Below are 163,043 nucleotides of genomic sequence, written 5' to 3'. Positions count from 1 at the left end.
CGCCGCTCGTTCCACAGGTGTCACCCCCGAAGGGGATCTACCTGCTTCCCGCGCTCGACTTGCATGTATTAGGCACGCCGCCAGCGTTCGTCCTGAGCCAAGATCAAACTCTCCAAAAAAGTTTGGGTAAGATTGACACCAATCAATCCTACCGAATGTCTTAGCTTTCGCAGAAGCAATGCTTCTGCTAGTTTATAAGAAAAAACGAGTTGTTTCTTCTTGACATACTGGTTGTTTTGTTCAGTTTTCAAAGAGCAAATTGTTTTTGTCGCTTTTTTTCAGCGACCTCTTTATCGTAACATATCCATTCCGTAGTGTCAACAACTTTTTTCAAGAAGTTTTCGGAGTGAATATTTTGTTTTGCCGCCTCTCAATCAGCGACTTTAATAATATATCATATCGCTCAACCCAAGTCAACAACTTTTTTCATGTTTTAATCGGAACAACTCAGAAGCTGTTGCCTGTTGTCGATATGTTTTTTGCGACGAAATTAAATTTATCATGTGGTGGTTGAAAAGTCAACAGTCTTTTTACATTTCTTTTACAAAAATACGCCTCACTCCGATTCAGCAGCTGACACTGTAACGGAAGAGGCGTATTCTATTCATGCCTGCGACTGACGGATGGCTCACCAATTGCTCACATAATATTTGCGATGATAGACACCGATCCCCTTTGTTGGTTCCCTCACTGTCAGAATGATATCTTTTTCTACTAAATAGGAAACAATGGCGGCAAGATCCAAAGTGTATGGCACTGTCATCGGGTGAAGCTTCAACTCTGCAAATGACCATGGTTCCTTTTTCGACCGCATGACATCCAGTAAATGCCTTGCCGCCACTTTCGCCCGCTTGTTGATGATGAACTCCATGGCAATGGTCATCAGCTGGATCCTCTTTTCGAGCGGCTCACTGCTCTCAATAAACTCCTCATAGAGCTTATAGGTTTCCAAATCGATCTGCTTCACCTGGCTCCATACCGTTACCTCCGGATAGAAACCCTGCTCAATGACAGTCAGCCTCGCTAGGTAATGAAGAGAATATAGGACCTTGCTGTTAGCTTCCTTATACTCCCCCACCTCCAGCAGTTCCTTCGCTTCCTTATATCTTTTCACCAGCTTGCCGAATTCGATGACCTTGCGCAGCTCCCTGTTCTCGGGAGGGAAACTCCTCAGTTCCTCCTTCAAGTCACTGATGAATCCGTTCCGGTCGAATATCTTTCTTCCATAGATGATCCATTCAATGGCCCGGCGGTAGCCGCTGGTATCTATCCATTCACGGAGCAGGTCCGTGGTAACGATATGTAGTGCTGCCGTCTTGTCATCAAACTCATAGTGCTTCACCTTCCACGGCTGTTCCGCTTCATTCACCAATATAAGTAGAATCACGTCAAAGTCGTCGGTTATCGGGCTGTTCGGTTTCACTTTTTCCAGGATAATGATGCCCAATGTCGCAGGATTGCTCGCATGCTCCTGGTAAATGGGCCGTAATAATGTTTCCATCTTGCTTCCCTCCAATTTCGTCATTACTGTATTCGTTACGATTGCGTGAAATCCTTTTTCTGTAACGAATTTTTAACAAAAATATGCTATACTACCAATGGAAGATGTAAGGAGGACAATGATGGCTGAACAACGTTTGGTTTATTCAAGCAAAATTAATAAAATACGTTCATTTGCATTGATATTGATCTTTGCAGGTTTCATTCTGATGTATGGAGGTCTCCTGACAAGGAATATTGAGTGGCTGATGGCTATTTTCTTTATCCTTGGGCTCTTATCCATCCTCTTCAGTGTAGTTGTATATGCATGGATCGGCACCTTATCGACCAAAGCCGTTCAGATTATTTGTCCGAGCTGTGAAAAACCCACCAAAATGCTTGGGCGCGTCGATGCTTGCATGCATTGCAAACAGCCGCTCACACTGGATAAAGATCTGGAAGGCAAAGAGTTTGATGAAAAATACAATTCCCGCCGATATAAAAAAGAAGCAGAGGACCAAAACTAAAACCGCCGACCGGCGGTTTTTTTGTATTCTATAGGAAGCTTACCTACCAGGTATCGCATTACAGACCTGAGCTGGACGCGCAAAGCAATAAAAAAAGCCAAATGCAAAAGCTGCATTCGACTTAAATTATCAAGTAAGAATCGGTATTAATGCTTCTGGTTCTCCATCCCTTGGCACTCTTCACACGTTCCGTAAATTTCCATTCGGTGATGGCTGACATCAAAACCGGTCACTTGCTCAGCCAGTGATTCCACTTCGTCGAGAGACGGATAATGGAAATCGACAATCTTCCCGCAATTATCACAGATGATGTGATAATGCTCCTCCGTGTTACAGTCAAATCTGCTCGAGGAGTCGCCATACGTCAGTTCACGCACGAGCCCGATCTCCCTCAATACCCGCAGGTTGTTATACACGGTCGCTACACTCATGTTGGGGAATTTCCCCTCCAGAGCCTTATAAATTTCGTCAGCCGTCGGATGCACCAAGGAATTAAGCAGGTATTCCAGAACAGCATGCCGTTGTGGTGTGATCCGCACGCCTGATTCCTTTAGTGTATCGATTGCTTCTTTCAAGCGCTTCTCAGACACGGACAACCACCTCTCTTTCACTATATTGTGCGTTTACTAATAGTATTATTATATTATAATCCTTATAAATAGTTTACTCTCTACAATGGCAAGCTGTCAATATCAGTATATTTCCACACACTTCTTTTATTCCTCTGATTGGATTTCCATCTTTATCAGCTGCTTCTTAAATATCCGCCTTCAGGTTTCGTTCTTCCCCGCCAAGCTTGCGGTTCACATATCTTGCTGCCACGAACAGGAAGTCCGACAGGCGGTTGATATAGGATTGCACCATCGGATTGGCATCATCCACCCCGACGGCCGCCCGCTCTGCACGCCTTGCTACGGTCCTTGCCGTATGGAGGGCGGCAGAAGCACGATGGCCCGAGGGAAGAATGAAGTTTTTCAGCGGCGGGAGCTCCTCCTCCCACTGATCAATCTGCTTTTCCAATTCCTCGATATGCTCGTGTTTAAGTTTCCAGGCAACCTCTTTATCACTCGGCGTTGCAAGCTCTGCCCCTACGTGGAAAAGAATCGTCTGTACTTTATGAAGCGTGCTGATGAATTCGTCTTTTCCATCAAAATTTTCCCCGTCCAGAAAACTCAGTGCCAGCCCGATCATCGAATTCGCTTCATCACAGGTTCCGTAGGCTTCCACGCGGGCATCATTTTTAGCCACCCGCTTGCCATATATCAGGGAAGTCTGCCCCTTGTCACCGGAACGTGTATAGATTCTCGCCATATTAGTACCCCCTGTCCAGATCAACCAGATTTATAAAGTCATCAATGCCGTCCAGATATACTTGCAGATTCTTTTCGAAAATCTCCAATGCCCTTGTCGTGTAATGCGGAGACAATCCCGCCAAATGTGGGGTGATGGTCACTCTTTCTTCTTCCCAGAATGGATGATCCTCTGGAAGCGGCTCCTCCTCGAATACATCCAATACCGCGTGGGCAATCTCCTCATTGCGGACAGCCTTCAGCAAGTCCTCTTCCTTCACGGCATCCCCCCTGCCCATATTCAGGAAAACGGCATGGTCTGGAAGCAGCCGGAAATGTTTCTCTGTATAGAAATACTGGGTTTCCTTCGTGCTTGGAAGGACGGATACAACAGCATCCACGTCTGGCAGCAGTTCCTCCAGCCTGCTGTTCTCATAGGTTTCATCAAAATGCTCCCTGGCACGGCCGCTCCGCGATACACCAATGGTTTTCATCTGAAATGCCTTCGCAAGCCTTGCTACTTCCTGGCCAATCGCCCCTGTCCCGGCAATCAGCAAAGTCCTGGCGGTCATTTCCTGCATTTTCACCGAGCGGTCCCAATGGTGTTCCTGCTCGCTTTTGGTCAGCTGTTTGGCCCCGCGGTACGTTTGAAGCAGCATGGAAATAGCGTACTCGGACATTTGGATCTTATGGATGCCGCGTGCATTTGTTACAGGGATACCCTTCTTTTTGACGGCTTCGTACGGCATTTTATCCACACCTGCAGAAAGCAGCATCATCCATTTCAGCTTCTCTGCCCGTTCAACCATCTCTTCCTCGAGTTCACTCCCGTATGTAACGAGCACATCGGCTTCCTCTATATATTTATAGGTATCCTCTGCGCCTTCTGCAAAGATGATTTCCAAATCGGGGTAATCCTTCTTGAGCCGTTCTTGATGCCTCTGTGATATTTTTGCTGAAAAAAGAATCATCTATCCTACCTCCCACTCCGTTTTCTAACTCTAATTGTAACCGTTCAAACATAAATGGAACAGTTTGAATATTTCGTTTAATCTTCCTAAAAAAAACAGCCCTCCATGAGGAAGGCTGTCTGCCTCTCTTAGGCACTTTTTAGGACAGGTTTTCCCGGATGTATTCCAATGCTTCTTCCACATGGCCTTTCACTTGGACCTTGCGGAATTCTTTACGGATGATTCCTTCTTTATCAATGATGAAGGTGGAACGTTCAATCCCGTAATACTCTTTTCCAAAGTTCTTCTTCAACTTCCACACGCCAAATTCTTCGGCCACTTGATGATCTTCATCTGCCAGCAGTTCGAATGGCAGATCATGCTTATCAATGAATTTCTGATGCTTGTCTACCGGATCCGGACTAACGCCGAGGATCACTGCATCCAGCTCTCCGAAGCTTTCGTGGTTGTCACGGAAATCACATGCTTCTGTTGTGCATCCCGGTGTCATGTCTTTTGGATAAAAGTACAATACGACATTCTTGCCTTTGTAATCGGCCAAGCTCACCTGTTCACCACTCTGGTTGGATAATGTGAAGTTTGGTGCTTGTTGTCCTGTTTCGACTGTCATTGGAACCCCTCCATATGTAAGTTTTCTTAAGTCAACTATAGCATAGATTCCACCGTCCTTCATTCCATTGTGTTTCGCTGGTGGGATTGTACCAATTTCAGTACGAAAGCAGCAGGGATGATATAACCGATTAATGCCTGAATGAGTGCAATCAGCCTGCCGATGCCGATCGGGGTAATATCGCCATAGCCGATCGTCAGCAGGGTAACCCCGCTGAAGTACATGGAGTGGCTCAGTGAACCGATGACACTTGGCTGGCGCAGCTCGCCGTTCTCCACTAGGATGATTCCTTGGAAGGACAGGGTGAAATAGATCAGCCCGAATCCAATCATCACCGATATATAAATGATCAGGAAGGTATAGAAAACCTCGGCAGAAAATCTCCCCTCGCGCAATTCGAACGCCGGGCGCCATTTTCCTCCGCGTATGAATTGGATAATGCTGACCACCATCACGATACAGATAGAGATCAGTGCAAGCCATGGAATCATAATTGCTGTCCCCTTCTTCATCAAAGCCTATTCCATCTTATGCATGCCTGCCTATATGCTTGTCATCTAATTTGCATATAAGATACGATAAAGACGGAGTGCATTTATTCAGGAAGGAAATGATAATCATGGATTTTTCAACCTCAGAACGGCTTTATGAAGAAGCCCAGGAACATATTGTCGGCGGAGTCAACTCTCCATCACGTGCATATAAAGGGGTCGGTGGCGGCACCCCGGTATATATGGAACGTGGTGAAGGGGCATACTTCTATGATGTCGACGGCAATAAATACATCGATTACTTAGCAGCATACGGACCGATCATCACCGGGCATGCCCACCCCCATATTGCCGAGGCAATAAAAAGAGCGGCAGATACGGGAGTGCTTTACGGGACACCGACAAGCCTTGAAAACCGGTTCGCCAAAATGCTTAAAGAGGCCATCCCATCCCTGGAAAAAGTCCGTTTCGTGAATTCAGGGACAGAGGCAGTGATGACAACAGTCAGAGTGGCAAGGGCATATACCAACCGCACCAAAATCATCAAGTTCTCCGGCTGTTACCACGGCCACTTCGACTCTGTTCTGGTGGAAGCAGGTTCAGGCCCGGCAACCTTGGGAACCCCCGATTCAGCGGGAATCCCGCCATCTGTCGCACAGGACGTAATCACCGTTCCATTCAATGACCTGGACATGTTCCAGAAAGCATTGGATAAATGGGGAGACGATATCGCGGCTGTCCTCGTCGAGCCGATTGTCGGCAACTTCGGCATCGTGGAACCTCATGAAGGCTTCCTGCAGGCCGTAAATGACAAGACTCATGAAGCAGGCGCTCTCGTGATCTATGACGAAGTGATCACCGGCTTCCGTTTTACTTACGGAAGCGCCCAGCAGGTATACGGCATTGAACCTGATTTGACCGCAATGGGCAAAATCATTGGCGGCGGACTGCCGATCGGAGCTTACGGGGGCAAGAAGGAAATCATGGAACAGGTAGCACCGCTCGGGCCAGCCTACCAGGCAGGAACGATGGCCGGCAACCCTGCATCAATGGCATCAGGCATCGCTTGTCTGGAAGTGCTGCAAGAAGAAGGCACCTATGAAAAGCTCGGACGGCTAGGTGAGAAGCTGGAGAAAGGCATCCGAGAAAAAGCGGAAAAGCATCAGATCCAGGTCACTGTCAACCGACTGGTTGGTGCGTTGACTGTCTACTTCGGCGTCGACCAGGTAACCAACTATGAAGATGCGGACCGAAGTGATGGTGGGGCATTCGGGAAGTTCTTCAAACTGATGCTTAAACAGGGCATCAATCTGGCCCCGTCCAAATTCGAAGCATGGTTCCTCACCATCGCGCATACAGAAGAAGATATCAATCAGACGATCAAAGCGGTTGATTATGCATTCAGCCAAATGAAGTAAATTGATTGCTCATATAGCACTGCAGTCTGCGGTACAGACTAAAAAACTCCTTCACTCTTATTGAGTGAAGGAGTTTTTTGGTTTTTAGGTAAGTTCAGGTTCATTGTCCAGATTCTGGACTTGATAGAGGTCATAGTAGCTTCCTTTGCGTTTCATCAGTTCCTCATGGGAACCGCTCTCGGCAATTTCCCCATTCTCAACGACAACGATCCGGTCAGCATGGGTAATCGTCGCCAGCCTATGCGCGACGATGAAAGTGGTCCGGTCGGATGCTAGGCGTTCGAGTGCTTCCTGGATAATATGCTCACTCTCCAAGTCCAAAGCAGAGGTCGCTTCGTCAAAAATCAGGATTGGCGGATTCTTCAGGAATACCCGGGCAATGGCCACTCGCTGCTTCTGCCCGCCGGAAAGCTTCACACCCCGTTCGCCGACCAAGGTACCATAGCCCTGCGGCATTTCTTCGATGAAGTCATGGGCATTGGCCGCCTTTGCCGCTGCCACCACTTCTTCATGGGTTGCGTCGGGGTTGCCCATCTTGATGTTCATTTCGATGGATTCGCTGAACAGGATATTATCCTGCAGCACCATCCCGATATTATTCCTTAGCGATCGGGCTTTTATATCCCGAATGTCCTTGCCGTCCACCTTAATGGCACCCGACGTAACATCATAGAAACGAGGAATCAGGCTGATCAGGGTAGACTTCCCTCCCCCGCTCATTCCGACAAAAGCAATGGTTTCTCCGCTTTTGACCTTCAGATTGAGGTCCTTCAGGACCAGCTTCTCCTCGTCGTCATAGCGGAAGGAGATCTGGTCAAATTCCACATCGCCTTTTACCTGCTGCAACTCTTTCGCATCTTCTTTGTCTGTCACATCATATTTCTCGTTAAACAGCTCAAAGACACGGTCAATGGATGCAATCGACTGGACAAGCACCGTGGATGAATTGATCAGTCTCCGCAGCGGGCTGTACACCCGCTCCATATAACCGAAGAATGCCACCATCGTACCAATCGTCAAGTTGCCATTGATGACGAAATAACCGGCATAGGCAATCACAAGCAGAGGTGCCAAATCGGTTATCGTATTGGTTACCGCGAATGTTTTGGCATTCCAATCCGTATGGTTCAACGCCTTTTGCAAAAAGTTGTCATTTCGCTGGGCGAATTGATCCTGTTCATAATCTTCCAAGGCAAAGCTTCTTGTGACAGGCATCCCCTGCACCCGTTCATGGAGATGGCCCTGCACTTCCGCCAAAGCCTGGGACCTTTCCCTCGTCAAACGGCGGAGTCTTCCATAGAAGAACTTGACCGCGAACCCGAAGAATGGGAAGAGAATGATCGATACAATCGTCAGCCCGACATCCATTGTCAGCATGATGACAATGGCGATAGCGATCGTTATCATATCGAGCCAAATATTCATCAACCCGGTGATGACAAAATTCTTCGTTTGTTCGACATCATGTATTACCCGGGAAATAATTTCTCCGGTTTTTGTCTTAGAATAGAACTTCAAGCTCAGTTTTTGTATATGATCAAAGAGTCTATCCCTCAAGTCAAACAGGATCTTATTTCCCACCCACTGCGCCAGATACTGGCGGATATATTCCACCGGCGGCCTTAGGACAAGGAAAATTACGAATGCAATCCCCATTACCCACAGCAGTTCGGAGGTCTTCTCCGCCGCGGTGAGTTCCTCCGCACCAATAATGTCATCAATCACATACTTCATGATCAGTGGCATGAGTAGCGGGATGCCGAATTTGACGATCCCGATTAAAATCGTCCATAAAATTTTCCACTTATATGGTTTTACATACTCCATATATTGTCTGACACTGCTCATAATAAATCTTCCTTACACTGTGTTTTTATCAAAGGTAAACCCTCCTCCAGCCCCTGGGGAGAGTTCCGTGACATTATGTATTCATTCCTTATCCATTGAAAAGAAAACCTTGTCACTTGCATCACGAGTAACAAGGTTTCAGGGACTGACCCGGAGTGCTCGCTCCGGATGGTCACCTATACGTCAGGTATCGTTCATACCATTGATCCACGAATTCCGGGGAAAACGGGCCCTTCCGCTGCCTGATCCATAGCAGCAGCAGATCCATATTGTTATGGAGGATGCGATCCAGGACCTCCGGATAATTCATCTGCCTTCGGTGTTCTTCATATTCATCTTCATCCAAAAGATTATATGTCATATCCGGATATACTTTGACATCCAGATCATAGTCAATATACTTCAAAGCTTCATCATCATACACGAAAGGGGAACTGATGTTGCAATAATAATATATACCGTCATCTCTTAGCATCCCAATAATATTAAACCAATGCCTTGCATGAAAATAGCAGATAGCAGGCTCCCTGGTAATCCACGTCCTGCCGTCACTTTCCGTTACCAGTGTTCGATCATTGGCTCCAATGACAATCGTGTCTGTCCCTTTCAACACCAGACTGTTCTCCCAAACCCGGTGTAGCAGGCCATTATGCTTGTAGCTTTGTATCTTCATTTTTGTACCAGGCCTTGGAGCAACCATCCTATCTCCCTTTCTCCTCATTTACTCTATTATTACATTATAATAGTAAGCCTGTATAAGATAAAGTATTATGCCAGGGGGTATGGTATAGGTAATGGGAGCGATATCCCCGCTCTGATGCTGATTGGTTCCTGCTCCAGCCGATATCCTCACTCTGATGCCGATTCATTCCCGCTCCCGCCGATATCCCCGCTCTGTTGCCGATTCCCAGCTCTGCCCCCCTCTCACCCATAAAAAAAGAGCCCCCTAGGAGTGAGGGAGCTCTTTAGTATGGCAGTTGAGGTAGGTGGTTATTTTTTGTTTTGCTGGGATTGCTGGTTCTGCTTTCTTACTTCTTGTGCATTTGTCTCGGATGCGAACTCAGTACCGAATTGGCCTTGGCCTTTTGCAGCTTGTTGGTTCTGTTTTCTAACTTCTTGTGCGTTAGTTTCAGATGCAAATTCAGTACCGAATTGTCCTTGACCTTGAGCAGCTTGTTGGTTTTGTCGCTTTACATGCTGAATGTCTGTACCTGAAGAAGTTTTGCCAGGTTGTTTAGCCATCAATATCACCTCCGCACTAATTAATCTGTCCAGGATGAGAAGTGTTATCCACGGTAAATCATCTTGGAAAGATATACCTTGGAGGTGTGATGAAAATGCCGTAGAATGGTAATACGACCACATTACCGGCATCCATTTCTCGTTATTTATTGTTCCCTGGATCGTCCGTAATGTATGTGCGTATTTTTTGATGGGATACTGGAAAAGGATAGGATTGGAGCTTGTCCGGATCGGTAAATTCAAGCCTTCCATTGTCTGAATCATCTGTCAGTACTTCTGCATCAAAGATTTCCATATCCCATATCAAATGGGAAAAGACGTGATTCAATTCCCCTTTTTTTCCGCTGATCCTGAGGGCGATGCCATATTCATCATAGAACCAGTTCCCGGTATGGTCCTCGCCGACTTCTTCTATAGGAATCATTGGAAATTGCCAGAGATTTCCAAGCAGGCCTTCTTCCGGGCGTTTTTCAATTGCATACTGGCCGCTAGAATTTTTGGCCAATAAAACCACATAGCGGATCTTTTTCTGTTTCTTGGCCTTTTTCTTTACTGGCAGCTGTTCTTCCACACCTGCGGCAAATGCCTGGCAATGCTCTTGTACGGGGCAGAATAGACATGCAGGGGATGTTGGTGTACAGATGCTTGCACCCAAATCCATAATTGCCTGGTTGAAGGAGGAGGGATCCTCGTGGGGGATGATTTCCCGCAGATGATCCTCGAAAAGCTTCTTTGTCTTCTGGCGGGCAATATCCTCTTCAATCCTGAGCACCCTGGAAAACACTCGCATGACATTCCCGTCCACGGCCGGCTCGGGCTGGTCGTAGGCGATGGAAAGGATAGCACCTTTTGTGTAGGGCCCAACCCCTTTTAATGACCCCAGTTCCTTTGGATCGTCCGGAACTTTGCCGCCGTAATTGGAAACAACTTCCCGAACGGCGTTTTGCAGGTTTCGTGCCCGGGAATAGTATCCCAGACCTTCCCATGCTTTGAGTACTTCCTGCTGATCGGCTTCAGCCAATTCATAAACTGTGGGGAATTTTTCGATGAAACGTTGAAAATAAGGAATGACTGTGTCGACTTTCGTCTGTTGGAGCATGATCTCTGAGACCCAGACTTTATATGGATCCTGATCTTCTCTCCAAGGCAAATCGCGTTTATTTTCATCATACCAGCGAAGCAGATCCTGCTGGAATGCAGGTATGTTCAAAGAATTGATCGATGTTTCGGTCATAATAGCACTTCCTTTATGATACAATAAGCAAAAATACAACAGAAAAAGGGAACAAGGAGGCATTCCCTATGGATACAGGAACCCATATCGTCATGGGAATTGCACTGGGAGGACTTGCGACCGTGGACCCTGTCGTCCAGAACGACCCTGTCCTTTCAAGCGCTGTTCTAGTCGGAACTATCGTAGGTTCCCATGCACCTGATTTCGATACGGTATTCAAACTGAAAAACAATGCGACCTATATCAGACACCATCGCGGAGCTTCCCATTCCGTTCCGGCCGTTATCCTATGGGGACTTCTAGTTTCCGGGGCCATCTACATGTTCGTCCCGGAAGTAAGCTACCTCCATTTATGGATGTGGACAGCCCTTGCTGTGGTCATCCATGTGTTCGTTGATATATTCAATGCGTACGGCACCCAGGCATACCGCCCGTTCAGCCGGAAATGGGTGGCACATGGCTTCATCAATACCTTCGATCCATATATTTTCATCCTGCATATTGCAGGGATCGGCGCCTGGGCGCTCGGGGCCCATCCAGGCTATACCTGGATCGTGATGTATGCCGTCATGCTACTATATTACATTAAGCGGTATATGGACAAAAGGGAAATTGTCCGGAAAATCAAGGAATATTATCCGGAGACGGAGAAAGTGGCGACATCGCCGACCATCAAGCAGAATTACTGGCGGGTGGCCATTACTACCAGGACGAAGTATTATGTAGGAACCGTGGAACACCGCCACATTGAAATTGTGGATGAATTTGACCGGGAGCCGCTTCCAGATGACCCTGTCATGGAAGTGGCACTGGAGGATAAAAACATTCAGGCATTCCTTAACTTTTCACCCGTGTATAACTGGGAAGTAAGGGATTTCGATGACTTTACAGAAGTCCGCCTGACAGACCTGCGCTATCGTTCAAAAGGCTACTACCCTTTCAATGCGGTCGTACAGATTGATGACAATATGCGGATCATGAGCTCGTATACCGGATGGATCTTCTCCGAACAGAAGCTGCAAAGCAAGCTGTTCGTCCATGAAGATCCAATATAAAACAGCAGGTTCTGAAACCTGCTGTTTTCTTCTACTATTCCTTCGCCTTATCCCCAAGCAGGGAAATAGGTATGGCCTCTTCCTTTTCATTTCTTTCACCAAGAAGATTGATTCGGTGCCCCCAGGCAAATACTCCGTTCACATAATTCACCTTGAAGGAATACCCGGGTTCTGTCTTGAATTGATATATCTGTTCCGCCGAGAAATCCTCTGGGTTCATGGTATATGCAAGCGCCACCTGCATTTTTCGCTCGTTCACGGCCACTTCCGAAACATTTCCAAGCTGCTCTGCTTTCTGTGCCTTCTCCTTCAGTCTGCCTATTTCGGCATGCAGCTGTTCTATGGAATAATCGCTATATCTGTAGTTCATGTCAGTTCCCCCCTGTCGTTCATTTTACCAATTGTCTTGCGGAAATGGAATACAGCTACTCCCTGCTCTCCAAAAATTTCTGGATCTCGTCCATTGGAAAGCCTTTCCGGAACAATCCCTCTTTCACCTTGTTCATCAAAGCATATCCCTCATGCTTTCTCTCATGTTTTCTAAGCAGCTTCTCTCCCTGATAGACCAGTGCTTCCCACTCCGAATCATCATCCTTCTCTTCCTGGATGCCGGATAGGGCATCCTTGATCACATCTTGGCTGAACCCCTTCTGCATCAAGGATGCCTGCATGTTCTGCACCTGCTTGCGGAAAGAGTCCTTCTTCTTCTGGGAGAGTTTCTTTTCGATCAACTTGCGCACCTTATCATATTGCTCTTCATATGGGTACTGCTCGACCGCTTCTTGAGCAATCGATGCAGCCACTCCTTTTTCCATCAGTTCCTTCTTGATGAGCGACGGCCCTTTCGAAGAGGTGCTTATCCTCGTCAGGACAAACATCTCGGCAAATTGCCGGTCATCCACCAACTTTTCCTTTTCCAGCCTGTCCATGATCTGCTCGACTTGCTCCGGTTCCACTTCTTTTTTATCGAGATAATCACGAATTTCTTTTTTTGTACGCATTCTGTAGCTTAAAAAATGGATGGCTTGGGTATATGACTTATGTACCGTATCTTTTTGGATTAAGGTGTCCACCATGGAATCCTCGAGCTCGAGGCCCTTGCGAAGCCTGTATTCAACCAGTAGAGCCTCGTCGACACTGAATCCATATGATTCTCCATGGCCATCATCTAAAAAGATATTGAACCGATTCTTATTTTTCTTTTGGGTAGTGATCCGGGTAATTTTTTTCAATGCATCTCACCCCTTTCCTTTATAATAGCAGAACGTCTGCACCTGTGCCTATTACTTGAAGGTACATCTTAGCGGCGAAATCTATTGCCCGGTCACTGCCGTAAGAATCGCTTTTCCCGCATATAATAAGGACAGCTCGATGAAAGGTGGGAAACCCAATGAATATCTTGATCACCGGCGGAACAGGCTTTCTCGGCAGCAGCCTTGCAACCTCATTGACGGACAAAGGACATCATGTATACATACTGACACGCCGCCCGGAAAATCATGAAGATACAAATCAAACAACCTATATCGGCTATGGACACCCGGCAGACACACTCCCTGACATCCAGGCAGTTGTAAATCTCGCTGGTGAATCCCTTTTTGGTTATTGGACCAATAAGAAGAAAGAACACATCAGGAACAGCCGGCTGGAAATCACGCAGCACTTGATTGATATGTTTAGAAGCATGAAGCATAAACCCTCCGTATTCGTGAGCGGATCTGCTGTCGGTTACTATGGCACCGACGACGAGCAGATTTTCACCGAGGCGACAACAGAACCAGGAAGCGGATTTCTCGCAGAGGTCTGCGAAGAATGGGAAGCAACAGCACAACAAGCAGAAGATCTCGGCATCAGGACCGTCTACACCCGTTTCGGAGTCATACTGGGGAAAGAAGGTGGTGCCCTTCCGCTGATGAGCCTTCCCGTCAAGCTGTTTGCCGGGGGAAAAATCGGCAGCGGGGAGCAATGGATGTCCTGGATCCATAAAGAAGATGCCGTCCGCCTTTTGGAGTTCTGCCTGTTTACCCGTTCGCTGGAAGGGCCGGTAAATTTCACGGCTCCTCGGCCGAAGCGGAATAAGGATTTCACCAAGACATTAGCCAGTGTCTTGAAGCGTCCTTACTGGCTGCCTGTTCCCTCCCTACTGGTCCTAACAGCCCTCGGGGAAATGAGCCAGCTGATCCGGCAAGGCCAGTACGTCTATCCAGAGAAGGCTTTGGAACACGGGTTCACCTTCCAATTCCCAAGGGCAAGGGAGGCGTTGGAGGACATAAATCCATAAAAAGTTTTTCGAGCCCCAGGGGGAGGATAGGTGCAGACACACCGCTGCGGCAGAATACTTCGCTTTCCGTGGGCACGGCCTCAGCCTCCTCAGAAGCAAAGAGCGCTTCTTGCGGGGTCTTCGTACACGTGCTATTCCCACTAGAGTCTACGTATTCTGACTCCGCTGGTTGAGGATTACTGATTTACAGTAGCAATACACCATAGAATCAATGTGCCATGGGTTTGTCCGATTATTAGGATGTCATACACGTTGTGAAACAGTAATAACGAATAATCTGTTATTGTTTCATCATCACGACCAGCATCGTTAGCTAAAATTGTTACTGACCTACCAGCGGAGGAAATGCATGGAGTCTCCGGCGGGAACAGCGGCCAATGAAAGATCACGCAAAACGCAGGATCGAGGGGCTCATGGGGCACCCGCGGAAAGCGAAGTGGAGCTTCGTCGAGCGATATTAGGAGCAGGCAAATCCATAAGAAAATTTTTCTGGAATCGAGCCAAAAAAAGATTCCCTTTTTGGCCGAAACTGTGTATGATTAAATCACTGAAACTGGTCATTCAGCATATGTTTAAACAGGATACAACTATATAGGGAAGGCAAATGGTGCGCCACCAGTTGAGGCTGGTTCTAGTGGGTTCGATTCCCACCCCGGATTTTTGTTGAACGCTAACTAAAAATTCGCGGGTGGAGATGGGCACACTGGATTTCCCTGTGGAAATACAGCATACCCGCCTGCAGCCAAGGGGGTATTTTTTATGCTCAAAATGCGTGATTTGCATGATGTACCGGTACTGTTTGAGCTGATGTCCCATCCGGAGGTTTTTCCATACGTGAGGGAAAAGGCGCAGACCATGGATGAATTTTACTTTCTCACCAGAAAGACGATGGAGGCGGAAGAAAATGGGGAAGTGATCTCGCGGACGATCATGGACGACCATTTGCATCCCATTGGCACTATTGGTTTATTTGATATTGAAGAGGATCATGGCTTCCTGGCTACCTGGATCGGCAGGCCTTTTTTCGGGAAGGGGTTCAACCAGCGTGCCAAAGAGCAGTTCCTCGATGAATTATTCTATACCCAAGGGATCGGCGGTGTATTCATGAAGGTCCGCAAATCCAATACCCGTTCCCTTCGAGCGGTTCTCAAGCTTCCATATGCCGGAATTGCCAATGAGCTGTATCCACAAGTCTACCGGAAAATCAATCCGCATGAGGAAATATATGATCTCTTTGTGATCACCAAGGAGCATTATCTTTCCTATCAGCAGTTTGCCGGCACTGTTGCTGCGGAGGATGAGGATGTTTCCTAGCAACGGGTATAATATGCGGCCGATAGGCTCATCCTATCCATAAAGTGAGGGATTAGTATGAAGCCAAAACCAAAGCAAGTGCACCAGCTTAATTCTCTATCCAAAACGCAGGAAGTCAATTATCAAAGAGAATTCAAGCGGGCAGACCGTGCATATCAGGCAACATCAATGAAAGGGAACCGAAGCTGAAAGGCTTCGGTTTCTTTTTTATCCACAACAATCCACAAAATGTTAGTAACTCCACAAATGCGCACCACATTAACCCCCTTTATAAACAAGCGGGTGTGTACAACATCCACAACCCAATGTGGATAATGTTGATAACTCCGCCAAATACCGTGGATCATCAATTTCCCCTGTTAATAACTCTGTGAATAGTAAAGTTTTCATAATATCGGGGCTTCCCGATTTATTTTTGCTTTTTAGGAAACCTTCTTTTACAGTCGCACGTAAGAGGGAAGGGAGAGAAATGAGGTGAATATCGAATGGATATGTCGGAAGAGATCAATTTAGCTGTACTCGCACCGCTCATCATCATCCAAGGGATCCTGTTGATCGTAGCATTGATCGACTGGGCAAAAGCGGAAAAAACGAACGGGCCGAAATGGATGTGGTTCTTCCTGATTGTATTTGTCAATATCATTGGCCCCGTACTATATTTCCTCATTGGAAGGAGCAAGGATTAAATGGCATTGCTGACCGTTTCAAATTTATCAAAGACTTATGATGAGAGCCCTGCCGTCAGCGAGGTCAGTTTCTCCTTTCTACCAGGGACATGCACGGCACTCCTTGGCCCCAATGGCGCCGGCAAGACGACGATCCTGCGAACATTGGCAGGGCTGCTGCAGCCGACATCAGGAGAAATTTCTTTTTCCGGCGTGGATAAGAACAGTGATATCAGGGAGCATATCGGCTATCTTCCACAGTACCCTTCCTTTCATAGCTGGATGACAGGCAGAGAGTTTCTGGTCCATTCAGGCAGATTGGCAGGCCTAACGAAAAAAGAAGCAGAAAAGCGGGCGGATGACCTGTTGGAAACAGTAGGCATTGCCGAAGCAAAAAACAAATACATCAGCAAATATTCCGGGGGAATGAAACAGCGCCTCGGCATCGCGCAGGCGATTATCCACAGGCCGAAACTGCTGTTGCTCGATGAGCCTGTTTCTTCATTGGACCCGTTAGGACGCAGGGAGGTACTGACCCTGTTGGAGGAACTGAAGACGGAAATGGCCATCCTCTTTTCCACGCACATTCTCAGCGACGCGGAGGAGGTAAGTGACAGACTGCTGCTTCTGCATGAGGGCAAATTGGTGGAGGATGGCGCAATGGACGACTTGCGCAGGAAATACCAGACCTCCAAATTATCTTTGGAAATCGAGGGGGAATTGTCCGGCTATACGAGTGAATTGCTGGCGATTCCGGAAATAACAGACTGTCAGGTGGAAAAATGCCGTTTGGCGATCATCTCGGATGATTTGGAAGCCGCCCGGCGGAAAGTATTGCTGAAAGCAGCACAAGAGAACTGGCCGGTCACCGGCTTTTCCATCCACAAAGTGTCATTGGAAGAAATGTTCATGAAGGCGGTGAGAAAATGAGCCAATGGGTGACCTTGTTTCAGAAGGAAATGCTGGAAAACTGGCGGAACAAAAAATGGATTTGGGTGCCTTTGGTATTTATTTTAATTGCCGCCATGGACCCTGTCACCAATTATTATATGCCGCAAATCATTGACACTGTCGGCGGGCTGCCAGAAGGCGCCTCCATCCAGCTGCCTGAATATACACCGGCAGAAGTCGTCATGATGAGCCTTGGCCAACTCAGCAGCCTGGGTGTACTTGTCATCGTGCTCATGTCCATGGGCGCCATTTCGGGTGAGAGAAAGAGCGGCATAGCAGAGATGATTCTCGTCAAACCGGTCTCCCATCTGAATTATATTACAGCAAAATGGGCGGCACTTCTGGTATTGGTCTGGACTTCCTTGTTTTTGGGGATGCTTGCAAGCTGGTATTATATCAATATCCTATTTGGCAGTTTAGCATTCATGGACCTTTTGCTGATTGTCTTCTTTTACGGCCTTTGGCTCACCCTGGTCATCAGCCTGTCCATCTTTTACAACAGCCTGGTGAGGGCACCAGGACTGGTTGCAGCATGTACCATATTGACCATTATGCTGATGAGCCTCATCACCCGAATTTTTGAAAAGTATTTGGCATGGAGTCCGAACCGGATGTCCAGCCATATCCATGACATGCTCATATCCGATAAAATCTCGGCAGATCTCCTACTTACAGGATTAATCACCATTGTGATTTGTATTCTATTACTGGCTGCTTCGACCGCCGTCTTCCGCACAAGGGAATTGGCGGAATAAAAACGCCAGAGGCAGCCATTTAGCTGATAGGAGGCTGGGACAAAACCCAAATTGTTTACTCAAAAGATGAACAGTGAACTGTATCAGCGAAGCATATTTCCGCAACGGCTATTCCCCATTTCACAAGATTTCTAGCTAGTCGGCTTTTTCTTTTGATTAAACAATTTTGCCCCAGTCTCATTCTTATTTTGCCTGGACAGCGGTAACCCTGCGTGGAAGCGGAAGAGCAGTGGGATAAAATAAAGAACCGCTTCCAATCCGGCAAATATTTCAGTTTCAACACCATCGATCAACCAGCCAACAGCCACTCTAGTCAGAAACGAGGAACAGGACACCTACATCATGCCCTCCCCTTGCCAGGCCATACTTTAGCTCTTCTTCCCCACTAATAATACGGAACAATACGTGGAAGCAAATCAGCTGGCATCCATCTCCAGGTTATGGAATGGATTCCGTTCAGGCAGGAGAAAATAGTCCTCGCCATTAGTGGTAATGACCACATCTCCGAACATCGCCGTCGAATAGATGTCGGCGTTCACTTTATGCAGATTGCTGATGACCCGGTCTACCGGATGCCCGAAATCATTCTCGGCATGATACGTAAGAATCGCTGCCTCCGGGTTCACTTCTTTTAGGAACTCCAAGGAACTGCTAGTCTTGGATCCGTGATGTGCCACCTTCATGATCTCTGCTTCCACATTTTCCTTGACTAGGTTTTTCTCCTGGGATTTTTCTACATCACTGGTTAAAAGAAAGTCAATTTTTCCATACGTGATCTTCAGGACAATGGATGACTGATTATTGCTTTTAAAGCCTGCATGGCTGTTCAGCACCCTGATATCAAGATTGGGGTCAATTTTAACTTCATCCCCCTGCTTGGCGATGGTCACAGGAATATCGTGCTTCCTGACTGTACGGATGTATTTGGCATACGTTTTTGTAGTATGAAGTTTCCCTGAATCCAATATCTTCTCCACTTTGATCGAATTGATGACGTTGGGAAGCCCCCCAATATGATCGATATCAGGGTGGGTTGCTACTAGAAGATCAATTTTCCCGACCTGCTGATCCCTCAAATAAGACGTAACCTTTTCCCCTGCATCAGGCGGTCCTGCATCAATCAATATGTTTTTACCAGCAGGAGTCTGAACCAGGATACTATCCCCCTGGCCCACATCAATAAAATGGACCAACATCTCAGGCATCCGCTCCCCCAGGACATGGGATGGCGCCATCAGGAATAATAAACAAAGAATAATTGCCGGCAGCTGTTTCTTCCGCATATGCATGGTTAAAACATCCTTTACGTAAGATGCCTTTATTTTTTACAGAAGAGCGGAGAAATATTTATCAGTACCGTGCATACTGCTGATAAATTTGGCTGATGCGGATTCCCCTGCCGATCTGCTGATAAAACACCGCTCACGCGGATATCCAGCGGGTGCTGCTGATATGATTTCTCTCTTAGCGATATCCCACGGCTCCTGACGATAAAATCTGCCTGTTGCCGATTACCACACTGATCTGCTGATAAAACGCCGCTCACGCGGATATCCAGCGGGTGCTGCTGATATGTCTTCTCTCTTAGCGATATCCCACGACTCCTGACGATAAAATCTACCTGTTGCCGATTACCACGCTGATCTGCTGATAAAACGCCGCTCACGCGGATATCCCGCGCACCCCGCTGATTTACTTTCTCTCCTAGCGATATCCCCCTGCTCCTGACGATAAAATCTGCCTGGTGCCGATTACCACGCTGATCTGCTGATAAAACGCCGCTCCCGCGGATATCCAGCGCCTCCTGCTGATACATACAAACCGGCTCCCCCCGCCCCACTTCCACTGCAGCAAACCACTAAAAAACCCCCGCCGGTCACTCCGGTGGGGGGTTCATATACTTATACTTATGCGTTTACTACTTTGATTTCTTCGTCGATGACATCGACTTTTACGTTTTCTAATTCAGTTTCTTCCAGGATCAGATCGGTCAGCTGATCTTCAATTTTATCCTGGATGACTCGGCGTAATGGACGGGCACCGAAGCGCTTGTCGTAGCCCAGTTTGACCAATTCCCGTTTTGCTTCGTCGGTGATGGTGATGTGAATATCATTTTCTTCGATGTTTTCCTGAAGCTCATTCAGCATCAAGTCGACGATTTCCATCAAGTCGTCCTCAGAGAGTTCATTGAAGTTGATGATGGAGTCGAAACGGTTCAGGAATTCCGGCTTGAAATAGTCGCTCAGGTTTTCAAGTTGAGATACAGATTCATGTGCATCCTTGTTAAAGCCTACGTTTACTGATTTCACACCGGTTCCCGCATTGCTGGTCATGATGATGACGGTGTCCTTGAAACTTACATTCCGTCCATGGGAGTCGGTCAGATGGCCGTCTTCCATAATTTGCAGGAACATGTTCTGTACATCTGGATGGGCTTTTTCAATTTCATCCAGCAGAATGATGGAGTATGGGTTGCGGCGGACTTTCTCTGTCAGTTGTCCCGCTTCCTCATGTCCTACATAGCCTGGTGGTGAACCGATAATTTTGGACACGGTGTGTTTCTCCATATACTCGCTCATGTCGAGGCGGATCATGGAATCACGGGAACCGAACAATTCCTCCGCAAGTGCTTTTGTCAATTCGGTTTTACCCACCCCGGTCGGTCCGACGAATAGGAAGGACCCGATTGGACGGTGTTTGGACTTCAGTCCGGCGCGGCTGCGTCGAACGGCTTTTGCCACTTTATTGACTGCCTCTTGCTGGCCGATTACTTTTGAACTCAGTTGCTCGGCAAGATTTTTCATCTTTTCCTGCTCGTCTGTTTGCAGCTTAGTCACAGGAATTCCTGTTTTCTCTTCCACGATCAGCTGGATATCGGATATATCCACGTCAATTACCTGTTCTTCGTCCTTGGCTTTTTCCAGCTGTTTCTGAATCTGGATTTCTTGATATCTCAGGTTGGCCGCTTTTTCATAATCTTCCCGTTCGGCAGCTTCTTCCTTTTCACGGACGATTTCATCGAGATGCTGCTGGATGGAATTGGAGTCTTTCTCTGCATTGGACAGGTTTAGACGAGATCCGACTTCATCCATCAGGTCGATGGCTTTATCTGGAAGGAAGCGGTCCTGGATATAACGGTCGGAAAGCTGTACGAATGCTTGAATCGCTTCATCCGAGTACCGTACCTCATGGAACGCTTCATAGCGGTCTTTGATCCCTTGCAGGATTTGTACTGCCTCTTCTTTTGTCGGCTCTTTGACGATGATCGGCTGCAGACGGCGTTCGAGAGCTGCATCCTTTTCAATTTGGCGGTACTCCTTCAATGTCGTCGCACCGATGATTTGCAACTCCCCGCGAGCCAAGGCCGGCTTAAGGATATTACCTGCATCCATTTGAGAGCTTTCTGCTGTCCCAGCACCTACAATCTGATGGATTTCATCAATGAACAGGATGACGTCCTTTCGTTCCTGCAGTTCGCTGATCAGCTGTTTCATCCGCTCTTCGAATTGGCCGCGCATGCTGGTGTTGGCTACAAGGGATGCAACATCCAATACATAGATTTCCTTGTTCATCAGCTTGGCTGGTACGCCGCCTTCGACAATTTTCAGGGCCAGCCCTTCAGCGATCGCTGTTTTACCTACACCAGGCTCCCCGATCAGAACAGGGTTGTTCTTATTCCTTCTATTCAATGTTTCCGTCACACGTTTCACTTCCTGATCGCGTCCGATCACCGGATCGATCTGCCCGGATCTGGCTTGATCGGTGACATTCTTACCTAGTTGATCAAGCACGCCGTTCCCTCTATTTCCCTGTCTTTGTTTGGTCTTCGTACCTGCCTGTTTTCCTCCGTTACCCTGGAAGAAATTGTTGGCGAAGGAATTATCCGAATTTCCGAATGGAGACTGGGAAAAGAAATCCCCGGAACCCATCATTTGACCTTGGATCTTTTCAAAACATTCATGACAAAGATGCACTTGCATTTTTTGATTATTGATATTCATGGCCAAGTTCACGTTCGCTTGGTTTACTCCACAATTTTGGCACTGCATCCTTCATTCCTCCTTGTATATGCTAATTTATGATCAATTAAAATTTGATTGATTGCTTGCTTTTTGACTTTGACTATCTTTGACCTTAACTGTAGTATAAGGCACATTTCCTAATAGCTTCAAGCTTTTTGCTTATTCCTTCAAGGCCATGTTGATTTGATCAATGTTTGGCTTTGACCATCTTTGACCTTTGACTACATTATATACTGACCTTTTTTGACTTTCAAGTAGTTTGACCCAATTTTTATTAAAAATTATTCTAAACAAGAATGGTGCTTGCTCTCAGTCAGCAGTGTAAGGACTATACTCGGGCGACAGCCGGTCTTAATAAGAAAAAACAGGGAACAGCTATAAACACTGTTCCCTGTTCTGTCATTCTTCATTCTTCTTTTCTTCCTTCTGGCGCAGTTCAATCCGCCGAATCTTTCCTGACGACGTTTTCGGCAGATCATCCACAAACTCAATTTCCCTTGGGTATTTATATGGTGCGGTCACTTGCTTCACATGGTCTTGCAGTGCCTTGACCAAATCAGGTCCGGCCTCATCTACATTTTGCTTCAGCACTACAAATGCTTTGACAATGCTCCCCCGTACTTCATGCGGGCTTGCTACTACGGCACACTCTTTGATATAAGGATGTTTGACCAATGCATCCTCCACCTCGAATGGGCCGATGGTATAACCGGAACTGATGATGATATCATCCTTGCGCCCTTCAAACCAGTAATACCCGTCCTCGTCCTTCCTGGCCTGGTCTCCGGTAATATAATAGTCGCCTTTTCTCGACTTTTTCGTCCGGTCCATATCTTTATAGTACTCACGGAACAGGGAAGGGCTGTCTATCTTCACTGCGATATCTCCTACCTGATTGGCCGGAACAGGCTTGCCATCTTCATCAATAAGCTCCACTTCATTTCCCGGTGTGGGCTTTCCCATTGAGCCGGGGCGGAGTTCCATATTTTTCATCACGCCGAGCAGCAGTGTATTCTCGGTCTGGCCGTAGCCGTCTCTTACCATTATATTGAAGTAGCGCTTAAATGTATCAATGACCTCCACATTCAACGGCTCACCTGCAGAAACGGCACTGTGAAGAGCCGGAAGCTGATACTCTTCCAGGTTGTCCACCTTGGCCATCAGCCGGTACTCGGTCGGCGTACAGCAAAGCACATTGATTTCATGCTCTTCAAGCAGGCTCAGATACTTCTCCGGGTCGAATTTCCCGTGATAGATGAAGCCTGTTGCACCTGAGCCAAGTACGGACAGGAATGGGCTCCAAATCCATTTCTGCCATCCTGGCCCTGCAGTTGCCCAGACCCTATCTCCTTCCTTAATAGAAAGCCAGTTCTTCGGGGCCGTCTGTAAATGGGCATACCCCCATGCATGTGTATGCACTACTCCTTTAGGGTTGCCGGTGGTTCCCGAGGTGTATGGAAGGAACGCAATATCATCTTTGGAGGTCGGGACCATTTCCAATTCTTCGGAGGCGCCTCGTTTCAAGTCATCCAGATAATGCCATCCTTCCACAGGCTCACCTACTACAAATTTCTTCAGTTTATGGTACTCCAAAATATCCTTATATTGATCGGTAAATGGAAAATAGCTGACGATGCCCTTCGCCTCTCCATGGGTGATCCGGTATTGGAGATCCTTCGTCTTCAGCATTTCCGATGAAGGAATAATGATCACCCCTGTTTTTAAGGCAGCCAAGTAAACTTCATAGACATCGATCAGACGCGGAATCATGACCAGGATCTTATCACCTTTCTCAAGCCCCATCCTTTGAAACACATTACCGATCCTATTGGCGTTTTTCACCAGTTCGCCATATGTAATCTCTTTTGCCGTTCCAGCGTCATCCTGCCAAATCAATGCTTTCCTGTCTGCATCGGCGGCATACCGCTCCACTTCCATTGCAATATTATAATTCTGTGGTGCAATAAGGTCTTCTCTTTTCATCATAACCCTCCCTGCCAGTTTGCCCTATTATATCAAATGTTTAGATAACTTATAAGGACGAAGGACCGCCTCTTCTTTTCGGGGGATTAGACAGAATTCTATTTCCAGGAATTGGATTCTATCATATAATTAACAGGAAGACATGATACCAACAATTACCTGTGTTAATTTATATAGAAAGCGAGAAGATGCAATATGGCTGTACCTCCCGGCAACCATAACATTCTGAAGAGACTTTTTTTGAAAGCAAGTGAACTGGAGACCACCGAGCCTCGTGAAGATGAATTATCTAAAGGTGCAGGGGAGCTGCGCCGACTGGCCAGTCAGTTGAATATCAAGGAAAACCATTTGGCCCAGGCCCAGCAGATCGCTGACATTGCCAGCTGGGAATATCTAATAGAAGAGGACGAGCTATACTGCTCGGAGCACCTCTTTACCATGTTTGGCTTGGACCCCAATCGTAAAATCCCTATGCAGCAGCTATTCAATCTCATGCATCCGGATGATTATGAGGAAATGGATCATAAGGTAGAAGAAGCCATCCATCACGGCATTGATTATCATGCTGAATTTCGTATCTACCACGGAGAGACGAAGCAGTTGCGGTACCTCAAAGTCCGCACAGAAGTCATCCATGAGGATAGGCAGCCCTTCAAGCTGGTGGGTGCTGTCCGGGATATAACCGACCAAAAGATCATGGAATTGGAATTGAAAGAAACCAATGAACGGTTGTTCCATATATTTGACCATTTGAAATCCGGTATCTGGATGAGGGATTTTCATAGCGGATCATTCATTTTTGCTTCCAAAGGAAATGAAGAAATCTTCCAAATGACACTGAGGGAGATTTACAGCGATTCCTCCTTTTGGGAGAAATCCGTCCTGCCTTCTCATTGGGAGATGGTAGAGGAAAAGCAGAAACTGGTCGAACAAGGGGAGTCAATTGAGCACTACTACCAGATCAAAGCCGCTGATGGCACGGTGAAATGGGTCTATGACCAGACCATCCCTTGGCAGAATGATGATGGGGAAGTTACCCATACATTCGGCGTGATGGTCGACGTGACAGAGGAAATGGAAATGCAGGAAAAGCTGAAGCGCCTTGCCTCCCATGACCCGCTCACAGGCCTCCCGAACCAGCAGAGCCTTGATAGAACCTTAGACCAGCTCTGCCAGAACGACGATCCTTTTGCATTATTATATGTGGATCTGGACCGGTTCAATATAATCAGCGACTCCCTTGGCTATCAGGTTGGGGACGAGACTCTGATCAAGGTTGCGTCCATCCTGGAAGATTCCCTCCCGGACAATGGCTATGCGGCCCGCCTGAACGGTGATGACTTCCTGATCATCCTTAAGGACTATCCGTCAAAAGAGATGGCATTTCAGACAGCTGAAAGGGTCATCCATAGAATCGAGGCACCATTCACCATACAGGATTTCGAGCTCCACTTGACGACCAGCATCGGGATCAGCTTTTTCCCAGAGGATGGCAGTGATAAATTGACGTTAGTGCAAAACGCCCATTCTGCCCTCTACCAGGCAAAACAGCAAGGCAAAAACACCTATTGCCTGTATTCATTCTCCAAGGATATCTCTTCCTATAAAAAATATATCCTCGAGAAAGATATGCGGAAAGCCATCGCCAATGAAGAGTTTGAATTGTATTACCAGCCCCAGATCGATCCACATAGTGGTGCAGTCCGAAGTGCAGAAGCGCTGATCAGATGGAATCACGAGGAATGGGGAGTCGTTTCCCCAGGAGACTTTATCCCATTGGCAGAAGAAAACCACCTGATCCACCACATCAGCGACTGGGTCATCCGGAAGGTGTGCAGTCAGTTACGGGATTGGAGGGACAGGGGACTGCCGCTTCTGCCGATTGCTGTAAACATCTCACCCATCCGGCTGATGAAAAAAGGACTCGCTCCTTATATTGAGGAACAGCTGCAGCTCCATGACATTCCCGCCAAATACTTGGAAATGGAATTAACTGAAAGCTCCCTGCTCAAAAATGATGTGGGTGTGCTTGCGACATTGGAGGAACTCCGTACACTCGGTGTAAGGGTGGCCATTGATGATTTCGGAACAGGCTTTGCCTCCCTTAACTATCTGCATGTGTTTAGATCTGACATTCTAAAAATCGACCAGGTGTTCATCAGGAATATTACGAAAGAGAATCAGCTGGATGCCGCTATTGTATCTTCCGTAATTCACCTTGCGAAATCATTAAATATGGACATTGTCGCAGAAGGGGTGGAGGAGCATGAACAGCTGGAATTCCTGAAAGAGAAGGAATGTGATCTCATCCAAGGCTATATCTATTCCAAGCCGGTGCCGGCCGTCGCGTTCGAGCAAATCATGCGGTCAGGCTATATGAGGCCGAGCAAACCAAAAGCCTCTCAAGCCCCTGTACAGGAAAGAAGGAAACACTTCCGTATAGAGTTTCCGAACAGCCTGAAAGGAAGTATGGCAATTGTGGAAGTGAAGGGCAGGAGAGTCGACCTGGGATCGTCCGATATCCTCATCGAAAATATCAGCGCCGGAGGCATAAAAATCCTGTCTTCCCTAAAGCTCCCCACCCAATCGCCGATGAAATTTGAATTCCAATTCACACTTATGGGCGAAACATTCCGGCTCGGCGGCACGCCTGTCTGGATGAATGAAGCTAAATGGGATACGTATCATTACGGGATCGAGTTTACTGCCGATGAAGCAGAAATGGAGCGGCTCTCCCGTACCGTCAACCAAGTCTCCGTACTGACCAGCACGAAGAATGACATACCGGAAACAGAATTCATTTATGCCAACCCATATGATTACCTGAATAAGAAATGACAAAAAGCGGGCCATATCAAGCCCGCTTTTTCATTAAAATCCATATATTGGCCGTGGAATTTCGTCCTTTATGACGAGGTCGTCCAAGCTTTTAAATTCATATCCCTCTTTTTTCAACTCCGTGATTAGATGCTCCAGTGCTTCCGCATTATCCGAAGAGACTGTATGCAGCAGGACAATTGCCCCTGGATGAATCTGGTTCATTACCTGATCAAAGGCATATTCCCATCCTTTCTGCTTACTTGTCTCCCAATCCACGAAAGCAAGCGACCAAAAAACATGGATATATCCTAATTCACTGGTCCACTTCAATGTCTGCTCATTGAAAATGCCTCTAGGCGGGCGGAGATATTTCAATTGTTCCTGGTCTGAAACCTCTGCCACCGCCTGCTCGAGCGCCTCCAATTCCTCTTGGATCGAGCCTTTTGAGATAGTGGAGAAATCCGGATGATGGTATGAGTGGTTGCCAACGATATGTCCCTCATCCACCATCCGCTTAATCAGTTCAGGCTCCCTGTCCACATAATGGCCGGTGACGAAAAAGGTCGCAGGAACCTTTTCCTTTTCAAGTACATCCAGAATGTCCCCGGTATAACCTGCTTCATAGCCATTATCGAACGTCAGATAAATGACTTTATCACCGGATAAGTCAGCATAATAAGCACCGTATTTATCAAGCAATCCCTGATATTCCCCGATATCAGGAGGCTTGTGATCCGTATTTTTCTTGTAGCCCCAGCCATAAGCTAAGACCTGGTTGTTTTCCACCCCAATAAAAAAGGCAAGAAAAACGATGATCGATACTGCAATGAATTTTTGCATGATATCCCACCTGTTTTTTCTTACCTTTTCCAATCTGAGTGAAGTTATTCATTTTTATAGGAACACAGCTGCCGCCCATCCAAAGATAAATAAAGGAATATTAAAGTGGATGAAGGTCGGCACCACGGTATCCCAGATATGCTGGTGCTTCCCATCGGCATTCAGGCCGGAAGTCGGTCCCAGTGTACTGTCAGATGCAGGAGAACCAGCATCCCCCAATGCACCTGCCGTCCCGATAAGTGCTGCGGTCGCTACCGGGGAGAATCCTGCCGCCAGACAAATCGGTACATACAATGCAGCCAGGATTGGTACAGTACCAAAGGAAGATCCGATTCCCAACGTGACGAACAGCCCTACCAGCAGTAGGATGAACGCTATTATTGCTTTATTATCCCCCAGGAATCCCGAAGAGACTTCCACTAAAGCATCAACGGCTCCGGTCTCTTCCAAAATGGTTCCAAAGCCGGATGCCACAAGCATGACGAACGCAATCGACCCCATCATGCCGATTCCCTCGGAAACGATGTTATCTCCGTTGCGGAATGGCACCACAATGAATAGGAACATAAGAAGAAGTCCAGTCAAGGCGCCTAAAATAAGATTTTCCGTAATCAACTGTACGATAAGCGCACCAAAAATAGCAATAAGCGTAAAGAAATGGTTCTTGTTAAAGGAAACTTCTTTCACTTCCGGCACAATTATTGCCGTCGGACCACCTGCACCCTCTATAGCATCCCGGTCCTTCCGGTAGGTGAAGAAGATGGCAATCAAGAGGCCCACTACCATTCCAATACCAGGCGCCAGCATGGCCGTTGTGGTATCGCTGATGGAGACACTTGCCCCATTTTCATTCATACTGTCCACAATCGTGTTATGGAAAATCAACCCGAAACCTGCTGGGATCATGACATAAGGAGCCTTCAGCCCGAATGTCAATGCCACCGCAACAGCGCGGCGGTCCATCCGCATTTCATCAAATAATTTCAGTAATGGCGGAATCAATATAGGAATAAAAGCAATATGTACTGGCACAAGGTTCTGCGACAGTGACGCGAATCCGGCAATCGCCAGCAGCATCATCGTTTTCTTCCCTGTCAGCACTTTGATCAAATAGTTCACCAATATTCCAGTAATCCCCGTATAACTGATGGCTACAGCAAAAGCCCCCAGCAATATATAACTCAACGCCGTATTCGCCTGGCCTCCCATGCCGGCTACCAGCATTTCTGTCGATTCAACAAAGGATAGCCCTGACATAAGCCCTGCCGTAAGCCCTGCCGCAATAATTGCGACAATCACATTCACCCGCAGCAGACTCAGGACCGTCATAACCAGGACGGAAACAATTACTACCCATTCCATAAGTCTTTCCCCTCTCTCTATATCTATCACTTATTTATGATTTCAACTTCAATACTTCATCATGATAAAGTATTAAAGCATAAAAATCAAGGGGAGAAATTATATTTTAAATTTTATGTTAATGGGCGTGAGAGCTTCGGGCGATATCCGATGTGTGCTGCCGATGACCCGCGTTTCGGCGGATATCCGACGTGTGATGCTGATACCTCCGAGCGTTATCCTCTGCCTTCCGCTGATTAACCATATCTCCGGGCGATATCCTCCCCCTTCTGCCGATAAACTACAACTCCGGCTGACGATCACCGCCTCTGCCGTCTGCAACAACAAAGGAAGCACCGCCCTGGCACTTCCTTCAATCAGCATCATTTATTTTAATTGGAAAGAAAATGATATATGATCCTGCACCGGAATCCATGCGCCGATTCCCTGCTTCGTCACGTTTTTGATGGTTATTCCTTTATTGGACCCTTTCAATTCGATATATACTTCACCAAATGTCACTTGTCCCTTTTCATTGACGGCTGGAGCATATGCCTGTAATGTTCCCTGCTTATTTGCCGGCACCTTGTAGGCATTATCCTTTTTTGTATTCTTGCCGATCGTTGTGTTATAGGAAAGCGGAAGATTTGTTTTTTCCTTGGCCTGCAATAGCATCATGGTTTTCACTTGTTCAGGGTCGGCTATCTTATTGGTCAATGCGCCTTTAATTTCTTTTTGTTCCTGCTGAATGTAATTCATTTCCTGGCTGGTGTCGCCGCCAAGATTATTCATTTCATTCTTATTGATGGTCTGGTATTCCCAGTTCATATTTGTTTCGGATGACTGGTAATTAATCGGCCATCTGCCTAGATACACCATTCCCCTGTAGCCGATTGCCAGCGGCGAGGGCTTCAATGTAGTTTCATTCAGCATTTTGATCAATTCCGGGTTTTCAATCGTATTCTCCATATCCTCCATCATTTCCTTCACCAGATCGCTCGGCTCGACGACTTCCTGGTCCTCGCTTGAGTTTGGATACGTATTCTCTTTGGAAATTGTCAAAACATGGCTTGGTATTTCGTATTCATTTTCTTTGGACTTCTCTTCCGCGCTGAGGCTGGTGGCCGGCAGTAGTAAAGCTATACAAGCTGCAATTAATGCAAATATATACGCCCTTTTATTCATGTATGCCATTCCCTTCATTTTTCCATAGTTTTTTGCGCACACATGAATTTTATACGCCCGCGCCGGTGTTTTATCCTCCAAGTTCTTCGATTTCAATGCTCTCCACAATTCGGATGCTGTCCTCTACAGAACGGATCATCGAACAGTTTTTCCTGGCTGTTTCCAGGTTCTTCTGCATTTTTGCCGGGTCCAAATCCCTTCCCTTTACCGTGAAAACGAGGGATATTTCCTCGATTCTGTTTCCCTCAGCAGGATTTCTATTGGTATCTGCGACTATTTGAATATCTTCCACATCTGTACGCTGCTTTTCCAATATTTTGCGCAATACAGACCCACTGCATCCGGCAATGGAAGCGACCATCAGCTGAAACGGCCGGAATCCATATTCCTCATTGCCAGAGACACATAGTTCACTGAACTGCAGCTCGGTCTGTATCCCGCATTCTTTTAGATGAAATTCCACCCTTATCCCTCCGTTATAAATAAAACATGACTACTTAACTATTTCCTTTTACAGCTGTTTCTAACCTTCTGGACACAAATATGTTCTTAACCGTCAGAATATTGACCTTCCAGGGAAAACCGATTAGATTGAAGATAGAAAAATGTGCGGTGAAAAGGTTGGATTGCCATGGTCAATAAGGAAACACGTTTTTGGATACTGATTGCACTTGTTACTATTTCCGGCTTCTCCCAGGGGATGCTGCTGCCGCTCCTTGCCATCATTTTGGAGCAAAACGGCGTGCCTTCATCCGTCAATGGCCTTCATGCTACCGGTCTTTATATTGGAGTTCTGTTAGCTTCTCCATTTATGGAAAAGCCGATGCAGAAATTCGGATTTAAACCGGTCATATTAGTCGGTGGTGCACTTGTGTTTATTTCGTTGGCAATGTTCCCTGTCTGGGAAGCTTTATGGCTTTGGTTCATGCTCCGTGTGCTCATAGGGGTCGGGGACCAGATGCTTCATTTTGGCACCCAGACTTGGATTACTGCTACAGCAACAAAGGAAACACGTGGAAAAAGCATCGCATATTACGGCATGTTCTTCGGCCTCGGATTCACCATTGGCCCGCTGATGACCCGCCTGTTGTCCATCCATGAAGCATTGCCGTTCATCGTATCGGCGCTGTTCAGTTTGCTCGTCTGGTCGTCGATGCTGTTTGTGCGGAACCAATGGCCCAAGCAGGGCAGAGGAATAGCCGTCAGCACCACTTCCTGGTCACGGTTCAAGCAGACGGGCAAAATTGCATGGGTTGCCCTGCTTCCAGGTTTCGGATATGGCTTCCTGGAGTCCTCTCTCCACGGCATCTTTCCTGTATATGGAATGAGGCTCGGACATGAAGTGGATATGTTATCTGTGCTTATCCCGTGCTTTGCTGCTGGCAGCCTGATTACCCAATTGCCGTTGGGAATATGGAGTGACCGGCTGGGCAGAAGGGCCATTCTGTTGGCTGTACTCGTCTTAGGGAGCGTTCTTTTTACAATGGTGGCCATTCTTGAAGACCATATCCCGGCCTTATTTGTGTTGTTTGTACTTGCCGGCATGTGTGTCGGATCGCTCTATTCCCTCGGGATTGCCTATATGACCGACTTGCTTCCTGCCACACTGCTCCCGGCGGGGAACCTGATGATCGGTGTCGCCTTCAGTCTCGGAAGCATCAGCGGCCCATTTTTGGGCGGAGTCTATGTGGAAACTTTCCCAGGGCTGTCCTTCTTCTATCTGATCGTCCTGATCCTGTTGATGGTTGCCATGGCCATTTTCTTCCGCCGCAAACCACAACGGGCTAATTGAATTACCAGTCAAAGAAGAATTTTAGCGCGAGGGTAACTGCCGTATGTCCCAAGGACCCAAGCAGGAAGGTGGGAAAATGGGTGTTTTCCTCTTCCGGAAGCTCTTTTTTCAAGACAACAAAAATCATAGCTCCGGAAATGAACGCATAGATGATTGCCAGAACATAGGGAGGAAGCGGCAGAAGGACACCGGCAATCCATCCGGCAATGATGCCTGAAGCGAGGACATACCTACCGCCCCTCTCATATCGTTCACTGTCCTCCCTCCACATATCATGCGATACGGCCATGAAATGGAGACCAACTGCTACTCCGTAGAAGATGGCTTTGATGCCTTCCAATCCAGAGGCGAATACAATATAGGAAATAAGCATATTGTAGATCCCGAAAAAAGCAATCTGGATCCAGAAGAACCGCCCTTCCCTTTCCTTATGAAGGCGTTCGGCCCGCTCTGCCGCATTATGTACGCCATAGAAAATGAGCAGGCCAAAAAGTCCGAGGACATATAATTCCGACTCCATGGTGAATAGGGAGTCCTGCGGGAAGTTCTCCTGCTCCCGATGGAGGGATGGAAGTATATATACAAAAACATAACTGACTGCCACCCCGCCTGAAAACGAGATCCATTGAAAAGTTCCGATGGCGGAGGAGGATATCAGTTTATTGGCAAAAAGCTGGACAGTGAGATAAGCAATCCCGAGGATGACTGCGTCTGCTGTCATGATGACCATCCTTTTTTATTATAAGATAAAATCTTTTTTCCCCTGCTATACTGCCATCAAACTGAAAAAGAAGTTGGGAAAAAATTGTTTAATCAATAGAAAAGGCCAAACTAGCTAAAAATCTTGTGTAATGGGAATACCCGCTGCGGAAATACACTTCGCTTTCCACGGGCGGCTGCTGAGCCTCCGAGGGCTATCGCACTTCGGGGTCTCACCTAGGCCTTTCCTCCCGTTGGAGTCTACGTATATTTCCTCCGCTGATTCAGTTCATTGTTCATCTTTTGGGTAAAGCAATTTAGTTTTGTCCCAACCTCCTAAAAAAGGACATCCCTCATGGATGTCCTTGAAAGTTCTATACATATTTGCTGTATCTCTTTTCCAATCTCTCCTGTATAAATCCAATCACAATACAGACCGGCCAGTAAATGAATGCCACGAGCAGATACATGGTCATCGCATCGAACTCCCTCCCTGCAACAATTTGCGTCTTCTGAAACAGCTCTGGCACCGTAATGACCGCAGCAAGTGAGGTGGCCTTTACGATGTCCATAAACACATTGGTCAGCGGAGGAATGGCAATGCGGGTTGCCTGTGGCAGAATGATTTTCCTCAATGCCGTCCAATAGCCGATGTTCAATGCCTTTGCCGATTCCCATTGTCCTCGATCAATACTGTTCAGGGAAGAACGATCGATTTCTGCGATATAGGCGGCGCTGTTCAAGCTAAATCCCAAAATGGCGGCAGTAATTGCGTTGAATTCAATTCCGACCACCGGCAGACCAAAATAGAGAATGAACAGAAAGACAAGCATCGGAGTTCCCCGCATGAAGGAAATATAGATCCTCGACGGCCAGCGGAGCAGCAGCCGCTGCGACCCTCTTGCCAATGCCAGGAAAAGCCCGAGCACCAGGCCGATTGCCATACCAGAAACAGCAATCAGCAAGGTGACCGGCAGGCCCTCCAGTACGAACGGCAGGCTGCGCCAAGCCAGCTCCACATCAAACAAACCGCCAAAATCGAAGCCATTTACATTCATCAATAACTCCCCTTACAAATCCAGACCTTCCAGTTCTTCAATTTCCTCTTCTGGAGGACTGGAGGCATCTTCTTCATAGAATTGAATGGCAAGCTCCGATAATGTGCCATCCTCGCGCATTTCTTCGAGGGCACCATTGATTTCTTCTGTCAGCTTGTCCGCGCCCTTCGGAATAACGACTGCCTGTTCCGTTGGATGGAATTTTAAGTCCGGATGGAGATGGATGTCAAACTGCGGAAATCCAGCTACACCGAATTTCGTCAGAAAATAATCGTTGATGACCACATCTGTCCTGCCATTATCGACATCGCGCAAATACGCTTCATTCGGAGCGTTCCCGTAAGTGATGACTTCTGCCCCGTAATGCTCGGCAATCTGGCTGTAAATAGTAGTAGCTCCACCGCCGGCTTTCTTGCCTTCTAAGTCTTCCAGGGAATGAATGCCGGAATTATCTTCCTCTCTTACTGCCATCGTCGCATAAGAGTATTTATACGGTTCACTGAAATTGAATTCCTCTCTCCGCTTATCAGTTGCTTCGATATCATTTGCAGCTACATCAATCCGCCCGCTCTGTACAGCCGGAAGCATACTGTCAATCCCCATTATTTCGAAAGACACCTCCAGACCAAGCCTGTCAGCCACCTCCCGCATAATTTCCACATCATAGCCTGTCAGCTGGTCTTCGCTTTCCTCTGCCCCATCATAATAGGAAGCGGCAATCAATGTACCGGAAGTCCCTACAACCAATTCACCTGATTCTTGAATGTCCTCCCACCTATCATCAGTGGCTTCATCTGTGTCCCCGCTGTTGTCATCCTGTCCACCTGAGCTTCCGCAGGCACTCAACAACATGATCAGGGCAATCAGCATGGGCAGATAAAACATCTTCTTCATCTAAATCCCTCCTTGGTCCATACAGAACCATTCTTTCAAATTTGTCCGTATTCTAATCCCTTATTTAAAGATTCAAATCTTCTACCTCTTTTATTTCTTCATCCGGTTTCTGAGAGGCATCTTCTTCAAAGAACTCTATAGCGAGCTCGGACAGCGTACCATCCTCCCGCATCTCTTCCAAGGCATTATTGATCTCTTGCGTCAGTGTCTCTGCGTCCTTTGGAATCACAATCGCCTGCTCTGTTGGACGGAAACGGAGCTCCGGATGCAGATGAATATCCAACTCCGGAAACTCTGCGATTCCGAACTTCTGCAGATAATAGTCATTAATGACCACATCTGTACGGCCATTATGGACATCACGCAGATAGGCTTCATTCGGTGCATTTCCGTAAGTGACTACTTCCGCCCCATAGTATTCAGCAATTTGGCTGTAGACGGTAGTGGCTCCGCCGCCTGCTTTTTTGCCTTCCAGGTCTTCCAATGATTCAATACCGGAATTATCCTCTTCTCTCACGACCATGGTAGTAAATGAATACTTATAAGGGTCACTGAAATTGAACTCCTTTTTCCGGGAATCGGTTGGCTCGATATCATTGATCGCTACATCCGCCCGGCCATTTTTCACCGCAGTCAGCATGCTGTCGACTCCCATGATTTCAAAGGAAATATCCAAACCGAGCCTCTGCGCCACCTCGCGGATCAGTTCCACATTATAACCGGTCAGATTATCTTGGTTTCCTTCGTCCCCTTCATAGTAGGAAGCAGGATACAGTGTACCGGATGTCACTACAACCAGTTCACCTTTTTCCTGGATCTCGGCCCATCGTTCATCCGTTGTATTTTCTTCTGAATCTTCTACTGAGCCATCCTGGCCGCCTGAACTGCCACATGCAGCCAGCACGACTACCATTGCAAGCAGAAGATAAATCAGCCGTTTCATTTTCCATCTCCCCCTATTTCTATCTGTTTTATAAAATTCACAAAAATTATAATAACAGTTTTTACCGTTTAATACAATGATGCTTTCAACTGTTTCAGATTTTAATAGAAATTATTAAAAACAAGCTTATAATTTATTTGATTTTTTACAAATTTCCAGTTCACTTTCTAGCTGTTAACCACTATAATTAAAATACATATAAACTAATAATTATTTTAAACTGAAAGGAGCTATCAGTTTATGACCAGTGAATCTGCGGCACTACCATCGGAAACACCTGAATCCCAAAAAAATTGTGAACAGACAGTCGGCTTGTTTTCAAAGATAAAAGAACATGGGGAGCTCATTGCCGCCTTGGCAAGCGGAATGATCATCCTCACAGCCTGGATGATGGAAGATAGTCTCTCTCAGACACTATGGGTCGTCCTCCATTTGATTGCATTCACCATTGGAGGATACGCGAAAGCTAAGGAAGGGATCACCGAAACCATACGAACAAGAGAACTAAACGTGGAAATGTTGATGGTATTTGCGGCAATCGGCTCGGCTGCCATCGGCTATTGGACAGAGGGGGCCATCCTGATTTTCATATTTGCATTGTCCGGAGCCCTGGAAACCTACACCATGAATAAAAGCAACAAAGAAATTGCCTCCCTGATGGACCTGCAGCCCCAAGAAGCAGTTTTGCTCAAGGGCGGCCAAGAGTCCGTTGTTCCAGTTGAAGAGCTAGGGGTGAACGATGTCATCCTCGTCCGTGCCGGAGAGCGGATACCCGCAGACGGCAAAATCATGAAAGGCGCCACTTCCGTGGATGAAAGTGCGATCACCGGTGAATCGATGCCTGTCCGGAAGGCTAACAAGGAAGAGGTATACGCAGGAACAGTAGCCCTGGATGGATCGATTACCATCTCCCTCACCACCAAACCGGAGGATACCTTATTTCAAAAAATCATCCAAATGGTGCAGAACGCCCAAGAAGAAAAATCCCCCTCCCAACTTTTCATCGAGAAATTTGAAGGAAGATATGTCAAAGTAGTACTGGCCGCCGTGGTGCTGACGATATTCCTGCCTGCACTGCTGTTTGGATGGTCCTTGTCGGAAAGCATTTACCGCGCCATGATTCTTCTGGTAGTTGCTTCCCCTTGTGCACTTGTGGCGTCCATCATGCCTGCTACATTGTCCGCTATCTCCAACAGTGCGAGAAACGGTGTCCTCTTCAAGGGCGGTGTCCACCTTGAGAACCTGAGCCATGTTAATGCCGTGGCCTTCGACAAAACTGGAACACTGACCAATGGCAGACCAGTCGTAACAAATGCGCATATCAGCCCGGAATTTGACCGGTCACGGGTCATTTCCATTGTCGCCGCCATCGAAAAGGAGTCCACCCACCCATTGGCACAGGCACTGACCTCTTATGGGGGCGATGTCCTATCTACGGTGCCAAGGATGGAAGTGAAGGATATGACGACTGTCAGCGGCCAAGGAGTATACGCCTATATCGATGGCGAGAAGTGGGAAATTGGCGGACCGTCTTTTATTGGAAAGGAGCTTGCGGACAGCTTTCAGGATGGAGTGGCAGCTCAGCTCGCATCAGAGGGGAAGACGGTTGTCCTTGCTAAGGCGGATGGCCAGGTTGCCGGTGTCTTTGCGTTGAAAGACACGATCCGCACCACGGCAAAAAAAGCCATCAAGCAGCTGAAAGAACAAGGCATCCACACCATCATGCTTACCGGTGACAACGAAATTACGGCAAAAGCCGTCGCAGATGAAGCAGGGGTTGACAGCTATATTGCAAACTGCCTTCCCGGGGAAAAGGTGGATCATGTGAAGGATCTAATGGAGAAATATAAGAACGTGGCAATGGTCGGCGACGGCATCAATGACGCTCCGGCACTGGCCACGGCCAATATTGGGGTGGCAATGGGCGAAGGAACAGATGTGGCATTGGAAACCTCAGATATGGTGCTGATGAAGAACGACCTGGAAAGAATCACCGGCGCCACCAGCCTTTCCAACCGGATGAACCGTATTATCAAACAGAATATCGTCTTTTCGATTGCTGTAATTGTGGTTTTAATCTTTTCAAATTTCTTCCAAGTCATCGACCTTCCACTCGGTGTCATCGGCCACGAGGGAAGCACCATATTGGTGATACTGAACGGGCTTCGGCTGCTGCAATAGCAGCCCCTACCCGGCCGGACGCCGACGCTCACGGAGGACTGCATTCAGGAAACCGCCGGCCATGATGATAATCCCGGAAATATAGAACCAGATCATCAGAACAATCACTGCCCCAAGGCTTCCGTATGTGGCCGAATAATTTCCCATGTTGTTGACATAGGCAGAGAAGCCCAGCGAAACAAGCTGCCACAGGATGGTAGCGAATAACGCACCCCATATGGCATTTTTAAAATAAATGCGCTTATTCGGCGCCAATTTGTACAAGGACAGAAACACGATGAAAAAGATGGCGGATGAAACCACATAGCGCAATGTTTCCCAAACAGCAAGGAATCCCTCCGACAGGCCGAACAGCGAAAATATATATACGCCGATCATTCTGCCAAACACGGGCAGCAGCAAAGCAATGCAGATGACGGAAACCATGGCGACCGTCAGTACGATGGCAATAAGCCTTGCTACAAAAAATGAGCGGTTTTCATCGACGCCATAGGCTCTGTTGAACGAGCGGGTAAGGGCATTGATCGCGTTGGAAGCCGCCCATAAGGTTCCTAATAGACCAATAGACAATAAGCCGCCATTGGAGTCATTCAACAAATCATTGATATTTGTGTTGATCAACTCCGTAATCTGATCAGGTGCATAATCTCCTATCATCCCTATCACCATCTGCACATCGATTGGCAGATAGCCGATCAGGTTAAGCAAAAACAATAAAAACGGGAAGAGCGACAGAAGGAAAAAGTAAGCCAGTTGCGCAGCCAGGCCGAAGACATCCTCTTCCATCATCCTATGATACACCTGTTTGGCAACCTTTACTGTGTTCTTCATGTCGACTCTCCCCATCACTGATTATTGATCGAGTTCTTCGAGCTGTTTCACTTCACCATTTCTGTTTCCAGAAACTTTTTCCAGCTGCTTTTCAGCTGATTCCAGTGCGCTAAGGACATTTGAAGCATTGTCCGGGAAACTCTCACTGAATTTGTCCAGTGTGGTCCGGACATTATGGACCGCCTCGGACGGATGCTGGATCCAGTAAGAAGAGTTCTCCTTGACTGTATGCAGCTTCTCCGTGGTGTAGTCCCTTGTCTGCTTGTCGAATAGTGACACAATACCACCGACTGCAGCACCTGTAATGATACCTGTTAATAACCTGCGCTTGCCCATCTGCAATTCTCTCCTTTACAAATTATGTTTTTCTTTAAGGTAAGAAAGGAATTGGGAACATCCTTCTGTTACCAATTGATAAGTATAATCGAAATTCCCGGTATAATAAGGGTCCGGGATATTCACATCATCTGGCTCATCGACAAAGTCCATCAGTTTTTTGACTACCGTTCCTTCTGTTTCCCTATCAAGACTCTTCAAATCGCCGATATTCTCTTCATCCATGGCAATGATGTAATCAAATCTTTCCCAATCACGTTCTTCTATCTGCCTTGACAAAATCCCCTCATAGGAAATATTCTGTTTATCCAGCAGACTTCTGGTCCCCTGATGTGGACGCGATCCTGCATGCAGACCAATGATCCCACTAGAATCTATCTCGATTGCACCGCTGAGGTTCTCCTTTTGGATCATATCCCGGAACACAGCCTCCGCCATCGGAGAGCGACAGATATTTCCTAGACAGACAAACAGTACTTTTATCATCTTATCACCATCCTAATTCTACTTATATTATAATCATCAACACAAGTGATAAGCAAAAATTACCGCTAATTTTGAGGAAACACTTGACAATCGGCCTATTTTTCGGAATATTAATAATAATACAGATAAAAAGGGGGAAGGAATATGCAAGAGGTCATTGATGCAATCAGCGGCTTTGTCTGGGGGCCACCAATGCTTATCCTGATCGTGGGGACAGGGATATTCTTAACCATCAGGCTGGGATTTATGCAGTTCAAGACCCTGCCATACGCAATCAAGCTGTCCTTCAGGCCGGAGAAGAAAGACAACAACAATAAAGGCGATATCAGCCATTACCAGGCATTGACTACCGCCATGGCAGCCACCATCGGAACCGGTAATATTGTCGGTGTAGCAACGGCCGTCGTCCTCGGGGGGCCAGGTGCCGTATTCTGGATGTGGATATCTGCCCTATTCGGAATGGCGACAAAATATTCCGAAGCAATTCTCGCGGTCAAATACCGGGTCACCAATAGCAAAGGGGAAATGTCAGGTGGTCCGATGTACTACCTCGAACGCGGGCTTAAACAGAAATGGCTTGGTGTCCTTTTTGCCATTTTTGGGGCCATCGCCGCCTTCGGGATCGGAAATATGGTGCAGTCCAACGCAGTGGCAGGTGCAGTGGAAACAGAATTCAACATTCCCACATGGGTCACTGGCATTGTGCTTACCTTACTGGTCGGATTAGTAATCCTCGGGGGCATTAAAAGCATCGGTAGAGTTACCGCCTTTTTTGTACCGATCATGGCAGTGCTCTACATCCTCGGCGGACTTATCATCATGATCATGAACTTTGACATCGTCCCACAGGCTTTCGGACTGATATTTACTGATGCATTCACCGGCAGTGCAGTCGGCGGCGGTATCCTAGGTACGGTCATCCGCTACGGGGTGGCGCGGGGCGTATTTTCCAATGAAGCAGGTCTGGGTTCCGCGCCGATTGCTGCAGCAGCAGCCCGGACGGATTATCCGGGACGGCAGGCATTGGTTTCCATGACACAGGTATTCTTTGATACAATCATCGTCTGTACCATCACGGGTGCCACCATTGTCATGGCCAACATGTACGGCAACGAAGAGCTTTCCGGCGGGGATCTGACCGCTGCATCATTCAGCTATTTCCTTGGTGATTTCGGCGGGTTCATTGTAACCATTGGCATTATTCTATTCGCATTCTCCACCTTGGTCGGCTGGTCCTATTACGGAGAAAAATGCTTCTCCTACCTGTTCAATGACAAAGCAATCCCTATTTACCGGGTCGTTTTTGTCCTTGCTGTATTCTATGGAGCAATTGAACAGCTGAACGTCGTCTGGGGAATTGCCGATATCATGAACGCCCTCATGGCCGCACCGAACTTAATCGGCCTGCTCGGCCTATCCGGAGTGGTCGTCTATGAAACCAAGCGCTTCCTGAAAGTGGCAAAAGAAGAAAAAGAGCGGGAAAAAGCAGAAAGAGCTTCATAATAAAAAGGCTGTCTCTCCATTGTTAGAGACAGCCTTTTGGTATGTAGGAGTGGGATTTTTGTGTTGTGCTGCTGATTAAAGGGTGGTTCGGGTGATATCTCATGCGTGCTGCCGATTTATCCCCGCTCCTGCTGATATCTCATGCCTGCTGCCGATAAACCTGCACTCAAGCCAAGCCCGACCAACATCACTCACTCAGGCAATTGGCTTGATGCATTGCTCATCATTGTTTTTAGCAGCGTTCACGTAGTCAGCTACATCATAAGCAGATAATGCTTGGTCATCCAATGATTCCAAGAACCCGCCCGCTTCTTGTGGCTGCATTTTCTGTGGGCTGATCCATTCGTCTTCTATTTCCTTTGGAAGAATGACAGGCATGCGGTGATGGATGTCCTGCATGAAAGTGTTGGCTTCCCTGGTCAGAATGGTGCAGGTGAATAGTGTTTTCCCTTGCTGCTCCCATTTATCCCAAAGGCCGGCAAAGGCGAATAGTCCGCGATCTTTCACCTGTATTCTTTTCGGCTGTTTGCCTTCCTCCGTTTTCATCCATTCATAAAAGCTATCAGCGATAATCAGACATCGTTTGCGGGCCATCAACTGTTTGAAGCTTGGTTTCTGATGTGCTGTCTCGCTCCTGGCGTTGATCATCTTATAGCCGATGCGTTCATCGTCTGCCCAGGAAGGTACCAGGCCCCACCGCAGATGGCCTGCCCGCTTTTCCTTCCCGTCATGGACGACAGCTAGTACATCCTGGCCGGGGGCTATATTATAGCTCGGCTGATAATCTTTTATCGGCTGGTCGATTCCGAATTCCTGAAGTATCTCCAGTTCATCTGCAAGCAAGGTATATCTACCGCACATATTTTTCTCCCTCCTTGCATTTAAAATATACTAAGATCCCATTTGTTGGCAATATGTCGCAACAGCCGGATTCCCGCAATACTGTTCCCCTGCTTATCAAGCGCCGGACCGTACACTCCGATGCCACAGCCATCAATGAAGGGCAGCTCTTCATCACGGACCCTAGCCGGGGCTAAAGCAATAATGCCGCCGGCCACTCCGCTTTTCGCCGGGATCCCTACATATGCAGCAAACTTGCCAGAGGCATCATACATGCCGCATGTCAGCATCAATGCCTTGGCGAGACGTGCCACCTGGCGGGGAATGATTTCCTCATCTGTGGATGGATCAAAGCCGTCGTTGGCCAAAATCATGCCGATTTTTGCCAAGTCGTCGATCGTCACTTCAATCGAGCATTGTTTGAAATAGGCTTCCAGAGAGATATTCAAGTCGGATTCCAGATAGCCCATTTCCAACAGATAGTACCCGATCGCACGGTTTCGCATGGAGGTATCCCTTTCCGATTCATAGACATCTATATCCAGATGCGGCCTGTACCCCAGCATTTTTTCCAACAGTTCAAATAAGGGCTCCAACTTTTGGTCGGATGACTTTCCCTCCAGCAACGAAGCCACCGTAATAGCGCCCGCGTTGACCAAGGGGTTAAAGGGCTTTTTGACCTGTTTCATCTCTAGATGCATGATCGAATTGAAGGCTTCCCCAGTGGGCTCCACATCCACGCGGTCAAGTACATAGCTTATTCCCCGTTCCATACAGGCAACAATGAAGGTGAGTACCTTGGAAATACTCTGGATGGTAAACGGGACATCGGTATCTCCGGAGCGGATATTCGTCCCGTTTTTCCCTATTATGGAAATACCTAAATGATCCGCATTCGCTTCCTGCAGGACAGGAATATAGGATGCCACTTCCCCTTCATGTGTATGCTTACGGTAAAATGCAATCCAATCATCTACATATTGCTGCAGCCATTCCTCTGTTGATTCCGTATTCCAATTGGTGGCACCTTGTACCAATATGATCACCTCGTATGTAGTAGTATGTGTAAATGGCGGGCAAAACAATCGAATTTCCCCCTATAAATGCTTTTACCCTTTTCCGTCATCGAACAATCTACACTCCGGGTAGGAATTTAAAAATCAATAAAGAAAAATAGTCTGGGCCTTGTGTTTAGCATGCCTCAATTAGGGGAATACCCTAAAAGTACCGGTTGGCGGCCAATTTTATATTTGGCTTAAATAAAAAGAGACTGATCATATCAGCCTCCATTCAAATTATATCTTATTATTTACCAATGAACTGCTGTGTCCAGTGGTTCCCTTGTTCTACATATCCCACACCGATATGAGTATAGTCGGCATTAAGAATGTTGGCACGATGCCCTTCACTGTTCATCCATGCATTCACTACTTCTTCCGGTGTACGCTGCCCTTTAGCAATGTTTTCACCGGCAGTACGGTAGTCAATTCCAAAGCTTTTCATCATGTCGAACGGTGACCCGTAATTAGGGCTGTTGTGAGCGAAATAGTTGCTTGTAGCCATATCACGGGATTTCTCACGTGCTACTTTGCTCAATTCTGCATCGATTTCCAAAGCGCTCAGGCCGTGTTTTGCTCTCTCTTGGTTGGTAAGCTCAACAACTTCCTGTTCGAATTGGTTCAATTCTTGGGATGCAGCTGGAGTTTGTTCTTGCTGTTCAGGTGCAGGCTGCTGTGGTGCAGGTGCTTCTGGCTGTTCAGCTGGTTGTTCCACTTGCTCTTCATTTTGTTCAGGCTGTGGTTCGTTTTGTTCAGCTTCTTGCTGCTCTTCTTCTTTATTTTCATTTTGATCAGCTTGTGGCTGCTCTTCTTTAGGTTGTTCTTCCTGTTCAGCAGGCTGTTCAGGTACAGGTGTTTCTTGCTTTTGTTCCGGCTTATCTGCTTCTTTATTCTCTTCTTTCTGTTCCGGCTCCCAGTTTAGCTGAGGCCATTTAGTCTGGAACTGGCTTAACGCTTTTTCTACTACACTGTTGATATCAGACTCGGAAAAGTTCCCCTCGAGTAAATTGACAGAGTAATAGAATTTATAGCCATTCCCTTCAGTATGCCCTTCTTTAGAGAAGGCATCTGCTGTGGATGTAAATGCTCCACTGAACAGTAATGCTGTTGATAAAGCAGTGACAATGCTTAGCTTCTTAAACAATTGCTGCACTCTCCTTTGTGTTTTGTTTTTGACAAACTCATCATAGCACGGCTTTCTTGTAATAATTATGGCAGCCATTGCCATATGCCTTGAACATTACATCCATCACTTTCCTGCTTTCGAAGAATCCTTATAAAAACAAGGGTTGCCCAATATCCTGAAAAAGGGTAGTTAGGCAAATCTCGGGCTACCTGTCATATTTTGCCGAAATAATTGGCTTGACACCCTCCTAAATCCCCTGTTTTTATTACAAATCCCCAAAAATTGTAATGTTATTGTTACTTGATTTTATGTCGAACCATCGTTACTTTTAATAGTAGGGAAAAAGAAAGCACGTATATTGCCGAACATATATAATTTCTTTTCTACCATTCTATGAAACTTAATAACGACTAAAAGATATAGGAAAAAATGTATCATTGGAGGAACACTATATGTCTATGTTTTCTAATGCAGAGATCGGAATAGATTTAGGTACCGCTAATATCCTGATTTATTCAAAGACCAAAGGAATTGTATTGAACGAACCATCTGTTGTAGCTATCGATGTGAATACCAAAAAAGTTGTGGCTGTAGGAGCGGAAGCAAAGGAAATGGTGGGTAAGACACCTCAGAACATCATTCCCATCCGCCCATTGAGGGACGGCGTCATTGCCGACTACGATGTAACCGCCCAGATGCTGAAAGAACTATTGAAGAAAGTAAGCAAGCAAATCGGGGCCTCCATGAGAAAGCCGACCGTTGTCGTATGTACACCGTCCGGCAGTACGACTGTCGAACGCCGTGCCATACATAATGCCGTCACAAGCTATGGAGCAAAACAGGTCCATTTGATAGAGGAACCTGTTGCAGCAGCCATCGGGGCAGAACTTCCTGTAGATGAGCCGATCGCCAACGTGATAGTCGATATCGGCGGCGGTACTTCTGAGGTAGGGATCATCTCCTTCGGTGGAGTGGTTTCCTGCAATTCCGTCCGTACAGGCGGAGATAAAATGGATGAAGAGATTATCCAGCATATCCGGAAAAACTATAATATTCTTATCGGGGAACGAACCGCTGAAAATATTAAAATGGAAATCGGAAATGCTCTTCCTGACCATAAGGAAGAAACTATGGATATCCGCGGCCGTGATATGGTCACCGGCCTTCCAAAAACAGTAAGCATCACCTCCACGGAAATCCATAACGCATTGAAGGAATCATTGGAACAGCTGCTGGAAACAGTCCGGTCCACCCTGGAAAGCTGCCCTCCGGAATTAAGCGGCGATATTGTTGACCACGGGATCGTCCTGACCGGCGGAGGAGCCTTGTTAAAGGGCATGCAGCAATGGCTGGCCAGTGAAATCAGTGTACCAGTACATCTTGCGCCAAACCCGCTCGAATCCGTAGCAATCGGCACCGGGCGTGCTCTCAAGATGATCGAAAAGCTGGAAAAAGCAACCAAATAAGCTGAAGGATTCTGTTGCCCACCGCAGACTTTAAAAATGCAAGCTAAAATGCCCAACAATTTGTCTATCGATTGTTGGGCATTTTTTGTTACATAAGGACATGAATAATATATTTTCACCAATTCACAGCAGAACGGGATGGGACCAGTCCGCCCCTCCCTAAACCAAAAATAAAAATGGAAAAAGGGTCAGGCTCCTCCTACGTTTGAAAGAGGGCTGACCCTTTATCCTACTGGTATGTCTATATTAACATTCCAGCAATAGCAGCACTTAATAAATTAGCTAATGTACCGCCAATCACAGCTAAAAAGCTATATCTTGCAAATATTTCTCTCCGGGATGGAGCTAAACTTCCAAAACCTCCAATAATCATTCCGATCGTAGCTAAGTTAGCAAATCCACACAAAGCAAAGCTGATAACTGCTACGGTTTTATCAGAGAAATTATCTATATCTTGGGCAAAAGAACTAAATGCTACAAATTCGTTTAATACAAATTTCTGACCAATATAGGATCCTGCTTTCAGTGCTTCCTCCCAAGGAACACCGATGACGAAGGCCAGTGGTGCTAACAGTATGCCAAGAATACGTTCTAGTGTAAGGTTTTCCAAACCAAAGATACCACCAATCCAATCAAGGCCAAGGTTAACTAAAGCAATAAGAGAGATAAAAGCTAGGATGAGTGCACCGATATTTAGAGCGAGCGTCAACCCTGTTGATGCTCCTTTCGCTGCAGCATCAATGATGTTCACAGTTTCTGTATCTTTTGCAATCTTAATTACTGTGTCGTCCTCTGGCTTTTCCGTTTCTGGCATCAATATTTTTGCCATCAAGAGACCTGCTGGTGCAGCCATAAATGCAGCAGCAATAAGATATTCCAATGGTACACCCAGGAGAGAGTATCCCACTAAAACAGATCCTGAAACAGAAGCGGCCCCTCCGGTCATCACAGCGAATAATTCAGACTTGGTCATTTTCTCCATATATGGCTTAACGATTAATGGAGCTTCTGTTACTCCAATAAAAATATTAGCAGCAACAGCCATTGATTCCGGTTTGGTTGTTTTTAGAATTTTGCTTAAAAACCCACCCACTAGTTTTGTTATAAATTGCATAATACCTAAATAAAATAATACCGAAATTAACGAGGAGAAAAAGATGATAACCGTAAGAACCTGGAAGGCGAATACAAATTGTACGCCTTCTCCAGCTAATACTCCACCGAATATGAACTCAATACCTGCATTGGAAGTATCAATGATACTTTGTACGGTATTGGTGATCCATTGAAAGATTTCTTTTCCTGTTTCCCATTTCAACACGATGAATCCAAAGGTGATTTGTAGCAATAGTGCGCCGATGATTGTGCGCGCCTTGATTGCTTTTTTATTTGTAGATAGTAAAACGGCGATACCTAAAATGACGATGATTCCTAAGATTCCCCATAAAATTTGCATATGATGTTTGTCCTCTCTCTTGGTGTATTATAAAGAAATTATGAAATGGATGTCAGTACGTCTAGCACATGTTCCTTGAATTGATTCCGATTCACTTCTTCACATACTCGAACATTCGGTTCATGGCCACTACGGTTGTTGATATCGACCATACTGTACCCTCGAGTCAACTCTCCCTTTGTTTCAACATCGACAAAATACTTGTTTGATTTGGCCATCAGTTCTTCGTTTGCGGCGATAGCTACCAGCAAGGTATCAGGATGTGTCGTTCCATTCAACCGGTGCACTTCTTTGTTGAATTTCATTACTACCTTATTGATCTGGATAAAAAACGCAGATCCTTTGGTTGATAGGTTTTCGATTTCCTTATGGTCATCATCATCCATAATGGAATATTTGGTGCACATGTCCCAACCCACGAGTGTGATGGGAATTCCGGAATGCAGTACGATTTTGGCAGCTTCTGGGTCAACAAAGAAGTTATATTCCGCTGCTGCGGTAATATTACCAAGGGAATTGTTGGTTCCCCCCATAATATAAATATGTGGGATATCGTATATGATGGTAGGATCCTTTTTGATTGCCATAGCAATATTGGTTAATGGTGCAATGGCTAACAGATTGATTTCACCAGGATTTGATTTCACTTTGTCGATGATAAAATCTACTGCATGTCCCTGTTCCGGACGCTGTTTGGCTTTTTCGAAAAAGCTATCTCCCATTCCATCCTTTCCATGAACATCTTCCACGGTTTGATGGCGTTCGACTACACTAGTCAGGAGCGGTCCTTCCATCCCTTTGTATACGGGAACGTATTCCTCCGGATTTGCTACCTGAATGGTATAAAGGGCATTTTCAACTTGTTGATCAAAGTCTACATTTCCTCCCGTAATGGTCACGCCTTCTACTTTGAAAGAATGCATGGCTGTCAGAAGGGCGATCGTGTCATCCCCAGCAGTATCTGTATCAATAATCACTTTTCGCATGGCCTATTTCTCCTCATTTATTTTGTTTTGCCAATTCTGTGATGTAGTCAAAGAAGCTGTCCCGATCCACTTCATAGACTAATTCCACTTCTCTTCCGTTTTCAGAGAGTTCCGTCCTGCCTTGGCTGGCTCCTGACGGATGAACGATGGATTTCACTTGTTTCTTCTTCACTAATTCGCTATTTCCGATACTGGCAGTAGTCAGGACGTCCCACAAAAAGTAAGTGGAATTTGTTTGAAAATGAACCAATGGTGGAACCATCGCGTAACACTGGCCCAAGAAATCAATTCCTATATCCTGTCTCTGGGATGCCCATGTATTTCTGACATCTAACGTAAGAGGGACCATATTCGTACTTTCCAGGGCAACCAGATCGATAGGGATGGAGCTGTCCCATACTACTTTGACAGCTTCTGGATCCCAGAATGCATTCCATTCTGCTGTCCCATCATGTTCTGGCTCTTCCACGTTGCCATTTTCTAGGAAGGTACCACCCATCCAAACTAATTTTTCAATGTTTTGCTCGATTTCTGGGGCAGTTTGAAGTGCACGGGCCAAATCAGTTAATGGCCCTATAAAAACTAATGTTACTGGTGAATCACTCTCGCGAAGTACTTTGATCAGATGTTCATGTGCCGGTAATTCCGATTCTTTTGTTTGAATCTGTCCAGATTCATTCAAGAGTGGTAATGCATCAACAAAAAATGCGTGCATACGCCAGTCTTTCGGGAAAGGATTTTTTCCACGGGAATTAGAAGCTGCAACTTCTATCTTTTCACCGTTCCCAAATCTATCGATAATCTTTCTGCTAGCATACATTGCCGGTTCTAAATAACAGTCTGCAGGAATTACGCCTACACCTAGTAAATTCACATTTTTCATTTGTAGTAAGAGGAATAAAGAGACTAGATCGTCTACTCCTCCATCATGATTTAGATATACATTTTTAATCATTTTGCTACCTCCTGGATGTTTGATATATTCTCAATATTGGCCAAAATAAAAAGGTCTAAAACATAGAATTCCCTCTACGTCTTTAGACCTACGAGCTAAGTATATATAATGTAGCAAAAAAGGGCTACATTATAATTTGGAAGTGACTGTTATCATAGACAACAATCATCCCTATACTTTAACTCGTAGTCCGGTTTTTTCAGTGGAAACCAGGTAGAGACACTCAGACCATATTACTGAGAATATACGAGTAATGATATTTAGCACTTTGTTAATATAACAGAGAAGCAGAAGATAATCAATAAAAAGTGAACATTAATCATAAAAAATGTTATTATCGTCCGCTTTTTCGGAGGGAAAAGAGGAAGATAATGGATGAGGAATCCGTAATCACCGAAACTAGGGTAAATTAGGAAAATAAAGGCGGATTTTTGAGACGGAGGGAGAAGTGCGTGAGAAAAGGACCAACAGCCCAGTTGCACTAAAGTATTAGCCTATCGGGGGGCTGATCTATATTTCCCGTATATTTTTTGCTCTATATTATTTGGATCCAAAATCTTTATTTTTTGATTTCGATTTACCATTTTGATTAACTGTAAAGTTAATCCCAAAAGTACTTCTGGCTTCCACGTTTGCGAGCGAACTGCCTATGTCAGAAATTTAAAAGTTGCCAAAGAAAGATTAAAGAAACCGTTTACAAACTGTCAGAATTAATGTACAATAAAATTAATTAAATCATGGCTGAGCGCCTCCGCGTATAAACCCATGATTAATGAAACACGTACCGATTTTTTCAAAACCAATACCTACTGCCTAGCCTGTTCACAATTCCTTACCGGAACTTGTCCCAACAGGTAAGAGCCAGTTCCATGTTGAATTACAGCGCTATGCTGTAACCCATTGGAGCTGGCTTTTTTTATGGCATAACAGTTATAGACCAAATATCAGACAGGAGGATGGCCGATGAAAGGAGCTCTGGAGCATATTAAAGTGCTGGATCTTTCCCGTGTACTTGCCGGCCCTTACTGCACCATGATACTCGGGGATCTCGGAGCGGAAGTCATCAAGGTCGAAGCACCGGGCGGCAGCGATGAGACCAGAAAATGGGGTCCCCCTTTTCAGGAGGACGTAAGTGCCTATTACCTATCCGCCAATCGCAACAAAAAAGCGATTACCGTGGACCTCAAGACGAAAGAAGGAACAGATATTATCAAGGAACTGGTCGGAGAAAGCGATGTATTGATCCATAACTTCAAGTCGGGGACGATGGAGAAATTCGGGCTGGACTACAGCATATTGGAGGAAATCAATCCCGGGCTTGTCTACTGTTCCATTACCGGCTTCGGGGAAACCGGGCCATATAAGCAGATGCCAGGCTATGATTTCATCATCCAGGCGATGAGCGGCCTGATGAGCATTACCGGGGATGCCGAGTCCGGCCCACAGAAAGTCGGCGTGGCGATCACCGACATACTGACCGGCTTATATGCCTGCATCGGCATTCAGGGTGCACTGCTGGAACGTACCGTATCCGGCCGCGGCCAGAAGTTGGATTTATCCCTTTATGATGCAGCTGTAAGCTCTTTGGTCAATATCGGCAGCAATTACCTGATGTCCGGTGAAGTCCCCCGCCCGCTAGGCAACCATCATGCCAATATCGTGCCGTACCAGACATTCGAAGCCAGTGATAAGCAAATGGTCATTGCTGTCGGAAACGACCGCCAATACCAAGCACTATGCCGGCTGATAGGACGGGAAGAATTTGGAAAGGACGAGAGATTCCATACCAATCCTTCCCGTGTCGCACACCGGGATGAACTGGTTCCACTGCTGCAGGCAGAATTCAAAAAGCACACAGCCGACTATTGGCTGGAAAAATGCAGGGAGCATGGAATCCCGTGCGGCCCGATTCAGACCATTGAAGAAGTTGGAAATGACCCCCAGCTTCAGGCAAGGGAAATGTTTGTAGAAGCAGAGCACCAGACAGCAGGAATCGTCAAAATGGTCGGCAGCCCGCTAAAACTGTCGCGGACTCCTGTCCACATCCACCGGGCTCCACCTGACCCGGGAGAGCATAATGAGGAAATCCTAGGCCAAGCCAAACAAAAATAAAGGAGATGAACCATATGAATTTTGAATTTACCGAAGAACAGCAACTGCTACGCCAGACCGTCAGAAACTTTACCGATAAGGAGATTATGCCGTATATTGCAGAGTGGGATCGTGAAGGGCAATTTGATCCCTCCATTTTGCCGAAACTGGCAGAGCTCGGATTCATGGGAGTATGTATACCGGAGGAGTATGGCGGAAGCGGGATGGATTATAATTCACTCGCCATCGTCTGTGAGGAGTTGGAGCGAGGAGACACAGCCTTCCGGACAGCAGTTTCTGTCCATACCGGATTGAACAGTATGACCCTGCTGCAATGGGCAAATGAAGAACAAAAAAAGAAGTATTTAACACCACAGGCCAAAGGGGAGAAGATTGGCGCCTTCGGTCTGACAGAGCCAGGTGCCGGCTCTGACGTAGCATCCATGCAGACAACGGCGGTCAAGGATGGCGACCACTATATCCTGAACGGTCAGAAGACATGGATTTCCCTATGCGACATCGCCGACCATTTTCTCGTCTTCGCCTATACCGGTGATAAATCCGAGCGCCATAAAGGCATTTCCGCATTCATCGTGGAACGCAGCTGGGAAGGCTTCTCATCCAAAGCCATCAAAGGAAAGCTCGGCATCCGCTCCGGTAATACAGGAGAAATCTTCTTCGATAATGTAAAAGTGCCGAAAGAAAACCTGCTTGGCGAAGAAGGGGAAGGATTCAAGATTGCCATGTCGGCTCTGGATAATGGCCGTTTCACCGTTGCCGCCGGAGCTGTCGGGCAGATCATGGCATGTCTGGAAGCAAGTGTGAAGTATTGTCATGAGCGGAAGACATTCGGAAAAGAAATCGGCCAACATCAGCTGGTCCAGCAAATGATCGCCAATATGGAAGCCGGACTGCAGATGAGCCGCCTGCTCGTTTATCGCGCCGGTGAGTTGAAAAATAAAGGAAAACGAAATACAAGGGAAACCTCCCTTGCCAAATGGCAGGCATGTGACTTCGCCAACAAAGCAGCTGATGATGCGGTACAGGTGCACGGTGCCTATGGATTCTCAGATGAATATCCGGTGGAACGCTACCTGAGGAACTCCAAAGCACCGGTCATCTACGAAGGAACCCGGGAGATCCATACTGTCATGCAGGCAGAATATGTACTCGGCTACCGCGAAGATAAGCCGCTCAACAAATCATTGCCCGCCTGGGAAGGTGAACTTGTAAAATAATAGATTTGACAGAGGCTGGGACAAAAATGTTTACCCTAAGATGAATAAGAACTAACTAAAAAATTTGATTAGTGGATATCACCCGTTCCGGAAATACACTCCGCTTTCCGCGGTCAGCTGGTGAGCCTCCTCGTGCTACGCACTGTGGGGTCTCACCTATGCCTTTCCTCCCGCAGGATTCTACGTATATTTCCTCCACTAATTCAGTTCATTTTTCGTCATTAGAGTTAAACGTTTTAAATATGTCCCAGTCTCTTTTAAATTTACTACCGGCTAGTGCCTGCTTTTATCCCATGATGGGCTGGTTTATCACCAGCTCACACCACTTATCCGCTGTTCCCCACTTTTATCACCAGCTCACCCAGGGTTCAAGACCCTTCTATATAACTTGCGTACTGTTTATATAGATCCTTCAATGCTGAGACTAATGCATTGCCGGCTTTTCCACGGTAATGTTCTTTTACTGATTCCACCGGCCCTTCAATGCCCTCCTTCAGACTGTGGCCCCGGAGCAGCTGTTGGATGAATTGCCTGCCGTGTTCTGTGGCCAGGGTACAGTTCGCGGCGACAATCACGCCGTATTTTTTATCGATTTCCGCTGTGATGGTCAATGTTTCATACATGCTTTGGGCGGCCATTCCCGTAGGCAGTCTGGAGTGGCCGGCAATAAATACTGTATTCATGTTTTCCCCTTCCCTTCCCCAATCATCTTTTGTATGTATTATACCAAACGTGTTCCTTTCCCATTAAAAGGAAATGGGACCGCACATGGCGGCCCTCTATTATACTTGTATATTCGTATCCTCGCCGAGGCGCTGTTCTTTTATTTCTACTCCTCTAGCAGCCATTTCCTTGATATACAAGTCGCCCGGGACGATTTTCTCCGGAGGATGTACGCCTCTCTTGCTGATGGTCCCTGATGCAATCATCTGTGCCACGACGGAAACAGTGTTGGCCGTGGCCCTCGCCATCGCAGTCACATTTGTATCCGGATCTCTGTAGGTAGTCATCTCATACTGATGAGCGACAGAAGCTCCGCCTTCTTCACCGCCTACCAGAACGCGAAGCAGTACGGCATCCTTTTTATCCTTGAGATCGACTATTGGATCCAGCACTTTCAGGAGAACCTGCCGCGGATTAATGCTTCGTCCATCCACCTCCACTTCATAACCCATCCGAGTCAAATTCAAATCCACAAGCAGCTTGAACTTCTCTGCATGCCCCGGGTAACGGATCGTCTTATATTCCAGGGTTTCCAGCTGCGGGTAGGAAAGTGACAGCGTGGATGTCCCGCCGGATGTATGGAAGGCCTCGAGGGGACCGAAATGCTCGAAATGCACCCGCTCCACTTCAGATAAAGAGGGGATTTCCTGTTTTACGCCGTTCCGGATGATCAGGGACGGATCGGTATAGTGGTCAAATACCCCTTCCATTGAAAATACATGATTATATTCAAGCGGTGGTTCTGGTTTTACGGGAATGCCTCCGACAAACAGACGAATGGACTGAAGGCTATCCAGTTTCCCTGCACCGAAGCCTGACAGGATATTGATCATTCCCGGGGCTACCCCAAGATCGGGGATCAGGGTGACACCATTTCTTTCCGCATCCTCATGCAGTGCCAGTACCTTATCTGTCATATGGCCGATATGGCCCCCCAGATCAATGGAATGAACCCCCGTCTTGATGGCTGTCTTCGCAACTGTTTCATTAAAAGAATAGAACAGCGCATTGATAATGCAGTCGAATTTCCTCATAAATGCTGCCAGTTCCACTTCATCGGAGGCATCCACTTGGTAGGCCTTCACCTTGGCAGAGTCCAGCTGCCGGACGACTTGACGGGCCCGGTCCGGATCGATATCTGCGAGCCCTACCTTTTTTACCCCGCTGCTAGCCGCCAAGTCCCTTGCTGCTTCTTTGCCCATCAACCCGGAACCCAACACACCTATTTTCATCCAATCCCCCCTTGAAAAATTCCGTTTGGAAATTCCCCCTAGTCTACATCAATCTGTGCACGCTGCAATTTGCCGCTGTAATCCACATAGACTGCCTTCCACTCTGTAAATACATCAAGTGCCTGCACCCCGGAGTCCCGATGGCCGTTGCCGGTTCCCTTCGTTCCGCCAAATGGCAGATGGATTTCCGCTCCGGTAGTTCCGGCATTGACATAGACAATTCCAGTGTCCAAATCACGCTGGGCCTGGAATACCCGATTGACGTCTCTCGTGAAGATGGAACTGGAAAGCCCATATTCCACCTGATTGTTTGCCTCTATGGCCTCCTCCAAGCTGTTTACCGGGATAAGTGATACAACAGGCCCAAAGATCTCCTCCCTGGAAATTCGCATATCCGCTGTTGCATCGGTAAATAGGGTGGGTGCGAAGTAATGCCCTCCGCGATATGCTTCATCTTCAAGCGGAGAGCCGCCTGCCAGCAGCTTTGCTCCTTCGTTTTTGCCAATTTCAATATATTGCTTGATCTTATCCAGTCCCGCCTTATTGATGATCGGTCCGACTTTATTCTTCTCATCCAATCCATTCCCGATGGTAAGGTCCTTCATTTTGGCCAGCAGACGTTCTTCCAGGTCTGTTTTCACCTTTTCATGGACGATCACCCGGCTGCATGCCGTGCAGCGCTGCCCGCTCGTACCAAAAGCGCTCCAAAGGATACCGTCCACGGCCAAATCCAAGTCGGCATCGTCCATGACGATTACCGCGTTTTTACCCCCCATCTCCAGGGAGACCTTCTTCAGCTGCCTGCCACACTCTCCAGCAATGTTCCTGCCCGTCTCATTGGATCCGGTAAAGGAAATCACCCGGATATCAGGGTGGTGGACCATTGCGTCTCCGACTACGGAGCCACTGCCGAACACAACATTTATAATTCCTTTCGGGAGGCCTGCTTCCTCAAAGATTTTTGCCAGTTCATACGCCATGACCGGTGTCTCTGTCGCCGGTTTCCAAATGACTGCATTCCCTGCTACAATGGCCGGGAATGATTTCCAGGTGGCAATCGCAATCGGAAAATTCCAGGGTGTAATAATACCAACTACACCAACAGGTGCCCGCTGGCTCATGGCGAATTTATCTTTCAGTTCGGCCGGGGTGGTATGTCCGAACAGCCGGCGCCCCTCCCCCGCCATATAAAAAGCCATATCAATCCCTTCCTGCACCTCGCCCCGTGCCTCCTCCAGCACCTTCCCATTCTCCATCGTGAGAAGTTGGGACAGCCGCTCTTTCCGCTGTTTCATCAGATAGCCGACCTGATACAGCACTTCCGCCCTCTGCGGTGCCGGGACAAGTGCCCATTCTTTCTGCGCCTTCTTGGCAGCCTTTACTGCCCGCTCCACAGCGCCTTCATCCGACAGAGGAACCTGCACGATTTCCTCCCCTGTTGCCGGATTAACCACTGCCGCCGTTTCATTTGCCTCCTGCCACTCTCCGTCAATAAAGTTCGTCAGCTTATCGGTACCTAGTGAGATTGTCTCCATATCCATACCTCCCTTTATATTCATCCATTTCCGCCACGCTTCCGCAACTCACTGATGGTCGAGGAAACGGATATCTGCTCCTTATCCGTCTTTATTTCTATAAGTGCAGGCCGCTGTTTAACCAATGCCTGGCTTAAAGCCGATGAAAATCCCGCTTCCGTTTCTACTGTATATCCATCCGCACCAAGGCTTCTGGCAAACGCTGCAAACGATATCTGTCCAAGATCCGTTCCGAGCACCTTTTCCGGATAATGGATTTCCTGATGCATCCGGATGGTACCATACATCTTATTATTAAAAACCAAACTTATGACAGGAATGTCGTACCTGACAGCAGTCTCCAGCTCCTGCCCTGTCATCATGAAACCACCGTCCCCGGAGAGGGATACCACCGCTTTTTCAGGAAACGCAAGCTTCGCCCCGAGTGCCCCGGGCATGCCATACCCCATCGCACCAGACGTCGGGCCTATAAAGGTATGCTTTTTCCGAAAAGGGTAAAAAGCGTGAAGCCAGCCGGCAAAATTTCCGGCATCGGTTGTCAGAATGGCATCTTCCGGCAGCTTTTCGGCAAGCACGCGGATCACACGCTTATTGAGGGGATCGCCCTCCATTGGCTTCAGGCTGCTGACAGCCTGGTATGCCCACCCCCGTTCTTCTGCCCACTGCCTTGAGAGGTTCACATCAGGAAGTTTCAGGAACTTTTTCAGGGCTTCTCCCATATCAGCCACCATGCCAAGGTCTGGAGGAAATACTTTTCCAATCGTTTCATCGCTGATATCGACATGAACCAGCTTCTGGTGCCGATGCGGCAGGGAATAATCCTGGGTGGTCACTTCCGACAGCCTGGTGCCAAGCGCCAACACACAATCTGCTTCCTTGACCGTCGTGATTATTTCCTTATTGGTCCCAAGACCGAGATGCCCCGCATAAAACGCATGGTCATGCGGGAACACATCATGGCGCCGGAATGCTGTCACCACGGGCATGTGGAATTTTTCGGAGAACTCCAGCAGCAAATCCTCCGCTCCTGCCATCTTCACCCCGCCGCCGGCAATGATTACTGGTTTGTCTACAGCAGCAAGGATGTCCCCTAGCAACTGGACCTCTTGATCGGACGGTGCTGGGTGCGGACGGCGAAGCGGGGGGCCGAAATGCATATCTGCCTCGAGCGGCAGGACATCTTCCGGCAGTGATACCACGACAGGCCCTGGTCTTCCTGTTTGCGCCACCCGGAAGGCCCGTTGAACAATTTCCGGCATCCGGGCCGGATCATTCACTTCCGCCGACCATTTGGTGAACTGGTCCAAGTAACGATCTAGGTCTGCTTCTTGGAATCCTTCCCGGCCCCTGAAGCTGCGGTGGACTTGGCCGAGAAATACAACAAGGGGTGTGGAGTCCTGGAGGGCAGTATGAATGCCGATCGAAGCATTTGCCGCTCCCACTGCTCTGGTGGCAAGCACCACTCCAGGCTTTCCTGTGGATTTGGCATAAGCTTCCGCCATAAAGGCGGCGCCCCCCTCCTGCCTAGCGGAGATGACATGTACAGACGGCTCATCATGCAGGGAGTCCAGAACCGGCAGATAGCTTTCCCCAGGGACACAGAATACCTTGTCGATTCCCTCATTGATCATGCACTCGACAATCGCCTGGGCTGCCGTCATTATGCCGGACCGGCCATGTTCCTTCTTCATTCAGCCACCTCCTATCCCAAGTCTTTTCCATCTCCGGATCACTTCCTCCAGCCGCTTTGCAGGTACAGTCAGTGCAATCCGGAAGTATCCTTCCCCACCCTCTCCAAAGGCGGAGCCGGGTGTCACGATCACTCCAGATTCTTCTAAAAGCTTATCTGCAAAATCCATTGACCGGTATCCCCTTGGCACCTCTGCCCAGAGGAATAATGTACCGCGGGGCTTTTTCGCCTTGATGCCAAGCTCGCGTAATGCAGTATGCATTTTCTCCATACGCTCTTGATAGATCCTATTATTTTCCTCCACACTTGCCAGATCACTGTTTAGCGCCGCGGCGGCAGCTTTCTGGACCGGGAGGAACTGAGAAGTGTCCATATTGCTTTTAAGGGTGGCAAGACCCTGGATGATCTCCTTGTTTCCGACCGCATAGCCGATCCTCCAGCCAGCCATGCTGAAGCTTTTGGACAGGGAGCCAAATTCTACCGTCCTATCTTTTGCCCCGGGGATCTGCAGAATACTGGGAGATTGATAGTCTCCAAATGTCAAAAGGTCATATGCTGCATCATTTGCTATGGCAAGGTGATATTTTTCTGCGTATGTAACCGCATTCAAAAATGCCTTTTTATCCGCTGTCGCTGCCGTCGGGTTGCCGGGGTAGTTGAGCAGCATCAGCTTTGCCTGTTCTGCATGATGGATCGGGACACGGTTAAAATCCGGCAGAAAGCCATGGGAAGCATCAAGCGGCAGACGGACCATTTCTCCTCTGGTCAGATGGACCGCTTTTTCATAGACGGGATAACCTGGGTCAGGGACAATAACCTTATCACCTGGATCCACCACTGCCTGGATTAAATGTGCAATGCCTTCCTTTGAACCGATCAGGGCAAGTACTTCCTCTTCTGGATCAAGGTCCACTTGATATCGCCGCTGGTAAAAAGATGCGACTGCCTCTTTGAATTCTTTGCAGCCGCTGTAGGAGGAATACCGATGATTTTCCGCTACCCCCAGTTCCTCTACCAATTTATCTATGACGAATTCAGGCGGAGACAGGTCCGGGGCACCGATTCCTAGATCGATGACATCGACACCCTTTTCCTGAAGCTTTTGCTTTTTTCTGGCAAACTCTGAAAATAGGTAAGCAGGCAGACTGCTCACATGCCGGGAAATAAAGGCCATTACATCCCCTCCGCGCCAGTTAATTTCAGTATAGTTTGAATATAATATATTTACCATACTAATTTTAGGCTTTTTTCCATTTTATTTAGAAACTTTGCCATTTATACGGAAAGGAGAAGGGAATTTGTTAGAATGTTAACCAACAAATATTTTTATCAGAGGTGTTTCCCATGAATACTGACCATTCCTATGCAAGACAGTTAGATGAAGCAGATCAACTGAGGGATTTTCGCCATGAATTCTATATAGATAAGAAGAAAATATATTTCGACGGGAATTCCCTTGGCCTTTTGTCCAAGCGGGCGGAAGCTTCTGTCACTTCCCTCTTGAATTCCTGGAAGGATTACGCGATCGACGGCTGGACAGAAGGGGAAAATCCATGGTTCTATTTGTCGGAGAAACTGGGGGCCATGTCCGCTCCCTTGATCGGTGCCAAGCCGGAGGAGACCATTGTCACCGGTTCCACTACCACTAATCTCCATCAGCTGACAGCAAGCTTTTATAAGCCGGAAGGAAACCGGACAAAGATACTGGCCGACGAACTGAATTTTCCCTCGGATATCTATGCACTGAAGAGCCAGCTCCAGCTGCATGGACTTCATCCGGATGAACATCTAGTACAGGTAAAAAGCAAGGACGGCCATACTCTGGACACCTCAGAAATCATCGAAGCAATGACCGATGACATCGCTTTGATTGTCCTGCCCGGCGTACTTTACCGTAGTGGGCAAGTCCTTGATATGGAAGCATTGACAAAAGCGGCTCAAGAGCGGGGAATCCCTATCGGCTTCGACCTTTGCCATTCGATCGGCTCCGTCCCGCACCAACTCTCAGCCTGGGGCACCGATTTCGCCTTCTGGTGCACCTATAAGCATCTAAACGGCGGGCCAGGCAGTGTGGCCGGATTATATGTGAATGAAAAACACTTTGGCAATGAACCAGGTCTGTCAGGCTGGTTCAGTTCCTTGAAGGAAAAGCAGTTCGATATGGAGCATACCCTGACCCCAGCACATGATGCAGGAGCCTATCAGATCGGCACACCGCATATTCTAAGTGCCGCACCATTGCTCGGCTCCCTGGAAATGATAGGGGAAGCCGGCATCGGCCGCATAAGGGAAAAATCGCTTTCCTTGACGGACTATATGCTGGAACTCATCGACAGCAGGCTGAAGGACCAGAAGCTGAAAGTTGCCAATCCGAGGGAGGAGAAAGAACGGGGCGGACATGTACTTCTCGAACACCCGCAGGCCGCCGCTATCTGCAAGGCATTGAAATCGAAGGGCGTCATCCCTGATTTCCGGACACCGAACGGCATCCGCCTTGCACCTGTGGCTCTCTACAATACGTTTGAAGAAGTATGGAAGACCGTGGACATATTGAAAACCATCTTGGACGATGAAAGCTACAAAAATTACCAAAATGAACGGGAGTGATTGCCTGATGACGAAATGGATCGATATCTCACAGCCTTTAACCAATGATATGGCCAGCTTTCCAGGGGATACCCCCTTCGCTTTCGAACTCACCTATACGAAACAGGAAACCGGCAGTGTCAACGTCGGGCAGATGACAGCAAGCCTTCATACCGGAACCCATGCAGATGCACCTTTCCATTATGATGAAAATGGACGGACCATCGACCAGCTCGACCTGGACCGCTATATCGGAAAGGCATTGGTGCTGGACGTCCGCCAATCTGACCCGGTGACGATAGAAGATCTGAAGGAAATCAAAGGCATGGGAGTGAGCCGCGTTCTACTAAACACATCACTGCCCAATAACCCCAAACGTTTCCCGGACGCGATGCCGGCACTAGATCCAGGAATTGCACCCTTCCTCAAGGAACAGGGAGTCAACCTGCTGGGGGTTGACATACCGAGCGTGGACCCGGCCGACAGCAAAGAACTAGAGACCCATCATGCGCTTTATGATAACGGGATCAACATATTGGAAAACCTGATGCTGGACCATGTTAAACCGGGAATATATGAATTGATTGCACTGCCGCTTGCTATACAGGGTGCGGACGGTAGCCCTGTCCGTGCGGTGCTCCGTCCCATTTCCGGAAAGGAGGGGCGGCCGTGAGCAAGCACTCCTCCGACGACACTTTCCGGACGGAACAGGATATACACACGGATTTCAAGGAAAAAACGACCTATGGGGACTACCTTCAGCTGGATAAACTGCTGGACAGCCAGAAACGGCTGTCCGGCCACCATGATGAGATGCTGTTCATTATCATCCATCAGGTCAGTGAGCTGTGGCTCAAGCTGATCATCCATGAGATCAAGGGGGTAATATCGGCCATTAAACGAAGTGAACTGCAGGCCTCGTTTAAAATGCTTGCACGGGTATCGCGCACCCAGACACAAATCATCCAGGCCTGGGATGTCCTGTCCACCCTGACCCCTGCCGAATACATGGAATTCCGATCCAGCCTGGGCAATGCATCCGGGTTCCAATCCTATCAATACCGGCTTGTCGAATTCGTTCTCGGCTACAAGACGCCGCATATTCTCAAGATATATGAAAAGGACCCCGGCCTGCATGCCATATTAAAAGATGCATACCACTCTCCCGGCCTCTATGACGTCTCCATCCAGGCACTTGCCCAGGCAGGGCTCGCCATTGACGAGGCGGTGGTGAAGCGTGACTACTCTGAGACCTATGCACCCAATGAGAGTGTAGAGAAAGCCTGGCTGAAGGTGTATCAGGATGTGGACCGCTACTGGGACCTCTACCAGCTTGGCGAAAAGCTCGTAGACATTGAAGACTGGTTCCAGCAATGGCGTTTCCGCCACATGAAGACCGTCGAGCGGATTATCGGTCATAAGAAAGGTACAGGCGGTTCATCCGGTGTCGGCTATTTGAAAAAGGTGCTGGATCATACCTTTTTCCCTGAGTTATGGAGCATCCGCACCCGACTATAGCACTTGACTTTTTACTGAAAGAAAAATAGAATTTGAAAAATACCCTATAATAGTTACAGCAAAGAAAGGAAATCACAGCATATGCGCAACAAAAAAGATCAATGGGCATCCAAGCTCGGGTTCATCCTCTCCTCAGCTGGAGCGGCAATCGGGCTCGGAGCAATTTGGAAATTCCCCTATATGACAGGCATGAATGGAGGAGGAGCCTTCTTTCTCGTCTTTATCGCCTTTACCATCTTAATCGGACTCCCCATCCTCATCGCGGAATTCATCATAGGAAGAGGAGCAGAAAAAGAAGCCGTAAGCGCCTACCAGAAACTGGCGCCGAAAACCCCATGGTCGTTCATCGGACATTGGGGGGTAGTCGGCGCCTTCCTGCTTATGTCCTTCTACAGTGTCGTAGGGGGCTGGGTCCTGATATACAGTGTCGTCTCTATTTTCGGAGGAATCATCCGCGGCGGCGCCAATTATGAGCAGTTGTTCGCAGACATAACAGGAAACCCGCTGATCACCATAACCGGACTGGCGTTCTTTATGCTGATCAATATCATCGTCGTCTCGTTTGGCATCAAGGACGGGATTGAAAAATCAAGTAAAATATTGATGCCCCTGTTATTTGTCTTTTTCATTATTCTCGTCCTCCGCTCCATCACCTTTGAAGGGGCGATGGACGGAATCCGTTTCTTCCTGGAGCCGGATTTTGCGGCATTGACCGGGGAAAATATTCTCTATGCACTGGGACAATCCTTCTTTTCTCTCGCAGTCGGAATTTCCGTGATGGTGACCTATAGCTCCTATCTTGGAAAAGATGTAAGCCTGCCGATGTCCGCCGGCTCCGTATCGATCATGAATATATTTGTTTCCTTGCTGGCAGGGCTGGCTATCTTCCCGGTCGTTTTCGCTTTCGGGCTGGAACCTGCAGAAGGGCCGGGCCTATTATTCATGGTCCTGCCGGAAGCCTTCAGCCAAATGCCGTTCGGAGAGCTGTTCCTGAGCCTGTTCCTGCTGCTCTTCCTGTTCGCCGTGCTGACATCGTCGTTCAGCATGTTGGAAATCATCACCGCTGCATTCACCGAGAAAAAGGGGCGCTCGCGTGGAAAAGTGGCGGCGACCGCCGGATTGATTGTATTCATCGCCGGTATTCCAGCGGCCCTTTCTTCCAGCACGTTGGCAGATTTCCATATCTTCGGCCTGACGGTATTCGATGCAACCGACTTTCTGGTAAGCAATATCATGCTGCCTGCAGGGTGCTTATTCATCTCCCTGTTCATCGGTTTTAAAATGGACAAAAGCCTCATCCGGCAAGAGTTCCATTACAGTACCGGCATGAATCCCGGCGTCTACAGCACCTGGTATTTTCTCATGCGCTGGATCGTTCCGATAACCATCATCATTGTATTCTTTGGTTCAGTCGGCCTCATTTAGGTAATAATAGTATTAACAGGACTGATGAGGAGTGGAATGAATGGCACAACGGATTCTTGTTGTCGGCGGTGTCGGCGGAGGAGCTACCGTATCCGCCCAGATCCGCCGCAATGATAAAGACGTGGAAATCATTATTTTTGATAAAGGGGAGCATGTCGCTTTCTCCAACTGCGGGATGCCTTATTACCTTGGCGGTGTCATTGAGAATAAGGAAGATATCCTCGTTCCGGTGGATAAATTTCGTGAAAAATACGCAGTGGACGTAAGAACTGGAACTGAAGTGACATCCATCCACCGCAGCGAAAAAAAAGTATTGGTGAAGGACAAGTCGGGCGAGTATGAGGAGAGCTATGACAAGCTGATCATTTCTCCCGGTGCTTCGGCAGTAGTCCCGGATGTGGAGGGACGGGATGAGGCCTGCGTTTTCACACTAAGGACCATCCCCGATATGGAGGAAATCCATCAGTTTATCGAGCGAAACCAACCAAAAAATGCTGCAATCATCGGCGGAGGCTTTATCGGCCTCGAAATGGCAGAAAACCTTCATGAACGGGGAATCACGTGCACCGTCATCGACCGGTCATCCCAGGTAATGAAGGTCGTCGATAAAGATATGGCCGAAGTGATTCATGAACATCTCCGCGAGAAAGGTATCAAGCTCATTTTGGATGACGGACTAGCGGGGTACTCTAACAACGGAAAGACGGTTCATCTAAGCAGCGGAGATACACTTCAGGCAGATATGACATTGATGGCAACCGGGGTAAAACCAAACACCGGCCTTGCGGAAGCAGCATCCCTTAAACTAGGGAGAAGCGGCGCCATCGCGGTCAACGAGTATATGCAGACAAATGATCCGGATATCTACGCCCTTGGCGACGCCGTGGAAACGAAGGATTTTTTCACCGGGGAACCAAGACATGTGGCGCTTGCCTGGCCGGCACATCGGCAGGCCTACTTGATTGCCAGCCACCTGGCCGGTGAACAAGTGAACAACCACGGTATCATCGGCACTTCCATCTTTAAGCTGTTCGATTTGACCATTGGATCAACCGGACATAATAAGGAGACCCTCAAGGACGCCGGGATTCCTTATAAGGAAGCATCCCTGGAGACCTATTCCCATGCCAAGTATTATCCAGGCTCGGAAAAACTTTGGCTCAAAATACTCTTTGATGCAGACAAAGGCACCATTTACGGCTGTGATGTCATCGGCCTGGACGGAGCAGACAAGCGGCTCGGAGTCCTTGCCACCGCGATCCGCGGCAAACTGACCGTTGCCGACCTGGAAGAGCTGGAACTCGGATATGCCCCGCCATATTCAGCTCCCAAAGACCCCATCAATATCCTGGGGTATAAAGCAAACCAGCAAATGTAATGATAGATAACGAGCTGCCAAAATTCCGGCAGCTCGTTTTTTTACGGATGCGGCTGATATAATAGTGCTCCGACGGATATCTCGAGCGTGCTGCCGATATATTTTCTCTCCGAGCGATATCTCGTGCCTTCTGCCGATAAAGCCCCGCTCCCGCCGACCGAGCTCCCACACCGCCGGCCAATATAAAAAAACTGCACATCCTTTATCGAATGCACAGTTCTCTTTATGAGCCGCTTATAGATCTTCCTCAAACCGGTAGACAAGTTCAAAGTTATTTTCGTCCAGAAGTTCCGCTACATGGACCCGTACGCCATGGCCGAATACTACTTCATCTTCTGTCATGGCGACCACCATTGCTTTTGTCTTCTGACGGACATCCACGTAGATATCACCTACGACAGGTTTCAGTGACTCATCTTTTTCCGATAGATAGGAGATCGACTCGTCTTCTATTTGTTGGGATTCAGGGACAAGATTTTTATCATAATAGGCAATTTCCCGGCTTGCCTCGGCCTTGCCTGGAATCAGCACCACGTATTCATGATGTTTTACCCCGTTGTCCCGGGTAGTCGTTACATTTCCGTCCTCGACCGTTTCCACTTTTTCAATCTCATTCAAAGAGTAATGATCAAGAAAATCAGGGGCAGGTTTTGTAATCAGAATATAATCGCCTGGTTCCGGGCGCTTGTCCTTATCAATTGTGTATCTTTTGCCATAAAAGATGAATGTATCATTATGTTGTGGGCGGATCAGCTCGATTTCACTTGCTTTTGTCAGAATCTGCTGCATATCCTTTAAGCGGTAAAGATGGATGGACTTTTTGAATACCGGCTTGACGGCATATACTTTGTGCAGTTCGTTCTTATAAAAAACGAGTTGCCCTTTCCTCACTTGGTATAGCTTCATGACGTTACCTCCTAAATTGTTCTGTCCTTAATTATAACCATATTTTATGAAATGAAAAGCCTTCTTGTAAATTCCCTATTCCATATAGTATTTAAACTAGGAAAAAGGTTGGTTTATTTCTTTTTTCCAGTCGGAATGGACAAATTGGATATCCGAATTGATTCGGCCTTTGACTTGGCGAAGATCCACATCCTCCCCTTCCAGCCATTTGCTGAAATCAAACAGATATGGTTCCTGATTTCCCCCCAATGCAAACCATGCCTGTTTCTGCCTCGGGAGGTAGGCGGATGTATGAATCGTTCCGGCCCATGCTTTATATTTTTCGGAAAACACACCGCCATCCCGGTCATTCAGCATCCGGAAGGCCTCGCCTGCATCCATGCCCGGCTTTTGATGCTGATTGATCGCCTGCATCCGTTTATAAGAATCATCTAGATGATAGCGGTTTTCTTCTTCCAAAATTTCAAAATGATTGGTGCAGACATTGGATTCCCGCACCACTACACTTCTTGGCGTAGCTTCTACCACCAGCGTCTTTCCGCTTTCGTCCAAAACAATATAGCTGAACGAATGCCGGTGGGGAATATCCTTCAATAGATCCACGGCCTCGTCCACAGTGGCACAGGTTTCCAGAACCATGCGGCCGATCATATTGCAGATGAATCCATCTCCCGGCTTCTTTCGGTGCATGAAATTATATCCAAGTGCAAGGCCTTTCTCATTCATTCCATCCATCCGGCCGGTCGTTCGCTGGGAGGGGCCGATAATGGCATATCCCTGGTCATCCGGCTGATAGAATGTATAACGTCCATCATATGTTTTTGGATGATAGTCATAGTTGCGAACCATATAATCCGTCCCCGTGAAGATGGAACAGCCGCTCTTTTTATACTCCAGCCGGTAGCCGCCGAACTCCTGCAGTACATCCGCCATGCTCCATTCCATGGCATCCCTTATTCCAAGCAGCTCCTCCCACACACCGGGCGCGTAGGCAGTAATTGCCTTTTTGGCATCCTGCTGATCAATCTGAAAGCGCGGCCTCCTAATCTTCCATTCCTTTTTGCGATTCCTGACCGTATGGGAATCCTTCAAACGCTTCCCCTGCATATAGCCGAAATCATAATGGCTCCCGCGGAACTGGATGACCTCATTATATACTTGCTGCATCAACTCATCCTTTATGTCATAGTCTCTGTAAAACTTTCCGGTATATGTGTTTTTTTTCATTTATGCAACTAAAATCATCTTTTATTATCTGAAAACCAAACACATTGTACTCTTATTTTTCATCATTGTAAAATAGTTCCATTAGAAAGAGGGAATACGGCAAGAACTTGTCGAAAAAAGCGATGAGCAAATGCTGCCATCCGTTGGGCAAGCCACTCCAGATGCGGATTCAACCACCCATCCTCCATGAAAAAATAGGCCGCCAGTCCGGCGCCTCATTTCTCACTTCAACTATTCATTTCTTCCATCATCAGTGACAGTTCTTCCCAGCGTTCCATTTTGGCTTCCAGTTCCGCTTCGGTCTTTTGCTGTTCCGCAAACAGCTCCTGGACTTTCTGTGAATTGCTGCCTGCTTCTGCCACTTCTTCCTGCAGCTCCTCTATCCTGCTCTCCAGCCCCATAATATCGTCCTCAATGGTTTCCCATTCTTTCTTTTCATTATAGGAAAGCTTCTTCTTTTTCTTTTTTTCTGGAGCTTTGGAAACAGGTTTTTCCTGTTTCTTCGGAGCCTCGGCTTTTTGTTTATTTTCATCCAGATACTCACTGTAATTGCCGTAAAAGCTTCTGGTACGTCCGTCTCCTTCAAACACAATCAGCTGCTCGACAACACGATCGAGGAAATAGCGGTCGTGAGAGACGGTGATGACCACGCCTGGAAATTGATCCAGGTATTCCTCTAGCACGCCGAGTGTCTGGGTGTCGAGGTCATTGGTAGGCTCGTCGAGGAACAGCACATTCGGCTCCCGCATCAATACTTTCAACAGGTATAACCTGCGCCTCTCCCCACCGGAAAGCTTACGGATATATGTCCATTGTTCCGCCCTCGTGAACAGGAAGCGCTCCAGCATCTGTTCTGCAGTGATGACTTCCCCGTCCTTCGTATGAATGACTTCCGCTACATCTTTGATATATTCAATGATCCGTTGGTCGTCATCGAGCTCTTCATCACCCTGAGTATAATAGCCGATTTTCACCGTTTCCCCGATGTCAATCTCTCCCCGATCAGGACTTATCCGCCCTGCCATAATATTCAACAGGGTCGTTTTGCCGGTGCCGTTCGGTCCAATAATGCCGATACGGTCCCCGGGAGCGATCAGCCGGCTGAAATCACGAAGAATCTGCTGGTCTCCGTATTTTTTGCTAATGTCTTTCAGTTCAATGACCTTTTTCCCAAGTCTGGTTGAGCCTACTTGAAATTCCAGATTTTCTGTCTTCGTATCGAAGGTCTTTTCCTTCATTTCATGCACGCGTTCGACCCGGGCCCGCTGCTTGGTTGACCTTGCCTTTGCACCGCGTTTCAGCCAGGCGAGCTCCCACCGCAATGTATTCTGATGCTTCAGCTCATTGCTGCGTTTCAGTGCTTCCCGCTCCGCCTTCTTCTCCAGAAATACTTCATAATTGCCTTCATAAATATATAGATTCCCTTTATCCAGTTCATAGATCCGGTTGGTCACACGGTTCAGAAAATATCTGTCGTGTGTGACCAGCAGCAAGGAGCCTTTGTAGGACTCTAAATACTTCTCCAGCCATTCAACCGTTTCATTGTCCAAGTGGTTGGTAGGCTCATCGAGGATGAGAAGGTCTGCCGGCTGGATCAATGCTTTAGCAATCGCCACCCGCTTCTTTTGCCCGCCGGACAGGTCCGTTACCTTCTTATTGAAGTCGGTGATGCCCAATTTAGTAAGTACTGTCTTCGCTGCTGTATTTGCTTCCCATGCATCATATTGATCCATCAGCTGCTGTGTCTTCATTACGGCAGTCTGCGCCTCTTCACTTTCAGGACGTTCATTCAACTTCGCAAGGGCCCGCTCGTACTCACGCATCACCCGCATCATATCGGTTTCTCCGTAATAGATCTGTTCAATAACCGTCCGATCAGCATCCATCACAGGATCTTGGGCCAGGTATTCTATATGATAATCCTTGGGATGTTTGATTGTTCCCTGTTCTGGTGATTCCAGACCGGCTATGGTCTTCAGGAAGGTGGATTTTCCCGTTCCATTCACCCCGATCAAACCGATTCTTTCCCGATCGATGATGGTACAGGTGATGTCATTGAACAATACCTTTTCTCCATAGGATTTCGTTAAGTTCTCAATTGTAAGCATAATAATCCTTCCTCGCACTTAAGTATGGCAGCTATTGCCTCCGTTGTTTTCTTTCCTTCAGCAGTCCCTTGATGATCATGACAATCAAAAACAGCATCCAGGACGTAACAAGATGGAAGATGAATTGGCTGGCGGATGACATCTCCGTATAGAAAACTGCCATCCCGGACCAGACGACTGCAATGACCACAAGCTGTAAAATTAATAGCTTGGTATTGATGGTGATCCCCTCCGATAGTTTCATTCTACTCTCTAGTTTAGCTCAACAATTGCCGATTTTCCAGAGCAAAAGCTGCTACCCTCCTGCCGGTCACACCTTCCCATTGAAACAGTGACCAGTGCTAAGGCTAAACCCGTCAACGATAAGCCCCTTGAGTTTCACCATTTCCTCCAAAACAAAAAGCCCGAAAACACGGTCATCTGCCGCATTTCCGGTTGTGGGAATAGATAAAAGGTATTAGTTTTCCAGTTGTTTTAGCAGGTTGGCCATCTCAATCGCTGAAACTGCAGCTTCTGCCCCTTTGTTCCCTGCTTTTGTTCCGGCACGCTCGATCGCCTGTTCAATCGTATCGGTCGTGATAACACCGAAGATAACCGGCTTGCCGGATTGGCTGGATGCTTGGGATACCCCTTTTGCCGCTTCATTGCAGACATAATCAAAATGTGGGGTAGAGCCGCGAATGACGGTTCCGAGCGTAATCACTGCATCATACTTTCCTACAGCCATTTTTTGCGCGGCCAACGGAATTTCAAATGCACCCGGGACCCAAGCCACCTCTACGTTTTCCTCTGGCACTCCATGCCTCTTCAGCGTGTCGACCGCCCCGTCCAGCAGTTTACTGGTGATGAAGTCGTTGAACCTTGCTACAACAATACCAACTCTAAGATCGCTTCCTACCAAATTACCTTCATATGTTTTTGTCATCCCTATTATCTCCCTTCCTTGACCATAAGTCTGTTTAGTTCTGTATCTTTTTTGCGGTAGGCAATTAAGTCCTCGATGGTAATCATTTTCAATTCGAACCTTTCCGCCATTGCTTCCAGGTCATCCCGGCGGGCCATTGTTCCATCCTGTTTAATGATTTCGCAAATGATCCCGGATGGGAATGCACCGCTGAGCAATGCCAGATCTACTGCCGCTTCTGTGTGCCCTGGACGGGCGAGCACCCCTCCCTCTCTAGCAATGAGCGGAAATACGTGGCCGGGCCGCTTAAAGTCTTCCGGCGCTGTGTTCGCCTCTGTCAGGGCTTTGATGGTTCGAGCCCGTTCTGCCGCACTGATTCCGGTCGTCGTATCCTGATGGTCAATGGAAACGGTGAATGCTGTCCCCAATGGATCCGTACTTTGATCGGTCATCATGGGAAAATTCAAATCTTCCGCCAACTGCTTCTGGATCGGCGTACAGACAAGCCCTTTTGCATGGGTAATCATAAAGTTGATCATTTCCGGTGTCGCCAATTCAGAGAGAGCGACCAAGTCCCCCTCATTTTCCCTGTCCTGGTCATCCACTACAATGATCGGCTTCCCTTGTTTCAGTTCCTTTACAGCTTCCTCGATTGTATGAAACATTCCGTTTCCTCCTTTACATGAATCCGTTATTCTGCAGGAAATCGCGATCGATATCTTTCTTCTCCTGCCCGGATTCTCCTGTCAGCATATTTCGAACATATTTTGCCAGCATATCACACTCGATATTGACAATATCCCCTGTGCCCTTGCCGCCTAAAACTGTTTCCTCCACCGTGTGCGGGATGAGGGAAATGGTGAACACATTGCCTTCCACCCCAAAGATGGTAAGACTGGTGCCATCCACCGCAATGGACCCCTTATGCATTAAATACCCGCTTAACTCTTCATCAATTTCTATATCATAATAAATGGCATTTTCCTGTTTCTGTTTGCTGATAATTTTCCCGGTTCCATCCACGTGGCCGGAAACGAAATGGCCGCCGAACCTTCCATTTGCCGACATGGCCCGCTCCAAATTGACCCGGGATCCGGCAGAAAGTGTTTTCAAGGACGTTGCCTGGATGGTCTCCGGCATTGCATCCACTTTGAATTCAGTGGCGGAAAAATCGGTAACTGTCAAACAGATGCCGTTAATGGCAATACTGTCGCCTAGCTTCATATCGCCCATGATGGTTTTTGCTTCAATGGTCATTTCTACAGCCTGCTCCGAAACCTGCCGGGTATTCTTAATTGTTCCCTTTTCTTCAATAATTCCTGTGAACATTCATGTTTTCCTCCCTGCGTTTCCGCAAGCATTCCTTCCCGCCGGCCACCGGCCAATCGAGCCGCACCGGCATAGGAAAAGGCCCCTGAAAAAACTTCAGGGGCCTGCTGGTCGAATTTTACAAGCTAACAGGATACATTTATAAAACGCCGGCAAAATGTCTGCCTTGTAAATGGAGACAGTCCTGCCGTAACGTAAACGATCCATGTGCCGAAAATTCCTTCTCCCATCCAGACTTTAACTGTCGGCTCTGGAATCTCACCAGATCCACCGCTTGGCAACAATGCTGCCGCACGGGTCACGGACTTAGAAGCTCCCGCTTCCTCACCGCCGGTTGGGAATTACACCCGACCCCGAAGGAATATTGCGTATTAATTTTTTATAGTATAACACTCTCCCTGTCAGAATACAACAGGGTAGACTTATACTTGCAATATATCTGAAAGTAAACAGCCCTTTCCCGGATTGGTAAATCCGGGAAAGGGCTGCTCTCTAAAAATTATACGGTTACACTCTCTTGCTTTTTCTCTTTAGCCAGGTCCTGGGCCACCCCGATGATCCAGTCTTCCTGACCGCCGACTGCACCCATTTCAGCTATTTTCGTTAAAATATCACGCGGGTCTACGCCATATTCCTGCCCTGCCCGTTCTGCGAAAAGAAGGAAGCTGGAGTATACGCCGGTATATCCCAATGTCAGGCTGAGGCGATCGATCTGTACCGGACGCTTCATCATCGGCTTCATGATATTTTCAGCAGCATCCATGGCTTTATATAGGTCAACCGAATGAGGGATCTCCATCTTGTTCATGACAGCTACCAGCTGCTCTGTAGCAGTATTCCCTGCACCTGCTCCCATTCCGGCGAGACTGGTATCGATGCGGCCTGCACCCTCTTCCAGTGCCGCAATGGAATTAGCCACACCAAGCGACAAGTTATTATGGCCGTGGAAGCCTATCTCTGTGCTCAGGTTCTCTTTGAACAAAGCAATTCTTCTTCTCGTATCATCCATGGTCAGAGCCCCTGCAGAATCGACCACATAAATGGTGCTTGCACCGTAGGACTCCATTTTCTTTGCTTCTTCCAACAGTTGTTCAGGCTCGGTGCGGTGCGACATCATCAGGAAGCCGACCGTATCCATTCCAAGGTCGCCGGCTGCCTTGATATGCTGTTCAGATACATCTGCTTCTGTACAATGTGTCGCGACACGGACGACAGATGCTCCCCATTCCCTTGCCTGTTTCAAATGATCGATGGTTCCGATCCCAGGCAACAGCAGAACACCGACCTTGGCATTCTTCGCATTTTTCACAGCAGTGGTGATGATATCCTTTTCGGTTTCTTTGGAGAATCCGTACTGGATGGAGCTTCCACCCAAGCCATCGCCATGGGTTGCCTCGATGATATCCACCCCGGTATCATCCAGAACCCTGGTAAGCTCAGCGATCTGTTCGGTCGAATATTGGTGGGAAATCGCATGCATGCCGTCACGTAATGTTACATCGTTGAAAATAACTTTCTTTTGGTCTGTCATTTTGCCGCCCCCTCTTTTTGTAGATGCTCTGCCATGATTTCTCCTGTCTTCAATGCTGCAGATGTAATGATATCAAGGTTTCCTGCATATGTCGGCAGGAAGTCTCCCATTCCTTCCACTTCTACAGATACCGTTACAATATCACCTTTTACAACCGGATCTGCTTTATAACGGTAGCCTGGAACATATCCTTGGACCGTTTCCACCATCGCATCCAACGACTTAAGAATCTCTTCTTTCTTCTCTTCGGCGGATCCTTCTGTTTGGACATGGATCGTATTTCTCATCAGGATCGGAGGCTCTGCCGGGTTAAGGGTGATGATGGCTTTCCCTTCCCGTGCACCGCCCACCTGCTTCAATGCTTCTGCAGTGGTCACTGTGAATTCATCAATATTCTGCCTTGTACCAGGACCGGCACTTTTACTGGCAATAGAAGCGACAATCTCTGCATAGTCCACCTTCACTACATCGGAAATCGCTTTCACAATCGGTACAGTGGCCTGGCCGCCGCAAGTAACCATGTTCACATTATCCAGTTCAGCAACTTTGTCTTCCTGCAGGTTCACGGATGGAACCAGGAATGGCCCTACTGCTGCCGGTGTCAGATCAATCGCTTTTTTGCCCATTTCCTTCAAAATCGGTGCATTATGTGCGTGTGCCTTTGCAGACGTAGCTTCATAGACGATATCTGCTAGTTCCGGCTGCTCCACCAATCCGTCAATCCCGTTGTAGATTGGAGTCAATCCCTTTTCCTTGGCGAGTGCCAGTCCTTTAGATGCACGGTCAATACCAATCATGGACGTCAATTCAAGCTTGTCACTCCGCAACAGCTTGTACATCAGGTCTGTACCTATATTCCCCGATCCTATAATGGCACACTTAATTTTTTGTGGTGACATCTTCATCTCTCCCTGTGAGTAAATTTTTTCCCCTGCAATAATAAAGGGATGCTTCCTTCAAATGATGGGCCAGTATTTTCTGAGCCTCTTGCACTTCCCCGGCTTCCAATGCGTCGACAATCTTACTATGGTAGCCAATGACCTCTCCCTGGCTTGATTCAGAAACTTCACTGGTGATATCAATCAGCGTCCGGAAAATGCCCTGCAGCGAGGACCAAAGCTGTACCAGTGTTTGGTTGTTGGACATCTTCACCAAAAGGCCATGAAATGCCAAATCGGAATCAATGTCCCTCACACCGGCATCATGTGCTTCATGCATTTGTTCGATATACAGCCGCATCAGGCGCAGATTCTTTTCCAGTGCAGCCTTATCAATCTGGGTAAGTGCATGGTTTTCCAGTAAAAGCCTGCTGTCATACAGATTGATGATATCCTCGGTGTCGAACTTCTTTACAACTGTCCTGCCATTAGAATGCCTTTCCACTAAATTCTCGGCCTCCAGCTTGGCAATCGCTTCACGTATCGGGCCCCTGCTGACCTCAAGGTCCTTGGAAAGCCGTGCCTCTGCTAGTCGGTCGCCTTCCTTCCATTCATGCAAAATGATTTTTTTTCTGAGATGTTCTAAAACCTGGTCACTTATGTTTTGTTTTTCAATCCTCAATGGAAGTACTCCCTTTAATTTTCTGAAAAGTTAACAGTTAACAATTACTTACGATTATAGAAGACAATGATCTATCTGTCAACGGTTTTTGCTAAATAGTTTGGCAATTCTGGAAGGGGTTGTTCAAGACAGGCTGCGGGTCTACATTTCTACAGTCGATAGGAATGGGAATAAGTAATGGGTTTAGTGCCGGCATGGTTCTGCTATAATATAACCGACAGAGTAAAGGAGAATTGCCATGCCATTACCAAAAGGAAATAACAACTGTATTACAGATGTTCAAGGAGTCCAAGTCGGACATGTGACCTTGTATGAGAAAGTGGATGAGGAAAACACCGTATGCACTGGCGTGACAGCCATCCTCCCCCATGACGGCAACCTATTCCGCGAAAAAACCACAGCAGGGAGTGCGGTCATCAATGGATTCGGCAAAACCACCGGCCTGGTGCAGCTGGAAGAGCTGGGACTGCTGGAATCGCCGATCATGCTGACGAATACTTTCAGTGTCGGAGCAATTGCCGACGGAACACTAGCATATATGCTGGACCAGACGCCGGAGATCGGTGATACTACCGGAACCATCAATATCGTCGTCGGTGAGTGCAATGATGGCTATCTCAACTCCATACGGCGACAGACCATTGAACCGCGCCATGCCATCCAGGCGATTGAGAATGCCAAGGCGGCACCTGTTGAAGAAGGGGCAGTAGGCGCCGGGAAAGGAATGGTCTGCTTTGGACATAAAGGGGGAATTGGCACCTCTTCCCGTACGGTTACAGAAGCAGGGCGGGCATTCACTCTTGGCTGCCTGGTGTTGAGCAATTTTGGCAGCCCGGAAGAAGCCCTGTTTGCGGACCTTGCCAGCACAAATACGGATACACCGGATGGGTCCATCATGATCATCCTCGCAACAGACGCGCCGTTGTCAGACCGGCAGCTGAGACGGCTCGCCAGGCGGTCTTCAGCAGGCTTAGGGCGGACGGGCAGCCATATCGCACATGGCAGCGGGGATATTGCCATCGCCTTTACTACGGCACACAGTTATCCGCATCAGTCGAACAATCTTACAGAGTTCCGCGAGTACGTGCGGGATGACCATCCCATCATGAACCGGCTGTTCCAGGCAGTAGTAGAAACAACAGAGGAAGCAGTCATCCGCTCCCTCCAGCAGGCAGAAACCACTGAAGGAAGAAAAGGTCGTATAGTGAAAAAAGCTCCGATTTAGTGTGGGGGGCGTGGGCGGCGCCCGAGTGCGACGGGTCGCGGCCCGAGTTGTGGTGCGTGGCGCCCGAGTTGCCAGCACAAAACAAAGCAAGGATGGGCAGCACACAGCTGCCCATCCTTGCTTTAGTATTAACGGGATTTTTTATAAAATATTTTTGGTACATCCGCTTCGAAGCGCATCATCTTCCCTGTGGCGGGATGCTTGAAGGAAAGGACCTTGGCGTGCAGGCCGAGGCGGCCGATTTTATTTCCTTTGGAGCCGTATTTCTTGTCGCCGATGACAGGATGGCCGATGTCCTGCATATGGACACGGATCTGGTTCTTCCTTCCCGTCTCCAATTCCACTTCCAGCAGGGAATAGTCTTGGTTGGACTGAAGCACTTTATAGTGAGTGACTGCATGCAGCCCGTCATCCTTGGTATGGCTGGAATACATGAGGTGGGTCTTGCTCTCCCTCAGCCACGATTCGATGCTGCCTTCTTCCTTCTCCATTTTCCCTTCCACCAGTGCGATATAAGTGCGTTCCCGCACCATCGACTTCCAGGCATTTTGCAGCTTATGCTTCATATGCTCGCTTTTAGCGAACATCATCAAACCTGAGGTATCTTTATCCAAGCGGTGGACAACGAATATCCTATTCTGCGGGTCTTCCTGTCTGACATATTCCATCAGCTGATGGTGTGCTGTCTGTTTCCTTTCCTTTTGACTGGCAATGGAAAGCAGGCCAGCTTCCTTATTGATAACGATCAGATGTTCATCCTCATAGACAATCGACATTCCGATCAGCGCTATTTTTTTGACGGCTGCTTTATTTTTCAGGATGGAAATGGACTGCCCGGGCTTCAACGGATAATTATGTTTGGTCTCGATGTGGTCATCGACCGTCACTTGGCCGCGGGTCAGTATGGACTTCACCGAATTCCTGCTGCGGTTCGGCATGGCCTCCAATAGAAATGGCAGGAGCTCCGTTTTTTCGCGGACCGTGTACTGCAGTGTGTTTGCTGGTTTCTTTGAAGTTTGGTGCTTTTTCGCCATAAAATAAACTCCTTTATATGGACGCTTTAATCTTCGTCCTTTACATCAATGTCTTCCGGTATCGGCTCATTCAAGTACTCCTGGATCATTTGCCGATACTTTTCTACTTGGTCCAAATGGGTAGTGAATTGCTGCTTATTGACCAGGAACTGTTCTCCGTCATGGACGGAACGGATTCTTCCCTGCAGGACGAGCGCCCGCACTGCCGCTTCGTCCATGGACAGGTACTCCGCTGTCTCTTCTACAGAAAGATACATGCAAATCACCCCTTTCCTTCCTATTCCCTTCCTATTATGTGAAAAATCAGGATATCCCTTGCAGAGAAATCCTGATTTTCCGTACAGCTATTTTTGTTCTATGAGTACATCGTGAAATTCCGGTGTCTTTTCCATTTTACTTTTGGCGTACGGACAAAGAGGCAGCACCTTCCTGTCCTTCTCCCTGGCCAATTCGACAACTTTTTCCACCAGTTGCCCTGCAATCCCCTGGCCGCGCAAGTCACCGGAAACGAAGGTATGATCAATAACTAGCTTACCGCCGCCATTTTGGATAAATGTGATTTCTGCCAATGGATCCCTTATATCATCTCCGACATAAAACTTATTTTCACCCTTATTGATTTTTGTCATAAAATAAGGCCTCCAAAATAAATGATTTTCATATGTAGCTAGATAACACCTACTCTTTATCTTACCATTTTACATACACTTTACACAATATGTCTTGTTCGCAAAATTGTTAAAATGTTTTCCATATTTTGGGGAGTCCTTCCCATTAAATAAGGAAAAGACATGAAATGGACAAAAAATTACCGCCTTTTGGCTCGGGAAATTCGGTATATTAGCCAGTGAAGGACAAAAAGTTTACAATTGCCGTGAAAGGAGCACAACGATGATGAACAACTATCAACTGCCTGAAGAGATCAGGCATTTACTAGAACAAAGCAACAGCCGGCAACCAGAAGAATTCACAGACTTGATCAGGGAAGGCGGATATATACCGCCCGATAATGAACTATTAATAGATGCAATAACCGCCCTAAGCATGGGGAAAAATGTCCTGTTGAAAGGGCCGACCGGTGCTGGGAAAACCCGGTTTGCGGAAACACTGTCCAACCTGTTCAATCAGCCGATGTTCAGTGTGAACTGCTCCGTGGATCTGGATGCAGAAAGCCTGCTTGGCTTCAAGACACTCGCCTATCAGGGAGAAAAGCAGGTGATTGAATTTGTTCCGGGCCCGGTGACCAATTCCATGAATTATGGCACCTTCCTTTATATCGATGAAATCAATATGGCCAAACCGGAGACACTGCCACTGATCAATGGAGTGCTTGATTACCGCAGGACGATCACCAACCCGTTTACCGAAGAAATCATTCAGGCGCGAGAAGGCTTCGGTGTAGTGGCTGCTATTAATGAAGGATATGTAGGTACAGTGCCGCTGAATGAGGCATTGAAAAACCGGTTCGTCGTGATCGATATCCCTTATCTCCAAGGCGACCAGCTGAAACAGCTGATCAAGGACAGCACCGCACTGGATGATGATCGCACGATTGACTTGTTTGTCCGATTGTCCGGTGACCTGATTCAGGCCGTCTCCCAAGGCAAGCTCTCGGAAGATGCCGCCTCCATCCGGGCATTACTTGATGCATGTGATCTCAGCTCACTTATCCCGGCAAAACGGGCCATACTCCGATCCATCATCGATAAACTGGACGAAGACAGGGAGCGGGATTTTGTCCGAAACCTGACGGAAACCTTATTCGGATAGGAGGAGACAGATGTTTCGTTTTCGTGAAACCAATGTGGACACCCACCTGTTTCTACAACTGCAGGACCTGGCCGCCGTCCTCTCTGGCATCCCTGGCCTGAAGTTCGATTATGCCTACGGATCGGCGATCGACATAAATGAATATAAAGTAACCGCAAGTTCTAACTGGGGCATCGGCAATGAACAAGCAAGGGAAGCCGGGCTGAAGACAGACATCCTGCTGCGGACCATCGGAACCCTCCGCCATTCCAATATCCCGGTGATGAAGGAGTATATGGAAAGCATTTCCGAGTCCTCTCTCCAAAAATTTGCTGTTCAATTGTTTACCGTATTCGAGGATATCCGCCTGGAGGAAATAGTGAAGAAGGAGCGGCCGGGGACGATCGGCCTGTTCAACATCCGCAGGGAATATCTGAAGCAATACTTCACCCAGCAATTAAAGGCCAATGTGACCAGAAGCTTTGCCCTGGATGAGCTCTACTGCCTGATTTACCTGCTGATCCAGTCGGACTCGCCGGACCCTTCCTTTCCTGGAGCAAATGAAAAACAGACCAGCATGTTAGATGCATTAAAATCGTCCCTGTTCCAGCTTTTTGAAGCATCGAGCACCAGGGAAGTCGCACGTGCGGCTGAACAAGTAGTGTTCAGGCTGGAGACAGATTATCAGGATACCATTAATGAATATTTCATCTTCCCGATCGCCGACCTTTCCAGCTACACGGAAACGAATGCTTTCGATGAACTGACAAGGACAGACCCCCTGGCAAATGACGACCAGGAAGATATCAAAGAGGAAGATAATGAAGTATTCCAAGAGAAATTCTCTACCTGGCATGGGCAAAATGAAAATGAAGACAGGAAGCAGAACTTCCTTGAATTTGAGCTTGAGCAGGGGACTAAAACAAGCTTGATGGGGGACGGAGCTCGGGAAACAGAGGAAGGCGATCAGGCTATGGCGTCAATCCAGGGTGCTTCCGGCGAGAGTGAACAGAATGACTATTCCAGCATGGAAGCCATGCAGAAAAAAGAGGCCGGCCAGGGTGAGGAATCAGCCGGCGGAGCATATGGCGAGGAGAACAAGTATGCTGTAAAAGTGGTGAAACATGCCGAGAGGCCATCAGCGGAAGAGGAAGATCTCTACCGCCAATATGCCGCGGAAATTGCTCCCTTTGAGCGAAAGCTTTCCAAAACGATCGAAAAAATGCTGGAGCACCGGCAGAACGCACCGCGCCGCGACCTGATTGCCGGCCGCCTGTCCAAAAAACTGCTCCAGGTAGTGACCGAGGAATATCCGCGCCTCTTCTATAAGAAGAATCAGGAATCCAGGGAAATGGATGCATCCTTCACTCTCCTTGTGGACTGCTCAGCTTCCATGCTCAATAAAATGGAGGAAACGAAAAGAGGGATCGTCCTTTTCCATGAAGTGCTGAAATACTTGAAAATTCCTCATTCCATTATCGGCTTCTGGGAAGAGGCAACAGAAGTAAAGGATGAATACCAGCCGAATTATTTCCATGTCATCCATTCCTTCAACGATTCACTTTATCAGGATAATGGGGCTAAGATTATGCAGCTGGAAGCCCAGGAGGATAATCGGGACGGCTTCAGCATCCGCATCGCCGCCGAAGAGTTGGAAGCGCGCAAGGACAAAAACCGTTTCCTCCTCGTATTCTCAGATGGTGAGCCCGCTGCTTCCGATTACAATGAAAATGGCATTGTTGACACGAACCTTGCCGTCTCCGAAGCACGCAAGAAAGGTATTGACGTTGTCGGCATGTTCCTCGCAGAAGGAGAAATCGGCGAGCAGGAAGACAGTTTGATGCGAAACATCTATGGCAAAGAACGCATTATGGTGCCCACTGTCGCCGAGCTGCCCGAACACTTTTCTCCATTGTTGAAAAAACTGCTGTTGAAGGCACTTTAAACAGATGAATTGCTGGCTGACCAGGACGGATTATGTCCAGGCTTGCCAGCTTTATTTTTTGAAAAAATCGCCCTCTCCACCCTAAATTCCTGCTGACAGACTGCTGTTTTCTAAAAATTATGATATGATGGGCAAATATACAGGAAGGAGGGGAAATATGGGAGTATTAGTTGAGGCAGTCCTGCCTATATTTGCGGTTATACTTTGCGGTTTTCTTGCCGGAAGACTTTCCTTGCTGCCCTACAGCGGCACCTCCTCTTTGAATTACTTTGTATACTATTTTGCACTCCCCGCCTTGCTGTTTTCTTCCCTGGCACAAGCGCCGGTGGAGCAGCTCGCAAACAGGAATTTCATACTGGCCAACCTATTCATCCTACTGGGATGCTTCATCTTGACCATTCTCATCTTCCGGTTCATTTTCCAAAAGAGTTTCCCTGACGTTGCCATGTACGGCATGATTACGACGTACGGGAACACAGGCTTTCTCGGCATCCCATTATTGGTTGCTGTGTTTGGTCAGGACGCTGCTGTACCAGCTGCCATTGTGACATTCATCTATGACCTGACCATTATCACCCTCATCGTTATCACCTTTGAATCGGCAAGGAAACTCACCGACGGCCAGAAGAGTGGAATGACGCCAATGTTCCGCTCGATCACAGCATCTGTCCTGCTCAATCCGATCAATGCTTCTCTACTCGCAGGAATTTTTGTCGCCGTTTTAGGAATATCAGTCCCCGGCCCCATATTCGCCTTCACGGATATCCTCGGCCCTGCCGCAGGACCGGCCGCCCTTTTTTCTCTGGGACTGGGCCTATCGGCTGAAAGGCATGTACTTAAAAACAAGCATTACCACGTCGGCGAATTCATCACACTGCTGAGCCTAAAACTACTGGGGCTGCCACTGTTGGCTGTTGCGGCCGTCTATTTCATATTTCCCGTTTCCGATCCCCAGTGGGCAGCATCCGTCGTGATCCTCTCTGCCCTCCCGACAGGTGCGGTCGTCTATGTCTTTGCCGAGAAATATGACACATTGGTCAAGCAGGTCCCCTTTTACACATTGGCCACTACCGCTGTTTCCATTATAAGCATCTCCATTTTCCTGATGCTGCTCATTGGCTAGGACTGAAAACAGCAGGGCCGGCAGGAGCTTCCGGCCCGCTTCCCCTTTACCTTTCTATTAAACCTTCCACTTTTTAAGAAAAACGAAGGAATTCGACGTAAACGTAAGAAAAAAGGAGATACATCCGTTTACATCTCCGTTGTTCCCGTTTTCATGGAAAATGTTCCCGTTTTCACGCGCATTGTGATTTTTTTCCTTTTCCCCGATAATAAAAGTATCAAAGATAAGGGAGATGAAAACATGAAAAAACTAATTGAAAAACTCGTTAAAGAACCAATGGATTTGTATGTAGATGCTTATGCTAGACTTAACCGCAAATAGATTCACCCAAATACTGGAGGTGCATAAATTGTTTAGACAACCACTAAAAAAACTCGATAGACATTTTAAAGCAAATGCCGAGATTTATGGTAAAATCTTCTGGCAACACTAAAAAACAAAATAGTAAGGATGTTAATATGATTTACAACTTTTATCAAAGCGACCCCAAAAGCCGATTCTAAAAAGGAAAATAGAATCGGTTTTTAATTTGCCATTTTTTAACGGCGCTCCGCTGTGCTGCTAATTAAATAGCTCTCCTGACGATTCCCCGCGTCTACTGCTGATAAATCCGCGGTGCTGCCGATTCATCCGATCACCTGCTGATACCTCCGCTGTGCTACTGATTTATCCCACCTCCCGCTGATACCCTCGCTGTGCTGCCGATTTATCCGGCCTCCCGCTGATATCCCCGCTCTCCCGCCGATTCCCCCGCGGCACACTCAAAAAACCACAGATGGCTTACACCTGTGGTTCATCATTTTTTTCGTCTTCAACTCTCTCTTCTTCCTGTTTGCGTTTTTGTTCAAATTTATGATGATAAATTTCTCTCACGCTCGACAGGGACTTTTTATCAATGAAATAGGCAATCGCTGCTTCGCTGAGCGCGTATGTCCCGCTGGAAGCAATGACGCCGGAAATCACACTGCCTGCTCCCGGGAATATCCGTACAAGCTGACGGGCAACTTGGCGGAAAGCGAAACCAGCCGCTACGTTCAATCCCAAGGCACTGAGGAATTCTTTCAGGTCCTTCTTATTCAGCCGCTTTCCTCCCAGCAGGCCAATTGTACTGATCATTGCCATTTGGAGTCCGGTAATAACCGGAAGATCTGCCATCGGGATAGGATTTGCCCCAATCAGCCCAGTGATCCCTGAAATATTCCTCCCGACTTTTCGTGCCAATTTCTTCTGGACAGATTTAACTTTGGCCAGCTTGGCAAGGATCATTTGGGCATCATTGGGCAACTGTTCAATCAGATAGTCCACCAGTGTGTCTATATTCCATCTGGTGTCATAGACGATCTGATCCCCTTCCATTTCAAAATAAGCGGAAACGGGGATGATTTTCACTGGGTTTTCCGCCACTTCTGTCAGTTTCTCCGCAAGTACTGCCTCAGCATCTGCGATATTCTTTTGCTTTGCCTCATGATCAAATGGCGGCTTGTCCACCGATTTCGGACTGAGTTCATCCACCTGGGTGACCACACCGATGACAGGTATATGGTAGTCATGATGCTGCATCACCGACTGCTTCAGCTCCCTTAGCTGCCGGATGTCTTCATCAATGCGGGAGCTCACCTCTTTCGCTTTGCTTAAGAACAGAATAGCATCCGGACATTTTTCCTGGATGGAGGCCTGCACCTCCTCCATCGCCGTCCTTTCCATGAAAGCTTCTTCCGGCTGATCTGCTTCACCCAGCCCCCTGGTATCCAATATCTCCAATGTACCCGCTTCAGAGGAATATGCATGCCATTTCCCCGCACCGGTGCGAGCCTTTACATCACCGACTTCCGCCCGCATCTCGCCGAAAATCGCATTGATCAGACTGGACTTGCCTGCTCCCCTCCTGCCGACTATAGCAATCCTTGCCGGCCGGGCATCAAGAACGAACTTCCTTAACTCATCCAATTCTTCGACAATCAACCCTTTTGCTTTCGGCGGAATTTTTGCTTTGTCCAGTCCCTCATCGATGAACTTCAACAAATCCTGTATCTGGCGGTAATTATCTTTTGCGTGTTCACTCATGATTTTCGTCTCCCATTGAATGACATATTTGTTACGTATACTATACCAAAACCGGCGGATGTATTTCATTCCGTAACTGCGCTGCGATCTTCATCGGCTCTCCTCCCCACCAAAAGAGATGTCCAGCAGCCCGGTTACAACTGCAATCATCCCTCGCCAAGTACCCGCATGTTGACATGGTGATTTATAATAGACTTATAGTACATATACAGAAAGGTCGTTTTTTTATGAAAAAAACCAATGATATAAAACTTACCTCACTCTCTTCCAAAGGGGGCTGCGGGTGTAAAATCGGACCGGCCGATTTGTCCCAGGTTTTGAGAGACTTGCCGCAGACGGAGCCCCACCCAAATCTATTAGTCGGGCTGGATACCAGTGATGATGCTGGTGTGTATAAATTGAATGATGAAATGGCAATGGTCCAGACGTTGGACTTTTTCACACCAATCGTCGATGACCCTTATTCGTTCGGACAGGTCGCAGCAGCTAATGCGATCAGCGACGTATACGCGATGGGCGGCAAGCCGCTGACTGCATTGAATATCGTTGCCTTTCCAATTCACACCTTGGAAAAAGAGATACTGACGGAAATTCTCCGTGGTGCTGGGGATAAAGTGAAAGAAGCCGGTGCTACCCTGGTCGGCGGGCATTCGATCGACGACAAAGAACCAAAATTCGGTTTGGCGGTGACAGGACTTGTCCATCCTGATAAAGTCCGTACCAATACCGGAGCGAAGCCGGGAGACAAACTGATCCTGACAAAGCCGATTGGAGTAGGCATCTCCACCACCTCTATTAAACGGGACCTGCTTACAGATGAAGAGATTGCTAATGTCACCAAAGTCATGGCGACGTTGAACAAGACAGCTTCCGAAAAAATGGAAACCTATCAAGTCCACGCCTGTACTGATGTAACCGGATTCGGACTGCTCGGCCATGCCTCTGAAATGGCAAAGGGCAGTAAGGCCGGTTTGTCTATCTATCAAAGCCAGGTTCCAACCCTGCCACGCGTAAGAGAACTTGCAGAAGGAGGAGCAGTGCCTGGTGGGACCAAGAGTAACTTCGCCCACCTGGAAGGAGATGTCACCTTCCCGGAAACGATGGATCAAATTGATCAATGGATCCTATGTGATGCCGTAACTTCCGGGGGTCTGTTGATTGCAGTGGACGGCAGTGAAGCGGATGAACTGCTGGCAGATCTTACCGGATCCGGTGTAGAAGCAGCAATAATCGGTGAGGTTACCGAAGAAAATCCAGGACATATAACCGTCATATAATCGCGTAAATATATTTCTATATTTGCATTCTAGAAAGGTGGCAACCACGTGATTCAGGATATATCTATTGATGAACTACTTGCTTTGAAAGATAAAGGGGAACTCACCATCATTGATGTGAGATCACCATCTGAATATAAAGATGCTACCATTCCCGGAAGCTTGAACATCCCTTTTTTCAGCGATGAAGAACGGGCAGAAGTAGGAACACTTTACAAGCAGGTGAGCCAGCAGGCTGCAAAGGAACGAGGTTTGGAAATCGTCTCTGCCAAACTGCCTGCTTTCGTAAGTGAGTTTAGCAGCATAAGGGGCAAAAAAGCGGTATTCTGCTGGCGCGGCGGCATGAGAAGCCGCACCTCAGCTACCGTCCTTGATTTGATGGGCATCAAAGCCCTTCGCCTGGAAGGAGGCTACCGCTCCTATCGCAACCGGGTTGTAGAAGAGCTCGGCAGGATGGAACTTCGCCAGGAAGCCCTTGTCCTAAATGGCTATACTGGCACCGGAAAAACAGCCATCCTGCACCGGCTCCGGGAAGAGGGTTTCCCTGTGATCGACCTGGAGGGGTTGTCCAATCACCGCGGGTCGATTTTCGGGCAAATCGGACGTGAACCGTATAATCAAAAAACATTCGACTCCTTGCTGTTAGAGGACCTGCAAAGGCTGCAGAGCTCTCCAACCCTCCTGTTCGAAGGAGAAAGCAAACGAATCGGGAAAGTAATGGTCCCCGACTTCCTGATGGAGAAGAAGGAGCAGGGCACCCAGTTATTCATCGAAATGCCGATGGAGGAAAGGGTTATGCATATTCTGGATGACTACCAGCCATGGGAGCATCAGCAGGAATGCCTGGAAGCTTTCAGCCGCATTAAGAAACGCATTCATACACCAATTGCCAAGCAGATTGAAAAGGACTTACAAGCAGAGAACTATTCTTCTGCTGTGAAACTGCTGCTTGCCTATTACTATGATCCTTTATATGAACAGTCAACAGGGCGCTATCCCGATTCTCAAAAGATCATTCTTCAAGTAAATAATATCGACGAGGCAGTCGAGGCCATCCGTGACTATGCAGGTGCTAAACAGGCCCACTAGTCAGAGGGGAATGCTCCTAGAAACCTAGAGCATTCCCCTCTTTTAACATCTATTCCCCATCATTCCCTAGACATAATCCTTGGTGTATATAAAAAACCGACTATCTTTTGAACGTCGTGTATTTCAAGACAAATCTCTTAAACTCCTCAAATGAGGAAAAATAGCTTCTCCGCTGATGATACCATTTGCGGATGGTCTCCAAAAGCCAGAACGGCACGGGCCTGCCATCCATCAGATGATAGTATTCATCATAGGCATTTTTCAGATGTTCCCAGCGGAGATCGTCCCCTGGCAGAACATATTCCGAAACATCGATGATCCTGGCCCTTCCATCTTGAAACAGAATATTCTTCAAGTGGATATCACGGGGATTCAGTCCTCTTTCCCGTACATACTCTCTCGCCTCTTCCACGTCATCAATAACCTGTTGTGGAATATGTATGCCCTGAAGCAGGCAGTCGAAAAGGGTTGGCCCTTCCTCATAGCTGAGAACGAGATAATGCTCTGTCACAGCAAAGCACCTGGAAAAGTAGGGTGATTCCTCCAGTAATTCATATACCCCTGCTTCTGTCTTGATTTTCGATGCTTTATCTTCCGCATAGACCTTAAAGGCATAAGACGGGGCCAGCACGGATTGAAACACGGCTGCGTCCGTTCCCACTCCCACACACCTCAGCCCCTCTGATCCGCCAAATATAGTAACCGGTTCATTTTTGGGATTCGATACCACTTTAACCTTGGAAAGGGATTCCCTTGCTGATTCCCAGTCATTTTTCATGTACTATCTCCTTTTTTTAAAGACAATTCCTCGGGCAGCCGGCTATGTTGACGCATCCACTCTCACCAGCTCACCTAGAAAGTTTCATAACATTACAGATTCCCCTAGCCGTAGGAGGCTAAACCCATCCAAGCCATTCAATGCCATAGGCTGCAGCTGCTGTAATAAGCACTGTCCAAAGCACCAAGCTGATCGTACTCCAAAAGAATACATCCTGCTTGCTTGCACCAAGGGCCATAGCTGCCACAGCTGCTATATGCGAACCGATTAATAGCGGGCCGGATAAAGTCAAGCCTGGCAGGCCGTATTTCCTCCATAGTTTCACCGCCCTGTCATGTCTTCTGGACGGTCGGCTATTCCCTTTTTTCCTTCTTTTCCGCCACTCCTGGAATTTTTCAAAGTAGATGATAACTAAATAAACGGTAGCGAGATTCCCCGCCAGGGCAACGCTGCCGACCAGCAGAGGATTCATCCCATAAAGAATTGCCAGTGGGATGACTAACGCGACTTCCGCCCATGGAATCCCCGCAAGGACAAACACCACGATATATTTCCATACAGCTGATAAAACGGCCATTTCCTCTTCATCCTCACCATTAATCTATCAACATACGTCCACTTCCATTGTACTCGACTTTCCCCCGTCCGAACCATAATTATTCCTTATGGAGATGAATCATGCATGTACATGTGAAATAGCAAGCAAAGATTTCCATGTTATGGCTTCAACTCCCTTTATTGCATAGCAGGAAAAGATGGCATAGAATGGTCTTGAATGAAAGGTGGTATCCTTTTATGGGCATCTATCGATTCAAAGACATGAAATCTCACAATCAGATACTGCTGATCGCAGCAGTTATTATAATTGCCTTCAACCTGCGCCCCGCCATTACCTCTGTCGGCCCATTGGTCGGGAGGATAGAAGCAGAACTCGGGCTCCCCAACTGGAGCCTCGGCATCCTGACCAGTCTTCCCCTGCTCGGGTTTGCCGTCATGTCTCCGATTGCGCCTAAATTGGGGAGCAAATACTCCAACGAAAAAGTGCTGATTGCAGGTATGGTGGCACTTTCAGCAGGCATCCTGCTGCGTTCGGTCCCGGTGATTGCCTGCCTGTTTGGGGGGACATTGCTTATAGGCGCAGGCATTGCTGTTGCCAATGTCCTCCTTCCCGGTATATTGAAGGAACGCTTTCCAGACAAAGTGCCATTGATGACGAGTGTGTATTCGACAGCAATGGGATTGATGGCCGCACTTGCCTCCGGAATCAGTGTCCCTTTAGCAGAATTAGGCAATGTCGGGTGGGAGCTGTCCCTTGCCATCTGGGTCTTACCAGCTCTTTTAGGCATTGGGATTTGGGTTTATTTCGTAAAGCATCGGCAATCCGCCAATGAAGTCCGGGTGCAATATATGGGGGCTAATGAAGCGCGGATGTGGAAATCTCGCCTCGCATGGGATGTCTCCGTATTCTTGGGATTACAGGCATTTGTATATTATGTAGTCATTGCGTGGCTGCCGGAGATCCTGCAAGCAAATGGCGCATCCGGAGAAACTGCCGGATGGCTTTTGTCCTATGCGCAGTTCATCGGACTTCCTGTCGGCTTCTTTCTGCCGGTGGTCGCAGGAAAATTGAAGTCACAGAGTTATTTGACCGTCGGCATTTCCCTGCTGGCACTGTTCGGCAGTGCCGGACTTCTGGCAGGGGACTCTTATCTCATCACATTTCTCAGTGTGACATTGTTAGGGATAGCGACAGGCGGCCTGTTTCCACTTGCGCTCGCCTTCCTGGGCATGCGTACCAGCAACCCCCGCCATGCCGCAGAGCTCTCCGGCATGGCCCAGGCTCTCGGTTATTTCCTTGCTGCCGTCGGGCCGATTATCATGGGGCTTCTCAGCGATCTGACCTCTGACTGGGATCTGCCGCTTATGGTGCTGATCATTGTCATACTTGCCATGGCCTTCGTTGGCTATGGGGCCGGCAGAGACCGTACGATATCTGATGAGTATGATGATATGTCTATGAGTGGGAAACATGGGTGAAAACTTTCCCAGCTTCCCCTCAGTTTCCTTCCGAGTAGTTTGTAATCAGTATATGCCAGTGGGTAAACATTAAAAGGCTGGGACAAAAATGTTTTACCCTAATATAAACTGAACTAACTAGAGAATTTGATGAGCGGAGAAAAAACCGCTGTGGAAATATGCTTCGCTAGTTCGGTCCATTGTTCGTCTGTAGGATTCAACATTTTAATGATGTCCCAGCCTCTTCACCATTTTATAAAGAAGTCCTTGCCTTCGAAGCAATCTCTATTTCGCCTGCTGCACCTTCTGCTTTCTTCCTTGCTTCATCTGTATCGGCACCTTTTGCCAGTACCACGCCCATCCGGCGGCCTGCCTTGGTTTCAGGCTTTCCGAATAATCGAAGCTGGATGCCTGGCACCGCCAAAGCTTTTTCCACTCCGGTCATATAATAATCTGCACTTTCGTCAGATGCTTTCAAAGCTCTGCTCGCTCCCGGAGACATCAGCTCAATCTCAGGGATAGGCAGACCAAGCACAGCCCGAACATGGAGGGCAAATTCGGACAATTCCTGAGTGGCCATGGTTACCATACCCGTATCATGCGGCCGGGGAGAAACCTCACTGAAGATTACTCCATCCTTTGTGAGGAACAACTCGACACCGAAGACACCGTACCCGCCAATTTCATCAGTAACTGCTTTAGCAATCTCTTCCGCCTCTTTGATCTGTTCCCCATTCATCACATGTGGCTGCCAGGACACGATATAATCCCCATCCTGCTGCAGATGGCCGATTGGCGGGCAGAATGATGTACCGGATACGGAACGTACCGTCAGCAGTGTAATCTCAGATTCGAATTCAACCAACTCCTCCACAATCACTCGTTGGGAGTTCGCCCTGCCCTCGGCCATTGCCTGTTTCCAGGATTTCTCTATATCTTCCTCCACCCGACAGACACTCTGTCCCTTCCCTGAAGAGCTCATAATCGGCTTAATGACACATGGCATCCCGATTTTATGTACGGCTGCTTCCAACTCCTCCAGAGAATCAGCAAATTCGTATGTAGCGGTCGGCAAGCCAAGCTGCTCACTCGCCAGCCTGCGGATCCCCTCTCTATCCATCGTCAGCTTTGTCGCATAAGCAGTCGGAATGATATTATACCCTCTGCTCTCCAAATCCAACAATGTCGCAGTGGAAATCGCTTCTATTTCCGGTACAATATAATCCGGCTTTTCTGCCTCAATCACGTCCCGCAACTCTTCATCATCCAACATATCAATGACGTGGAAGCGGTGAGCCGCCTGCATGGCCGGTGCCCCCTCATAACGGTCGACGGCAATCGTCTCGACTCCCAGCCGCTGTGCCTCGATGACCACTTCTTTCCCTAATTCACCAGATCCAAGCAACAGCATCTTCCTCGCATATTCTCCCATAGGTGCACCAAACATATTTCCATCCTCCTGAACGTTTGCATTTACACCAATTTTACCCTTAAACAAACTTGTTTATCAAGCATTATTGCAATAAAACAAAACAATATATAATGTAATTTGTTATTTTGTTCGTTTTTAAAGGTGAATGGAATAAAAAAAGCCTCCCCATTTAAAATGCCCTGTAAAAGGATCCATTTTAAATCTAGGGAGGCCTTTCTTCTTGGCTATGCTAACTAGCCTGAAACTTCCATATGAATCAGATATCCATATTCCAGCGCTCTTGTTCCGTATCTTTCATCTGCTTCTCCGTCTTCTCTGGATATGCAGTACGGAACTTATGATGATCAGCCGGAATGACTTCCACCATTTTCTCGATCATATCTTCCGGATCAAATTGGTTTTCAAGCCCTTTTTCCTTCTCCTTCAAATCTTCTTTCTTCGTAAAGTTTTTCTCTTCGTCATACCATTTCCACAGTTCATCCGCAGCACGGTCATTGAACCCGGTAGCAAATGGACCTGGATTAATGGTTGCCACCTGCACCCCGAAGCCTTCCAGCTCCTTCTGCAGGCTGGATGCCATTGCTTCCACCGCATGCTTGGTCGCAGCATATGGCCCGCCGTACGGAGCAGCCATGATTCCTGCCATCGAACTCATGAATACAATCTTTCCGCTGCCTTTTTCCACGAACTTCCGTGCAGCTGCCTGGACCGTTTCCAGCGTGGAGAACACATTCACTTCGAAAATAGTCCGGAACCGATCCATCGGCACTTCCCCAAGCGGCCCTCTCTCATTGATGGCTGCATTGGCCACAAACACATCGAAATCATACTTTTCAATCTGTGCCCGGTCCCGCTCATTCGTAATATCGAGTTTAAATACATCTATATCCAAGTTCTGTTCACGTGCCTCCCGCATTAGATCTGTCTTCTGTGAAGTCAGTTCTGTCGTCGCTATTACATGATGCCCCTTCTTCGCCATACCGATGGAGGCTCCTCTGCCTAATCCGCTTCCGGCACCTGTAATAAAGATTGTTTTTGTCATGTCCCATACCTCCTGTGTGAACTCTCTATAGTCTCCATTTTCCCATCGGCTGAAAAACAGAAACCTCCCGCCTGAGCTTCACTGCGAAAGGAAGATTAACGTCCAAATAACCAAATAACGAAAAAAGATGATCTCTGCACGATACAGGGATCATCTTTTAAAGAATTATGGATTATGAACTGTGTTAGCAGAGCATATTTCCGCAGCGGCCTCCACTAAAACAAGATGTTTGATTCGTTGGGATTTTTCCTAAACGCTTTTTTCCCAGCCTGGAAAGCGCAGCTATACTGCTTCATTGTTCGCTTGGCCGGCTGACGCATTGTCTGCTTTCAGCCGGTCAAAGCTGCCGTATTTCTCCTGAACCAGCAGGAAGGCTATACCGCCGATGACACTCGGGATGGCAAACACCATAAACGCATTCTGTGGTGCAATGCTGGTGGCGAGTACCAAACCGATAATGGTAGGTGCAAGAAAAGCACCAATCCTCCCTACTCCGACAGTAACACCGACACCTGTCGTGCTGATTTCCCTCGGGTAGAATTCAGAGATATACGGATTCACCAGATTCTGGGTTCCGACCGTACATGCTCCGCCGATCGCAATCAATACATACAGCAGGATCAGGCTGGAAGTCATACTGAGTGAGATGAAACAGAACGCCCCGAGTCAAGAACATCGAAACAAGTACTTTCCGGTGTCCCAGTCTGTCCACCAAGTATCCACCCAGCAAAGATCCCCCGATTTGCCCAATTCCAAGCACAAGCGTAAAGGAAAGGCTGGAAGTAATTCCATACCCGGAATCCTGCATGATTTTCGGCAACCAGGTATTCAAGCCATAAATCATCAGCAGGCAGCTGAATACAGCGACCCAGAAAGCGATGGTACTGACCGCCCGGTGATCTTGGAACAATTTTTTGACAGGAAATCCTTTCGCTTTTTCCTTGGTGCTTGCATACTCGTAATCATCGGTTTCCTGATAATTCCCCGCAGGGTCGACCCTGTTAAGTATACCCGCAATCTTTCCTCCCTGTTTCCGGAGTATGTAATAGGATAAGGATTCCGGAAACTGTTTGAGAAAGAAAGGGAGTGCAAACAGCGGGATAATCCCGAGGATGTACAGCAGCCTCCATCCAAAGCTTTCCATCAGATACATACCGATCAGAGAAGCAGCTATACCGCCGATCGAGTACCCGCAGTACATCGTAGCAACGATAAGTGCCCGGTTCTTCTTGGGAGAGTATTCTGTCATCAGGGAAATCACCGCTGGCATAAGGCCACCCATTCCGAGTGCCGCGATAAATCGCATAATAGTAAATATGAGTGCATTTGGAGCAAGCCCTGCCAACAGGGTGAACACACTGAATAACAAAATACAGATGACCAATACATTTTTACGGCCCAGCAGATCGGAAAGCGAACCGAGCAGGAATGCGCCAATCATCATTCCTATTAATGCATAGCTTCCGATGGTCCCTGCCTCCACCGTTGTCAATCCGTAATCTTCCATCATTAATGGCAATCCAACACCATACATCGCAATGTCGAATCCGTCAAAAGCAATTAAAAAAGCACACCAGAGAAATACCAATAGATGAAACTTGTTGAACTTACTGTCTGCAATAACCTGTGAAGTATTAACCGTACGCATATGTCGTCTCCCTTGTTCGTTTTTATGTTGTATGTATCTTATCATGGAAGAGCTGATATAACGTAATGGTTATTGTTATTAGCCAGCTATAGCTTTGGGCTATATCAAGAGGAATAAACATCGATAATCTGCTTCAATTCCTCCAAATACACCCTTGCCATCCGGGTCAGCTGTGTCTTCTTATGCACCACCCATCCGACAGAAATGGTCTCATCTTCATCCAGAGGGACGGAAACGATATTGGAATCATTCAAATCCAAGCTTAAAATGCCTGTAGAAATGGTATAGCCGTTCACTCCCCTAAGCAAATTGAATAGTGTCGCCCGGTCGCTGACCTGTATACTCTTTTTACTTGGAATCGTGCTGAAAATTTCCTCGGAATAATAAAAGGAGTTGAATTCCCCCTGCTCAAAAGAAAGGCGCGGGTAATCCTCCAGATCTTCCAGGGTAACGGATTCCCTATCTGCCAGCGGATTCTGGCTGCTCACAAAGATATGCGGCCTTGATTCGAACAGCAGATGAAATTCCATACCCTCATCTCTCAGCATCTGCCTCATCACTTTCTCATTGAATGAGCTCAGATAAAGGATGCCGATCTCACTACGAAGGTTTTTGACATCTTCAATAATTTCATAGGTTCTTGTTTCCCTTAAGGTAAATTGGTACTCAAGGCTCCCATGCTTCTTGATCATTTCCACAAATGCATTCACCGCAAAGGCATAATGTTGTGTAGATACACTGAACATCTGCTGCGAAGGCGTGGTGTTAAAGTACCGATGCTCCAGCAGTTCTGCCTGCTCTACTACCTGCCGGGCATACCCTAGAAACTCCGCCCCATCTGGAGAGAGAGTAATGCCCCGAGAATTGCGGGTGAAGATGGTAATCCCCAATTCTTTCTCCAATTCCTTGATTGCCTTCGATAGACTGGGCTGTGTGATATAAAGCCGGCGGGCAGCTTCATTGATCGACCCGCACATTACAACCTCTATCACATATTTCAACTGTTCCAACCTCATATTATTTCCTCCTCTGCAGTACCTAAGATGTATAATGGCCGATGGAAAAGTCTGATGTTTCAAATTATATCATGTTTGCCGCTAAACAAAAGCTTTTAAGCGTTGGAAAACCCATAAAACTTGATCGTTTCCTATGTATCTTTCCAATTGGAAAATCGAGAGCTGTTCTCCCTCACGCCAGGCAATATGCCAGCCCTGCTGCCGACGATTAATATCCCCATATACCGGGTAGTAGATTTATGTAATCGGATGATCCCGCAACTATTTTATATTCATTCTCGACCGCTTCTGGATAAATTTTAATTGAAGCGATTGAAAACAGGGAGGCGAGTTGAGATGGCAAAAAGATATTTAAACCAATATGAGGTGGCGGCCGATCATGTATTGCTGTTCATCTCCGGCTTAAAACACGAAGCCACCGTAAAAATCGAAAAAGACGACTATGAGTTGATCTCCAACAAGCATTGGGGACTGATGGCTGTAGGTAAAAAGGGAAACGAAAAAATTATTCCCTACACCACAGTCAACAGAGCTTCCGTTCCATTGGGAAGGTGGCTGCTGGACATCCATCACCCTGAAAAGAAGGTAGAGCATTTTGACCGGGACAACCATAATTTTTTGAGGAACAACCTGTATGTCACAGATAAATCCGATTACCGTCTGCGCCATTCCCTGAAGGATAATGGGAAGGTATGCGGCGTATTCGAAATAAAGCGGGACGGACGTGTGACAGGATATAAAGTGGAATACAAGGAGCCAGAAACCGCCAAAAAGAAATTCAAGTGTTTTACGGCCAGAAAATGCAACGGTCTGACGGAAGCAAAAAAAGAAGCCTTCGAATTCCGTATGGATGTCCTGAAAAACAAAGACAGGGAAATTGCCTGTTAGAAAAGCCATCCGGCGCAGGATGGCTTTTCCTATGGAGAGACAAAAAAATCTTACGCCCACCTACTATGGGTGCCGTAAGATTTTTTGTCAGGCTGCTATCTATTTTTCCCCTACAACCGTAAACCTTTCGTTTACATGTTGCGCACTTTCAACCTCATCGACCACGGCAATGGCAAAGTCAGCATAGCTGATGTAGCTCTCACCTTCTGTATTCACCAGCAGGACATCACTTCCTGTTTCATAGGAACCTGTTCTTCTTCCTTCTGGGTCAAATACGGCAGAAGGGCTGATAAACGTCCATGTTACATCAGTTGTTTGCATCAATTCTTCTAAATTGCGTCCTTGGCCTTTACCTGTTGGTTTTACAATGTCTGGAAATTCAGGTGTATCGATCAACTTAACACTTTTTTCCTCATCCACATAAAGACTACCGGCTCCTCCGACGACGATTAGCCTCGTATCAGTTCCTCTGAGGGCCTCAATCAACGTATGCCCTGCATCCACGTGGGCTTGTTCTTCACCAAGTGGTGCTCCAAATGCATTAACGACTACATCAAATTGGCTTAGGTCATCTGTGTTAAGATCAAAAATGTTTTTTTCAATGACAGGGACATTCTCATCTTTCACTTTCGATGCATCCCTTACAATTGCTGTCACCTGGTGATTTCGGCCAACTGCTTCCTTCAAGATTAAATTCCCTGCTTTTCCACTTGCCCCGATAATTGCAATCTTCATTAAATCTATCCCTCCATTTTAAAACAAATATACCTGGCTTTTTTCCTTACTCGCGTACTTTCCTGATACTTCCTTCTGTTTCCAGCCCACTTAAAGTGCTTCTACCTTCTTCTTACGGCCGATTGCTTTCTTGAGCATAGGCACAACCTCAGTTGCCAGTAAATCAATGTTTTTCTCGACCTTGTGAAACGGCACGCCGCCAATATCGACTTGTGCTAAAAAGCGTGTATGCCCAAACAATTCATGTTGATGCAGAATCTTCTCCACCACATCTTCTGGACTGCCTACAAACAGTGCGGTTTGTGGGCCGGCTGCTCGTTCAAACTCATCTCTAGACATTTTCCTGCCCATCCCGCGTTGGCGATTGACATAGTTCCAATAATTGGCGTAATAAGGATAAAATTCATCCTTTGCCTCTTCTGTCGTTTTTGCAAGATACCCATGTCCAGTGACACCGACAGGTAATTTATCCAGTGAATGCCCTGCCTCCAGCCCTGCACGATGATATATATCAACAAGCGGCTTGAATCTCGTTGGATCGCCGCCCAGTATCGCTAAGGCCATACCGACTCCCAATCTACCTGCACGAGCAGCACTTTCTGGTGTCCCGCCAACGCCAATCCAAATGGGCAGCTGCTCTTGTACAGGCCGGGGAGAGATTTCCGCAGCATTCAACGAAGGACGGAACTTTCCATCCCAGGAAACAACTTCATTTTCATTCAGCTTTAACAGTAAATCCATGTGCTCACTAAAAAGCTCATCATAATCCTTCGTGCTGTACCCAAAAAGAGGAAAAGACTCAATAAAAGCTCCTCGGCCAGCCGAAATCTCGGCACGCCCGCCTGAAATCAGATCTAATGTAGCAAAATCTTCATATACTCGAACCGGGTCAAGTGTGCTCAAAACACTTGTTGCGCTGGTTAATTTAATATGTTTCGTTGCTTGAGCAATGGCGGATAATGCCACTGCCGGAGAGGATACAGCATAACCCAGCCGGTGATGTTCCCCTACCCCAAATACATCGAGGCCTGCTTTATCCGCAAGTTTTGCCGCCTCAATGATCTCATCCATTCTCTGCTTGCTGCTTATCGTTTTTCCAGTAAAAGGATCTGGACCTATATCTGCAAGTGTGTATATTCCTACTTCGATGCCATTCTCGTTTCGTGTAGACAATCCTATCTCTCCCTCTTAGACGACTAACTCAATACGGTTTCCAGAAGGATCATACGTGATGAGCCGTCCAGCTTCTTCTGTTGCGGATACTCCAATATTTTGCAAGTTATCGATCGTTTCTTTAATTGCTTCTTCACTAGGCAAAATGAGAGTGAAAGATTCCATACCAACACTATTTTCTGGCGGTTTTGGTGCCCCCACTCCATTCCACGTGTTCACCCCGATATGATGATGATATTTTCCTGTAGAAAGGAATAATGCCTGGGCCCCAAAGCGGTTGACCACGTCAAATCCGAGACCTTTCACATAAAATTCTTCTGTTTTTATCAGTTCGGAAACATGTAAATGAATATGCCCCATAATCGTACCTTCAGGCAATCCTTTCCAAGCGTTCCCTGGCTCCGTATTCTTTAGCAGCCTGTCGAAATCTAACGGATCGACTGCCATGGCCACTTCTCCTTCATTCCATTTCCATTCAGAAGGATCACGGTCGATATAAATTTCGATCTCATTCCCATCCGGATCATGTAAATACAATGCTTCACTGACAAGATGGTCAGAAGAACCGAAGCGGATGCCCTTGTTTACTAGATGAACCACGATATTAGCTAAATCTCTTTTCTCCGGCAAAAGAAGAGCAAAATGATATAAGCCAGTCGTTCTTCCTTGTTTGGGAATTACATTTTCAGGCTGCTCCAATGATAAGATGCTTGTCTTCCCATCTGTTGTAAGCTTTGCCGTCGATGAAGTTTTTTCTAAAATATCAAATCCGATTACTTCTTGATAATACTGTAAAGACCTTTGTAAATCCTCTACCTTTATATTGACATGACTAACAAATGTCGTCGGTTTACTGTGGAATCCCATATTATTCCTCCTAGTTATTGGCCTGGGTAACTAAATAGTATCTCCAATTAACTCCATAGGCAGCAACTGCATAAGTATTTATTCTCTAGTTACTTAATGTAACTAAGTTTATTATCATTATAAAACATTGTCAAGTAAGTGGGTTTATATTTATAAATAAGTAACGTATTATGTTATCCTAGGGATAAGAGAGGTGAAGTAAGTGGTTCAGCCAACTATATGTCCGAAATTCGAAAAAGCCATCTCGCTGCTAAGTCAGAAATGGACCGCATTAGTTATTTATCAATTATTGCTGGGTAAACAACGTTTCAGTGAAATTCAATCATCTATTGGTATAAGTGGAAAAGTATTATCGGAGCGTTTAAAGGAATTAGAACGTCAAGATATAGTGAAACGGGAAGTGATACCCGAGACACCAGTCATTATCGAATACTCCTTAACAAAAAAAGGACATGCGATGGAACCAATTTTAAGAACAATAGAAAGCTGGTCCCAAGGCTGGGTCAAAGAGTCTGAGTTATCTTCAGACTAGTCCCCAAGGATCGTATACAAAAGAAGGGTTGCCACAAAAGCCGTTTTCACAGACTTAAGGACAACCCTTTTTCATCGTATTATTTCACATTATTTATATATATTCACTTGAAAATCTGTTAAAAAGTTATGGATTCTCGAACTCGTGCTCTTCTATTTCTTCTCCAACAGCGCCACACACTCCACGTGATTCGTCTGTGGGAACATATCCACCGGCTGTACTTCCTTCGTTTCATAGCCGCCGTCTTCGAGAATGCGCAGGTCCCTGGCCAGTGTGGATGGGTTGCAGGATACATAGACGATCCGGTTCGGCTCCATGTCGATCATTGCCTGCAGAAAGTCCACCTCGCAGCCCTTTCTCGGCGGGTCGACAACGATGACGTCCGGATTGAGTCCCTGCCGCTTCCATTCGGGCATGACGGTTTCTGCCTGGCCGACATGGAATTCGACGTTGGTGATGCCGTTCAGTTGGGCATTCTTTTTGGCGTCTTCGATAGCTTGCGGGACTACTTCGATTCCGTAGACTTTCTTCGCACGCTGGGCGAGGAACAGTGATATCGTACCGATTCCGCAATAGGCATCAATGACCGTATCCTCGTTGTTGACCTGTGCATAATCAAGCGCCTTTTGATACAGCATGTCTGTCTGCTGCGGATTTATCTGGTAGAAGGACTTTGGAGAAATGGCAAATTTGATATCGCCGATCGTATCATGGATATATTCCTCTCCCCAGATGATCTTTGTCTTCCTTCCAAGAATGACATTGGTCCGCTGCTTATTGATATTATGGACAATCGACTTTACATGTGGGAAGGTTTCCGTCATCTCGCGAATCAGTTCCTTTTCATATGGCAGTTCTTCCGTACGGGTAATCAGCACAATCATCGTCTCATTCGTCTCTCTGCCTGTCCGCACCATGATATGACGGAGAACGCCTTTATCTTTCTTCTCATCATATGCTTCAATGCCGAGTCGGTTCGCAATCCGGCGTACGGCATGGACGGAGCGGTCATTCAACTCGTCCTGGATGACACAGGTTTCCATATCCTTGATAATTTCATGGCTGCGCATGCGGTAAAATCCGGTGATCAGCTCGCCATCATTCTCGCCTACCGGGATTTGCACCTTATTGCGGTATCTCCATGGGTCTTCCATTCCGATAGTGGGATGTACCGGCACATGGTCGAGGTGGGCGATTTTCTTCATGACATTCTTCACTTGGTTCTGTTTCATCTCCAGCTGCAGATCATAGCTCATATGCTGGAGCTGGCAGCCGCCGCATTTATAAAATACATTGCAAGGCGGTTCCACCCGCTGGTCGCTTGACTGCTTCACCTCGATCAATTTTCCGAAGCCGAAGTTCTTGTTTGCCTTGACGACTTTGACTTCCGCTTCTTCCCCCGGCAGGCCGTATGGGACAAACAGCGGATAGCCATCCACTTTGGCCACACCGTTTCCCTCATGGGTTAGATCCTCGAACGTGAGTGTAAGCTTCTCATTCTTTTTCACAGGAGCTTTCTGTTTCGCCATTTATCTATCTTCCTTTTCGATTTATTTCCAATTTACCGTTGTACTACAGCTATAAGCATCTTATCATATGTTTTGCAGAAAAAGCATTTCTTACCAACAAAAAAGAAGACTACTGAATCAGTAATCTTCCCTATTGATGAATACTTCCGGTACAGCAAACTCGATATGCTGCTTCAAATTGGTGAATTCGCCTGGCAGCATTCCGCCGTATTCACCGTCAATATTCAGCTGCATCTTTTCGTCCGTGGTGACTTTTATATGGTTCGCCTGAGTATAGAGAATGCGTTCATCCTCCAGGTGCGCCCCCCTCATGGCCAGGGAGACCAACCGGATGAATTCCGCCAGATTCATCTTTTTCAGGATAAGCAGGTCAAATTGGCCATCATTCATTTTCGCCGACGGTGCGAGCTTCTCAAACCCGCCGACGGAATTGGTATTGGATAGAAGGAAAAGCATGATATCTTCATCCAGGACTTCTCCATCATATTCGATCCTTGCCCGGGTCGGTTTCAAAGACGGGAGCATTTCCACTCCCTTAATATAGTAGGCCATCTGGCCAAGCATTGTCTTCAATTTACTCGGAACATCATAGGTGAGCTCCGTGAGTTTGCCTCCGCCGGCAATATTCATGAAATACCTGTCATCATCCACTCTTCCGATGTCGAGTAGCATGGATTTGCCGTCAACGATGACATCTACGGCCCTTTTTATATCACGCGGGATATGGAGTGCCCGTGCAAAGTCATTGGTCGTACCGACTGGTATGATCCCCAGTTTCGGCCGGTGACTTTGTTCAGCCATCCCATTGATCACTTCATTGATTGTTCCATCACCGCCGGCGGCAATGATCAGATCATACCCTCTCTCCACCGCAGTTTTTGCCGCCTCTGTGGCATCCCCTGCACAAGTGGTTGCATGGGCAGATGTTTCATAGCCGGCAACTTCCAGCCTTTCCAGTACGGTCGGCAGCTCTTTCTTGAAAGCTTCCCGGCCAGATGTCGGGTTATAGATGATCCTGGCTTTTTTCATAGAATTTTCCTCCCCATTATCTCCAGCTGCAGGGCCGCTTGGCAGCTCATCATTCAACTGCGTCCAACCAATATCATAGCCCTTTTTTCCTTATTTGAAAAGGGGGCATGATTTCGGCCGGTAGCGGCTCCGACAGACAGACTGCCGCCATATGCATGACGGCAGTCTTTTACCTCGAGCAGGTTTGGAGATAATTACCTGTTATCCAATTCTTCCTTCAGGATTTTATTGACCATTGGCGGGTTGGCCTGTCCTTTGGTCGCCTTCATGACTTGGCCGACCAGATATCCCATTGCCTTACCCTTACCACTCTTATAGTCGGTAATGGATTGTTCATTCTCATCCAGCACTTTGGTGATAACCTCTTTCAGCTGGCCTTCGTCAGAAATTTGGACAAGTCCTTTTTCCTTGACGATTTTCTCTGGGTCACCGCCATTCTCCACCAGTTCGGCAAAGACTTTCTTGGCGATTTTGGAAGAAATTGTGCCGTCTTCAATCAGCTGGATCATCTTAGCCAGACCATCCGGCGTGATGGCCAGATCACTAAGATCCTTCTGATGCTTGTTCATATAGGCGGAAACCTCACCCATCAGCCAGTTGGAGACATGCTTCTTATCTGCACCCTGGTCGGTTGCTTCCTCAAAGAAGTCCGCCATTTCCTTGGAGCTGGTCAGTACATCAGCATCGTATTCCGGCAGGCCGAGTTCCTCTACATAGCGCTTCTTCCGTGCATCAGGAAGCTCAGGAATTTCCGCACGTATACGCTCTTTCCAATCTTCGTCGATGTACAGCGGAACAAGATCCGGTTCAGGGAAATAACGGTAATCATCTGAACCTTCTTTGACACGCATCAGGATAGTTTCCTTGGTCTTCTCATCATAGCGGCGGGTTTCCTGCAGAATTTCACCGCCGGCCAGCAGTTCTTTCTCCTGGCGCTTCTCTTCAAATTCCAGACCTTTTTGGACAAAGTTGAAAGAGTTCAGGTTCTTCAATTCTGTCTTGGTTCCGAATTCTTCCTGGCCGATCGGGCGCAGGGAGATATTCGCATCACATCTCAGGGAACCTTCCTCCATTTTCACATCGGAAACACCCGTATACTGGATGATGTTCTTCAGTTTTTCCAAATAAGCATAGGCCTCTTCCGGTGAACGCATATCGGGCTCGGAAACAATTTCAATCAATGGTGTGCCCTGACGATTGAAATCGATAAGGGAATGTCCATCATCACCGTGGGTCAGCTTACCGGCATCCTCTTCCATGTGCAGGCGGGTAATGCCAATGCGCTTCTTCTTGCCGTTCACTTCGATTTCAATCCAGCCATTTTCCCCGATCGGCTGATCAAACTGGGAAATCTGGTATGCTTTCGGGTTATCCGGATAGAAATAGTTCTTCCGGTCAAACTTTGTATTGGTTGCGATATCACAGTTCAAGGCCATTGCCGCCTTCATCGCAAAATTCACCGCTTCCTCGTTCAATACAGGCAGTACACCTGGGTAGCCGAGGTCAATCGGGTTGATGTTCGTGTTTGGTTCCGTGCCGAATGCATTCACACTCGGGCTGAATATCTTGGTATTTGTTTTTAATTCGACATGGACTTCCAGGCCGATAATCGTTTCAAAGTTCATTATTTGGCACCTCCAACTTGAGGTCGTTTCAAGTGATAATCCGTTGCTTGTTCAAATGCATGTGCTGCGCGGTATACTCTCTCTTCATCAAAATGCTGTCCAATGATCTGCAGCCCTACCGGCAGGCCGTTCTCCCCGAATCCGCATGGGATGGAAATGCCGGGAACCCCTGCCAGATTGACCGGGATAGTGAGAATATCATTGGCATACATGGTCATAGGATCCTCTGTTTTCTCGCCGACACGAAAAGCAGGTGTAGGAGCGGTCGGTCCAACCACTACATCATAAGATGCGAAAATTTCATCAAAGTCCTGTTTGATCAGCGTGCGGACTTTCTGAGCCTTTTTATAATACGCATCATAATAACCGGAGCTTAACGCAAAAGTCCCAAGCATGATCCGGCGCTTCACTTCATCTCCGAAACCTTCACTGCGCGATTTCTTGAACATATCGATCATATTCTCCGCATTTTCGGAACGGACGCCATAGCGGACACCGTCAAAACGGGCCAGATTGGCAGATGCTTCCGAGGAAGCAATCAGGTAATAGGCTGACAGTGCGTATTTGGAATGCGGCAGGGATACTTCTTCCCAGGTCGCACCAAGGGATTCATATACCTTCAAGGCATTCATGATGCTTTCTTTCACCTCAGGGGCGACCCCTTCAGCGAGATACTCTTTTGGCACGGCAATCTTCATGCCTTTTACATCACCGGTCAATGCTTCTGTAAATTTAGGCACTTCGACAGCGGCACTGGTAGAATCCTTCACATCATGCCCGGCAATCACTTCCATGACGCGTGCATTGTCTTCTACATTGCGGGTCAGAGGGCCGATCTGGTCTAGGGAGGAAGCAAAGGCAACCAGGCCGAAACGAGATACACGTCCATATGTAGGCTTCATCCCGACTACCCCGCAGTAAGCGGCAGGCTGACGGATGGAACCGCCGGTATCGGATCCTAAGGAAAACAGCACTTCTCCGGCAGCTACGGAAGCCGCAGAGCCGCCGCTGGAACCGCCTGGTACATAATCCGTATTCCATGGATTACGGGTTGACTCATAGCTTGAGTTTTCATTGGATGACCCCATCGCAAATTCATCCATGTTCAATTTCCCGATATTGACGACTTTTGCCTCATTCAATTTATCCATGACAGTTGCATCATACAAAGGGTCCTCGAAGTTATCGAGGAACTGGCTCGCACAAGTTGTACGGAGCCCTTTGGTCACGATATTATCTTTGATTCCTGCAGGCATGCCGAATAACGCTTGAGACTTGTCCTCCAGCTTATCCAGCTCCCGCGCCTGGGCAAGAGCCTCTTCTTCATTCAATGTCAGGAAAGCTTTCACATCTCCATCAACTTTCCGGATCTGTTCATAGGAGGTTTTCACGAGATCTTCGACGGTAACCTCATTATTATGTAGCATTTCTTCCAATTCTTTTATCGTATGATCAAATAATGACATCTTCTGTCCTCCCTACTCCAAAATAGATGGTACTTTGAATTGACCTGCTTCATGATCCGGAGCATTCTTCAGCGCATCCTCCTGGCTGATCCACTCTTTCGGCTCATCCTTGCGCAGCACATTCTTCAAGTCAATGACATGTGTGGTCGCTTCGATATGGTCGGTGTCCACTTCATTCAGTTGATTGGCATGCTCGATAATTTCAGCCAAGTGTTCGGTGAACATCTCTGTTTCTTCTTCGGTGATTTCCAGCCTTGCCAGATTGGCGACATGTTTCACTTGATCCTTTGTAATCTCTGCCATTAATTTCACCCTCCAATATGCATTTCTACATTTTTCATCTATGTGTCCTAATATTATACCTTAATTGTCAACACTATTGATAATAGCAGAGTTGGAGGGGGTGCCGCAACTGACAGGTTGCCGCAATAATCGGCTAAGCACCCCCGGCGCAGTGGGGTGGACAGTAATAGAGCCGAATAGGTAATTTCTTGCCCATGAAAATAACCCACCTCCAGCATAAAGGCGAAGGTGGGTGACTATTAATACTCTTTTAATTTCTCTGTGGCGGCAGTAAATTCTGCTTCTATTTCCTTGTTCGGCTTTCCTAACAAGCTGACAACAATTGTGACAATCAAGTTCAATACGAAACCTGGCAGCAGTTCGTACAAGTCGAACAGCCCGCCTTCCAGCATGCCTCCCCAGACAAGGACAACAACTGCACCTGTAAGGATACCGGCGAAGGCACCGTTTCTGGTAATTCCCTTCCAGAACAAGGACAGAATAATGATCGGCCCGAATGCGGCACCAAACCCTGCCCATGCATAGCTGACCAGTTCAAGTACACTGCTTTCCGGATTCATCGCAATCAAGGTAGCGATCAAGGCGATGATCACGGTAGCAATCCGCCCGATCCAGACGAGCTCTTTAGAGCTGGCCTTCTTGCGGAAAATAGCTTTATAGAAGTCCTCTGCTACAGCGGAGGAAGATACCAGCAGCTGGGAGTCAATGGTACTCATGATTGCTGATAGAATAGCAGCCAGAAGAATACCCGAAATCACAGGGTGGAACAACAGCTGGGAAAAGGCGATGAAGATAGTTTCCGGGTTACCCAGCATTTGTATTCCGTCTTCGGTAACCACATTGATGCCGAACTCATCCAGCAGGGAAACATCCTGTGTGCTGATGAAGGCAAGCCCCATAAAACCAGTGAAGATAGCACCATATAGCCCGAGAATCATCCACCATGTTCCAATCAGACGCGCCTTTGGTACATCCTTAGGCGAACGCAGGGCCATGAACCTTACAATGATATGAGGCTGGCCGAAGTAACCCAGCCCCCAGGCCAGTGAAGAAACAATGGCCAATAGACCGACACCCTCTACCATATTCAAATGGCTTGGATTGATTTCTCCGACAGCTTGTACAGCAGCATCCCAACCGCCCATTTGCGTCAAAGCGACAATCGGAACGGCAATCAATGCCAGAAACATTAAAATCCCCTGGAAAAAGTCAGTCCAGGCAACCGCGAGAAATCCCCCTAGCAGGGTATAGGATACGACTACAATCGCACCAATCCATAAGGCTGCCTGATAAGACAGTCCGAATGAGGCCTCAAACAATGTTGCTCCGGCAACCATCCCGGAAGAAGTGTAAAACGTAAAGAATAATAAAATGACTAACGCAGATACGACCCGCAAAATATGGGATTTATCTTTGAATCTATTTTCCAGAAAATCCGGTATAGTAATAGAGTCATCGGCTACTTCCGTATAAACACGCAGCCTTTTGGCGACAAACTGCCAATTCAGATAGGCACCGACCGCGAGACCGATCGCCATCCATGCTTCTGACATCCCGGCAGCATAAATAGCTCCAGGCAGCCCAAGCAGCAGCCAACCGCTCATATCCGAAGCACCCGCACTTAATGCAGCCACTCCTGGTGTTAAATTCCGTCCGCCCAATACATAATCGGACAGGTTATTGGTACGGCGGTACATGATCACACCAATGACCAGCATACCTATCAAGTAAACGATAAAAGTTAATAATGTCGTCAAACCCATGGCCTATTTTCTCCTCCCTGTAAAAAACGTAATCAATGATAGCAGGAGGACAATGGGCATTGGTACAAAAAGCCAAAACCATGTAGCTCCCTGTATAGCATATTCCATATTCGAATCCCCTTTCCGAATCTTGACGCGATTATGAATTCCGCGTCACACACAATTTATATACTTTCACATAATGCGTTTTTTTTCAAGCGTTTTTATAAGCATAAAGTCGCATTCCACCGCCATTGTAAGCGCAATCAAGTCTGAAATGGGCACAATTGGCCGGATTATGTATGATATAACAGCATATGATGAGCAGAGTGGTTGAATCTTTCATTAATCTGCCTATTTTTGACGTTTATCTCGAACATTCTCCCAGATTAAACGAATAAAATTTTTTTTCTTTACTAACCGATGACCTTCCACATAAATAAAGCGCTTCCATTATCTGGGATGAAATAAAAAAAATCCCGGAACGGTTTCCACACCAATCCGGGAAAGTCCATCTTATGTTAATAGGTTCAAATAGTGTTCCTGACTGAGACACTAAGACTTAGTAGAATGATTTAGGCTTTTCCACTGAAAAAATAGTCGGCTCCACTTCAATAGCCAAGTCCTGAGGCTGATTGTCCTGAGCGAACAGGAAGCCAGCAACAAGGACTCCACCCAAAGCCAATGATGCAATGATCTTTTTCATATTTTCTCCCCTCCTTTAAAGGTTGATTAACTCCTCATAGGTTGAATTTGCAAGTTTATAGTATTTCACTGAGTCTTTGTACTTTCCAATAGACTCAAAGTGAGCAGCTAACATGTTTGAATATACAACTAAATTGGCATAATCCTTTTGCTCTTTTAAGTAAGGGATGAACTCCTCTATCACTAGTGACCTGAATTTTTCATATTCTCCCTTAGTAGCATAGTTGTAGGTATGGATCATATAGTAGAACAGTTTATAACTCATCTCATCTTTTACTGTTTCAGCTATTTCAAAGGCCTTTGTAATAGTTTCTTCCATTTCCTCGTGGGAATTACTATCCTCATAGTACTCTTTAATTAATGAAGTAATAGCAGCCAGTCGCTGATAACGGGATACTTCCTCATCCTCGCTGACTTCCATGAAATATTGGATAGCTTCCCGTGAGTTCCCAATGGCAGAGTGAAGGTATCCTAGATTAAGGTTGGTCAATTGGATGACACTTTTGTCCTTATTAAGTTCACCTAGGTGTCGTGCCAAATTATAATTCTTAATCGCTTTTTCATACATTTTTATCCGGCGATAGGAGATACCAAGCACAATATGACTTTGGGCGCATCTTCGGAAATTATATTCCTTCATATAGATTTCCAATGCCTTCTCGGCAAAATCGATGACTTCCAGTGTATTACGAAGCTTGCTGTGGGTGACTGCCATTATGTAGTGAAGATCGGCTATTTCCGCTTCTTCGATATCCACCTTGTTGACTTTCTCCTCGGCCAGCTTGTAAAGTTTGATCGCCTGATTGAATTCCCCTATGGTCGAATTGTAATTCCCTCTGAATTTGTACCAGTAATACTGCTGAAGATGATCAAAGGAATCCGCCATTTCATTCAGCTCATTAATCTTATCCAGCGCTGCATCCTGCTCACCCAATACAAGGTGATACCTGATTTTATGGATCTCGAACATCAGCAGGTTCTCCGACAGGTTACTGTTCATTAGTTCCTGGATTTCTTGGTATGTCGCAATGATTTTTTCTTTGTCTGTGGATTCAAACAGTATGCTGTACCATTCTTTGCATTTTTCCTGGATGGTCATATCCAGGTCATTGTTCAGTTGGACACCAAGCCTGGTACAGAGCATTTGAATGATTTCAGGGCTGGCCTCTGTCTTCTTGTTTTCGATTTTTGATAAATAGGACAATGAAACAATTCCTTTTGCCAGTTCCCCTTGTGTCATATCTTTTTTTGTACGTTGTAGTTTGATAAAGGAACCTATATCTATCAATATGCCCACCCTAACATCAGCTTGTATTTCCTTAACTTGGTATATTTATATTATAGCATAGATTCAGATAATTCATATTGGGAAAATCAATAGAAAAACGGGCAGTTTTTCATCAAAAACGCCCTGAAAATATTCTCGATTTTCCTCAAACAGGAAAATCAGCCCTATTTTTCCTCAAAATGGGCTGATTTTCGATAATATGACTATTGTCATAGGTTGATGTTTTCCTTTTTTCTCTATAGTAGCTCAGAAGGGTCTTCTGTACCATATAAATCCCATTTAATGGAAAATATGTACAGTCGGCTCCTCTTCTCCTGACTCACGGTAAATGAGGCTCTCCATCTTCGTGCTGGACTCTACTTTAATTTCAAGGTCATAGTAGTCAGGGAACATTTCTTGGACCAGCCCGTAAATATACTGGCTGAATCCAATGACTTCCGCTTTGCCGTAAAAATCAAGCGGAATTTCAATGGTAAGCTTCTGCAGCTCCTCGTTTACATAGAAGCCTTCCCCAACAATTCCGACATAGTTTGGGAAGAACTCCGCAATCTCATTACCGAAGCTTGTCACAAGTTCCTGATCCTCATAGTACTTTTCCCTGCCTTCCGAAGACGGAAATAGGATATATTCTTCGTTTAAATCCTGCCAACTGCCGATAGAGCTGCTGTCACCTGATACATTTGTCGTCGCTACAAAGCTTCCAGGCACGGGTGAATTCTGCTCGGCTTCCCGGTAGATAGCAAACATGACAGGAACGTTCTCCAGTCCCTCAATCTGTCTGATACGTTCCAGCACATCCTGGGCTATCTCATCAGCTTTCTTCATCATTTCCTCTTCGGAAATATCCTCGTAATAGTCCGGCCCACCGCTTTCCTCTTGGAACCGATAGACGGATTTCATTGCCAGGCCAATGGAAATCCCCGCGAGATTCACTGCATTATCCTCTCCCTGCACAAGGTAATTCTGCTCGAGGATATGGGAGAGATAACGCGGGTTATCACGATGGAACTCTTCACCGGCGCCTTCTTCCACTTTCGGATTCAAATCATCAATCCATTCATATGTCATTGACTCCGTTATATACTGGCCTTCTTGGAAAAAATATCTGTCCGGGTCATAGACCTCCTTGGAATGCCTCCTCAATCCCTGTTCAAACTCATCGATATCCACACGATTTGCGACCTGTCTGTTGATTACCCCTCTGGCAGCACTTGTCTTATACGGGAGAATCATGCGGTAATTCTCCTCTTCCAGCTTGGCGCTCGGGACGATAGAGGTCTCCTCTCCGGAATCCTCTTCCTGAACCACTTCATCCTCATTATTGTTAGGTGCACAGGCCACAAGGAAAAGAAGAATGACCATCAGGCAGCCGTTTAATTTCTTCATATGGCAGACGTCCTCCTCACCTTTCCAATGCTTCTTTCAACTGCTGTTCTTCCCAAATCGTCACTCCCAATTCATTTGCTTTATCATACTTGGAACCGGCGTCTTCTCCAGCAATCAGGAGGTCGGTCTTTTTGCTTACACTGCCGGTGACAGAGCCGCCCAAGGCCTCGATAGCCTGCTTTGCTTCTTTGCGGCTGAAGCTCTCCATCTTCCCGGTAAGCACCACCGTCTTCCCGGAAAAGAAATGATCCTCCGCTGCCTCTTCCTTCTTCGGCCCTTTATACTCCATATTCACACCGAGTTCCCGCAGCTCATCCAACAGCACTGTCACCTTTTCTTCGGAAAAGTACTGGACAATGGAATCAGCCATTTTGTCACCAATTTCGTTGACCGCTGTCAATTCCTCATAAGTTGCCTGCTGCAGCCTCTCCATGGTTTCGAATTCCGCAGCAATTGTTCTGGCCGCCTTTGAACCGATGAAGCGGATGCCAAGGCCGAAGAGCAGCTTTTCCAGAGAGTTTCCCTTGGAGACCTCAATGGCCTTCAGCAGGTTGTCTGCCGACTTTTCCCCCATACGCTCCAGTTCCAACAGCTGGCCTTTTTCCAGGCGGTAGAGGTCTGAGATGGTGTAGACCAGATTCTCACGGAACAGCTGAATGATCACCTTTTCCCCCAGTCCGTCAATATTCATCGCATCACGGGAAACAAAGTGGATCAGCCCTTCCTTTAGCTGAGCCGGGCAGTTTGGGTTGATGCACCTTAGCGCCACCTCTTCCTCCAGCCGGACGAGCTCACTGCCGCAGTCCGGGCATGAATCCGGCATATGGTACTCCTCTTCATTACCTGTCCGTTTATCATGCAGGACACGGACCACTTCCGGAATGATGTCTCCGGCCTTTTTGACGACTACTGTATCACCGATCCGGATATCCTTCTCCCGAATCAGGTCCTCATTATGAAGGGAAGCTCGTTGAACGGTTGTACCGGCAACTTTCACTGGGGTAAGTATCGCTGTTGGAGTAATCACGCCCGTCCTTCCGACGCTCAGTTCTATGTCTGTCAGTTCCGTGACAACTTCCTCTGCCGGGAATTTATAGGCAATAGCCCAGCGCGGGCTTTTCGCTGTATAGCCCAGCTCTTCCTGCTGGTCCAAATCATCGACCTTGATGACGATACCGTCTATCTCATAGTTGAGGTTTGGCCGTTCGTTGGTCCAATACTCGACATATTCCATGACTTCTTCGATGGTGTCGCATTTCTTCCATTCCGGGTTCGTCTTAAAGCCGAGTTCTTCCAGCTTCTTCAAACGCTCGCTGTGGGAGGTAAGTTCACTATTCTCCCACTCTCCGACACCATACAGGAAAATATCCAGATTGCGCCTGGCCGCAATTTTCGGATCCAGCTGCCTCAAAGACCCTGCAGCAGCATTTCTAGGATTGGCAAAGGGTTCCTCTCCCCGCTCTTCCCTCGCCTTGTTCAAAGAAAGGAAGGATTTATGCGGCATGAATGCTTCCCCGCGAATTTCCAAAGTCTCTGTCTCCTTAATGGTTAGCGGCATGCTGCGGATGGTCCTCAAGTTACTTGTGATATCTTCTCCTGTGGTACCGTCCCCGCGGGTCGCCCCCCGGACAAATTTCCCGTTTTCATAGGTGAGAGACACAGCCAGTCCATCGATCTTCAACTCACAGACAAATGAGACAGGATCATCTGTCCCTTCCGCCGCTCTTCGCGCAAAGTCACGCAGGTCCTGTTCATTGAAGGCATTGCCAAGACTGAGCATCGGAATGTTGTGCTGCACCTTCTCAAAAGCATCAAGCGGCTCCCCGCCGACACGCTGGGTCGGGGAGTCCGGGGTGACAAGGTCCGGATATTCCGCTTCCAGCTTTTGCAGCTCCTGCAGCTTCTGATCATATTCCGCATCCGGGACGCTGGGCTTGTCGAGGACATAATACTCATAGCCATATTGATTCAGCAATTCTCTTAGTGCATTTATCTGTTCCTGTGCCTGCTTGCGATCCACAGCCAAGCACCTCCTGTTCTACTCTTTCGTGATCGGGGCAAATTTGGCAAGTACCCGCTTGACGCCGACAGGGGCTGGAAATGCAATATCCAATTCCATCGCCTCCCCGTTGCCTTGAACTTTTACCACGGTACCTGTACCCCACTTTTTATGGCTTGCTTTATCACCGGGTGCCCATGTCTCACTTTCAGCCCCGGTCGTCTTCTGGATCCTTTCCGCTTTGCGTTTGGCCGGTGCAGGACGGTCTTTCTTCGGCTTGGCCATACCTCCCCCGAACATCTGCTGTTTCGTATCTTCCATTCCATCGATCAAGTCATCAGGAATTTCATTGATGAAACGACTGACTGGATTCATGTTCGTCCGGCCGTATAAAGTACGCATCTTCGCATGGGTAAGGTAAAGCTCCTGTTCTGCCCGGGTGATGCCGACATAGGCGAGCCGGCGCTCTTCCTGCATTTCTTCTTCATCGAACATGGTTCTGCTGTGCGGGAAGACATTTTCCTCCATACCGATAAGGAAAACGACTGGAAACTCAAGACCTTTGGCCGCATGAAGGGTCATCAGGGTAATCTTAGGCTCTTGATCTTCTTCCTCATCATCCATATTATCAATATCTGCGACAAGGGCAAGATCGGTCAAGAAGGCAATCAATGTCTTATCTTCTGCTGTTTCTTCAAAGTCCTTCGTTACTGTCATGAACTCTTCCAAGTTCTCTAAGCGGCTCTGTGCTTCAATGGTCCGTTCATTCTTCAGCATCTCCACGTAGCCCGTCCGCTCAAGCACAGCCTCCACCATATCGGTAGCGGTCAGGAATTCCTGCTGCTTGCTCAATGTCTCAATCAAATTTCCAAAGCCTGCCAGGGCATTGGCCGCTTTTTTGGAGACACCAGTGAAGTCCACTTCTTTGACCGCCTCGTTAAAGGAGATATCATGCTCAGCTGCATACGCCCGCAACCGGTCAATCGAGGTTTTCCCGATTCCGCGTTTCGGCACATTGACGACACGTTCGAAGCTCAAATCATCATCGGGATTGGTGATCAGACGCAGATAGGCAATCATATCCTTGATCTCTTTCCTGTCATAGAACTTCGTACCGCCGACCATCTGATAGGCGATATTTGACTTCATCAACGTGTCCTCCATCGCACGGGACTGGGCATTCGTCCGGTAGAGGATGGCAATGTCATTCGCGGAGTAGCCTTCCTCCCTCGTCAGCTCCTGGATTTTATCGGTAACGAACAGTGCTTCCTCCTGTTCTGTTGCGCCTTGATAATAATGAATATTCTTGCCATCAGGGTTTTCCGTCCAGAGGTTCTTCGGCTTTCTTCCCGGGTTATTTTGGATCACTTGGTTCGCCGCAGACAAGATAGACTTCGTAGACCGGTAGTTCTGCTCCAAAAACACCGTCTTGGCCGTCGGATAATCATTTTCAAAGGAGAGGATATTGGTGATATCCGCCCCTCGCCAGCGATAGATCGACTGATCAGAGTCGCCGACAACGCAGAGGTTCTGATAACGGCTTGCCAGCTGTTTCACCAGCGTATACTGGGCATGGTTCGTATCTTGATACTCATCTACATGAATGTACTGGAATCGGCGCTGATAGTATTCGAGCACTTCCGGCACCCGCTGAAACAGGTGAATGGTCTGCATAATCAAGTCATCAAAATCAAGCGACTGATTTTTCTGCAGACGCTTCTGATAAGCTTCAAATACCTGGGAAACCTGCCTGTCATAGAAGTTCCCGGCATTTTTGCTGAATTCCTCGGGCGTGATCAGTTCATTTTTGGCAGAACTGATCTGCCCCAGCATTGCCCGGGGATCAAATTTCTTTGGGTCGATATTCAAATCTTTGAGAATCTGTTTGATGACGGACAGCTGATCACTGCTGTCCAAAATACTAAAATTACTGCTGTAGCCGATCCGGTCAATATCCCTTCTGAGGATCCGGACACACATGGAGTGGAAGGTGGAGACCCACATTTTCATACTTTCTGGGCCGACCAGCCTGCGTACCCGCTCTTTCATTTCACGGGCGGCCTTATTGGTGAAAGTGATGGCCAGAATATTATGGGGCGCTACATCCTTCTCATGGAGCAGGTAAGCAATGCGGTGGGTCAGAACACGTGTCTTCCCACTTCCCGCCCCTGCCATAATCAGCAATGGTCCCTCTGTATGTTTTACCGCTTCCTGCTGCTCCTTATTCAACCCTTTTACTAAGTCACCCATTGTTTGACTCATTTTTACACCGCCTTGTATTACTTATCTTTTATTGCACGCACCGTTTTCAGCGCCTTTTTGATATCCTCGTAAATCACATTGCCGACAATGACTGCGTCCGCATGCTGTTTCATTTCCAGTGCCTGTTCTTTAGTTTCAATGCCGCCGCCATAAAACAGCTTTGTCTCCTTCAGTTGGCCCTTAACCTTTTCAACCAAGGCCGGGTCACCATATTTCCCGCTGTATTCCATGTAGAATATCGGCAGATGGAACACCTTGTCCGCCATATAGGCATAGGCAATGACATCCTTATCATCCGGCAGATAGCTGTTCGTATATGTGAATGCCTTGGCATCCTCGTTCAAAATACAGTAGCCTTCAAAGAAAGTCTCACTGTACTCCATCATGTCAATATATTGTTTGATCGCCTGATGCTGGACATCCATCATCCACTTTTTCTCTTTGGAATTCAGCACCATCGGAATCAAATAGTAGTCAAACCCTGGTGTGAGTGCCTCCATTTCCGACACTTCCAGTACAACCGGCACCATATGCTTGCGGCGGATCCGTGACAAAAGATCCAGTACCCCGTCCAATGTGACATCATCCGTGCCGCCGACAATTACTGCATCCGTACCAGATTCACAAACCATATCCAGATGCTCATCGGATATTTCCTTAGCAGGGTCAAGTTTGAATATATGCTTCCATTCATTCATTGTAGTATACAACTTTGTAATCCTCCATCATCATATTCGATTAGTTTATTATACCAAAAAACATGTTGGGAATTTAGGGATATGGGCGGGTTTTTTAAAGAGGACTATAGCGAAGTTGATACACAGGTGCTTCGGGCGGATTCCCGCGTGGGTGCTGGCGATAAAATAGCGCTACTGCTGATTCCCTGAGTGTGCTGCCGATAAATTCCAGCTACTGCTGATTCCCCACGCATGCTGCCGATAAATCCGCGCTGCTGCTGGTTCTCCCGGCGTGCTCTGATTCCGCGAACCCCTCCCCAAACCTGACCAAACAAAAACCGCTCCCCGGTTTTCAGGCAGCGGCTGCTGTTATTTCTGTTGATCTTCCATCAAGCGGTCCAGCACCATTTTGTACCCGTCGCTTCCGTAATTGATGCAGCGGCGTACTCTGGAGATGGTCGCAGTTGATGCGTTGGTCTTTTTTTCGATGGCATTATATGTACTTCCCTCTGTCAGCATTTTTGCGACCTGCAGACGTTGGGAAATGGAATGGATCTCCGACATTGTCGCAATGTCATCGAAAAAGCGATAGCATTCTTCGCGATCCTTCAATGAAAGGATCGCGTCGAATAATTGGTCTAATTGCTCTCCACGTAATTTATCTATTTGCACGACGAGACCTCCTGCGTTTACGAGATTAATGGGAAAGGTGAACTGATTCGCTGATTCCCGGATTGGCCGGCACAACATTAATCCAAGTGTTGCCTGGAACGAAGGCTAGAGGGCTGCCGTCTAGGACAGGAATGATCCGGCCATTTCTGTTCTCCCACTGCACCTGTTGCATTCTCCCTTTCTGCAGCAGGTAGGCAACCCCCCCTGAGGTCAGGTCTACCGCACGGCGCCCCTGGTCATCAATGATTTGGTGGCTTGCCTCTACAATGAAGACATTTTCCACCTCTACAGGTTCACCAGATTCCAGTTCCACTGTCTGCTCACGATCATTGTACCTTTTATATGCTTCCGTACTTTCATCATAGTAGAACTCCACGATTTCCATGGGATTGGTGCCATAGGTGATCTCTGCATAGCTGACATCCTCGCCGCCAAGTTTCACTAATTCCTGATCGGTCAGAAAAGGGAGCGGATCATATTCAGCCTGCATGTCATAGCCTTTCCTTTCAGCTGCCGGGCGCACTCCTTCTGTCAGCAGATAAGAGTTATGCGGCGCCTGGCGGAAATTCTCCCGTGTAAATAGTGTACCATTATCATCATACATTGCGCCGTCCAGGTGTTCAATTCCGCGGCTTGCAATCATCTCATTGATAAACCCGGCCGCTCCATGGTAGACATATAGTGCACCGTAGCTCTCTGCCAACTCAAAATAGTATTCCCTTGCACTCCGTACGGGACCTATTTTCTCCGGCAATTCGCTTTGGTAGATAGCAAGCAGTCTAGTAATATTCCCTTCTGCCAGGATTTCAAACACCATGTCGGCGTCAGTCAAGCCAGACTGCGGCCTGGCTTTTGAATGATTATTGATCATAACTGCTACCATACGATGATCCGTTTCTCTATTTGTTCCAAGTCCAGTTAGCGGATATTTGTCCGAATATTCCTTTTCTTCGCCTTTCCCTTCCTCTTCTCCGGCAGGCGGTTCGCTCTGCTTACTCTGCTCTTTTTCGGCATCTTCCTGCGCGCCACCCGCTTCTTCAGAACACGCTCCCAGCAGCAAACCCGCCGCAATGAGAACATACAGGTATTTCCTCATTCCCCCACACCTTTTCTAAAAAGTCTCTTTATCTAATAGTATATGTTAACACATTGTGGCAGGGAAAAGTATTTCTCTTTTCTTTACGTCCACAATACCCTGCGGTGTGATCCTTACATACGGAAGATGGGTAGATGACAGGAAAAAGATCGAGTAGACCGGGTCGCCGAAAGTGTATCCATACTCCTGCAGGCAGCTCTTCAATTTTTTCTCTTTTTCAATCAGGGCTTCCATTGGCCCGTCGAACATGAACCCGCTCAAGGAAAGAGGTATTTCCAGGATTATTTCCCCCTCGTGAACCAGAACGATTCCTCCTCCTATTTCTTTCAGGCGCTCCCAGGCAAGCAGTATATCCTGCTTGCTTTTGCCAATGAACACCAAATCACCTGTCGTCGAATAGGAACTGGCCAGTGCACCGAGCCGCTGTGTAAAACCTTTAATGGTGGTGTTCACCCGCCATTTCCCTTTCCGGTCCAAAAGAAGCAGAAAGGCATCGGGACGGTTGTCAGGAATCTTATCCAATGTGATGTCCGTATCGATTGCATAGGGATTCATAATGACGTCATTATCCATCCTTAAGCCTACCGGCGTGGAGAACTGCAGCTCATCCTCTGTCAAATCCCAGTCGAATTCCAGAGAGTTGAATCCATACCGCTTCCAGTCAATTGTTGTCTGTATATCCTGGATCTCTCCTTTCTTCACAATCCACTTCCCCTTGGCCAGCACGCTTTCCGGGATCGGCTCCTGTTTATCACTCAGTATGTTGATGTGGGCGAGCCTTCCCGGAGCTATGCTTCCTAGCTGTTCATCCATACCGATATGTTTGGCTGCATTATAGCTGGCCATCCGGTATGCTTCCTCCACCGGTGCCCCTTTTTCAATCGCAATTTCCACACATTGATTCATCATGCCATGCTCATAAAATGCCGGGGTCGATCCATCTGTATTCATGGTCAGATTATCATATGCATGAAGCCCTGATTCCACAATTTCCTCCATCAGCCGAGGCAGATCCGGCCTGATGGAAGAATGCCGCAGCCCGACCTGATAGCCAAGCTGGAGCCGTCTGACCACCTCATCCCCCGTCATGGATTCATGGTCGGCATCCACACCCAGAAGCTTCATTTTTGTGAGCGTTTTTTCAGATGCTCCCGGGAAATGGCCTTCCACCGGCTTGCCATGGCGCTTCGTCTCTTGGATCCAATAGAGGAGCCGGTCATCACCTGCCAAAAGGCTCGGCCAGGAAGTCAGTTCCCCGCCTTGCACAACAGCGGGATGGGAAATCCAATCCAGGATATCCTGTGTATTGAACAGTTCCTCTTCACTCTGGGACATTGTCTGTGAATCAAACCTGGCCCACCAGAACATGGACACCGGATGATTGCAGAATTCCTCCAATAAAGAAAACGCTTTCTTTTTATCTAAAGAAAAAAGCCAAAGCATATTATCATTGACCAGTGTGGTTGTTCCATATCTGGCAGCATGGTGAGCCAGCACGTCTGGATTATACAGTTGGAAGGGATGGGCATGCGGTTCCACATATCCGGGCACCAGATATTTATCCGTACAATCCACAACCTCTGTCCGGTCAAGATTTTCCGGCAGTTTATCCCCCACATATACAATGCGGTCATCCACTATCCATATATTTGCGGAAAGCCATTGCTTTGTAAACATATTCAAATAGGTTCCGTTCTTCAATATCATTGTCGGTGGCTCTTCGCCATCAACGACTCTGACATGCCTGCGGATTTCGCGGTTTCTCCAATAGGTACCATTCTCCAGCATATATGTCTCTCTCCACTCTTTAACATTAGTTTTTATTATTTTATCACATTTGTCGCTTTATTGCAGTGAAGTTTCTGTAAATTCTTTTACATTTGTGAAATAATATTCAATCCAAGCCCGCCACCATTGGAAACGGTTACTTTATTTTTTTCAAAAAAGCATGAAACCATTAAATGGTCTCATGCTTCTTAAGATGGGCCCCGATATCTTTCCGGTAAAAATACCCTGGGGTGGAGCCCGCGGATTTCAGGAGCTGATACACAAGTTCTCCTGCTTCTGTCATAGTTTGTGCTGTTGCACCGGCCAAAAGCACCCGGCCGCCGTCGGAAACAAGCCTGCTGCCGTCCTGCTTGGTACCCGCATGGACAATATATGCGCCAGCGACGGAATCGAACTCAGGGATTTGCACTCCTTTTTGATAGGAGCCCGGATACCCTTCCGATGCGACCACCACACCAAGGCAGGCCTTATCCTCCCATTCGAGTCCCGGATCTTTTCCGTCTAGGACATCTGTCAGCACTTGCACCAGATCGTTTTTCAGTAATGGAAGCACGACCTGTGTCTCCGGATCGCCGAATCTGGTGTTAAACTCGATCACCTTAGGGCCTTCATCCGTCATGATAAGGCCAGCATACAGGATGCCTGTAAAGGAACGGCCCTCCTGCAGCATGCCGTCAGCTGTCTTCTGCAGGATTTCCCTCTCAGAGAAAGCGAGCTGCTCTTCGCTGATATCATCAGCAGGAGCAAATGCTCCCATGCCGCCTGTATTTGGACCTGCATCCCCATCGTATGCCCGCTTATGATCTCTTGCTGTAACCATGGGGTGGACATTTTTACCATTCACAAAGGCCATCAGTGAAAATTCACGTCCCTCGAGGAACTCTTCGATGACAATTTTTGTACCGGCATCGGCAAAAGATTTATTGATCAGCATTTCATCAATGGCTCCGGTTGCCTGTTCGGTCGTTTCCGCCACGATGACTCCTTTTCCCGCTGCCAGGCCGTCAGCCTTTACAACGATCGGCGCGCCCTTGGCCATTACATATGCTTTCGCTTCCTCTGCATCTGTAAATGTTTCATAGAGTGCTGTTGGTATGTCATATTTTTTCATGAACTCCTTGGCAAAACTTTTGCTTCCTTCCAGAAGTGCTGCCTCTTTTGTCGGAGCGAAGACTGTCAGTCCTTCTTCCTGAAACCGATTGGCAATGCCGGCATTGAGCGGGTTCTCCGGCCCGACGATGGTCAGGTCGACCTCCTTCTCCCGCGCAAGGTTCACCAAGCCCTCGACATCCATTTCATCTACCGATATACATTCCGCCTGCTCCTGTATTCCTCCGTTGCCGGGCGCAGCATAGAGATTTGCCACTTTCCCGCTTTCCGCAAGTTTCTTTACAATACTATGTTCACGACCACCGCGGCCTACAACCAAAATGTTCATCGAAAAAGCTCCTCCCCCTTCATTCTCTATTAATGTTTGAAATGGCGCATTCCTGTATAAACCATGGCAATTCCATGTTCATCACATACATCGATGGAATCCTGGTCACGCTTGGATCCCCCTGGCTGGATAATTGCTGTGATTCCTGCTTCCACCGCAGCCTGTACTGTATCAGGCATCGGGAAAAATGCATCAGATGCCAGCACTGCACCTTTCGCCTTGTCTCCAGCCTGGTCAATGGCAATCTTTGCAGAACCGATACGATTCATCTGTCCGGCACCTACACCGACAGTCTGGTCATCTTTGCCAAGCACAATCGCATTGGATTTCACATGCTTGACCGCTTTCCATGCAAACAGCAGGTCGGCCAACTCTTGCTCATTCGGCTTTCTCTTTGTTGCCACTTGGAGGTCCTCTACACTGACTTCCCCGGCGTCATTGTGCTGGATCAATACCCCGCCTTTTACTGTGGTCAGCTTATGGTACGCTTCCTCTTCATCCTTCATATCCAGCTTGAGAAGACGGATGTTTTTCTTACGTGTCAAGATTTCCAATGCCTCGTCTGTAAAGGCCGGAGCGATGACGATTTCCAGGAAGATTTCGCTCAGTTTCTCTGCTGTATCTGCTTCGATTTCGCGATTCACTGCGACAATACCGCCAAAGATAGAAATTGGATCAGCATCATACGCTTTTCCAAACGCCTTGAACAAATTCTCACCGACTCCGATTCCGCATGGATTCATATGCTTGACGGCAACCGCACTTGGCTGCTTGTACTCTGCCAGGATTTCCAGTGCAGCATTGGCATCCTGGATATTATTATAGGAAAGCTCTTTTCCGTGCAACTGCTCTGCGTCGGCAAGGCTCATCCCTTTGCTGAGAGGATTTTTGTAGAAGGCCGCATCCTGATGCGGATTCTCCCCATACCGCAGCGTTTGTACCTTTTCATATGTAACCGTATAGTTCTCAGGGATTTCATCTCCTGTCTGGCCGGAGAAGTAATTGGCGATCATGGCATCGTAATTTGCTGTGTGACGGAACACTTTGGCAGCAAGGCTCTTGCGTTTTTGTGTATCCAGGCTGTTCTCCTTCAGGCCTACCAATACATCGGAATAATCAGCTGGGTCCACGACCACGGTGACATCCTCAAAATTCTTGGCTGCAGATCGAAGCAGGGACGGGCCGCCTATATCGATATTTTCAATGATATCTTCTTCGGAGACTCCCTCTTTCTCCAGTGTCTGCTTAAATGGATAGAGATTGACAACGACAATATCTATCGGAGAGATGCCGTTTTCTTCCATTTGTGCTATATGGCTTTTATTGGATCGTTTACCAAGCAATCCGCCATGGACTTTTGGGTGCAGGGTCTTTACACGGCCATCCATGATCTCCGGAAATCCAGTGACATCATCAATCGGTGTAGCTGGAATCCCCGCCTCCTTTATGGCTTTAAGGGTACCGCCGGTGGAGATGATCTCTACATCCAGTTCGGACAGTCCTTTCGCAAATTCTTCGATGTTTTCTTTATTGGAAACACTGATTAATGCACGTTTCGGCATGAATATCCCTCACTTTGTTAAAATTAGCTCATTGATGGTTGCCGGGTACAGCTGATGTTCCACGGCTTGTATCCTCTTTTTTAGTGTTTCTTCCGAATCGCCTGGCATGACTGGAACTTCCTGCTGGGCAATGATTGGCCCTGTATCGATTCCTTCATCAATATAGTGGACGGTTACCCCGGTGATGTCCGCCTTGGCTTTAAAAGCCTGGCCGATTGCATCTTTCCCTGGGAAATCAGGCAGCAGGGACGGATGGATATTTACGATACGTTCCTTAAAAGCGCGCAGTAAAGTCGGTCCGCAGATTCGCATATAGCCGGCAAGAAAAATCCATTCCACTCCATCTTTCTTCAGCCAGGAAACAATCTCCTGCTCATAATGTTCTTTGGATGAAAAGTCTTTTGCACGGAAGGAAAACACCGGCACTCCATATGCTTCTGCCTTCTCGATAACCGTCGCGCCAGGCTGGTCACAGACGAGTACAGCTATCTCGCAGGCCATGCTCTCCGCCTCTATGATTGCCTGGAAATTACTCCCCGTACCCGAGGCAAAAACGGCTGCTTTTACTTTTTTCATTTCAGGAAATGCACCCCTTCTTCACCTGTTACCATGCCAATAATGGAAGCCTGCTCGCCATTCTGCTTCAAGATGCGAATCACATCTTCTGCCTCGGCTTCGTCGACGGCCAGCACCATGCCGATTCCCATATTGAAGACACCGTACATTTCATCAAGCGGAAGATTCCCCTGTTCCTGTAAAAAGGTAAAGATTTCAGGCACTTCCCAACTGCGGGGATCAAGCTCGACACCCAATCCTTCTGGAAGCATCCGTGGGAGGTTCTCATAAAAGCCGCCGCCCGTGATATGGGAGATCCCCTTTACATCATAGTCCTTCTGCAATTCCGCCATGGCCTTGGCATAAATCTTAGTAGGTGTCAACAGCACCTCGCCTAATGGTGCGGATAACCCTTCATACGTTTTTTCCAAATCCAGGTCTGCAACAACCTTCCGGACAAGCGAATAGCCGTTGGAATGGATACCGCTTGACGGGAGACCGACCAGGACATCTCCCGGCCGGATGGTTTCCCCGGTAATTAGCTTCGACTTTTCAGCAATCCCCACCGTAAAACCTGCCAGATCATACTCATTTTCCTGATACATCCCCGGCATTTCTGCCGTCTCTCCGCCGATCAAGGCAGCACCGGCGCTGGCACAGCCATTGGAAATTCCTGCAACAATCTGTTCGATCATGGACGGATCATTTTTTCCGCAGGCAATATAATCAAGGAAGAACAGCGGCTGGGCTCCTTGTGCCGCAATATCATTCACACACATGGCAACCAAGTCCTCACCTACTGTATCATGTTTATCAAGTTCGAAGGCAAGTTTCAGCTTCGTGCCCACACCGTCTGTGCCGGATACGAGAACCGGCTCCTTAAATGTGAATGGGGTCAGATCGAACAGACCGGCAAATGCGCCGATTCCGCCAAGCACTTCAGGTCTGGCAGTTTTTGCAATATGCTTCTTCATGCGCTCAACGGCTTCATAGCCCCTTTCCACATCCACACCGGCATCTTTATATATGTTCGACATCATGGACCCACCTTTTCTGTAATTTTGTCGGGTAGTAATATTGTTCATTATAGGTTGAAGAGTGCAGGCAGGAAGAGCATGAAAGCCTTCCCGACGAGGGTTCAAAAACTCTTATATCCAGTGGACTTCGCCATTTCTTAAAGCTGAACCCACTCTTCAAAGGCTCTCCACTCTCCCGCCCGCTGCTCCTCATCAGGAGTTGGTATGGGACATTTCCTTGTTATTTCCCTCTTTCACCGGATATTTCCCGGTCATGCAGGCAGTACAGATCCCCTGGCTGAGGGTGTCGTCTTTAACTATTGCCTTTTCAAGTCCTGCTTCGGATAGATAGGAAACGCTGTCCGCACCGATGATGTCACTGATTTCTTCCGGTGTGTTATTGGCAGCAATCAGTTCGTCCCTCGTTGACATATCGATTCCATAATAGCAAGGATGCTGGATGGAGGGGGATGCAATACGCACATGCACTTCTGCAGCTCCAGCTTCTTTCAGCATCTGAACGATACGCCGGCTGGTTGTACCCCGGACAATCGAGTCATCAATCATGACAATGCTTTTTCCTTCAACAATACCTCTGACTGGTGAAAGTTTCATCCGGACGCCTTGTTCCCTGAGTTCCTGGGAAGGCTGGATAAACGTACGGCCGACATAGCGGTTTTTAATGATTCCCATCTCATACGGAAGACCGGTTTCCTCGGCATAACCGATGGCTGCTGAGATGCTGGAATCTGGAACACCGACGACGATATCCGCATCCGCCGGCGCTTCCTTGGCCAGCTCCTTGCCCATCTGCTTCCTTGAGGCATGGACATTCACCAGATTGACATTGCTGTCGGGCCTGGACAGATACACATATTCCATGGCACACAAATTACGCTGTCTCGGCATAGCAAACTGGGTGGATTCGATGCCTTCATCACTGATGGTCACGAGCTCACCCGGCAGCACTTCCCTTTCAAAGGTGGCGCCGACCTGATCCAATGCACATGTTTCCGAGGCTACTATATATGCACTTCCAAGACGTCCGATAGAAAGCGGGCGGATACCTACAGGATCCAGTGCTGCATACATCTTATCCTCTTTCAAAATCAGGTAGGCATAGGCACCCTTAATGCGCGTCAAGGCGCTGGAGATGGATGTTTCTGTAGTTTCCATTCCGCTCCTTTTAATTAAATGTGCGAGTACTTCGGTGTCGGATGACGTCTGCAGAATGCTCCCCTGCAATTCCAGTTCTCCGCGCAGCTGATGGGCATTGACGAGGTTCCCATTATGGGCAAGTGCCATACTTCCTGCCTGGGAATGGAACAGCAGCGGCTGGACATTCTCAATTCCTTTGCCGCCCTGGGTGGAGTATCGCACATGGCCGACAGCTGCACGGCCCTTCAGCTCCTCGAACTTGGCATGCTTGAATACGTCGTTGACCAGCCCTAATCCTTTATGGGCCTTAATCTCTTGTCCATCGGTGACAGCCACGCCAGCCCCTTCCTGGCCACGGTGCTGCATGGAATGCAGTCCGTAATAAGCCAGTTCAGCCGCCTTGTCATGCCCCCATATTCCAAATACGCCACATTCCTCGTTTATGCCCTTGAGTTCAGCAAGCATGGGATAGCTCCTTTCCAGATTTCTTTTAATTTATCCGTGTCTTCCTTCACTGCCTGCTTCTCTCCCACTTTCACAGAACAGATGCCGTCTGCAGTAACTGCACCAATCAGCTTCGCATCTTTTACCATCTTTTCAAAGTCTTCTTTCTTCTCAGGCTGTACAGAAACCAAGAAACGGGACTGGGTTTCACTGAATAATGCGGTGGTTGCGTCCCCAACCACTTCCACATCGGCGCCGAGTCCATCCTTAGCAAACAAACTCTCTGCCAGCGCTACGGCCAGTCCTCCTTCAGCGAGATCATGTGCCGACTGGACGGTCCCCTGTTTAATTGCCTCGAGAAGCTGGCTCTGCCTTTCTGCTTCCAGTTCCATATCGATTCGAGGTGCTTTGCCCTCATATTTCCCATGAACAACTTGCTGCAATTCACTGCCGCCAAACTCTGCCTCTGCTTCGCCGATTTGGTAGATCAGATCACCTGCTGCCTGGAAATGACTCGGAGTGATATGGTCCAAGCTTTCATGCATGCCGACCATCCCGACAATCGGCGTCGGGAAAATTGCCTTGCCTTTGGATTGATTATAAAGGGAGACATTGCCTCCAATAACCGGTGTACCAAGGGCGGTACATGCTTCACTCATGCCGTCCACACTTTTTTCCATCTGCCAGAAGACTTCCGGGTTGGTAGGATTTCCGAAATTAAGTCCATCGGTGATTCCTAGAGGTTTGGCACCGGAGCAGACAATATTCCTAGCTGCTTCTGCCACAGCAATCTTTCCGCCTGTTTCCGGATCCAAATACATGTAGCGTGAGTTGCAATCCGTGGTGATTGCCAATGCTTTATCTGTCCCCTTCACACGAATAACGGCTGAATCTGAACCAGGTGTAAACACCGTGTTGGTCTGGACCATGGAATCGTATTGGTCATAGACCCATTCCTTGCTGGCGATTGTCGGCTGCTTAAGCAGCGTTTTCAACATTTCTGTATGATCGTCCACTTTCGGCTTGGATACTTCCATCTGCTGAAATTCCTGATAGTACTTCGCCTCTTCGGATGGCAGGTGGAAGATAGGTGCCTCTTCAGCCAAAGCATCAACCGGAATATCTGCCTTTACTTCTCCGTGCTGTTTAATCCGGAACACCTTTTCCTCGATGACCTTCCCGACAGCTACTGCTTCAAGACCGTATTTTTCGAATACTGAGATAATTTCTTGTTCACGGCCCTTTTCTGCTACAAGCAGCATACGCTCTTGTGATTCGGAAAGCATCATTTCATATGCACTCATATTTTGTTCCCGCTGTGGTACTGCGTCCAGGTCCATCTCCATTCCGGTACCCGCTTTACTTGCCATTTCACTGGCGGAAGAAGTAAGTCCCGCAGCGCCCATGTCCTGCATACCAACCAATGCTTCACAATGAATAACTTCCAAGGATGCTTCGATCAGCAGTTTTTCCATAAAAGGATCACCGACTTGTACGGAAGGGCGGTCCTTGTCAGAATCCTCTCCCAGGTCATCCGAAGCGAAAGTGGCTCCATGGATGCCGTCTCTTCCAGTAGGAGCTCCTGCGTAGATGACCGTGTTGCCGACGCCGGACGCAAGCCCTTTCTGGATGTCATCATGATTGATCAATCCAATTGCCATTGCATTAACCAATGGGTTGTCCTCGTAGCTCTCATCAAACTGGACTTCCCCGCCTACTGTCGGAACACCGACACAGTTTCCATAGCCGGCAATGCCGTTTACTACTTCACTGAACAAATACTTCACACGATCCGTGGTCAAATTACCGAACCTTAATGAATTCATCAATGCTACCGGCCGTGCTCCCATGGAAAATACGTCACGGAGAATGCCTCCGACACCTGTAGCTGCACCCTGATACGGTTCAACGGCCGATGGGTGGTTATGGCTCTCTATTTTGAAGACGACTGCCTGGTTGTCTCCGATGTCAATGACACCTGCACCCTCTCCCGGACCTTGAAGGACATGTGGAGCCTTAGTCGGAAACCTCTTCAGGAGCGGCTTGGATGTTTTGTAGCTGCAATGCTCCGACCACATTACCGAGAAAATTCCAGTTTCCGTGAAATTCGGGCGCCTCTTCAATATATTTTTAACCATCTCGTACTCTTGGTCGCTTAATCCCATTTCCCTATAGAGCTTATCCTGTTCAACTTGTTCCGGGCTGATCTCAGACGTTTGCAGCATAGGTGTACCCCCACTTCTTTATCATCGATTGAAATAGTTTCAGTCCGTCATCGCTGCCGAGCAGTTTCTCCACTGCACGCTCTGGATGTGGCATCATTCCAAAAACATTCCCCTCTTTATTGACAATCCCGGCAATATCGGCAACCGAGCCGTTAGGGTTGTTCTGATAGGTGAAGACGATTTGATCATTTTCCTTCAGCTCTTCCAGTGTTGCTTCATCACAGAAGTAGTTCCCTTCCCCGTGGGCGATCGGAAATCTTACTGTTTCTCCCCGCTCATAGCCGGATGTAAAGGCTGTCTGATTATTCTCGACCACCAATGTTTCCTGATGGCACATAAAGGAAAGATTCTTATTGCGCATAAGTGCACCTGGCAGCAGACCGGATTCGGTCAGCACCTGAAAACCGTTGCAGATGCCGAGTACCGGTTTTCCTTTGGCTGCATGTTCCTTAATTTGCTGGACTACATCCGAAGCAGACGCAACAGCTCCTGATCTTAGATAGTCCCCATAGGAGAAACCTCCAGGAAGCAGGATGGCATCATAGTCTTCTAGATTGCTATTTTGATACCAGACCAAATCTGCATCCATTCCCAGCACTTCTTTCACGGCATGATACATATCCCTGTCACAATTGGACCCCGGGAAAACGATGACAGCAAACTTCACGAGCGAACAGCCCCCTCTACCTCTATCCGATAGTCTTCCATCACAGGATTGGCGAGGAGTTTTTTGCACATTTCCTCCACTCGCGCTTCCAAGTCCGGGCCTTCTTCTACCATCAGTTCAATTGATTTGCCTACCCTTGCATCTTCCACTTCCGCGTATCCCAGCGAATTCAAGGAATCCTTGATTGCCTTCCCTTGTGGATCCAAAACACCTTGACGCAATGTTACATGTACCGTTACCTTTACCATGACAGTCCCTCCAGACGCCTTAGAATTTCTTCATATACTTCAATCAGATTACCGGTCCCTTGCCGGAATACATCTTTATCCAGTTTTTGTTCCGTTTCCAAATCCCATAGCCTGCACGTATCGGGGGAAATTTCGTCGGAGAGCACAATGGTGCCGTCTGCCTTCCTTCCGAATTCAAGCTTGAAATCCACCAGTTTGATGCCGATGGAAGCAAACAGGCTGCTCAGACGATCATTGACAATAAGTGCCTTTTCCTTTACCTGATTCAACTCCAGGTCGGTGATATCCGACAACAGCTTGGCATGATCATCATTGATGAGCGGATCACCCAAGTCATCATTTTTATAGAAAAGTTCAACCAACGGCGGCTCGAACAATGTTTTCTCCCTGAAACCGAGCCTTTTCGTAATGCTGCCTGTGGCCAAGTTGCGTACCACAACTTCCAAAGGAATGATTTCTGTCTCATGTACCAGCTGCTCTGTTTCATTCAGCCTTTCAATGAAATGGGACTCGACACCTCTGGATTGAAGGGAGGTGAAGATGCGGGCTGAAATTTCATTATTCAGCCTCCCCTTCCCTTCAAAGTTGGCCTTTTTCTCTCCATTGAATGCTGTTGCATCATTCTTATAGGACAACACAAGCTGTCCGGGCTTTCCTTTTGCTTGAAAGACCTGCTTCGCCTTCCCCTCATATAAAAGAGCATCCTTCATATTATTCACCCTTCTTCAGTCCGATTCGGTCAAAGATTCCATCCACGTTTTTCAGGTGGTAGGTATAATCGAAACAATCATCAATTTCTGCCTGGGTCAGCTTGGAGGTCACCTGTTCATCTGCTTCCACCAGCTCCTTGAAATGAGTGCCTGTTTCCCATGCCTGCATCGCCTTCGGCTGTACAAGGTCATAAGCGGCTTCACGGGCCATCCCTTTGTCAATTAGGGAGAGCAGGACACGCTGGGAGAAAATGACTCCGTGCGTTTTATCAATATTCCGTTTCATATTTTCCGGGAATACCGTAAGATTTTTCACGATATTGCTAAACCGGTTCAACATATAATTGACAGCAATCGTAGCATCCGGCAGAATGACACGCTCTGCGGAAGAGTGGGAAATATCCCGTTCATGCCATAGGGATACATTCTCATAAGCTGTCATCATGTATCCGCGCACCACCCGAGCCATACCCGTCATATTCTCGGAACCAATCGGGTTGCGTTTATGCGGCATCGCCGAGGAACCTTTCTGGCCTTTGGCAAAACGCTCTTCCACTTCCCTTGTTTCCGTCTTCTGCAGGCCGCGGATTTCCGTCGCAAACTTCTCAATGGACGTGGCAACCAGTGCCAATGCCGACATATAGGCTGCATGGCGATCACGTTGCAATGTCTGGGTGGAAACCGGTGCAGGTGTCGTACCAAGCTTTTCACATACATACTGTTCAACAAACGGATCTATATTTGCATAAGTCCCCACTGCGCCAGAAAGCTTTCCGAATTCGACATTCTTTGCGGCCTGTTCGAACCTTTCGATATTCCGCTTCATTTCTTCATACCATAGAGCCATCTTCAGCCCGAAGGTAGTAGGCTCGGCATGGACCCCATGTGTCCGGCCCATCATAACGGTATGCTGGTGTTCGACAGCTTTCTCGCCCAAGATGGTCAGGAAGTTATTCAAATCTTTGCGGATGATGTCATTTGCCTGTTTAAGCAGGTAGGAAAGTGCAGTATCCACCACATCTGTGGAGGTCAGCCCATAATGGACCCATTTCCGTTCTTCCCCGAGCGTTTCAGACACGGCTCTGGTGAATGCCACCACATCATGCCTGGTCTCCTGCTCAATTTCATAAATGCGTTCTATATCGAAGGAGGCATTTTCGCGCAGCTTTTTTACATCCTCTTTCGGAATGACTCCAAGCTCGCTCCAGGCTTCACAGGCCAGAATCTCCACTTCCAGCCAAGCCTTGAACTTGTTCTCCTCTGTCCAGATGCTGCCCATTTCTTCCCGTGTATAACGTCCAATCATCGTTTTGCCTCCTCAAATGTCTTTATCTGCTGTTCTATGTCCTCTTGTGTATCTCCAATAAAAGTGATATGCCCCATCTTGCGCTTCACCTTGGCCTCTGCTTTTCCATAAAGATGGACAAATCCCTCCGGCGCTTCACCCATTGCCTTCAACGTGCCTTCCATATCTTCACCAAGCACATTGATCATTACTGCCGGATTGAGCAGCCGCACTTCTGAGAGCGGAAGGCCGCAGATAGCACGGATATGCTGGCCGAATTGAGAAATGCTGCATGCCTCAATCGAGTAATGGCCTGAATTATGCGGCCGCGGCGCCATTTCATTGAGGAACACCTCATCGCCTTTCACGAACATTTCTATGGCAAAGGTTCCGACGATGCCCATATTTTCAGCAAGCTTTTCAGCCGCATCGTATGCCTTGGCCTCCAAATTCTTATCCACGTTTGCCGGCACCGTAGTCTTAAAGAGGACATGATCTTTATGTTCATTTTCTGACAGTGGAAAGAAGGAGATTTTCCCGTTCAGGGATCTGGTGAATACGACCGATATTTCCTTATCGAATGCCAGCCACTCCTCAATGATGCAATGCCCCTGCTTTTCGGCAAAGTCGATGGCATCCTGTGCATCCTTCCGGGATTCCAGTTTGATTTGCCCTTTCCCATCGTAACCGCCGCTGCAAGTTTTAATCACAGCCGGGTAAGAGAAATCCGCCAATGCCTCTTCGCATTCCGCTCCATTCCGGACAATCCGGAATTCTGGTATAGGAAGGCCGGCATCCCGCATGGTGACTTTCTCCTTCTCCCTGTTCTGAGTGATCTCCAGAGCGAGGGCCCCTTGTGGCAGCTTCCCCTGTTCTTCGATGTAGCGGGCAGCAGTGAGATCCACATTTTCAAACTCGTAAGTAACTGCTTCACTGATCTCCGTTAGTTCTTTAATGGCGTCCATATCATCGTAGGCGGCGGCTATTTGGCGGTCTGCCACCTGTGCTGTCGGGCAGTTCGGTGTCGGATCAAGAACGGCTACCTGGTATCCCATATATTTGGCGGCAATAGCCATCATGCGGCCAAGCTGTCCGCCGCCGATGATTCCGATCATTGCTGGTGGTAGTAATACACTATTTCTGCTCAAGTTCATCCCTCATTTCTCCAACCTTTTCCTGCATGTTTTTTCGGTAATTTTTTAGATTCTCTGCAACCACCCCATCAAAAGCGCCGATCATCTGTGCAGCAAGAATGCCAGCGTTTGTGGCACCTGCTTTTCCAATGGCGACAGTTGCCGTCGGTACACCGCCAGGCATCTGGACAATCGAGAGCAGTGAGTCCAGCCCATCCAACGCCTTGCTCTGCACCGGAACGCCAATCACTGGCAATGTGGTCTGTGATGCAACCATACCAGGCAGATGTGCAGCTCCTCCCGCACCGGCGATGATCACTTTCAGTCCGCGTTCCCTGGCCGACTTTGCATATGCAAACATTTCATCAGGTGTGCGATGTGCCGAAATCACTTCTTTCTCATAGGGTACCTCCAATTCATCCAGTGCCCTGCACGTATGCTGCATCGTTTCCCAATCAGATATACTTCCCATGATTACGCCTACTTGCATGATCAAAACCCTCTCTATCTATTGTTCTATTATCTACCGGTATATAAAAAGCCTGTTCTTTCCCCCATAATATGAGAGAAGATGAACAGGCCCCTGGTATGTCCGGACAGACATTCAAACGGATCATTGCCATACACAATGATTCATCTCCCCTCATAGTCCGGCATTTACGGTGCCGGGTAGAGACTTCTGGGCCATATTCCCAATGATATATGAGGTTCCGTATTAATTTGTGCCTTAAGCATATCAAAATGGAGAGTAAAAATCAATAAAATATCGAACAATTAAAAATAAAAATCAAGTAATGTTCGGTTTTTACCATAGAACAAAGTTAGATTTGCTAAATTTCAGTCACTTATAACAAAAGATATAACAAAATGGCTTGGACTGGATCCAAGCCATTCTGCTCATTACTCATATCGATTAAGTTGAATAAATGAAATATCTCTGCTAAGTATCCAACCGAAATAAGGCCTAATCTTTCCCTTTATTTCCACTCTGATCTTCTGGGTTCATGCTTACCATCGGCTGTTCTGTCGGTGTCACATTAGCAGCTGCTTTGCTTTTCCTCGGGTTCATCAGCCTGCCTCTGCGCACCTGCTTCACCCAGAATCCCCCATGGATCTGCTTTGGCTCATATGAAATGATAAAGGCTTTCTGATCAATTTCCTGTATGGTCTGATAAAGCTGCAGCTCATACTTTCTCGGAGTAAGTATCTGCATGGAGAGTCTGTCACCGTCCATTCCATATGAATACCAGCTTGTCACACCATATCCCCTATCCCTTAATTTACGGGTGAACTCAATATCCGGATTAGATGAAACGACATTTACGGTGATATAGCCCAGTGCCAATTTCTCTTCAATCTTGGTCCCGATAATAACACCAAGCCCAAAACCGACCGCATATGCAATCAAATTCTGAATCTGGTCCAGATTATCAAGCACCAACCCCAGACCAACTACATAAATGACGATTTCAAACATACTAACGAAGGCCGCTATATACCTCCGCCCCTTTAACGTCAAAATCATCCGCACCGTGGATAATGAGACATAAACGATATTGATGACCAAAATGATGCTTACCATGACTACTGCATTTTCCAGCAAAGCGAACCCCCCTATTATCACTGTTCCTATAGAATACAATATAATCTAATGATATGAAAATTATTTGGAATCATGTAAAGGCTCTAAACTTTAAAACCCCCGAACCCTTTTAGTCAGTGCCTTCTTCCAGCTGTCCCCCAGAGGTTCACAGGCCATCAGAGCCTCCGCCCGGCGAAGATCTTCCTTCCTCACATGCATTACTTCATTACAAGCCGCCACAGACCATTCGGGATAGTAACGCTCCATAAGTTCCATATCAGACGATGAATATGCCTCTCCCTCCTCTATTACCCTGAAATACCAACCTGTACGGCCGCTCTTCTGGATTTTCCGGGAAAAATCGATATGACGGAACGGAGTAGCGGCATCAAGATAGGCGAGCCCTGGCTGGGAAACCTGTATAACAGCATTTCCTAATCGAAAGACATCACCGATGCATACGGTATATTCGTCCATTTCCAATACAGAGAGCTGCTCACCCATCGCCCCATAGGAAATGCCTTCGTACTGCATTTCCTCCTGCCAAGATATATAATGTCTGATCGGATAGGCAAACAATGCCTTGTCCAAAGTACGGTATCCACCGTTCTTGTTCTCTATTCCCCTTTTATGGATTCTCGCACTCTCCATTTCCAAAGTTTCTTTCATGGTATGTCTCCAAGGATTCTGCATGTCCTTCTGCCGCACGATTCCGCTGAAAATTTTATGTACAAAGGGTTCATCCATTATGCCACCAGCCTTCATTTTATGATATATTTATACTATTCTTTATTCCCGGCAGCAACAAACATTGACTGCAACAGGAGGCATTCATATGACAACGACTGAAAAAGCAACATTTGCCGGTGGCTGTTTCTGGTGCATGGTTAAGCCATTCGATCAATGGGACGGCGTCCATAGCGTGGTATCCGGCTACACTGGCGGACACCTGGAAAATCCGACCTATGAAGACGTGAAAAGCGGCAGCTCCGGCCATTATGAAGCTGTTGAAATAACATACGATCCAAGCATTATGAGCTACCAGGAAATCCTGGATATATACTGGCAGCAGATAGATCCTACCGATGACGGAGGGCAATTCCATGACCGGGGCGATTCTTACCGTGCTGCCATCTTCTACCACAATGAAGGACAGAAAAAGGCGGCCGAAACTTCCCGGGAGAAACTTGCCAACAGCGGCAGATTCACTAAACCGATTGTAACGAAAATCCTGCCGGCCGCCGCCTTTCACCCCGCCGAAGATTACCACCAGGATTTCTATAAGAAAAACGAACAGGAATACCAGGAAGACAGGGCCAAATCAGGCAGGGACGAATTCATTGAAACGGTTTGGAAATAATATCGAAGGGAAACGTGTGCAGATGGCCCACGTTTTTCTTTTAGTGGATATTAAAGTTCAAAGGCACGCCCACTTGTAACACCTCCGACTGCTGCCGTTTCTTCAGTTTCTTGACCAGCGGCAACTTCCACATATCAGCAAGCAATGGGCAGGATGCCAGTTCCTCCAGCAAGCCTCGATCAGGCTCTTTTGCATACATTAATTCATTACAGACTGCAATGGACCATTTCGGATGTGGACGCTCCCTTAATGCCAGAGAGTCCCCGCTCCCTACTCGGCCTTCCTGCAGCACACGAAAATACCAGCCCGTACGCCCCGTCTCCTGGATTCTCCAAGCGAAGTCCTTTCTGCCAAAACGCCGTCCAGGCTTCCAACAAGGTTTCCGCGGCTGGGAAACTTGGACATCTGCTTCACCCAATTCAAAGATATCCCCGATACAGACGCTTGTTTCATCCAACCCCTTCACTGCAAGGTTCTCCCCCATAGCACCGGGTTTCATCCCATAATAAAGATCCAACTCACTTTCCCAATACCCATAATGGTCACATGGATAGGCAAACACAGCCTTCTCAGGACCACCGTGGTTTTTCTTATCAGCAACCTCGTCCCCTTGCAAACCAGCCTTTTCCAGCAATATCCTATGATTGCTTTCTTCTTTGAACATCCCGCTCTTCCACGATCTGTTCCCAGGCTTTTCCGCCTCTGGATCGTCGACCTTCTTCACGCGGCCAATCAACAGCCCTTCCACCCATGCTTCCATTCTTCATATCCCCCTATTAATTTTTCTTTATTTCAACTGAAAAGTCGTTGTTTTGGAGAATCATTATCTTCCTAAAAAAGCAGCCGTACGCTTGGAGCATACGGCTATTTTTTCGCACATTCTTCCATAAAGGCTTCATAGATTTCCAATGATGCTTGGTCGCCCCTTTCTGCCATAGCCTCTGGGTGCCATTGAAGTCCCAAAGCAAATCGATGGCTTTTGCTCTCAACCGCTTCTACCACCCCATCCGTCGCGGTGCCGCTGATTTGAAAATCTCCGGAGACATTACGGTTGGCTTGATGATGCAGGCTGTTAACCTTCAGTTGAACCGAACCGGTCAACCGATGAAGCAGCGACCCTTCCAAGACATTGACAAAGTGGGAAGCATGACTGAATGGTGCCTTCTGGGAGTGCTGAAGCAGCTCTTTATCCATCTGTGTATAAATATCCTGATACATATCCCCACCGGTAGCTATATTCAAAATCTGCGCCCCACGGCAGACACCCAGCACCGGCTTTCCTGTTTCCAGCATTTTTTTGATGACAGCCATTTCGGACTGATCCCGTTCAGGTATAATGGTGCCAAGCTCCCGATGCGGCTCCTCCCCGAAGATGGTCGGGTCGATATCATATCCCCCTGTGGCATATAATCCATCAATTTTATCAGCAATCTCTTTTACATCTTCATCATCCAGAAAATACGGCAAAATGACGGGCAGCCCTCCCGCCCGGATGATTGCTTTGATATTGCGTTGTGTTACCGAATAATGCGATTGATCCACTTCCATAGAGGAAGTGACCCCTATAACTGGCTTCATGACCTGATTCCCCCTATCCTTTCCCATCATTCCAGCATATGATTTTGTTACAGTTTAATTGACTGCCGACTGGATGTCCAGACCCTTTGTATTTACCATGATAAATGGGTGAAATAATGATATAGTGGAGTAATCAGCTGTTTTACAGTCAACACGAAAAAGAGGTGCCGCCAACATGTTGTTCAAAAGTGAATCATTGATTCCATTAAAAATGCTCTTATTCAGTTTTCACGCATCCAATACCATTATCCTTAGCTTTCTTCCGCTATATCTGCAGTTCAAGGGGCTGGATGGAACAGAGATCGGATGGGTGCTCGCCATCGGCCCGCTTGCATCTATCTTCGCCCAGCCATTTTGGGGCTATTTGAGTGATAAATTCAAGACGGTGAAATGGGTGCTGCTGGTTTGTGTGATCGGCTTGATCATTGGCAGTACATTGTTCTTCCAAATGAATACCCTTATTTCCATCATTTTGATGGGGGCCGTCTTCTACTTTTTCACCACTCCCATCGGTGCATTGGGAGACAGCCTTGCCCAGCGCAGGGCAGATGAACTAAGCATCCCATTTGGAACCATCCGTACTTGGGGCTCCATCGGTTTCGCCATTTCTTCCCTGCTCATCGGGGCGGCGCTCGACATTGTCGGTGTCCAATATATGATCGTACCCTACCTGTTCTTTGGATTTCTCGCCTTGCTCGTCGTCTTCCAGTTGACAGATGTGAAGATGGATTCCAAACCGGTGCAGTTGCGGGATCTTCGTAAATTAGCAGGAAACAAACCATTTCTTCTGTTTCTTGGAATAATGCTGTGCATCACCATCAGCCATCGTGCCAATGACAGCTATATCGGTCTGTATATCACCGAGCTCGGCGGTTCAGAAGGACTGGTCGGTACAGCCTGGTTCATCGGCGTTCTTACCGAAGCATTGGTGTTTGCCACTGCCGGGTACTGGTTCCGGAAATTCCATCCGCTCATTTTCATTATCCTGGCAGGTATCCTATATACCATCAGATGGTTCCTTTATTCAGCGGTGGAAGATCCCATTTATGTGCTGGGACTGCAGGTTCTGCATGGATTGACGTTCGGCATCTTCTATTTGTCCGCTTTCGAATATGTTACCAGACTGATCCCCCGCCTGCTCCAAGCTACAGGACATCTAGTCTTTTTCGCCACCTTCTTCGGACTATCAGGGATCATCGGTTCACTCGGAGGCGGTGCCATCATGGAAGCATTCGGCGGCGATGCCCTATACTTCGGTATGGGAGCCTTGGCATTGGCCGGCACGATTTTCCTGACGATCTATCATATTCAGCCATTCGGGAAAAACCCTATAAAGGAAAGGGAATAGCAATATAGCAAAAGCTCTCCGCCGCTGGCGTGAGAGCTTTTATTATGAGTGGGGGGGAACAAGCGATCGGCATTCACCGTTTTATATCAGCTGGAAAATGGCCGTATCAGCAGGTGCCGGCATTTATCGGCAGTTTCCGATATAATTCAGCAGAAGAAAAAATATATCCCCCGCAGAAAAATTTTAACGCCTGCAAACCGGATATATCCGCTGCTAAGAGAATTAATCAGCAGCACACTTCTCTTATCCGTCGAAGTGTCCTCTTATCGCCAGCAGATATGGGCTTATCACCAGGAAGGACTAATCGCTCCGATACTGAAGCAGGACCAAACTGCAGGTTTATAAACGTAAAAATAAGACTTCCGGAATTTCCGGAAGTCTTTCACTTAACTTAAGAAAAGGAAATACAAGACAAAGATGACGAACAGCCCATACATGATCGGATGGATCTCCTTTGCCCGCCCTTTCAGGATCATGGTTATCGGGTAAAAGATAAAGCCGATTGCTATCCCAGTCGCAATGCTGTAGCTCAGCGGCATGGCCAAGATCGTCAGAAAAGCAGGTACGGCAATTTCAAACTGATCCCAATCGATATTTTTCAGAGCAGAGGACATTAAAACTCCGACAATGATCAATGCAGGGGCTGTCACTTCTGCAGTAACTACACTCAACAGCGGGGAGAAGAACAGTGCAAGCAGGAAGAAGCCTGCTGCAACGACCGCAGTAAAACCAGTACGTCCGCCTACACCGACACCGGCCGTCGATTCCACGTAAGAAGTCGTGGTGGAAGTACCCAATGTTGCCCCAACAACTGTGGCTGCCGAATCAGAAAACAATGCTTTACTGGCGCGCGGCAGCTTGTTATCCTTCATCAGCCCAGCCTGGTTGGCAACTGCGACCAATGTTCCTGCTGTGTCAAAAAAGTCAACAAACAGGAAAGTCAGAATAACCACAAGCATCTCGATGGTAAAGATATCTCCAAAATGCAGAAATGCCTGTCCGAATGTCGGCGCCATACTTGGCACCCCGCTCACAACCTCGTTAATTCCGGACGGTACCGGGACTAAACCGAACAACATTCCGACAATCGCTGTAAGAATCATTCCGAAGAAAATGCCAGCTTTCACTCCGACTGTCAATAAAATGACAGAAATAATTAGTCCAAAAACAGTAAGCAGTACAGTTGGTGAAGTGATATCCCCAAGCGCAACCAATGTTGCATCATTGCCTACAACAATGCCGGCATTCTGCATGCCGATGAATGCGATATATAAACCGATCCCTGCACCTACTGCCAATTTGAGGTTGCCGGGAATTGCATTGATAATCCTCTCTCGCAGGCCCGTCAAAGTCAAAATGATAAAGATGATTCCAGACGCAAGTACACCAGCAAGGGCCGTTTCCCACGGGATTCCATAGCCGAGTATAACAGTATAAGAGAAAAAGGCATTAAGTCCCATACCAGGCGCCAGAACGACTGGATATTTCGCCACAAAGCCCATCAGCAGGGAACCAACGGCGGCGGCAATGGCCGTAGCGGCAAATACTGCTTCCTGATCCATACGGGTGACTCCTTCAGGCAGTTCCTCAATACCTACTAGAGCCAGAGTGGCGGGATTGACGAACAAAATGTAAGCCATTGCGAGGAACGTTGTCATCCCGGCGGCAAATTCTGTCCGATAGTTTGTGCCATATTCTTCAAAACCAAAATATTTCTTCATCGTTGCTGATCCCTACCAATCTAATTTTTATTTCATATAATAAAAGCGCCCCTGGGGGATCCCAAGAGCGCTACCGCACAGTTCAGTACACACAGCTCCATGCAAAAAAGAGCTGTGACTGTTCCTGCGTAGTCAGACCATTTACGGCGGTCTGGTAGAAACTCTTGGGCCATATCCCCAGATTATACGCGTTTCATATGACAATATACCCTTATAATACTACTATCAGCAGAAACAGTCAATAAAAACCGAACAAAGTCATTAATTTTTTATATATAATTCGTTTATTCCCATTCAATCGTTGCCGGTGGCTTGCTGGTAACGTCGTACACCACTCGGTTGATATGCTGCACATCATTTACAATGCGAGTGGAGATTTTACCTAGGACATCCCATGGAATACGGGCCCAATCAGATGTCATACCATCAATGGAAGTTACAGCACGGATGCCGATGGTGTAATCGTATGTCCGGGAGTCACCCATGACACCGACACTCTTAATATTCGGCAATACGGTGAAATACTGCCAGATATCCCTGTCCAATCCGGCTGCAGCAATCTCTTCCCGGAGAATGGCATCCGATTCCCGGACGATCTCCAGCTTCTCTTCGGTCACCTCGCCAAGTACGCGGATAGCAAGCCCTGGTCCAGGGAAAGGCTGGCGCCATACAATGTGGTCAGGGATGCCCAGTTGGGTCCCGAGTTCCCGAACTTCATCCTTGAACAGCGTATTCAGCGGCTCAATCAGCTCAAACTGCATATCCTCCGGAAGCCCTCCGACATTGTGGTGAGATTTGATTGTCTGTGCCGTCTCTGTACCACTTTCAATAATATCCGTATAGAGAGTCCCCTGCGCAAGGAAGTCGATATCTTTCAGCTTGCCTGCTTCATCGTCAAAAACGTAGATGAATTCGTTGCCGATGATTTTCCGTTTCTTTTCGGGATCATCCACACCCTGAAGCTTGGAAAGGAAGCGGTCCTTAGCATCTACCTTGATGATGTTCATATTAAAGTCTTCTGCAAATACCTTCATGACATCATCTGCTTCGTTTTTCCGCAGCAGACCATGATCGACAAAGATACAAGTAAGCTGATCACCGATTGCTTTATGGATCAGCGCTGCAACCACGGAAGAATCCACACCGCCGCTCAAGGCACACAGAACTTTGCGGTCCCCTACTTTCTGCTGGATTTTTTCTGTTTCCAGTTCGATGAAATTTTCAATAGTCCAGTCGCCTGTTGTATCACACACATCGTTTACGAACTGTTGCAACAATTGGTTGCCGTATTCCGTGTGGCGCACTTCCGGATGAAATTGTACTCCATATAAATTCTTTTCCTTGTTGCTCATCGCAGCAATAGGAGTAGATGGGCTGGTAGCATCCACCTTGAAGGAGGCTGGCGCTTCCATCACTTTATCTCCATGGCTCATCCATACCGATTGGTTCTCCGGTGCATTCTTGAACAAGGCGGTGTCTGTGTCGGCATCAATCATCGCCTTTCCGTATTCCCTGTTCAATGCCTTTTCCACTTTTCCGCCGTAATGCAATGCCATCAGCTGCATGCCATAACAAATACCGAGAATCGGAATACCCAAATCAAAGATTTCTTTATCGCAGCGGAAGCTGTTTTCGTCATAGACACTATGCGGTCCGCCGGAGAGGATGATCCCTTTAGGATTCATTTTCTTGATCGTTTCCGCTGTCAGCTTATGGGAATGCAATTCACTATAAACGCCGAATTCCCTGATTCGCCTAGTGATTAATTGGTTATACTGGCTGCCGAAATCCAACACCAGAATCATGTCATTTGTTTCCATTTTCCTCTCTCCTAACTGTTGCATAATGGTTATGCATAATAAAACCCGGATAATCGCCTTTTGCACCCGTGCACACAGTCGGGTAACAAAAAGGCAGGTATCCGGGTATACAGGTTCATGAGCTGCCTCCATGAAAAGGGAAGACTGTCATAGACCGATCAGATAACTGCCTTCATAGTCAGAGCATTTACGGTGCCCCGGTAGAAACTTTCGAACCATATTTTCGAGGATATACGAAAGGCAATAGGTGATTTCAGATTTAATATGTTCTAATCATACTAACCGGAACAAACAAGGTCAACCCAATATCCGGTTAATTAAATTTTTCCATAATTGCCTCAGTTCTTCTAAGTGGTCCGGTTCCGCCTCTCCCTTGTAAAGCATCCGTTCATACTGTGCGGTCATTCGGCCCATTTCTCCTGTATCATAATGCTCATCTATCATGGCGGCATACTCCCTTAATGTCTGATCCGGCTTCTTCTGCCATCCTTTGGCTTCCAAAATTTTCATCACATGGAGATATGCCGCTTGGCAGGCTTTTGCATCTCCACCCTGCCGGAGACGCCATTCCAATAAAAGGGTCTGCCATCGGAAACGAGACAGGTATAGCATAAGAACCACCAGGCCGGCCGCTGCAGTTGCTGCTAACAGCTGCCACCATCCAGACGAACTTCCTCCTGTAAAAGATTCATTGCTGGCAAATGCTGGATCTGCCTCTTCTTCCTGCAATTGCTCGTCAGACTGGTCATTGTTCTGTTCCTCATCTTCTTCCGGATTCTGGACCTCATCTTCCGCCCCCGGGTCGCCATCCTCGCCGCCGGTATAGAACTCACTAGGATTGGAAAAGCCCTGGGTAGGCTCAAAAGGAACCCAGCCCGTTTCCGGAAAATAGACTTCGACCCAGGAATGTGCGTTGGAATTGGTCACTTCATATACATGATAATCCTCCCCAAGGGAACTTTCCTGATTATAAAGCCGTTCCCCACCGGTAAAACCTTTCACCCACCGCGCAGGGACATCCAAGGACCTAAGCATAACGACCATGGATGTCGAATAGTTATCACAATAACCTGCCTGGGTGTCAAATAAAAACTGGTCTACATAGTCCTGTCCCTCTCCAGGAACTGGGACGTTGGAAGTCTGATACGCAAATCCGTTAGCCTCACTGAAGTAATTTTCCACTGCTTTTGTCTGGTCGTAACGGTTCCCGAACGGGGCGGTGATCTCTTCCGCCAGCTCCCGCACCCGATCAGGCATCTCTTCCGGAAGCTGGGTGTACCGCTCTGCTATATGTTCCGGATCTTGCCCGGAAGCCTCTCGCAAACGGTTTATTTCAAAGGATGGATACTCATAGGTTAGAGAATATCCATTCAGATTAGCCACTTTTTGATTGATCCTTGTTTGGACAGCTTCCGTCCTATCGTCCAGCAGAAACTGTGCCCCGGGGTGATCAGCCGATTCCACCCCATATGGATAAACAAGCTTCTCCAAGTCCGCATGCTCCTGGAACTTCAATAATGCCGTCCTACTCTCGGTCTCGACGGTATCGGCAAAGGTTTCCAAAGAGATTCTGCCATCTTCCTGCAGCTGATAATCCCTCTCCCCGGAACTCTCCCAACCTTTTCCTGTATAGACATCCTTCGTCTCTATTCTCCAATACTGCCGTTCCGTTGCCTCTGCCTGAAAAACTGGTGTGTAATCCTGCGAAAACGAGCCTCCCAGACGGGAATCATCTTCATCATAGCCTACCTTCTGCACAACAGAACCGCCGCCCGTTTCCGCTCCGTTTGCGGCACTCTGGATAAATGGAACGGGATCCGGCCATTGCGGCGCAGGCTTAGGAGCAGCAAATCCGATGAACGATACGAACAGCACAACTGCAATAACCGGAAGCAGCAAAACAAGGGCCTGCCCAGGGCGTGATAGCTTGATCGATCCATCATTCAATTCCCTCATCAAGTGAGCGATCCCCAACGCAACAAACGAGAAGACAAAAGCCCGGACGATGGCCAGCTCCGCCTGGTACACAGTGAAGGTATCCAGTACTGCAATATATAATATGGTAAGCAGCACAAATAGAAATATCCGCTTGATTACGACAAACCAATAATACAAAAGGTAGCTCATCAGCCAGATCAGTATGAAAAACAATAATGTACGGAACATCGGGGTTAGCGCATCCCATTGCTGTGAAAACATTAATTCGAGGTTAAACAGCACATCTCCTGCCAATGCCTTCAACCACCCCAACATCAGGAAGGCTTCACTGAAATAAAGCAGGTTCATAAAGAAGAACATCCCAGCCGCTTTTAATGGGACGGATATCCACCATTTCATCCGGAACAAGGTGATGATGAAACAATAAAGGGCGAACAAAACGAAAACAGTTATATTGCCAGTATCGGTTAATTCAGCAACCGGATAAAGCCATTCCAAGAAAAGGAAAAAGCCGCTGAGATACAGGATGGTTGCCAATATAAATGCCTGAAAATCCATATGTCCTTTATCCGTCATACGCCCTCCACCTTCACCGGAGATTGCAACAGATGATCCTCTGTTACAGCTATCACTTCAACCCCCTCCATTTTCATCTGATTCGCTAAATTCCTCTCCCTCTCCGACACCCATGCCGAGGCCTGGACAAAGAGGATGACTACCTGTTTCGACCTGGCTTTCATGGGTTGAATCGTTTGTATCCACCCCTCATCCAACTGGGTTGTAATAAATAATATGACGTTTTCTTCCTTCAACCGGAATATCTCTTCCTTCAACTTCCATACAAAGGGGCCGCTTCGTGACGGCTGGATCTTCGCCAGCTGCTGGGCCGCCCTTGATGCCTGCTCTTCCTCATGGACAGGAAAACAGATACTTTCCTCACCTACGATCAACAGACCAGCTTGAGCCGACTCCCGACGGATAAATGCAAGGAGTGATGCAGCCACTTCAACTGCAGCCTCATACGCCAGCATATTCATCCCCTGATGCCAGCAGCTGTTGAGAACCAGCAAAATATCCGTTCCCTTTTCCTGTTCGAATTCCTTTGTCATGATTTCATTCCTGCGGGCCGTCTGCTTCCAGTCAATCCAAGCAACCTTATCCCCCGGAGCATACTCACGGGCTCCGGTGGCAATATTGCTATGATTCCACGTTCTAGAAGAAGCGGCACTCCCTTCCCCCAAGCTGCTCCATTTGTCTGCCAGTTGGATAGGCACCTCAGCCGGGTAGACATTCAACTGATCCTTAACCGGAAAAAGATACTCTTTTCGGACCAATCCGAACAGATCAGCGGTGCGCACTTTCACCCCATTTAAGTCATGCACTCCTCTGGGCAGATCCTTTAGTTCATAGGAAAATTCAAACCTCCGGCGGAAAGAAGGGAAAACCGCCCTTTTCACATCCCTGACCATCCGGGATTTTTGCGGGTGGGCCATGTATCTGTATTTACGCTGCTGCTCGTCTTTCTTATGTAAGCCCTCCGGAAAAACCTCCTCAAAAATGCAATAAAACAGCGGAAAAGGAAAACGGCGTTCGATGCGGACCTTCACGGTAACGGTATCACCGGCCCTGACTGTCTCCGCACTAATATCGCGTTCCAGCTTCCAATGACGTAATGGATAGAACAGAAAAGCCAACTGATAGAGGAAAATAGGCAGGAAACCAAAGAACAGGAACCAACTGGTAAAACCACCCTGAAACATGGCATACGCAAATAAGGCAGCAAAAAGGATGAGGATAAATAGCAGATTCCAGATAAATCTCATGCTGCCTTTCATCAAGGGAATTCCCTCCGTATCGGAATGTGGGTGTTCTTTACGATAGAATCGATTATCTGTTCACTCGTCATCTCACTGTACTTTGCTTCTGCCGTAAGAACGACTCTATGTGACAACACATACGGAGCCAGATATTTCACATCATCCGGGAGAACATAATCCCTTGTCTGAATATATGCATATGCCTTTGCCGCCCGCATCAGTGCTATAGACCCACGCGGGCTTACACCCAGCTTGATGGACGGGTTGCTTCTTGTGTTCGTTACCAGATTAATAATATAGTGCTGGACATTTCTATCAATATATACGTTTCTTACTTCCTCGTGGACGTTCAGTAATTCATCTCGGGTAATCACCGGTTCCACTGTTTCGATCGGATGGTTGGATGATGTTCGCTCCAGCATTTCCAGTTCGTCAGCAAACCCCGGATATCCCATCTTTAGCTTGAAAAGAAACCGGTCCAACTGTGCCTCTGGCAGGGGATAGGTTCCTTTATATTCAATCGGGTTCTGGGTAGCCATGACAAAGAAAGGCTTGCTGAGCGGAATGGTCCTGCCGTCTACTGTGATGTTCTTCTCTTCCATCGCTTCCAGGAGGGATGACTGTGTCTTCGGGGAGGTTCGGTTGATTTCGTCTGCAAGTACGACATTGCCCAAAATAGGGCCGGGGCGGAATTCAAATTCCAATTCTTTCGGATTATAGATGGATACACCTGTTACATCGGAAGGCAGGAGGTCGGGAGTGAATTGGATTCTTCGGAAATCGCAGTCAAGAGAGGTTGCCAAAGCCCGGACAAGCATGGTTTTTCCCACACCCGGCACATCTTCAAGAAGTACATGCCCTTCAGCCAACAAAGCTGTCAGACTAAGAACAGCAATCTCCTCTTTTCCTATCAATACTCTATTTATATTGGTTAATATCTTTTCCACTTTTTCATTATAAGCCATTGTTTCCTGCATAGTAATCTTCTACTCCCTCCGTTAACCTCTATTTCTTACGTTCAAGCATACTATAACTATACTAGAAAAGCCCTTGAAGGAAAAGGACCCGTGCTACTTGACTAGTATGGTCCGCCTGCGTAGATTCTAAACATTCAAGGCCCCCCTCTAAAGTCCTGCATCTATATTTCTCTGAACATAAAAAAACGGAAGGGAGTTGAAGATCCCTTCCGTTTTTCCCAAGTTTTAACTTGAAATTAGGAATTTTTGTTGTTATTATTTTGTTGTTGGCGGCCACGAACGTTTCCGCCTTTTTGACCGATATCTTCATAGAAATCTTGGCCGTGTTCACGAGAAGTGGTCTCCCCACCTTTTTGACCAATTTCTTCGTAGAACTCCTGGTCATGATTTCTTGAAGTGGTTTCTCCGCCTTTTTGGCCGATTTCTTCATAGAATTCCTGGTCATGGTTACGGGATGTTGTTTCCCCGCCTTTTTGACCGATCTCTTCATAGAATTCTTGGTCATGATTGCGGGATGTTGTTTCCCCGCCTTTTTGGCCAATCTCTTCATAGAATTCCTGGTCATGGTTTTGGGCAGTTGTTTCTCCGCCTTTTTTACCAATCTCTTCATAGAATTCCTGATCATGGTTGCGGGCAGTTGTCTTACCGCCTTTACGTCCTGCTTCCTCCAGGGACATGTTTTGGTTATTGTTGCGTCTATTATTATTTTTTGCCATTCTTAACATCTCCTTTCGGTATAGTCAGTAAAGTGTCTTCACTAAGCCTTTTCCACTTTCAGTCCTTCGCAAAACATCCTGAAAAAGCTGTTTCAGTTACTTATTGTTACGGTTTTGACGGGCACGTTCCTTGCCGCCTTTTTCGCCGATTTCTTCATAGAATTCCTGATCGTATTTACGGGAAGTAGTTTCCCCGCCCTTTTGACCGATCTCTTCATAGAATTCCTGGTCATGGTTTTGGGCAGTTGTTTCTCCGCCTTTTTTACCAATCTCTTCATAGAATTCCTGATCATGGTTGCGGGCAGTTGTTTTACCGCCTTTACGTCCTGCTTCCTCCAGGGACATGTTTTGGTTATTGTTGCGTCTATTATTATTTTTTGCCATTCTTAACATCTCCTTTCGGTTAATTCGGCTTCCGCCGTTTCATTAATGTGTTTTCCACATCTTTTTTGTTGTTAAACATATCGGTTTTTGTTAAAATTAGGAATTATTGTTTTTGCTCTGGCGGGCTCTTTCTTCTCCGCCCTTCTTACCAATTTCCTCGAAGAACTCCTGGTCATGGTTGCGGGCAGTCTGCTTACCGCCTTTGCGCCCTGCCTCTTCAAGAGACATGTTCTTCTTATTATTACGTTTATTATTATCAGCCATTTTCAGTCATCTCCTCTCCTGTAAGATTAGGTAATCTCTCGCCTACAGTATTTTATTTTCCACCTCAAATTTTTCTTAAACATAGCATGCTCGGTTTGATAGATTTGTAACTTAATTGAAAAGCACCAGTCCGGATTAGCCAGTGCTGCTGATAAAACCGCTCTGCTAGCGATATAATCTGCCTCCTGCTGATAAAACCGCTATACCAGCGATACAATGCGCTTCCTGCTAATACCACCAAACGCCCGCCGATATACTTCACCCTTCATCGCCGTCCGCTCCGTCAATTAATAAAGCGCCGGTCGCCCGGCGCTTAGCATCTAATTATTTGTATATTTATCATTTAGTTTGTTCAACACTTTTTCAGCTACAGTATCTTTTTCCTGTTTTTCTTGTTCTTCCAAGTCCAAGTCTATCCGGTCTTCTTTCGGCAGTCGAAAAAATGAGTCTGTCTTCGGCTTCTCTTTCCTGGCACCCATGCCTTCCACCCCTTTCCCCCTTTAAAACCGGGAGTTGATCTCCGCATTGACGTAATTCTTGCGTTTCATCCAGATAAAACCGTCACCTTTTGTGATGACTGCCACATCTATTGGCGGACCTACCGATTCAGTTGCCCTGGTTACCCGCCTTTTGAAGGAAGTCAGATTAATCAAGGCTTCCGTCATCTCTGCAAGTTCTTCTTTCGGCAGCGACCTCACCACACCAAGCAGAGGTTCGATATAATTATTTTGCTGGTATTCATCCACTGCTTCTTCAATGGAGTCATATACTTCATTACCCAGATTTTTCAGTTCTGTAACCTGTTCTTCTGAAAAGTTGATATCCAGGTGCTTCTGTATTTGCTCATGATAGCTTGCCAACACGCGGTCAATGATTCCGAAAATGGCTTCTTCCATATTTGGCTCAATCCCACCGATAAAAGAATCCACCATTTCCCGTTGGGCAAAAGCGGTGATGGAGGCTGTTCCATCTGCTTCATCATTGGTGTAGCTGATTTTCCGCTCTTTCAGCAGTTTATATTTCATTTGGCCAAATACAGATCCTTCCAACCGGTAATTCAGCATATGGGGGAAGATCTCCTTCTCCCCGTAGCCACAGATGACCAGGCCGGTGCTGCCCACACTAAAATAATCTTTCCTTAATGCTTCGAAAGCCAATATATAGAGATCTTCTTTCAATTCTTCAGGCACCTCGTAAGTAATCAATTCTTCTTGGATTTCATTCACCACCGATTGAAAAGTGTCTTTGAACTGCTGATAGTCCAACTGGAGGATCTCCTCCTCCTTCTCTCGATACTCCTCTATCCTGCTTCTCACACTGCTCTTCAACCATTCCGTAACGTCTTTGTCCTCCACGTCTTCCGCTTCGTCTATATGGCCTTCCACTTCTCTGACCACCCGCTTTAAAACATCAGAGAATGTCCGGTAGACAATGACGCTCTCCACATCCTTGTTTGTAAACCGCTCATCCCTCTGCAGAAAATCCATCAAATCATCTGCATAATGGGTCAGGTCAGCGAATTTCTTGTTTCCCAGGTAATCCCTGTAAGATTTGATGATCACATCCCATGGCACTTCCATAAAAGAAGCCGCACCATACACCATGATGCCGACAGGATGTTCCCTGGAGAGGGAAAATAATTTGTTTGCCGAATTATATACTTTCTGTATCCCGTCCCTGCCGCTGGTGATGGCGCTGTCTGCGGCAAGGGACATACCCAGTTTATTCATGATTACTACTTCTGCAGTCATGCCGTACCTCCTTCCATTCCTATTTTATATGTATCCTCTGCCAGAGGGACTGAAACAAGAAAGAACAGAGGCGCAACTTTATACCCAGCATAAAAAAAGACAGCACCATTCTCACGAGGGAGAAGGATACTGCCTTTTTTATTTATTAATAATGAAGCGGGCCGTTTGGTCCCAGTGGAATACCGAACAGCAGCCAAATGATAAGCATGATCGTCCATCCGGCTAGGAAATAGATAGAGTAAGGGATCATCGTAGCAACAAGTGTTCCTATCCCCATCTTTTTATCGTACTTCTGTGCGAATGCAATAATAATGGCAAAATACGTCATTAACGGTGAGATGATGTTGGTAGTGGAATCAGCCACACGGTAAGCCATCTGTGTAAGCTCTGGTGAATACCCCAACTGCATCATGATCGGTACAAAGATCGGTGCCATCATCGCCCATTTGGCTGATGCGCTGCCGATGAAAATATTGATGAAGGCGGTGATCAGGATAAACAAGAGAAGCAATGGAATACCTGTCAAATTGACATTGTCCAAGAACTCTGCACCATAGACACCGAGTACAAGACCCATGTTGGACTCGTTGAAATATGCCACAAACTGACCAGCAGTAAAGGCAAGAACAATAAACATCCCCATGGACGCCATGGTGTCGCTCATCTGTGCAGCTACATCCTTATCACTGCGGACCGTCTTCGTTACCAGCCCATATACCAAACCAGGCACAAAGAAGAGAATCGCTATAATTGGAACAAGCGAACTCATGAAAGGAGACTGGATGATCTGGTCCATGGTATTACCTTCTGTCCCACGCAGCGGAGCATCCGGCGGAAGGATCAGCAGAGCTGTCAGGACAAGAGCAACTGCTACAGCAACCCCAGACCAAATAAGGCCTTTTCTTTCAATGGCAGTCAGCCCTTCCAATTCTCCTTCTTCCTTTTCCCCTTTATAGGTTCCAAGCCGTGGCTCAACCACGCGCTCTGTAACCCAAGTACCAATAAATGTCAGCACAAATACGGAAACCGCAATAAAGTACCAGTTCATAGCAATGTTCATCTGGTCCGCGTATGCCGGATCGATAATCGAAGCAGCAGCTATCGTCATCTCACCAAGCATCACGTCTGTTCCAGAGAGTAGCAGGTTGGCACTGAAACCGGCTGATACCCCGGCGAATGCTGCTGCGAGACCAGCCAGCGGATGCCTTCCAAGCGCTGCAAAAATCAACGCACCAAGAGGAGGCAGCACAACATAACCAGCATCAGATGCCACACTGGACATGATACCGGCAAAGACTAGACCGACCGTAATGAACCGGTTTGGGATAGATAATACAAACCCGCGCAAAAGCGCACTGATCAAGCCGGTGCGTTCAGCAACACCGATACCGAGCATCGTTACAAGCACCACACCAAGTGGAGCGAAGCCGATGAAGTTATCCGTCATACTTCCAAATATATACTCAATTCCCTCTGCGTTCAAAAGGTTCTTGATTTCTACCATCGTTCCTTCTTCCCCGGGATGTTCCACACTGATGCCCAATGGCTGGAGGGCTGCGGAGAGCAGCAGAACGAGGAAGGCAAGAATAGCAAACAGCGTTACCGGATGCGGCAGCTTATTACCAACTACTTCTATTCCATCCAAGCTACGCTGAAAGAAGCCTTTATTACCTTTAGCCATTTTTAATACCCCTTCCCTATAACCAAATCTGAAATATTTGAAAATGGTGTTTGGTTTTTATGAGAATTTCATTATATCCAGATTGGAATATAATTTAAATACTAAAATTTAAAATAAAAATAATGAAATATTTCGCAAGAATGGGCCTTAGTGCAATAATAGCGCAGTTCCCTTTCATTAGGAATTGGTCACCAATTCTATCAATTCACTTCCATAGAAGGATGATTTCCAGCATGAATCCATAAATTACTCTGTTCCAGTTGGAAGGCCAGCTGCAGAAGAAGCTCTTCTCTTCCTTTACCAGCCATGACCTGCACCCCAAGCGGAAGCTTTTCATCGGTAAGATGTACGGGAACTGACATGGCGGGCTGTCCCGTCAAGTTCGCCAGCTGTGTAAAAGGGGTATAGGTTAGGCTTGGCAGAAACATATCATAAATAAGCTGCTGCTGTTCTTCGGGTGTGCTCTCCTTGATACCATGCTGTAATTCATCTTGCTTGTCCTCTCCATGGTTCAGCTCGCCCACTTTAGGGGCGGGCCAGGCAGTTGCGGGTGTGATGTATAAATCATACGTCTCGTGTAATGCAGCCATCTGGGCGGCGGCATCATCCCAAGATGCAAGGCTGGCGGAAAATTCTGCGGCCGATACATTCTTTCCTGCCTCATTCAGCAGCCATGCCTCTATTTCCATATCATCTGCGGTCAATTCTCTTCCCATAGACTGTTCCAGCTTCCTGACCACAGAGGAAATTTCCCCACTGTTCATTAGATAATAATTCTTCATTAATTGAATACCATCGACACCATTGCCTTTTTCCTCCACATCATGGCCTTGCATTTCCAGCCAATTTACCGTTTTCTTGACAGCTTGGATCGCTTCATTGGAAACCGGTGTACCGACTGGAGAGGCGGTTGTAAAGGCAATACGCAGCCTACGATGGAGATCCCGCTGTATAAATTCCTGATACTTTCCATCAAACATAGGTATATGGAAGGCCGCTTCCGGCTGGAATACCTGCAGAATATCCAACATGGCTGCACTGTCCCGTACCGTTCTGGAAAGGATAAAATCGATGGAAGCACCTTGCCATTGCCTTCCGGTCCCCGGTCCGACCGGTGTCCGTCCCCTGGTTGGCTTCAGGCCAAATATCCCGCTGAACGATGCGGGGATGCGTATGGAGCCGCCGCCATCACTCGCTCCAGCGACAGGGACAATCCCTGCGGCAACCGCAGCGGCCGACCCGCCACTTGACCCGCCCGGTGAATATGCGGTGTTCCACGGATTCCTGGTTGGTCCGTATTGTACCGGCTCGGTAATATTCTTTAATCCAAATTCCGGTGTGTTCGTATGCCCCATAAACTGAAATCCCGCTTCACGGAGTTTGGCAACCAAATTGGAATCTTCCCGGGCGATCATCCCGTTTAAAAGCGCCGAACCCGAAGTCAATGGCTCTCCTTTCAAGCTTTGCGAAATATTCTTCAATAGAATCGGTACCCCTGCAAACGCAGCTCCCTCCACATTGGCAGACTCCGCTTCCTTTAAAGCCTTCTCTTTCCGTTCATGTACGACAGCGTTCAATAAAGGATTCACTTCTTCCAGCTGACGGAAGCTGATCTCCAAGAGTTCCTTGGGGGATATTTCCTTTTGCTTCAGCAGTTCCGCCAAATCTGTCGCATCCAGCTGTCTGAATGTACGACCATCCATTTTATCAGCCCCTTTCCTTTTACCAAAAGTGTAACAGAATGATGCACCACCGCCCAATGGGAGGTAGGTAATGGTTGGGCCTTGGGTTATAGCCATGCATCTATAATCAGAATGTGGTTTTCTGCCTACATAAAAAAGCAGAACAGCATTATTTCTGCTGCTCCGCTTTCTTCCATGCAGGATCTCCGCTTTCCCGCAGACTCCTATTAACTTTGTATACCGTGTAAGGAATGGCAAAGGCCAGGATGGTGCAAATAAGTTCTATCATCGTTGGCAGCCGTTCCACTATGGTTGCCCACATTTTCTAACCTCCCTCTTCATTCCCTTTTGTCTGGTTGATATTTCCTGGCTGGTAGATTTCACCCTTGACTGTCACTTTGATATCACTGTTGCTGAAAATATTCTTCCCCTTATCCCAATGATCCTCGATCCTTTTCCATAGCTTGTAATGATGTTGCTGCAAGTGGGAGGAAAAATCAAAGGCATCCACCTTTAGCTCTTCCTGCACTTTCGAAATGGTATCTTCTGCTACTTTTTTAACCTCATCCTCCATCACCCGGATAAGGTCCTCACGGTTCTTCCCTTGAAATATATCCTGATTGCTGAATGTTTCCGCAATGGTTCCACCGACAGTTATATCCAAGGAAAATACAAGTTTATCTTCATGTTCTTCTTCCAACGTCAATTTGCTGCCGGCTTTTCCAACATTGATAACCGTTTCTTTGCCATCCCAATCGACGGGAAGGGCTCCTTGCTGATGATCTCCCTTAATAAAATTTAATCCTCTTGTCTCTCTCCCATTGAGGGATCCGACCATTTGAGAAGAATCACCTCGGAACACTGCGACCCCTTCATACTTGATTTCACTTTCTTCCGTAATGGACATACGAGGAAGAATAAAGCTTTTTTCCTTTAGGAGATACTCATGGATATCCCCAGCGGTTACTGCTTCTATAATGGTTGGATTTTTTGCCGAGCTTTCCATGATTGCCTCCATATACTGTGCAGGAAAGTTTTCAATATCCGGTTGTACGTCCAATATCCGCTTTGCTTCTCCTTGGACAATCACTACCTTGATCCCCCTCCTCATATGCTGCTGCCTCAGGAAAACATCCATGACGTCTGCAAACAATTCTTCCTCCTTTGCCACATCCTCTGAAACAGGAATGATGATCAGATGCTGAGGAGACGGCACTCTGCTCGACTTTTCCGTTATTTTGCTGTTGATGTCATAGAGAGAGGTCCCGCTGGCAGAGACATTAATAAATGCTGGTGTCTGTCCACCTGTGCCGCCAGGCGTTCCCAAGCCGGCAGGATTGACGATCTGCTCGGTCATTTCCAACTGATAGCTGCCATTATCCTGCTTTTCCAGCAAATCAACGGCAATCCCTACCAAAAACCCCCTTTCCTCTATTTCCAGACTGTCCCAACATCCGGCAAGCAGAGGAATGACGGACAGAATGAGCAAGAGGATCTTAGTTTTTTTCACCCTGTTTCACCCCCTTGAATTTGGCCGCAATCCAGAGGATCAGTGCGGCAGCAACTGTCAGCAACAGCCCGTAGTGGCTCATGATCGTTCCGAACAGGTCTAATTCATTGTAATTCCTCGGTATTGTGCTGATATAAAAAACAAAAGGTGACAACACAATTACAAACCTTTCCTTCCGTACATTGGGGAAAAGTTGCTTCAACAACAGCAAACCAATATCAAAAGCCATCACGGTCGTATTGAAAATAGCCATAATCCATATGACGAAAAACAATGCTTCAAACCGTTCAAAGAAACCTCCCGGGATTTCCACCGCCTTAGACAACTCAACGGTCGGATAGGTGATATTGGCGGTTGAAACATTGCCGAAAACCGCTATACAGGTAATAAAGAGGAAAATATACAATAGAACAGCCTTGGACAGGCCATAGACTGCCTTTTGCGCCACTGTCCGAGGATTTCTGACAAATGCGATGTAAAAGAACAGGATACCGATCCCAGTATAGGAAAGCACCCCCTCCCTGGTTGCCTGTACATACCCTCTCATATCCGTCTGGAATACAGGCAGCAGATTATCTATATCTATAAACCCGATGGAAAAGAGGATCAGAATGAAAGAAAGGAAGAAAACGATCGGAAGGAAAAGAGCATTCAGCCGAAATATCCCTGCCCTGGAGCCCGCCACTGCATAGATAACAATCAAGAGAAAAGACAGGGCAACAACCTCTACAGGTGTTTCCTCGAACAAATAGCGGTGAGCTGTTCCGGCTATAGCCCTTACCTCGTATGCCGATAAAAGTATACTCTGAATGACAAACAAAAAAAGAAGGATAATGGCCGCCGGCTTCGTTATCAGGGAAGAGGCATACTCAAGGAAGGACTGGCCGGGAAACCGGGATGCCAACTTGGCCACCACCCATACTATGAGCATAGCCATTATCCCGCCTGCCAGGATGGATAACCAGCCGTCCGCAGCTACCGTCTCTTCCGCAATACTTCTCGGCAGCTGCAAGATTCCAATAGCAATCACCACAGAAGGAACGGCAATCATAATATCTTTTTCACTGATATACTCATCTGCATATTTGAAATCCTTCATTTTTGCTTCCTTCCTGAACTACCTGACTTCTTGTCCGCCGGCCACATATATGCCGGTCTCCTTGTCATCATTGACATTGGCGCACGTAGCACCAGGTCTTTCCATGCCCCGGGAAAGCTTGGAGAGAAGGGGGCGGTATAAGGAATGCCGAAGCTTTTCAGGTTGACCAAATGTACATTAATAGCAATGTAGAGCAGCACAATCCCATACAAACCTAAGAAAGCAGCAGCAATCATAAAACCGAACCGCATCATGCGAAAGGCAATAGCCACACTATAAGCCGGGTTGGTAAAGGAAGCGATAGCCGTTAGGGCAACAATGATGACCATGATCGGGCTCACTATTCCGGCACCGACCGCCGCCTCCCCGATGACCAGCCCCCCGACGATCCCGATGGTCTGCCCGATCCCTGTTGGTAGCCTGGCACCTGCTTCACGGAGAAGCTCCATCGTGACACCCATTAATACTGCTTCAATAAAAGAAGGGAACGGCACTCCTTCCCTCGTTGCTGAGATAGAGAATGCCAGGTCTGATGGAATCATCCCGGGATGATAGGAAACTAAGGCAATATAGAGGGATGGAAGGAATAAAGACAGAAATACCGCCAGATACCTCAAGACCCTTATTAGTGTCCCGACAATCCACCTTTCATAATAATCCTCGGGTGATTGCAGGGTGTTCGCCAGGGTTACGGGGGCTATCAGTACAAATGGCGTCCCGTCCAGCAGGATAATCACCTTCCCCTCCATCAGATGAGCTATTGCTCGATCTGGTCGCTCCGTATTCAGCATCTGTGGGAATGGTGACAAAAAACTGTCCTCTATGGATTGCTCGATATAACCAGATTCTGGAGCAAAATCGATGTCGATGGACTCCAGCCTGCGATTGACCTCCTTCACCATGTCCGGATGGGCAATCCCCTCGATATAACTGACTACCAGTTTTTTTCTAGCACGTCTTCCAATCTGGTGGTGCTTGAACCGGAGATTTTCGTCTCTGACCTCCTGCCTGATTAGTGAAAGATTGGTGTTTATGCTTTCATTGAAACCATCTCTCGGCCCCCGGATCAGCGGCTCTGAGGGAGGCTGCTCTATGGAGCGGGTTTCCGCTGCTGCAGTGCCCATAATGACTGCTGTATCTGTCCCGTCTATAAGAAGGGCTGTGTCGCCCGCCAGCACAGCAAGCATTACTTCATCAAATGCCTGCTTTTCTGTCACATCCGTAATAGAAACGACTTCCCGGTATACAACATCGCCCAATTTCTTCCCCTTCTCAGGCAGGGTAAGGAATTGAAGGTTTTTCAAAATATTATTATGTATCATATCTTTATCAGAAATTCCCGCCAAATAGACAAGGGCTCCGCTATCCCCGCCGCTTAAAGTGAACTTCCTGACCACCAGGTCATCGGGCTCGCCAAGCACCGCCTTTAAGTCACTCAAATTCTTCTGAAGATCCTTTTTTAGAGGGCTGCCGCTTCCCGTCGCCTGGCCTTGCTTCTTCATTCTGAACCTTCGTCCCGACATCCTTCCACCTCCTCTGGACAACACTCTTAGATTCCCATTAGTGGTGGATTTTATACAAATTTGGTGGGAACTGTTCTTGAATAAATTTATTATTTTTTCGATAGACTAAGCCCGAACGACAAAAAAATAATGGAAATGATAATGCTATGAACACACTTGCCATGAAAAGAAGCAGAAAGCTGGAAGCAATCCTTTGGAGTGTCGCCTTGCCGGGATTCGCCCAATTGCTGAACCGCAAATACATCAAGGGAATCCTGCTGATAGGGTTGGAATTCATCATCAATGTGATGGGAAACTTCAACCGAATCATTGTTTTAAGCTTCCACGGGCAAATGCAGGAAGCTGTGGAGCAGACCAATTATATGTGGTTGATGTTCTATCCCTGCCTTTATTTTTTTGCGATTTGGGACGCATACAGGGATGCCGGCGGCGGTGAAAAGCCCTTCGCCTATCTCCCTTTGGTTTTTTCCGCCTATTTTGTCACACTCGGTTTGATTTTTTCACCAAATTTCACTCTGTTCGGATACCTGATTGGACCGGTGTGGCTGCCGATCCTGTTTCTTCCGATCGGGCTAGGCACCGGTGCCCTCATCAAGTGGATGGTAGTAAGAAAATTTGGGGAAGGCGGTTGAACCTTCCCCAAAGTAGTTAGCGGCCAGAATATAATGAAGCGCGCATACATATCTTATACGGACATCTTTTATTCTTTTAACCCTTTTTCCGAATGGAGTGTTCGTATGAGCAGCAATCCAGTACTTACGGTAGATCACCTCCAGACCCATTTTCATATGGAGGATAACCAGACGGCAAAGGCCGTCGATAATATTTCGTTCTCCATCTTTCCGGGAGAAACAGTTGCTCTTGTTGGTGAATCCGGCAGCGGAAAAAGCATGACGGCTCTTTCTATTATGCAATTGGTCGCCAAACCCGGCCGTATTGTCGATGGCAGTATATCACTTAATGGAATAGACCTCCTGCCACTGACCGATAAAGAAATGACCGCGATCCGCGGCAAAGAAATGTCTATGATTTTCCAAGAACCTATGACTGCCCTGAACCCTGTCTTTACGGTAGGAAATCAGATCTCGGAGGTTCTCCGAAAACACTTAAAGCTTCCAAAAAAAGAAGCACGCGATAAAACTATCAATCTACTAAAAACGGTAGGAATCCCGCGAGCTGAATCGGTGGTGGATGAGTATCCGCATCAACTGTCCGGTGGAATGAGACAGCGGGTGATGATCGCCATGGCCATTTCCTGCAACCCAAACCTGCTGATTGCCGATGAACCCACAACCGCTCTCGATGTTACGATGCAGGCTCAGATTCTAGACCTGCTGAAGGACATGAAAGATAAATACCAGATGGCACTCCTGTTGATCACCCATGATCTTGGAATCGTTGCCGAGTATGCGGATCGTGTATTAGTCATGTACGGCGGTCAGATTGTCGAAGAATCCCCTGTCGCAAAGCTAGTGGAAAGCAATAAGCACCCATACACAAAGGGCCTGCTGGAAAGCCTTCCTTCCATGGATGTGGAGGTCGATCGCCTGGGAACCATTAAGGGGACTGTTCCGCCGGCCCACCAATTTCCCATCGGCTGCCGCTTTTCCGCCCGCTGCCCTTATGTGATGGACAAATGCAGAGAGGTCACTCCTGCCATGGAGAAGGTGGACTCCAACCATTTCATCCGGTGCTATTTATATGAAAAAGGAGTGTCTGAACATGACAGCTGAAAAAGATAATGTACTTATCGATGTTAAGGATGTTAAAAAATATTTCCCTATTAAAGGCGGAATTCTCAAACGGACTATCGGGCACGTGAAAGCTGTCGACGGCATCACCCTCCATATTTCCAAGGGGGAGACACTGGGAATAGTTGGTGAATCCGGCTCAGGCAAGTCGACATTAGGCCGTGTCATGCTCAGGCTGCTGAACCCTACAGAAGGGAAGATTATCTTTAATGGCACGGATTTGAGCAAATTGAGGCAAAGGGAAATACGGCCCCATCGGAGACACATGCAGATGGTCTTCCAGGACCCATTTGGTTCGCTCAATTCCAAAATGAGTATTTCGGAATTAATTGAAGAGCCGCTCCGGGTCCAAACAAAGCTTTCACATGCCGAGCGGAAGAAAAAGGTTTTGAGCATGATGGAGAAGGTGGGATTTCAAAAGGAGGATCTCCAAAAATACCCCCATGAGTTTTCCGGAGGGCAGCGACAGCGGATCAGCATTGCCAGGGCATTAATCGTCGAACCGGAATTCGTTATCTGTGATGAACCAGTCTCGGCTCTGGATGTATCCATTCAGGCTCAGATACTGAATCTGATGAAAGACCTGCAGGATGAGCTGGGGTTGACCTATTTATTTATTGCCCATGACTTGAGCGTGGTGAAACATATCAGCGACCGGGTCGCCGTCATGTATCTGGGAAGAATCGTAGAAATCGCAGACAAAAAGGACCTGTATGAGCAGCCTCTCCATCCTTATACCAAAGCCCTTCTATCATCTATACCAACCGTGAAAACTAACGGAAATCCGACAAAAAAGCAGAAAATCAAATTATCCGGTGATCTGCCAAGCCCTTCCAATCCACCTTCAGGCTGTGCTTTCCGCACCAGATGCCCATTTGCCTATAGTAAATGTTCTACTGAACGGCCGGAATTGACGAGAATGCAGGGGAATCATCAGGTCGCCTGCCACTTATATACAAGTGAAGAATAGAGAATCTAGAAATCTTGTTTAGCGAAAGTAACCACTGCGGAAATATGCTTCGCTAATTAAGTACATTATTTACCATTTGGGTTAAACAGCCTGATTATGTCCTGGCATTATAGTCTTATTTTCACCTTGGTTCTACCGTGAATTTTTTGCTAATATATATCTTTTAACCTAAGAAGGGGGTGAACGAATATCAGCAAAGGTTTAACATAAGAAAAGGGGGAGATTGGTTTGGCTAAACTACCGAAACACTGGCTGTCTCTGATATTGCTTCTTCTCTTTCTAGGCATAATTCTTGCTGCATGCAATAATTCCAATGATTCTAGTGATACACAGACAGAAGATGCAGACGGTACAGAAGAACAGAAAGGAGAAGACAGCGGACCAAAGACAGGCGGCACCTTGACCGGGGCGATGTACTCAGCCCCTGCAGGCATGTTCAACCCTATATTTTATGAAGAGTCCTATGAAGCAAATATTCTCGATTTTACCCATGAAGGGCTGGTCAGCCAGAATGATAGTCTGGAATTCGTACCTAACTTGGCCAGTAAGTGGGAGACCAACGAAGATCAAACGGAAATCACCTTTACCCTTGAACAAGGGGTATCCTGGCATGATGGAGAGGAATTTACAGCAGATGACGTGGTCTTCACCTATCAATCTATGTCAGACCCGGATTATGTATCTGCCGGCGGTATTCGTACTGCTTATGTGGAGCCCCTCTTGGGGTATGAAGCATACAGCTCCGGGGACACAGAAAAATTCGAAGGGGTCATTGCCGAAGATGATCATACGGTCACCTTCAAGTTCTCCGAACCGAACATCAACCCGCTCTACTATGCAAGCTTTCCAATTATACCTGAACATATATTCGCCGACATTCCAGTAGCAGAAATGCCGGAAGCACCGGAATCCCGCGAAGCCGGTAAAGTCATCGGAACCGGCCCATTCCAATTCACAGACATGATTGAGCGGGAGCAATACATCCTTGAGAGAAATGATGATTACTGGCAGGGATCCCCATATCTCGACCGTCTCGTATGGAAGGTCGTTGCCCAATCCGTCATGACCGGACTTCTTGAATCCGGGGAACTGGATTTCATAGCAGATCCAAACGGCATTCCACCTGCTGATTATGAAACGGTAAAAGCATTCGGCAACATTGAAATCATTGAACAGCCTGATTTCGGTTATCAGATTCTCGGCTTCAAGCATAACCATAGGACCACAGAGGATGTAGAGTCCGGGGCTATAGAACCGGATAACTGGATACCTAATGAGAAGCTCTCCAATCCTAAGGTCCGCCAAGCTATTGCCTATGCAGTCAACAGGCAAGGACTGGTGGATGGACTCCTGTATGGCCGGGGTCAGCCGATCAATTCACCAATAGCTACACAGTTCTGGGCGTACGATGAAAATGCCGCAACCAACTATAGCTATGACCCGGAATTGGCCGCCTCTATGCTCGAGGAGGAAGGGTACGTGGATACAGATGGAGATGGTTTCCGCGAGGACCCTGATGGAAACGAATGGGTTCTGAACATGGATTATCCTACCGGCAATGAGCTGCGTGAGCGATCTGCGCCTCTTATTGAACAGCAGCTTGAAGAAGTCGGCATTAATGTGAACCTGCGGCAGCCGAAAGAAATGACCGCCTATGTAGAGGGGCTAACCAACGATAATACCGACTGGGATCTTTACCTGATCGGCTGGAGCCTGGCCAGCACAGACCCGGATCCTACCGGTTTGTGGGGAACGAAGGCAGCTTATAATTTCTCCAGATGGAATAACCCTGAATCCACTGAACTGCTGCAAAAAGCGATGAAAGCACCCGAAGCATTTGAACAAGATTTCCGGAAAGAAGTATACGCCGAGTGGCAAGCCTTGTTCTCCGAGGATCTTCCCGCCCTGCTGCTGTATGCCCAAAACAGCCTTTGGGCCTATAATGACCGGCTCCACGGAGTAGACCCGCTTCCATATACGATGTATAACAATGCCCATCTATGGTGGGTGGAAGATGCCGAATAAAGGAAAATAACCAGTAGTTTGAGAGTATGCCCCTAGCATACTCTCCTTCTCTATAGGGGGAAAGGAAATGCATAAATACGTCATCCGGAGAATACTCGTCTTCATCCCTATGCTGCTCATGCTTTCCATGATTGTATTTACCCTTGCAAAAACGGCGCCGGGAGACCCGTTCACCGGGCGGATACTTGACCCTGACATCAATCCCGAGGTATATGAACAGCAGCGGGAGGCACTTGGCCTTAATGACCCCTTGCCTGTACAGTATGCCCACTGGGCTCTGTCGATGGCAAAAGGGGATTTCGGGGAGTCCATGTATTACAAAGGCAGGACGGTATCCAGCCTCATTGAAGAGAGAATCATGAATACCATCCACCTTGGCATGCTGGCGCTTGGAATCACATTGTTGGTCGCTATCCCTATCGGCATCTATTCTGCCCGCAACCCCTACTCTCTCCTGGATTACAGTGCTACCGCATTCGGTTTTCTGGGGCTTGCCATCCCGAACTTCTTCTTCGGTCTCATTGCTATTTATTTCCTATCGATCAAACTAGGCTGGTTCCCTGCACAGGGGACCATCACGGGGGTTGAATCGACCGGCCTGCATGCCTTGTTGAGCCGGCTGCATCACATGATTCTTCCCGCTATTACACTGGGTCTTGCCGGAACAGCGACCTATATGCGTTACATGAGATCAGAGGTTTTGGATGTGTTGGGGAGTGATTATATTCGGACAGCAAGGGCGAAGGGAATGACAGACAGAAACGTATTATACAAACACACTTTAAGAAATGCCATCATACCGATCGTCACCTTGATGGGTTTTGAATTCGGTGTCCTGCTTAGCGGCGCTATCATCACCGAGCAGGTCTTCAACTATCCTGGCCTGGGTACATTATTCATCAATTCCATCACTAACAGGGACTACCCGGTGATCATGGCGATCACCCTGCTGCTCGGAGTCGCCATCCTGATTGGGAATCTGCTGGCAGATATTTTCTATAGCATTGTCGATCCCAGAATCCGTTATGATGGAGGTGAATGATAGTGGATAAAGATTACTCTTTGGCAGATGATGCCTCCAAGAGCCCTTTCCAGCTGGCACTGGAACGCTTCCTTAAAAACAAGCTGGCAGTTGCCGGCTTGATTGTACTTTTATTGATTGTTATTGCCGTAATATTTGCTCCCCTGCTCACCGACCATGACCCGAGGAAAGGCGACCTCATGCTGGTTGAACGCCCCCCATCCTCGGAACATATCCTCGGAACGGACAGCTCAGGCAGGGACAATTTTGCCCGGCTCCTCTACGGTGGGCGCGTTTCCCTTCTCGTCGGCTTCAGTGCCATGCTGTTCACCTTGATCATCGGAGTGGTCACCGGTGCCCTGGCAGGCTTTTACGGTGGAAAAATTGATGGATTGATCATGCGTGCAGCAGACCTCATGCTGGCCCTTCCCTTTCTAGTACTCGCCCTTACGATCATGGCCCTGCTCGAAAAAATAACGATAGGTATCTTTGTCACCGTAATCGCCCTTACCTCATGGCCAACACTGACCCGTATCGTACGCGGAACCTTCCTCTCGCTTAGGGAGCAGGAATTCATCCTCGGGGCCAGAGCCATCGGTGCCGGCGACCTGCGTATCATCTTCAGGCATTTCATTCCGAATGCCATCGGGCCGATTATCGTCAATGCTACGTTGATGATGGCGACCATGATTATTGCCGAATCCGCCTTAAGCTTTATCGGCTTTGGCATCCCGCAGCCTGCCCCCACGTGGGGGAATATGATATCTGAGGCACAAAACATCCGTATACTGAGAGACCATCCGGAGGCCTGGGCCCCGCCAGGGCTGGGCATCTTCTTGACTGTTCTTTCAATCAATTTCATCGGAGACGGATTAAGGGATGCATTTGATCCAAAAAGCGGTCAAAGATAGAAAAGCATTTTATAACAGTCACTGTACTCGCCGTGCTACAAAATATCGGTCCATTCACATCAACTGCCAACCGGATACCGAAATGCATTGCTGCTTTTATTCCACCAGTTGAACAGATTCCATGCATACAATTTTGATGGCAGATGAATAGCCTGCCCACAGCTATTAACAAGATTTCTTCTCAAGCCAGCTAAATTCCTGGCTTTTTTTGTTGGAAAAAAGCCACTCTTCCCCCGGCAGGACACATAGCTTCAGGGATTGCATTTCTACTGGAGTAGGATAAACAGATTGTTATACGTGAAACATAAAAAGAAAAAGCGTAAGATAATGTTGGAACGACTTTGAAAAGGAAGTGACAGCTATGTCTGCAGCTGCGAAGGCAGCCATCCGTCTGGAAAACGTAAGTTATTCAGCAGATGGACTTGATATCTTAAAAAATATCACCGGATCTTTTGAAGAAGGCAGAATCACTACCTTGGTAGGACCTTCAGGTGCCGGGAAGACCACATTATTCCGGCTTTGCAATGGACTAAGATCCCCTTCTTCCGGCGATATATATATTGATGGGAAAAATATACAGGAGTTTGAACCGACAGCTCTTCGACGTCATGTTGGAATCGCTTTGCAGAATGCTGCCATGGTACGCGGGAGTGTCAGGAAAAACCTCGCCCTTCCGATGACCCTCCAAGCAAAAGAACTACCAGAGAAAGAGGCAGAAGAATATTTGGAAGTAGTCGGCTTGGACAAAAGCTTTCTCGACAGGAAAACAAAGGACTTATCCGGCGGCCAGCGTCAGAAGCTGTCCATTGCCCGCACCTTGGTCAATAACCCGAAGATCCTCCTGCTTGATGAGATAACATCATCATTGGACCGTGTATCCCAGCAGGATATTGAAGAACTGATCCAACGAATCAACGAAAAATACAACACTACTATCATTTGGATCACCCATAATCTCACCCAGGCCCTGAACGTTGGAGAAAATACATGGGTCATGATGGAAGGGGAAGTGGTGGAAACAGGGAAAAGCAGCCTGTTGAATAATCCGGAAAATGAAAGAGTGAAGCATTTCGTCAAGGGGGAAGTAGAATGAACTTTATTACATTGACACTTACCTTAATATTTGTCGCCATTCCCCTGATTCTGTCGAAAACATTCAAACTTGGGCTGGAGAAAGATACCATCATTGCAACAGTACGGTCGATTATCCAACTGCTTGCAGTCGGCTATATCCTCCAGTTTGTTTTTGATGCTGAACATATGATTTATATCGTTCTCATGGTTTTGTTGATGATAGCCGCAGCCACACAGAATGCCCGCAAAAAAGGTGTCTCCATTAAAGGCATCACCTGGAAGCTGGTTGTCACCTTCATTTTTGTTGAAGTGCTGACACAGGGAATTCTGCTCGGGTTGGACATCACACCGCCTACCGCCCAATATATCATTCCGATCAGCGGGATGGTCATTGGCAATTCAATGGTGCTTGGCATCCTCTTTCTTAACCGTTTCACCTCAGAGATGGAGTCCCGTCAAGAGGAAACAGAACTGATTCTATCTCTCGGCGGTACACCTAAACAAGCCGTGCACAGCCAATTGACCACTTCCATCCAGGCCAGCACCATTCCGACAATAGAGAGCCAGAAGACGATTGGGCTCGTACAGTTGCCAGGCATGATGAGCGGTCAGATTATTGCCGGAGCCGACCCGGTGCAGGCAGTTATGTTCCAGCTGCTCATCCTGTTCCTGTTGCTCACTACAACAGTAGTAACCAGCATTATGCTCGGCTATTTATCCTATCCGACGTTGTTCAACCAACGGATGCAGTTTCTGGATGACCATCTGAAAAATTTAGATTAACGAAAGAGGTTGGGACAAAATTGTTTAATCAAAAGAAAAAGCCGAACTAGCTAGAAAATTTTGTGATATAGGGATACCCGCTGCGGAAATATACTGATATGAACGAAACTGTCAAGCCTATATAACCTCAGGATAATTTGGGCAACTTTAAATTAAGAGTCACTTTTCAACTCTTTTTTGTCTACTGTTATTGAGTAGTAAACT

The 163,043-nt window shown here is 47.4% G+C and carries 149 protein-coding genes, 1 rRNA gene, 1 pseudogene and 5 riboswitches; of the genes and pseudogenes, 40 read left to right on the top strand and 111 right to left on the bottom strand.

Annotated features, from left to right (window positions below):
* Window positions 1–119, bottom strand: a 16S ribosomal RNA gene (locus tag ACFODW_RS14905); the annotation flags it as partial.
* 509 nt (window positions 120–628) lie between these two features.
* Window positions 629–1,501 (bottom strand): nucleotidyltransferase-like protein, encoded by an 873-nt coding sequence (locus tag ACFODW_RS14900; RefSeq protein WP_390307575.1) that lies wholly within the window; start codon window positions 1,499–1,501, stop codon window positions 629–631.
* Between the two features lie 121 nt (window positions 1,502–1,622).
* Here ACFODW_RS14900 and ACFODW_RS14895 point away from each other — a divergent pair, with 121 nt between their 5' ends.
* Window positions 1,623–2,006 carry a YgzB family protein gene (locus tag ACFODW_RS14895; protein WP_390307574.1) on the top strand — a complete coding sequence of 128 codons (384 nt, stop codon included), beginning with the start codon at window positions 1,623–1,625 and terminating at the stop codon, window positions 2,004–2,006.
* 146 nt (window positions 2,007–2,152) lie between these two features.
* Here the strand turns inward: ACFODW_RS14895 and perR are convergent, their stop codons facing one another.
* The 5 genes from perR to ACFODW_RS14870 form a co-directional block, all read right to left on the bottom strand.
* On the bottom strand, window positions 2,153–2,596 hold the full coding sequence (perR, locus tag ACFODW_RS14890) for a peroxide-responsive transcriptional repressor PerR (protein ID WP_390307573.1): 444 nt from the start codon (window positions 2,594–2,596) through the stop codon (window positions 2,153–2,155).
* Window positions 2,597–2,762: 166 nt separating this feature from the next.
* Complete coding sequence (locus tag ACFODW_RS14885) at window positions 2,763–3,317, bottom strand: cob(I)yrinic acid a,c-diamide adenosyltransferase (protein WP_390307572.1); 555 nt, start codon at window positions 3,315–3,317, stop codon at window positions 2,763–2,765.
* Window position 3,318: 1 nt separating this feature from the next.
* Window positions 3,319–4,266 (bottom strand): D-2-hydroxyacid dehydrogenase, encoded by a 948-nt coding sequence (locus tag ACFODW_RS14880; RefSeq protein ID WP_390307571.1) that lies wholly within the window; start codon window positions 4,264–4,266, stop codon window positions 3,319–3,321.
* Between the two features lie 139 nt (window positions 4,267–4,405).
* On the bottom strand, window positions 4,406–4,876 hold the full coding sequence (gene bcp / locus ACFODW_RS14875; RefSeq protein WP_390307570.1) for a thioredoxin-dependent thiol peroxidase: 471 nt from the start codon (window positions 4,874–4,876) through the stop codon (window positions 4,406–4,408).
* A gap of 59 nt (window positions 4,877–4,935) precedes the next feature.
* On the bottom strand, window positions 4,936–5,367 hold the full coding sequence (locus ACFODW_RS14870; RefSeq protein WP_390307569.1) for a potassium channel family protein: 432 nt from the start codon (window positions 5,365–5,367) through the stop codon (window positions 4,936–4,938).
* Window positions 5,368–5,495: 128 nt separating this feature from the next.
* Here ACFODW_RS14870 and ACFODW_RS14865 point away from each other — a divergent pair, with 128 nt between their 5' ends.
* Window positions 5,496–6,785 carry a glutamate-1-semialdehyde 2,1-aminomutase gene (locus tag ACFODW_RS14865; protein ID WP_390307568.1) on the top strand — a complete coding sequence of 430 codons (1,290 nt, stop codon included), beginning with the start codon at window positions 5,496–5,498 and terminating at the stop codon, window positions 6,783–6,785.
* An 84-nt stretch (window positions 6,786–6,869) separates the two neighbouring features.
* Here the strand turns inward: ACFODW_RS14865 and ACFODW_RS14860 are convergent, their stop codons facing one another.
* From ACFODW_RS14860 to mutY, 5 genes are all read right to left on the bottom strand, one after another.
* Entirely contained in the window at window positions 6,870–8,633 is a 1,764-nt protein-coding gene (locus ACFODW_RS14860) for an ABC transporter ATP-binding protein (RefSeq protein ID WP_390307567.1), read from the bottom strand.
* A gap of 172 nt (window positions 8,634–8,805) precedes the next feature.
* Complete coding sequence (gene ntdP, locus ACFODW_RS14855) at window positions 8,806–9,333, bottom strand: nucleoside tri-diphosphate phosphatase (protein WP_390307566.1); 528 nt, start codon at window positions 9,331–9,333, stop codon at window positions 8,806–8,808.
* A gap of 37 nt (window positions 9,334–9,370) precedes the next feature.
* On the bottom strand, window positions 9,371–9,565 hold the full coding sequence (locus ACFODW_RS14850) for a hypothetical protein (protein WP_390307565.1): 195 nt from the start codon (window positions 9,563–9,565) through the stop codon (window positions 9,371–9,373).
* Between the two features lie 58 nt (window positions 9,566–9,623).
* Window positions 9,624–9,875: a gamma-type small acid-soluble spore protein gene (locus tag ACFODW_RS14845; protein WP_390307564.1), complete on the bottom strand. Its 252-nt coding sequence runs from the start codon at window positions 9,873–9,875 to the stop codon at window positions 9,624–9,626.
* Between the two features lie 142 nt (window positions 9,876–10,017).
* Window positions 10,018–11,109 carry an A/G-specific adenine glycosylase gene (gene mutY, locus ACFODW_RS14840; protein ID WP_390307563.1) on the bottom strand — a complete coding sequence of 364 codons (1,092 nt, stop codon included), beginning with the start codon at window positions 11,107–11,109 and terminating at the stop codon, window positions 10,018–10,020.
* A gap of 68 nt (window positions 11,110–11,177) precedes the next feature.
* Between mutY and ACFODW_RS14835 the strand changes: the two genes are divergently transcribed.
* On the top strand, window positions 11,178–12,164 hold the full coding sequence (locus tag ACFODW_RS14835) for a metal-dependent hydrolase (RefSeq protein ID WP_390307562.1): 987 nt from the start codon (window positions 11,178–11,180) through the stop codon (window positions 12,162–12,164).
* A 34-nt stretch (window positions 12,165–12,198) separates the two neighbouring features.
* Here ACFODW_RS14835 and ACFODW_RS14830 read toward each other — a convergent pair whose 3' ends face one another.
* The gene (locus tag ACFODW_RS14830; protein ID WP_390307561.1) at window positions 12,199–12,534 is read right to left on the bottom strand and encodes a YfhH family protein; all 336 of its coding nucleotides are present in this window, start codon (window positions 12,532–12,534) and stop codon (window positions 12,199–12,201) included.
* Between the two features lie 55 nt (window positions 12,535–12,589).
* Complete coding sequence (gene recX / locus ACFODW_RS14825) at window positions 12,590–13,396, bottom strand: recombination regulator RecX (protein ID WP_390307560.1); 807 nt, start codon at window positions 13,394–13,396, stop codon at window positions 12,590–12,592.
* Between the two features lie 158 nt (window positions 13,397–13,554).
* Here recX and ACFODW_RS14820 point away from each other — a divergent pair, with 158 nt between their 5' ends.
* The 6 genes from ACFODW_RS14820 (at window position 13,555) to ACFODW_RS14795 (ending at window position 18,130) form a co-directional block, all read left to right on the top strand.
* Window positions 13,555–14,445, top strand: coding sequence for a TIGR01777 family oxidoreductase (locus ACFODW_RS14820; RefSeq protein WP_390307559.1), 891 nt, complete (start codon window positions 13,555–13,557; stop codon window positions 14,443–14,445).
* Between the two features lie 759 nt (window positions 14,446–15,204).
* Window positions 15,205–15,759 (top strand): GNAT family N-acetyltransferase, encoded by a 555-nt coding sequence (locus tag ACFODW_RS14815; protein ID WP_390307558.1) that lies wholly within the window; start codon window positions 15,205–15,207, stop codon window positions 15,757–15,759.
* Between the two features lie 57 nt (window positions 15,760–15,816).
* Window positions 15,817–15,948, top strand: coding sequence for a YfhE family protein (locus ACFODW_RS14810; protein ID WP_390307557.1), 132 nt, complete (start codon window positions 15,817–15,819; stop codon window positions 15,946–15,948).
* A 296-nt stretch (window positions 15,949–16,244) separates the two neighbouring features.
* Complete coding sequence (locus ACFODW_RS14805) at window positions 16,245–16,445, top strand: PLD nuclease N-terminal domain-containing protein (protein ID WP_390307556.1); 201 nt, start codon at window positions 16,245–16,247, stop codon at window positions 16,443–16,445.
* Window positions 16,446–17,354, top strand: coding sequence for an ABC transporter ATP-binding protein (locus ACFODW_RS14800; protein WP_390307555.1), 909 nt, complete (start codon window positions 16,446–16,448; stop codon window positions 17,352–17,354).
* Window positions 17,351–18,130 carry an ABC transporter permease gene (locus ACFODW_RS14795; RefSeq protein WP_390307554.1) on the top strand — a complete coding sequence of 260 codons (780 nt, stop codon included), beginning with the start codon at window positions 17,351–17,353 and terminating at the stop codon, window positions 18,128–18,130. Before ACFODW_RS14800 ends, ACFODW_RS14795 begins: the two co-directional genes overlap by 4 nt.
* Window positions 18,131–18,546: 416 nt before the next feature.
* On the opposite strand, the gene ACFODW_RS14790 is transcribed toward ACFODW_RS14795, so the two are convergent.
* The 4 genes from ACFODW_RS14790 to mbcS all read right to left on the bottom strand — a co-directional run bounded on the left by ACFODW_RS14790 (window position 18,547) and on the right by mbcS (window position 24,135).
* Window positions 18,547–19,419, bottom strand: coding sequence for a ComEC/Rec2 family competence protein (locus ACFODW_RS14790; protein WP_390307553.1), 873 nt, complete (start codon window positions 19,417–19,419; stop codon window positions 18,547–18,549).
* Between the two features lie 29 nt (window positions 19,420–19,448).
* Window positions 19,449–19,946, bottom strand: a complete 498-nt coding sequence (locus ACFODW_RS14785) for a hypothetical protein (RefSeq protein ID WP_390307552.1) — start codon at window positions 19,944–19,946, stop codon at window positions 19,449–19,451.
* 91 nt (window positions 19,947–20,037) lie between these two features.
* Window positions 20,038–22,179 carry an ATP-dependent Clp protease ATP-binding subunit gene (locus tag ACFODW_RS14780; protein ID WP_390307551.1) on the bottom strand — a complete coding sequence of 714 codons (2,142 nt, stop codon included), beginning with the start codon at window positions 22,177–22,179 and terminating at the stop codon, window positions 20,038–20,040.
* 372 nt (window positions 22,180–22,551) lie between these two features.
* Window positions 22,552–24,135 carry an acyl-CoA synthetase MbcS gene (gene mbcS, locus ACFODW_RS14775; RefSeq protein WP_390307550.1) on the bottom strand — a complete coding sequence of 528 codons (1,584 nt, stop codon included), beginning with the start codon at window positions 24,133–24,135 and terminating at the stop codon, window positions 22,552–22,554.
* A 240-nt stretch (window positions 24,136–24,375) separates the two neighbouring features.
* On the opposite strand from mbcS, the gene ACFODW_RS14770 reads away from it, so the two are divergent.
* Window positions 24,376–26,973 carry an EAL domain-containing protein gene (locus ACFODW_RS14770; protein WP_390307549.1) on the top strand — a complete coding sequence of 866 codons (2,598 nt, stop codon included), beginning with the start codon at window positions 24,376–24,378 and terminating at the stop codon, window positions 26,971–26,973.
* 33 nt (window positions 26,974–27,006) lie between these two features.
* On the opposite strand, the gene pdaA is transcribed toward ACFODW_RS14770, so the two are convergent.
* The 4 genes from pdaA to ACFODW_RS14750 form a co-directional block, all read right to left on the bottom strand.
* On the bottom strand, window positions 27,007–27,795 hold the full coding sequence (gene pdaA / locus ACFODW_RS14765) for a delta-lactam-biosynthetic de-N-acetylase (protein WP_390307548.1): 789 nt from the start codon (window positions 27,793–27,795) through the stop codon (window positions 27,007–27,009).
* A 54-nt stretch (window positions 27,796–27,849) separates the two neighbouring features.
* Entirely contained in the window at window positions 27,850–29,157 is a 1,308-nt protein-coding gene (locus ACFODW_RS14760) for a Na+/H+ antiporter family protein (RefSeq protein WP_390307547.1), read from the bottom strand.
* A gap of 366 nt (window positions 29,158–29,523) precedes the next feature.
* The gene (locus ACFODW_RS14755; protein WP_390307546.1) at window positions 29,524–30,321 is read right to left on the bottom strand and encodes a YfkD family protein; all 798 of its coding nucleotides are present in this window, start codon (window positions 30,319–30,321) and stop codon (window positions 29,524–29,526) included.
* Window positions 30,322–30,391: 70 nt separating this feature from the next.
* Window positions 30,392–30,784, bottom strand: coding sequence for an OsmC family protein (locus ACFODW_RS14750; protein WP_390307545.1), 393 nt, complete (start codon window positions 30,782–30,784; stop codon window positions 30,392–30,394).
* Window positions 30,785–30,952: 168 nt separating this feature from the next.
* Here ACFODW_RS14750 and ACFODW_RS14745 point away from each other — a divergent pair, with 168 nt between their 5' ends.
* Window positions 30,953–32,113 (top strand): MFS transporter, encoded by a 1,161-nt coding sequence (locus tag ACFODW_RS14745; RefSeq protein ID WP_390307544.1) that lies wholly within the window; start codon window positions 30,953–30,955, stop codon window positions 32,111–32,113.
* A 1-nt stretch (window position 32,114) separates the two neighbouring features.
* On the opposite strand, the gene ACFODW_RS14740 is transcribed toward ACFODW_RS14745, so the two are convergent.
* The 4 genes from ACFODW_RS14740 to ACFODW_RS14725 all read right to left on the bottom strand — a co-directional run bounded on the left by ACFODW_RS14740 (window position 32,115) and on the right by ACFODW_RS14725 (window position 35,707).
* Window positions 32,115–32,834, bottom strand: a complete 720-nt coding sequence (locus tag ACFODW_RS14740) for a hypothetical protein (protein ID WP_390307543.1) — start codon at window positions 32,832–32,834, stop codon at window positions 32,115–32,117.
* A 352-nt stretch (window positions 32,835–33,186) separates the two neighbouring features.
* Window positions 33,187–33,870: an amino acid ABC transporter permease gene (locus ACFODW_RS14735; protein WP_390307542.1), complete on the bottom strand. Its 684-nt coding sequence runs from the start codon at window positions 33,868–33,870 to the stop codon at window positions 33,187–33,189.
* Between the two features lie 12 nt (window positions 33,871–33,882).
* Window positions 33,883–34,764, bottom strand: a complete 882-nt coding sequence (locus ACFODW_RS14730) for a transporter substrate-binding domain-containing protein (RefSeq protein WP_390307541.1) — start codon at window positions 34,762–34,764, stop codon at window positions 33,883–33,885.
* Window positions 34,765–34,828: 64 nt separating this feature from the next.
* Complete coding sequence (locus tag ACFODW_RS14725; RefSeq protein WP_390307540.1) at window positions 34,829–35,707, bottom strand: transporter substrate-binding domain-containing protein; 879 nt, start codon at window positions 35,705–35,707, stop codon at window positions 34,829–34,831.
* 240 nt (window positions 35,708–35,947) lie between these two features.
* Here ACFODW_RS14725 and ACFODW_RS14720 point away from each other — a divergent pair, with 240 nt between their 5' ends.
* Window positions 35,948–37,888: a heavy metal translocating P-type ATPase gene (locus tag ACFODW_RS14720; RefSeq protein WP_390307539.1), complete on the top strand. Its 1,941-nt coding sequence runs from the start codon at window positions 35,948–35,950 to the stop codon at window positions 37,886–37,888.
* 6 nt (window positions 37,889–37,894) lie between these two features.
* Here the strand turns inward: ACFODW_RS14720 and ACFODW_RS14715 are convergent, their stop codons facing one another.
* The 3 genes from ACFODW_RS14715 to ACFODW_RS14705 are packed head-to-tail and all read right to left on the bottom strand — an operon-like array spanning window position 37,895 to window position 39,541.
* A complete protein-coding gene (locus ACFODW_RS14715) occupies window positions 37,895–38,719 on the bottom strand; it encodes a YihY/virulence factor BrkB family protein (protein WP_390307538.1) in 825 nt (274 codons plus the stop codon).
* Window positions 38,720–38,740: 21 nt separating this feature from the next.
* On the bottom strand, window positions 38,741–39,055 hold the full coding sequence (locus tag ACFODW_RS14710) for a YtxH domain-containing protein (RefSeq protein WP_390307537.1): 315 nt from the start codon (window positions 39,053–39,055) through the stop codon (window positions 38,741–38,743).
* 15 nt (window positions 39,056–39,070) lie between these two features.
* Window positions 39,071–39,541, bottom strand: coding sequence for a low molecular weight protein-tyrosine-phosphatase (locus tag ACFODW_RS14705; RefSeq protein ID WP_390307536.1), 471 nt, complete (start codon window positions 39,539–39,541; stop codon window positions 39,071–39,073).
* Window positions 39,542–39,685: 144 nt separating this feature from the next.
* Here ACFODW_RS14705 and ACFODW_RS14700 point away from each other — a divergent pair, with 144 nt between their 5' ends.
* Entirely contained in the window at window positions 39,686–41,044 is a 1,359-nt protein-coding gene (locus ACFODW_RS14700) for an alanine/glycine:cation symporter family protein (protein WP_390307535.1), read from the top strand.
* A gap of 195 nt (window positions 41,045–41,239) precedes the next feature.
* On the opposite strand, the gene ACFODW_RS14695 is transcribed toward ACFODW_RS14700, so the two are convergent.
* The 3 genes from ACFODW_RS14695 to ACFODW_RS14685 form a co-directional block, all read right to left on the bottom strand.
* Entirely contained in the window at window positions 41,240–41,905 is a 666-nt protein-coding gene (locus ACFODW_RS14695; protein ID WP_390307534.1) for an SOS response-associated peptidase, read from the bottom strand.
* A 20-nt stretch (window positions 41,906–41,925) separates the two neighbouring features.
* The gene (locus tag ACFODW_RS14690; protein WP_390307583.1) at window positions 41,926–42,921 is read right to left on the bottom strand and encodes a glutaminase; all 996 of its coding nucleotides are present in this window, start codon (window positions 42,919–42,921) and stop codon (window positions 41,926–41,928) included.
* A gap of 268 nt (window positions 42,922–43,189) precedes the next feature.
* Window positions 43,190–44,086, bottom strand: a complete 897-nt coding sequence (locus tag ACFODW_RS14685; protein WP_390307533.1) for a CAP domain-containing protein — start codon at window positions 44,084–44,086, stop codon at window positions 43,190–43,192.
* Between the two features lie 440 nt (window positions 44,087–44,526).
* Here ACFODW_RS14685 and mreBH point away from each other — a divergent pair, with 440 nt between their 5' ends.
* Window positions 44,527–45,534, top strand: coding sequence for a rod-share determining protein MreBH (mreBH, locus tag ACFODW_RS14680; RefSeq protein WP_390307582.1), 1,008 nt, complete (start codon window positions 44,527–44,529; stop codon window positions 45,532–45,534).
* 241 nt (window positions 45,535–45,775) lie between these two features.
* Here the strand turns inward: mreBH and ACFODW_RS14675 are convergent, their stop codons facing one another.
* From ACFODW_RS14675 to ACFODW_RS14665, 3 genes are read right to left on the bottom strand one after another with little or no spacing between them, the layout of a single operon-like run.
* Window positions 45,776–46,990, bottom strand: a complete 1,215-nt coding sequence (locus ACFODW_RS14675) for a NupC/NupG family nucleoside CNT transporter (RefSeq protein ID WP_390307532.1) — start codon at window positions 46,988–46,990, stop codon at window positions 45,776–45,778.
* 38 nt (window positions 46,991–47,028) lie between these two features.
* On the bottom strand, window positions 47,029–47,976 hold the full coding sequence (locus ACFODW_RS14670) for a nucleoside hydrolase (protein WP_390307531.1): 948 nt from the start codon (window positions 47,974–47,976) through the stop codon (window positions 47,029–47,031).
* 13 nt (window positions 47,977–47,989) lie between these two features.
* On the bottom strand, window positions 47,990–48,931 hold the full coding sequence (locus tag ACFODW_RS14665; protein ID WP_390307530.1) for a nucleoside hydrolase: 942 nt from the start codon (window positions 48,929–48,931) through the stop codon (window positions 47,990–47,992).
* A 166-nt stretch (window positions 48,932–49,097) separates the two neighbouring features.
* A riboswitch (purine riboswitch) is annotated at window positions 49,098–49,201 on the bottom strand.
* A 693-nt stretch (window positions 49,202–49,894) separates the two neighbouring features.
* Here ACFODW_RS14665 and ACFODW_RS14660 point away from each other — a divergent pair.
* Both ACFODW_RS14660 and ACFODW_RS14655 read left to right on the top strand, forming a co-directional pair.
* Complete coding sequence (locus ACFODW_RS14660; protein ID WP_390307529.1) at window positions 49,895–51,043, top strand: CaiB/BaiF CoA transferase family protein; 1,149 nt, start codon at window positions 49,895–49,897, stop codon at window positions 51,041–51,043.
* A gap of 14 nt (window positions 51,044–51,057) precedes the next feature.
* Complete coding sequence (locus tag ACFODW_RS14655; RefSeq protein ID WP_390307528.1) at window positions 51,058–52,260, top strand: acyl-CoA dehydrogenase family protein; 1,203 nt, start codon at window positions 51,058–51,060, stop codon at window positions 52,258–52,260.
* Window positions 52,261–52,628: 368 nt separating this feature from the next.
* Here ACFODW_RS14655 and ACFODW_RS14650 read toward each other — a convergent pair whose 3' ends face one another.
* The 5 genes from ACFODW_RS14650 to ACFODW_RS14630 all read right to left on the bottom strand — a co-directional run bounded on the left by ACFODW_RS14650 (window position 52,629) and on the right by ACFODW_RS14630 (window position 58,614).
* Complete coding sequence (locus tag ACFODW_RS14650) at window positions 52,629–52,943, bottom strand: DUF3870 domain-containing protein (protein WP_390307527.1); 315 nt, start codon at window positions 52,941–52,943, stop codon at window positions 52,629–52,631.
* A 99-nt stretch (window positions 52,944–53,042) separates the two neighbouring features.
* On the bottom strand, window positions 53,043–54,215 hold the full coding sequence (locus ACFODW_RS14645) for a saccharopine dehydrogenase family protein (protein WP_390307526.1): 1,173 nt from the start codon (window positions 54,213–54,215) through the stop codon (window positions 53,043–53,045).
* A gap of 38 nt (window positions 54,216–54,253) precedes the next feature.
* The gene (locus ACFODW_RS14640) at window positions 54,254–55,750 is read right to left on the bottom strand and encodes an aldehyde dehydrogenase family protein (RefSeq protein ID WP_390307525.1); all 1,497 of its coding nucleotides are present in this window, start codon (window positions 55,748–55,750) and stop codon (window positions 54,254–54,256) included.
* A gap of 20 nt (window positions 55,751–55,770) precedes the next feature.
* Window positions 55,771–57,441, bottom strand: a complete 1,671-nt coding sequence (locus ACFODW_RS14635) for a thiamine pyrophosphate-dependent enzyme (RefSeq protein WP_390307524.1) — start codon at window positions 57,439–57,441, stop codon at window positions 55,771–55,773.
* Window positions 57,442–58,614: an aminotransferase class I/II-fold pyridoxal phosphate-dependent enzyme gene (locus tag ACFODW_RS14630; protein ID WP_390307523.1), complete on the bottom strand. Its 1,173-nt coding sequence runs from the start codon at window positions 58,612–58,614 to the stop codon at window positions 57,442–57,444.
* A 170-nt stretch (window positions 58,615–58,784) separates the two neighbouring features.
* On the opposite strand from ACFODW_RS14630, the gene kynU reads away from it, so the two are divergent.
* The 5 genes from kynU to ACFODW_RS14605 all read left to right on the top strand — a co-directional run bounded on the left by kynU (window position 58,785) and on the right by ACFODW_RS14605 (window position 64,347).
* Window positions 58,785–60,047 carry a kynureninase gene (kynU, locus tag ACFODW_RS14625; RefSeq protein ID WP_390307522.1) on the top strand — a complete coding sequence of 421 codons (1,263 nt, stop codon included), beginning with the start codon at window positions 58,785–58,787 and terminating at the stop codon, window positions 60,045–60,047.
* 7 nt (window positions 60,048–60,054) lie between these two features.
* Window positions 60,055–60,699 carry an arylformamidase gene (gene kynB, locus ACFODW_RS14620; RefSeq protein WP_390307521.1) on the top strand — a complete coding sequence of 215 codons (645 nt, stop codon included), beginning with the start codon at window positions 60,055–60,057 and terminating at the stop codon, window positions 60,697–60,699.
* Window positions 60,696–61,544 (top strand): tryptophan 2,3-dioxygenase, encoded by an 849-nt coding sequence (gene kynA / locus ACFODW_RS14615; protein WP_390307520.1) that lies wholly within the window; start codon window positions 60,696–60,698, stop codon window positions 61,542–61,544. The genes kynB and kynA overlap by 4 nt, the downstream gene beginning before the upstream one ends.
* An 81-nt stretch (window positions 61,545–61,625) precedes the next feature.
* On the top strand, window positions 61,626–62,969 hold the full coding sequence (locus tag ACFODW_RS14610; protein WP_390307519.1) for a sodium-dependent transporter: 1,344 nt from the start codon (window positions 61,626–61,628) through the stop codon (window positions 62,967–62,969).
* 40 nt (window positions 62,970–63,009) lie between these two features.
* Window positions 63,010–64,347 (top strand): CoA-disulfide reductase, encoded by a 1,338-nt coding sequence (locus ACFODW_RS14605; protein ID WP_390307518.1) that lies wholly within the window; start codon window positions 63,010–63,012, stop codon window positions 64,345–64,347.
* A gap of 234 nt (window positions 64,348–64,581) precedes the next feature.
* Here the strand turns inward: ACFODW_RS14605 and ACFODW_RS14600 are convergent, their stop codons facing one another.
* The 10 genes and pseudogenes from ACFODW_RS14600 to ACFODW_RS14555 form a co-directional block, all read right to left on the bottom strand.
* Complete coding sequence (locus tag ACFODW_RS14600) at window positions 64,582–65,253, bottom strand: hypothetical protein (protein ID WP_390307517.1); 672 nt, start codon at window positions 65,251–65,253, stop codon at window positions 64,582–64,584.
* A gap of 96 nt (window positions 65,254–65,349) precedes the next feature.
* The gene (locus tag ACFODW_RS14595) at window positions 65,350–66,420 is read right to left on the bottom strand and encodes a C45 family autoproteolytic acyltransferase/hydolase (RefSeq protein WP_390307516.1); all 1,071 of its coding nucleotides are present in this window, start codon (window positions 66,418–66,420) and stop codon (window positions 65,350–65,352) included.
* Window positions 66,421–66,707: 287 nt separating this feature from the next.
* Complete coding sequence (locus tag ACFODW_RS14590) at window positions 66,708–68,588, bottom strand: ABC-F family ATP-binding cassette domain-containing protein (protein WP_390307515.1); 1,881 nt, start codon at window positions 68,586–68,588, stop codon at window positions 66,708–66,710.
* Between the two features lie 31 nt (window positions 68,589–68,619).
* The gene (locus ACFODW_RS14585; RefSeq protein WP_390307514.1) at window positions 68,620–68,832 is read right to left on the bottom strand and encodes a hypothetical protein; all 213 of its coding nucleotides are present in this window, start codon (window positions 68,830–68,832) and stop codon (window positions 68,620–68,622) included.
* Between the two features lie 213 nt (window positions 68,833–69,045).
* Window positions 69,046–69,513: a 6,7-dimethyl-8-ribityllumazine synthase gene (ribH, locus tag ACFODW_RS14580; RefSeq protein WP_390307513.1), complete on the bottom strand. Its 468-nt coding sequence runs from the start codon at window positions 69,511–69,513 to the stop codon at window positions 69,046–69,048.
* 35 nt (window positions 69,514–69,548) lie between these two features.
* Window positions 69,549–70,157, bottom strand: a pseudogene (gene ribB / locus ACFODW_RS14575) (3,4-dihydroxy-2-butanone-4-phosphate synthase); the annotation flags it as partial.
* A gap of 13 nt (window positions 70,158–70,170) precedes the next feature.
* Window positions 70,171–70,821: a riboflavin synthase gene (gene ribE, locus ACFODW_RS14570; RefSeq protein WP_390307512.1), complete on the bottom strand. Its 651-nt coding sequence runs from the start codon at window positions 70,819–70,821 to the stop codon at window positions 70,171–70,173.
* Between the two features lie 214 nt (window positions 70,822–71,035).
* Window positions 71,036–71,186: riboswitch (FMN riboswitch) on the bottom strand.
* A 134-nt stretch (window positions 71,187–71,320) separates the two neighbouring features.
* Window positions 71,321–72,352, bottom strand: a complete 1,032-nt coding sequence (gene dmpG / locus ACFODW_RS14565) for a 4-hydroxy-2-oxovalerate aldolase (protein WP_390307511.1) — start codon at window positions 72,350–72,352, stop codon at window positions 71,321–71,323.
* A complete protein-coding gene (locus ACFODW_RS14560) occupies window positions 72,349–73,251 on the bottom strand; it encodes an acetaldehyde dehydrogenase (acetylating) (RefSeq protein WP_390307510.1) in 903 nt (300 codons plus the stop codon). Before ACFODW_RS14560 ends, dmpG begins: the two co-directional genes overlap by 4 nt.
* Window positions 73,232–73,912: a GntR family transcriptional regulator gene (locus ACFODW_RS14555; protein ID WP_390307509.1), complete on the bottom strand. Its 681-nt coding sequence runs from the start codon at window positions 73,910–73,912 to the stop codon at window positions 73,232–73,234. The genes ACFODW_RS14560 and ACFODW_RS14555 overlap by 20 nt, the downstream gene beginning before the upstream one ends.
* A gap of 238 nt (window positions 73,913–74,150) precedes the next feature.
* Between ACFODW_RS14555 and ACFODW_RS14550 the strand changes: the two genes are divergently transcribed.
* The gene (locus ACFODW_RS14550; RefSeq protein WP_390307508.1) at window positions 74,151–75,137 is read left to right on the top strand and encodes a DmpA family aminopeptidase; all 987 of its coding nucleotides are present in this window, start codon (window positions 74,151–74,153) and stop codon (window positions 75,135–75,137) included.
* 128 nt (window positions 75,138–75,265) lie between these two features.
* Here ACFODW_RS14550 and ACFODW_RS14545 read toward each other — a convergent pair whose 3' ends face one another.
* The 3 genes from ACFODW_RS14545 to ACFODW_RS14535 form a co-directional block, all read right to left on the bottom strand.
* On the bottom strand, window positions 75,266–76,171 hold the full coding sequence (locus ACFODW_RS14545) for an RluA family pseudouridine synthase (RefSeq protein ID WP_390307507.1): 906 nt from the start codon (window positions 76,169–76,171) through the stop codon (window positions 75,266–75,268).
* 26 nt (window positions 76,172–76,197) lie between these two features.
* Window positions 76,198–76,428: an excisionase family DNA-binding protein gene (locus tag ACFODW_RS14540; protein ID WP_390307506.1), complete on the bottom strand. Its 231-nt coding sequence runs from the start codon at window positions 76,426–76,428 to the stop codon at window positions 76,198–76,200.
* A gap of 87 nt (window positions 76,429–76,515) precedes the next feature.
* Window positions 76,516–76,860 (bottom strand): GNAT family N-acetyltransferase, encoded by a 345-nt coding sequence (locus ACFODW_RS14535; RefSeq protein ID WP_390307581.1) that lies wholly within the window; start codon window positions 76,858–76,860, stop codon window positions 76,516–76,518.
* Between the two features lie 205 nt (window positions 76,861–77,065).
* On the opposite strand from ACFODW_RS14535, the gene ACFODW_RS14530 reads away from it, so the two are divergent.
* From ACFODW_RS14530 to ACFODW_RS14520, 3 genes are all read left to right on the top strand, one after another.
* Window positions 77,066–77,941 (top strand): AAA family ATPase, encoded by an 876-nt coding sequence (locus ACFODW_RS14530; RefSeq protein WP_390307580.1) that lies wholly within the window; start codon window positions 77,066–77,068, stop codon window positions 77,939–77,941.
* Window positions 77,942–77,951: 10 nt separating this feature from the next.
* A complete protein-coding gene (locus tag ACFODW_RS14525; RefSeq protein WP_390307505.1) occupies window positions 77,952–79,865 on the top strand; it encodes a vWA domain-containing protein in 1,914 nt (637 codons plus the stop codon).
* 157 nt (window positions 79,866–80,022) lie between these two features.
* Window positions 80,023–80,988 carry an AEC family transporter gene (locus ACFODW_RS14520; RefSeq protein ID WP_390307504.1) on the top strand — a complete coding sequence of 322 codons (966 nt, stop codon included), beginning with the start codon at window positions 80,023–80,025 and terminating at the stop codon, window positions 80,986–80,988.
* 780 nt (window positions 80,989–81,768) lie between these two features.
* Here ACFODW_RS14520 and ACFODW_RS14515 read toward each other — a convergent pair.
* Window positions 81,769–83,052 carry a GTPase family protein gene (locus ACFODW_RS14515; protein WP_390307503.1) on the bottom strand — a complete coding sequence of 428 codons (1,284 nt, stop codon included), beginning with the start codon at window positions 83,050–83,052 and terminating at the stop codon, window positions 81,769–81,771.
* A gap of 227 nt (window positions 83,053–83,279) precedes the next feature.
* Here ACFODW_RS14515 and selD point away from each other — a divergent pair, with 227 nt between their 5' ends.
* Window positions 83,280–84,329 carry a selenide, water dikinase SelD gene (selD, locus tag ACFODW_RS14510; protein ID WP_390307502.1) on the top strand — a complete coding sequence of 350 codons (1,050 nt, stop codon included), beginning with the start codon at window positions 83,280–83,282 and terminating at the stop codon, window positions 84,327–84,329.
* Between the two features lie 48 nt (window positions 84,330–84,377).
* The gene (mnmH, locus tag ACFODW_RS14505; protein ID WP_390307501.1) at window positions 84,378–85,418 is read left to right on the top strand and encodes a tRNA 2-selenouridine(34) synthase MnmH; all 1,041 of its coding nucleotides are present in this window, start codon (window positions 84,378–84,380) and stop codon (window positions 85,416–85,418) included.
* A 100-nt stretch (window positions 85,419–85,518) separates the two neighbouring features.
* On the opposite strand, the gene ACFODW_RS14500 is transcribed toward mnmH, so the two are convergent.
* Window positions 85,519–86,196 (bottom strand): serine/threonine protein kinase, encoded by a 678-nt coding sequence (locus ACFODW_RS14500; protein WP_390307500.1) that lies wholly within the window; start codon window positions 86,194–86,196, stop codon window positions 85,519–85,521.
* 118 nt (window positions 86,197–86,314) lie between these two features.
* Entirely contained in the window at window positions 86,315–86,773 is a 459-nt protein-coding gene (locus ACFODW_RS14495) for a small multi-drug export protein (RefSeq protein WP_390307499.1), read from the bottom strand.
* A 218-nt stretch (window positions 86,774–86,991) separates the two neighbouring features.
* Here ACFODW_RS14495 and ACFODW_RS14490 point away from each other — a divergent pair, with 218 nt between their 5' ends.
* Window positions 86,992–88,233 carry a CynX/NimT family MFS transporter gene (locus ACFODW_RS14490; RefSeq protein WP_390307498.1) on the top strand — a complete coding sequence of 414 codons (1,242 nt, stop codon included), beginning with the start codon at window positions 86,992–86,994 and terminating at the stop codon, window positions 88,231–88,233.
* Between the two features lie 232 nt (window positions 88,234–88,465).
* Here ACFODW_RS14490 and purT read toward each other — a convergent pair whose 3' ends face one another.
* The 5 genes from purT to ACFODW_RS14465 all read right to left on the bottom strand — a co-directional run bounded on the left by purT (window position 88,466) and on the right by ACFODW_RS14465 (window position 93,350).
* On the bottom strand, window positions 88,466–89,659 hold the full coding sequence (purT, locus tag ACFODW_RS14485) for a formate-dependent phosphoribosylglycinamide formyltransferase (protein ID WP_390307497.1): 1,194 nt from the start codon (window positions 89,657–89,659) through the stop codon (window positions 88,466–88,468).
* A gap of 241 nt (window positions 89,660–89,900) precedes the next feature.
* Window positions 89,901–90,686 (bottom strand): SDR family oxidoreductase, encoded by a 786-nt coding sequence (locus tag ACFODW_RS14480; protein WP_390307496.1) that lies wholly within the window; start codon window positions 90,684–90,686, stop codon window positions 89,901–89,903.
* A 282-nt stretch (window positions 90,687–90,968) separates the two neighbouring features.
* Window positions 90,969–91,322: an MFS transporter gene (locus tag ACFODW_RS14475; protein WP_390307495.1), complete on the bottom strand. Its 354-nt coding sequence runs from the start codon at window positions 91,320–91,322 to the stop codon at window positions 90,969–90,971.
* Window positions 91,228–92,334: an MFS transporter gene (locus tag ACFODW_RS14470; protein WP_390307494.1), complete on the bottom strand. Its 1,107-nt coding sequence runs from the start codon at window positions 92,332–92,334 to the stop codon at window positions 91,228–91,230. The genes ACFODW_RS14475 and ACFODW_RS14470 overlap by 95 nt, the downstream gene beginning before the upstream one ends.
* 104 nt (window positions 92,335–92,438) lie before the next feature.
* Window positions 92,439–93,350 carry a LysR family transcriptional regulator gene (locus tag ACFODW_RS14465; RefSeq protein ID WP_390307493.1) on the bottom strand — a complete coding sequence of 304 codons (912 nt, stop codon included), beginning with the start codon at window positions 93,348–93,350 and terminating at the stop codon, window positions 92,439–92,441.
* A 336-nt stretch (window positions 93,351–93,686) separates the two neighbouring features.
* Here ACFODW_RS14465 and ACFODW_RS14460 point away from each other — a divergent pair, with 336 nt between their 5' ends.
* The gene (locus ACFODW_RS14460) at window positions 93,687–94,238 is read left to right on the top strand and encodes a hypothetical protein (RefSeq protein WP_390307492.1); all 552 of its coding nucleotides are present in this window, start codon (window positions 93,687–93,689) and stop codon (window positions 94,236–94,238) included.
* A gap of 99 nt (window positions 94,239–94,337) precedes the next feature.
* On the opposite strand, the gene ACFODW_RS14455 is transcribed toward ACFODW_RS14460, so the two are convergent.
* From ACFODW_RS14455 to ACFODW_RS14445, 3 genes are all read right to left on the bottom strand, one after another.
* Window positions 94,338–94,973: an NAD(P)-dependent oxidoreductase gene (locus ACFODW_RS14455; protein ID WP_390307491.1), complete on the bottom strand. Its 636-nt coding sequence runs from the start codon at window positions 94,971–94,973 to the stop codon at window positions 94,338–94,340.
* 90 nt (window positions 94,974–95,063) lie between these two features.
* Window positions 95,064–96,146, bottom strand: coding sequence for an LLM class flavin-dependent oxidoreductase (locus ACFODW_RS14450; RefSeq protein ID WP_390307490.1), 1,083 nt, complete (start codon window positions 96,144–96,146; stop codon window positions 95,064–95,066).
* 15 nt (window positions 96,147–96,161) lie between these two features.
* Window positions 96,162–97,013 carry a VOC family protein gene (locus ACFODW_RS14445; RefSeq protein ID WP_390307489.1) on the bottom strand — a complete coding sequence of 284 codons (852 nt, stop codon included), beginning with the start codon at window positions 97,011–97,013 and terminating at the stop codon, window positions 96,162–96,164.
* 202 nt (window positions 97,014–97,215) lie between these two features.
* Between ACFODW_RS14445 and ACFODW_RS14440 the strand changes: the two genes are divergently transcribed.
* Entirely contained in the window at window positions 97,216–97,545 is a 330-nt protein-coding gene (locus ACFODW_RS14440) for a winged helix-turn-helix transcriptional regulator (protein WP_390307488.1), read from the top strand.
* A 152-nt stretch (window positions 97,546–97,697) separates the two neighbouring features.
* Here ACFODW_RS14440 and rlmD read toward each other — a convergent pair whose 3' ends face one another.
* From rlmD to ACFODW_RS14295, 29 genes are all read right to left on the bottom strand, one after another.
* The gene (gene rlmD / locus ACFODW_RS14435; protein ID WP_390307487.1) at window positions 97,698–99,074 is read right to left on the bottom strand and encodes a 23S rRNA (uracil(1939)-C(5))-methyltransferase RlmD; all 1,377 of its coding nucleotides are present in this window, start codon (window positions 99,072–99,074) and stop codon (window positions 97,698–97,700) included.
* Between the two features lie 117 nt (window positions 99,075–99,191).
* A complete protein-coding gene (locus tag ACFODW_RS14430) occupies window positions 99,192–100,103 on the bottom strand; it encodes a diacylglycerol kinase (RefSeq protein WP_390307486.1) in 912 nt (303 codons plus the stop codon).
* A gap of 194 nt (window positions 100,104–100,297) precedes the next feature.
* Window positions 100,298–101,728 (bottom strand): Asp-tRNA(Asn)/Glu-tRNA(Gln) amidotransferase subunit GatB, encoded by a 1,431-nt coding sequence (gene gatB, locus ACFODW_RS14425; protein WP_390307485.1) that lies wholly within the window; start codon window positions 101,726–101,728, stop codon window positions 100,298–100,300.
* Complete coding sequence (gatA, locus tag ACFODW_RS14420) at window positions 101,728–103,194, bottom strand: Asp-tRNA(Asn)/Glu-tRNA(Gln) amidotransferase subunit GatA (RefSeq protein WP_390307484.1); 1,467 nt, start codon at window positions 103,192–103,194, stop codon at window positions 101,728–101,730. The genes gatB and gatA overlap by 1 nt, the downstream gene beginning before the upstream one ends.
* A gap of 12 nt (window positions 103,195–103,206) precedes the next feature.
* Window positions 103,207–103,497: an Asp-tRNA(Asn)/Glu-tRNA(Gln) amidotransferase subunit GatC gene (gene gatC / locus ACFODW_RS14415; RefSeq protein ID WP_390307483.1), complete on the bottom strand. Its 291-nt coding sequence runs from the start codon at window positions 103,495–103,497 to the stop codon at window positions 103,207–103,209.
* Window positions 103,498–103,736: 239 nt separating this feature from the next.
* Window positions 103,737–105,260, bottom strand: a complete 1,524-nt coding sequence (gene putP / locus ACFODW_RS14410; protein WP_390307482.1) for a sodium/proline symporter PutP — start codon at window positions 105,258–105,260, stop codon at window positions 103,737–103,739.
* Window positions 105,261–105,801: 541 nt separating this feature from the next.
* Window positions 105,802–105,945 (bottom strand): hypothetical protein, encoded by a 144-nt coding sequence (locus ACFODW_RS14405; RefSeq protein ID WP_390307481.1) that lies wholly within the window; start codon window positions 105,943–105,945, stop codon window positions 105,802–105,804.
* Between the two features lie 15 nt (window positions 105,946–105,960).
* Window positions 105,961–107,241, bottom strand: coding sequence for a helix-turn-helix domain-containing protein (locus ACFODW_RS14400; RefSeq protein ID WP_390307480.1), 1,281 nt, complete (start codon window positions 107,239–107,241; stop codon window positions 105,961–105,963).
* Window positions 107,242–107,511: 270 nt separating this feature from the next.
* On the bottom strand, window positions 107,512–108,618 hold the full coding sequence (locus tag ACFODW_RS14395) for a CamS family sex pheromone protein (RefSeq protein ID WP_390307479.1): 1,107 nt from the start codon (window positions 108,616–108,618) through the stop codon (window positions 107,512–107,514).
* Window positions 108,619–108,634: 16 nt separating this feature from the next.
* Window positions 108,635–110,638 (bottom strand): NAD-dependent DNA ligase LigA, encoded by a 2,004-nt coding sequence (gene ligA / locus ACFODW_RS14390; RefSeq protein ID WP_390307478.1) that lies wholly within the window; start codon window positions 110,636–110,638, stop codon window positions 108,635–108,637.
* Between the two features lie 18 nt (window positions 110,639–110,656).
* Window positions 110,657–112,879 (bottom strand): DNA helicase PcrA, encoded by a 2,223-nt coding sequence (gene pcrA / locus ACFODW_RS14385; protein WP_390307477.1) that lies wholly within the window; start codon window positions 112,877–112,879, stop codon window positions 110,657–110,659.
* 17 nt (window positions 112,880–112,896) lie between these two features.
* The gene (locus ACFODW_RS14380) at window positions 112,897–113,577 is read right to left on the bottom strand and encodes a heptaprenylglyceryl phosphate synthase (RefSeq protein ID WP_390307579.1); all 681 of its coding nucleotides are present in this window, start codon (window positions 113,575–113,577) and stop codon (window positions 112,897–112,899) included.
* Window positions 113,578–113,925: 348 nt separating this feature from the next.
* Window positions 113,926–114,228: a YerC/YecD family TrpR-related protein gene (locus ACFODW_RS14375; protein ID WP_390307476.1), complete on the bottom strand. Its 303-nt coding sequence runs from the start codon at window positions 114,226–114,228 to the stop codon at window positions 113,926–113,928.
* A 25-nt stretch (window positions 114,229–114,253) separates the two neighbouring features.
* Window positions 114,254–115,324 carry a DUF3048 domain-containing protein gene (locus tag ACFODW_RS14370; RefSeq protein ID WP_390307475.1) on the bottom strand — a complete coding sequence of 357 codons (1,071 nt, stop codon included), beginning with the start codon at window positions 115,322–115,324 and terminating at the stop codon, window positions 114,254–114,256.
* A 45-nt stretch (window positions 115,325–115,369) separates the two neighbouring features.
* Complete coding sequence (locus tag ACFODW_RS14365) at window positions 115,370–117,112, bottom strand: adenine deaminase C-terminal domain-containing protein (protein ID WP_390307474.1); 1,743 nt, start codon at window positions 117,110–117,112, stop codon at window positions 115,370–115,372.
* A 169-nt stretch (window positions 117,113–117,281) separates the two neighbouring features.
* Window positions 117,282–118,550 (bottom strand): phosphoribosylamine--glycine ligase, encoded by a 1,269-nt coding sequence (gene purD, locus ACFODW_RS14360; RefSeq protein ID WP_390307473.1) that lies wholly within the window; start codon window positions 118,548–118,550, stop codon window positions 117,282–117,284.
* Window positions 118,551–118,579: 29 nt separating this feature from the next.
* Window positions 118,580–120,112 carry a bifunctional phosphoribosylaminoimidazolecarboxamide formyltransferase/IMP cyclohydrolase gene (gene purH / locus ACFODW_RS14355; protein WP_390307472.1) on the bottom strand — a complete coding sequence of 511 codons (1,533 nt, stop codon included), beginning with the start codon at window positions 120,110–120,112 and terminating at the stop codon, window positions 118,580–118,582.
* A gap of 9 nt (window positions 120,113–120,121) precedes the next feature.
* Window positions 120,122–120,688: a phosphoribosylglycinamide formyltransferase gene (gene purN / locus ACFODW_RS14350; RefSeq protein WP_390307471.1), complete on the bottom strand. Its 567-nt coding sequence runs from the start codon at window positions 120,686–120,688 to the stop codon at window positions 120,122–120,124.
* The gene (gene purM, locus ACFODW_RS14345) at window positions 120,685–121,704 is read right to left on the bottom strand and encodes a phosphoribosylformylglycinamidine cyclo-ligase (protein ID WP_390307470.1); all 1,020 of its coding nucleotides are present in this window, start codon (window positions 121,702–121,704) and stop codon (window positions 120,685–120,687) included. The genes purN and purM overlap by 4 nt, the downstream gene beginning before the upstream one ends.
* 192 nt (window positions 121,705–121,896) lie before the next feature.
* Window positions 121,897–123,306 (bottom strand): amidophosphoribosyltransferase, encoded by a 1,410-nt coding sequence (gene purF, locus ACFODW_RS14340; RefSeq protein WP_390307469.1) that lies wholly within the window; start codon window positions 123,304–123,306, stop codon window positions 121,897–121,899.
* Window positions 123,282–125,510: a phosphoribosylformylglycinamidine synthase subunit PurL gene (gene purL, locus ACFODW_RS14335; RefSeq protein ID WP_390307468.1), complete on the bottom strand. Its 2,229-nt coding sequence runs from the start codon at window positions 125,508–125,510 to the stop codon at window positions 123,282–123,284. The genes purF and purL overlap by 25 nt, the downstream gene beginning before the upstream one ends.
* Window positions 125,494–126,177 carry a phosphoribosylformylglycinamidine synthase subunit PurQ gene (gene purQ / locus ACFODW_RS14330; RefSeq protein ID WP_390307467.1) on the bottom strand — a complete coding sequence of 228 codons (684 nt, stop codon included), beginning with the start codon at window positions 126,175–126,177 and terminating at the stop codon, window positions 125,494–125,496. The genes purL and purQ overlap by 17 nt, the downstream gene beginning before the upstream one ends.
* Window positions 126,174–126,425, bottom strand: coding sequence for a phosphoribosylformylglycinamidine synthase subunit PurS (purS, locus tag ACFODW_RS14325; RefSeq protein ID WP_390307466.1), 252 nt, complete (start codon window positions 126,423–126,425; stop codon window positions 126,174–126,176). Before purS ends, purQ begins: the two co-directional genes overlap by 4 nt.
* Complete coding sequence (purC, locus tag ACFODW_RS14320; protein ID WP_390307465.1) at window positions 126,419–127,135, bottom strand: phosphoribosylaminoimidazolesuccinocarboxamide synthase; 717 nt, start codon at window positions 127,133–127,135, stop codon at window positions 126,419–126,421. The genes purS and purC overlap by 7 nt, the downstream gene beginning before the upstream one ends.
* Before the next feature lies 1 nt (window position 127,136).
* Complete coding sequence (gene purB / locus ACFODW_RS14315; protein ID WP_390307464.1) at window positions 127,137–128,441, bottom strand: adenylosuccinate lyase; 1,305 nt, start codon at window positions 128,439–128,441, stop codon at window positions 127,137–127,139.
* Window positions 128,438–129,568: a 5-(carboxyamino)imidazole ribonucleotide synthase gene (gene purK, locus ACFODW_RS14310; RefSeq protein ID WP_390307463.1), complete on the bottom strand. Its 1,131-nt coding sequence runs from the start codon at window positions 129,566–129,568 to the stop codon at window positions 128,438–128,440. Before purK ends, purB begins: the two co-directional genes overlap by 4 nt.
* On the bottom strand, window positions 129,555–130,046 hold the full coding sequence (gene purE / locus ACFODW_RS14305) for a 5-(carboxyamino)imidazole ribonucleotide mutase (RefSeq protein ID WP_390307578.1): 492 nt from the start codon (window positions 130,044–130,046) through the stop codon (window positions 129,555–129,557). Before purE ends, purK begins: the two co-directional genes overlap by 14 nt.
* 133 nt (window positions 130,047–130,179) lie before the next feature.
* Window positions 130,180–130,279, bottom strand: a riboswitch (purine riboswitch).
* 238 nt (window positions 130,280–130,517) lie between these two features.
* Window positions 130,518–131,156 (bottom strand): DUF2179 domain-containing protein, encoded by a 639-nt coding sequence (locus ACFODW_RS14300; protein WP_390307462.1) that lies wholly within the window; start codon window positions 131,154–131,156, stop codon window positions 130,518–130,520.
* A gap of 90 nt (window positions 131,157–131,246) precedes the next feature.
* On the bottom strand, window positions 131,247–131,804 hold the full coding sequence (locus ACFODW_RS14295; RefSeq protein WP_390307461.1) for an MOSC domain-containing protein: 558 nt from the start codon (window positions 131,802–131,804) through the stop codon (window positions 131,247–131,249).
* A 166-nt stretch (window positions 131,805–131,970) separates the two neighbouring features.
* Here ACFODW_RS14295 and msrA point away from each other — a divergent pair, with 166 nt between their 5' ends.
* Window positions 131,971–132,495, top strand: coding sequence for a peptide-methionine (S)-S-oxide reductase MsrA (gene msrA, locus ACFODW_RS14290; protein WP_390307460.1), 525 nt, complete (start codon window positions 131,971–131,973; stop codon window positions 132,493–132,495).
* Between the two features lie 40 nt (window positions 132,496–132,535).
* Here the strand turns inward: msrA and ACFODW_RS14285 are convergent, their stop codons facing one another.
* Together ACFODW_RS14285 and ACFODW_RS14280 are read right to left on the bottom strand one after the other, a co-directional pair.
* Window positions 132,536–133,255, bottom strand: coding sequence for an MOSC domain-containing protein (locus ACFODW_RS14285; RefSeq protein WP_390307459.1), 720 nt, complete (start codon window positions 133,253–133,255; stop codon window positions 132,536–132,538).
* A 104-nt stretch (window positions 133,256–133,359) separates the two neighbouring features.
* Window positions 133,360–134,073 (bottom strand): gamma-glutamyl-gamma-aminobutyrate hydrolase family protein, encoded by a 714-nt coding sequence (locus ACFODW_RS14280; protein ID WP_390307458.1) that lies wholly within the window; start codon window positions 134,071–134,073, stop codon window positions 133,360–133,362.
* A 178-nt stretch (window positions 134,074–134,251) separates the two neighbouring features.
* Between ACFODW_RS14280 and ACFODW_RS14275 the strand changes: the two genes are divergently transcribed.
* Window positions 134,252–135,421, top strand: a complete 1,170-nt coding sequence (locus ACFODW_RS14275) for an MFS transporter (protein ID WP_390307577.1) — start codon at window positions 134,252–134,254, stop codon at window positions 135,419–135,421.
* A 386-nt stretch (window positions 135,422–135,807) separates the two neighbouring features.
* Here ACFODW_RS14275 and ACFODW_RS14270 read toward each other — a convergent pair whose 3' ends face one another.
* From ACFODW_RS14270 to ACFODW_RS14195, 16 genes are all read right to left on the bottom strand, one after another.
* Entirely contained in the window at window positions 135,808–137,142 is a 1,335-nt protein-coding gene (locus ACFODW_RS14270; RefSeq protein WP_390307457.1) for an NCS2 family permease, read from the bottom strand.
* A gap of 109 nt (window positions 137,143–137,251) precedes the next feature.
* A riboswitch (purine riboswitch) is annotated at window positions 137,252–137,352 on the bottom strand.
* A gap of 74 nt (window positions 137,353–137,426) precedes the next feature.
* Complete coding sequence (gene guaA / locus ACFODW_RS14265; protein ID WP_390307456.1) at window positions 137,427–138,962, bottom strand: glutamine-hydrolyzing GMP synthase; 1,536 nt, start codon at window positions 138,960–138,962, stop codon at window positions 137,427–137,429.
* 155 nt (window positions 138,963–139,117) lie between these two features.
* Window positions 139,118–139,219, bottom strand: a riboswitch (purine riboswitch).
* Between the two features lie 40 nt (window positions 139,220–139,259).
* A complete protein-coding gene (locus ACFODW_RS14260; protein ID WP_390307455.1) occupies window positions 139,260–141,476 on the bottom strand; it encodes a transglutaminase TgpA family protein in 2,217 nt (738 codons plus the stop codon).
* The gene (locus ACFODW_RS14255; protein ID WP_390307576.1) at window positions 141,473–142,735 is read right to left on the bottom strand and encodes a DUF58 domain-containing protein; all 1,263 of its coding nucleotides are present in this window, start codon (window positions 142,733–142,735) and stop codon (window positions 141,473–141,475) included. Before ACFODW_RS14255 ends, ACFODW_RS14260 begins: the two co-directional genes overlap by 4 nt.
* Window positions 142,735–143,694, bottom strand: coding sequence for an AAA family ATPase (locus ACFODW_RS14250; protein ID WP_390307454.1), 960 nt, complete (start codon window positions 143,692–143,694; stop codon window positions 142,735–142,737). The genes ACFODW_RS14255 and ACFODW_RS14250 overlap by 1 nt, the downstream gene beginning before the upstream one ends.
* Before the next feature lie 236 nt (window positions 143,695–143,930).
* Window positions 143,931–144,410: a hypothetical protein gene (locus ACFODW_RS14245; protein WP_390307453.1), complete on the bottom strand. Its 480-nt coding sequence runs from the start codon at window positions 144,408–144,410 to the stop codon at window positions 143,931–143,933.
* 96 nt (window positions 144,411–144,506) lie between these two features.
* Window positions 144,507–144,794 (bottom strand): general stress protein, encoded by a 288-nt coding sequence (locus ACFODW_RS14240; RefSeq protein ID WP_390307452.1) that lies wholly within the window; start codon window positions 144,792–144,794, stop codon window positions 144,507–144,509.
* Between the two features lie 96 nt (window positions 144,795–144,890).
* Window positions 144,891–145,058, bottom strand: coding sequence for a stress-induced protein, KGG, repeat-containing protein (locus ACFODW_RS14235; protein WP_390307451.1), 168 nt, complete (start codon window positions 145,056–145,058; stop codon window positions 144,891–144,893).
* A 320-nt stretch (window positions 145,059–145,378) separates the two neighbouring features.
* Window positions 145,379–145,546: a hypothetical protein gene (locus tag ACFODW_RS14230; protein WP_390307450.1), complete on the bottom strand. Its 168-nt coding sequence runs from the start codon at window positions 145,544–145,546 to the stop codon at window positions 145,379–145,381.
* A 12-nt stretch (window positions 145,547–145,558) separates the two neighbouring features.
* The gene (locus tag ACFODW_RS14225) at window positions 145,559–146,809 is read right to left on the bottom strand and encodes a hypothetical protein (RefSeq protein ID WP_390307449.1); all 1,251 of its coding nucleotides are present in this window, start codon (window positions 146,807–146,809) and stop codon (window positions 145,559–145,561) included.
* Between the two features lie 145 nt (window positions 146,810–146,954).
* Window positions 146,955–148,490 (bottom strand): AbgT family transporter, encoded by a 1,536-nt coding sequence (locus tag ACFODW_RS14220; protein ID WP_390307448.1) that lies wholly within the window; start codon window positions 148,488–148,490, stop codon window positions 146,955–146,957.
* A gap of 200 nt (window positions 148,491–148,690) precedes the next feature.
* Window positions 148,691–150,193 carry an amidase gene (locus ACFODW_RS14215; RefSeq protein WP_390307447.1) on the bottom strand — a complete coding sequence of 501 codons (1,503 nt, stop codon included), beginning with the start codon at window positions 150,191–150,193 and terminating at the stop codon, window positions 148,691–148,693.
* 148 nt (window positions 150,194–150,341) lie between these two features.
* Window positions 150,342–150,494 (bottom strand): hypothetical protein, encoded by a 153-nt coding sequence (locus ACFODW_RS14210; protein WP_390307446.1) that lies wholly within the window; start codon window positions 150,492–150,494, stop codon window positions 150,342–150,344.
* Between the two features lie 3 nt (window positions 150,495–150,497).
* Complete coding sequence (locus ACFODW_RS14205) at window positions 150,498–151,682, bottom strand: Ger(x)C family spore germination protein (protein ID WP_390307445.1); 1,185 nt, start codon at window positions 151,680–151,682, stop codon at window positions 150,498–150,500.
* Window positions 151,669–152,781 (bottom strand): GerAB/ArcD/ProY family transporter, encoded by a 1,113-nt coding sequence (locus ACFODW_RS14200; protein ID WP_390307444.1) that lies wholly within the window; start codon window positions 152,779–152,781, stop codon window positions 151,669–151,671. Before ACFODW_RS14200 ends, ACFODW_RS14205 begins: the two co-directional genes overlap by 14 nt.
* On the bottom strand, window positions 152,778–154,304 hold the full coding sequence (locus tag ACFODW_RS14195; protein ID WP_390307443.1) for a spore germination protein: 1,527 nt from the start codon (window positions 154,302–154,304) through the stop codon (window positions 152,778–152,780). The genes ACFODW_RS14200 and ACFODW_RS14195 overlap by 4 nt, the downstream gene beginning before the upstream one ends.
* A 146-nt stretch (window positions 154,305–154,450) precedes the next feature.
* Here ACFODW_RS14195 and ACFODW_RS14190 point away from each other — a divergent pair, with 146 nt between their 5' ends.
* From ACFODW_RS14190 to ACFODW_RS14155, 8 genes are all read left to right on the top strand, one after another.
* On the top strand, window positions 154,451–154,936 hold the full coding sequence (locus tag ACFODW_RS14190) for a hypothetical protein (RefSeq protein ID WP_390307442.1): 486 nt from the start codon (window positions 154,451–154,453) through the stop codon (window positions 154,934–154,936).
* 105 nt (window positions 154,937–155,041) lie between these two features.
* The gene (locus ACFODW_RS14185; RefSeq protein WP_390307441.1) at window positions 155,042–156,037 is read left to right on the top strand and encodes an ABC transporter ATP-binding protein; all 996 of its coding nucleotides are present in this window, start codon (window positions 155,042–155,044) and stop codon (window positions 156,035–156,037) included.
* Complete coding sequence (locus ACFODW_RS14180; protein ID WP_390307440.1) at window positions 156,027–157,025, top strand: ABC transporter ATP-binding protein; 999 nt, start codon at window positions 156,027–156,029, stop codon at window positions 157,023–157,025. Before ACFODW_RS14185 ends, ACFODW_RS14180 begins: the two co-directional genes overlap by 11 nt.
* A 228-nt stretch (window positions 157,026–157,253) precedes the next feature.
* Complete coding sequence (locus ACFODW_RS14175; protein WP_390307439.1) at window positions 157,254–159,050, top strand: peptide-binding protein; 1,797 nt, start codon at window positions 157,254–157,256, stop codon at window positions 159,048–159,050.
* 67 nt (window positions 159,051–159,117) lie between these two features.
* Window positions 159,118–160,092 carry an ABC transporter permease gene (locus ACFODW_RS14170; RefSeq protein WP_390307438.1) on the top strand — a complete coding sequence of 325 codons (975 nt, stop codon included), beginning with the start codon at window positions 159,118–159,120 and terminating at the stop codon, window positions 160,090–160,092.
* Between the two features lie 2 nt (window positions 160,093–160,094).
* Window positions 160,095–160,982: an oligopeptide ABC transporter permease gene (opp4C, locus tag ACFODW_RS14165; RefSeq protein ID WP_390307437.1), complete on the top strand. Its 888-nt coding sequence runs from the start codon at window positions 160,095–160,097 to the stop codon at window positions 160,980–160,982.
* A gap of 361 nt (window positions 160,983–161,343) precedes the next feature.
* The gene (locus ACFODW_RS14160; protein WP_390307436.1) at window positions 161,344–162,075 is read left to right on the top strand and encodes an ABC transporter ATP-binding protein; all 732 of its coding nucleotides are present in this window, start codon (window positions 161,344–161,346) and stop codon (window positions 162,073–162,075) included.
* The gene (locus tag ACFODW_RS14155; RefSeq protein WP_390307435.1) at window positions 162,072–162,839 is read left to right on the top strand and encodes an ABC transporter permease; all 768 of its coding nucleotides are present in this window, start codon (window positions 162,072–162,074) and stop codon (window positions 162,837–162,839) included. The genes ACFODW_RS14160 and ACFODW_RS14155 overlap by 4 nt, the downstream gene beginning before the upstream one ends.
* Window positions 162,840–163,043: the final 204 nt, after the last annotated feature.

This window comes from Virgibacillus sediminis (assembly GCF_042643265.1).
Taxonomy (GTDB): domain Bacteria; phylum Bacillota; class Bacilli; order Bacillales; family Amphibacillaceae; genus Virgibacillus_O; species Virgibacillus_O sediminis.
The sequence above is the reverse complement of the archived record's forward strand: the minus strand, read 5'-3'. Positions and strand labels throughout refer to the sequence as shown.

What these genes read in the sequence shown, in the direction of transcription:
- ACFODW_RS14900 (WP_390307575.1), bottom strand. Translation starts at nt 1,501, where the DNA reads ATGGAAACATTATTACGGCCCATTTACCAGGAGCATGCGAGCAATCCT.
- ACFODW_RS14895 (WP_390307574.1), top strand. Translation starts at nt 1,623, where the DNA reads ATGGCTGAACAACGTTTGGTTTATTCAAGCAAAATTAATAAAATACGT.
- ACFODW_RS14885 (WP_390307572.1), bottom strand. Translation starts at nt 3,317, where the DNA reads ATGGCGAGAATCTATACACGTTCCGGTGACAAGGGGCAGACTTCCCTG.
- ACFODW_RS14880 (WP_390307571.1), bottom strand. Translation starts at nt 4,266, where the DNA reads ATGATTCTTTTTTCAGCAAAAATATCACAGAGGCATCAAGAACGGCTC.
- bcp (WP_390307570.1), bottom strand. Translation starts at nt 4,876, where the DNA reads ATGACAGTCGAAACAGGACAACAAGCACCAAACTTCACATTATCCAAC.
- ACFODW_RS14870 (WP_390307569.1), bottom strand. Translation starts at nt 5,367, where the DNA reads ATGATTCCATGGCTTGCACTGATCTCTATCTGTATCGTGATGGTGGTC.
- ACFODW_RS14865 (WP_390307568.1), top strand. Translation starts at nt 5,496, where the DNA reads ATGGATTTTTCAACCTCAGAACGGCTTTATGAAGAAGCCCAGGAACAT.
- ACFODW_RS14860 (WP_390307567.1), bottom strand. Translation starts at nt 8,633, where the DNA reads ATGAGCAGTGTCAGACAATATATGGAGTATGTAAAACCATATAAGTGG.
- ntdP (WP_390307566.1), bottom strand. Translation starts at nt 9,333, where the DNA reads ATGGTTGCTCCAAGGCCTGGTACAAAAATGAAGATACAAAGCTACAAG.
- ACFODW_RS14850 (WP_390307565.1), bottom strand. Translation starts at nt 9,565, where the DNA reads ATGGGTGAGAGGGGGGCAGAGCTGGGAATCGGCAACAGAGCGGGGATA.
- ACFODW_RS14845 (WP_390307564.1), bottom strand. Translation starts at nt 9,875, where the DNA reads ATGGCTAAACAACCTGGCAAAACTTCTTCAGGTACAGACATTCAGCAT.
- mutY (WP_390307563.1), bottom strand. Translation starts at nt 11,109, where the DNA reads ATGACCGAAACATCGATCAATTCTTTGAACATACCTGCATTCCAGCAG.
- ACFODW_RS14835 (WP_390307562.1), top strand. Translation starts at nt 11,178, where the DNA reads ATGGATACAGGAACCCATATCGTCATGGGAATTGCACTGGGAGGACTT.
- ACFODW_RS14830 (WP_390307561.1), bottom strand. Translation starts at nt 12,534, where the DNA reads ATGAACTACAGATATAGCGATTATTCCATAGAACAGCTGCATGCCGAA.
- ACFODW_RS14820 (WP_390307559.1), top strand. Translation starts at nt 13,555, where the DNA reads ATGAATATCTTGATCACCGGCGGAACAGGCTTTCTCGGCAGCAGCCTT.
- ACFODW_RS14815 (WP_390307558.1), top strand. Translation starts at nt 15,205, where the DNA reads ATGCTCAAAATGCGTGATTTGCATGATGTACCGGTACTGTTTGAGCTG.
- ACFODW_RS14810 (WP_390307557.1), top strand. Translation starts at nt 15,817, where the DNA reads ATGAAGCCAAAACCAAAGCAAGTGCACCAGCTTAATTCTCTATCCAAA.
- ACFODW_RS14805 (WP_390307556.1), top strand. Translation starts at nt 16,245, where the DNA reads ATGGATATGTCGGAAGAGATCAATTTAGCTGTACTCGCACCGCTCATC.
- ACFODW_RS14800 (WP_390307555.1), top strand. Translation starts at nt 16,446, where the DNA reads ATGGCATTGCTGACCGTTTCAAATTTATCAAAGACTTATGATGAGAGC.
- ACFODW_RS14795 (WP_390307554.1), top strand. Translation starts at nt 17,351, where the DNA reads ATGAGCCAATGGGTGACCTTGTTTCAGAAGGAAATGCTGGAAAACTGG.
- ACFODW_RS14790 (WP_390307553.1), bottom strand. Translation starts at nt 19,419, where the DNA reads ATGCATATGCGGAAGAAACAGCTGCCGGCAATTATTCTTTGTTTATTA.
- ACFODW_RS14785 (WP_390307552.1), bottom strand. Translation starts at nt 19,946, where the DNA reads ATGTATCAGCAGGAGGCGCTGGATATCCGCGGGAGCGGCGTTTTATCA.
- ACFODW_RS14780 (WP_390307551.1), bottom strand. Translation starts at nt 22,179, where the DNA reads ATGCAGTGCCAAAATTGTGGAGTAAACCAAGCGAACGTGAACTTGGCC.
- mbcS (WP_390307550.1), bottom strand. Translation starts at nt 24,135, where the DNA reads ATGAAAAGAGAAGACCTTATTGCACCACAGAATTATAATATTGCAATG.
- pdaA (WP_390307548.1), bottom strand. Translation starts at nt 27,795, where the DNA reads ATGCAAAAATTCATTGCAGTATCGATCATCGTTTTTCTTGCCTTTTTT.
- ACFODW_RS14760 (WP_390307547.1), bottom strand. Translation starts at nt 29,157, where the DNA reads ATGGAATGGGTAGTAATTGTTTCCGTCCTGGTTATGACGGTCCTGAGT.
- ACFODW_RS14755 (WP_390307546.1), bottom strand. Translation starts at nt 30,321, where the DNA reads ATGAATAAAAGGGCGTATATATTTGCATTAATTGCAGCTTGTATAGCT.
- ACFODW_RS14745 (WP_390307544.1), top strand. Translation starts at nt 30,953, where the DNA reads ATGGTCAATAAGGAAACACGTTTTTGGATACTGATTGCACTTGTTACT.
- ACFODW_RS14740 (WP_390307543.1), bottom strand. Translation starts at nt 32,834, where the DNA reads ATGACAGCAGACGCAGTCATCCTCGGGATTGCTTATCTCACTGTCCAG.
- ACFODW_RS14735 (WP_390307542.1), bottom strand. Translation starts at nt 33,870, where the DNA reads ATGAATGTAAATGGCTTCGATTTTGGCGGTTTGTTTGATGTGGAGCTG.
- ACFODW_RS14730 (WP_390307541.1), bottom strand. Translation starts at nt 34,764, where the DNA reads ATGAAGAAGATGTTTTATCTGCCCATGCTGATTGCCCTGATCATGTTG.
- ACFODW_RS14725 (WP_390307540.1), bottom strand. Translation starts at nt 35,707, where the DNA reads ATGAAACGGCTGATTTATCTTCTGCTTGCAATGGTAGTCGTGCTGGCT.
- ACFODW_RS14720 (WP_390307539.1), top strand. Translation starts at nt 35,948, where the DNA reads ATGACCAGTGAATCTGCGGCACTACCATCGGAAACACCTGAATCCCAA.
- ACFODW_RS14715 (WP_390307538.1), bottom strand. Translation starts at nt 38,719, where the DNA reads ATGAAGAACACAGTAAAGGTTGCCAAACAGGTGTATCATAGGATGATG.
- ACFODW_RS14710 (WP_390307537.1), bottom strand. Translation starts at nt 39,055, where the DNA reads ATGGGCAAGCGCAGGTTATTAACAGGTATCATTACAGGTGCTGCAGTC.
- ACFODW_RS14705 (WP_390307536.1), bottom strand. Translation starts at nt 39,541, where the DNA reads ATGATAAAAGTACTGTTTGTCTGTCTAGGAAATATCTGTCGCTCTCCG.
- ACFODW_RS14700 (WP_390307535.1), top strand. Translation starts at nt 39,686, where the DNA reads ATGCAAGAGGTCATTGATGCAATCAGCGGCTTTGTCTGGGGGCCACCA.
- ACFODW_RS14695 (WP_390307534.1), bottom strand. Translation starts at nt 41,905, where the DNA reads ATGTGCGGTAGATATACCTTGCTTGCAGATGAACTGGAGATACTTCAG.
- mreBH (WP_390307582.1), top strand. Translation starts at nt 44,527, where the DNA reads ATGTTTTCTAATGCAGAGATCGGAATAGATTTAGGTACCGCTAATATC.
- ACFODW_RS14675 (WP_390307532.1), bottom strand. Translation starts at nt 46,990, where the DNA reads ATGCAAATTTTATGGGGAATCTTAGGAATCATCGTCATTTTAGGTATC.
- ACFODW_RS14670 (WP_390307531.1), bottom strand. Translation starts at nt 47,976, where the DNA reads ATGCGAAAAGTGATTATTGATACAGATACTGCTGGGGATGACACGATC.
- ACFODW_RS14665 (WP_390307530.1), bottom strand. Translation starts at nt 48,931, where the DNA reads ATGATTAAAAATGTATATCTAAATCATGATGGAGGAGTAGACGATCTA.
- ACFODW_RS14660 (WP_390307529.1), top strand. Translation starts at nt 49,895, where the DNA reads ATGAAAGGAGCTCTGGAGCATATTAAAGTGCTGGATCTTTCCCGTGTA.
- ACFODW_RS14655 (WP_390307528.1), top strand. Translation starts at nt 51,058, where the DNA reads ATGAATTTTGAATTTACCGAAGAACAGCAACTGCTACGCCAGACCGTC.
- ACFODW_RS14650 (WP_390307527.1), bottom strand. Translation starts at nt 52,943, where the DNA reads ATGAATACAGTATTTATTGCCGGCCACTCCAGACTGCCTACGGGAATG.
- ACFODW_RS14645 (WP_390307526.1), bottom strand. Translation starts at nt 54,215, where the DNA reads ATGAAAATAGGTGTGTTGGGTTCCGGGTTGATGGGCAAAGAAGCAGCA.
- ACFODW_RS14640 (WP_390307525.1), bottom strand. Translation starts at nt 55,750, where the DNA reads ATGGAGACAATCTCACTAGGTACCGATAAGCTGACGAACTTTATTGAC.
- ACFODW_RS14635 (WP_390307524.1), bottom strand. Translation starts at nt 57,441, where the DNA reads ATGAAGAAGGAACATGGCCGGTCCGGCATAATGACGGCAGCCCAGGCG.
- ACFODW_RS14630 (WP_390307523.1), bottom strand. Translation starts at nt 58,614, where the DNA reads ATGGCCTTTATTTCCCGGCATGTGAGCAGTCTGCCTGCTTACCTATTT.
- kynU (WP_390307522.1), top strand. Translation starts at nt 58,785, where the DNA reads ATGAATACTGACCATTCCTATGCAAGACAGTTAGATGAAGCAGATCAA.
- kynB (WP_390307521.1), top strand. Translation starts at nt 60,055, where the DNA reads ATGACGAAATGGATCGATATCTCACAGCCTTTAACCAATGATATGGCC.
- ACFODW_RS14610 (WP_390307519.1), top strand. Translation starts at nt 61,626, where the DNA reads ATGCGCAACAAAAAAGATCAATGGGCATCCAAGCTCGGGTTCATCCTC.
- ACFODW_RS14605 (WP_390307518.1), top strand. Translation starts at nt 63,010, where the DNA reads ATGGCACAACGGATTCTTGTTGTCGGCGGTGTCGGCGGAGGAGCTACC.
- ACFODW_RS14600 (WP_390307517.1), bottom strand. Translation starts at nt 65,253, where the DNA reads ATGAAGCTATACCAAGTGAGGAAAGGGCAACTCGTTTTTTATAAGAAC.
- ACFODW_RS14595 (WP_390307516.1), bottom strand. Translation starts at nt 66,420, where the DNA reads ATGCAGCAAGTATATAATGAGGTCATCCAGTTCCGCGGGAGCCATTAT.
- ACFODW_RS14590 (WP_390307515.1), bottom strand. Translation starts at nt 68,588, where the DNA reads ATGCTTACAATTGAGAACTTAACGAAATCCTATGGAGAAAAGGTATTG.
- ACFODW_RS14585 (WP_390307514.1), bottom strand. Translation starts at nt 68,832, where the DNA reads ATGAAACTATCGGAGGGGATCACCATCAATACCAAGCTATTAATTTTA.
- ribH (WP_390307513.1), bottom strand. Translation starts at nt 69,513, where the DNA reads ATGACAAAAACATATGAAGGTAATTTGGTAGGAAGCGATCTTAGAGTT.
- ribE (WP_390307512.1), bottom strand. Translation starts at nt 70,821, where the DNA reads ATGTTCACAGGAATTATTGAAGAAAAGGGAACAATTAAGAATACCCGG.
- dmpG (WP_390307511.1), bottom strand. Translation starts at nt 72,352, where the DNA reads ATGACAGACCAAAAGAAAGTTATTTTCAACGATGTAACATTACGTGAC.
- ACFODW_RS14560 (WP_390307510.1), bottom strand. Translation starts at nt 73,251, where the DNA reads ATGTCACCACAAAAAATTAAGTGTGCCATTATAGGATCGGGGAATATA.
- ACFODW_RS14550 (WP_390307508.1), top strand. Translation starts at nt 74,151, where the DNA reads ATGCCATTACCAAAAGGAAATAACAACTGTATTACAGATGTTCAAGGA.
- ACFODW_RS14545 (WP_390307507.1), bottom strand. Translation starts at nt 76,171, where the DNA reads ATGGCGAAAAAGCACCAAACTTCAAAGAAACCAGCAAACACACTGCAG.
- ACFODW_RS14540 (WP_390307506.1), bottom strand. Translation starts at nt 76,428, where the DNA reads ATGTATCTTTCTGTAGAAGAGACAGCGGAGTACCTGTCCATGGACGAA.
- ACFODW_RS14530 (WP_390307580.1), top strand. Translation starts at nt 77,066, where the DNA reads ATGAACAACTATCAACTGCCTGAAGAGATCAGGCATTTACTAGAACAA.
- ACFODW_RS14525 (WP_390307505.1), top strand. Translation starts at nt 77,952, where the DNA reads ATGTTTCGTTTTCGTGAAACCAATGTGGACACCCACCTGTTTCTACAA.
- ACFODW_RS14520 (WP_390307504.1), top strand. Translation starts at nt 80,023, where the DNA reads ATGGGAGTATTAGTTGAGGCAGTCCTGCCTATATTTGCGGTTATACTT.
- ACFODW_RS14515 (WP_390307503.1), bottom strand. Translation starts at nt 83,052, where the DNA reads ATGAGTGAACACGCAAAAGATAATTACCGCCAGATACAGGATTTGTTG.
- selD (WP_390307502.1), top strand. Translation starts at nt 83,280, where the DNA reads ATGAAAAAAACCAATGATATAAAACTTACCTCACTCTCTTCCAAAGGG.
- ACFODW_RS14500 (WP_390307500.1), bottom strand. Translation starts at nt 86,196, where the DNA reads ATGAAAAATGACTGGGAATCAGCAAGGGAATCCCTTTCCAAGGTTAAA.
- ACFODW_RS14495 (WP_390307499.1), bottom strand. Translation starts at nt 86,773, where the DNA reads ATGGCCGTTTTATCAGCTGTATGGAAATATATCGTGGTGTTTGTCCTT.
- ACFODW_RS14490 (WP_390307498.1), top strand. Translation starts at nt 86,992, where the DNA reads ATGGGCATCTATCGATTCAAAGACATGAAATCTCACAATCAGATACTG.
- purT (WP_390307497.1), bottom strand. Translation starts at nt 89,659, where the DNA reads ATGTTTGGTGCACCTATGGGAGAATATGCGAGGAAGATGCTGTTGCTT.
- ACFODW_RS14480 (WP_390307496.1), bottom strand. Translation starts at nt 90,686, where the DNA reads ATGACAAAAACAATCTTTATTACAGGTGCCGGAAGCGGATTAGGCAGA.
- ACFODW_RS14475 (WP_390307495.1), bottom strand. Translation starts at nt 91,322, where the DNA reads ATGACTTCCAGCCTGATCCTGCTGTATGTATTGATTGCGATCGGCGGA.
- ACFODW_RS14470 (WP_390307494.1), bottom strand. Translation starts at nt 92,334, where the DNA reads ATGCGTACGGTTAATACTTCACAGGTTATTGCAGACAGTAAGTTCAAC.
- ACFODW_RS14465 (WP_390307493.1), bottom strand. Translation starts at nt 93,350, where the DNA reads ATGAGGTTGGAACAGTTGAAATATGTGATAGAGGTTGTAATGTGCGGG.
- ACFODW_RS14460 (WP_390307492.1), top strand. Translation starts at nt 93,687, where the DNA reads ATGGCAAAAAGATATTTAAACCAATATGAGGTGGCGGCCGATCATGTA.
- ACFODW_RS14455 (WP_390307491.1), bottom strand. Translation starts at nt 94,973, where the DNA reads ATGAAGATTGCAATTATCGGGGCAAGTGGAAAAGCAGGGAATTTAATC.
- ACFODW_RS14445 (WP_390307489.1), bottom strand. Translation starts at nt 97,013, where the DNA reads ATGGGATTCCACAGTAAACCGACGACATTTGTTAGTCATGTCAATATA.
- rlmD (WP_390307487.1), bottom strand. Translation starts at nt 99,074, where the DNA reads ATGGCGAAACAGAAAGCTCCTGTGAAAAAGAATGAGAAGCTTACACTC.
- ACFODW_RS14430 (WP_390307486.1), bottom strand. Translation starts at nt 100,103, where the DNA reads ATGAAAAAAGCCAGGATCATCTATAACCCGACATCTGGCCGGGAAGCT.
- gatB (WP_390307485.1), bottom strand. Translation starts at nt 101,728, where the DNA reads ATGAACTTTGAAACGATTATCGGCCTGGAAGTCCATGTCGAATTAAAA.
- gatA (WP_390307484.1), bottom strand. Translation starts at nt 103,194, where the DNA reads ATGTCATTATTTGATCATACGATAAAAGAATTGGAAGAAATGCTACAT.
- gatC (WP_390307483.1), bottom strand. Translation starts at nt 103,497, where the DNA reads ATGGCAGAGATTACAAAGGATCAAGTGAAACATGTCGCCAATCTGGCA.
- putP (WP_390307482.1), bottom strand. Translation starts at nt 105,260, where the DNA reads ATGGGTTTGACGACATTATTAACTTTTATCGTTTACTTGATAGGTATG.
- ACFODW_RS14405 (WP_390307481.1), bottom strand. Translation starts at nt 105,945, where the DNA reads ATGAAAAAGATCATTGCATCATTGGCTTTGGGTGGAGTCCTTGTTGCT.
- ACFODW_RS14395 (WP_390307479.1), bottom strand. Translation starts at nt 108,618, where the DNA reads ATGAAGAAATTAAACGGCTGCCTGATGGTCATTCTTCTTTTCCTTGTG.
- pcrA (WP_390307477.1), bottom strand. Translation starts at nt 112,879, where the DNA reads ATGAGTCAAACAATGGGTGACTTAGTAAAAGGGTTGAATAAGGAGCAG.
- ACFODW_RS14380 (WP_390307579.1), bottom strand. Translation starts at nt 113,577, where the DNA reads ATGAATGAATGGAAGCATATATTCAAACTTGACCCTGCTAAGGAAATA.
- ACFODW_RS14370 (WP_390307475.1), bottom strand. Translation starts at nt 115,324, where the DNA reads ATGAGGAAATACCTGTATGTTCTCATTGCGGCGGGTTTGCTGCTGGGA.
- ACFODW_RS14365 (WP_390307474.1), bottom strand. Translation starts at nt 117,112, where the DNA reads ATGCTGGAGAATGGTACCTATTGGAGAAACCGCGAAATCCGCAGGCAT.
- purD (WP_390307473.1), bottom strand. Translation starts at nt 118,550, where the DNA reads ATGAACATTTTGGTTGTAGGCCGCGGTGGTCGTGAACATAGTATTGTA.
- purH (WP_390307472.1), bottom strand. Translation starts at nt 120,112, where the DNA reads ATGCCGAAACGTGCATTAATCAGTGTTTCCAATAAAGAAAACATCGAA.
- purN (WP_390307471.1), bottom strand. Translation starts at nt 120,688, where the DNA reads ATGAAAAAAGTAAAAGCAGCCGTTTTTGCCTCGGGTACGGGGAGTAAT.
- purM (WP_390307470.1), bottom strand. Translation starts at nt 121,704, where the DNA reads ATGTCGAACATATATAAAGATGCCGGTGTGGATGTGGAAAGGGGCTAT.
- purF (WP_390307469.1), bottom strand. Translation starts at nt 123,306, where the DNA reads ATGCTTGCTGAACTCAAGGGCATAAACGAGGAATGTGGCGTATTTGGA.
- purL (WP_390307468.1), bottom strand. Translation starts at nt 125,510, where the DNA reads ATGCTGCAAACGTCTGAGATCAGCCCGGAACAAGTTGAACAGGATAAG.
- purS (WP_390307466.1), bottom strand. Translation starts at nt 126,425, where the DNA reads ATGGTAAAGGTAACGGTACATGTAACATTGCGTCAAGGTGTTTTGGAT.
- purC (WP_390307465.1), bottom strand. Translation starts at nt 127,135, where the DNA reads ATGAAGGATGCTCTTTTATATGAGGGGAAGGCGAAGCAGGTCTTTCAA.
- purB (WP_390307464.1), bottom strand. Translation starts at nt 128,441, where the DNA reads ATGATTGGACGTTATACACGGGAAGAAATGGGCAGCATCTGGACAGAG.
- ACFODW_RS14295 (WP_390307461.1), bottom strand. Translation starts at nt 131,804, where the DNA reads ATGAAAGAAACTTTGGAAATGGAGAGTGCGAGAATCCATAAAAGGGGA.
- msrA (WP_390307460.1), top strand. Translation starts at nt 131,971, where the DNA reads ATGACAACGACTGAAAAAGCAACATTTGCCGGTGGCTGTTTCTGGTGC.
- ACFODW_RS14285 (WP_390307459.1), bottom strand. Translation starts at nt 133,255, where the DNA reads ATGGAAGCATGGGTGGAAGGGCTGTTGATTGGCCGCGTGAAGAAGGTC.
- ACFODW_RS14280 (WP_390307458.1), bottom strand. Translation starts at nt 134,073, where the DNA reads ATGAAGCCAGTTATAGGGGTCACTTCCTCTATGGAAGTGGATCAATCG.
- ACFODW_RS14270 (WP_390307457.1), bottom strand. Translation starts at nt 137,142, where the DNA reads ATGAAGAAATATTTTGGTTTTGAAGAATATGGCACAAACTATCGGACA.
- guaA (WP_390307456.1), bottom strand. Translation starts at nt 138,962, where the DNA reads ATGGAAACAAATGACATGATTCTGGTGTTGGATTTCGGCAGCCAGTAT.
- ACFODW_RS14260 (WP_390307455.1), bottom strand. Translation starts at nt 141,476, where the DNA reads ATGACGGATAAAGGACATATGGATTTTCAGGCATTTATATTGGCAACC.
- ACFODW_RS14255 (WP_390307576.1), bottom strand. Translation starts at nt 142,735, where the DNA reads ATGAAAGGCAGCATGAGATTTATCTGGAATCTGCTATTTATCCTCATC.
- ACFODW_RS14250 (WP_390307454.1), bottom strand. Translation starts at nt 143,694, where the DNA reads ATGCAGGAAACAATGGCTTATAATGAAAAAGTGGAAAAGATATTAACC.
- ACFODW_RS14245 (WP_390307453.1), bottom strand. Translation starts at nt 144,410, where the DNA reads ATGGCAAAAAATAATAATAGACGCAACAATAACCAAAACATGTCCCTG.
- ACFODW_RS14240 (WP_390307452.1), bottom strand. Translation starts at nt 144,794, where the DNA reads ATGGCAAAAAATAATAATAGACGCAACAATAACCAAAACATGTCCCTG.
- ACFODW_RS14235 (WP_390307451.1), bottom strand. Translation starts at nt 145,058, where the DNA reads ATGGCTGATAATAATAAACGTAATAATAAGAAGAACATGTCTCTTGAA.
- ACFODW_RS14225 (WP_390307449.1), bottom strand. Translation starts at nt 146,809, where the DNA reads ATGACTGCAGAAGTAGTAATCATGAATAAACTGGGTATGTCCCTTGCC.
- ACFODW_RS14220 (WP_390307448.1), bottom strand. Translation starts at nt 148,490, where the DNA reads ATGGCTAAAGGTAATAAAGGCTTCTTTCAGCGTAGCTTGGATGGAATA.
- ACFODW_RS14215 (WP_390307447.1), bottom strand. Translation starts at nt 150,193, where the DNA reads ATGGATGGTCGTACATTCAGACAGCTGGATGCGACAGATTTGGCGGAA.
- ACFODW_RS14210 (WP_390307446.1), bottom strand. Translation starts at nt 150,494, where the DNA reads ATGTGGGCAACCATAGTGGAACGGCTGCCAACGATGATAGAACTTATT.
- ACFODW_RS14200 (WP_390307444.1), bottom strand. Translation starts at nt 152,781, where the DNA reads ATGAAGGATTTCAAATATGCAGATGAGTATATCAGTGAAAAAGATATT.
- ACFODW_RS14195 (WP_390307443.1), bottom strand. Translation starts at nt 154,304, where the DNA reads ATGTCGGGACGAAGGTTCAGAATGAAGAAGCAAGGCCAGGCGACGGGA.
- ACFODW_RS14190 (WP_390307442.1), top strand. Translation starts at nt 154,451, where the DNA reads ATGAACACACTTGCCATGAAAAGAAGCAGAAAGCTGGAAGCAATCCTT.
- ACFODW_RS14185 (WP_390307441.1), top strand. Translation starts at nt 155,042, where the DNA reads ATGAGCAGCAATCCAGTACTTACGGTAGATCACCTCCAGACCCATTTT.
- ACFODW_RS14180 (WP_390307440.1), top strand. Translation starts at nt 156,027, where the DNA reads ATGACAGCTGAAAAAGATAATGTACTTATCGATGTTAAGGATGTTAAA.
- ACFODW_RS14170 (WP_390307438.1), top strand. Translation starts at nt 159,118, where the DNA reads ATGCATAAATACGTCATCCGGAGAATACTCGTCTTCATCCCTATGCTG.
- ACFODW_RS14160 (WP_390307436.1), top strand. Translation starts at nt 161,344, where the DNA reads ATGTCTGCAGCTGCGAAGGCAGCCATCCGTCTGGAAAACGTAAGTTAT.
- ACFODW_RS14155 (WP_390307435.1), top strand. Translation starts at nt 162,072, where the DNA reads ATGAACTTTATTACATTGACACTTACCTTAATATTTGTCGCCATTCCC.